The organism is uncultured Chitinophaga sp. (assembly GCF_902168175.1).
In the GTDB taxonomy this organism is placed as follows: Bacteria; Bacteroidota; Bacteroidia; order Chitinophagales; family Chitinophagaceae; genus Chitinophaga.
This window is the reverse complement of the sequence record NZ_CABHOU010000072.1, coordinates 173,014-403,699: the sequence shown is the minus strand read 5'-3', so window position 1 is coordinate 403,699 and position 230,686 is coordinate 173,014. Positions and strand designations below refer to the sequence as shown.

Here is a 230,686-nt window from a genome sequence, read left to right as displayed (position 1 = left end):
TCATGTTCCACCAGCGTATCTACCCTTTCGATTTCCCAGGTAATGTGATAGGGGATATGAATAGCGTGGCCGCCTATTCCGAGTACGGGCAGCACATCCGACTTCAAAGAGTTCCCGATCATCGTGAACTCTTCAGGTTTAATATCGAGGTGGCGTATCAGTTTCAGGTAATCCGTTTCCTGCTTGTCCGACATGATCTCGATGTGGTGAAAATAATGTTCCAGGCCCGATTTTTTCAGTTTACGTTCCTGGTCCAGCAGGTCGCCTTTGGTAGCTACCACCAGGCGGTAATCAGCTTTTAAAGTGGCGAGCGTTTCTTCGATACCGTCGAGCAGTTCTATCGGTTTCTCCAGCATTTCTTTACCATACTGCATAATCTTTTCCACGATCGCAATTGGTGCATGGCCTTCCGTTACGCGTACAGCGGTTTCTATCATACAAAGAATGAAAGCCTTAATACCGTAGCCGTAAAGTTTCAGGTTAGCTATCTCCGTTTTCAGCAGTTCTTTTTCTACGGAGTGATGCGGAAGATAATCTTCCAGCAGGGCACATAACTTATATTCTGTTTCCTGGAAATAAGGTTCGTTTACCCACAGTGTATCGTCTGCGTCGAATGCTATTACTTTAATCATATCATCTAAAGTTGGGGCCAATGAAAATACAAAGAATTTCCGGAACTGCCGCCAATCCTGCTACGCTTTGGGCGTGCCGATGCGCTGAGCGGTGTATATACCTGATCGTCCGCTAAAGTAGTACGCGGTAAAACAGGCTACTGCGAAGTACAGTATATTATCGGTGCCAAATAACTCGGCCCCCATTAGCGTACAGGCGATAGGGGTGTTAGTAGCACCGGCAAATACGGCAATGAAGCCTAGCGCTGCGAACAGGTCGATGGGTGCGCCCATCAGGACGGCCAGTGTGTTGCCCAAAGTGGCCCCGATAAAGAACAGCGGTGTTACTTCGCCGCCCTTAAAGCCCATGGCCAATGTTACTACAGTAAAAACAGTTTTCCATAACCAGCTCCAGGTGGTAGCGCCACCTTCATGAAAAGCTGCTGTAATGCTGGTTTTACCGGTTACTCCAAGGCCTATATAATCCCGTGTTCCAACCACCCAGCACAGTAGTATCACGAGTAAACCACCAGCCACCGGTATTAGCCACGCCGGTTTTATCAGTTTACCCGCTATCTTTTTCAGGTGATGCATCATGGTGGAAAATAACCAGCTGGCCAGTCCGAAGCAGGCACCGGCCAGTATTACTTCACCCAATAACAACAACCCTTTTGGTGTGATGTCTTTTATAAACGCGGTGGAAATAGCGTAGTGGGTGTGATGAATACCCCATGCCGAGCAAATTACATCTGCAAACACACTGGCGGCAAGGCAGGGCACGAGCGCATCATAACGCATAGCGCCTATCGCCAGTACTTCCAGTGCAAATACGGCACCCGTAAGCGGTGTGCCAAATACAGCACCAAACCCCGCAGCAATGCCACACATCAGCAGGATGCGCCGGTCGTCGGGCATCAGGTTAATGAGTTTGGATAACCAGGCAGCCATACTGCCACCTATTTGTACAGCTGTTCCCTCGCGCCCGGCGGAGCCGCCGAATAAGTGGGTAATCACGGTAGTAATCAACACCAGTGGTGCCATCCTGGCCGGAATGCCAGCGCCTGGCTGGTGTATTTCTTCCAGTACCAGGTTGTTACCCGCTTCTGCATTTTTGCCTAATTTTTTATAGAGGAAGTAGATACCTACACCCGCTAGTGGCAGCAGGTACAGTAACCAGGGGAGTTGTAAACGTGTAGCCGTTGCCAGGTCGAGCAACCAAAGAAACAATGCTACCAGCGATCCTACTACAAAAGCCACGGGAAGCGATAGTAAAGTCCATTTAACAAGGTGATAAAGGAGTGTCAGGCGGCCTGTAAAGTATTTGATCTCTTTCATGATTAGCTGGCTGTCGGCGTTATTGTTCCCGGTGGCTGCCGGAACGGTTGAATAGAAAGAGCGCCATTTCTTTCTTTGACAGCACAAATATAATTATCTCCCCACCAAATCAAATACCTCTGCCAATGCCTGTTTTGCGGTTCTGCCTTTTCGCAACATCTGTTTAGTTCCCGACCCTTTTATTTCGCACAGTAACTAATTACTATACTGCGCACCTCATTCCATATTCTCCATATTCCTTATCTTAGTTGCATAATCAATAGCTTATGTCCATATCAACACAGGAAGAACTGCTGGGTATGCAGAAGATCAGCGACGCCGTAGGCAAAACGCTGAAGATGATGAGGGAGTATGCCAAACCCGGGATGACCACAAAAGAACTGGATGAATACGGAGGCGTGCTGCTCCAGCAATTCGGGGCCAAGTCGGCTCCCAGGCTCACGTACGGCTTCCCTGGCTGGACCTGCATCAGCGTAAATGAAGAAATTGCTCATGGCATGCCTACCGATCGTACGGTACTAAAAGAAGGCGATCTGATAAACGTTGATGTCTCGGCCGAACTGGAAGGTTTTTGGGCTGATAATGGCGGCTCTTTCGTACTCGGTGAAGACATTCATCAGCACAACCGCCTTGTTAACGCATCTAAAGAAATACTACATAAAGCTATCCACAATATCCGCGGTGGCGTACGTATTGCCGAAATAGGCCGCCTGATCGAGAACGAGGCGAAGAAGTCGGGTTACAAAGTAATTAAGAACCTTACCGGTCATGGTGTGGGCGGCGCCTTACACGAGGAGCCACACGAGATCGCCTGCTTTTACGACCGCTTTAACCGCGATCGTTTCCGCAAAAACAGCGTAGTAGCCATAGAAACGTTCATTTCCACCAAAGCCACCTACGCCCACACCCAAGCCGACGGCTGGACACTGAAATCCCGCGATGGCAGCTTCGTTGCCCAGCACGAACATACGATCATCGTTACAGACGGGAAGCCGGTGATTCTTACCGAGGCGAACGGCATCTGGAACTAACCTTATTTTATGGATAAATAAGTACGGGGCATCTTATACGCAACTAAAACGCGTAGAAGATGCCCCGTACTAGTATTATTAGACGCACTGCCTCTGTAAACCTTACTGCTATGGCAGATATCACCTTCGTGCTTTTATGCTTTATAATGTTCACCGGCAAGTTCAGGCCATACGATGATACATTTATAACAGCAGCCACCACAAAGGTTAATTACAATCCCTGTTTAGCAGACTGGGAACATGTATTGCTCGTTAGAGTCAACAAGCATGGCCACATTTTTATTGATTCTTCCGGGCAGGGGAAGCTGCGCCGTGTAAATGCTTCCGGGTTATTCGGGCATATTAAGGCTACCCAGGAAAAAAGGCATCACCGTATTGTACTTAAAATAGACGCAGCCACACCTTTTCCTATCGTAAAGCAGGTGTTTGCTGTATTTAAGAAAGCAAAACAATACAGGCTGCATTTCTATGCAAACCTCGCCACCCACTAAAACATCTGGTCCCGCATTTCCTTATTAGACATAGCTCCGGCCTTTGTGCCCATCGCTACAGACATGGCGACGCTGCGGAACATGTTCGCATTATCACCTGCTGCATATACACCGGGTACAGTCGTTCTTGAGAAATCATCTATTCTCACCAAACCATGATCATCAAATTCACAACCTAACCGGGCAAGCAGATCGGATTTTTGTACGAACGGCAGTTTGCTGTAAAGCGCTGCTAAAGACTGCCTGCTGCCGTCTTCAAAGTTCACCTGGTTAATAAAGCCATTTTCATGTTCCAGCTCCACGATCTTCTTTTCGACGATATTGATCTTATGTGCAGCCAGTTTCAATGCCTGCTCAGCGCTTAAAGAAGAGGGCCCGTTCGTGAACAAGGTGAGTTTATCGGTCCAGTTGCTGATTAGTTTGGCGAATTCGTAAGCCATATCCCCATTGGCCATGATGCCTGTTTCCTCCGCCCGCACCTCGTAACCATGGCAGTAGGGACAATGAATAGCGGTAATACCCCAGCACTCCGCAAAGCCTTTGATATCCGGCATAATGTCTTTCACGCCGGTAGCGAAAATAATCTTCTTAGCCTGGTAAACATTGCCCTCAGCGGTTACCACCTCGAACCCTTTATCCAACGGGGTTATATTACTTACAATACCCTGTTGTAACGCAACCGTGGGGTAGGCGAGTACCTGTTCGCGGGCAGCGGCAGCAATGGCTGCCGGCGTATTACCATCCTGCGTAATAAAATTGTGGGAATGAGGCGTTTGCTTGTTGCAAGGATCGCCGCCATCGATGATCAGAACTCTGCGAATGGCCCGCCCAAGAGCCATGGCGGCCGATAAGCCGGCGTAACTGCCACCGGCGATAATAACGTCATATTGCTGCATAAAGCAAATATAAGTATTAAAATGAACTGATGTTGCAAATTATTCTGTCTTCCAGGGGATTTTATCTTCTTCGGTACGCCTCATATAGCGCATAAAGGCCTTTTTGTTCTTCCTGAGGCCTGCGCTGGCCATCAATCCGCGGAGTGTACTGTTAATCCAGTAGTTCAGGAACATTTTATCCGTATTCCGTTCGTAGAAAATGAATGCATCTTTACTATTCCGCTTGTTCACCAGTAAATTGGCTGCCCAGTTCTTCACTTTTGTGATCAGGGTACGGCGGGTCGTATCGGGCAAATTAAACAGGTTGATACGAAGATCATTGTAAACGAAATACATAGTACCGATAGCTGCATACTGGTGGCCATGCACGCGATAATACAAGGTGTCGGCGGTTCCCCGGGTTACACCGATGCCCGCCAGGGGTGCAGTAATATGAGTAAGGTTGGGAAGGTACATCGGCGCGGCCGCTACCTGTAAGGTAAAGCCCGCCAGACTGTCGGCAAACGACTCGTTATAGTACAATCGCTTTATCTGGTTATTAAACAGTTGTAGTTGGGCGATAATAATCAGGCTGTCGGCCGCGGAGGCATGACGATTACCGGCATTACGCACCAGCACTGTAATATGCTCCACCGGAATATGACTGGTCATATTCGTTTTGGGAGATGTTTCTTCCGTTAATACCAGCGCGTCCCGCACGAGCAACGAATCTACATGAAAGGGGAGGCCCACACGCTGCATTAACTGTGTTAACATTGGTTTTGCAGGGCCGGGAGGCATTGGTTTTCGTTTGTCCTTGGCTGTTGTAAGCTGCGCGCCGTCAAGTGTTACCCTTCGCACTTTCCAGGTACTGTCTTGTTCACGGAGGCCCTGCATGTTCAACTGCGATGCAGTAAATGCCAGGTAAGGTTGCTGATAGTTATGGGCTGCAATAAACGTGGTCTGGCTATCATGCGGCAGAAAGCGGATGCTGTCAACCCGCAGGTGTTGACCTTCCGCACTCCAGCCGATATTATCAACATGAGCCATATTGTTCTTGTTGTGCCAGTCCAGCGGCCCTGTCTGGAAGTTCGTTTTATCGAGAAAGGCCGCCCAGTTCACTGCTTTGCCGGGCGTATGTTTAAATCCTGCATAAAGAAGATCGCCGTTCATATCGTCGAGGCCCAGCTCCATGCTATCCTTTCCCTGCATATGAAATTGCGCCTGGCGCCAGGCGGCTGCTATGTCCGTTACCAGCGACCTGTCGCGGGCAATGGCCCCATTACTCAGTTTGATACTGGTTTTGCCGGCATTTGCCTGCATCGCTTTACCAGTCAGTTCCGGCGAGGGCAGTGTCACATCGATCTGTGCGTAACGTAATGCCTGGGGGCCATTTTTATTGGCAGATAATCTTCGTAAGTCTATATTAATTCCCGTTTGTACTTCCAGGCTGTCGTTACCATGAAACAGGAAACGGCCGTTATTCACCAGCATATGCTCCAGCGTTATATCCAGCGGAATGTTCAGCGGTTTGGTTGTTTTTTTACCGTTGCCCGCATTGATGGCAATCACAGGAGCTTCTGCCTGCATTTGTTGTATATCGATCCGTGTAATGCCGGTAGATCTTATATCCCCCCTGAACTTCAGGCTGGGCACCTGCACATCTGCCCCGGCTGAATGGAAAACCGCTTCGCTGATAAGGCTTTCATTTCTCGTATCGAGCAATATATGTTTAACGCTGGCGGTGGTTTGGTCGTTGCTGAACCGCACATCACTTACTCTTCCTCTTGTGCGTATCCATTTAAGATATTGACCTTCGGATTGCAGGCCATCTACAAACAGTTTTGTTGCACCAAAACCGAGCTTACCATTGTGCGCCAGTGCGCCATCGAAGCTGAGTTTTTCGATACCTGCTTTGCGGATGCGTATTTCGGGCATCGCTTTCTTTTTGTTCCGCGTGGTTTTATGCCCGATGTCAACGGTCAGACTGTTTACATGTACCGAGTCGGCAATGATGTTATTGTCCCGCTGCAAAGCATCCCAGTTGAGGTGGGCCCAGAATATCTGCCGGCCGGTTACATGAATGTTATTGCCTAAATCAAGGTCTAAATCATCAAGACTGGTAAGGCCCCGTGTGCCGTTAATGCGTACATCTTTTGCGCGCAGCGACAGCTTGGGCAGGTCTATATCTATCCGGTCAATGTCCAGCCGGGCAATCGCCTGTTTGATATTGATGAGCGAATCGCTTTTTAGCAGTTCATGCAAAAAGAAACTGGCATTGATGTTTGATACCAGCGCCTTCTCCTTTCCCCTGCCCAATGGCGTATACTGTACCTTTCCGTTGGAGATGTTGAACGTACTTACCTTCAGTAGTTCTCCAACGCCGTTTAGCGTCTGGTAAAAGTTATTGATGGAAAAGCTGGAGTCGTTAGTTTGTTTCGACCGTTTATTTGCATAGAACCTGATTACCGGCGACTCCAGGAAAGCACTGTCGGCAGAGAGCTTACGCATCACCAGGTCTTCTATGTTGATGTTCGTCATCCGCAGTTTGGGCGCTGTAAAGGACAGGCCTTTCTTTTGACGGTTCAATTCAGTAGGGGTGAATACGGCGTTGCTGAACAGTACGTCGCGGCGCTGTAACATCAACTCATCGATCGTCATTTTATACATGCTGTCGGCCGTATAAAAACTAATGCCTTTCAGTTGCAGGTCTATACTATCGGTAGTGAGATGCGGACGTTTTTCATGCTGTATATGAAGATTGTAGATCTTAAGGCTGGTACGTTCTGTAGCATAACTGGCGTCGCGAGTAGAATCATAATCGAGCTTAATTTGTCCTTCGCGCACATCAACATACTTCAGTGTAATACCTTTAAATAAGTTGGACATCGACTGCCGTATAATAGAGCCGGTATCACTTTTTTCTTTTTTATCTCGATTTCCTTTTCGAGGTGAGAGGGTAATTACGGGGTGATAGCAGATGATCGTATCCAGTATCAGTTCGTCTCTTTCATAAATTGCAGCCAGGTCGGTGCTTTTGAAGAACAATTTGTCCACGCTCAATGTCATACCTGCTTTACCATCATGCGGCACCGTAACGATCAGGCACGAATCGGCCTGGAAGAACTGATCTTTCCCGGAGAAATGCAGGCGCCGGAACTTGATCTCTTTTAGTCCGCCGGTCATCAGCCAGCGCTGATCGGTAATCGTAAGGTCCACATCGTCGGCAAACAGGAAGCGGTGATCTGTGGAGTCGCCTCCGAAGTTGGTGGCACTGAGGTTGATCTGGTTAGTACGAAATGGCGGTGCTACAGAACTGGTGTAGCTAAAGGAGCCGCTGTGCAGGTTGAACTTGCGAACATGCAAATGGTGCATCGTTTTGCGAAGCACCTGTAATATTTCCGAGGTTTGCATGGTAACGCCTGTTTTGCGGGCGGCTTTTGATGCTGCCAGGGTTTGCACATCCGGCAGCATGATGCTGAGGCTATCCACCTGCACGTTCTTATGAAATATTAGTTGTTTCCACGAGCTGATGGCGAGGTATACTTCGGGTATCTTAACCTGGTAGCGGGTTACCTGTTCGGAAGTGTCTACCGCGGTCATGGTCGCATTTTTAAGCCGGATGTTTTTCTTCCAGATCGAGAATTCAACATCTTCGGCATCAAAACGGTATTTGCCGTGCGATTCCCGGTGCACCAGCACCTGAATCACCTCTCTGAAACGGTATTCAATGATATAATAGAGAATGAGCCCTATGACCAGGCGGATGGCCAGTAATATCAAAAATCCTTTTAACCATTTTCTTTGCCGGGGAGATAGCTTCATTTGTAAGTTACTGGTATTAAGCCTGGTATAAATATACTGTAATAAACGTTTTAAAAACCCTGCTGGTTCAATTAAGATGAAGTTTACTGCACACGTACAATGCGCGGCAGGCGGCTACCTTCATCATGTTAACTCTTGAAGATGCAACGTATGCCCGGCCTAATGGCCTGTACGGCCGGGCCAACACGTCCCCGCAACTGTATCCGGAGCATATTGCGGGTAGCATCTCTCCATTACAACTATCAAAAACAATGCAGGTATGGTATTATCAGTAAACAGCAACTCCTATGCTATAGACATGAATTCGCAATTTTTGCACAGTTTTAACACCACACTCAATGGTACCAGCTACTACAAACGGGCTTTTGCCGTTTATTGTCAGAAGCTGGTCGCTAAAAAAGACGGAGGTGTGCTGGTCATCGAAGGTTATGGCCATATAGATACCGAACAGCAGCCCCAGAACGGGATAAATTTGTCCATTTACATGGAGCAGATTGGCAGTATATCATCAGAAATACCCATTTTCACTAACCTTCAGGTAGGCCCGGGCCACCATTCCTTTGCATTTAAAGTCGTAATGGGAGTGGGTACAGCCTGTCACAACCACACCAACAACGTTTATTCAGAATACCAGTTATCCGGCGGAGAAAAGCATATTGATGGTATGGCTTTACCCAATTGGGACCGGGTTACCACCGCTGATACCAACATATGGACATTTTCGCTCAAATACCAGGTGCCATCGCCCTACCAGTATGAATTACGGGTGGGCCGCATCGTTACCGAATACCTCGAAACAGGCGAATAGGCCCTTTCATCCATTGCTGATGGCCCCGGCGCATGGCCGGGGCCTTTTTTTGTCCTGCCCGCACATGGCCGCTATTTTGTAATTTTACCGGCGAAATCCCTATTATTACACCCAGTTTAACGAATAGTATACGTGATGTCAACAGAAATGATTAAACAGCTTTTGGAAGCGCTGCAGGTTTCGCCGGACAATGTGCCGTTAAGGCTGCATGTGGCCCAGATGCTGCTCCAGGGATTTGAATACGTGCAGGCAGAAGAACATTACCGCAAGGTATTGGAGCTGCAGCCCAATAACGGGGAGGCGCAGATGGGCCTGGCCCGTACCTTTTACCAGCAGCAAAAGTACTCGGCCGCCGTGGTGGTGTTAGAGCAACTGGAGAACCAGGACCCGGGCAACTTTGATGCCCTGCTGCTTCATTGCCGCACGCTGGTAAAGGAAAACCACATGAACGAAGCCCGCGATATATACCAGCACCTGCTGCAGCTCAACCCCGGTTTCCGCGACGATACCCTGGATGGGCTATTTCGTACGGCACAACAGGGCGTATCGCTCACTGATATGGACATGGAGGATGATGAAGAAACCGAACGCCTGTTTATGCTCGAAAAACCAGATATCAACTTCTCGGACGTAGGAGGGATGGAAAGAGAGAAAAAGGAGATCGAATTAAAGATCATTAAACCCCTTCAGTTCCCCGATCTGTTTAAAGCCTACGGCAAAAAGGCCGGCGGCGGCATACTGCTTTACGGCCCTCCCGGTTGCGGTAAAACATACCTGGCAAAGGCTACCGCCGGACAAATAAACGCGGAGTTTATCAATGTTGGTATACACGATGTACTCGACATGTGGATCGGTAACAGCGAAAAGAACCTTCATTCTCTTTTCGAAATGGCCCGTTCCAACAAGCCCTGCGTGCTGTTTTTCGATGAGGTAGACGCCCTGGGCGCCAATCGTACCTCTATGCGAAACAGTGGTGCCAGCCACCTGATCAACCAGTTCCTGTCCGAAATGGACGGTATTGCGGCAGATAACGAAAATGTGCTGATCATCGGTGCTACCAATGCTCCCTGGCACCTCGATCCGGCATTTCGCCGCCCGGGCCGCTTCGACCGTATCATTTTCGTTGAACCGCCAGAGCAACAGGGGCGTGAGGAAATATTGAAGATCCACCTGAAAGATAAACCGGTGAAAGACGTAGACTACGCCTCCCTGGCCAAAGCATCGGCAGGTTTTTCCGGAGCCGACCTGAAATGTGTGATAGACGTGGCAGTGGAAGAAAAACTCATGGAAGCGCTGGAAACCGGTTCCGCCATGCCCGTAACACAAAAAGAACTGGCCAAAGCAGTAAAAAATCATAAAGCCACTACGCGTGAGTGGTTCAACGCCGCCCGTAACTACGCCTTGTATTCAAACGAAGCAGGTCTGTACGACGACGTATTAAAGTATCTCAACATCAAGAAATAGACATGTCAGCTTTATTAGAGCGTGCAGGTATACTGGTACAACAAAGCCGTTACAGCGACGCCATCAAAACTTTACACCAACACTTATACGAGCATTCTACCGACACAGAAGCGCTCTACCTGCTGGCATTGTGCCACCTGCAGATGGATGCGTATAAAGACGCGGAGGAAGTAATCGAAAATGGATTGAGCATTTCGCCGGATGATGATCGCTTTTTTTACCTGAAATCGCGCTTACTCTTAGATAAAAAAGATTACAAACAGGCGGGCGAATTTATTGCAGAAGCGGTGGCCTTAAATCCCATCATTCCGCATTACTTCGGCGTTTGGAGCCAGATATTGCTGCTGCAGCGCAACCATGCCGAAGCGTTAAAAAAAGCAGAAGAAGGCCTGGCCTTCGACCCAACCGACCAACTGTGCCTGAACATGCGTTCGCACGCATTGTACAACCTCGATCAGAAAGACGATGCGTTTTCCGGTTTACGGGCTGCATTGGAAAGTAATCCGGAGAATGCTTACACCCACGCTAACATGGGCTGGAAGTACCTGGAGTCGGGTAAGCAGGACGAAGCGCTTACACATTTCCGCGAGGCCTTGCGCCTCGACCCCAATCTCGATTGGGCGCGTAATGGAATGGTGCAGGCGATTAAATCGAAGTATTGGCTGTACCGCATGTTCCTGAAATACAGCTTTTTCATGGGCAGGCAGAGTAATCGTATGCAGTGGGTGATACTGGTTTGCGTATTCCTGCTCACCCGCATTGCTAACCAGGTTTCGCCGGTATTGTATGTGATATTGTCGGTCGTTATATTATCTACCTGGCTCATCGGTCCTGTCAGTAACCTGTTTCTTCGGTTTAACGCCTATGGCCGTTACCTGTTGTCAGAAAAGGAAATGCGTATTGCCGAATGCGTGGGAGGATTGCTACTGATCGCAGCCTTAAGCGGCGGAGCTTATGCTTTAGCAGGCTGGGTGTGGTTATTACCGTTGTGCCTTACCACCGCAATGCTTACACTGCCGGTAGCTACCATGGAAAGCCCCGAGCGCCCCAGGAACAGGTGGATACTCCGCGGTATAACGATTGCAATAGGTGTATTAGGTTTGGCGGGCGTAGCCGCAAGCCTGCTTGTAAACGATCCTTTTACCCTGCCGCTGGTGCTGGCTATGCTGTTTACCTTCGGTTACCAGTGGGTCGTCAATGGTATCATCTCCAGGGAAAGATAAAATATTACCTCCGGCGCTGCCTCTTCGCAGCGCCGGACTTTTTTACGGACGGGCGGTGCGAAGAAATGATGGAACATAGCTGCCGAATCAGTTTTAACCCTATTTTTGCTCCGTGATCTATGTAAGCACCACGCTTCCATTATTTTAATTTTTTAGTGATCTATGTATACACCGCACTCCGTGGCGGGTATGTTTATTTATTATTCTAAACCAACTAGTATGACCGCGTTAAAAACGATCTTTCGTTCCGCATTGTTCCTGCTGGTGCCTGTGGCCGTTGCCGCGCAGGACACCGCCGTATTTGTTCATGGTGCCTGGAAAGACGCCATGATTATGGCCAAACAACAAAACAAACCAGTGTTTGTAGACCTCTGGTTTCTCGGCTGCATGCCCTGTAAAAGAATGGTGGACGAAACCTTTGCCCAAAAAGACGTTGCCGCGTACATGAACGCAAACTTCATCTGCTACAAATCAGACATTAATGTAGAAATGGATGGCAAATTACTGAGCCGTAAGTATGGCGCCAGTGGCTTCCCACATTACCTGTACATCAATCCTGATGGTAGCCTTATTGAAGCCGGCAGCGGTTTTATGGGCGCACCACGCTTCCTCGAAAACCTGAAAACAGTAGTCGCCAATGGCAAGGCTGGTAAAGTGAAGAAGTTCAGCAACTCTATGGATATTACTTATCCTGAAGTGTACAACGACCTGTACTTCAAGAAACCCACCGAGCAGTCGCCCAACCGCAAAGAACTAATCAATAAATGGATGGCGGAGCAAAAGGACCTTTCTTCAGAACTGAGTTACCTGATGATGGTGCGCGGTTTCGGCGCACTGGACGAGCAATATGCTAGTTACTTTATAGACCATGCTGTAGAACTGGCCAACGCTTATGGTGCGCGTCAGGTAGGCACCACGGTATATACACGGCTAAGTAAAAAAGCGGGAGAGCTGGGCTCTAAAAAAGATAAAGCGGCCTTTGAAGCGCTGGTGGCCAAAGTAAAACCTGTTTACGATGCACACGACTGGAAGATATTCGGTAAGATCATCAGCGAAGCGTATTACAAAAACACCGGCGATTATAGTGTATACGCCAACTTTATAGAAACCTCCGGCTTTTACACCCTGGCCGATAAAGCCAGTTTTGCCGGTAAAACAGCAGAGTTGGTTAAGGGCAACAAAGCCCTGCTGGCACGCCTCGACAGTTGGATGAGCGAAAATGAAATTAATAACCAGAGCAAGTATGCACTGGAAGGGCTGTATTACACTAAAGCAGTAGTGAAATATTTTCTCGACAACAACGAAGAGGCGAAGAAATACCTGGAGGCCGCTAACAAAGCTGCGCTGAGCCCTAAATCTGCTAACCGGGAAGGCATTGATGGACTTTCGGTAGCGCTGGGTGCCGGCAAAAAGGATTTCAGTCCGAAAGCGCCGTATGTAATGGTGCCGCTGACCATGGACTAATTATTAAGGTTGATAAAGATAGCCGGGGCGCTCCTTTTGGGGCGCCCTTTTTCGCATACGCGAATTATCCTTAATTTTGAAGGATGACACATCTGAACATAAAGAACATGGTTTGTGACCGCTGTATTATGGTGGTTCGTCAGCAATTGGACGATACTGGCATAACGTATAAGCAGGTAAAGCTCGGCGATGTGGAACTGGCAAACACGCCCTCGCCAGAGCAGATGGTGCAGTTACGCGAGCGCCTTACCGGCTTAGGTTTCGAACTGCTTGATGATAGGCGGGGAGCACTTATCGAGAAGATCAAAAACATCATTATCCGCCTCATTCATCACAATAAAGGAGAGGAAATGAATACCAAACTGTCTGTAGTACTGGCTGGCGAGCTGCACATGGATTATCATTACCTGAGCAGCCAGTTCTCCGCTTCGGAAGGTATAACGATAGAAAAATACACCATACAGCAACGTATAGAACGGGCAAAAGAACTACTGGTATACGACCAGTTAACCCTCAGCGAAATAGCCGACAGTCTTGGATATAGCAGCGTACAACACCTTTCGCAACAGTTTAAAAAGGTGACTGGTTTAACACCTTCACAGTATAAGTCTGGCGCCGGCACACCCCGTATACCCCTGGATAAGGTCTGAATTTTATACAACATACTCCCTTAAGTATAACGGTTGCTGCCTGTCCCCATGGTAACTTTGCCTTAAACAAAGGAACCAATGGCCCAACATATCACAAAAGAAACATTCCCCGTACTGGAAATGACCTGCGCCGCCTGTGCGGTAAGCGTAGAGTCGATGCTAAAGGCATCGCCCGGGGTAAAAGATGCGGGCGTTAACTTCGCGAACCAGAACGCCTGGGTAAGCTACGACAGCCAACAAACCAATCCCCAAACGTTACAAACTGCGGTGCGCAGTATTGGTTACGATTTACTGATAGATACGGAAAACCGGCAGGAGAAACAGGCTGCGGCTCAACAGGCGCATTATCAGCAATTAAAAACAAGAACGGTATGGGCCATCGTTTTATCGTTACCGGTAGTGATCATTGGTATGTTTTTCATGAACATGCCTTATGCCAACTGGATCATGCTGGCACTGAGTGCGCCCGTTGTGTTGTGGCTGGGGCGCAGCTTCTTCGTCAACGCATTTAAGCAGGCACGGCATGGTAAAGCCAATATGGATACCCTGGTGGCTTTGAGTACAGGCATCGCGTTTTTGTTCAGCCTGTTTAATACCATTTACCCGCAGTTTTGGCATACGCGTGGATTACATCCGCATGTATACTACGAGGCAGCGGCTGTTATCATTGCATTTATTTCGTTAGGTAAACTGATGGAAGAACGGGCAAAGTCTAACACCTCATCAGCATTGAAGAAACTGATGGGATTACAGCCGAAAACGGTGACCATTGTACATGAGGGCGGCCATATGGCAGAGATAGCAGTGAGTGCCGTAAAAGCAAACGACATACTACTGGTGAAGCCCGGTGAAAAAATACCGGTCGATGGGATAGTAGCTTCCGGCAGTTCATATGTAGATGAAAGCACTATCACCGGCGAACCACTGCCGGCAGCCAAACTCCAGGGCGATAAAGTATTTGCAGGCACCCTTAACCAGAAAGGCAGTTTTCAGCTAAAGGCAGAGAAAGTAGGTGCCGATACCGTACTCGCACAAATCATTCGGATGGTACAGGAAGCTCAGGGCAGTAAAGCGCCCGTACAGCAACTAACAGACCGTATTGCAGGAATATTTGTACCCGTGGTGATCGGCATATCCATACTCACCTTTATTACCTGGATGATAGTTGGGGGGGAGCATGCTTTTACACATGCGTTACTGACCTCTATCACAGTGTTGGTGATTGCGTGCCCGTGTGCATTGGGTCTTGCTACACCTACCGCCGTGATGGTGGGGGTGGGCAAAGGGGCCGAACAGCATATATTGATAAGAGATGCAGAAAGCCTGGAAACAGCGCGTAACGTAGATGCGGTGATACTTGATAAAACAGGTACTATCACCGAAGGTAAACCTGTGGTAACCGATCTGCTGTTTCTTACAGATGGTGATACGGTGAAGTATAAAAGCATTTTACGGGCAATAGAGGCCCAGTCGGAACACCCGCTGGCCAACGCCGTAGTAAAACACCTCGAAGCCGGGCAGCTGCCTTCCGTAAAGCTCACTAATATCCAGAGCATTACTGGTGAGGGGGTGGAGGCATTACATGAAACGGTGGTGTACAAAGTAGGCAATAGTAAGTTAGTAAAGGTGGATGAGACTATACGCGCACAAGCAGAAAAGCTGCAGCAGCAGGCTAAAACGGTGGTGTTTTTCTCAGCAGGCGATAAGGTGCTGGCGCTGATCGCTATTGCGGACAAAGTAAAGGAAGGCTCGAAACAGGCCATTGCTACTTTACAGCAGCGCGGTATAAGCGTGTTCATGTTGACAGGCGATAATCCGGCCACGGCAGCTGCTGTTGCCAAACAGGTGGGCATTACCAGGTATGAAGCGGAAGTGTTGCCAGGCGGCAAAGCCGATTTTGTAAAGCAATTACAAAAAGAGGGCAGGGTAGTAGCCATGGTGGGCGATGGCATCAACGATAGCCAGGCGTTGGCGCAGGCCGATGTAAGTATTGCCATGGGCAAAGGCTCCGACATTGCCATGGACGTAGCAAAAATGACACTCATCACATCCGACCTTAACAGTATTCCGAGGGCACTTGACTTATCCCGCAGAACAGTGCGTACCATCAGGCAAAACCTTTTCTGGGCTTTTATCTATAACCTTGTTGGCATACCCATTGCGGCAGGTATACTGTACCCGGTAAATGGTTTCTTACTTGACCCGATGGTCGCGGGAGCGGCCATGGCGTTAAGTTCTGTGTCAGTAGTCAGTAACAGTCTTTTATTAAAAATCAGCAAATAAGATGAAAACAATGCAATTCAAAACCAATATTAAATGCGGTGGCTGCGTGGCTACCGTTACTCCTTTTCTTGATAAAGTAGTAGGACACGACCATTGGAAGGTAGACACCGCATCTCCCGATAAAATACTTACGGTAGAAACGGAAGATACAAACGCAGAGGCGGTGAAACTGGCCGTACAGGAGGCAGGTTATAAGGTCGAAAGTTTATAAGGAGCGGGACGCCGGCGATATGAATAGCCGGCGTTCTTTTTTTTCGTATCTTCCTGCTCATTATTTATGCTTCCTTGAAAAGACGCCTGCTCTCCATATTGTTTCTCCTGCTTTTTACCGGTTTGCATACGGGCAGGCTGGCCAATTATGCCTGGTGTAAATGGCAGCAGGAAGTACTGCTTGGCAAAGAGGATTGCGGTTGCGACGAACACCTGGTAAAAGCATCGGCCGAAGCAGGTTATGCCAAAGGACTAACCAGTCCGCTTCCAAAAGAATGTCCGCTTGAATTTGAACTCATTACCCCACACGACTTTACGTTACTTAACGCTATTAATACCTCCTGTTTCCCGGTATACGTTACTGTCCTTGCCGAAGGCTGGACAATTCCCGCATTACGTCCCCCTGCCGCTTAGCGGTATATACATGTCTTCTCTTTATTTCACTTAACTCCTGATAACATGAAACTATATATCATGGTAGCGCTTTGTGCTATGATGGCCGTTGCTGCCTGCAACAGCACCAAGCCCGTTACCACACAAAATAAAATTACCCCTACGGATAAATTGCTCGGCAAAAAACCTGTTTCCGCATTGGAAAAGGCCCCGTTTAACGAGTGGTACAGTAAAGAATATAATGGTTATACGCCCGATACCGCCACCATCGAACTGCTAAAACCGTTATTGGCAAGTAAACAGATCACCGTTTTCCTGGGCACCTGGTGTGGCGATAGCCGCCGGGAAGTGCCGCGGTTTATACATGTACTGACAGCAGCCGGCTTCCCGGAGAAACGGCTTACGATCATTACGGTTGATAATACCGCAGAAGCTTATAAACAGAGCCCTGGACACGAAGAGGCCGGGCTGAATATATTTCGCGTGCCTACGTTCGTCGTCAATAGCAATGGAAAAGAGGCAGGCAGGATTATAGAAGCGCCTGTACAAAGCCTGGAGAAAGACCTGCTGGCTATTGTGCAAGGCACTGCTTACACGCCCCGCTATGCCGCCGGGCAGTACTTTATGGACAGGCTGCCTCACAGCCCGCTGGGACAGTTTAACTTCCCTGCTGGCCTTAAAACCTCCGGCGCCAGCGAATTAAATAGCATAGGACTGCTATTGAAAGCCGCCGGGAAACCGGATCAGGCGATGGTCGCTTTCCGGACCAACGCGGTACACTATCCTCAGGATGCCGCTATTCTTGCCAGCCTGGCCTCCGGTAACCTCGCGGTGAAAGATACAGGTTCAGCAAGGGCTAACCTCCTCCGGGCGCTGGAATTGGATCCCGCAAACGAGGCCGCACTTAAGCTTCAGGCAATCATCGGTAAGTAACGACTGCCGGGGCAGGAGGTGTTATTTCCCGAAACAGGATAGAGCAGGATGGTGGATATTTAACAATTATTTATCTTGCTGCTCTTACGTTATAGCCGTTTCGCCAATATTATAGGTTTCACGTTATGAAAACGGCTTTTTCTTCCTCTTCTCTTTTATTTTCCTTTTTCAGTTGATGCGGTTACCGTGGTATCCGGTTTTCCATTTATAGGCCATATTGTTAGTTTGCCATACGGTGTATACACAGCCCAATACTGCTCCAGCCGCTGAAGGGAGTGACCTTTAGGTTTGTTGCGCGGTACAACAGGTGATTGCGTAGTGCGAGACGCTGCGGATGCTAAACTATATTGTGTGCCCGCTAACGCGGGCAGTGGTGCTTAGTTTCTGCCCAATAATGTTCAAACAGCTGAAGGGAGTGACACAACGGCGGCAAAATAGCAGTACCGGAGCTGGTCCCATATATTTAACATTCATTAAAAACAAATTGAATATCTTTAGCTGGCAATCGATATTCTGATGAGTAATATTATTTATGCCAGCATTACGCTTGTACATGCAGGTAGAACCATTCCGCTTTCGGTCCTGGTGAACAGGAGTTTCCATTCGCTGGCGCTGAACGAGGCCTGGCAGGCGGAGCTGAAATTGCCGGTGATTGCAGCTAAGGAAGTGAAATTGAGCAATGGCGAGGTGCAGTTTTGTAATATTGCCGGACCGCTGACCGTTAGCTGCCTGGGGCGCGAAATAAGCTGTAATGTGCTTATTTTGCCCGGCGATACACCACCTTATCTTGGTTCCGGACCTTTACTGGAACTGGGGTTGTTAGTCGACGCAGAAAAAATGGAAGTGGTAGTAGACAATACACCTTCGCCCGGAGGCAAAATCTATTTGTAAAACTGTCGTTTGCGCCCCCCCAATTCGTCGTTTCCAGCCACCTCTATCGCCAAAAAAGCACCCTATCTTTATGGTGTTAAAAATTAAAAGAAATGGAAACAAGAAACCCAATTACTGTAGAAAGTACTGTTAACGCACCCGTTGCCAAAGTATGGGAAGTATGGAGTAGCCCTGAACATATTATGCGATGGAACAACGCATCGCCAGACTGGCATACGCCATTTGCAGAAAACGACCTGCGTACCGGCGGCAAATTCACTTCCACGATGGCCGCGAAAGACGGCAGCATGAGTTTTGATTTCGGTGGTGTATACTCCAAAGTAGAACTGCACAAAGAGATTGCTTATGACATGTCTGACGGCCGTAAGGTGAAAGTATTGTTTACGCAGGATGGCGAAGGTACCAAAGTGACGGAAACCTTCGATCCTGAAGGCACTAACCCGCTGGAGATGCAGCAGGCAGGCTGGCAGGCTATCCTCGACAATTTCAAAAGTTATACAGAATCGCTGTAAGATACATAAAGGGTGTCCCTTTGCGGGGACACCCTTATTTACAATTATGGCATAGATGAGAAAACTTACTTATTTGCCACTTCCTTCCGACAAAGGCAACGGCAGTTGCTCCCACACATCATCATTCGCACGGTCTTTAGGTAATTGCGCCAGCCGGCCGTACCTGCGCATATCCACCCAGCGGTGGCCTTCTCCAAATAATGAATAACGGCGCTGTTTAAGCAGCTGGTCCAGCAATGCTTCTTTTGTCATGGCCTCGGAATATACAGGCAGACCATGCCATGCGCGCACCTGGTTTAAAGCGTCGCGGGCATCGGTGAGGGCATTAAGCTGAATTTTGCTTTCGGCATACAACAGTACCAGTTCCTCGTTGCGGATAATCGATACCGGGTCCGTTTCGCTTTTATACAACCAGAAGTCGTAAGCACCGGTAAGTCCGGCCTCGCTGGCTGGTGTAGTACGCAATGCTGCTTTGGCAATACGGTTGTCGCCGGCTTCCATATCGGTGATATAAGAAGGATGTACTACGCGAATTTCACCATTTTCATTCTGCGGAAAATACAAGGGGTTGATTACATCGCCGGCAGCTAATGCGTATACATGAAAGGCGCCATTATCCGGGTTTGCAGTGAGGTTCAGGAACGAACCGTTAAGTGCTGTTTGCACATCCGCCCATTTTTCCCGGTAAGCAGCTACACGGGCGGCTATCGCGCGGTTAAACTTGCGGAAACCTGCTTCGTCGTCCAGACCGGCGAAACCAGAAGACAGTTCAAAAGTAAAGTCAGAAGCAGCCAGGTTTGCGTCTGCTTCGTCCAACAGGGCGGCGATATCCTCCAGTGCTTTATCCTTAGTTACAATCGGCCCCAGCTTGCGATAATCCGTCACATCCGTGCGGATGCCGTTTTGGTACGTAAGATTGAGGTTCAGCAATAATTGGTACGCGATAATGGTTTTAGCAAATCCATAATAACCATTACGCTGCTCTGTGGCAATAGCTTTGGAGTTTTTGGCACCCTTGATCAACAACAGCGCATTACGCACCGTGCTGTAACGGTATACCCATGGACGGTTCCCGTAAAATGAAGTAGGGTCGAGTGTAAAATCGGCAAAGCCCAACACCTCGCCCGTCCACCTGGTATCGGAAGCAGAGAAACGGTAAAGCTCCCGGCCGATCACACTCACTGTTTCAATGTACAGATCTAAGTCTACCCGCATAGCCGACTCGGTACCAGTTACCAGGTTATTGAGTTCGGGGATGGTGGGATTTTTGGTGATCTGGTCCATCGTAGGGGCATTGGAGTTGTTGATGGCATCCTTATTACAGGCGGCCAGGAAACCTGCCGCACAAAACATCGATATCTGAATTAGTTTTTTCATCATGAATCTTTTTAAGTTCCTGTGTTAGAAATTAAAGGCAAGGTGGAACTGCAAACGTTTCGTAGCAGGGTATGGCGCCACGTCTATACCAGTAGAAAAGCCTGTACCGAAGTTGGACACTTCCGGATCGTAGCCTTTGTATTTAGTCCATGTGAAGTAGTTGTTGGCAGATGCGCCGATGGTAATACCTTCCATGAATTTGAGGTTTAACGGCAAGCGGTAATACAGCCCCAGCTCACGAAGGCGCAGGTAACTGGCATCCTGTACGTAAGAGGAGAACCCGTTTAACCGGTTGCGTCCACGTTTTTGACCATTGGCTTCCAATACATCAAAATCGGCACTGGTACCACCGCCATCGTTCAGCAACTGAGTCAGGTTTACGTTATCGCCACCATTTTTCCAATGGAAGAAGAAACGCAGGCTAAGGTTTTTAAACAGGGTCACTTCGTTAAACCAGCTGGCCTGGAAGTCGGGCTCTGAGTTACCTACCTGTGCGGTATTACCTTCCGCATCTATTACGCCAATGATCTGTGTGGCTGGTTTTCCTTCCTCTACAAAGTAGGTGCCGTACGTTGCGCCGAACGAACCACCGGGATCAAAAGCAGGGGTGTTTAATTCCAGTACGGTAGAGCGGTTAAACCATACGTTCAGGTTAGAGCCCCAGCGGATGTTTTTAGTACTTACCGGAACAGTACGCAGACCTAATTCCAGTCCGCGGTTACGCAGTTTGCCGCCATTGATCCATTCTACCGCAAAACCTGTAGAGCCGGGAGGTTCGGCCTGTAACAGCATGTTACGGATTACTTTGTTGTAGTAGGTAGCTTCCAGTGAAATTTTACCATCGAGGAAACTGATGTCTACACCACCTTCCAGTTCTGTTTGTCTTTCTGGTTCAATGTTTTCGTTACCCAATACAAAGTAGATAGCGGAACCTGGTTTGCCGCCAATATTACTGCCGGTGAGTGTGGTGAACCGGCTGTTAAATGTAGGTAACCCGTTGCCTTCGCCATAGGCTACACGCAGCTTCAGGTCGTTTAATATACTGTTGCTCCAGCCTGCCATTTTGGTAAGGTTCCAGGCGATGTTAGCTTTGGGGAACAGGTAATATTTTTCGTGATCACCGTTGTTGGTCGATTTATCGAAACGTATACCGGCGGTAAGGTTCAGGAATTCTTTGATGGATATTTCCTCCTGCACGAACAAACCATCGTTACGGAAACTGGTACGTGACTGCGTTACATCAATGGCGCCGGCCTGGTCAAGACTCGTTTGTTCGCCGATTAGCTGTGTAGCCACGTTCAGTATCTGATCGAAGTTGCCGGTTTCGTGTGTAAGACCTAAGGTGCTGGTAAACGACAGGTTACTTTTAGTGCTGATCGTATTTACCAGGAAGGCCGACCAGTTAGTAAAGAGGTTGTTGGCATTACCCTGTACGTTTTGTCCGCGTGTAATACTTTGGAATTGCAGGGTAGAAGGGAACAGCAACATGGACTTCATGTTAAAATAATCCACGCCCGCACGGCCAATAAACCGGGTGGTAGATAAAGCAGATTGCTGTAAAGTAGCTTCGAGATTAACACCGCCTACAAACCTGTTTACCAGTTCATTGTTCCGCATTTTGTCGCGGGTTTCCAATGGATTGGAAGATGCGTAACGGTTGCGGGGATAAATACCGTTTTCGTTGGGATGTAATTCCATGAACGATGGTGTAGTGGAGAGGGCTACACCGAAGGTAACACCGCGGTTGTCGTTATTGGTAATGCCACGGTCGGTGGAGCTGCGGATGTAAGTAGAGGTGAGACCTATCTTCACTTTGTCTGACAGGCGATGATCCACATTCACCCTAACGCTGCTGTTTTCATAACCAGTGCGTTTGATGATGCCATCTTCATCTTTGTTGCCTGCACTAAACAGAAACGTTGTTTTTTCGTTACCACCGCTGGCGCTCAGTGATGTATTACGCGTAAATCCATCGTTGCCATACAACTCTTTCTCATAGTCATATATTTTGCCTGCAGCCACGGCAGCCTGGTAATCGGCCAGGCGCCAGCGTGTACGTTCGCGAACACGGTCTTCGTTCAGTTCGCGTGTACCCAGTAAGTGACGAACAGATATTACGCCGAGGTCCTGGTTCAGGCTTATTTTTGTTTTGCCTGCGCGTCCCTTTTTGGTAGTAATAACCACCACACCCGCAGCCGCCTGCGAACCGTATATGGCCGAAGCAGAAGCACCTTTCAGGACTTCTATGTTTTCAATATCAGCAGGATTGATGTCCGCTATCCTGCCCGGAGCGTTATCCTGGTCGGAGGTGGGAGCGCCGCCACCTGCGGCAGTAACAGCATTAAGACCGCCAGACACTGCGCGGTTGCTTATGATTACGCCGTCGATCACGTACAATGGTTCTGTACTACCATAGAACGTAGTAACACCCCTTAGTTTTACCGAAATACCACCGCCAGGCGCACCAGAGTTGGCAACAATATTAGCGCCGGTAATTTTTCCGTTCAGTGCCGCATCAAAAGTTTGTGCAGGCGCTGTGCCCGATAATTCTTTAGCAGATACAGTAGCTACCGCGTTCGCCAGGTTACGGCGTTTTACGGTGGTAGCCAGGCCGGTAACAATTACCTCATCCAGTTTCGCCACATCTTCCTGTAAACTCACATTTACTTCGCCAGATGCGCCTACTTTAACCGTTTGTGATTTGTAGCCGGTGAAGTTGATGGTAACATTACCATCGTCCGGGGCAGCGATTTCGAATTTGCCTTCCGTGTTGGTAACGGTGCCTGTTTTGCCTTTGTTAACGGTAACAGTTGCGCCGGGGAGTACGGCGCCGTTACGATCGGTTACAGTTCCTGTAACTTTTTTTTGCTGGGCATGCAATACAATGGACAATGTAAGGCATAGCATTGTAAACACTCCAGCCAGTTGTTTTTTCATTTTGGTTGTCATTTAAGGTGATTTAAACTGCTATTGCTACACTTCAGATAGATGGGCCAGCGTCTTTCATTGGCAGGTTTAGATTGTTCAGTATCCACTGATGGTTCCATATGCAAAACTAGGGCGCACGTTTTGTGGTATATTGTATGGATCACCTATTTTTAGAGCTAAGTGTTTACACGTACGATAATCTTTTTTGCATCAGCTAATATTGCATATACCCCACACTACGGAAACCACAAAGCAGTATTTTATGATGCCGGTTAAGATTTATTTAGTAGATGATCACCCCATAGTAATAGACGGATTAAAATCGAGACTGGGCAGAGTTCCCGGTATAGATATCGGTTTTACAACTAACAGCGGTCTCGCGCTTGTAGCCTGCCTCGCCACGGAGCCTCCCGATCTCGTACTGATGGATATACAGTTGCAGGACATCTCCGGAATTGAGTTATGCAGGATGATCGTGAAAGATTATCCGCAGGTAAAAGTGATTGTATTGACCAGCCTCGACGATGCACATTACGTACGTCAGATTATCAGAAATGGTGCGATGGGTTACGTACTAAAAAACACGGATCATAATACCATACTGGAAGCCATTTATAAAGTAATGGACGGCAAACAATTTCTTGATGAACAGATACAACAGAAATTATTACATGAAGCAATAACGGGGCAGCGTACAAGCCGTTATGAAATACCTTTAACGAACCGGGAGAAAGATGTTTTACGATTGATCGCGGCGGAATATAACAACCACGAAATAGCCGATGAATTATATATCAGTTTGCGCACCGTGGAAGCACATCGTTTTAATATCGTGCAAAAGCTGGGGGTTAAAAATACCGCGGGTTTGGTGAAGGAAGCAATGAAGAGGGGACTGATCAAGTAGTATAAAAGAGAAAGCCGGTCCAAGAACCGGCTTTCCAAAAAGGTATCGTTAAGCTAAACTTAGTCAATACGCCTTACATTAACGGCATTCTCGCCTTTCCTACCTTCCTGCAATTCAAACTCTACGCGGTCGTCTGCCTGGATCTCGTGTACGAGGCCTGTTACATGTACGAAAGTTTCTTTGTTAGTTTCTTCATGTTTAATGAAGCCAAAGCCTTTTGTTTCGTTGAAGAACTTTACAGTTCCAATGAATTTTGTGTTCATTTGATAAATTGAATTAAAATTATGGATGCGAATGTAGTCTTTATAAACGGACATGCCAAATTATAATTCAATAAATACCGGAATTTCTGTAAGTATTAACGACAATTTATCATTCTCCACCGAAATACTTTGCGTAGTTGTAACACGCTGCCCTTCTGCCAAACGGTGCAGTTTTACCTGTTTTGTACCGGCTGGCAACCGGAGGGTAAAAGAAATTTCTTTCCCGGCCTCTGTAGGGGAGTAAAGTACATATATCTTTTTTTCGTTGTTGGTGTAAAGGTCGGCCACCGGGTTATTACTCTGGGAGGAGGTATATACACAATTTCCGATCAGCGCATTGGCCTGCATCAGGAAGTCGAGGGCAGGCCTCCGCTTCCTTGCCGCCTCGTCGGCCAGCCCGGTGGTGCAGAATTGGCAGGATTGCCCCGCATTATCATCAAACAACTGGTAAAAGAACAGGCGATCGATGCCTTTTCTCGAATAAAGCAGGGAGGTGCGGAGTATCCAGTCGGCCTGGGTTTGTAATACGCTTCGTTTTCCCACGGCAGGTACATGCTGCGGCGACTCCTGGTGTATATCGTATCCGGACTCTGTTACCCATATTTCCCGGCCGCCTGCATAGCGGTGAGAAAGTTCCAGGAACTTGTCTGCAATATCGCCGAGCCGTGCCACTTCGGGTGCCATGCCTGTTTTAGCCTCGCCATATTGCACTGAACCGGCATCGTTGGCGTACTGGTGGTAATTAATCACGTCAAAACACAGATTTCCGCCTCTGAATTCGTTACACCAGTCGATAATCGCCCGTATATAATCAGGTTCAGCAGCAGCAATGCCGCCGATTACCACCTGGCAGGTCGAATCGGCCGCTTTAACGCCCGTTCCGGGGCCCAGGCGGCCCTGATCGCCATCGTAGAAGGCGGAGAGGTTGGCGGCATATTCCCGCCCCGTTTGGTATGCCTTTCTGCCCGCCCACCACTTATCACGTTCATTATCGCACTCAATGTACCGTATCAGCCCTAAGCCTATTTTACGCTCATTCGCCCGTGTGCCCGGACCAAACTGAGGTTTAAAGTCCACTTTTACCAATCTGGGATCTACGTTTTTATTGCTGCCGTAACGCGCCGTATACTGAAACACCGCCCGTGCCTGTTCGATATAGGAAACGGGCTTTGTCAGATCAAGCCCGTAGCGGGTTGGTACATTCCCATAATCGCGGTCCTTTTCGGGATATGTGTTGATGATGAATTCGGGGATCGTTTTAAAACAGGCGAGGATCTCTATGCTATTGCTTTTCATGGCCTCATACATCCGGTCGTAATCCCAGGCGCCCGAGCGGGTTGGACTAAAAGTATACTTACCCGGACTATGTTCCAGTTTTTCCCAGTCCATATAATGCCGGAAGGCCGTCAGTGGTTTTAGCAGTTCGAACTTTGATTCGTCAATTTCTCCGAACGTCACCTCGTTCGCCGGGTCCTTTAAAACGTTCCATTCAAACCCGTTAACGCCCAGGAAATAGCTGAACGGCTTATGTTGTGGCGCGGGGAGTTCCGGCTCTTTATAAGGCTTAAAATCGCCCATTAACTGCATCTCATTAGGAAAGAGATTTCCTTTTTCGATCACCAGGTACCGGGCTTTTACCGGCGCTTTCAGGTTAACCGTCACCCATTCATTGTACGCATCGCCGGTGAAGGTGGCGATTAGTGTCTTTTTCCAGCTGTCAGGCGCAATCACGTAAAGTTTGAACGGCCTGCCTTCGGCGGTACCCATGCCATCGTAAAAACGCACCTGTGATATACTTACACCCATCTCCTTCGGGAATTCGTAACGTATTTCTGCCGGGTAGGCCAGCAGGTGCCAGGTTGGTTCAGGACGAGTATTAATGTCATGGTCGATGAGCTCATGGAGGCTTTTGGTGGAACTTACCACCTGGTAAAATCGGCTCAGGGTAAGAGGAATCTCTTTCGGCAGCGCGGAAGCGATGCCGGATAACAAAAGGCTGAGTATGACAGACAGGACGCGCTTCATATAGCGAAATGTTTTTGCGCGACAGGTAAAATGATGTGTATGTGCAGTTTATATTTTTTCATGTTGAGTATTTGGTCACGCCGTTTGTTTAACCTTTCTCCGGCAACAATGTAAAGGTAAGGGGTGGAGCGGCCCTCTCCAAGTGCGGTGTCGGGAACTGTCGTGATTGCCGCGGATTGTCGCAATTGTCGTTTTTCAATTTGTGAGAGAGTATGGCGAGAGTATGCTGAGAGTATAGAGAGTATGAAAGTGCGTTGTCCCCAAAATACTTTACACCCGTATTGACTAACCAGCCTGACAGTTTCCGCTCAATTTCTTGGCAATTTCAATTAAAATAGTAAATTGCATACAGCCTACTATTTAAACCGTTTAAGCAATGATCTGTTATTGTAACCATTCCGGCATAGCCGGATAAATGTTCATTTGCTTAAACCGAATACTAAATGCCGCAACTCTTTCCCGTCGAGGTCGTACAAAACTCAGTACACACCTGGCTGCCGCGCGTAAAAGTCCGTACGCAGGTTATTTATATTGCTGTTTTATCGGCAGTACTCCTTACCATTCTTCTTTTACCATTTATTAAAGTAGATGTGTCTGTAAAGGCCGCAGGTTTAGTGCGTCCTGTTACGGAGAAGAACGAATTACGTGTGATGGTGGCCGGTACCATCGAAGAAGTATTGGTAACTGAAGGCCAAAAGGTACAAAAAGGACAGGTGCTGATGCGTTTGCAGGAAGACGTGAGTAAAGGCCGCCTCATACAGGCTAATTACGAGATCAGCCAGCGTGAAGCTTATATTCACGACCTTGCCATCCTCGCCTCCGGTGGTGGCGGGGGACTACAATCTGCCTTGTACCGCCAGCAGTATCAGCGCTTTCAGGCAACCCTGGCTGAGCAGTCGGCCACGCTAAAGAAACTGCGTAACGACCTTGACATTTACAGCACATTGTACGCCGATAAGGTGGTGGCCCAAAAGGAACTGCACGATAAAAAGTTCGAGTACGAAAGGGTACAGGCGGTATACAACTCCACCGTACAGCAACAACGCAGCGCCTGGCAGGAAGAGCTTGGCCGTTTCCGCATGGAAAGCAGCCGCCTGCAGGCCGATACCAAAGAACTACAAAAGGAGCAGGAATGGAACCTGATCAAAGCCCCTGTAAGCGGTACCATCCAGCAATTCAGCGGCCGTTATGCCGGCGGAAATGTGCAGAGTGGCGAGCTGCTGGGGGTTATCTCGCCCGATTCCAATCTCATCGCCGAATGTTATGTTACTCCACGCGATATAGCCTACCTGCGTAAAGGCATGCCAGCCAAATTCCAGGTGGATGCGTTTAATTACAACGAATGGGGTTTGGTAGAAGGAAAGGTACTGTCGGTAGATAACGACTTTACACTGGTCGACAACCAGCCGGTGTTTAAAGTGCGCTGCGAATTTAACAGTCCGGCCGTTGAAACTGCCCACGGCGTAAAAGGTAACCTTAAAAAGGGGATGACTTTACAAGCCCGCTTTATTCTCACCCAACGCAGTTTATTCCAGTTACTATACGATAAAGCCGACGATTGGATGAACCCAAATACCCGTAAAGGATAACATATGAGCCAGCAAACCATCCGGAAAGTAAAGAAAAGTGCCCTCGTTAAGCAACGCGACATCAGCGACTGTGCCGCTGCCTGCCTGGCCTCGGTTGCCGCCTATTATAATCTCGAAATGCCGGTTGCCCGCATCCGGCAGTATGCCTACACCGATGGTAAGGGAACGAACGTAATGGGTATGATAGAAGCCGCCGGTAAACTGGGTTTCCAGGCCAAAGGCGTTAAAGGGCCGTTCGAGGCTTTGCAAAATATACCCAAACCAGCTATCGCACATGTAGTACTCAAAGAGGTGCTGCATCATTACGTGGTCATTTACCGCGTTACGCCCGAAGCCATTGTAGTAATGGACCCGGCTGATGGCGAACTGCATAAAATAAAGCCCGAAGACTTTAAGCAGATGTGGACGGGCGTATTGATACTCCTGCTGCCAGGCGAAACATTTACGCCAGGCAATGAAAAGATATCGAACCTGCAACGTTTCTGGTACCTGTTAAAACCACACAAGGCAGTAACCCTGCAAACACTGTTCGGTGCCATGTTGTACACCGTACTCGGTTTGTCGACCTCAATTTACGTGCAGAAAATCGTAGACAATGTATTGGTAGAGGGAAATAAAAACCTGTTGAACCTGCTGGGTATCATCATGCTTTGCATACTGGCCTTACAATTATACATCGGCAGCCTGAAAAGCATCTTCGCCCTTAAAACCGGCCAGCAGATTGACGCACAGTTGATCCTCGGTTACTACAAACACCTGCTAAAACTACCGCAACAGTTCTTCGATACCATGCGTGTGGGCGAAATCACTTCGCGCATCAACGATGCTGTGAAGATCCGTGTATTTGTGAACGATGTGGCTGTAAGCCTTGTCGTAAACGTATTCATCGTATTCTTCTCCTTTTGCCTGATGTTTACTTACTACTGGAAACTGGCGCTGATCATGATGGCGATCGTGCCTATCTATTTCGTGATCTATCGCATCAGTAATCACGTGAATAAAAAGATGCAGCGTAAACTGATGGAAGATAATGCAGAACTGGGCAGCCAGTTGGTTGAGTCACTCAATTCCGCTGGTACGATCAAACGTTTCGGACTGGAGGAATATGCAAATGTGAAAACGGAGTCGAAGTTTATACAATTGCTAAAAACAATTTATTATACTACGCTGAACAACCTGTACATCGGTAATGCTGCCAATTTCGCAACCGGCGTGTTCGTGGTCGTGCTGTTGTGGGCCGGTTCGTTGTTTGTGATCGACAGGCAACTGAGTCCGGGTGAACTGCTTTCATTTTACGCAATCCTTGGCTATTTCACGGGTCCGGCCATGAGCCTTATTGGCGCTAATAAAAGTATGCAGGATGCACTTATTGCCGCCGACCGCCTGTTCGAGATCATGGATTTGGAACAGGAAGAAGTGGCGAACAAGGTGACACTAACACCTGAAATGACGGGCGACATTAATTTTACTAATGTATCGTTCAGATATGGCAGCCGTAAAGAGGTGTTTAAAGGGTTTAATCTTCATGTTGACAAAGGAAAAATAACAGCCGTAGTAGGAGAGAGTGGCTCCGGCAAATCGACGCTGATGGCTTTGTTGCAAAATATTTATCCTTTAAAGGATGGGCATATATCGATCGGCAACCTCGATATCAAATACATCGAAAATGAAAGTCTTCGCCGCCGTATAAGCGTGGTGCCACAGCAAATCGACCTGTTTGCGGGTACTATCCTGGAAAATATAGCGGTGGGTGAATTCGAGCCAAACATGCAGCGTGCGCTCCTTGTATCGCAACACCTTGGCTTGTTGGAGTTCATCGAAAAACTCCCCGATGGCTTTAACACGCGCCTCGGCGAACATGGCGCTAACCTTTCCGGCGGCCAGCGTCAACGTTTGGCTATTGCCCGCGCTATTTACCGCAATCCTGAAATCCTGATACTCGACGAAGCTACGTCTTCGCTCGATCCTGTTAGCGATCAATACGTACAACGCACCATGCAGGCCTTACGCGATGGCGGTAAAACCATCATCGTAATTGCCCATCGTTTAAGTACGGTGATGAATGCAGACAAAATCGTGGTGTTGCAGGAAGGTGTGATGGCCGAAGAGGGTACACATAGCCAGCTGATGGCCAAAAAAGCACTGTACTCCAGGTTGTGGGAACACCACCAGGGAGTATTAGGTTGAGATTCTGTTGTTTTTAATATGAAAAGGCCGGGTATTTTTATGCCCGGCCTTTCACTTATCTCCTTAAAAAGAAATTACTTAAACTTTGCTATTACAGTTTCGCCTTCTTCCAGGGAAAGTGTGCCTTCCGCTATCATGAAAGCATTAACTTTTGCCAGTGTACTCAGGTACTCCGTTTCTACATTGCTACCTGCGCAAGCCATTTTTGTAGCGGCCAGCGGGGAAAAAGTAAGCACTTTGCCTTCTACTTTAAAAGTACCCATCATCCGGTTGCAACCAGCATAACCTGATACTTTAGCGCCCTCTTTTGTAAAGGTGATAGAGGGCGTTTTTTCCCCGGAAGCAGGAACAGGCTTCCCATTTAACTCCGTCAGTTTCCATTCTTTTTCATATAGTGCCGACTCGGAAGCACCACCATTTTTAGAGGATGCGCAACTGCCGAGTATAAGGGCTGTAAGCGCTACGATCAAAGTTTTCATGAGTTACCGTTTTGGTTTGCTAATATATGTTGTTGTAATACGATTGCAATTCCCTTGCCAGTTGATCATAGATAGGCTTTGTCATTTCCGTAAACAGTTGCTGTGGCGGCGGTGGCAACAGGTCACGGCCAGTCATCAGTCGTTTATCTTCATCACTCAAAGCCCTTTCGTCACCCTTAAATGAACCGAACTGGTTTACCCATACGAACTGCCCGGGTACACGATTGCTGCGTAACAGGCGGTTGCCTTCCACTTCGGTGATCCGGTAATCCATCATGCCGCTGGAAGTAACCGTTTTTTTAGTGGTGAATACGGTTGCTTTAACGGTGCCCCATACATCTTTGCTGATTACTTTACCAGTAGTGTCGCGTTCTTTCGTTTGCCCTACTACAACTTCTTTCGACACTTCTTTCTGGAAACGGTCTACATACGTTTGCCCCACCACGAAGTCATAAAATAACAGTTCCAGGTAATGATCGGGGCGCAGGTTCTTACTGCGGGCCTCCCTTTCATCTATAAACAAAACAAAGCGATCAAGGTTGCGTTGTTGCAAATCTCTTAACAAAACATCGCGGAACTGGTCGGCGGAAAACTGGAAGATAGGGGAGCGCATTTGCAGCTGTGAAATGGCTACATAGATAGTGCCGGCATTAAATGCCTCGTTCATCAGTTTTTCAGCATCCCGGAAGTTGGGTACCAGGTTGAGCGTGGCCTGAAACTCGGCGTAAGCCTTACGGGCACTGGCCTTGTCGCCCCGACCAAGCAGTTCAACACCACGGCCGTAACGGGCTTCTGCCGCATTTTCCTGTGCGCCGGTAATGGCACTGGAATAATCCTTCGGCTTCACTATCCGCATAGCGGCTGGAGAGCTTTGGATAATATAATAGAGGTTCTGCAACGCGCGGTATTCTGCACGAATGTGTTCCCATTTAAGTGAATTATTAGATACCATAAGGCTTTTAACGTTGGCCTCCCGGGTTTCGAGCGAGGCCTGGTAAGCCTGTGGCAGCAGCGAAAGTGCGGTGGCGTCGTTAGGCCGTTTCTGTAGCTTTTTTACGAAAAGACGTACCGCCTCGTCGTACTGCCCGCGATTGTAGGATTTTTCGCCCGATTTACAGGCAAATACTAAAGTAAGGAGGAAGATACCCAGGTACCTTACCAGGGATGCTGTTTTCATAGGTCGTAGGTTTGTTCGTTTAAGGGAGAAGGCAGAGGGGTACTCAACATAATTCCTTGATTTAGCAATATAATAAACGCCCGCGCAACATTTTTGGGTTGATAACGGGCGTTGATGTAAAGATCTTTTAAATCGTTTATACCTTAAAATTGCGGCGCAGCTCGCGATCGGCTTCCCGCTGTTTAATGGAGTCGCGTTTGTCATGCAGCTTTTTACCTTTACCGAGGCCAATTTCCATTTTGGCGTAGCCGGCATCTGTAATAAACATGCGTAGCGGGATAATGCTGTAACCTCTTTCCTTGATCTTGTTTTCCAGCTTGCGCAATTCACGTTTGGTAAGCAGCAGCTTACGTTCGCGCAGGGGATCGTGATTGGCGTACGTGCCGTGCGAATATTCTGCGATGTGCAGGCTTTTCACATACAGTTCGCCTTTGGAGAAGTAACAGAAACTATCATTAAAACTAACCCTTCCGCCCCTGATCGATTTAATCTCCGTTCCAGTCAATACCAGGCCGGCGACGAGTTTTGTCTCAATCGCGAATTCGAAATATGCCGACCTGTTTTTTAATTCTGCCATGTCTTGTAAAAAATAAAGGCCCATGTGATACACATGGACCTTATACTCAGTTTTATTTTGAGAAGAGCTCCAGGAGCGTTGCTAAACGCTGTCTTAACTCCTTTCTGTCTGTAATAAAGTCCAGGAAGCCGTGGTCCAACACGAATTCGGCACTCTGGAAACCTGCGGGCAGGTCTTTTTTGATGGTTTCCTTAATAACCCTTGGCCCGGCAAAACCGATCAATGCGCCCGGTTCGGCGGTGTTGATATCGCCCAACATGGCATAAGACGCAGTAACGCCGCCAGTGGTAGGGTCGGTCATCAGGGAGATGTAAGGAAGTTTTGCATCAGCCAGTTGTGTAAGCTTGGCAGATGTTTTAGCCATCTGCATGAGGGAGAAAGCGCTTTCCATCATACGGGCACCGCCTGATTTGGAGATGATAAGGAGGCCCATTTTGTTGGCAATGCAATAATCAATGGAGCGGGCAATTTTTTCACCCACTACAGAGCCCATAGATCCACCGATGAACTGGAAGTCCATACAGGAAACCACAAGACCATAACCATTTACTTTACCAGCGCCAACTCTCATGGCATCAGAAAGACCCGTTTTACGTTGTGCCTCTTTCAGGCGGGCATCGTAAGGTTTCAGGTCCTTAAAGCCCATCATGTCTTTAGGGTAAATGTTGGCGAAAAGCTCTTCGCACTCGCCGTTATCAAAAATAATCTCGAAATATTCCTTTGAGTTGATACGGTTGTGATAATTACACTTATCGCAAACGTAAAGGTTTTCCTTCAGGTCTTTTACAGTAACGGTTTTTTTACAGTTAGGACATTTGTGCCACAGCCCGTCCGGTGCTTCCTTCTTCTCACTTGTCGACGTTGAAATGCCCTGTTTGATCCGCTTAAACCAGCTCATACTTGAGTTTGTTGTGCTATTAGGTTAAAGAATAGTGGTGCAAGATACAATTAAATTCATTTCCCGAGCTTCCAAATTGGAGAAATATAGCTGTGTGGGAAATTAAGCACCTATTTAAAAGGCAATTATATATGTTTTGTTTCGATTATCTCAATATGGTAGAGGGTATCAAAAAGCCCCATGCAAGAGTGTTGCATGGGGCCGGTAGTCTTGTTATGATTACGCGTTACGGTTGATGCAGTTCAGATCTTTGAACGCTTCTTCCAGGCGGGCCACGAAGGTTTCTTCACCTTTGCGGAGCCAAACACGCGGATCGTAGTATTTTTTGTTAGGCTTGTCGGCACCATCCGGGTTGCCGAGCTGCGCCTGCAGGAAAGCTTCTTTAGCTTTGTAGTAGCCGAGGATACCTTCCCAGAATGCCCACTGCATATCTGTATCCAGGTTCATTTTGATTACACCGTAACCCAGGGTTTCAGCAATCTGCTCTTTAGCAGAACCTGAACCACCGTGGAATACATAGTATACAGGTTTATCAGATTTAGTCTTGAATTTCTCTTTTACGAAATCCTGGCTGTTTTTCAGGATAATCGGGCGGAGTTCCACATTACCAGGGCTGTAAACGCCATGTACGTTACCGAAAGCAGCAGCTACCGTAAAGCGGGTGCCAACCTGGCTAAGGGTTTCGTAAGCATAAGCCACATCTTCGGGCTGCGTGTACAGCAGGGAATTTTCAACGCCGGAGTTGTCTACGCCGTCTTCTTCACCACCTGTTACGCCCAGTTCGATCTCTATGCTCATTCCCAGTTTATTCATTCTTTCGAAGTAAACTTTGGAAGTTTCGATATTCTCGTGGATAGGCTCTTCAGACAGGTCCAGCATGTGAGAGCTGAACAGGGGCTGACCGGTTTGCTGTTTAAAAGTTTCGCCGGCATCCAGCAGACCGTCGATCCATGGCAGCCATTTCTTAGCCGCGTGGTCGGTGTGCAGAATTACCGGAACACCATAATGTTTAGCCACCTCATGTACGTGCTTGGCACCGGAAACAGCGCCTGAGATGTTAGCCTGAAGCTTATCGTTAGGCATGCCTTTACCGGCAAAGAACTGCGCACCACCGTTAGAGAACTGGATAATCACTGGGGAATTCACTTTTGCAGCGGTTTCCAATACTGCGTTCACAGAGTTGGTACCCACAACGTTCACTGCGGGCATTGCAAATCCCTTGTCTTTTGCATCATTGTAAAGCGCTTCGAGCTCATCCCCGAATAATACGCCGGAAGTGTATTTTCCCATAATAATCTATTAGGTTAAAAATCTGGATGGCAAATATAAGCATCTGAATGGAAGATTTATAATGTTTTGATTTTGTGTCCGAATGTGACTTAGAAACAACCTGCATACCGGCTTTCCAGAATATTTGAGGGGAATTTAACAGACTTCGCTAGTTTTGCGGACGAAACAGACGCATCCCTGGTATACCTAATTTTAGTATCGTGAGTAAATTCAATTTTCGTTGTTCGTTTGACCGTAGCGCTTTTACGAGCTTGTTTTTCGTTATTATAATATGCTTCTCAGCTGCCCACCCCTCCGTAGCACAATGGAAAAAGGTAGGAACACCTGAAATAGGGTCTGTATTGGACTTCCATTTTTATAACCAGGCAGAGGGTTACATCGTTTATAATGGAACTGTAGCTTTTACTGCAGACACAGGCCTTACAGTAAAGCATTTCAGCACATTTAAGGGCCTTGACTCAATTCACAATCTACTGTTCAGGGTGCGACATCTATATGCGCCGGACAAAAACACTATTGTGGCTGCGGGCCAGTTCCTGGCAGAACCTTTAATTATAAGATCAACGGACGCAGGGGCATCCTGGAACATTGTTCATGAGGATGTGCCCCAGGGCAGCCAGATGAGCATCGGTGTACAGGATATTTGCTTTGTTAACAGGAATACCGGATTTGTGAGCAGGAAAGACTGTATTCTGCGCTCTAAAAACGGCGGTGCCAGCTGGACGAAAGTTTTCCAGAATATAGATGAGGATTTCTATGGCATCTTCTTTCTTGATGAGCAAACAGGCTGGGTTACAGGCAAAAACAGGATGCTGCAAACCACGAACGGCGGCGACTCTTGGTTGGAGATTAGCAGGCAGACTGCAGACAAAGTTTACTTCATCGATAAGCTTAATGGCTATGCAGCCGGGGCTGCGTTTGTAAAAATGACAACCGACGGCGGACGCTCCTGGCAGGAAGTGTCAAATGACTCCTTTGACGGGTCTGGCGGTGACATTGTATTCACAGATCGCTTAACCGGGTACGCCACAGGTAACGGAGGCTTGCATATCTTAAAAACGCTTGACGGGGGGATCACCTGGCAAAAAATGAAGACCAGCGTTTCGAAGGATGGCTACTACGTAATAAAGAAATACGACAATGTGCTCATGGCGGGCGGCCACAATGGTGTATTGATGCGTACTGATAACGGCGGCGGCAGCCTGGAATTGCTCTTGAAGTTTGAGATGATAACGGACGAATTCTGTAGCAGTGCGAAGGTAAAAACCAATAACGCCTCGCCACGTCAATATGCGTTTAAATGGTACCTGAACGGGCAATTGGTAAGTACCGATTACAACTACATATATAGGGGGATGCCGCAAACAGTGGACACAATGAAACTTGTAGCGGTACAGGGCGCAGATAGCGACTCGATCACTAAAACATATCGCCTGCTCGATACCATCAAACCACTGCAGGTAACGGTGAACAAAACCAGGTTCTGTATGAATGAAAGCGCCTTTTTTAAGGTCACGGGTGGCGGATATGACCGGTACCACCGCGTGTACATTAATGGTGTTTTCGATAAAACGTATTCTAACGATCCGGGGTTTGCGGTGATGATTCCGATCCAGGATACGGTATTGCTGGACGTCGTAACAGTAGAATCGCTGGGCACATGCGGCAACCGCGAAGTAAAGAACAGCTTTATGCTGCATAAATTTTCTATACAGCAATTCCCTGCTATGCGCCCGGCGACAGATACCATTTGCGCAGATAAAATGCTGCCCATTTATATCAGGAATTCTAAACCCGGACTGCAATACTTTTTTGATGGCGGAGAGAAGGTGAACGGCACTGGGGGCGAAATCGCCGTTTTATGTGACCCCAGCCGTTATCCCTATGGACAGAGTGTAGGCCATGGGCTGTATGGATGGTCGGCAAGGGTGATGATGCAAGACCCTAATTACACCTGTGATGCCGTTTACTCCGCAGGAGACGTAAAAGCCATCAGGCGGGTAGCTGACCCTGCATTTACTATTGCTAATGCATACCAGTTTGGCAGCGAACAAATTCCATTGACAGGCATTTCTCAAAACGGCGTCGCAGCCGTATGGTCATCGGACAGCAGTGGATTTGTTAAACGCGACAGCACTTCTCTTATGAAGCCGGATGTGTACTTTACCTCCGGCGGTACCAAGAATATAAAAATGACTGTTACAACAAAAGAAGGCTGTGTAAGCGCTGTAGATAACTATGTACACATTACCCGCGACAGTTTGGCCAACTATGTCACCACACAATTATGTAGTGTTGATACATTCGTTCATAAATATTACCAATACATTACCCGCGACATTACGTTTGATCGCGAAGGAAACAGGTACGTCTGCGGCTACCTGCGGGCCACACCAGTAGAGGCGCCCAACAACATGGGACAAGCCGGCTGGTTTGTGGCCAAATGGTCTGCCTCAGGCAAACTATTATGGAAGCGCGAAAAGGCAGACTCACACTACTCAAATCCCCATATGCATACTGAAAGGATTGGTGTAGACGACTATGGAAATGTATTCCTGTCCGGGCATAAAATAGACTTCGATTATCCTAAAGGAGAAATTTACCCTAACACCATCCCGGAATATTCCGATGATCCGGGCAACTTCCTGATGAAACTGGATGCCGCCGGGCATATTGTATGGGTGAGGCAGTTGTCAGACGACGATTGGGATGACCAGCTAGGTTCTTCAGCTATTATCATGGGCAAAAGGAAAGATTTGTACCTGGTGTTTAGCGACAAGGGTGGTAAGTCTTACACTTTCAATGGTAAAAAGATCACTTCGGCCGGGGGGCGCTGGGCAAAAACCGTCGTACATCTCACCACAGATATGGACATGCTTGACTTTAGCACTTATCCCACAGGCGAAGCATCGATATATGAACAAATGTCGGGGTCCGACGGCCAGCAATACGCCGACCGCTTTGCCCCCGCGCGTGCAGAGAATGACGGCACCATTTCCATGGCCATCAAAATAGACCCGACCAGCTATAGCAACGAGAAATGGGACAATATATCGCCCGGGGGGAATCCGGTTACGATGCCCGATGTATTAGTGAAATACGATACCATCCTGCGAAAAGTGACACATATGTTACCTGTATTCTTCATGGATAACGGTACTAAACGTCCCTTTAAAGCGCTTGCATACTGCTTCGATCAGGATGGTGGTTATTATGCTGCCACAGCCCAACTGGCAGATTCCATGCGCGGCTTCGGACGGTTTTATATATGCCGCTTCAGTAAAGACGGCCAGTTAATCTGGCAGCGGCAGGGTAGTGGCTTACGGCCGGAAAGCATTACCATCTATAACAACCGGCTTTATGTGTGGGGCATCACCGACACCCGCGAGCATCGGCCCTGGCATCAGACCCAGGCAGGGAAAGTGATATCGTCCATATACGAAAACACCGCGACGTCAAAAGGCGTTCGTGGTTATGGTTATGGTGACATGGTCCTTGCTTCGTTGGGAACCGACGGCACACCTTACGAAATAACCGTCGCCGGTAATGCGCTGCATGACTACAGTGGTTACGCGAAGGCGGATGATTGTGGTAACCTTTGGATAAGTGGCTCTACAAAATCCAGCGAACTATTAGGCTACCAGTTTGGCCCCGATATTACTTTCTTTTTAGCTAAGCTGACCTTCAATAACACCTGTTTATCATGTAATGTAGCACCGGCACCTCCCTTTTTAGCTATTGATAAGTCACAGTACGATCGACTTTGCGGTGCGGGAGAGGTTACGCTAACCTGGAGTTCCAACCTAACCGGCACCCTAAAACTAAGTGCTTCGAGTGATGATGGCACCAGCTACAAACAGGTGGCAACCGGCATACGTGCGGATTCCCTATATTATCAGATCAAAAAGGAACAATCGCCACTGGGCGGAGTTGGTGGCCGCGTATATTATAAGCTCGAAGATGAGGGCAATTCCGGATTATCTGACAGTTACAAAAGCCTGGTAGGTGTTTATCCATCCACGTCTTTCGGCAATATAGTATCTACCGACATTTGTTATTGGGATACCTTAACCTTGCGCATTACTCCAGTGCCGGGCAATAAATATACATGGTTTAACGGGGATAGCGTTTCACTAGTAAAGCAATATACGAGGGGCGCAGCTGCCGGCCAATACCGGATGTTGGCCACTACTGCACGAGAAACGGGCTGTACGGTGTATGACATGATGACGATCAGCTGGAAGGGCAACCACGTTATGGTAAAAATTGACTCGCTGAACACGCGGGAGAATAACATCCGGGCTACCGTATTTCCGAACATAGAGTACGACAGGGACATTATACACTGGTACCGCGATGGGACAGAGTTTGACAATGGCGGTAAAATTTTCCATAACCAGGCATCTCCTGGCACTTACACTACGCGACTCGAAAAAACCTATGCACTTGGCTGCCTGAGCCCCGTGGTAAACAGCTATACAGTGAAACCGCTGGTAACCGCCATTGAAGATGTTGATCCATCGCGCATTGACTATCAGGTATTCCCTAACCCGACGTCCGCGAACGCTTTGGTCGCCTATAAACTTACCACACCGGCAAACATTCAGCTATACGTTACCGATGTAAGCGGAAACATCAGACACCAGGTAAATAAAGGCCGGCAGGTCGCAGGCACCTACCTACATTCGCTCACAGGTCTCAACCAGAAACTGGGCAAAGGCCTGTTTTATGTATATCTCATCATCGACGGCCGCCAGAAAAGCGTACGCACATTGCTCGTACTATAAAACGACTGCCTTTCCATAACAGTGCGCCGGGTTAATTTAGTTATCCAATTAACCCGGCCCTCATTTGAAAACGATACTTTATATAATACTCGGCGCGCTCGCCATCCTGTTATACTTCAACGGAAAGGTATACTGGTACAAACTTTTTCCTGTCAAGGAAACTTACGGTACTGCCTATAACCCCGAACGCAGCAAACGCAAACTCATGACGCTCCCGCATTCGTGGAAAGCAAAAGACAGCAGCGATACACATATCATATGGAGCAGCGCCGACACGGTATTCGACAGCGACACCGGTTACCGCAAGTCCAAAAGTGTAACACTGCGCGATCATCAGATTACATTGGAAGAAGACCGGGTCGTACATTTTCTGAAAGACTCAGCATTCCGTGAAGAACTGCTGATAAGCTATGCGTACGATAGTTTGTTGCCCTGGAACATCACCTACATCAAAAGCTCTGACACCACAGGTCCCCTAAAACTCAGCAAAAAGGAGGGCGACAGCCTGATGCGCATCTGGAATGTAAGGCGGCATGTAGAGTAGTTGTTTGAAGAATATGGCTATCTTTAAGTTATGTTAGTACTCGCACCTACCATCCGTATTCCACATGTCGATGAATTGGAACACCGTGCCAATGGCCATGAGCTCATGGAAAGACGGGCGCATGCGCCCATCAAAGAAGGTTTTGTGGTAAGGATGAATGCCTCTGCCTTACTACCTTTCAGGTTTGAGGCGTGCATTAACGTAAATAACGACAGGCTGTGGCAGGTATTCATTTCACTCACTGAATTTTTACCCGATACGGTTTGTTGCACTTACGGTACGGAGGAGCCAGCCAGCACGTTACCCATGCATAAAATGGAAGCATTAGCCGGTTTATACCCTCACAAAACAGCCCTTTCAGAAGATGCGGCACTTACTTTCAGCCTTGTTCACCACGACAAGAAAACGATGTACGAGGTAACGGTAACGCATACCAAGTATATCCGTTTTTATGGCCGGGATGAGCGGGCCTTCATCGATAAAATGAACATATTCCGGCTACCGGAGTTTAAAAAGCTGGAGTTTGTAGACGAATATCCCTTCGTGGTGATGCCGGGTAAAAACAGTCCCCAAACTGTAGTAAAAGCTTTGGACAAAGCTTTCGGGATGTAGCAGTTGGCACATCTGCCTGATTTTTCCTGTTGATTATTTTTATCGAAGAAGCGGCGCAAATAGCGCACGAAGCTGGATGTAATCCTTTGGTTGCACCTGGTGAAAATTAAGAAGAGCCGGCCGCTATACACAAGTCCTATCGGCAGCCGGCCCACTATTAAACGGAAAGCATGGTCCGTTTGATGAGTGCTAAACTATTGGCTATTTTACAGTGAGCGTGGTACCATTGATTTCTACCGTGTATTTGCTGAGCGCTGCTGTGGCTGGGCCGGTAACTACGGCGCCAGTATTGCTGTAACGGCTGCCATGCCCGCAGGGAGCATTGCATTCAATTTGTGCACTGCCGCTGTTGTAAGTCGATAATGTACAGCCCTGGTGCGTACAGGTACTCGACAAGGCGGAGAAAGAAGCGGCCGTGTTGCCTGCAGCAGTTCGAATGAGAATAACACCACCGCCGATAGTAAAGTCGCCCGGTGTAGTAAGCTGGCTCGCCAGGTCAACTGTCAGCTTTGGCGTAGTGCCGCCACCACCACCTCCTCCCGGATCATCGTCGCTACCACCTTTGCTGCATGCTGCTAACCCGCCGGCACAGGCCAGGGCAAACGTGATGCCCACGTTCGAGATAAACTTCCTTCTTTCCATAATTGCATTTTCAAATGCTTACGGTGAGTTTTCACGAAGGGTTGCCTCAAATAATTGATTGTCGGTGGCGTAGTGTCTGTATCAACTCGTTAAAGTAAGCTGGCGCCTCCAGTAAGCGGCTGCCATACCATGAAAACATTTCGCCATCTACCAAATGTATAGTGGCCCGGGGCGCGAATTTGCTTATTTCTTCTATATGTTTTTCCTTAAAAGGATACGGTTCCGATGAAAGCAAAATCAACTTCGTTTCGCTTAACATGTCCGGTGAAATCTCAGGGTAACGGGGCGTTTGGGCGAACACATTCTGAAATCCGCAATGCTGCATCATTTGATGTATAAAAGTATCGCCACCTGCTACCATCCATGGGTTGCGCCAGATGAAGTATGCGGTAGGTATAGGTGGTATGGGCAAAAGCTTATTGAACTGTTGCTGTATCTCTAAACACAACCGCCGTGCTTCTTCCACACGCCCTGTTATACCACCCACATCGTCAATCATCGCACATGCATCTTCTAAAGTATTGATATCACTAACCCATACGGGAAAGTGTTGCATTAACGCTTCTACCTGTTCCTTTTGATTTTCTTCTTTATTGGCGATGATAAGATCGGGCTGCAGTGCAGTAATTTGTTCGATATTCAACTGTTTGGTCCCACCGATGCGGGTTTTGGTACGAAACCATTCAGCCGGATGTATACAGAACTTGGTGATGCCGCAAACTTCCTCATCCAGCCCAAGACTGTGAAGCAATTCCGTTTGCGAGGGCACGACCGAAACAATGCGTTTAGGCGGAAAGGGGATCGCCACTTTCCGCCCAAGCTGGTCTGTAAATATCTTATTTTCCAAGCGCCTGGATAATGTCGTATTTGGTAACGATGTGATGGTTGCCGCTCTCGTCTTTGGTAAGTACGGCCCCGTTTTCTTTGTTGATGTAGATGGTCAGTTTTTCGATAGGCGTGTCCAGCGTCACCACCGGGAATGAAGCCTGCATTACATGTTTCACTGCCGTATCTTTCAGCTCTGGCTGATCGATCAGGCGGGAGAACAGACCTCCTTCGGAGATGGCACCTACTACTTCATTATTAAGCAGGATAGGAATGTGTTCGATGTCGAACTTCTTCATTTTGGCGATAGCGTCGCTCACTTTTTCCTCCGGAGAAATGGTTACGAGCGGTACGTTACGCCTGCCGTTCACCACATCTTTCACGGTTTTAACGTCCAGGAAACCGCGCTCCATCATCCACTGGTCGTTGTACACTTTGCCTACGTAGCGGCTGCCATGGTCGTGGAAAATCACCACTACCACATCGCCTTTTTTCAGCTTATGTTTCAACTGTATCAAACCGGAAACGGCTGAACCTGCGGAGTAACCTACAAATATGCCTTCTTCTTTGGTGATCCGGCGGGCCATTACAGCGCCATCCTTGTCGGTCACTTTTTCAAAAGCATCGATCACGCTCATATCGTAGTTCTCAGGCACAAAGTCTTCGCCTATACCTTCAGTGATATAAGGATACACTTCACTCATATCGAGCTGGCCTGTTTCATGAAACTTCTTGAGCAGCGAGCCATAGCTGTCTATCGCCCACACCTGGATATCCGGGTTCTTTTCCTTCAGGTATTTACCTGCGCCGGTAACCGTTCCGCCTGTACCTGTGGCCACTACGAGGTGCGTTATTTTACCGTCAGTCTGCTCCCATATTTCAGGGCCGGTTTGTTCGTAGTGCGCATCGCGGTTAGCGAGGTTGTCGTATTGATTTACATAGAATGAATTCGGAACTTCTTTCGCCAGGCGGGCGGCTACGGAGTAGTAGGAGCGTGGGTCTTCTGGCTCCACGTTTGTGGGGCAAACGATTACCTCGGCACCTACAGCTTTAAGTATATCTACTTTTTCTTTGGATTGTTTATCGGTAGTGGTAAATATGCAGCGATAACCTTTGATGATGGCCGCCAGCGCAAGGCCCATACCCGTGTTGCCACTGGTGCCTTCGATCAGGGTTCCTCCCGGCTTCAGCAGGCCGTTTTTTTCCGCCTCTTCCACCATACGCACCGCCATGCGGTCTTTGATAGAGTTGCCGGGGTTAAAGAATTCCACTTTGGCCAGCACGGTGCATGGCAGGTCTTTCGTTACGCTGTTTAACTTCACCAGTGGGGTATGTCCTATTGTTTCAAGTATGTTTGCACAGTATTTCATAAACAAATCGCTTAGGCAACGAATTTACGGGAAAGTTCTTTTATGAATTATATTTGTCCCAATGGACCCGCAGATGAAACGGATTTTTATTACAGGCATAGGTACAGGCATTGGCAAAACGCTGGTGTCGGCAGTGGTAACCGAAGCGCTACAGGCCAACTACTGGAAACCAGTGCAGGCGGGACTGGAAGAGGCTACTGACAAGGAAACGGTAGCATCACTGATCTCCAACGCCGGGTTATGTATGGATGAGGCATACCGCCTCAAAATGCCCGCCTCGCCACACCTGGCCGCACGGGGAGAAGGAATTGTTATTTCTTTGGATAAGCTGATGGGTCACCCCGCACTGCAACAATCAAAGTGTTTGGTGATTGAAGGCGCCGGCGGACTAATGGTGCCGCTGAATGATACGCTTTTCACTATCGACTTTATAAAAAAACTGAACGCTTCCACAGTGATCGTAGCGCAAAACTACCTCGGCAGTATTAATCACAGCCTGCTTACCGCTATGGCACTGCAGCAGGCTAATATTCCCATAGCTGGCTGGATATTTAACGGCGATGAGCATACGAACGAAGCCGATATCATTCGCTGGAGCGGCATTCAGCGTATAGGCCGTATACCACAAACTACCGCGCCCGATAAAACGTTCGTGCAACAGCAGGCCGCGTTGCTAAAACCTTCACTGGAAAAATACTTTCCTGCATGAGCGCGCTGAAGAAAGATCTCAGGAAAACATTCCTGCAAAAGCGCCTCGAACTATTGCCGGAAACTGCCGCTATGCTCAACACCCGGCTGCTGGAGCAATGCAAACTGCTCGATTACACAGGTGTGCAATACCTCCACATCTACCTGCCCATTGCCGGTAAACTGGAAATAGATACTTACGCGATCGTACAATGGCTGAAGGAAATGCAGCCGCAGATACACCTCGTAATTTCCCGTTCCGACCTGAGTAACGGGCATATGTTACATTATCTTTGGGAAGGTACCACTGAAATAACCGCCAACCGCTTTGGTATTCCCGAGCCGGCAGGCGGCCAGTTGATCGAACCGGAACAGCTCGACCTTATCTTCGTGCCATTGCTGGCCTTCGATAAAAACGGGCACCGGGTAGGCTACGGAAAGGGTATGTACGACCTGTTTCTGCGTCAGTGCCGGCCCGCCGCCCGTAAAACAGGCCTTAGCTTCTTCGGACCGGTACCCGAAATTGAAGACACATATGAGGGCGACATCACCATGGACACCGTGATTACGCCCGATCACATTTTTAACTTTACAAAATAACACACCGTGTTACGATACCTGAGTTTTTTATTATACCCGTTCTCCATGTTATACGGCCTCATTATGTGGCTGCGCAACCGTTTTTACGACAAGGGCGTACTGAGCGCCGTTGAATTTGACCTGCCGGTAATTGCTGTCGGCAACCTTTCTGTAGGTGGCACCGGCAAAACACCTCATGTGGAATATCTCATCCGTTTGTTGAAAGATTATTTCCGTATCGCAACGCTCAGCCGCGGTTACAACCGTAAAACCAAGGGTTTTTTCCTGGCCGACGGGCAAAGCACCGCTGCTGAGATAGGCGATGAACCCATGCAGTTTCACCAGAAATTCCCGGGCATTAGCGTATGTGTGGGCGAGGAGCGTATGCTCGCTATTCCGCAATTGTTAATGGAAAGACCGTATATACAGGCAATTCTGCTGGACGATGCCTTCCAGCACCGTTCCGTAAAACCAGGCAAAAATATCATGATCACCGAGTACAACCGCCCCTTTACGCACGACCATGTGGTGCCGTTCGGGCGGTTACGCGAGGGCAGAAGCGGTTATAAAAGGGCCGATGTCATCATTGTATCTAAATGTCCTGCCAATCTTACAGTCACCGAAAAGGAACGTTTTTACCGGGAAATAGATCCCCTGCCTCACCAGCGACTGTTCTTTACCAGCCTGAAATACGGCGGTTTATACAACATGCTGGACGCGGAGCCCGTACAATTACCGGCCAATGCAACGGTACTGGCCGTATGCGGAATTGCCAGGCCGGAACCTTTGGTACAACATTTGAAGCAACAGTTCGCTAATGTATACCTGCTTCCGTTTCCCGACCATTATTATTATTCGAGAAAAGACCTGGAAAAGATAAAACTGGAACTGGAGAAGACGGATGGAACGCCGAAGATCATCGTTACAACTGAAAAAGATGCAGTACGCCTACACCTGCTGCGCGACATCATAAAGGAGCTCCAACTCCCCATAGCTGTGATTCCCGTTGAGATTTCCTTCCTGTTTAATGAAGCAGATTCATTTAATAATTATATTTTTGATTATGTAGCCGGCAGCGGCGCATCCCTGGAAACTACTCCTTTGGTCCAGGAATAGCCGGAAAACCTGCTGCATAACACAATCCCAAATTAAACGTTCGCGGTATTGACCAGCGGACAAAATGACTTAAAATGACAAAAAAGAAGAATAAAGGCAGCCACGACCATAAGGACGAACGCCCGCAACATCAGGGCCAGAGAAGCAGCAGCCCGAAAACAACCTACAAAGGAACTATCGAAATAACCCGCTCAGGAATGGCTTTCGTAATCGTAGAAGGACAATCCAAAGACGTACTTGTTAAACAAAAGAACCTGAATACGGCGCTGGACGGCGACGATGTTTTAGTGGGAGTGATCAGGCAGGGCAAAGGCAACGGTGGCCGTATGGAAGGTGTTGTAACGGAAATACTTAAACGTAAGAAAACAGAATTTACCGGCACGCTCGACGTGAGTAAAGGCTTTGCCTTCCTGGTGCCCGATAAAGGCACCTTTCTCCCCGACATCTATATTCCGGCCAATACCCTCGACGGCGCTAAAAGCGGCGATAAGGCGGTGGTACGTATTGTAGCCTGGGGCGAGAAAACCAAAAAGCCAGTTGGTGAAATACTCGAAATACTCGACGCCAGCGACACTAACGACCTGGCCATGAAGGAAATACTGATCGAAAGCGGCTTCCCGCTCAGTTTCCCGAATGAGGTGATTAAAGAACTGGGTGATATTAAAGAAGAGATGAGTGCGGAAGAGATTGCGGGTCGCAAGGACTTCCGTAAAGTACTCACCTTCACCATCGACCCGGTGGATGCGAAAGACTTTGATGATGCCATTTCTTTCAAAAAACTGAAGAATGGCCACTACGAAGTCGGTGTACACATAGCTGATGTTAGCCATTACGTACTCCCGGGAACTGAACTGGACAAGGAAGCAGAAAAACGTGCTACCTCGGTTTACCTGCCAGACAGGGTGCTGCCAATGCTGCCGGAGAAGATATCCAACGAACTCTGTTCGCTGCGTCCGCATGAGGATAAATTCACCTTCTCGGCCGTTTTCCAGGTAGACGCGGAAGGTAATGTGAAACAATACTGGCTTGGCCGGACTGTTATCCATTCCGACCATCGCTTCACCTATGAAGATGTGCAAACGATTATCGAGAACGAAACCGGTAAAGGCATTTACGAAGAGGAAGTAATGATCCTCAATAAAATGGCCCAGAGCCTCCGCGCCAAACGTTTTAACGATGGTGCTATCAACTTTTCCTCTACCGAGGTACGCTTCCAGCTGGATGCCGGCGGCAAACCGATTGGTATCGTGGTAAAGGAGAGTAAAGAGGCCCACCAGCTCATCGAGGAATTCATGTTGCTGGCCAACCGTACGGTAGCCGAGCATGTTTCCAAAGTACGCGTAAACAAACAGTCGGTACCTTTCCCATATCGTATACACGATACGCCGGATGAGGAAAAGCTACAGATGTTTGCTATGTTTGCCAGCCAGTTCGGGTATAAACTCGACCTGCACAAACCAGAAACCATTTCAGAATCGTTTAACGGAATGCTGAAGGCCGCAAGGGGTACTGCGCAACAGCATGTGCTGGAAACACTGGGTATCCGCACGATGGCGAAGGCCGCTTATACAACAGAGAATATCGGGCATTATGGCCTGGGCTTCATGTACTATTGCCACTTTACCTCGCCCATCCGCCGTTATCCGGACGTACTGGTACACCGGGTGTTAGCGCAGATACTGGCAGAAGATGTAAAGGTGGACAAACTGCTGGAGAAGCGTTGTAAACACAGCTCCGAAATGGAGCGTAAGGCCATGGAGGCCGAACGTGCTGCCAATAAATACAAGCAGGTGGAATACATGCAGGAATTTATTGGTGAGGAGTTCGAAGGTGTGATCAGCGGTGTGTCTCACTTCGGCTTTTGGGTCGAAACTGTAGACACCAAGTGTGAAGGGCTGGTAAGTATTCACAACCTGCCCGAAGAATTCCGTCATTCCGAAAACGAATACGCCCTCATTGGCATGCACACCGGTAAAAAGTACCGTATTGGTGACAAAGTGAAGATAAAAGTGGTAGGCGCCAACCTGGTTAAACGCCAGCTGGATTACGACCTGGCCGATGTAGATGGCGTACCTGTACGCCGCAATGCCTCGGAAACCGCAGGCAACGAATGGGCTAATGCGCCACGCAAGAGTGGCGACCGTAGTAAAGGCAGCGGTAGTAAAAAGCAATCAGGTGGCAAGCCGCCTAAACCCGGTCGTAGTGGTAAAGAGGCTGCCGAAAAGCGGGCTACGTCCAGGCGCAAAAAGAAAGAAGAATAGTTTAAACCATATTACGCAATTGCTTAGTTTACGGACCCGCACCACGCAGGTCCGTAACTTAATTTTAAGACCACATGCATTCATTTAAAGAGTTAGCAGCGCAGTTTGAGCAACAATTCGGTAAACGCCAGTTTCCGGAATCACCCTCATCTTTATACGACCCGGCCCAGTACATTCTGAGCCTCGGTGGCAAAAGAATCAGGCCGGTATTGGCAATTATGGGTAACGAACTATTCGACGAAATACACCCGGACGCATTCCTGGTAGGCCACGCCGTGGAGGTGTTCCACAACTTCACCCTGGTACACGACGATATTATGGATAAAGCGCCCCTGCGCCGCGGCATGCCTACTGTACACACAAAATATAACGAGCCCACCGCCATCCTCGCCGGCGATGTAATGCTCATACATGCTTACGACTACCTCAACAAAATCCAGTCTAAATACAAACAAAGGATCATTTCTGTATTCAATAAAGCCGCCACTGAAGTGTGCGAAGGCCAGCAACTGGATATGGACATGGAAGGCATGGAGCCGGACCAGGTGAACTATGCCGATTATGTAAATATGATTGCCCTTAAAACCTCTGTTTTACTGGCGGCCAGCCTCCAGATGGGCGCGATTATCGGCGGTGGCAGCGAAGGTAACCAGGGGCACATCTACGGTTTCGGTAAAAACGTGGGCATCGCCTTCCAGATACAGGACGATCTGCTGGACGCTTTCGGCAACCCGGAAAAAGTTGGCAAACAGCAGGGGGGAGACATCCTCATCAACAAAAAGACATTTTTATTATTAAAGGCCATGGAGATGTGCACACCTTCGCAAAGGCAGCAGCTCGACAAACTGATGGCCCTGGCCGCAGATGATGCTACCAAGGTGCCGCAAACACTCGAACTGTTTCACGATTGTAAGGTAGACGACTGGGCAGAACAACAGAAAGAACACTTTATGCAGATCGCTTTTGAACACCTGGAAAACATTGCGGTGATGAGCGGACGTAAGGCACCGTTGAAAGAACTGGCTGATTACCTGCTTACCCGCCAGCATTAGTATCTGATTAATTATTATATTTGGCGCTAGGCCGCTTAGAACTAAATCAACAAAATCAATTATCAACCTGTAACTGTTTCCAATGTCTAATTCGCTTTTCAGGAAAAAGTCGCTTGCCAACATTATTACCGATGCCCGCACCGGCGTGTCTGATGGACATGCAACCCAGGGTCTTGACAAAGTACTGGGTGTGCGCGACCTTACCCTCATGGGTATTGCTGCCGTAATTGGCGCCGGCATCTTCTCCACAATAGGCCAGGCGGCTTACGACGGAGGCCCCGGTGTGATTTTCCTTTTCCTGATTACCGCGGTTACCTGCGGATTTACGGCGCTGTGTTATGCTGAATTTGCCTCGCGTGTGCCCGTAGCCGGTAGTGCGTATACCTATTCTTATGTTACCTTCGGTGAACTTACTGCCTGGATCATTGGCTGGGCGCTTATCCTGGAGTATTCGATCGGCAATATAGTAGTGGCCATTTCGTGGAGCAGTTACTTCAATAACGTGCTGGAAGGCATGAACATTCATCTTCCGGAATGGATGATCACCGACTTCAAAACAGCACAACATACTTACGAAGCAGCCCTGGCGGCCGGGCAATCCACCGAAAACCTCGCCTGGACCACCGCGCCTGTAATCGGCAATTGGCATGTGGTTCTTAATATTCCCGCCTTCATCATCGTTATTCTGATTACTATCCTGGCCTACATCGGTATCAGGGAAAGTAAAAAGAGCGCCAACTTTATGGTGGGATTAAAGATCGTGGTGTTGCTGGCTGTGATTGCCATCGGGGTATTTTATATCAATACCGATAACTGGGTGCCCTTTACGCCGAACGGCTTTTCGGGCATTATGAAAGGCGTATCGGCCGTATTCTTCGCCTATATCGGCTTCGACGCCATTTCCACAACTGCTGAAGAATGCGGCAACCCGCAGCGCGATATGCCACGCGGTATGATTTATTCCCTGATCATCTGTACCATTATTTATATCATTGTAACGCTGGTCATCACCGGTATGGTGCATTACTCGGAATTCTCCAACGTAAAAGATCCGCTGGCATTTGTGTTTGAGAAAATAAACATGAGCAGGATCGGTTACATTGTGTCGGTGAGTGCCGTTATTGCCGCTACCAGTGTGATATTGGTTTTCCAGATAGGCCAGCCGCGTATCTGGATGAGTATGAGCCGCGACGGGCTGTTGCCTAAACGTTTCGCGAAGGTGCATCCCAAATACCAAACACCATCATTCTCTACGATCGTTACTGGCTTTATTGTGGCCGTTCCATCCCTGTTTATAGAAAGCGGTATTGTTACCGACCTTACGAGTATCGGCACCCTGTTCGCATTCGTGCTGGTGTGCGGTGGGGTGTTGTTATTGCCAAGAATGGAGAGTAAAGAAGGCAAGAGGTTCAATCTGCCCTATATTAACGGCCGTTTCATCGTGCCTGTATTACTGGCAGCCTTCACTTTTTTCTTCTGGGATAAAATCGTTCATAACTTCAGCAACCTCACGCAAGACTCCCACCAGGAGATCCTGTTTATTATCTTCCTTGTACTCGCCTACCTCATCACCATTTTTACCATTTTAAAAAACCTTTCCGTAATTCCGATCCTGGGCATGCTTTGCTGCCTGTACCTGATGATCGAAATACCAGTTAAGAGCTGGTTCGTGTTTTTCGGCTGGATGGGTTTTGGACTGGTAATTTACTTCCTGTATGGCTACCGTAACAGTCGCCTGCGCAACAGGGAAGCACAGGCGTAGGGGCCTCCGCGGTATTTATTGCGGTAATTTTCGTATATTAGGTTAAGCGCTCTTTGAACTTAAACTGTATTATATATGAACACACTGCAACGAATTGACCGTTGGGGTCAGACGCATCATCCAAAATGGATTGATGTACTGAGGGTTCTGCTGGGACTGTTCCTTATTGCAAAAGGGGTACAGTTCATTGGCAATATAGATCAGCTAAACGCCACTATCAGGCAGCAACCGTTTCTTTCGGTAATGTCGATGTGGATGGGGCATTATATCATCTTCGCACATCTCTGCGGCGGTATCCTTATCGCCATGGGCCTGCTTACACGCATTGCGGTGTTGTTTAACATCCCGGTGCTGATAGGCGCACTCATTTTTATCGGCTCCGGTACTCCATTATTTAACGTTCACACAGAACTCTGGATTTGCCTGCTTACGCTGGCAGGCCTGCTTTTCGTTATGGTAGAAGGCAGCGGCCCTCTGTCTGTGGACCGTTATATGGCCGACCATCCGGAAAAAGCAGCGGATACGGTTTAATCCGATTGATGGTAGACTGCAGGTTAATCGTTAATTTGCGCGTCCGGGCCAACCATGCCCCAACGCTCACGGCTAAGTTATGCCGGGGCGGCACCATTGATAATTAAAGTTCAGGCAGATTTTTATGAAGTACTCCATAGGCGACACCATTCTTATTTTACACTCCAAAGAGGAGGGAAGGGTAGTTGACATGATTGGCGATGACATGTTGATGGTAGAAGTTAAAGGCGTCACCTTTCCCGTTTATTACGACCAGGTAGATTTCCCTTATTTCCACCGGTTCACCGTGCAGAAGGACATTTACGTACCCAAAACACAAAGGGGCGAAGAAATTAAAAAGGAGAAAGCTTTTCCCATTAACAGGGAAGAAACAGGCGTATTCCTTTCCATACTACCGGTATGGATAACAGAAGGATATGACGAAAGGGTAAGCCTGCTGAAGTATCACCTGCTAAATGAAACCGCACGTATTTATAATGTTCATTTCCAGATATTCCTGAACAACAGGTTGCACCTCGAAATCAAACACGAAGTGCATCCTTTCCAGCACTTTTACCTGGCCGACCTGCTGTTTGAACAACTGAACGATCAGCCACGTTTCGAGTTCACCTTTACGCTTAAACCACCAGATCCGAAGTTGGCGGTTAGTTTTAGCAAAGGCTGGAAAGTTAAAGCCAAACAGTTGTTCCTGCAGCTTAACGACCTGAAAGTGAAAGAGCAGGCTACCCTTAGCTATCTTTTATTTGAAACGTACCCGCTGCGCCTGGAGGACGAGCCGTTCGTGGACGCCAAGTACCTGAACCAGGGCGTTTCGGCTACTACCTATATTTTAAACAGCGCGATAGAACAACCGCAATACGAAGTAGACCTGCATATAGAAAAACTGAGCGACGACTACGAAATGCTCAGTAATCTTGAAATACTCGCCATACAACTCAACGAGTTCCAGCATTACCTGGACCTTGCCATTGCACATCACCAGCATTCGATGATCGTTATTCACGGAGTGGGTAAAGGCAAACTGCGGGAGGAGCTGCACGACATTCTCAAAGTGACACCGGAGGTAAAGAACTACATCAATCAATACCATCCGCTGTACGGTCACGGCGCTACGGAGATTTTTTTCAAGTGATTTATCGTACTTTTACCGCTTAACTACAAACCGCGCTATCGTGTTACCCGTAAGGGTCGCAAGGAAAGTCCGGACAGCAAAGGGCAATGCACCACCTAACGGGTGGGAGGCGCCGCAAGGCGTTTACAGAGAGTGCCACAGAAAATAACCGCCTTCGTGCAAACCAGGGTAAGGGTGAAAATGTGGGGTAAAAGCCCACGGTGGTAGCGGGTAACCGTTACTGCGGGTAAACCTTGCATGCTGAAATGCCATGTATACGGTCGATTAAGGGCGGCTCGTCCGATGACCGAGGGTAGGCAGATACAGGCGCCAGGTGACTGGCGTCGCAGATAAATGATAGCGGCACCGGAGCAATTCGGGGTACAGAATCCGGCTTATAGGTTTGTAGTTATTTTTTCTATCAATAAAAAGCCTTCCTGCACTCAGTGCAGGAAGGCTTTTTTTATTTGTATGATGATCGTTAACCTTTTTTTACCGGCGCTACTTTCGCCTTTTTCTCTTTCTTTGGCTTAGGTTCTTTGTTTTCACCTTTGGTTTTAGCCGCCAGTTTCAACGCGTTGTAAACGTTCACCATACCGCCGCTGGTAGAAAGATCGGCGAAGTTAACCTGCTCGCCACTGCTACCTGGTTTGTTGACCATTGCCAGGCTCGCCGGCATTGGTGTAGCCGATTTCTCCAGTACCTCTTTCAGTTGGCGTGCGCTCAGCTCGGGATAGTAGGAGAGTACCAGTGCCGCAACACCCGCTACTACAGGCGAAGCCATGCTGGTACCACTTGCAGCACCGTATTTATTACCACCGGGTACGGTAGAATAAATCTGCACACCAGGCGCAAACACATCTACCTCTTTTTTACCATAGTTAGAGAACACGGCCACTTTCGCATTACCACGGCCATTGCCCATTGCCCCAACAGTAATTAGATTGTTGGCTGTTTTGCCATCCAGGTAAGTATCGTTAGGAAAGTTTTCCACTTCATCATTGTTCGCGCCATCGTTGCCTGCAGCATGCACCAGCAGTACACCTTTCGACTCCGCATAACGGATCGCGTCATCCACCCACTCTTTGTTTGGAGAAAATCCTTTACCAAAGCTCATATTGATGATCTTCGCACCATTATCTACCGCGTAACGGATACCTAATGCCACGTCCTTATCGCGTTCGTCGCCATCAGGCACTACCTTCACGGCCATGATGCGCACATTGTCGGCCACCCCTTCAATACCTACACCATTATCACGAACACCGGCAATAATACCGGAAACGTGCGTACCGTGGAAGGAGAACTGCCCCATTACATCATTGTTGCCGTAGAAGCGGTCGTTGATATCGTTAAGGTTATCGCCAACGATAAGCGTACGCTTATCTACCGGACGTTTTACAGAAGCTTCCATGTTCTTTTTCAACTGCTGGATATACTCGTCCAGCTCCTCTTTAAAGGCGTTCAGCGAAACATCTTCTTCACCTTCCATCGAAGAGAATAACCGGGTGAGGAAAGATTTGGCCATAGCCACATCTTCGCCTGCATTCTTTATAGAGTCCAGTTGTTTAGCCGTGATATCTTCTGTTTTGGTATAATCTTTCAGAATCGTTTCACTCTTTTTCAGGTTTTCCCTGATGGCGAGCATTGTTTTATACTGACCTTTATCTGCTGATGGCGGCCGTTCTGTTTTTGCTTTCAGGCGCTCCCAGTAAGCATACTCTTTCGAGCCGGGTGCCAGGGCAGAATCGGGGTTGATGTATTTGCTTTTGTAACGGTAGTACTCGCGTGAGGCTTCATCGCTGTCTTCCTTTACACTGCTGCCATCTTTGGCACCGAGGAAGTTCCAGCCATACACGTCATCAATGTAGCCATTGCCATCATCGTCGATGCCGTTGCCCGGAATTTCTTTGGGGTTGCGCCATAAAATGGAACGAAGGTCTTCGTGGGTAGTGTCAACGCCAGAGTCGATAACAGCAACCAGTACGGGTTTGCTCTTTTTCCCTTTCAAAAGTTCGGAGTAAGCCTTTTCTGCGCTCACACCAAAAACACTGTCTTTGCCATAATCAAGCAACTGCCAGTTTTTGGGTACTGCCGTGCCTTGTGCCTTAACTTCTGTCGAAAATGTAGCCAGTACTACTGCTCCTGTCACTACTGCCAGCTCTCTAAAAAAATTCATGTGTAACAATTTGTCCAATAAGATTACAATTAGAATACCGCAATTGGTTAATAAAACGCCAAATCAAATGCTATGACGTAAGCGGGAAAGTTAAACTTTCTTATCCTGTTGTCATAGTTTAAAATGATGTACGGCCATTTGTCATTAAGACCATCCGGTACTCTTCCTGCTGATTTACATTTACGGTAATATGGCTATAAGCCGATGCAAAGGGTAAGTTAAAAATCATCATTTGCTCTTTCGACGTACTTTTTTTCTCCTTCAACAAGGTTTTAAACCAAAAAAACACCAACAGCAAATTTCTGTTTTTCATTGATAACAGCCATGTTGTTTAACATTTCTTTTACCATAATTCCGTCAAAATCCGCTCTCATGGCTGTGTTGTGTTTAGTATGTGTGAAAATGTTAAATCATAGCAGCGGGTGCATATACAGGTATGGATGGTAATAATTTAGGATGATGGGTGGCAAGTAGCACAAAAGTTGAATATGAATTCTCGAAAATTTGTTTAATATTTATACCCAGAGAGGATGCGAAAAGCATTCTTTCTCATAAGCATGGTTTCCGTTTAACGAAAAAGCGGGGTTCTCCAACCCCGCTACTTTTAGCCCAACGCTCTTAAACTTTATCGTAACTCCTTAAAGATCAAACTTAATACCTTGTGCCAGTGGCAGTTTGGCAGAGTAATTAATTGTATTTGTCTGCCTGCGCATATAGGCCTTCCAGGCATCGGAACCGCTCTCACGACCGCCACCTGTTTCCTTTTCACCACCAAAAGCACCACCGATTTCAGCACCTGAAGTACCGATATTTACGTTGGCAATGCCGCAGTCAGAACCGGCAGCCGATAAAAACTGTTCCGCCTCGCGTAGGTCCAGCGTCATAATAGCCGATGAAAGCCCCTGAGGCACACCGTTCTGCAATGCGATCGCCTCTTCGGCGCTACTGTACTTCATAATGTATAAAATGGGCGCAAAAGTTTCATGCTGTACAATCGCGTAATCGTTCTTCACCTCGGCTATGCAGGGTTTCACATAACAACCGCTTTCATAACCGGCACCGCTTAACACGCCGCCCTCTACGATAAAGCTGCCGCCCTCGGCCTTACATTTTTCAATAGAAGAGAGGTAAGCATCCACCGCATCGGTATCGATAAGCGGGCCTACATGATTATGCTGATCCAAGGGATCGCCAATACGCAATTGCTGATAGGCTTTTACCAGCTTAGCTTTAAAAGCATCATATACTTTCTCGTGAATAATAAGCCTGCGCGTACTGGTGCAGCGCTGACCTGCAGTACCTACCGCACCAAACACACAGCCGATCAGCGACATGTCGAGATCAGCGTGTTCGGATATAATAATAGCGTTATTGCCGCCCAGTTCCAGTAAGCTTCTGCCTAATCTTGCACCTACGGCAGCACCTACACTTTTACCCATACGGGTAGAGCCTGTGGCCGATACCAGTGGCACCCGCGCATCGTTCGCCATCCATTCGCCTACCTCACGGTTGCCCACTACGAGGCACGATACGCCTTCGGGCACATTGTTAGCCGCAAATACTTCTGCCGCTATCTGCTGACAGGCGATGGCCGTCAGCGGTGTTTTTTCCGAGGGCTTCCATACACACACATCTCCACAAACCCAGGCCAAAGCTGCGTTCCAGCTCCATACGGCTACCGGGAAGTTAAAAGCGCTGATAATACCTACCACCCCCAGTGGATGCCATTGCTCATACATACGGTGGCCGGGCCGTTCGGAGTGCATACTTAATCCATACAGCTGGCGGCTAAGTCCCACTGCGAAGTCGCATATATCGATCATCTCCTGCACTTCGCCCAAACCTTCCTGTAAACTCTTGCCCATTTCGTAAGACACCAGCCTGCCCAGCGCATCTTTCTGTTTGCGCAGTGCTTCACCTACCTGCCTCACCACTTCGCCGCGGGCCGGAGCCGGAACAGTGCGCCATTGTTTAAAGGCTTCCTGCGCTTTGGCAATTACGGCATCATAGTCTTCGCGGGAGGCGGAGGCAACCGTGGTAAGTTGTTTACCATCTACGGGCGAGGAGGCGGTAATGTTTTCACCGTTACCTTTTAGCCAGTCTTTACCTGTAGCCACGCCGCTATGCGGGTTGTCGATATGGAATGTTTGTAATACGTCGAGCATATTGATCTGGAATTAAAGGTCAAACTTAAGATTATCCGGGGAATCAGCCATTAAGAAAAATGCTTTCCTTTCAACCTAAATTATAATTAGATTGCGTACACGGCTTTAAAAACCGTGCAGTGTATGGAACTGATCAAACAACCTTGGCCCTGGTATGTTGCGGGGCCGCTGATAGGACTAATTGTGCCGGCGCTGCTCATTGCAGGTAATAAGGCTTTTGGCATTTCGTCCTCACTCCGCCATATTTGCGCAGCCTGTATACCCGCCAACATCGCTTTTTTTAAATACGACTGGAAAAAAGAAAGCTGGAACTTGTTTTTCGTAGCGGGCATCGTACTGGGCGCATTCATCACCGTTATTTTCCTTAGCAACAATGAACCCGTTAACCTGAACCCGGAAACGATCGCTGATTTGCAGGCGCTTGGCATTAGGAGTTTTGACGAGCTGATGCCGGAAGATATTTTCAACTGGTCGAATGTAAGCAGGCCAATAGGATGGGTGTTTTTTTTGATGGGTGGTTTCCTGGTGGGCTTCGGTACCCGTTACGCGGGTGGCTGTACGTCGGGGCATTCGATTTTGGGACTCAGCACGTTGCAATGGCCTTCGCTGGTGGCAACGATGTGTTTCATGGCAGGCGGCTTTGCTATGACGCATCTTTTTCTTCCTTACCTGCTTAAATTACTTTAAGATGAAAAACCTTAAATATGCGCTGTTAGGCGCCATTTTCGGCGGTATACTCATAAAAGCGGAAGTAATGTCCTGGTTCCGCATCCAGGAGATGTTCCGGTTGCAGTCGTTTCACATGTACGGGGTGATTGGTTCGGCCGTACTTACCGGTATGATCTCGGTTTTCCTGATCCGTAAGTTCAATATTAAAACCATTGCCGGCGAGCCGATCGTGATCGCGCCTAAGGTGTTCACAAAAGGGAATATCTATGGCGGACTGTTATTCGGACTCGGCTGGGCAGTAACCGGCGCCTGTCCCGGACCGCTGTTCGCGCAGGTAGGCGCCGGCTTCACCGTTATCCTTGTTACCCTGGCCAGCGCCATTTTCGGCACCTGGGTATATGGGTTGATAAAAGAGAAACTCCCGCATTAAAAGTCTTCGGTACTACCAATAGCGAGCAGGCGCAGGGTTACACCCGCGTCGGCAAACTGCTTTTTCACCTTGTCGTGGTCGATCCTGATCAGTCCAAAAGTATCGTAATGAACGCCCATAACGGTTTTTACATCCAGCCAGCCGGCCAGTTCAATGGCATCGTCCGGCCCCATGGTCAGTAAATCACCGATGGGTAGTACCAGGAAGTCGAGCTGCCCCAGCTTTTTAATCAGTTGCATTTCCATGCTCAGTCCCGAATCGCCGCTGTAGTAAAAGTTGCCTTCGTTGGTCAGGAACACAAACCCGCTGGCTACGCCACCATAACTCCCATCCGGGAAGCTGCTGGAGTGCGCCGCCTGGATGCATTTCACTGTACCAAATTCAAAATCCCACTTACCACCGGGGTTCATCGGCTGCACATTCGTGACCCCGTTTTTACTGAACCAGTTGTAAATCTCCCAATTGGCAATAATCTTAGCATTTGTCCGAAGGGCAATGCTCATCGCATCGTTAATATGGTCGAAGTGTGCATGGGACACGAATATGTAATCGGCCGGCACCTCGTTCACCCTGATATCTTTCGCCAGCTCATTCGGCGTAATAAACGGATCGAACAATATGTTTTTGCCGCCAATATTTACCGAAAAGCAGGAGTGCCCATAATAAGTAACCTTCATAAAGTGGTGATTTTGTTAGGGTTGAAGTTAAGAATTTATGCTTTTACACAAATGGATAATGAACGGCGTTTAATGACAAATTGGGGACTGGCATCCGGAATACTGACCCGGCCGCCGTTGTGTCACACCCTTCGGCGGCAACCCGCTGATCAGGCGAAACACCTTTGCGCAACAACTTACTTACATCCTTCTTAAATCCTTCGTACTTCCCTTATAGAAAGGGGCCTTTTTAAGAAGGATGTAAGAAGGATGCAAGAAGGATCCTATAACGATCGCTTAATCCTCACCTCCGCTAAAATGCTCCTGTTAATTTAGTATCGACTTTAGCGTTTCGATTATTCCACCCGGCTGTAACCCTTTTTCAGGACTGCGTACACCCTATGTAAACCTTATATACACCTTATACACACCTGTCTTGTCCTACAGTAACCCTACAGTTATTCTACGCTTATTCTGCACTATTCCTACTGTAATATCGTGCTTATTTCCTGCTAATAAGCTAGAAACCAGTAGTAAATTACCATAGTTCATTAGGCATTCTATAGTTCAAGGGAGTGACACAACGGCGGCTGATTAGAAGTCAGATGCCGGTTAAATAATAAATGAGAAGTCCCGCCGGATAGTGGCAGGACTTTCATTATAAGCAGGTTAGCAATTACTTTTTCCCGGTTTGGGTAGAGTAGGTGCTCTCAAATATTTTATCGGCATTGTTTGCCTCGAAGCCTTCGCGGCGATGTACTCTTTTTATTTGATTAGCAGGCAGATCGGCGTACTGAGGTAGAATTCTTCTTTCGGCAAACTCTACGTACGAACCAGCGATGTCTGTTTGCTCCCCATCAGCAAAGTCGGCCTGGATCATGCGGGCAACGGTTGAGCTTTGGGACAGCCCGCCATCGGGACTGGTTTTAATCTTACCGCCCGAGTCGTTCAGCTTAAAGCCGTATTTCTCGAGGAAGGTATTAAAAGCCTCCACCGTATTGTAGCCAGCTTTCAGGTTGTGTACGCTTACTGTAAAGTGGTTCAGGTAGTAACGATTATAGATTACCCAGGCAGCGTATTCACTCTCCTTACCCAATTCCCTGTAATCGGCCAGGGTAGGTGTGCGCCAGAGGGCGCTGTGCAGGAAGTGGTCTACAGCGGCACCATCGTTCAGGTCGAGGTTATCTACCGGGTCGGACGTTACTTCACTGGTGTAACTATGAATGATTTCCTGTGAGCGGGAACTTAAGTCTTTAACCCTCAGTTCGCTAATGAAGATACGTGGGTATTTTTCTTCAGGTGGCGCATACCAGTATGCGTCCAGTTTCTTCTCCGGGAACAAGTAGTAGTCCCTTTTCGTATAACCATAGTGGAGGAATATCTTCTCCAGCGACTGAATACCTAAATGCGGGACGCCCATGGTACGGAACGCAATATGGTCATTTTCAATATCGCTGTCGTTGTGAATGATGTTTTCTTTGATCATGGCGTTTATAACACCGCCAACGTCGGGTACGCGTTCTTTATACCGCGTCATAAGCCCGTTTAGCACTATATCGAGTGTAGACATGTAAAATGTTAATTAATAAGCAGATGTGGGTTGATTATTAGCAGCTAAGGGGTAGCTCATGGAACATGCGAACAGGTACTCCTTAAAAAGGAGAGGAGCGAAAGTTGTATGTTCAGCAACCTGTTCAAATCATCTGAGTTTAAGCGAATTTAAATTTTTTTACCGATACCGCCATAAAAGAGTAAGCCGCAGCAGAACAGTGTCCGCCGCGGCTTTTGACCGTAATTTGCGTTAGATCAATATTGTTCGCTATCGTTAGGGAAGTCCCTGGACTTCACATCTTTAATGTAATGTTTGGTAGCGCCCAGTATGGTGTCGTACAGGTTCAGGTACCGGCGCAGGAAGCGCGGTTTAAATTCCTTGTTGATGCCCAGCATATCGTGCATCACCAATACCTGTCCGTCAACATACTTACCAGCACCAATGCCGATGATGGGGATACGAAGTTCTTCGGCCACCTGTTTAGCCAGCAGTGCCGGTATTTTTTCCAGCACGATAGCAAAACAGCCGGCTTCCTGCAATAGTTTCGCATCGCTTAGCAGCTTTTGTGCTTCCACTTCTTCGGTAGCGCGCACGGCGTAAGTACCGAACTTATATATCGACTGCGGCGTAAGACCAAGATGTCCCATTACCGGTATACCAGAGGAAATAATACGTTTTACAGATTCGATGATCTCTTCGCCGCCTTCAATCTTAATACCATGCGCACCTGTTTCCTTCATAATACGAATAGCGGAACTCAGTGCCTCCTTAGAGTTGCCCTGGTAAGAACCGAAGGGAAGATCCACTACGACGAAACTGCGTTTAATCGCACGTACCACAGAAACAGCGTGGTAAATCATCTGATCGAGGGTGATAGGCAGAGTGGTTTCGTGGCCAGCCATAACATTGGAAGCAGAATCGCCTACCAGGAGAATGTCCATTCCTGCATCGTCGAATATCTTAGCCATCGAAAAATCGTAGGCCGTTAGCATTGATATTCTTTCTCCATCCTGTTTCATCTTCTGCAGGATATGCGTGGTGACACGCTTGATCTCTTTATTCACCGACATTATAGAATGTTTTTAATGGTTTGCCATTTTGGTACGTTACGTGGAATACACTGCCAGGTCACCTACGCAGGCAAGGCACAAAGGTGGGAATATATATTTAAATTCAGGAAGTTTTTTTTGGAACGGTAAACGCCTGCATAACAAGTTAGCAAAGCTTAAGCATCAACGACTTACAATGCCCACAATCTCATTGTACAGTGAGTGTATGAGTCCATCGGCGAGGCCGATTTTAGGGACATATATTTCGTCGATATTGGCCCAGCGCATTACGTTTACGTAAATCTGCAGCGCGGGTACAATTACGTCGGCGCGGTCTTCGCGCAGGTTATAAGCATGTATACGCTCTTCCACCGTAAAGCTCGAAAACTCTTTGTAGTAGTCCTTTAGCAAGTCGAGTGTAAGTGGTTTACCTTCTTTTCTTTTAGAGAGAGAGAATATTTTGTTGATGTTGCCGCCTGAGCCGATCGCTTTTACGTTACCCTTTACTTTCGTGCGGATGAACTCTTTCAGTTCCTGCCACTGGGCGTCCGTGACCTGCTTCTGCATCAGCCGTATGGTGCCAATATTGAACGACTCTTTGAACACCATAGTGTTGCCCGAGAAGTAGGTGAGTTCTGTACTACCGCCGCCAACATCTATATACATGTAAGACTTGGTAGGGTCCATATGTTCGGCGATATGGTTCTCGTAAATGTATGAGGCTTCTTCCTGACCGGTAATGATGTGAATATCAATACCTGTTTCCTGGTGTACGCGGTTCAGAATTTGCGGGCCGTTACTGGCATCGCGCATGGCGGAGGTGGCGCATGCTTTAAGGTATTTCACCTCGTACACGTCCAGCAGCAGTTTATAAGCTTTGATCGTATCCACCAGGTGCTTCGCTCTTTTTTCAGAGATAAAACCATCGGCAAATACGTCCATACCCAGCCGCAAAGGCACACGTATGAGGTTAACCTTCGTAAAATCCATTTCTCCGCTTGCCTTGGGCGACGCCTCCGAAATGAGGAGCCGCGCTGCATTGGAACCTATATCTATTGCTGCCAGCTTCATGTATATATTAGCACTACTTTATCCATCAATTCTTTATGCCGTCAAAATTATACGTTTTTTCGTGCAGGTAGCGGAAAATTTCTACCTGGGCGTGTACCTTTTTGCCAGAAGCCTTTTTATACTCGTTCTTTTGCTCATTATCCAGGATGCGCGCTTTCACATTACCGGCCAGCTGAATGTTCACGATATCGATCAATTCCTTTTTCAGTTCAGGATCATCTACCGGCACTGCCGCTTCTACACGATGATCGAGGTTACGCACCATCCAGTCAGAGGAGGAAAGGTACACCTTATGATCGCCGCTGTTATGGAAAATGAATACGCGGGCGTGTTCCAGGTACTCGTCGATAATGCTCACTGCCTCTATATCTTTCTTCCACTTCTTGTTCTCCGTATAGGCGCAACATATACCCCGTATCACCATTTTAATAGTGACGCCGGCAGCAGCTGCCTCATATAATTTATTAATCAGTATTTCATCAGATAAGGAGTTCATTTTCAGGATGATCTCCGCCTTCTTTTTACTTTTTGCATGTTTGATCTCACGGTCGATTAACTTTATAAAAGTGCGGCGCATCGACAATGGACTGACGGGCATTACTTTACAGGCGTTCAGGAACTTCACATCGTGTTTTGGACTTTCGAGGTACGAGAAGATGCGGTTCACGTCGGCCAGGATAGCCCTGTCGGCCGTCAGCAGGTAATGGTCGCCATATATACGTGCGGTGTTTTCATTCAGGTTACCAGTGGCGATGAAGCCTACCTGCAAAGTTTTATTGCCTATGCGTTTTTTGATCACACAGATCTTAGCATGCACCTTCATCCCGGGTACACCAATCAACACTTTGATGCCATCCTCTTCCAGCCTTGTTCTCCAGCGGAGGTTCGCCTCTTCATCGAACCTGGCGCGCAGTTCCATTACTACTACTACCTGTTTACCATTACGGGCGGCGTTTATAAGCGCGTTCACGATTTTGGAGTTCTTCGCCAGTCGGTAAGAAGTAATCTTGATAGTCGTTACATTCGGATCAATCGCCGCTTCGCGCAGCAGGTCGATAATAGTATCGAAGCTTTGGTAAGGCGTGTGGATGAGTACATCCTGCTTCTGGATCACGTGCATTACGCTGGGGGCATTTACGAACAGCGGGTGCATAGCCCCCCTGCGGCGGCCATGTGCTTTCCCGAACACCGATACCGGGAAGTCCATAAAGTCTTTGAAGTTATGGATACGGGCACCCGGGATCAGGTTATCTTTTTTAGACAATCCCAGCCGGCGCATCAGGTATTCCAGCAGCAGCGTATCAATTTCCTTATCGTACACAAACCTCACAGGTTTGCCCTTACGCCTGTCTTTGATCCCTTTTTCTATCTGGTGAATAAGGTTATTGGAGAAGTCGTTATCAATATCCAGTTCCGCATCGCGGGTTACCTTAATGATATGTGCGCTGAATTTATCGTACCCAAAGTAATGGAACAGGTTCGGTAATGCGAAGCGGATCACGTCTTCGAGTAATATAATATTATGTTCTCCTTCTTTAGATGGGAGGATAATAAAGCGGGGGAGTACATTGGTCGGGATTTCGATCAATGCGAACTTCTGCCTTACTGAGCCATCTTCACGGGCCAGTACAACAGCGAGGTAAATAGATTTATCGCGGAGGTAAGGCAGTTGCGGTATACTTTCTATCATCAGGGGGATGATATTGGTGCGCACTTCGTCGTTGAAGTACTGCAATACAAAACGCTGCTGCTCCTTGTTAAGCTGTTTATCGGTGCGGAGGAAGATCTTTTCATTCTCCAACTGGTCCTCGATCTCCTTCCAGGTGCGGTTAAATTCCTGTTGCTGGTGAATAACCGTACTCTGGATATCGGCCAGTATTTCATCTGCGTTTTCTTCAAGATGCATTTTGGCAGACTTGCCAATGGAACCCATACGTTTAAGCGTGGCCACCCTTACCCGGAAAAATTCATCCAGGTTGTTGGAGTGGATACCCAGGAACCTGATCCTTTCATATAACGGTACCGTTGGATCGGAAGCCTCCTGTAACACACGGGCATTAAATGAGAGCCAGCTTATATCCCTTACGATTGTTTTCTTCTTTTGCGCGGCCATGCTTTGTTTTTCCTTTTTCTGATGATGCTTGTTATCTGTTGTTGGCCTGGTAGCAACAGCTTTTTGTGCTGTCATATCTATCTTCAATTTTTAAGCCAACAGCCATTTTATCAGCTGCCGGCAGTTTATGAAACGCGTTCAATCGAACAAGATAGGCAGCCAATGTTAACTGAATATTAAGTTACGATCTTATTGGTTAACAAATGTTAGTGAAGTGTACCTAAATAAAAAAAGCCGCCTGTGCAGCGGCTTTTCAAATATAAAAAGTTTAAGCTCAGGCGGGAGTGGCGGCGGTATGTTTCTTAGCCACGGCAAGACCAATCACCGAATATATACCCAGTGCGAACACCAGGATGGTTTGTGCGCCCCAAACGATCCAGCCAAAAGCGTACCCGCTTGTTTCGTGTATATTATACAACAATAGGGTTTGCTGTATAAATATAGGATAAGCGCCAATACCACCTGGGGTAATGATCATCGCAATGCTGCCAAAGGAGAGGAGGGCCAGGCAAGCTTTGGGCCCCAGTTCGGAGGTTTCTTTCATACAGTAGAACCCGGCGTACAGCATTCCAAAGTACAATACCCATATAAGCACCGTATGAAAAATGAACCAGCCTTTCTTCTGCATTTTGCCGATGGAAAGAATACCTTCCATTACACCACGGATGAGGGCTTTTAATTTTATGGCCGCTTTGGAGCGGGCGAAACGTTTGAGTAAGAAGTAGATCAGGAATACCACCACCGCTGCAATACCGATCATCACCACCAGTTGCGAGCCATTTGCGCTGGCAATCTTATCAGACATAGGTGTCCATATCTTTTCTGAGAAGAATGTGCCTACCACATCGATTTGTACCATCACCGTAATGAACATCACCAGGATGAGGCAAAGCAGGTCAACCGCACGTTCAGCGATCATGGTGCCGATCAGTTTGTCGGCTGGTATTTTTTCGTAACGGGCCAATATGCCGCAGCGGGCAATTTCACCGAGGCGTGGTACGGCCAGGTTGGCCAGGTAACCGATCATTACGGCGTAAAAAGTATTGCTGGTTTTTGGATTGTAGCCGAGGGGGTGCATCAGTAACTTCCAGCGCACTGCGCGGACGAGGTGGCTGAATACACCGATAATAAAAGCAGGAATAACCGGCCAGTAGTTGGCCTGAAAAATAGAGTTTTTGATGTCCGTGCGCTGTTCAGGCGTAAGCGGACGAAGGGCCCACCAAATAAGCAATGCGCCTATGCCCAGGAAAAAAGCCGACTGCAGGATGTTCTTGAGCAATTTGGGCATGGATGCGGGTTTAGATGTTGAGATGTTCCTAGAGTTTGTTGCCCTCTTTCGGGAAAATCGCTACAGGTGTGTACTTTTTAGCTTCTTCGAAGTCCATAGTTGCATAGGAAATAATGATTACTATGTCGCCAGGTGCTACCAGCCGGGCAGCAGGACCGTTCATACAAATTACGCCAGAACCTCTCTTACCTTTAATGACATAGGTTTCGAGACGTTCCCCGTTATTTACGTTCAGCACCTGCACCTTTTCATACTCGATGAGGGTAGCAGCATCCATCAGGTCCTCGTCTATCGTAATACTACCTACATATTGTAAGTTAGCTTCTGTTACTACCGCCCTGTGGATCTTACATTTTAATACTTCAATTTGCATAATTCCGCGTGAATGTTTGCAAAGGTAGGACAAATTTAAGATACCAGGCAAGGGGAAAGCACAGATTGCCGGGTCTGCTCTTTCCCCCATTAAATTACAACAACATATTGTCAATCAACCGCACCTCGTTAAGTTTAGCGGCAGCCAACGCCACCATGCCTTCCGGAATAGGTGCCGACACCACACGAAGGTTGTTGGCGTCCGCCACTTCAATATAATCTACCAGGAACCCCTGTTTTTCCAGCGCAAGGATGGCATTTTGCTTTAAGTCGGGCAGGGGAGTACTGCCTATATTTTGCTTTAACCCCACCAACACATTATAGATAGCCGTAGCCAGTTTACGTTCATCAGCACTGAGGCGCATATTACGGCTGCTCATGGCCAGTCCGTCTGTTTCGCGGCGGGTAGCACAAATAACCAGGTTAACCGGCATCTGGGTAATTTCGAGCAGCTTCTTTACGATCATACATTGCTGAAAATCCTTTTGCCCCATAAAAAGCCCGGTTGGCTGGACGATTTCCAGCAATTTGTGTACAATTATACCGACCCCCTGGAAGTGATTAGGGCGATGTGCACCTTCCAAAACCGTTTCGAGGTAGCCGAAATCATAGTGACGATGTTCGCCATGCACCCCTTCCGGGTACATTTCGGCGACCGTGGGCAAAAAAAGTACGTCGGTACCAGCAGCTACCAGCTTAGATACATCCTCATTAATGGTAATTGGATACTTTTCGTAATCTTTTGGATCATTAAACTGAGTAGGATTCACAAAAATACTGCAAACCACTACGTCCGACTGCTCCCTGGCGGCGGTTATAAGCGAGATGTGCCCATCGTGAAGGGCACCCATGGTTGGAACAAAGCCTACAGTCCTTCCTGCCTTTTTTTCTGCTTCCAGGTGAAGCTGCAGACTGTGTATTTCCTTGAAAATGTACATATTCCTATACTTAAAAGGATGTTAAAAGTGACAAAACGACCTTTTTTACCTAAAAAATTAGTAGTTTTGCAAGCCAATTTAAAAACATCAGCATTAATAATCAGCATTAAATGTCCACAAAGAAAAGAATTCTTTTTATTGCCCAAGAGATGTCGCCTTATCTGGATTTGACTGATTATGCGGCTATAGTTAACAAGATGGCGATCAAGTCCAATGAGGCCGGCCTTGAAGTGAGGGTTATCATGCCAAGGTTCGGGATTATCAATGAGAGGAGACACCGTTTGCACGAGGTAGTAAGACTGTCAGGCATTAATATCGTGATTGATGGGGATGACTACCCGCTGATCATTAAGGTAGCTTCGCTGCCGAATGCTCGTTTGCAGGTATATTTCCTGGACAATGAAGATTATTTCAAACGTAAGACCGTTTTTAATGACGAGGACGAGAAGTTCTATGACGACAACGCAGCCCGGGCGGTATTCTTCTGTAAGGGAGCGCTTGAAACTGTGAAGAAATTTGGCTGGCCGCCGGACATTATTCATTGCAGCGGCTGGATGACTTCACTCATACCATTATATTTAAAGACTGCTTATAAGAAGGAGCCTGTGTTCGCGAATACCAAAACCGTATTCTCACTGGCACCTAACACCTTTAAGGAGAAATTGGGAGCGACTTTCCTGAAGAAGGCCACGATCAGTAACCTGGTGAAGGAAAAGGACCTTGAACCTTACAAAGAGGGAACCAATGCTGCTTTAAATAAGGGTGCTGCCAAATATGCAGACGCCGTTATTCTTGCCAGCGAAAAGTCGGATAAGAAGATCGTGGATGAACTGAAAGCTGAAAAAGGGAAGATTATAGTTCCGTATAAAAAAGACAATGAAGATCTTGCAGATTATCTGCAGGTTTATAATCAATTGCTTGGTAAATAACAATTCTAGACTGCATTTCTCAAACTTTTTTGCGTGAAGATCAATTTCAGGAATCTTTGTGGTGCGGTGGCCGTATTGCTGGCCATGTTTGCATATTCAGCCTGTAATAAAGCCACCATACTTGGTGCAGACCTCATACCCGGCGCGGACGATGTGAATGTTAAAGACACTACTATCACTAGTATTATCGCTCATAATATATATCGTACCGATTCATCTGTTTTTACCGGACAGGCAAATTATACCGGCGTAGTGGGTAGTATTACAGACGACCCAACCTTTGGAAGAACACAGGGCACCCTTTATACCCAGGTGAGCCTTCCAAGTTCTAATTTCTCCTTTAACGGTACTAATCAAACGCTTGACTCTATCATTCTCTACGTAGGTTATAACGGCTTCTATGGCGACTCCATGGCTAATCTTAAGCTGAACGTTTATAGGATGACAGAGCCTAAATTCCGGATTGATTCCAACTACCGTTACTACCAGCAACTGGGTGTAGACGCCGGTCAGCTTATAGGTAGCGCCACGGTTACGCCGAAAGGACTGAAAGACTCCATCAGCGTATATGGCGTTAAACAGGCACCGGCACTTCGTATTGCCATGACACCGGCATTCGGTAACCTGCTGTTGCAGCAAACCACTTCCGGCGCATTCGCGAACGATTCGTTGTTCCGCGACTTCCTCAAAGGTATGGCTATCGTGCCCGACACCAATGTTTTGGGCCGTAACCTGTTGTATCTAAACCTGGCGGCTACCAACACACGGTTGTCTGTTTACTACAAGAGTGCCGAGGAAGATTCACTGGTAACGAACTTTGCGTTCGACAGTTACGCTTCTGCTCACGCGAATTACTTTAGCCGAAACTTTACAGGGTCTGAGGCAGCTCAGTACCTGAACACCAATAATCCGGCGGGCGACAGCCTGCTGTTCCTCCAGGAAGCGCCTGGCATTTTCACCCGTCTTACCATCCCCGGCCTGGAATTTATTCCTAAAGCCGTGATTAATAAGGCTGAACTGGCCATCACCGAAGTAACGTTCGGCAGCAATCCTACCATGGACGGCATTTATACAGAGCCGGACAGGTTGATGCTTGCTCAGTATGTGAAAGCAGGAGAGGACACCGTTACATCACTGATAGATTATGGTAGCCCCACAAATCCTAACCTGGCTTATTTTGGAGGTCAAAGAACCGTCATTTCTGACTTCGGTGTGATGAAGGTTGTACAATATAAATTTAATATTGCACGGCATTTACAGTTGTTGCTCGATGGTAAAGACACCAACTTTGGTTTAAGGTTGGAAGCACTTTCATCTCTCAATATTGATTCCCGCCGCGTTAAGGTAGGGGGCGGTAACCATTCCACTTACAAGATGAAATTAAGAATTATTTACACCCAACTATAATAAGCCAAAATTCGAGTTTTTTATGCCGTATTTATTTACATCTGAATCAGTATCAGAAGGGCACCCAGACAAGGTTGCCGACCAGATATCTGATGCACTCATCGATAATTTCCTTGCATACGACGCCACTTCTAAAGTAGCTTGCGAAACGCTGGTAACTACCGGCCAGGTTGTGCTGGCAGGCGAAGTGAAATCCGATGCTTACCTCGATGTACAAGATATTGCCCGCGAAGTAATCCGTAAAATCGGGTATACTAAAAGCGAGTACATGTTCGAAGCTAACTCCTGCGGTATCCTTTCTGCTATTCACGAACAGTCGCCCGATATCAACCAGGGTGTTGAACGTAAAAGCCCGGAAGAGCAGGGTGCCGGCGACCAGGGTATGATGTTCGGTTACGCTACCCGCGAAACTGAAAACTATATGCCACTGGCACTGGACCTGGCGCACAAACTGCTGCTGGAACTGGCTGTACTCCGTCGCGAAAACAAAGACATTAAATACCTTCGTCCTGATGCTAAATCTCAGGTTACGATTGAGTATTCCGATGATAACCAACCCGTAAGAATCGATACGATCGTTATATCTACCCAACACGATGATTTTGACCAGGATGCATCTATGCTGGCTAAAATCAAAGAAGACATGATCAAGATTCTTGTTCCAAGGGTAAAAGCGAGCCTGAAGCCTGAGCTGCAGCCGCTGTTTAACGACAACATCACTTATCACATTAACCCAACCGGTAAATTTGTGATTGGTGGTCCTCACGGTGACACTGGTCTTACAGGCCGTAAAATCATCGTAGATACCTACGGTGGTAAAGGTGCTCACGGTGGTGGTGCATTCTCTGGTAAAGATCCTTCCAAAGTTGACCGTTCTGCTGCTTATGCAACACGTCACATTGCGAAGAACCTGGTAGCTGCAGGCGTTTGCGACGAGATACTGGTACAGGTTTCTTACGCTATCGGTGTAGCTAAACCTTGCGGTGTTTTCGTTAACACACATGGTACTGCTAAAGTAGGCCTCAGCGATGGTGAGATTGCGAAGAAAATCGAAGCCATTTTCGATCTGCGTCCTTACGCTATCGAACAGCGCCTGAAGCTGCGTAACCCAATATACAGCGAAACTGCTGCTTACGGTCACATGGGCCGCGAAAGCAAAGTGGTGACCAAAACTTTCAACGCTGGTAAAAAGAGCGAGAAGAAAGTAGAGGTGGAGCTGTTCACATGGGAAAAGCTTGACTACGTAGAAAAAGTAAAAGCTGCATTTAACTTATAATTCAGCCTTACCCATATTTTAAAGCGTCTTCTTCGGAAGGCGCTTTTTTTTGGGGTGGATGCGACTCTTGTGTTCACGGCTTAACCGTTAACCGTAAAAGAAAAGCGCCTCCTTTAGGGGAAGCGCTTTCGAAGTTTAGTTATGGAGGTAATTATGGTTCTTTTTTATACTGTAGCATCCATTCATAAATGCTCATTCCTTCCTGCCTGAACGCCGGATCATAAAACTCCTTCCAGCAGCAATGACGGTAAGGTGTAGTCGTTACCCTTGCCAGTCCGGGTTTGTATTTATTCGTGCTGTCGGCGTACCGTTGCGCTGTTTCGAGGAAGTTAATTTCTTCTTCGCCCCCGAAATACCAGCAGTGAATATTGGCCTTACTTACAAGATTAAACCGTTTTTCATTGGGAGCATCTATCGTTGCAGGCGACATGGGTACTGCAGCAGCGAATCGTCCGGATATTTGCTGGTTTTCCGTAATTGCCATCACGGTAGCCCATCCTCCTGCACTGTAGCCAGTTAGGTAAACCCTGGAAGTATCAACCCGGTATCGTTTGATCATTTGGTCGAGGACGTAATTCACCTGAACCGGGGTTAAACCCCATTCTAACGCCTGCGGGCAAACAACTATAAACTTATAGAGCTTGCCGTCGGCAGGGCTAACAGCGTCCAGCTTAGCACCTTTGTCGAGCCAGTAGGGTATACCTTCCAGTGCAAGTTTACCGATATCGGTACCGGCTTTACTTTTACCATGCAGGAACATAATAAGCGGATAACGCTCGTTGCCTGCCGCATAGTTATCCGGCAATTGCACCAGTGCCCCGTTATTGTGCCAGGGCGTAAGCTGAACATCCACTTTCTGCTGATTCTTTTGTGCCAGCAAAAAGCCCGGCAATAAAAGAAACAGCCAAAATATTGAAAACCTCATGTATTATTTTTGGGCCAGCACTTCATCCAGCTTCACGCCAATTACCTCTTCGATATCGATAATAGCCACGGCAAGATCTCTCTCCAGCGTTATTTTCTTCACCAATTCAGTATTATAACGTTTAGAAGCAGCCGAATATGCGTCATAATCGATGCTACCGGTAGTAAACTTCTGTTCTGCCTGGGTGAAAGCCGCCAGATCATCTTCAGTCAATTCGCTTTGAAGGCGCAGCAATTCTTTTTTCAGCAGGTAGTCTTCATAGCGGGTAAGAACTAATGCACGGGTGCTGAGTTCCATCGTCTCTTTTTTAGCAACAGCTACGGCGATATCCATACGGGCCATTTTTGCTTCAGCAGGTTTGCCGAAGAAAGCGCCTAATGGAACGTTAATAGCGACGTTCCAGAGTGGAAAATAAAGGTTACCGTATTGAGCCTGATCCACCTTACCAATAGTGATTTCGTTGAAGTTTATGCTAGCCGTGATCATATCTAACCACGTAGAGTTTACTTTCTTTACACTGTACTGAGCTTTTCTTTTAGTAGCGTCAATTTCCTTAAAAGAGGGGTTTTTTAAAGCAAGTTCTACCAACCGTTCACGAATATCCGCAGCGGGAGCAGTATTAGCCGCCGGAGCATTCGTTTTGGCCGGAACCTGTGCCATAACGCATACGGATGAGAATACGGTCAGACACAATAGAACGGATACTTTTTTCATAATTAGACTATTTTATTGGGTGTTGAAATACTTTTCGTGTTTTCTTTTGTTTTGTCAAATGTGTGCAGCTTCACCATTACCGCCAGCGAACCGTAAAAAAGGAAGGCCCCTGGTATTTGCCCGATAGCCACCTGCGCATAGTGCGCAACAATGATGGCGAAGGTAGTGGCAATTGTAGCTACGTAATAATACTTGATCTCCGGATCGCGGCATTTATAATAATTTCGTACGCCCACCTGCAGCATGATAAAGTATAGCAGGCAGGTAAGTCCTAATCCGATGTATCCCACTTCCAATGCACTTTTTAAATAACCACTGTCCGGAGGAAAGCCAGCCAACGGGTGCCCGGGATTGTATACTTCGCCCTGTACCCCACAGGTAGCCAGACCACCACCCAGCGGATGCGCATAAATATATGGCTGTATATAATGCCTGTTTACATCCCTGATATTAAACGACTCGTCTTCGGAAAACTCAAAGGTAGAGCGGATACGGTTAATCGTACCGTTACTATGGAAGGGACCGAATATCACCACTACAAACAGCATCAGGAACACAACGGTAAACGCTAGTGTTTTTTTACTGGTGATGGTCATCAATATATAAAGAACTATCCCTGCAGGCAACATGGCATAGGCAGTACGTGTACCGGAATAGGCCATACCCAGCGCCATAAATAAACTGCCTGTCAGCAGCCATTTTCGGTATCTTTTAGATACCGGCCCCATGGCCATAATCAGCGCAAATATAACCATATTCGCCATTAAGATACCATAGGATGTAGGGTCTGACAGAAACGAGAACTTACGCATGGTGCCACCCTGGAAATATAGGGCGTACTTATGGGGATCGCTCGTTACCCAATGCTCTTCAAAAGGAAGTAGTCCATACCATTCCTGGAAACAGCCATAAACGCCAGACAGGATAGAGAAGCCAAGAATTACCTTGAAGAATACCTTTATATCTTCGAAACTGTTGAATATGTGCAAACAGATGAAATAGATCATCAGGAAGTTCAGGAACTTACGAAAGGTAAATATCCATCCGCCAAGCGAATACATAGATGGATTGAACGCCTCTACCAGCAGGAACGCTGCGTACAGCATATACATGTACGTGATGGGGTTCTTCGATTCTTTGAAGTACTTACCTTTGAGGATCGTTTTGCGGAAGTATATGCCGATAAATGTAGTGGCTATAAGTATGTCGATGAGGATACCTACCGGCAACACGTCATCGATCATCCTGTTGAGGTAAAATACAAAGTACGAGGCCGCAGTAGCGATATAAAAACCCAGGGTGGTATCAAACAAACAAATCATTACAGCTCCGCCGCCAATAAGCAATCCCATCACCCCAACACCTACCAGTATATTTATTTTGGCTATTGCAAAAGCAAACAACAACGCAGCAAAAAATAGAATTATGTAACCCAACGGAGAGTTGAGTTTATTAATAACCACTTGCAGGCGTAACACCTCTTTTACCCTATCCTTTATACCGCCTTCGGTATTTCCTAATAATTGTGGCACGGTATCGGTTTAAAGAAATAAAATCTTGATGCCCATAAATACGATCACGAACAGGATAAACGCTGTTACAATGATCTCGAGTATGGTTTCGTCACTAAATCTGTTATCGCTCATTACATTCTTCTTTACAGCGCCGCGGCTTTGCGGGAATTGTTCCTGCTACGGCCAGGCAGTTCAAAATAATGTTTGCTCATTTCCTCTACACTGTTCTCCCAAGTGTGCGAAAGGGCGAACCCGATCCTGTTTTGCACCACCTCGGCACTAACCGGGGTGGACAGTATCAGCCCGATCTGCTGTACATACTCCTCCGCATTCCGGCAAAGATAAGTGTACGGCGCGAACATTTGCATAGCTACTGTTTCTGTAGCCACCACGGGCTTACCCATGGCCAGATACTCGTCTACTTTACGAGGATAGTTACCTACAGTCATCGCATTTAAGGCCTGGGGATTGATGCAAACGTCAAAGTAATGTATAAAAGCCGGCAGCATGCTCACTGGTTTACTCCCCGTAAAATGAACATTTGGCAGGTTATGCAGGCTGCTGGCCTGGAAGTTTTCATCTTCAGGGCCCACCAGTACAATGTTCCAGTCGGGCCTGGCCGATGCAATATGTTCCAGTATGCTGATATCCAGGCGGGAAGTGAGCAGCGCACCTACATAACCGATAATGGGACTGCTAATCCCGTCCAGCTCAGCGGGGCGGCCTGGCACCTCAGGTTTGGTAAACAGTTCAAATTCACATCCCTGTCCGATATCGTAGGAGCGGGGATTGTGTTGACGTGCATAGTCGGCCAGGTAGGCAGAATTAGCCACCACGAGGTCCGCCTTTGCCATTAATTTTGCTTCGAGGCGTTTGCCCTGCTTACCAAAATAAGGCTGGCTAACCAGGTTATCCCTTATATAGTAAATAGTATTTTGCACACCAGGCAGCAATTCCTGCATATAAAAGTTGCGGAAGAAATCATTGTCGTTAAACAGCACTACATCCTTAAAACCCAAGCGCTCCATCGCTATGGCCACTTGTTTTGCTATACGTTTGTTATTGATCTTGTTAAAAAGATCGAACAACAATGCAGTCGGCATCCAGTTGGCCGATTCCAGTAAGGTACGCGGATTGAGCGTCCATAACTGCGGTGCTATTTGCTGGATATCATCAGTTTCGCCATGAAGACTTTTAATACGGTTCTGGATATCCGGCTCATTACGCAGGCGAATAGCCGATATCCTGTCCAGCGCACGGTTCACGTACAGTACGCGATTGTGCTTGGCCAGCTCCCAGGCAATGTTTTTACAGTTGCTGCCGATGGTGATATCCCACGACTGCATGCCCACCACCACTATATCTTTCCCTGTTATCATCTTGCTTTCAATTTTAATAAAAACCTTTGTTGAAATAACTGGTACATTTCCGGGTAGAACTGGAACATGTATTTGAAGCAGTTGGTTATACTCGCATTGAACTTCTTAAAGAGTATAGCTGAAGTGATAATAAAACAAATGAGGTAAGAAGTCATTGTGCCATAAGCCGCGCCTACAATACCAAATTCCCTTGCAAACACGCTGCATATCCCGATATTGATCACTGCAATAATAGTCATCACCAGGAAGTTAGTTTTAGGAAAACCAGTAGAGTCCATGATGGTACCGAACTGCTTGATAAAAGGCAGAAACATGCCATAAGCCATCGTCAGCTGTAGCAAATAAGCCGCCTCCACATATTCGCCACCTCCTACAATGCCAAGAATAAATTTCGGGAGCAGGAAGATAAAAAGACTGCCGGGGACGCAAATTGCCATTACCACTCCCACGGCCTTTTCATAGAAAAACTTCACCCTTTCAATATTGCCTTCCCGCATTACTTCCGCACTTTTGGGGAACAGTATGTCGCCCAATACCTGGGAAGGTACATCCACCAGGTTAGAGATGCGTACACACACACCGTAAAGCGCCACAGCTGCCGCTCCGTGTACAGAGGATACGATAAACTGATCGGTATTTCTGAATACGGAAGCGCTGAGGTTAGTACCGAACACATACTTACCGAAATGCCACATCCTGGCCAGCCACTCCTTACTATAAATGAACTGCTTACGCAGGAACCGGCGTGCGAAAATATACGAAGTAAGCGTGCCTAATACGATGCCTGCGTTGAAGTAGATGATCAGCCTGATAAGGTCCACATGCCCATGCACAATAAAATCGATGCTGATCATTACAAAAGACGTACCCTGCCTCACCAGGTAAGCCCAGAAAACACCTTTAAAATCCGCATTAGCATTCTGCACCCATTCAAAATGAGAGAAAGGGATGAGCAGTAACATGCCAGGTAAAAAGAGGAATATCACATTAGATAGGGCAGGAGCCTTTAAAAAGACACTGGCTGGCACTATCGTTATTGCCAACAGCAGGGCAATACCAACAGTTATAAATACATTGAGGCAAAGCGCAGCGGAGTTTACATAAACATGTTCTGACTTCTCAGCACTGTTCAGGTACTTGATCACCGCATTTTTTATCAGTGAGGTACGGATTGTTTCTATATAACCTATAAAAATCAGGAACAGGCTCCATACTCCCATTTCAGGCTTACTCATCGAACGAGTTAACATGATAACGGTGCCGAACCCAAAAAGCACTACTGTAAGCTTTTGCAAGCCGCTGTAGACGCCTGATTGTAGCCAATATGAATATTTCTTTTCGCTCATGGATCTTAACCTTACGCAGGTTGTTGTTTGGGGGTGGATGAAGATGTTTTTACGGGTTCTGGTTTATCAAGGCTGTAGAGCCACCATGCACCGATCTGCATGGCAATATTGTAAACCATAATAGGGATAACCAGCGCAAAAAACAAGCAGATCAGCAGCATTACGGGCACGTAGGTAATGCCGGCCTTCACCAACATAACCCTGGTGGCCGAGGCAACAAGCACATGCGATACATAAATATACAGGGAGTGAAAGCCGATGACACGCAGTATCTTCATCACATTATACTTCTGAAGCATAAAGGCAATATTGGCCATAAATGCACAGCCGGAAACAGCTATTAAGGTAAACAGCATTGGCTGATAAGCCTCTACGTACTCATAGTCGCCCTTCTCCAGGTTTTTTTCCAGGAAATAATACTGGCCAATGATAAATACAGGCAGTAACACCGCAAACGTTTTCCAGGATGCATACTTAGCATACATTTCCCTGTTCAGCAGTTTATCTGAAATAAGATCACCCAATGCAAAGAACACATAATAGTGTAACAGATCATAACCAAAACCCAGGTCAATCTTCTTTACCGATAGCCAGCTGGAGAACAGGAAAGCCGCAACGCCCAGGGCAAGCTGATGCCAGATCTTAAGGCGAAGTTTTTCGCGGGTAATAATATACAGTACCGATACATTAAACAGCGCATATAGGTACCAAAACTGGTCGATTCGCCTCGGGAACACGAAAATGTACCAGAAGTCATTTACGGTCCTGTCGGCATTTACATAACCGGCCAGCAACAATTGCAGCGTAACTTGTATCAGCGACCATACCATGTATGGCCAGAAAAGGGTGCTGAACTTGTTGTTGATCAATGTTTGTACACTTCTCTTCTTTAAACTCTTCCCAATAAATACACCGGAAAGAATAAAGAATAGCGGCATACGGAAACTATAAAAAATAATATTAGCATGTTCGAGGTAGGCAAAGTTTTGCCCAGACAGTCCGGCGCGGGATATACCTTCATATATATGGCGGTATAACACCAGCATGATAGCAATGCCACGTGCATAGTCTACCCAGGGGAGCCGGCTGTTGTTAACAATATCTGTATTAAATAACTTAAGCTTCATGTTAAGGTTTCAAAGTAGCAAGGCTAGAGGTCGATATTCTCGAGCTCTACATAGTTCAAGATAGCACCTGTGTATTTACCATTCAATCCCTGCAGGAATGCAATTGTTTCCTTATCGGTTTGTTTGATCGTGGACCTGGCCGACACAACAGAAATTACAGTATCTGCATAACGAAGCAATTCTTTACTATCTGCACGGTTGTTTAATGCCGGGCCTTCCATGAAAATGAAATCATATTCTGTGGTAAGTAACGGAAGATAGTTAAGTACGTTGTTCTCTCCCAGTACTTCAGCCGGCGTATAGTCGCCACCTTTAGAACCGATAATATCTACATGTTCAATACTTGTTTTGCTGATGATCTTCCTCAGCTTTTCCATGCTTACATTGTTATCCGGGGCGCTAAATCCTTCAAGATTTTCGGCGGCTTCAAACTCTTTTGTGAGTGTATTGTTGGGGAAGTTGGTATCAATGATAAGCACTTTCTTTTTGCTTACGCTAAAGCTGTGCGAAAGGGCTTTGATGATCGTCGACTTACCTTCCTGCGGCCTTGCGCTGGTAATCAGGAATATCTTATGACCACTCTTTTCAATCTCGTAACGCAATTTACGGATATGCTCTCTGAAGGTATTGCTTGCTTTATTCTTTTGATCGGCGCTATCGAATATATCATTAAGATTGCCTTTTTTCAGGTTTAATTTATTGATTACGCTCAGTTGCTTCAAATCAATAATTTTCAGGTACTGAGAAGGAGTTTTGATAGACACGTCGATATACTCCAGGAATATGATGGCAATACAGCAGAAAACGAACATAGTCATGCCAGCCAGGCCAAGTATGATCAGGCGTTTTGACGGCTCTGGTTCTACAGCGGGCTGCCCGAAGAGAATCTGGCGGAAGTCGTCCATTGGCGCCACCTTATTATTCATTGCCGCATCGTAACGGCTCTTCACGTTCTCATATTCACTCTGTGCAAGATCCAGTTCCTTCTGCATAGCCATATTGTCGGCGTTGCGGGAAGCTGCGCTGTACACGCCAGCGTTAAGGCTGGCAATTTTCCTCTCCAGGTCATAAATGTTCTGCTGTGAGGTTTTGATCTGAATTTCCAGTTCTGACTTTTTCTGCTGCAACTGAGCCCTGGTAAGTCCACCAGAGGCTGGAGCGCTGCCAGCGCTATTCATGGAAGCAGCTTTGTTCTGGTATTCCGTTTTCAGGCGTTGGTATTTATTAAAAAGTTCTTTGTCGTTGGAGCCCTTGTTCTGGTATTCCTGGAAGGCAGCATCCCGCTCGTTCCTTATGCGGATAAGGTCTGCACTGGCTGTACTGGGAGCAGCAACCGTAGCGGCGTTGGTGCGGTCCATTTCGCCAATCGCTCTTACCACATCCGCCAGCCCCAATTGAGAAGAGTTAAGGAGCGTTTTCTCGTCCGACAACTTCACCTCGAAAGTACTTACCTGCGTAAGCTTGCTGGTACTTTCCACAGAAACGTCTACTCCACCTTTAAGCCTCAGTTGCTGGATTTTACCGTCCAATACTTCCTTTTTCTGCTCAGACAGTTTGGCCAGGGTTTCAATAGATTGAGAGTTCTGTTGCGTGCGGGAAGACTCGTTGTTACGAAGGAACTCTGCGCAGCCCTGGTTTACCATGTAGGCAGAAAGCTCGGGATTGCTGGAGTTGTATTCAACGTCGAGGTAATCGGTACGTTGTACGCGGCCTACGAAAAGCATTTTCTTAATGCTTTCGAGGTCGTACTTGTATAATTTAATCAATTCCAGGATTTTCCGCTCTTCGGGATTGTAGGAACTGAGGAGGGTTTCTGATGAGTATTTTTCTTTTAATACCGTAATCACAGCAGGGGCGGAGAGGCGAAGTTTTCCTTCTTTCTCTTTTTCCTCGGCAGTTAACTTGCGGAAAGCTTTTGAAGGGGTTTCAAGATCGTGCAGCATTACACTGTACGACAACATGCTTAATACTTTAGATGACCGGAAGGCTTCCGTTACGTTGTTAAACTTTACGTCGATCTCGTAAATGTTAAATCCTTCGTCAGTTTTAAGTTTCACCTGGTCGGTAGTGGTGAAACCTGTGGCCAGCTGGGCCACGGAGCGGTACAAACGTTTTTCGTTAATGGTCAGAACGAAGGCTAACAAAACTGCCAGAATTGTACTGATAATGATCAGCCACTTCTTGCGTAACAACGATTTAATCAGATAAATCAGATCCATATTAGTAATAATGACAAAGTATGAAATACTATAATTTATAAAGACTGAAAAAATCCGGTTCAACACCGGATTTTTTCAGTCGGGTATGACTACTTATTTTTTAATGAGCTTAATAGTTTTTACTGATTTGTTGTCAGCAATCACTTCCAGGAGATAGAAACCAGTTGCATTTGCGGTGCTTCCAAATTCAACTCTGAGGTTATGCCTGCCCACTCCCAAATCACCTAGTGCTTTACCGAATACCTGTTTACCTGACAGATCGAACAACCGTACAGCAACTCTCTTGCTGGTGCCTTTATTGTCGAGGTTCAGGGTAACCGCATCTTTGAACGGATTTGGATATACCTGGTTTACTTCGAGTTTGTTATCGTTTTCTTTCTTATTAAACGCATAATCAATGATCGTAGTACTCTGAGTATTACCTACCGCAATTGTGCGGGCATTGATAGTCTGAGACTGGGTTGCTTCGTCTTTTGCTTCGTAGCCGTGGATAACCAGGGCACCGATGTAACCATAAGAAGAAGTAGCTCCAAGTGAGATTGTAATTTCCGCCTCACCGTTAGCATCCGGCCTGATATCTGTCAACTGAACCGTGTTGTTTACGTTCTTAGCACAGTTCAAAGATACACTCTTACCGTTTACAGTGTATACAGTAGTTCTGTCTCCATCACCATCACGGCTACCGAAGAATACGAAAGTGTAAGATTGTGAAAGGTTAAGACCGGTCACTTTCAGTTTGCTGGTTACACCAACATCCAACCACCAGGTGCTCCTGATCACGTTGTCCGGGAATACACCAGAGTTGTTGCCGGTTACCATACCAAACGGATTCTCGCCGCTGAAGTCTTTCGTAACTTCTACTGAAATACCGGAGTTATTACCTTCATCGTTGAACAGCAGGTACTTATCGTTCAGCTGAGGAACGTTGTTGGTGTTGTTCCAGGGTGAACCAGCCGGGTTGTCACGGTTGAAGTTCATGTAGATAGAGTAGGCGTAAGTAGCGGCGTCAGCCAGGTTACTATATTCTGAATTAACAGTACCTACTTTAGTTCTTACTTTATAGTAGTATTTAGCATTGGTGGCCAGGCCGTTATCTGTGTAGCTGGCAGTTGTACCAGAAACAGTAGTCAGCAGGTTGAATGTACCATCAGCGCTTGTAGACCTGTAGATCTCGTTAGCCGTAGCACCGCTTGCCTTGTTTGCCCATGTAAGACCAATTGATGTTTTGGACTTGCTGGTAGCTGTAAGGTTAGACGGAGCCAAAGGCACACCATTGTCTTCATAAGACTGGATTACCAGTGCGTTAAGGTAGCCGTAAACTGCCGCGCTGTTTTTCTTGAAGCTAAATTCAATTTCACCGCTTGCATTCGGGCTAAGACCATTTATCTGAACAGTGTTAGCAGTGTTGCTTGCTGCGTTCAGGGAAACTGTTTGGCCGCCAGCAGTGTAATCAGTCGTCCTGTTGTCTACCACAGCGCTACGGCTGCCGAAGAATACCAGGTTGTACTTCCTGTCTGTAGCCAGACCTGTAAGCCTGAAGCGTTTAGCGGCACCAGAACCATCGTAATAAGAAGACTGCATTACCGCATCAGGATAAATACCAGTGTTACCACCTGTAGTTGCACCGAGGGCGTTTACACCTTCGATAGCGTCCAGCTGGGTGATTGTTACACCGGAACCGGCACCGTTTTCATCTACCATATTAGTGATAGCACCGTTAACGGCAGGCACCCTGTTGTAGTTGTTCCATGGCGATCCTGCAGGTGATACTTCATTGAAGTTCACGAAGATAGCTGTAGTGGAAGCATCTTTAACTGTGATTGAGAATGTAGTGGTATCACCGTTACCGAAGTTGTCGGTAGCTTTGATTTTCACGTTGTTATAAACACCAACCTGAGTAGCGTTAGGAGCCAGGGCCAGGTTACCGGTACCGTCACCGTTGTCGGTAAGGGTAGCGAAGGCAGGCAGGTTAATACCGCTAAGCGCAACCACTGTACCTGGATCTACTTTCACGTTTACAGCAATATTCTGAGTAACATTTGATTTAATGTTGATATTGCTGATGTCTGTAAGAACCGGAGGTTTGCTGGTAGTAGCGATTTGCACAGTGTCGCTGTAAGCAGAGAAGCCGTAGCTGTTGTATGCCCTAACAGTATAGTAGTAGCTAGAACCACCAGTTGCGGTGTTATCTGCGTAGCTGCTGGCGTGTGCATTGCTCGCGCCTGGGTTCAGCAGGGTGTAAGGACCAGCGTGGCTGGTAGCTCTGTACACTTCATAACCATTATCGTTGTAAGCAACAGGCAGCCAGTTAAGACGTACACCAGTAGCTACTTCGGTAGCAGTAAGGTTATTTGCTTTAGCAGGAACAGAATGGTCGTCGTAAACCGCTTCGATCACCAGTGCGTTCAGGTATGCATAAACTGAACCTGTACCGTTCTTCAGATCGATGGTTACTTCACCGTTTGCATCTGCAACTACGTTGGCAATGTTAACGGTATTCTGCGTATTACCTGCAGCATTCAGAGACACTGTAGTTGCACCGATGGTGTAAGTAGAGGTTCTGTTATCGGAAACGCTGCCGCGGCTGCCGAAGAAAGTAAATTTGTAAGTGTAATTAGGGTCTGTGTTCAAACCAGTCACTTTCAGTGTCTGTTTGTTAGTACCAGTCCAGTAAGCAGACCTCATTACGTTATCAGGGAACACACCGGAGTTGTTGCCGGTAGTGCCACCTAACAAGTTAGTACCGTTGCCCTCGTTCTGCCAGTTAGACATGATCCTGATACCAACACCAGTTACTGTATTGGTTGAATCTTTCAGGTTGGCGAACACATCGTTAATAGCTGGTACCTTGTTGGTATTGTTCCAGAAGCCCGTAGCTACACCGGTTGCAGAGCCATCAGTGAAGTTTACGTAGATGCTGCTGTTAGGTGTAGAAAGACTAACACTCAGGTTAAACGTTTGGGTATCTGTACCGCCGTTGTCATCATTCACTGTTACCGTGATTGGATAAACACCTGCGTCAGCATAAGAAGTGGCTGCAGTAATAGTCGCCGTTCTGCCATCGCTGTTAAAGGTTGCGAAAGAAGGAAGGCCAGTTACGTTCCACTCGATCTCATCATTCACATTGGCATCTGAAACTGTAAGCGGAATGCTTATAGAGCTACCACCTTTCACCGTTGCTGGTGCAATAGTGCCCAGAGCAGGAATGTAGTTATCAATTACTACCAGGCTAAAGGAAGTAGTAGCCATGCCACCATGTTCATCCGTAGCAGTTACGCTAATGTTATTGTAAGTACCCAGACTGGCGATAGTAGGTACGATGTTGATCGTAGCAGTACCATTACCATTATTCTGGAATGTAGCAAATACAGGCAGGTTGGCCGTAGTCAGTGTAAGCGCCTGGTTGTCAGGGCTGTTAGCTGTTACGTTCAACGTCAGCGGTGTAGTATAATGGATCGCCTTATTAGTAAGCTGTGTGATAGTTGGAGGATTGTTCAGCGCAGTAGCACTTGCTTCTGCAGAGTAAACCGAGGCTCCACCTGCGTTTTTAGCGCGCAGCTTGTAGAAGTAAGTAACGTTAGAGAACAAGGCAGTATCTGTATAGCTGGTTGGCAGTGCACCAGTTACTTCAATTGTTTTGTGCAGTTTGAAGTTGCTGTTGTTGTTTACAGACCTGTAAAGTTCGAAGCTGGTTACGTCGGTACCGTTGTTCGTCCATGTAAGACCTACTGAAGTAGCAGAAGCAGCTGTTGCTACCAGATTAGCCGGTGCAGCCGGTGCTGCAGGCAGCGCCAGGGTTTTCGCAAAACCGTCGCCATCAGGGAACAGGGAAGCAGCCAGCGTGGTTTTATTAATAGTTGGACCACTTGGAGAAGAGTAACGAAGATCAAGCAGCGAAGAACTAGCCCCGTTGAAGTGACGCACTTCAATCGTATGCAGACCTGCGATTAACGGAACATTTGCACTTCTTTCTATGTTCTTGTCAGCCACAGTATTATCTAACCAACGAACGCCGTCGATGTACAACTGTGCAGCATCATCAGCCCTCAGATAGAAAATGTAGTTACTGCTGGAAGTTGCGATATTCAGATGACCTGTGTATACAAGTCCGTAGTTAGTGCTGCGGTCGCGCATACCCATACTAACGGTCGTAACATTACCGGTTTTCTTCGGTGTCAATGCAGCGAAGTCAGGCATTGCGGCAGGAGCGCTGGTAAATTCGTAATACTTGTAATCAAGTCCTGCAACAAGCGTATTGAATGCGGAACTACCGGCAGCGTTAATCGCTTTAACCTTGTAGTAGTACTCTTTAGAAGGAGCAAGGCCCGCATCAGCATAAGAAGTAACATTCGCACCTACAGTACCAACGGTAGTATAAGTACCAGTGTAAGTAGCAGAGCGGTAAATCTCAAATCCTGTTTCGTTATCGCTGTTGTCTGTCCAGGTAAGATTAATGTTATTGTAAGAAGAAGCAGTTGCTTTCAGCTGCGTGGGTGCTGCTGGCACTACACCGGCTGAAGCTTCGTTCTCAACAAACTGTGTAACCGGAATTTCCTGACGAGAGTTACCAATACCTGTTGGAGTATTCTTCCAATACAATCTTATACTGGCAGAACCCGTATTTTCGGTATAAGATATCTTAATCGGATAAGTTCCGGCAGCCAGGTTAATAGTACCTGTAGCAGTACCTGCGGTAGTGCGGGTATTTACAGTTGTACCGTTGATCACCACAGCAGCACCGTCGTCGCTCACAGTTTCAAAAGTGTAGTTACCGCTTGCTGGTATCTTGATAAAACCTTCCCACATGATGCCGAAGTAATCGGCCTGAGTGGCAATCGTAACATCCGGCCTTGGAGAAATACCAGTTGCTGCTGGTGTTTGCAGACTAAAGTCAGGGATGGCAGAGTAAGTGGTAGAACCAGGGTAATATTTCCATTTCAGGCCAGTCTGGTATGCGAGCGCAGCCACCTGGTTACTTGCGGGAGATACGTTACCGGTGAGGTCTCTTGCTTTAACAACGATATTGTAAAGCTGACCTTTTACCAGGTTATACACCGTTGCCGTTGTTTTGTCACCGGCAACACTGTAAGATTTAGTACCATTAATATAGATATCATAGTTGCTAACTGCAACATCATCCGTAGAGGCAGTCCAGGTAAGAACCATGAAACTACCGGCATTACCGGCGATAGTAAGATTAGCAGGAGCAGTAGGTGCCACTTCGTCATTCAGTGTTGTACCTGTACCTTCTGCACTTTTCGGTGAACCACCGTTGTTGTTCACCGCCCTCACTACATAATAGTAAGGAGTGTTGGCGTTCAGGTTGTCATCTACATAAGAAAGCGTGTTAGCTACTACTGTATCGATAAGTGTATAAGCTCCGCCCGGTGTTGAAGCACGGTAAATCTCGAAACCAGTTTCTGGGTTTGGAGCGTTCGGATTTTTAACCCAGTTAACTTCCAGCTGTGTTTTAGAAACTGGCAGTACAGATACGTTGGAAGGAGCAGCAGGAGCATTAGCACCATTTGCGTTTACAACAGTATAAGGGGTAGAGAAGTCGGAAGAGCAACCATATTGCTCAGTTACTTTAACGGTATAAGATCCCGGAGTGCTTACAGTAAGCGTATTGGTAGTACCAAGTACGGTGTTGTTAGCCACATTTTTCCAGGAATAAGTTGCGTAGGTAGAAGGTACCTGCAGGGTAACGCTGGTTTTACCATCAGGTGCAGGGATTACGCGGCTCTGTAAACCAGCTAATGTAATAGCAGGAGGCACAGTTGGCGTTTTGATCTTAATAACTACCGGGATAGGGGAGTAGTAAGACCAGGTAGAGCCTCTTTTAATACGGGCATCATAAGTACCAATAGAGTTTACGGCGATGGTATTACCGGTAGCACCAGGAATAACCACACCGTTTTTACGCCATTCGTAGCCGTCGAAACCGGCAGTAAGGCCTAAAGTAAGATTGATCGCATCACCAGGACAGAATTCTGTTCTGCCTGTAAGTGGCCATGGATTAGTTTTGTTGGCCCTGTTAACGTTCGGGAAGAAGTCTGCTTCAGCCCATGCTTTGTTCCATGAATCGTGACCATTCTGAGGGTAGATGCTCAGCTTCATGTTTGCACCTGCAGCCAGGGCGTTATTATATACGTCTGTAGCAGTACCTGGATCTGGATTTTTATCCAAACCACCCTGGAACTGCCAGATGGGGGTATATTTGTAAGAGTTAACACTGTTCTTAAAAGACAAGGAAGCCGCACTAATGGGGCTTGCACCGGCAATCAGTTTAGGATAACCGATCAAAATTTCCCAAGTAGCGCTACCACCACCAGATAAACCTTCAACATAAATCCTGTTGATGTCCACCTTAGCCTGCGGAACGAAATAGTTGTTGATCAGGATGTTTAACCTATCGTAATCACCAGCTCCGAAGAAGCCGGAAGTATTTTGAGGATAAACCAGGAAACCGTCGAAATCACCGTTATCCACTTTATTCATGTGTACCTGGCCACCATGGTAAAGCTGGAACTCATTATCATAAATGGTTCCTTTTTCACCCACACCGTGGAAGAAGATGATCATCGGATAAACCTTTCCATCGTTCACACCGTGTTGGTATGACTTAGGGAATTTTACCCTAAAGGCTCCTCCGTTGAAGTAATAAGCCTTGTAAGAGGATGTGTTCCAGTTCAAACGGTTCGTTTTTACCCATTTGGCGAGTACACCCCAGGCCGGCGTTGCTGGCGGACTGGCTGCGTTGTAAACTACGATGGGGTCATTGGGGTTGAGAACTCCCGTTTGCGCTTTAACCACAAATGCACTGGCAAGCAGTACAATAGAAAGCAGTAGGCGGTAAAGTTGTTTCATAATTATTAATTGGCTCCTTGAATAAAATAGCATTTTTCAAAGCACACCATAGTAACATCTCACAATGAGGATACTACTGCTGGCGCAGCTTTTCAAGGGAATGGCCAAAAAATAACTGATTTTAATCCACCAGCCGGTGGCTAAAATACAATGCGGTCTTTGTGGTAGGATTGGAAAAAATAAGTGCAGACTTAGCTGTTATTGAAGTTTTTGGTGTTTTATTCGGTGTATTCGTTTTACCTATGCTTCTAAATAACCACGCTAAAATACGATGCAAATTACAAATAATAAAAATTTGTAGGGATATATTTTGCGAAATCATCTTTTTAGTTAGTAAACGGAGGCCTTTTGCCTGTTTATTGATTACACATTTCCATATATCGAGTAGCAAAGGTATGCTTTTTTTTTATAATTCTTAACTTTTAACCCTATTAACAAATCGTTTACAAAAGCACTGGCATTCAGTTAACTACGAACCGCGGTAAGTTTATCAGCCCTTCTTTTACGTGGTCCGTGCAACGCCGTACCAATAAAAGTGTACCTGACAAACCAGTGGTAGGTAACGAACGCCACTAACGTAGTGCCGCCTAAAACGCTCCATGGGCGCAGCCATCCGGGCACATCAGTATATAGTAAAACTATCTGTAATGCACCAACGAAAGAAAGATGAATCAGGTATAACCAGAACGCGGCATCAGAAATGTATTTCAATCGTGGACTCTCGGAGTTCATGTATTTTATAAAGAACCCGATGAAACCATAGGTGAGAAATACGGTCTGCGCAGCCACCGCGAGTTTAACCAGTGTTAGCGTGGTACCTGTGTAATTACCTGCCTGCCCATGGTCAATCACCAGCAATTTAAACACAGCAGCAGTCATTACCACCCCCGCAAGTAAATAGGCCCAGGTGTAATGGGCAATCTCGAACAGCCGCCCGTTCTGCCTGTGTAAAAGCATTCCAGACGCGAAAAAGAACCCATAATAGGTAAAATGCCCCGGTTTAGGAAAGATGCTCGTAGACACTTCCACTTCGGGCGTATGGAACAGAAAGACCTGTATGCCGGCAAGCAACAGGATATAAACAATAACATGCAGCGGAGAACCGTAACGTGCGGTAAGTTTACCTATAATCGATTTTATGCCCTCTCCCAACTTAATACGATACAGTGCCAGCATTACCACATAATAAAATATGAGGTAGTATAAAAACCAGAGGTGTGCCATCCCGTTCCAGCGCAGAAAATGCGGCCAGAAGGCAGCGCCATAATCAGCCAGCGCCACATTTGCGGCCACACAGTGCTGGTAAAACACGAACGGGGCTACAGACAAAGGCAAAATAAATACAAGGCTGCCTATAAACGGTATCACGATACGTTTGTACCGGTGTTTTAAGAACTCTTTTTCCCCTATTTTGAGGTACAACATACGGGCGAAGAAGCCTGCTACCAGGAAAAACACCTGCATACGGAAGCTGTGTATAAACAAATACAACGCATCAAAAGTATATGAATGATACTCGTTATCGGCCGGCCAGCTTGGATTGGGATACATTTTATAGGCAATAATCGCATGTAGCAGAATACCCAGTAGCATAGCAATTGCCCTCAGGGCATCAAGACCGTAAATCCTATTGTTTTTTTGCACGACGGAAAAAATTGAAATGTTACGATCTACTCTTTATAACAAAAGTGAAAATCGTCTGTCTTTATTAATACGCACCGGTCAATCTCCTCATCACTATGTAGTGCTGTTATCGGTACAAAACCCGTTTTCCAGCCCTGCGACTCCAGTTTATCTTTATAATCCTCTCCATAAAAACGGATATGCCCCGGATCTCCAAATACAATCGCCCTTTCTGCGGGATCTGTAATGCTATCGTCTTCGTGAGTAACCGGCATTCCTGCTTTCAGTGGTACCTGTATTAACGCAACTCCGCCTGGCTTTAACACCCGGAGCATCTCACTCATCGCCTGCAAATCTTCCTTCACATACTCCAGTACATGCGAGCAGATGATCACGTCGTAGGTATTGTCTTTTACCCCCTCCATATCCACCACGTCGAGGTAGATAGTATCTTCCGGATAAGTACTCTCAAAGGTTTCGGCAAATTTATCGGCGGGTGTATAGTCAAGCCCCTTTATTTTCTTAAACCGCTTGTAAAACATTGCTTCGGGGGCAATGTGGAGCAGCTTTTTTCCCGGAGCTACAAAATCTGGATGCCTGTCGAGGTACATCCATAACATCCTATCGCGCTCGTTGGAGCGGCAGCGGGGGCATTGAATTTTACGCTGGTCTGAACCGGCGGGAAGAAACGTGGTAAAACTTCCTTTACAACAAGGGCAGCTAACAGCATTCCCTTTGTAAACCAATCCTCTTAATTCGAGGTAAACAGGCAGGGCTGTTTTTTTAAGAAATGCTTTCAGTTTAGGATGCATGCAAACAAATTTAAAAGATGATAAAGGTCCTCTAAAAGTTAACTTTTCGCAGTGATGAACCTTTTCGACTTTTCCCAGGCAGCGGACTGATTTTTTCCGATGTACCTGAAAAAGCCCTGGAATACCGCGATGTTCATAAACAGAAAATAAAAAGGAATGTAAAAAGGTTTACTCTTGATATTGCGGCTGGCCAGGAAGTAACCGGTTATTGCAGCCGCATAAAATGCCAGCTGGCAAACCAGGAACGCCACCAGGTACCAGTTGCCCGGTTCAGCTATGACCAAAAGTATATTACTGATAAGCAATATCGGCAGGCTAAGCGGACTAAGCGTCCAGCGGAGTACCCTATGGGAGATGTATTGGAAGGAGAGGAGGGGATACCTGAAAATGTTCAGGAGGCCTTTTAGTTTTACGATCGACTGAAAGCCGCCGGCACTAATACGCACTTTTCGTTTATGCTCTTCCTTTATGTCTGCTGAGGGCGATTCCATGGCGAAGGCATCCGGCGCATAAGCAATGCGGTAGCCTTTCATATTAATACGGAGCGATATAATAAAATCATCCAGCACTACCTCCGGTTCCACTTTTTCGTATAGCGATGTACGTACGGAGAATAATTCGCCGGCTGCACCAACCACTGTATAAAGATCTGCATCCCATTTTTTGAGCAGCGATTCATATTTCCAGTATACGCCCTCCGTAGAGGCCGCATTTGCATCGCCGGAGGCCACCACTTTTTTCTCGCCTGCCACTCCGCCTGTTTTTTCGTCAGCATAATGCTTAACGATATTCCTGATCGCTTCCCGGTTAAGCAGGGTATTGGCATCACAAAATATCACCACGGGGGTTTTTACATGCTCCATGGCACGGTTGATTGCCGCAGTTTTGCCGCGGCGCACGTTTTCATGTAATAATGTAATACGGGGGTAACGGGTAATAATATCAGGCGTACGGTCGGAAGAGCCGTCGGTTATATATATAATGTCTAACTTTTCCGGAGGATAGTCCAGTGCGAGGGTATTCAAAATTTTCTCAACAATGAAATCCTCTTCATTATATGCGGCAACTAATAGTGTTACAGGAGGTTCCACCGGCGCTACGGTGGAAAAGGGCAGCCCTAACAGGCGCTTAAGTTTCACAAGTACATATAGGAGTATTCCGTAACCTAAGTAATTGTAAAACAATATAATAAAGCTGGTAAGAAATATTATTTTCAGCATCATCTTCGACTTTTAAGGGGCTAATCAGGCAGCAAAATATAAAAGAATTTAAAAAAAAGCACGCATAATGTGTGCGTCTAAACGATATTTACGATCATTCACAGGGCAATAGTTAGCACTTACGAACTATTTTAAGCCATTTACCAATTCTATTATATTAAGAATTTACAGTTATTATAAATTTGCACCCAGTTAAGATAGAGATTGCACGCGTAGAAGTACGTAATTTTGAAAAGAAGCAAGTTCTTTTTGTTAATTCGGTTAACAACATTTGCAAAGTTCAGGTTTTGTTAATATTTTTACGCAGTCAATTAAACTTAATATATCCTTTCTGACCATCTTCCTTTGAATTTCCTGGAGCGCAATGCTCCAATTTTAGCCCCCCTGGAGGAACCTAATAAAAAAACTGGCTTTTACTAAGTTTTACGGTAAAGGCGCCGGGAATCGATCCTGGCCTTATCCTGGAAAAATCGGATTTGGATTATCCGTTGTCGTTGCTTTTGTGTAGTCTGAAATGAGAACCGGTAGCAACTATGACTTATCCCCTTTCGAAACAGTAGTTTTTAATTAGGAAAAAAGAGAAGAAGATGAAAAAAACAATACTGATTATTGATGATAGCGCACCGATTCGCTATTTGCTAGAATCCATACTGGGCAAGCAATTTAAAGTGTTTTCTGCGCCGGATGGGCTGACTGCGATGATGTGGCTTTCAAAAGGTAACAGACCCGATTTGATTATCACTGACATTCAAATGCCGAATATAGATGGATGGGAACTCGTAAGATATCTTAATGGAAACGTGCTGTATGATGATATCCCTGTTATTGTCCTTACAGGTTCAGATACTAAAGAGATGAAAGGTCATGAGCTGGAGTATAAAATATCTGACTTCCTGCGCAAACCTTTCGATCCAATGAAGTTGCTCGAATCTGTCAATAAGCACATACGTACCCATGCTGACGCGGTTATCGCGTAATGCCCGGACGTTTTATGCTATTGTTCAACGTAAACCCCCTGTTTGTTTATGATTTATAATGTACCACTACACCTACAAGACCAGAAGAGGAAGCCGCTGGCCACAATGATTTCTCTTCCGTCTGACAGCCTGATGAGATTTGCCCTGTTTATTGGGGACAGCTCTTTTCAGAAACATTTCTTCCCCCGTCAGGAAGAAGAAACCGTGATTGCTACCACGGCTGTAAATGCGCGCAAGGTATTGAAGGAAAAGTTACAGAATAGCATTACCCCGGCATATATTATATGCCACATGCAGCAGTCATCTTCGGAGCTGCAGCAGTTGTTGCAATTTTTGCAGCAGAACAAACACTTCCGTAAAATCCCGTTTTTCCTGTACACTGACTCATTATCTGTGGAGGAGAAACAAAAATATGCCCGTATCGGTGGTATCGACGATGTTGTTACACCGGAAACCAGTGCTGCTGACTTTAGCCTTAAATTGCAGTTTGCCCGTAAGTTCAGGCAAATGAGTAATAAACAGGAAGAGGCCATGGGCAGTAATCCAAAATGGTACGAGGGTAAAGACATTAACTATCTATTAAAGCGCCTTGTAGACATCACTGCCGCCGGTAGTGCGCTTCTTGCGCTCAGCCCGGTTCTTGCTGTCATAGCCGTTGCCATCAAATTAGAATCAAAAGGCCCCATCTTTTATATTTCACAAAGGGCCGGCAGTCGCTACAAGGTATTTAAGTTCTATAAGTTCCGTACCATGTGCGCGGATGCTGATAAAAAGGTAAAAGAACTGAGCCATCTTAATCAGTATGATGTAGCGGAAGAGAACAAAGCTGCGGGCCCGGTGTTCTTTAAACTGAGCAACGATCCGCGTGTTACCAAACTGGGAGGCTTTTTACGCAACACCAGCCTGGACGAATTGCCACAGTTGCTGAATGTGCTGAAAGGGGATATGTCGCTGGTAGGCAACCGTCCTTTACCTTTGTACGAAGCTGCTACCCTTACTACCGACCAATACGCAGGCCGTTTTAATGCACCCGCAGGCCTTACCGGTTTGTGGCAGATCAAAAAAAGAGGACAGAAGGAGATGAGTGTGAATGAGCGTATAGGTTTGGATATAGACTATGCTGAAAAATACTCTTTCATGTACGATATGTGGATTATGGCCCAAACGCCTAAAGCCCTTATGCAGAAAGACAACGTATAAGCCCTGAACCCGGCTGAATTTTTTACCCAATACACCGAATACAAGTATAATATAATCATGAAACTACGTTCAGAACCGCTGGTGTCGCTGATCACATTGAACTATAACCAAACCGGTATCACCTGTGAATTCCTGGAATCAACTAAAAAGCTGACCTACAGGAATTTTGAGACCATCGTTGTAGACAATGCATCAAAAGAAGATCCCACGGCCCAGATCGAAGCAGGAAACTATCCCAATGTAAAAATCCTGCTTAGTAAAGAGAACCTCGGCTTTACCGGGGGCAATAATTTTGGTATGCACCATGCCAAAGGAGACTTCGTTCTTATTGTAAATAACGACACCGAAGTAACGCCGGATTTGCTGGAGCGCCTGTTGGAACCATTTGAAAATGACCCGACTATCGGCGTAACCTGCCCTAAAATCCGCTACTTCTCCCATCCTAATGTTATCCAGTATGCAGGATTCAACCCAATGAACCTGTTCACCGGCCGCCAGTCTGCCGTGGGTAGCAACGAGGAAGATAAAGGACAATATAATATTTCTGGTCCCACCAACTGCGCTCATGGAGCCGCTATGCTGGTAAAACGCGAAGTATTGGAAAAAGTTGGTATGTTTGCTGACAAGTTCTTTATATATTACGAAGAATCAGATTGGTCGGCCAGGATTATCCGCGCCGGCTATAAGATATTATATGTGGCTGATGGGCTTATTTATCATAAGGAGTCTATCACCATGGGTAAGGAAAGCGCTATTAAGGCATACTACCATACCCGCAACAGGATACTTTACATGCGCAGGAACACAAACCTGTTGCAGTTAGCATCCTTCACACTGTTCTTTTCGGTGTTTACATTCCCGAAATCTGTGCTGAAGTACACCATCAGAGGACAGTTTAAACATTTGAAATCATTCCTGAGAGGCACTTTCTGGAATGTAACAAACTCAAGTTATTCAACAGTATCGTAAAAATTGAATTGATATGATAACATCATTAGTTACCGGAGGCGCCGGGTTTATCGGATCTCACGTGGTAAAACATTGTTTGGCTATGGGTCACAAAGTAGTAGTACTGGACGACCTGAGCGGTGGTTTTGAAGACCATATTCCCGAAGGAGCGATCTTCGTACAAGGTTCTGTAGTGGACGATCAACTGGTTACAAGCCTGTTCGCAGAATACAAATTCTCTTACGTATATCACCTGGCAGCTTATGCTGCAGAAGGACTTTCGCACTTCATCCGCAGGTTTAACTATAACAATAACCTCATTGGCAGCATTAACCTGATCAACGAGTCTATTAAGCATAAAGTAAAATGCTTCGTATTCACTTCCTCTATCGCGGTATACGGCGCAGGCCAGTTGCCAATGCGCGAGGATATGGTGCCTCAGCCCGAAGATCCGTACGGTGTATCTAAGTATGCGGTGGAAATGGACCTGAAAGCTGCTCACGAAATGTTCGGTTTGAACTATGTTGTATTCCGTCCCCACAACGTTTATGGTGAAAACCAGAACATTGGCGACAAGTACCGCAACGTAATCGGCATTTTCATGAACCAGATCATGCAGGGCCAGCAGCTGACCATCTTTGGTGATGGCGAGCAAACACGCGCCTTCAGCTATATCGATGACGTAGCGATCCCGATCGCTAAATCTGTTGACACACCGGCTTCTTACAACCAGGTGTTCAACATCGGCGCCGATAAACCTTATACTGTTAACGAACTGGCGAAAGTTGTAGGTGCATGCTTCGGTGTGGAACCTAATATTAAATACCTGGCTGCACGTAACGAAGTTATGCACGCATACTCTGACCACTCACGCGCGCACAGCGTATTTGGCGAAGGTACAGGTATCACACTGGCCCAGGGTATTGCCAAGATGGCCGATTGGGCTAAGGTGGTAGGTGCCCGTAAAAGCAAAGAGTTCGAAAACATTGAGATTTACGAAAAACTGCCGCAGGGCTGGGAGCGTAAAGCGCCGCAGTCGGAAGCAGTACCAGCATAATGGGAGCTCCTAAAAAAATAAAAGTATTACAGACCATCCGTCAGGGTTTGGTAGGCGGGGGAGAAACACACGTTCTGGGGCTTGTAGAGCAACTCGACAAATCACGTTTCGAACCGGTTGTCCTTTCCTTCACGGATGGTCCCATGATTACCCGGCTGAATGAAATGGGCATCAAAAATTACGTGATCCCTTCATTAAAAGCATTCGATATCCGCCAGTGGCAACGCGTAAAAGCGCTGCTGAAGAATGAGCAGATCGATCTTGTTCACGCGCACGGCTCCAGGGCCGCCAGCAACCTGCTGATCCCGACGAAAGCATTAGGACTTCCTATCGTATATACTATTCACGGCTGGTCTTTTCACGATGATCAGCCATTTGTACAGAAGAAAGTACGCGTGTTTTCTGAAAAGTTCATCACTAACAGGGTGAACCATAATATTTCGGTATCTGCATCTAACCAGGCTACCGGCATTTCGCATTTCGGCAAATTCAGTTCTACCGTCATCAATAATGGCATCGATCCGGTAAAATTCAATCCTGATGGTGTTTACAAAAACATCCGCCAGGAATTGGGTGTTCCTGAGCATCATACCCTCATTAGTTACATAGCGAGGATTACAGTGCAAAAGGACCCCTTAACGATGATCAGGGGATTTGCTGAAGCTTTGCAGGAAACAAGCGACCTTACCTTGCTGGTAGTGGGAGACGGGGAACTGAAAGACGATATGATGGATCTGGCAAAGGAACTGGGCGTTAGCAGTAACGTTATCTATCAGCCTTTCCGTGCGGATGTGCCGGATATCCTGCATGCCAGCGATATTTACTGCCTTCCTTCTTTATGGGAAGGTTTGCCGATAGGCCTGCTGGAAGCAATGGCCATGGGTACGGCGGTAGTGGCCACCAACGTGGATGGTTCGCGTGAAATTGTGAAACATCTTGAGAATGGCTGGCTGATCGAGGCCCGTAGTGCAAACCTTTTGGCAAACGCTATTGTTAAATTACACACGGAGAAATTTTTCCGCGCCATGCTGCAGAAAAACGCTGTAAAAACCATTTTGGAAAAATACAGCATCCACAGCATGGCTCGCAAGATAGAAGACCTGTACGACCAGGTGCTTCAATCCCCCAATTAACCGGTTTACCATGAACACAGTTTTACAAATACTGAATAATATTTTTATAGTAATACAGGTAGCGCTGGCTTTCTTTGTATTGCTGCCTACAGTATTACTCATCATTTACGGAATTAAGAAGCTTTTCGGCTGGAGCAACTCACCACTCAGGAAGGGCACTGTGGTGGAAAATCCCAAACAATACAGCTTTGGTGCTATTGTATGCGCACATACTGATTTAACACTCGTACCGCCGTTGGTAGATTCTCTGCTGAAACAGGCTTACAGAGAGTTTAGGGTATATGTTGTGGCCGATAACTGTACAAAAGAAGCGGTGGATAACCTAAGAGCCCAGTTTAACGATCCCAAAGTTACCATTCTTGCACCTGACGTTCCCTTCAATAACAAAACTAAATCTATAGACCTCGGTATCGATCAGTTTACGGTAAAGCATGATGCATTTATCATTTTCGATTCCGATAACCTGGTACACCCGCAATACCTGTATGTTGTAAATCAATACTTCAATAAAGGTTATAAAGTAGTGCAAACCAATATGCTGCCCAAGAATACAGATACGCTGTATGCCCGTATGGACGCATCCGGCAATCATTACTGTAACTTCATTGACAGGCAGATGCGTATGGAACTCGGACTGTCTTCGCACATCTGGGGACTCGGTATTGTGATGGACGTAGAGCTTTATAAAACCATTCTTTATCAAAACTTCCCTGGCACTTTCAGCAAACTGGGCGGGTTCGATAAAAAAATGCAGGCCGATATCGTTAACAACGTTGATGTGCTGGCTTATGCTACAGAGGCTATCGTATACGACGAAAAAATTGAGGACGGTGCCGCTTTGCAGAAACAGCGCACACGCTGGATCAACGCATATTTTACATCTATGCAGTATGCGGTAAAGGTACTGTGGAACGGGTTGTCGAGGTTTAATTTCAATAATACGTTCTTTGGGATCAACCTTTTCCGGCCTCCTTTGTTTATGATGATGGGCGCTGCTGGATTGTTTATGATCGCCAATTTATTCATCAGCCTGCCCTGGGCAATATTCTGGGCGGCGGCGATCTTCACTTTCGTTATTACCTTCTTCAGCATTGTAGTGGTAATGAGCAAGGATGCTGCTATTTTCAAGGCGATGTTTCACCTGCCTTTCTTTGTACTGCGCCAGGTTAAAGCATTCCTGAAAGTAACGGACGCCAACAAAGACTTCCTCCGCACCAACAATACCAAGGTGGTGTATATAGAGGAAATACTCAACAAATAGGCTTGCCTTAATAAAAATAGAAACACATAAGGGGAGAGATGCACGCATCTTTCCCTTTATCATTTTGACAGGTATAGTCTTATCAGAAAGCGAAAAAGTACTTCTTCTGTTCAACTGAGCAGAAAGAAACCAGCTTTTCGGACCCTACCTCGAACAGAAAGTACATCATCACCCTATCATTTCCTACGAGTCCGTAAATTTCGTTTACAGAAGTCAAAGGAAAAGAAGCAGATTCATTTAGTTCCTGAATAGCACTGTAGGGCTGCACAGAAACCCTGGAATGATGATAAGCATTAAGAAAGGCACCTGTTTCTTCTCTGACAAATTCCACCCTTTTGCAGAAACATGCACTACAATCTGGCTTACACTCATAAGCCATGTAACGGCTAAGGGATGCAGGTGGCCCGGCATGAATAAAAAGGTCCTGGATAAAAGAACGGATAATTGCGGTCCGTTTTTTGTCCAGCGTTTTGTCTTGCCTGGCAGGTTGAATAGAAAGCATTACTAAATCTGGAGAGGCTTTCGTAGCTAGCATGTATGTAATCTTTAAGCAAATAGAAAAATGACTCTTCTCTGTGTGTGTTGGCGGCGTGTATCTGAAAAAATTAAGACTGGTTCATGTGCAATAACAGATTTGTTGTTTGGATTGGCCTATTAAATTTAATCAATTCTGCAATACCAACATATCACACGAAAATATCAGTAACTTTCCTCGTTCAAATTATACTAAACCATGTCAGAAACCGTTGCAATCCGGCAATTGACCGCCGAAGACTACTTCGACCTCAAAGAATCAATGAAACTGGCCTATCCCGATATGCAGGGCAATTACTGGCGGGCCGAAACCCTGGAGCGGCTCATTCGACTATTTCCCGAGGGGCAGATCGCCATTGCGATCAACGACAAGGTGGTGGGCTGCGCGCTGGGGATTATCGTGGATTATGGCAAATTCGGCGATGAGCACACCTATGAGGAGATTACTGGCTACTATACTTTTAATACGCACGACCCCAAAGGCGACGTATTATATGGTATAGAGGTGTTCGTACATCCAGAATACAGGGGGCGGCGACTGGCCAGGCGACTGTACGATACGCGGAAGTCGCTGTGTGAGCAACTAAACCTCAGTGGCATAGTGTCGGGCGGACGTATTCCTAATTATGAGAAGTTCGCCGATAAATTAACGCCCAGGGAATACATAGAAAAGGTAAGAGATAAGGAAATTTATGACCCTACGCTGACTTTCCAGTTCTCTAACGACTTCACAGTTAAGAAAATCCTGCGCAATTACCTTCCTGCCGACGAGGCCTCTAAGGGATTCGCCACGTTGCTACAGTGGTACAATATCTATTATGAGAAAGATGCGGACACCATCCGGTATAATAAGTCGACTGTCCGTATAGGCCTCGTACAATGGCAAATGCGGGCTTACGACGGTGCCGAAGGCCTCATCCAACAGATCGAGTACTTTGTAGATGCTGTAAGCGACTACGGCTCCGACTTCGTTGTTTTTCCAGAGTTGTTTAATGCGCCGCTGATGATAGAATTTAACCAGGTAGATCAGGCGGCCGCCATACGCGGGCTGGCGAAGTATACAGAGCGGTTAAAGAACGAGTTCATACGGTTTGCCGTATCCTACAACGTGAATATTATTACCGGCAGCATGCCTATTGTAATAGACGAAGTGCTGTATAACATCTCGTACCTGTGCCGTCGCGATGGCACGTACGACTCCTACACAAAAATTCACATCACCCCTAACGAAGTTAACGCCTGGGGCATGAAGGGTGGAAATGAAGTGCGGGTGTTCGATACCGATTGCGGCAAGGTGGGCATTGTAATTTGTTATGATGTAGAGTTCCCCGAACTGCCAAGATTACTTGCCCAGCAGGGCATGCAAATCCTGTTCGTACCTTTCCTTACCGATACGCAAAACGGCTATAACCGTGTACGTTTTTGTGCACAGGCCAGGGCGATCGAAAATGAATGTTATGTAGCCATTGCAGGAAGTGTTGGTAACCTGCCAAAGGTGAACAATATGGACATGCAATATGCCCAATCCGCCATTCTTACACCATCCGATTTCGCCTTCCCGGCAACCGGTGTTAAGGCCGATGCAACACCCAATACGGAGATGATCGTGATAGCAGATGTGGACCTGGTTTTACTGAAAGAGCTACATGCATTTGGCAGTGTACAAACGTTAAAGGATATACGCAATGATTTGTATGAAATTGTCATAAAGAAGAAATAAAGCGCGTTTACGTGGCGTTAATAATTACTGTTATTATTACACAAAACTGTTTTTTCAAAATTTATCTGTTTTAAGTACTTACTGTAAAAAGAACACAAATAATGTCAAAGACTATTAATCTTGCCCTGCAGATCATTCCTTCGGTACCTTCTGAACAGGTTTATGCGGTTGTAGATGAAGCAATTGCGGTAATTAAAGACTCCGGAGTAAAGTACAAAGTGTGCCCTTTTGAAACTGTGATGGAAGGAACGTATGAAGAATTGATGGAAGTGGTAAAAAGAACGCAGGAAGTTTGCTTTAAAGCCGGCGCTTCGCAGCTGCTGGTTTATATAAAAATGCAGATCAGAAAAGATGCGGATGTAACGATGGAAGAGAAGACAGGGAAGTACGACGCCGCCGTTTAATTTATTGGTAAAAACGTTATGTAAATGCAAGCCCCGGTCATCTTCTAAGATCACCGGAGCTTGCATTTTTTTATCAATATTTATGATTACATCATCTTCTCTCCGGGATAATGAGAACGTCAGCTCTCCCCGTCAATGTGCTAAATAAAAAAGGGACTACTCATATGTACAGTGCCCCCGGTAAGTCAGACACTTACCGGGGGCACTTTTATTCCAGCGTCAAGCGGAGCGCTTGTACTTTGTTTACTGACCTATGGTAAAGAATCGGCCGCTGAATACGATGTAGGCAATAATCAACGTAAAGAAAATGTTGAATACCTGCGCCGTAATAAACGCCAATGCCGGCCGGCTGTTGCCTGCCCCGAAAATATCCCTGAACTTAGTTTCAAGTCCGATACAAACAAAAGCCAGCGCAAACCAGAAAGTCTGCAGATCTTTAATCGGATCTTTTAAAGCCTTAAATGTTGCCGGCTGTACCACAAAGGAAAATAGGAGAGAAGCTACAATGAAACCGAGTACGAACTTCGGAAAGCGCTCCCATATCGTTTTAAGGCCAGGCTTCTGCTGATTCTCCTGTTTCTTATTATAGGCCCAATATACAGAAATGAAGAACGCCGCCAGTCCAAGTAACACGTTTTGTGAGAACTTGACAATAGTAGCGATCTTAAACGCCTCTTCGCCCGCCAACGTACCTGCCGCAACCACAGCTCCCGACGTATCGATAGTTCCGCCGAGCCAGGCACCTGTAACTGCCGGCGACAAACCCATCCAATGTGCAATAGGAGGCATCAGTAACATCATGGGGATAGCTACGATCAATACCAGTGATATCACCTGGGAAAGCTTTTTGTTATCACCTTCGATAGCACCGGAGGTGGCAATGGCCGCAGAAACTCCGCAGATCGACACAGCGCTGGAAATCATCATCCTGAACTCATCATCCAGCCCCATTTTTTTGCATAACCAGAATGAAAAATACCATACGGTAAACACTACTACTACCGATTGAATAATGCCTAATGCACCGGCTTTCATGATATCTCCAAAAATGATAGTACTGCCCAGTAAAACAAGTCCGGTTTTAATATACAATTCCGTTTGGATGGCCGGTTTTAACCAGGCAGGAACGCCCAGTACGTTACTGATGAAAAGACCGAGCAACAGGCTGAATAATACCACTTCAATACCCAGACCTTTAATAGCGGAATTGCCCGTGATAAGTTGGGCGAACCACATGACCAATACCAGAAATAATGCGCCGATAAAGAGATGTATACTTACGGGCTGAGAGGACAATAACCTTGTAATAGCAAGGCTGGCACAAAGCCATACATACAAAATACCGAGGTTCGACCAGTTCTGAAGTTTACTCAGTTGAGCTACCAGCGTTTCTCCATTACTCCATTCAAATTTGGGCAGGGTTGGTTTTAATCCTGATAAAATCAGGATAAGTGACAGCCCTGCCAGTAGCACCGCTATCCAGTCTTCATGTAACGTACGTTTCATTGTATCAGTTTAAAACAATAATCAGTGAAAGAAAATATAACCTACGATGATAGCGCCTATAACGCCGACCACATCGGCAATAAGCCCGCAGGCAAGTGCATAGCGTGTCTTTTTGATATTAACGGAGCCGAAATAAACGGCCAGTACATAAAATGTTGTTTCTGTAGAACCCTGCATGATGCAGGCCAGTCGGCCCTGGAAAGAATCCGCACCGTAAGTCTTCATCACATCTACCATGGCACCGCGGGCGCCGCCGCCACTGAAGGTTTTCATAATGCCAACGGGTAATGCGGGTACAAAATCTGTATTAAAACCCATTGCAGCCACCACGTAACCAATACCGTTTGTTAAATAATCCATACAGCCTGTTGTGCGCAATGCACTGATGCCAACAAGGAACGCCACCAGGTAAGGAATGATCATTACAGACACCTGGAACCCCTCTTTAGCACCGTCGATAAATGTTTCGTAAACGTTTATCTTTTTTGCCATGCCGGCCAATAGGAACCAGACAATCAAACCGAATATGATAAAGCCGCCAATGAGGCCAACGTACAAAGCAATTTGATCGGAAGGTAGTCCCGACAAGCCATAATACAAGGCTGCCATTATCCCTCCGAAAATAAGAAGAAACACCAGCACGGGCAAGCGGAACAGGTTAATACGCTGGTAGACGGAAACCGCGATCATCCCTGCAATAAAGGAGATCAGGGTGCCTATCAGCGTTGGAATAAATATATCTGCCGGATTAGCCGCTCCGGAAGCCAAACGCATCGCCATTACTGAAGTAGGAATAATTGTTATCCCCGCCGTATTCAATACCAGGAACATGATCTGCGCATCACTCGCCGTTTCTTTATCCGGATTAATTTCCTGTAACTGCGACATCGCTTTTAAACCCATCGGCGTAGCCGCATTATCCAATCCAAGCATATTGGCGGAGAAGTTCATCATCACCGAACCCATCGCAGGATCTTTTTTAGGAATACCGGGAAACAGAATAGAAAAGAACGGATTCACCGCACGCGCAAATTTCTCGATCATGCCCGCCTTTTCGCCCACACGCATAATTCCCAGCCACATCGCCATCATACCGATCAGGCCAATCGCCAACTCCACACTGGTTTTGGCACTGTCGAACATCCCGGTTGTTACCTGGCTGAAAAGTCCCACATCCCCCAAAAAGATCAGTTTGCCAAGCGCTACCACAAACGCAATAACAAAAAACGCGATCCATACATAGTTCAATACCATATGCTAATAATTACAATCGGGTAAGATATTTACTTACCGGCGTCCAAAATAATCAATTTTAACAACCATTACTCGATTGATTACACTATCTTTGCGCAAATTTTTCGAAAAAATGGCGTTACAAGCAGGTATAGTTGGTTTACCGAATGTTGGCAAGTCAACTTTGTTCAATGCAGTTAGTAATAGTGCAAAAGCACAGGCAAGCAATTACCGTTTCTGTACTATCGAACCCAACGTAGGTTTGGTGGACGTTCCGGACCCACGTCTTAAAAAGCTGGAAGAGCTGGTGAAGCCTGAGCGCGTTGTTCCTACCACTATCGAATTTGTAGACATCGCCGGTCTTGTAAAAGGAGCGAGCAAAGGTGAAGGCCTGGGCAACAAGTTCCTGGCTAACATCCGCGAGGTAGACGCTATCGTGCATGTGATCCGCTGCTTTGAGGACGATAACATCCTTCGTGAGGAAGGCGCTATTAACCCGGTAAGCGATAAAGAAATTATCGACACTGAGTTACAGCTGAAGGACCTGGAAAGCGTGGAAAAGAAGATTGCCAGAACTGAGAAGATGGCTAAAACCGGTGGCGATCCTAAAGCGAAAATTGAGTTCGACATCCTGAAAAGGTGTAAAGAACACCTCGAAAAAGGTAAGAACCTGCGTGAACTGGACCTGACAAAAGAAGAACGCGTAGCTACAGCTGACCTGTTCCTTATGACAGAAAAACCAGTATTGTACGTTGCTAACGTAGACGAAGCATCGATGCTTACCGGCAACAAATACTCAGAAGCACTGAGGGAAGCTGTTAAAGCTGAAAATGCACAGGTAATTGTGATGAACAACACGATCGAAGCGCAGATATCTGAACTGGAAGATGCCGATGATAAAGCGCTGTTCCTTTCTGAATATAACCTCACGGAACCAGGCCTCGACCGCCTGATACACTCTGCTTACAACCTGCTGCAGCTGATCACCTACTTCACTGCAGGTGTTCAGGAAGTACGCGCATGGACGATCCACCGCGGCTGGAAAGCGCCACAGGCGGCCAGTGTAATCCATACCGATTTCGAAAAAGGTTTTATCAAAGCGGAAGTAATCGCTTATGATGACTATGTAAAATATGGTTCTGAATCTGGCGCGCGCGACAATGGCCGCCTGAGAATAGAAGGTAAAGAATATATCGTTGCTGATGGTGATGTAATGCACTTCCGCTTCAACGTATAAAAGATACTTCGTGAGCAATCATGAGGGTTACAACAAAATAAGACGGCTCCCGGGTAATCCGGGGGCCGTCGACTATTTAAGCAGGTTTGTAACTTATAAATTGTATCCAAGCGACACATACGCCTGTGTGCCCACCGTAGGGTTACCCCACGACTGGATATAACGGTTGTTCAACGCATTAGCCGCACCGATTTTCAATGTTGTTTTAATCTGGGGAAAGAACTTGCTCACCTGTGCATCCAGTGTGCCGTAAGCTGGAATGGTGCTTACATCTGCAGCACGCGCCGCCACACTTACAAAGGTCGATTGCCACAGGTACTCGTCCTGCCAGCGCCACGCAACGTTGAAGCTAATATTACTGTTCGCAATATTACGGTTGCCTGCGGAGAGGTTATAACGGATCTTAGGCGTGTTGAAGGCAGTAATAAATCCACCCAGTTCATCTTCATTGGAAAGCTCATTGTACGATACGTTACCGCCTACGAAGAAGTTAAGCGGCAGCGAGTAATCCAGTCCAATTGCCCAACCCCACGAACGGATATCTTTATCGAAACTAACCGGCATCGAGAATATCTCGGAAGTGCTGGGCTTTACAATAGCCTGGCTGCCGTTGAAGTTTTTGAAGTTGTTGAAATATACGTACGCATCTACCAGCAATTTATTACCGTATAAACCTTTGTAGCCGACTTCATAAGCATAAATCTTTTCCGGTTTCAGCTCCTGTATAGTATAGGGCTGTGGCGCTCCCGCCTGTACGGATTCTGCAGTAAAGATCGTTTCATCCCGCAATCCATAACGGTCGATCAGGAAGGGAAGGCCACCGATCAGGCGGTACTGCGGTGTCCTGAGATCGATGTATTGGTCCTGACAGGTAGGGATGCGGAAACCAGTTTGGTAAGATGCGCGGAAGTTATGCGTGCGGAGGAATGTATACACCGCCGAAATACGTGGACTGAACTGGCCGTCGAAGTTTTCGTTTTTATCGTAACGTAGTGCTGCGGAGAGCTTCAGGTGTTCTTCAAACAGTTTCTTACCGACCTGCACAAACCCGCCATATTCCTGGATGCGGAATTCATCACCGTTATCATCCACAGCAAACAACGTTTTTTCTGAGTTAAGGGCGTACACGCGATAATTACCACCCAGCATCAGTTCCATAAACTTGATATGGTCGGTGAAGTTGTACATAAACTCCGCCTGGTAGAGGTTTGTTTTATCGGCCAGCCTTGCACCTAAGCCGGTAGCCAGGTCGCCGGGAATTGGTTTCTGTTTAACACTGTCTGCGGTTTTATTGAATGCATCAGTGCCGGGCATCAGGCGGCCATTATCGGCAACACCTCTTGCGGCGTTATGATAGGCTGTTGATCCGCCTTGTGCTGCGGTGGTTGCAGCGGCAAATGCAGCCGCGGGACTGGCGCCGCCGCCAAGGCTTTGCTGAAATGCAGTACTGAACGCCTGAAGCGCGCCACCTGCATAAGTGCCAAAGTATTGCTGGAACCAGGTGGGAGAAGCTTTCCAGCGCTCGTTGATACCAGAAGCAAGAATACCCACTGAATAAGAATCGCCTGCTCTTTCCTGCGTTGTATACAGTCGTACGTAGAAGTTTTTACCACGAAGCTCGGCCTTATATTGCCCCATGTTAAAGTTGCGGATAGCGTAACGGTCGGCGCCTGTGTAAACAGTAGTACCATAACCATAGCTTCCCTGTAATATGGCCTCTAAATCGTTATTGAACTTATAATGCAATGCCGCATTCAGTTTCAGGTTTTTAGTATGATAATCGGCTACGTCCAGTTCGTTGTAACCGGTACGGGAAACAAACGAATTAGCGCTATCAGGCATGATGGCGTTGAAGATCTGTTCGCGGCTGATCAGTCCACCCGTAGCGCCGGAAAGTGCTGCAATCCCATTACCCAAAGGATTTCCTGTATTCAAAGCCGCCGGGCGAAGCGACGACTTCATATTAATATTGGTCTCATCCCCATAAGTATTGATACCATTGTAACCCGGATTGTTGGCCCTGCTGCCATCACCCAGCCCATGTCCGTTTAACAGGCTCTGATCACGCTGATCATACGCCTGCCAGTCATCTGCACTGATGTAACCAAAGTTTATTTTAAAAGCGAATTTGTTATTAAATGCTTTCGCATATCGCAGCGTTACATCATAGTAACCGGTGTTAGGCGTGCTACGCCCTTTTTCGGCCAGCAACCCGCCTTTAACATTGGCGCTGAAACCCTGGTAGGTAAAAGGACTTTTACTATTCAGCAGTACGATACCGTTTAAAGCGTTAGGGCCATATAAAGCAGATGCCGCGCCTGGCAACAGCTCCACGTTATCCATGTCCAGCTCGGTAATACCTACGATGTTTCCTACGGAGAAGTTAAGGCCTGGCGCCTGGTTATCCATACCGTCGATCAGTTGCAGCAGGCGTGTATTTGCATTACTGTTAAAACCCCGTGTGTTTACAGATTTAAACGTAAGGCTCTGGGTACTCATCTCCACACCTTTAAGATTGGCCAAACCGTCATAAAACGTGGCTGCCGGGGTAGCTCTGATCGACCTTAAATCCATCTTTTCAATAGATACCGGTGATTGCAGAATGCTTTCAGGAACACGGCTGGCAGATACCACTACTTCCTGCCCCAAAATGGAAGCAGATGTAAGCGATACATTTATTTCCGATCCTGCACTGGTGATAGTTTGCTCTTCGGCGCTGTAACCTATTGACGTAAACACGAGTGTAAGGGGTAAACTTCGGCTGGTATTAATCGTGAACGAGCCATTTGCATCTGTAACCGCGCCTGTAGCGGCCCCTTTCACCGATACACTAACACCCGGCATGCCTTGCCCGGAGGTTTTATCGGTCACTTTTCCTTTGATCACAATAGGTGTTTGCGCGCTTAATGTGAGGCTAAATAGTAACAGCAATACAGTAAATACGGGGTACTTATGCAGATAGTTCTTCATAAACGGAAGGTTTTGGTTTTGGATGATCTACGTGGAAAAAACTCTGTACTAAATATAACACAAAAAGCGATTCTGGCAAGAACCGTGAAAGGAATTTTAGTTGTAGGATAAATGCGGTAACGCCAACGAATATATCCCTACTTATTTAGCCAACGTTGCAGGATAGCGCCAATTTTTTCAAACTCGATAAGAAAACCATCGTGCCCGTAAGGCGAGTCTATTTCGTGGTAGGCCGCATTGGGTATATGCTGGCCCATAAAACGCTGTTCTTCGGGTGGACAAAGAATATCGCTGGTAATGCCTACAACCAGGGTGGGCTGGGAGATAAGCTGAAGTGTTTCAACGCTATCTGTCGAACGACCACGGGCTATGTTGTGACTATCCATGGCTTTGGTTAACAGCCAGTAACTTTGGGCGTTAAACCTCTTCACCAGTTTGTTACCCTGGTAAATGATATAAGAGGATGCTCTGAAATCGTCGGTTTTGTCTTTGTCCGGCTCGGTTTGGGTGCGAACAAAGGTTTGATAATTACGATAGGTAAGCATGCCGATAGCCCTCGCGGCCTTCAAACCGGCATGGCCGGCCACTGATGACGCATCTTTCCATGTGGGATCGGCTTCGATGGACAGTCGTTGAGCGGTATGCACGGCAATTCCCCAGGCACTTTCGGCTGAGCCGGTAGCCAGCAGGAATAATCTTTTTACCAGGTCTGGTTCGGCCAATGTCCATTCAAGGGCCTGGTAGCCGCCCATAGAACCGCCTACCAATAAGTAAATATCACTGATATCAAGGTGCCTGCGCAGCATGATATGTGCTTTTACCATATCGCGGATGGTTACCTGCGGAAAGCTGAAGTAATAAGGCTGTTCTGTTTCCGGGTTAATGGAGAGGGGACCGGAGCTACCGTAACAGGAACCCAGGATATTGGCGCACACGATAAAGTGTTTGGAAGGATCTATTACCCGGTGTTCACCTATCAGTCCCTGCCACCAGTCGGCCACTTCGGCGTTAGCCGTTAGCGCATGGCATACCCACACTACATTATCTCCGGCGGCATTCAGGGTGCCGTAAGTATAATAGGCGATGTGTATTTCCGGCAGTATATGACCGGATTCGAGTACGAAGGGCTGCGTGCTATGGTAGGTTTGAAGCGGCAAATCTGGAATTTTGCGCAAACCTACATCAGAATAATGATTAAGCCAAGATGTGTTTTTCCTCTTTTAGCCATTCTTGTTTATCTTTGAAGAATAATCAAGATATCTTATCAATTTATGAAGATCGCTTTACAAAGAATAGACGACGGATTTAATATGGAAGCTGTGGACGAAAACGGCCACAAAGTATTAATGGATTCTTCTGTGGAGAACGGCGGGAAGAACAACGGCGTTCGTCCGATGCAGATGTTGATCATGGGCCTCGGCGGTTGCTCCGCCATCGATGTGGTGATGATCCTCAAAAAGCAACGCCAGGAGATCACCGACTTCAGGATTGAGATAGACGCAGACCGTGAAAAAGGTAAAGAACCTTCTTTATGGGAAACCGCACATATCAAATTCTTCCTCGAGGGTAATATTGATGCCGATAAAGCGCAGCGTGCCGTGGAACTGTCTATGAACAAATACTGTTCTGTAGCGGAAACCCTGCGTACATCAAAAACCAAACTCACCTGGGAAGTGAACATTTCCCCCGCAAAATAAGATGAATAGAAAGAATCAGTACCATCCGGAAACAAACGCCATTCGTACCCGAGCCGACCAAACACCGCACATGGAGCACTCCAGCCCCATGTTTCTTACTTCGAGCTTTACTTTCGACAGTGCTGAAGATATGCGTGCGGCCTTTGCGGACGAAACGGATGCCAATATATACAGCCGCTTCAGCAATCCAACGGTAGACGAGTTTGCCGCCAGACTGGCCGCTCTTGAAGGAGCAGAAACAGGTTTCGCCACTTCTTCGGGCATGAGCGCCATCTTCGCCAGCTTTATGGCTTTCCTCAAAGCAGGCGATCACCTGGTGTCTTCCAGTTCTATCTTCGGATCTACCCACACTGTAATCACTAAGTTCCTCCCAAAGTGGGGAATCGAACATACTTACTTCGACATCAACAACCCGGAAAGCCTGGAAGCGGCCATTAAGCCGAATACCAAAATGGTTTTCCTGGAAACTCCGTCTAACCCGGGCCTCGACGTAATCGACATTGCCTACGTAGCCGGGATATGTAAGAAGAAAAACGTAATCCTGAACGTAGACAACTGTTTCGCTACACCGGCTTTGCAAAGGCCCATCCTGCTGGGCGCCGATATCGTTACACACTCCGCTACCAAATGGATTGACGGTCAGGGCCGCGTACTTGGCGGGGCAGTGGTTGGTAAAAAAGATCTGGTAAAGGAAGTACATACCTTTTGCCGCAGTACTGGTCCGGCTATGTCGCCCTTTAACGCCTGGGTGCTGAGCAAAAGCCTTGAAACACTGCACATCCGTATGGCCCGCCATTCGGAAACTGCCCTCTCGCTGGCGAAAGCGCTGCAAAATAACGACAAACTGGAATGGGTGAAATATCCGTTCCTGGAAACGCATAAGCAATACGATATTGCTAAAAAGCAAATGGTGGCCGGCGGTGGCATTCTTTGCTTCGAAATTAAAGGCGGCCTTGAGAAAGGACGCCGCTTCCTGGATGCTATCGATATGTGTTCGCTCACCGCCAACCTTGGCGATAGCCGTACGATCGTATCGCACCCATCATCAACCACCCACGCTAAACTTTCCGAGGAAGAAAGGCAGAAGGTGGGCATTACGCCTGGTTTAATCCGTATTTCCTGCGGACTGGAACACCTTTCAGATATTCAGCAGGACATTGAACAGGCCTTGCAAAAAGCATAACATCTGAACTTAAGCCAGCGCCTCCCTGCAAAAAAATAGCGGGAGGCGTTTTTGTTTTCTAAAGTTTCTTTATCTTGGTTTAAATAATATGCTAATGCGTTTCTGGATCGCCTTCTTTCTCAATGTAATATTAAGCTGCCTGCTCGGCCAGTTGCTCGACTGGTGGGTGATAGCCATCGTTGCATTTGTTGTTGGACTCTGGATTACCCTGAAGCCGGCAAAAGCTTTTTTTAACGCTTTCCTCGCCATTTACTGCCTGTACCTCGTAATGGCGCTAATTGTGGATATGCAAAACGAGCATATTCTTTCCACTAAAATGGCCGACCTGATACTGAAGGCCAAAAATCCTTACCTCATCATTCTTATCACTGGCATTCCCGGCGCACTTGTGGCAGGTTTCGCTGCATTAAGCGCCTCGCTGCTCCGCAGGAAAAAGACACAGGCACCTACTGTCACAGCGGCTTAAATACAGTCACCTTCCTGTTTGCCAATACCGGTTAATTTTCGCTTATGCCCAAGTTTCAGATGACTCTCTGTTTCCTTTTGTATTCTCTGCTAGCGCAGGCTGCGGCCATTCGTGGTAAAGTTACCGACGATAAAGGCATTGCGCTGCCTTACGCCACTGTATTGATCAAAGGCACCACTAACGGTACCACCGCCAATGCACAGGGGCAGTATCATCTCGAGCTGCCAGCCGGTAGTTATACGATCGTATGCCAATACCTCGGGTTTAAGAAACAGGAGCAGGCTGTAACACTCGCCACTACCGATGTTCCACTAGACTTTATCATGCAGCCGCTTAGCCTGCAGGTAAAAGAAGTGGTCATTAAGTCGGGCGGCGAAGACCCTGCCTACGCTATTATCCGCCAGGCCATTAAGAAACGGCCGTATTACAGGCAACAGGTGAAAGAATATACCTGCGAAGCTTATATCAAAGGCTTTTTCAAACTGCGGGCTGTTCCGAAAAAGGTTTTAGGGCAAAAGATAGATAAGGATGAACTGGGGGTCGATTCTACCGGCCAGGGCGTAGTGTTCCTTTCTGAATCGGTAACAAAAATAGCGTACCGTGAACCTGACAAACTGAAGCTGGAAGTGGTTTCGGCCAGGCAGAGCGGGGGAGGACTTGGCGTAAGTTTCCCTGCGTTCATTAATTTTTATGACAACAACGTAGAAGCCATCGTTTCGCAGGTGAACCCACGTGGCTTTATATCGCCTATCGCTGAATCGGCGTTAATGCATTACCGGTACCGGCTGGAAGGCAGTTTTGTGGAGGACGGGAAAACGGTGAATAAGATCAAAGTAATCCCTAAACGGAAATTCGAGCCAGTATTTTCCGGGTACATATTTATTACAGAAGATGACTGGCGCATTCATAGCACCGACCTCGAATTGACCAGCGAATACCAACTGGAACTGGTAGATACTTTAAAGATCAGGCAGATGCACGTGCCTGTAAGCGGGGATGTTTGGCGTACGAAAGACCAGTTCGTGTATGTAGCCATCAAACAATTCGGGTTTAACGTGGTGGGCAACTTCGTAAACGTTTACTCCAATTATAACCTGCAACCCGATCTGCCTAAAAAGTATTTCGATAAAATATTTATGAAGTACGATACCGCTGCCGAGAAACGCAGCATCGCTTACTGGGACAGTATTCGCCCGGTACCGCTGGAGCAGGAAGAGGCGCGCGACTTCGTGGTAAAAGACAGTACGGCCAAAGCAGAACGCGATTCTGCCACATCCCGCCGCCAACTGGACACCTTAAGAAGTAAACGGCACGGAGTAAAGGTATGGGATGTGTTGTGGTCGGATGTAAATTACCCCATGTACTTTAAACGCGACAGCTCCATCGCCTCGCACAGTTTCAATATGAAAGGGCTGATAAAGGGATTGGAATACAATACGGTGGAAGGTCTTGTGATACAGGCACACCCGGGTATCAACTTTAGTTTAAGAGATGATAAAATACTGAAATGGAATAACCATTTCCGCTACGGCATCAGCAATACGCATTTCAACGCCTGGACGGAACTGGAATACCGCGGCCGGCATAAGAAATACAGCAATTCCCGGAACATCTGGAGTTTGTCGGGGGGCAAAGCGGTGTCGCAATTCAACGACGACAATCCCATTACCCCGTTATTTAATTCTTTGTACACGTTGTTGCTGAAGGAAAACTATGCAAAGTATTATGAGAAACAGTTCGGTAAAATCAATTATACGCGCCGCTTCGACAATAGCCTGCGTGTAACTTCCTCCATCACTTACGAAAACCGCCTGCCCTTACTAAACACCACCGATTTCGTAATATTCGAAAACAAAGACAAAACGTTTACACCCAACCAGCCGCAGGAACTGGCCAATCGCCCATTTTTGAAGCACCAGGCATTAGTGTGGGACGCCGGCTTCCGTTACCAGCCGGGCCAGCGTTTTATTGAATTGCCCGACAGCCGGCAGGCGATGGGGTCTAAATACCCGACCTTTGAACTGCAATACAGCAAAGGCTTAAACATACTGGGCAGTGATATCAATTTCGATAAATGGAAGGCGGGCGTGTTCGACGAGATCAATTTAAAACTGCCAGGCGAATTCCATTACCGTTTGTCAGTGGGTGGTTTCCTGAACCGCGACAGCGTTAATATTCCCGACCTGCAACACTTTAACGGCAACCAGACTTTCTATAACTCCAAATACCTGAACAGCTTCCAGCTGGCGCCCTATTACCAGTACAGCACCGATGCGCGCCTTTATGCCACGGTGAATGTAGAACACCACTTCAATGGTTTCCTTACGAACAAAATACCTTTGTTCAATCGCCTTAAATGGCACCTGGTGGGCGGCGCCAATGCGTTTTATGTGAATAGCAACAACAACTACGTGGAAGTATTTGCGGGCCTGGAGAACATCTTCAAAATACTGCGGGTTGATGTGGTAGCCGGCTACCAGGCGCAGTCGCCAACCAAAGTAGGAGTGCGGTTAGGTTTAGGTGGATTGATTGGTGGGGCGGTGCGGATAAACTAGCCTGATTCTGGCTGTTATTGCTACGACCGGCAAAACATCCCCATCAGAATTAAACTACTCGTATCAACTCCCTGGAAAAACTCATTGAATACATTGAATGTCACTCCGTAGAGGAACAACAGCCGGTCTTAAAATTACGGTACCGGGGTTATATGGGGGAAAAGTTACCCCATGAGCGGCTTTCTGCATCGATTATTTACCGGAAAATGTTCCCTGCGATTACCTGAAACAGTAAACGTTAAGCACTAAAGACAAAAAGCCACCCTTTTACTTAAAAAAGGTGGCTTCATGTCGTTCGCTTGCCAATATATAATCAATAACGGTTCAATCTCCGTCTGTAAGCGGTTTTATACTGTTTGCCGGAGGCTTTCTCGTTTCTGTCATCATAAAAATATGCCAGAAGGCGGTACAACCATATCGCGGTAACTACCAGAAAAAAGTAAATAACGTAAGTGTTCATAGTCTTCAACTTTAAGGGTTAATGTATTGTTGGTTACTTGTGAAAGTTTTTTCCAAAAGCATGCCAATGGTTTATAATGCTTGTGGCGATCCGGTAATAAATATGGTAAAAATTTAATCTGATTTGGTTGACTGTAGAAAATCTCCCCATCCCGGGATTTTTTGTACTTTTGTTGCCATCTTTTTTAATAACAGAAAAAAAGAAATTTTGTTCGTCCGACGTACGTCCTTAAAATTTCCAATTATGGCATTACACAACAGAGTGTCTGCAGATTTGCTGAAGCAAAGGCTCGCAGAAGAAAACTTCAGGCGCGTTACTATCTCCTTCTACCAGTACGCCAAAATTGCAGATCCACAGCTTTTCCGCGATGAACTTTACACCGGTTTATTTGACTTAGGAGTTTTCGGGCGCATTTATGTGGCCCATGAGGGTATTAACGCCCAGATCAGCGTACCGGAACATAATGTGGACGCTTTCCGACAATTCCTTTACACGTACGACTTCCTGAACGGCATCCGGCTGAACATCGCTGTGGATGATGACGGCAAGTCGTTTTATGTGCTAAAAATTAAAGTGCGCGAAAAGATCGTAGCCGACGGTATTGACGATCCCAACTTCGATATTACCCACCGTGGCCAGTACCTCGACGCTCCCGCGTTTAACGAACTTTCCGCCGATCCCGATACGGTAATCGTAGATATGCGGAACCACTACGAATTTGAGGTAGGTCATTTCGACCGTGCCATGGAAGTTCCTTCCGATACTTTCCGCGAGCAGTTACCCATGGCCGTAGACATGCTGCAGGACCAAAAGGACAAAAACATCATCATGTACTGCACGGGTGGTATCCGCTGCGAAAAGGCGTCGGCGTATTTTCTCCACAATGGATTCAAAAATGTGTATCACCTCGAAGGGGGAATTATCGAATACAGCAACAAAGCAAAAGAACTGGGTCTTCCCAATAAATTTAAAGGAAAGAATTTTGTTTTCGACGATCGCCTGGGTGAACGTATCGGCGATGAAATTATCAGCCATTGCCACCAGTGCGGTGAGCCCTGCGACGATCACACCAACTGTAAAAACGAAGGCTGCCACCTGCTGTTTATCCAATGCGAAAAATGCGCAGCTAAATACCAGGGGACCTGCAGCGACGATTGCCAGTCTGTTTTAAACCTGCCGGAAGAAGAGCAGAAGAAGTTAAGGCAGGGCATTGATAAGGGGAATATGGTATTTAATAAATCCAGGCAGCGGTTGAGGCCGAGGTTGGGGGAGGATTGATGCCTTTAAAATAATTTTAACAACCGGCTGCTTTCCGCGAGGGAAGCAGCTTTTTTATGGATGAATACTTTCCGTTCATCAAATCGCATTTTGACTTTTTACAATGATGGGCTAATTTAGCGGCTTATGCTTAAACGACATCATAACATATACAAATGGCTGATCTGCTCGATGCTTTTGCTCGTGCAGCTCACCGCGGGTATGATGTCGGCCGCAGCTTCGTACCACTTAACCTGCGATAACAGCTATTGCATCATTCCTGATGAATACGAGGGAAATGGGGTGAAAGGTCCCGGTGCCACGCCAGTAGTAGAAGAGCAGGACCAGGCTTTTGAGAAAGTTTGCTCGCCTAAACCACGCCGCACCAAGGCACGTTATTACGTTTCCGTTTTTTCACAGCAGTATAACCTTGTAGCCCGGCCTGCCGGCATGCTGCCCTACAGCTGTGAGTACGATAGTTTTCTTCCCATCAACAAAACAGGTGAGTACAGCCTTGTACATGCCTTTCTACCTGGTTACTACCAGTTCCTCTTCCGGCAAACACCCTTCTGAGTTTTTCCCGTTTACCGCTGAGCCTTTCCGGCATTGTTCGTTGTACCAGTTCAGGTACAGCGTATCCATTTTTATTTTCAAATTTCCCGCCATCGCGGGAGAATAATTGTATTGTATGCGACTTAACTCAGGGATAGCAATATCGCTGGCCGCTGTTGTATTTGCCGGATGTGCCGGTAGCAGCGCCAATGAAACGAAAGAAGAACTTAAATCATTACCCGTAACCAGGCTGGAAGCAAAAGACACCATGCTGTACCACAGTTACGTGGCCGACATACAGGCCCTTCAGAATGTAGAGATACGCGCACGTGTACATGGATTTTTAGAATCGGTACATGTAGATGAAGGGGAAGAAGTACAAAAGGGACAGCTGTTATTCCGCATCAGCGACGGCGAATATAAAGCAGAACTATCCAGGGCCAAAGCCGCACTGAGTAACGTAATTGCCGAAGCCAAAGCCGCTTCGCTGGAAGCAGACAGGGTCAAACTGCTGACGGAAAGTAAAGTGCTTGCACCTTCAGAGCTGGAAGTTGCACGTGCACGCCTCGCGGCCGCAGAGGCGAAGGCCGATGAAGCCCGTTCTACTCTCACGAATGCTGAAGCACACCTTCGCTACACCGAGGTCAGGGCTCCATTTGCCGGTGTGATTGATCGTATTCCATTGAAGACCGGCAGTCTTATCAGCGAAGGCGCATTATTCACCACACTGTCGGACGTGCGCGAAGTGTACGCATATTTCAGCGTGTCGGAAACAGAATATCTTCATTATTCTAAAACCAATCATCAATACGGCGATGTACACCTCGTGCTGGCCGATGGTACTGATTATCCCAATCCTGGTAAAATCGAAACGATAGAGGGGGAATTTGAAGAAAGTACCGGCTCTATCGCCTTCCGTGCCCGTTTTGCCAATCCCCGCAAACTACTGAAACACGGGGCCAGCGGTAAGATCAAGCTTTCCACGGAAGTTGACGAGGCAGTCATTGTACCGCAGAAGGCGGTGTTTGAAATGCAGGACCGGAATTATGTTTTCGTGGTAGACGAAGCCAATAAAGTAAAGATGCGCAACTTCATCCCGCAAACCCGCATGTCGCACTTTTACATCGTGCAATCCGGACTGGAGCCTGGCGAACGTGTAGTAGCCGAAGGGGTACGCAACATCCGCGATGGGATGCTCATCGCTCCCCGTATTGTAACGATAGACAGTTTGCTAAACATGTAAACAACAGGCTCTTCACGAAAACATAATTCAATGTTTGATACATTTATAAAACGACCGGTGTTATCACTGGTCATATCCCTCATTATTACCCTCCTGGGACTGCTGGCGCTGTTCACGTTGCCCGTTACCCAGTTCCCGGACATCGTACCGCCGTCGGTAACCGTTACGGCCAGGTATACTGGCGCTAATGCCGAAGTATGTGTAAAAGCAGTGGCCACGCCACTGGAACGTGCTATTAACGGCGTGCCGGGCATGACCTACATGTCCTCTGTATCCAGCAACGACGGCATTACGGTTATACAAGTGTTTTTCCAGGTGGGCACCGATCCCGACCAGGCTGCGGTGAATGTACAGAATCGTGTGGCCACCATCATCGATGAATTGCCCGAGGAGGTAATTAAGAGCGGGGTGACTACAGAAAAAGAAGTGAACAGTATGCTGCTGTACCTGAACGTTACCAGCAACGACACCCAACTCGACGAACAGTTCATCTACAACTTCGCCGACATCAATGTGCTACAGGAGTTAAAACGTATTGATGGCGTAGGGCGTGCCGAGATTATGGGCGCGCGGGAATACGCGATGCGTGTATGGCTGAAGCCCGACAGGATGCTGGCCTACAACGTTTCCGCTGAAGAAGTAACATCCGCTATCAGGAAGCAGAATATTGAAGCCGCACCCGGTAAAACAGGCGAGGGATCTAATAAGGAAACCAATATGCAGCAATATGTCCTTCGCTATACCGGCAAATTTTTCGAGCCTGAACAATATGAGCGGATCGTGATACGCGCTAACAGCGACGGGTCTGTATTAAATCTGAAGGATGTGGCCGATGTGGAATTTGGCTCACTTACGTACAGCATGGTGTCTAAAACCGATGGCAAACCATCCGCCTCCATCATGCTAAAGCAGCGCCCGGGCTCTAACGCCCAGGATGTGATCATGAACGTGAAGAAAAAGATGGCCGAAATGAAAGAGCAATCGTTCCCTCCGGGAATGGATTACAATTTCAATTACGACGTATCGCGGTTCCTGGATGCCTCTATTCATGAAGTAATCAAAACGCTGTTCGAAGCATTCCTGTTGGTGTTCTTAGTGGTGTTCATTTTCCTGCAGGATTTCAGATCTACGTTGATCCCGGCACTGGCTGTACCGGTAGCCTTGATCGGAACGCTGTGTTTTATGCAGCTGATGGGTTTCTCTATCAACCTGCTCACACTCTTCGCACTAGTACTGGCCATCGGCATCGTGGTAGATAATGCCATTGTGGTGGTGGAGGCAGTACACGTGAAAATGAGTGAGGAACACCTGCCACCCATGGAGGCTACACTGGCTGCCATGAAAGAAATAAGCGGCGCACTGGTAGCCATTACCCTGGTGATGTCGGCGGTATTTATACCCGTGGCGTTCCTCTCCGGACCGGTAGGCGTGTTTTACAGGCAGTTCTCTCTTACGCTGGCTATCGCCATCGTGATCTCGGGCATCAACGCGGTAACGCTTACGCCGGCACTGTGCGCCATCATGTTAAAACATAACGATGGGAAGAAGAAAGGCCTTTTACAAAAGTTCTTCAATGGATTTAACCGCGCGTACGGCGGCACCGAACGCAAATACGCTTCGCTGATCAGTCGTATAGCAGGCCGCAAACTGATTACACTGGTACTACTGGGCGTTTTCTTCGCTGCCACCTGGGGCGTAGCGGCCATCTTGCCGGGTGGATTTATTCCGACTGAAGACCAGGGCATGATATACGTAAACGTGACAACGCCGCCCGGTGCCACCGTTGAACGTACAGAAGAAGTACTCAGCGAAGTGCAGAAGCAGGCCTCGTTGCTTACCGAAGTGGAATCGGTATCAACACTGGCGGGTTATAGCCTGGTGAATGAAGTAGCCGGTGCCTCTTATGGTATGGGTATGGTAAACCTGAAGGCCTGGGACGAAAGGAAGGCCTCTGTAAATGATATGATCGCCACCCTGCAACAACGCACCAAACATATTGCCGATGCGAGCATAGAATTCTTTCCCCCGCCCACAGTGCCGGGCTTCGGTAACTCCAGCGGTTTCGAATTAAGGCTGCTCGACAAAACCGGTGCTGGTGACCTGAAAGCCACGGCTACAGAAACGGAAAAGTTCATTGATGCATTAAAGAAGCACCCCGCAATAGGCAGTGCCTTCACCAGCTTTGACGCCAGTTTCCCGCAGTATATGGTGCACGTAGACCAGGCCATGGCGGCAAAAAAAGGGGTAAGTATCGAAAATGCCATGAGCAACCTGCAAACGCTGATGGGCAGTTTATACACCTCCAACTTTATTCGCTTCGGGCAAATGTATAAAGTGATGGTGCAGGCGCATCCTCATTATCGCACTAAACCAGAAAACCTGCTGCAGTTATACGTGAAAAATGACAGGGGAGAGATGGTGCCGTATGCCGACTTCATCACCCTCGAACGCGTGTATGGACCAGAGCAGCTGACCCGTTACAACATGTACACAGCGGCCATGATTAACGGCGACGCCGCTGCGGGCTTCAGCAGCAGCGAAGCCATTAAAGCCGTAGAAGAAACCGCAGCTAAGGTATTGTCGCAGGGCTATAGCTACGAATGGAGCGGCATGACGCGCGAACAGATACTGTCGGGCAACCAGGCTATTTACATCTTTATTGTCGTACTGGTATTCGTATACCTGCTACTGGCAGCGCAATACGAAAGTTTCCTGCTGCCATTGCCTGTACTGCTATCCTTACCCGCAGGCATATTTGGCGCCTTCCTGTCGCTCAAACTGCTGGGCCTCGAAAACAATATCTATGCGCAGGTAGCATTAGTCATGCTGATTGGCCTGCTCGGCAAAAATGCCATCCTGATCGTGGAGTTTGCGGTATTAAGGAACAAACAGGGACTGAGCGTGCTGGAAGCCGCCAAGGAGGGCGCCGTATCACGTTTGCGCCCGATCCTGATGACCTCCTTCGCATTCGTAGCCGGATTGATCCCGCTATGCATTGCCAGCGGTGCGGGCGCACTGGGTAACCGTTCTATCGGTACCGCCGCAGCTGGCGGTATGCTAATCGGCACGCTGTTCGGCGTGTTGATCATCCCCGGACTCTACGTGTTGTTTGCCTCTCTCACCAGGAAAAAAACTGTACAATGATCGCACTAAAGAAATACGCATATATCATCGGTATTGCAGGTATTACCGCCTGCAGCACCCAGCGGCAGCTCACCTTGCCGGAACAACTGAAAACACCTGCTGTGATGGGCTCACAGCAGGATACTTTGTCGCTCGCGGTACTCAAACAGGTGTTTGCGGACGAGCAATTACAACAGCTGATAGACACCGCGCTTCAATCAAACTTTGATTTGCAGGCGGCCATGCAACGCATTGAAGCCGCAAAAGCTAATTTACTGCGAAGCAAACGCGCGATGCTGCCACGTGTAGATGTAGCGCTATCGGCAGGCGTGGACCGCTACGGCGACTACACGCTGAACGGTGTGGGCAATTTCGATACGAATTTGTCGCCCAACATCTCGAAAGATCAACGAATTCCGGGCCCAACACCTGATTACTTCGCTGGCTTACGCAGTTCGTGGGAGGCCGACATCTGGGGCAAACTGCGCCACCAGAAACAGGCAGCCTACGAACGCCTGCTCGGTAGTATGGAAGGACAGCGCCTGTTAAGAACACAGGTAGTGGCCTCGGTAACGGGCATGTATTACGAACTGCTGGCGCTGGACGATGAACGCGAGATCATTAAACGCAACATCACATTGCAGGAAAGCGCCCTGGCCCTGGTCAATATACAGAAGTCCGCCGGCCGGGCAACAGAGCTGGCGGTGCAGCAGTTTCACGCGCAATTGCTCAGCACCAAAGCTTTGCTGTTTGGTGTACAGGAACAAATTGCCGCGCTTGAAAATCAACTGAGCGCACTGCTGGGCCGCCTGCCACAGCATATTACACGCACCGGCTGGGATACAGACAGCCTTACGCATCTTTCCGCTACAGGCATTCCCGCTTCACTGCTGCTGCATCGCCCGGACATACAACAGGCCGCCCGAGAACTGGGCGCTACACAAAAGGACCTGGAAGCAGCGCGACTGGCCTTTCTCCCCACATTAACCATTACGCCTTATGCAGGCTTTAATGCATTTAAGGCCAACCTGCTGTTCCAGTCGCCCGCCTCCCTGGCATGGGGCATACTGGGCGGACTTACCACGCCTTTATTCAACCAGGGACAGTTAAAAGCAGGATATAATACCAGCAGGGCCGGCGCTATGTCTGCCTTTTACCAATACCAGCAGGCAGTGGTAAACGGCTACCAGGAGACTGTCACCGCCTTAAACAAGGTAGATAACCAGCAGCAGGCTTTTGAAATGAAAAAGAAAGAAGTGATGGTGTTGAAACAGGCTGTATCGACCGCGAACACACTGTTCTCCACCGGTTACGCCTCGTACCTGGAGGTAATTACCGCACAAAAAAGTGTACTGGAAGCTGAACTGGCCATGATCAATACCCGCCGGAATGTTTACAGCGGGCTGGTTACCTTATACAGGTCGCTGGGCGGCCATTAAGAACGTTTTTTACCATAGCATACGTAGAAACAGAGGAAGGTTGTCCAGCCTTCCTGTTTAGCACAACTCGAGAAGGCCGGGCTCTGCGAAGGGTCCGGTTTTTTAGCGACATGAACGGTGTATACACCGCCGCCCCCGCGGCCTTCATCATTCAAAAGGATATAAATACCTCCACCGAAGCTTTCATGCGGATTAAAATGGTTTGTAATAAGCAGGTACCTATAAGAGTCAACAAATACAGACACGGGTGAAAACAATTCCGTCAAAACAGGAAATGCGTATAGAACGCATGCCCCGCACTCATATTGATTCTCACCGCTTCAAATACCTGTTATTCAACACCCGCTTCATCACATCTTCCTTCAGCCCACGGCTGATCGGCACCTGTTGCTGACCAATAAATACATCCTGCCCGTCAATACTATCAATTTTACTGACGGATACGATAAAGGATTTGTGCACTTTGATGAACTGTTCCTCCGGCAGGTATTCCTCTATAGCTTTAAAGGTGAGATAGGTGATGAATTTGCGTAGTGGTGTATATACCGCCACGTAGTTCTGTAATGCCTCTACATACAATATGTCAGCAAAGGCCACCTTTTCGATCTTATTATCACATTTGATGAAGAAGTAGTCTTCCGGTGCCGCTTTGACTGCACGGTAACCGGCAAAGTCGCGGGCTTTCATCACCGCTTTCAGGAAGCGGTCGAGGGAGATCGGTTTTACGAGGTAATCGATGACGTTTAATTCAAAGGCCTCTAACGCATGCCCGCTATGCGCAGTGGTGAAAATAACCATCGGCGGATTGGGGAGCGAACGGAGGAAATCGATGCCGTTCATTTTAGGCATTTGAATGTCGAGGAACAGCAGATCGGGCTTTTCGGTAGCCAGCGCGCCGGAAGCCTTTACTGCACTCTCGTATTCGCCTGCCAATTGCAGGAAACCGGTATCGGCCATATACTCTCTGAGTCCTTTACGCGCCAGCGGTTCATCGTCGATAATCATGCAGCGTAATATCATAACAGGTGGATGTAGAGGGTGACGGAATAATCGACAGACGTTTCTATGATGTCCAGTTGGTGTTTACCCGGATACAGGAGCGCCAGGCGGCGTTTGGCGTTTGCCAGTCCTATGCCGCCTTTCCCTTTCACTTCCATGTCTTTCGTATTGAAAGTCTCCAGCCTCAGTTTATCTCCCTCCCGGCTAATATTGATGCGGCCTGTGTTCTGCTGGTCCGTATGTGCTGAAAGGTGCTTAAACACGTTCTCTACGAAGGGGATGAGCAGCAAAGGAGCGATCCTGAGGCCTTTTACATCATCCATACAGGTGAATGCGATCTCGTAGTGTGTATCATGCCGCAACCTTTGTATATCCACATAAGAGCGCAGGTATTCCAGTTCCTTTTCCAGGTCGATAAAGGGCGTATTGGCATCGTACAGCTGGTAGCGCAGCAGGCCGGAGAACTGCATGAGCGTATCGCGGGCGGTTTTATTCTCTTTATCTATCAAGAAGTAAATGGCGTTAAGAGAGTTGAACAGCGAATGCGGGTTCATTTGCGCCCGAAGGTATTCCAGTTCCTGCTCGGCACCCAGCCGCAGCGTTTTTTGCCTGTCAATATAAAACTTAATGCCTGCCGCTGCACCCACCATAAAAAACAAGGGTATGTATACATCGTACACCTGCGCACTCAGCGTAGCATTAGGCCATTTGCGGATGTTTAGTATATAAGGAAGCAGTATTACGTTAAGCAGCCGGATGATGGCGAACCCGGTGATGAGTACCAACACGATAAACGCAATGCCAAACAACAGGTACTGTTTTTTATACAGCAACCGGGGGATGAGTACGTAATTGGTAAAATACACTGCCAGCGCGAGCGACAATACCTTTAGCAACCCCGCCAGCACAGTAGGCTGCATAGCAGGATAATCGTCGAACCGCAACAGCATCCAGACCATAAAGAACAGCGTCCAGAATAACAGATGGTGCAGTTTCCAGGAAAAGAACAGGCGCATCATGTAATTTAAATTTACGAAAAATAGAGGAGACGGGAATTTGATGAAATGTGTAATGTTGACAACGAAATGCAATATATTTGGCCCGCGAGAGTTCCCTATATTTTATTTTTTAACCCGTACCCGGTAACTATACAATGTAAACCCGTACAATTTAAACATCCCTTTATGTCGAAAAGAATTTTCATGCTGGCAGCAGCGATGATCTGCTTCCTGTTTTTTAATGTCCGCGCCCAGGACCCAGGTTATTTGGATGTACTTAATTATCATTTGAATGGCACTCCGGTGCATGGCGTTAAGATCAAAACCAACCTGCCTTTTACTAACGGTACTCACATGCCTACCATCATTATCGAAGGGTATTGTTATGGATACGGCGCGTCTAATGGTCTCGATGCGCCAATTTCGCTGAATCTTACCTACTATATCTACGACGGAGGATTCGCAAGAAGCAGGGTGTCTTCATCTGGTGCATATACACCTTCTATCTACCTCGCAAATGAAAACAACAAGGTGGTAATATTTCTTAATAGCAAAGACTATTATCTTCGTTTTCATATTAAAGCATTTGAAGTTGGCTGGCCCGTAACGTCTGCGAATTATTCCGGCTGGACAGTAGCCGACGAGGCCCTCGCCACTATGTCTTACCCGACTACGTTAGTGACATACCTGAACGTTTTCAAAACCGTTGGTATTGGAGTCGAAACACCGGAAGCGCCCTTACACGTCTTTAACACTCAGACGTCCTCCAACGGCGATAACATCTCCGCGATCCTTGGCAGTTCATATAACCACTGGACCATGTTTGGCGGGGCAAATGGAGGCAGAATAAGAGGTAGTAACGAAGGATACCTTGACCTGGAAACGAACGCGAACGGTACCAACAAAACATTGTACCTCAACACCACATCCCCCGGAGATATCTTGATGGCTTACGGTGGCGGCAATGTAGGCATCGGCACGGGCACTATACCGTCGGGTAGCAGACTCGCGGTAAATGGCACCATTTCCGCTAAAAAGATAAAGGTTACCACCACAGGCTGGCCCGATTATGTATTCGACAAAGCCTACAAACTGCCATCGCTGCAGGAAGTACAGCAATACATCGAAACCCATCAGCACCTGCCGGGCATTCCTTCTGCAAAGGAAGTAGAAACCAACGGGCACGACCTCGGCGAAATGAACAAGAAACTACTGGAGAAGATCGAAGAACTCACACTTTACTTAATTGGCGAACGTGAAGAGCGGAAGAAACTGGAAGAGAAAGTAAACCTGCTGGAGCAGAAGCTCACAAAGGACTAAGATGATGAACACCCGGGAGCATTACGTTACCGGGTGTTCCTTTTTAAGCTCATAAATCCAAATTCCCCGAAGATTCGTATTTTGCCAGAAACAGACAGGCATGTTGCTTACCACCGGCTATTTATTTTCAGGCAAATTACGTTTCATAGAATTCGGCACCATACTACCTATACTGGCAGCTATTTTCTGCATCATCCGCGGACTATTGTACCGCCGGGCTTATAAACAGCTACAGCAGCACGGCGTGATAACTAACGGGGCCATTTCCGTTAAACAGGGCGGCTACACCGTAACCTTTACCGCTGCCAGCGGTAAAACGCACACCTTCGCATTGCACGCGGCCACCACGAACGATGTATACCGGCAGGGCGAAAGGGTAGAAGTACGTTACAACCGGAAACGCCCGAAACAATTTACCGTGAACGGCGGCGGCAACCGAGCCACCCCGCTTCGTTATATCCTTTTGTTCTTAGCAGCTGCCGCGTTGGTTTGCCTCGCAGGGTACCGTATGCTGGAAGCTTTTTAGGCACCTCACCTAAAATTTTTATTTTTAGATAATGATTCGACGTATTGTTTCAATACCCATAGTGTCCCTATCCATCTTAGTTAACAATTTATGAGATCATTTCTTCCGTTAGTACGACACCTCGTCACATTTGCAGCTTTCTGGTTCATTACATCCGGCTTGTTCATTTGGTTATATCCCACCAGCGAACCGCAACCTTTGCTGACTGCCGATAACTTCGAAGCCACCATGTATATGTTTCTTTACTGTGGTATCGTGTATTTCCACACCATGGAAAGGACGTTTCCGCCCGGAGAGTCTGCCTGGCATTTTCGCCATTTAAAGCTGGTGGCTCATATATTACTTATACCAGCGGTAATACTTACATCCGTGCTCATCGATGCCCAACACAGTAAACCGACGAACGATTATTTTAATGTCAGTATACTGTTCGGCGGCTACTGGCTTATCGATATTGCTTTCAGACGTATATTCCCTAAACATCAGGCCCCCGTCGCGGAAGGAACCGAATAAATGTATAAATTTAACCATGGTCACCTTATCCACCTTTCCACTATTTGAATCATTGCTGAGCCTTAACTCGGGTACCAGACTTATCGACATTCGCAACGACTATGTATGCGAAGGCATTGCTTTTAACGCTGCCCATAAAGAGATGAGAATGTTTTTTATCGGCCCCAAAAGAGTGTCGCTGGACTTCCAGGATGCGATCATTTCTAAATTCGACCTGTCTTTTAAACCCGGTCAGAAGCTGGGTGTGCTGGATACCTTCTACCGCGGCCGCTTTACGGACAAAAGCGGGTTGGTAGAGCTGGACAAAAAGGGCAGGGGCTTCTATTGCCTCGACTTTGCCGACAAAGGCAATATGGAGGTGTTTGCGAAAGAAGTATACCTCAACCTCTGATCATTTCTTCAAAAGACTCTCTATTAACGCCTCCAGCGCTGGTTCGCCAGGGTAAGGTGCATCGAAATCAGCGATGCGCATGCCGGGGGCCAACACCACCGTCCGCGGAATAGCCATGGCCTTATAAGCCGTTTGAACCTGACCATCAAGGTCTTCGAGCTGCAGCCAGTCCATTTGCTGCTGTTCCATGATCTGGTAACGCAACGCTCTGCCCTTCACATCATTTACAGCGATACTGATCACCACCACATCGTCACAATGCCTGTACTTTTCCCGTATCCGCTTCATAGCAGGAATCGCCTGTTTGCAGGGGCCACACCAACTGGCCCAGAACTCCAGTAATACCACTTTGTCTTTGAAGTTTTCCAGGCCATACATCTGGCCTAAACTATCGGGCAGCGAGAAAGCAGGGGCGGGGCTGTTCTTCCCGTACACCATTACTTCCTTTTCCTTTTTAGCGGCGGCTTCCTGCACGAACCTTTGAATGGCGGTATCTGCAATGCCCGGCACGTACGCCAGTAATGTTTCAATACTTTCTGGTTTGGCTACTGTTTCCAGGTTATTAGCGATCACCCTCGCCATGATCAGTTCCCGGGTTTTGCCGGTATACAAACTGTCGGCAATCGCCAGCCGCGATATATTGCCGCCCAGCATATCCTGCAGGTGAAATAAATAACTGTTGAGCAGGAAATTCATGTAAAGCTGTGAGCCGATGTGTTGATCACCCAGATTCTGCTTCAGCCAGTCCGGGAAGTAGCGGTTCAATAGCGAGTCGGTACGACCCGTACTATAGTTGTTGTTGAACGCGTACATATGCAGGTTGTATATCCTCATCACTTCAAACTCTGTACGGGCTCCTTCAAGAAAAAAATCTTTATAAGGATCAGTATTGGACGGCCCGAATACCTGTTTAGCCATCACATCGGCGGCGGAATCGAACCAGTTGGCTGTTACGTATTGGCGGACGAATGTTTCCTCGTTCATTTCGTCCCACTTAGGCCAGGGCTTGGCGCCCATTCCACGATACTTTGCCCAGTAACGGTTAGTCATGGCGCCCGTTCCGGTATAGGTAAGTGAATAGGGCAGCGAATCGGCCATGCCATTAAGGATCATGTTGTAACCCGGCGCCAGCATCAGCCCTGCGAAACGGCCGTTTGCCACCTGCATGGTATATACACCGGGACTGGTAATCTTAGTCGTCGAATAAGAAAAGCTGCCATCGCTGTTTAAAGGAATGCTGTCGGACATATAAGGCACGGAGCCAGCCGAGAGCCGGAGGTATAACATGTTTGCCTTTGCGCCGGCAATACGGCCTTTCAACGTTACGCGCTGCGCCTGCAATTGCAGCGTAAATAATGTAAGTAAAATGGTTAGTTTAAAAAGATGCATGGATAGTTTAGTTTGAGGAGGGTAAGATAAAAACGGGGGCAATGACGGGGCGGTAATTGTGACGAAATGTGAATTTCTGGGTGTGAACCTTACTATCCCTTCATAGGAAGCATTCAACTAAAATTTTATACTTTTAATGCTTATGGTCTTCCTGCTTGCCAAACATCATTGGATTTTCGATTTGCTTCGTTTCGTTGAAGTATTTACAGTAGTACCTACCGTGTTCGGCATTACATGCATAGTTTTTGCAGTTATGAGAAGACAGCACTATAAGGCACTCCTGCAAAACGGCATATCTACAACCGGCACCATTACAAAATGGAAGCAGGGGGGATGGATCCAGACCGATCCAGGAAAATCCGCTTACAGCCGCACAAAACAAGTATATACCGTATCGTTCCACACAAGGGAGGGAGAGCAGCTGTCCGTAATACTTAACCTGGGAACATCGGTGCCAATTTATAGTGTAGGCGACAAATTGAATATCCGGTACGATCCTGAAGACCCACATTATTACCTGGCGGATGAGGAAGGCAGATCAGCAGCACCATCGGGCTATAAGTCTACCTTTTTCGGCGGTATTCTCTTTCTGGCGATAGCCACGTGGCAGGTGATCACGTTGATCTAACCTCCAACTCACCCCACCTTTCCAACAATTCATTCACCTTCCCCTTTACCACGCACCCAAACCATTGTTACTTGCATCAAAATTGTTGTTATGCACCCCAAAATTACCAGGATCGCTGTTGTGGCCTTATGCCTCGGCGCCTGTAAAACGAATACGGACAAAACTCCCGTACACGAACGTTATGTACTGCTGCCCGGCGGACAGGTAAAAGCTACTTTCGCTTACCGGGTAGCCCAAGCGCACACTATCAATATCGATCAACTGATCATCACCCCAAAACGTTAACACCATGTACCAGGTTAATTTAGCGGTCGGCATTGGCCCCTTCGAACTCAACACGCACTTTTACCCGCACCTCGAATCGTTCGGCGTTATTACTTACACGCCCGGTATTGGCGATCATGGCATTTACACCATCGATGCGGAAGCAACTGCGCTTTACACAAAAGGCGGTATTATCAAAGGCATTGCCTGTGCCGGCAATTGCTCACTCCATGGCGTGGAACTAATGGGCCTCCACATCAACACCATCCTCGCTTTACTGAAAGGCGAACTGTATGATGTGGAACATGTGGATTACGCCGACAACACCCGCCACATTGTATACTGTTTCGAAAGCGCAGGTCTGCAGCTCTGGACGAGTGAAGCAGGAAAAGTAGTAAAAGTATTTATCGCCTCCCATAACTAAACCCATATGTTACGTCAAATAACCGTGTTATTGCTTGCATTGACCGTCATCGCCTGCAAAAAAGATAAACAGCCGGTGCCCAAAGATGATATCCCGGTCGACCAGCCGGGGCACCCAACGCCAGTAGGTACTGTTACTGGTAATGCCACGACGAAAGTAATTGGTGCCGCCGGCGGGTTCCTGGCAAGCGAAGACGGTTTAGTGCTGGTGAAAATTCCGCCCGGTGCCCTTACATCTGCTCAGACTATTTCTGTAACCCCCATTACTGGCGAAGCGCCCGGGGCAGTTACCAAAGGTTATCGCATTACCCCGCATAACTTACAGCTTGCAACACCGGCTACCATCACTTTTTTTTATAACCAGGAGGAGCTAAACGGCTCTACCGATGACATGCTGGGCATTGCTTACCAGAAGGCCGACGGTATCTGGATGAGTATTGACCAACGGTTTTTAAATAAGGTTGATAAAACGCTCAGCATACAAACCAACCATTTTTCCGACTGGATCATGTTCCAAAAGCTGTTTATCGAACCGCGTGCTGCTGCGGTGGTGCCCGGTGGAGAAGTAGAGCTGCGCGTACGTTACCAGGTGAATAAAGTGAACAGCACCAACGGCGAGCAACCTATCATCTACGGCTACGATATTCCTAAAAAAGTAACTAAACGCTGGCGGCTGGCTGGTGATGGCTCACTCATATCGCGGGCCGACAAAGCTTATTATCATGCGCCCATGGAGGTGCCGGAAGATAACCCTGTTGCGGTAAGCGCAGAAATTGACTACGGGCAATCGGCGCAGCTGTTACTGGTGTGTAATATCACCATTATGCAGGACGGTTTTATCGTAAATGTAGGCGGTGGTCCCGGAGCCGGCTCTTATCGCCTGGGCGGCCCGTCAGGTGGCGTGTACCGGCAAAACACCCAAAGCACGCAGTTATTCGGCTACGGTATTAATACCGGCGATGTAACACAGCACATAGAGCTTACTTTCCCGGGTAAAGGCGACGGAAGTCCGTATGCATGGAGCCGTGAGCAAAACATCAATTTCACTTTACAGGTTAAACGTAATGGTGTTATTACTGTTTACGAGGCCGTATGGGCCGATAACGTAAGATGGCATAACAGTCCGGGTAGCATCGTGATAGATAAGTACGGCAACAAGGGCCAGTATATTTCGGGGAGCTTCAACGTGTCGAAAGCGGGGTATGAGAATGGGTTAAAAACGACAACAAATGTAACGGGGTCGTTTATGGTGCTGTACACCGGCGAATCGTCCAATTAATATAAAACGAAATCCGCCCCGCGTTCATTCTTGTACTAGCGGGGCGGAGTGATTGCGCATGAAACCGGTAAATGTTTAATAGTTCACATTATACCGGCATACATGATCATTCTATCAACCTATATGCGAACTAAAATTATTTAGTAGTTGCCTTTGGCGCGGCAACAGCTTTTTTATGATGCTGTTTCGCCGTTTTCACTTCTTTCTTTTCTGTTTTTGCAGGATGTTCAGTAGCCGCTTTTTTAACTGGTTTTGCTGTTTGTGCGCTTACAGTACCAACACTCAGAGAAGCGATTGCGAGTACGCCCAGGGCATACATAATTTTGTTTTTCATGATTAAATCTGTTTTAAAATGTTCTTAGAAATAGAAAATAGAAAAACTTTATCGGTGAACTGAATGCCGTTTATAGTCATTCAGCGCGTTATACATCTGAAGTTGGTTTTTTGATACCACTTTCTCGCCTGCCCTTAATCCGTTAATAAGATAAGCGGTATCGCCGGCCAACTTCATGATTGCCACCTCCCGGCATTCGACATTGTATTTGTCCTTGAACACCATTACATAACTCCTCTTATGATCGAATATGAGGGAGGCAAACGGTATGGTTAAGATATAGTTGCTATCGCGTACATTGTTCAACATCTCCTGTTCCTTCCATTCGTACCGGGCGGGCTCTATCCTAGCTGTATCTATCCGGATATTGTTAAGCATGGTATCGCTCAGTACAAATGTGGTTTTAACCGCTCCTTCACCTTTCCTGTCATGGCATCCACTCCATGTAATCATGGCGGTAATCCCAAACGCGGCATATAATAACAACTTGTTCATAACCTTGCTGATACAAAATTCAGCAACTGGGATTAAAGGGGGCTTTAAAGCACATTAAAAAGAAATTAAAAACGGTTAAGCCTGCTTGTTGGCCTTTTTGCATTTCTGCCGGGAAGGAACTAAATTGTGGGCTTTTAAAACCCTTTTTATGTCTACCGCCGGAAACATACTGATTGGCATTTCGAAGAAACTGAAGAAAACGTTCTCCAATCCATATGAAAAAATTGGTTTGTCGTGGCTGCAGGTAAGAAAGCTGAAGAATACGCCCGAAGGCATCGATTCATCCTCGCCTTTCCTGGGCTACAACATGCACTTCCGCAACCGTGAGGAGTTTCTTCACGGGGTAGATGAATTATTCTTTAAAGAGATTTACAAAACCAACTTTGCCGTACCCGCACCATATATCATCGACTGTGGCGCGCACATCGGCCTCAGCGTGGTGTATTTCAAAACGCAATACCCACAGTCTGCCGTAGTAGCCTTTGAGCCGGATGCTTCCAACTTCGAACTGTTAAAAAAGAATGTGGCCAGTATGCAGTTAAGCAATGTAGACCTGCGCCAGGAAGCGGTATGGATAGAAGATAAAACACTGCAGTTTAGCAGCGAGGGTTCTATGAGCAGCCGCATTGGCGAACCTGCACATAAAGCCAAAACGATCGATGTAAAGGCGATCAGACTATACGATATGCTGGCTAAGAAGGTCGACCTGTTAAAGATCGATATTGAAGGAGCGGAGTATCCTGTTATGAAAGATATTGAACCCCGACTGGAGAACGTGGACAGGCTATTCCTCGAATACCACGGCCGGTTTGAGGAGAACAATAAACTACAGGAATTGTTAGAGATGTTAACACGGAACGGTTTCTATTACACCCTTAATGAAGCCTCTATGGTGTACCCAACACCTTTCGACATCCGCCACAAAGCTCCGTTGTTCGATGTGCAGCTGAACATCTACTGCTTTAAAAAACACTTATTGCAGGTGGGGTAATTTCACTTCAAATACGGTGCCTTCACCCACAACGGAACTTACGCTGATCGCGCCCTCATGTATGCCTACGATCCTTTTACAGATCGAAAGTCCAAGCCCATGCCCACGTACTGCGGAGGCATTCTGCGCACGATAGAAAGGCTCAAACACCTTGCCCAGTTCCTGTCCGGGGATGCCCATTCCTTTGTCCTGCACCCGCACGACTATCATCTGCTCATTCGTGTCGATGGTCACGTTGGCGCTGTGGTCGGGGGAGAACTTACAGGCATTGTCGACCAGGTTCAGGAACAGCACTTTTAACAGGCTATCGTTACCATTGCACGTAATCAGCGCTTCGTTATCGGGTATTTGCAAAAACTCAATATCTACACGGGCGCCTTTTTGTTTTAAACTGATAAGATTGGGCAATTCGAGCAACAATTCATCTATCCGCACTGGCCGGAACAGCGACTGCTGCTGGTTCATGTCCGATTGGGCCAACTGCAGCAGGCCATTGGTGAGGTCGGAGAGGTTTTGCGCATCTTCCAGCACTGAATTGAGTGTTAACTCATAATCTTCCGTGCTGCGGGCACGCGCCGTAGTTACCTGTAACTGGCTGATAATAGAGGCCAGCGGCGTACGCAGTTCATGCGAAGCGTTACTCACAAAACTCTTTTGCAAATCGAACGAGTTACTCAACCGCTGCAACATCGTATTAAAGTTGGCGCCCAGTTGTGCTATTTCGTCACGACCCGCTACAGATACGCGATTATCCTGCAGGTTATTGGCGTTGATGGTGTTTACCTCCGTTACCAGCTGGTTGATCGGCTGCATCATGTTACGGGCGAAGAAGTACCCTACACCCACCAGCAACAACACGGCCACAGCCAGTTCCACGAGTAATATCTGCCGGAGGCTTTCCAGGTAAGTCAACCCGTATTTATCCACCGCCGATACGATCACGATGAGCGGCTCCTTGCCGGTAGTATGGTAAATGCCTACGGTTTCGGCATTGTCTTTTTCAAAATGATAAATGCCGTTACGGCGGATGAAACTGAGGAGTTCCAGCTTAATACTAATGGCCGTATCGCGCTGACTGGCGTACACCACGTCATTGGCGCCATTGTATACCACGATGGTCTCCTGGTAGAGGTCCTGGAAGGTAGTTTTATCTAATCGTTTGAGGAGTTGGGTTTCGAGGTGAACGCCTTCGTCCAGCACGTTGGCAATAGAGCGGGCGCGGTATTCCAGGCGGTCGTAAAACTCCTGGCTGCGTTCTTTTACGGAGAAATAGTAGGCGAGGGTGGCGAATGTAATGAGCAGTACCGCTGCGGAAACAGTGTAATAAAGCGCTATTTTGAACTTTATCTTCATGTTCGGCTATTCTTCGGCCAGGTAATAGCCCATACCGGTTTTGGTATGCAGCAGCTTCGTTTCAAAGTCTTTATCGATCTTCTTCCGCAGGAAGTTCACGTACACCTCAATTACATTGGTGCCCGTATCGAAGTCGATGTCCCATACCTTTTCAGCGATGGTGAGTTTGGAGATCACTTTGCCCTTATTCAGCGCCAGGAATTCCAGCAGCTGGTATTCTTTCGCGGTGAGCGCAATCTTTTTGCCTGCCCGTACCACTTCTTTCTTTTCACGGTCTATTTCCAGGTCGGCTATTACCAGGCGATTAGCTACACCGGCGCCGCCTTCGCTGCCTACCCGTTTAAGAAATACGCGTATACGTGCCAGTAGTTCCCGGAAGTCGAAGGGTTTTACCATGTAATCGTCCGCGCCCAGTTCAAAGGCCTGCATCTTATCATCCACCCCGCCCAGCGCGGTAAGCATTATAATAGGCACTTTACTGTTGCGGCTGCGGATGACCTCACAAAGTTCGTAGCCATTGCTGTGCGGCAGGTTAAGGTCGAGAATAACGAGGTCGTACTTGTTGCCCACGGCCAAACTCTGGCCCATGCGCCCGTCGTACGCGAGGTCTACCTCAAACCCATTCTCTTCCAATCCCCGTTTCACGGCATTGGCTACTTTTACTTCGTCTTCAACTACCAGTATTTTCTGCATAGAGAATAAATACGTTGCTAATACTACGCCTTACCCAGCTTAGCTTCCAGCTCCATGATGGCGTCAAACACCTTTTCATATTGCTGGTTCACGCGTTCCAGTTCTTTACCCACCTGGGCATACTCCTGTTCGCATTGTTTAAACTTCCCCTGGTCGGAGTAAGTGGCAGGCTCGCCCATTTCGGCTTCCAGCTTCTGTTTGCGGCCATTAAGGCTACTCAGCTGTGATTCGATCTGGGAAAACTGTTTCTGCTGCTTCTGCAACTCTTTCTGGGCGTCTTTATCGATTGCGCCTGCACCTTTAACAGGGGCGGGGGCCGGTGTGTTCTTTTTCTGTGCTTCCGCCGCAGCTGCTGCCGCTTTCTTTTCCGCTGCCGCCTGCTGGTTAGCCTGCGCTTCCCGCAATGCCTGGCGGCGTTTATGCTCTTCCCACTCGGCGTAAGTGCCTTTAAATTCTTTGATCTCGCCGTCCACGATCTCCCATATCTTATTAGCCGTCTGGCTTACAAAGTAACGGTCGTGCGATACGAGTACGAAACTACCTTCGTATTTGTCCAGTGCATCGATCAGCATTTGAACAGATAACATATCAAGGTGGTTCGTGGGCTCATCGAGCAGCATGAAGTTGGCCTGGCTGATGATGGTTTTGGCCAGTGCTACACGGGCTTTTTCTCCACCCGACAGGATGCGGATCTTTTTGAACACATCGTCGCCGTTAAACAGGAAGCAACCTAACAGGGAGCGGAGTTCCATTTCGGTACGCCCGCCGCCGCTGCTTTTCAGCTCTTCGAGTATCTCATCATCGAGATTCAGCGATTCGAGCTGGTGCTGTGCGTAAAAGCTGCTGATAACATTGTGCCCTGGTATGCGGTTACCAGTAATGGGTTCGGTGCCGGCAATAATGCGCAGCAGCGTCGATTTACCTTTACCGTTCGCACCTATCAGTGCAATTTTATCGCCGCGGTTAATTTCCGCGCCGGTGTTTTCCAGTACTTTAATATCGCCAAAGCTCTTAGATACGTCGCTGAGCGTGAGCAATATTTTACCGGGCTGTTTATCTACAGAAAAGTTAATACGGATTTTAGACGGACCACTGTCTACCTGCTCAATGCGGTCCAGTTTGTCGAGGCGTTTCATCACGCTCTGAGCCTGTGCGGCCTTGGAGGCTTTGGCTTTAAAGCGTTCGATAAACTTTTCCTGCTGGCGGATGTAATCCTGCTGGTTTTCGTAGGCACGTTGCTGCAGTTCGCGGCGCATGTCCTTTTCTACTTCGTAGTCGGAGTAGTTACCGGCATAGTGGTGCAGTTCCTGCTGGTACAGTTCCACCACCTTGTTCACCATTTTATCGAGGAAGTAACGGTCGTGCGATACAATGATTACCGCGCCACCGTAGTTCTGCAGGTACCTTTCCAGCCATTCGATGGAGGGAAGGTCAAGGTGGTTCGTCGGTTCATCGAGCATTAACACGTCGGGCTGCTGCAGGATGAGCCTTGCAAGCAGCACACGCATACGCCAGCCACCGGAAAAGGTGCTGTACGGGCGTTCGAGCGCGGCGGTGCTAAAACCAAGACCTTCCAGTACGGCGGCGGCCTTGTTACGCATGTTATAACCGTCGAGCGTTTCGAAAAGGTGCAGTTTATCGCTGTAATCGTTCAGCAGGGCTTCGCTTTCGTTGTGCTCCATTTCCGCTACCAGTCGTTCCAGTTCCTTTTCCACCTTTACGGCTTCCTCAAAGGCGGTCATACCCACTTCGAGAATAGAATCGTCGGACTCAAAACTGAGCAGGTCCTGGTTAAAGAACCCCAGGGAAAGGTTTTTGGCTTTATTAATACTTCCGCCGGAAATGGAATATTCACCGTTGATGATCCTGAGCAGGGTCGATTTACCCGTACCATTCATACCGATCAGTCCCACACGGTCGCCGGGTACTATATGCCAGGAGGCGTCCTGTACAATAGTCCGGGCTCCAAACTCAAAGGTTACATCCTGTAATGCTAACAGCATAGTTCGTCGTTACTTAGTCTATTTTGTAAAAAAATCTGTCAAAGTTACTATTTAAAACCGGCTTTAGGAAACAAGGGTGGGCACCAGCCGGGGGAAGTAGATTCAGCCGCCGTTGCGACGCTCCGTTCAACTCCCGGTCCGCTCCCAAACATTATAAATACATCTCATGCGCAACTTGGTATTCTTTGTATAGCGATCCTTTACCGATCCTATACCCATCCTATACCCAAATCCTTTGAAACGCAGGCTGGTGGTGACGGCGAGTATAGGATCGATATAGGATCGATATACCTTCGGTATACCATTACGGCTCTTAATGCCTGGTTGCCCGGAACGACATGCGTAAGACGCTGCTCAAACCACCCTGCCCACCGCTTAAAATTTAAAATTGACTGATGAAATAACCTCATGTATCCACTTCAACCACCTCAATTATAACTATAAATACATCTGCCACAATGTTATATGAGTTGTATTCCGCGCCCACAAAGCATTATAGCCGGACGGCAGGGGTTTCATTCCCCCGTTTATGCAGTTTCATTCCCCCGTTTATGCAGCTTCGTTCCTTTTCCAACCCGATGGGCATTTCACGGGTGTACCTTTGCTTTTGAACAGGTAAAAAGTATTTGTTCAACATGGATTGGGTCATTTTTACCGTCGTAAGATGCTTTGAATGGCCGCTCCGGAAAATGGTGAGAAAGGCAGGCGGAAAAGCTGTCGTGCCGGTTTTCATTATCATTAGTTCTTTGACATATTGGTTTAATTATTTGGCTGCGGATTGCTTTTCTTTTTATATCGATAAGAGGGGCTTACCGTCCCTCTTATTCTTTTCCCGCCCGATGGATAAACTACCGTTGAACGGAGCGTCGCAACGGGGGCTGGGGAGAGTATCTAAAGCTGACCCCTAAATAAATATGATTTAATTATCTTTGTTGCAAACGTAAGGATATGCGATTGAATTTATTGGGAATAGCAGCTATAGCAGGGATATTAGTATTCACGGCCTGTAACCAGGGAGGTAAAACGGCAGCGGAAGTAGCCGATACTACCGTGCAGGCGGCTTTCCAGGCCCCGTACCCGGGCGTGTTCTATGATTCGCTGAAAGTAGCGCTCAATAACTACTATCACCTGTCCGAATCACTCGTGGCCGCCAGCGATATTAAGGCCAACGAAGCCGCACTGGCACTTAAGCATAGCATCGACAGCTTACCGGTAGACGTACTTCGTTCCGACTCCGGCATTTATAACATCGTTACGGCCGCTTCCGGCGATATCAGTGCCGAACTTACAGGTCTGATGGGCGAAACAGATATCGAAAAGAAGCGCGTTTCGTACCAGATGGTATCCGACATATTGTTCGACCTGGTAAAAGCCACCGGCCTTAAAGGTCAAACCGTTTACCGCCAGTACTGCCCGATGGCGTTTAACGACAAAGGTGCCTATTGGCTCAGCGAACATACAGACATCCGCAACCCGTACTTTGGCGACCAGATGCTGAATTGCGGTACCGTTACGGATACTTTGCAGTACAAGTAATACCCCCGTATTTTTACACTTACGGAGCACATGCATTAATCCCCGAGATATGTTTAACCGCCGGGCACACCTTATTTTATTCCTGATACTGCTGGTTTGCGCGGTAGCGCCGCGCGTACAGGCACAAGCCCCGGTCAAATTCACGATCAGTGGTTATATAAACGATGGCAGCAACGGCGAATCCATTCCCGGTGCCAATATCCTCGTTAAAGGCACGCTTACCGGCGTACAAACCAATGTTTACGGTTTTTATTCGCTTACCCTGCCCGCCGGCGAATACACCATGGTGTTTTCGTACCTCGGTTTCCAATCAGTGGAAGAGCGTATCAATCTGAACGATAACGTTAAACGTAATATAGCGCTCAAAACGGGCGCTATACAGGCGAAGGAAGTGGTGATTACCGATAAACGGAAGGATGAGAACATCCGCAACACCGAAATGGGCACTGTGAAACTCTCCACCGCGCAAATGAAAAAGCTGCCGGCACTGATGGGCGAAGTAGACGTACTGAAGGTAATGCAACTGATGCCAGGCGTGCAATCAGCAGGAGAGGGCAACGCCGGTTTCTATGTACGTGGCGGCGGCCCCGACCAAAATCTCATATTGCTGGACGAGGCCCCGATATACAACACCGGTCATCTTTTCGGTTTCTTTTCCATCTTTAATGCCGACGCTATTAAAGACGTAACGCTGATTAAAGGCGGCATGCCCGCTAATTACGGCGGCCGGCTATCGTCCGTAGTGGATGTAACAATGAAAGAAGGCAACAATCAGAAGTTTGAAGTAGAAGGAGGATTGGGTGCCATTGCCTCAAGGTTATCTATACAAGGCCCTCTACAAAAAAATAAATCATCGTTTATGCTGGCTGGCCGGCGTACATACGTTGACCTGCTGATGAAGCCTTTTATATCTAAGGACAGTGAGTTTCGTGGCACCGGTTATTACTTTTACGACGTGAACATGAAAGCGAATTACCGCTTTTCGGACAAAGACCGTGTTTACTTCAGCGCCTACCTGGGCCAGGACGTATTCACCTTCAAAAACAAAGAGCGTGCGTTCGACGCCAATATCCCCTGGGGCAATGCCACCGCCACTTTGCGATGGAACCACGTGTTTTCGAAAAAGCTCTTTTCAAACACCTCCATCATTTACAACGATTATAAGTTCGAGTTCAGCGGTACACAAAACAATTTCGACATCAGCCTTAAATCCGGCATACGCGATCTGAACGCTAAACTCGATCTGGAATATTTTGCCGGTCCGAAACACCACCTGAAGTTCGGCGGTAATTACATCTATCACCACTTCCGCCCATCGTCTGTTTCCGGTGTGCAGGACAGCACAACGTTTAGTCCCGATAATACTTTTAAGAAGTTTGCCCACGAAGCGGCGCTGTACATACAGGACGACTGGGAGATCACCAGCCAGTTGCAGGTGAACATTGGGGTACGGTACAGCGGTTTCCAGCAAATTGGCCCCTATACCGCTTACGAGCGCGATGCCAATGGCAATAAACTTGACAGTACCAGTTGGGGCAGGGGCGTGCCCGTACGGTCGTTCGGCTGGCCCGAACCACGGGTAATTGTACGTTATGCGCTGAACGGGGCCAGTGCTGTAAAAGCAGCTGTAACCCGCAATAACCAGTTCATTCACCTCGTTACCAATGCCGGTTCCACACTGCCCACCGATATATGGGTGCCCAGCACCTACCGCGTTAAACCGCAGGTAGCCTGGCAGTATTCGGCTGGCTATTTCCACAATTTTGCAGATAATGAGTACGAGGGGTCTGTAGAAGCCTATTACAAAAACATGCAGAACCAGGTTGAGTACCGGGAAGGTTATACGCCCTCCATTAATGACCCGGAAGAAGATTTTGTGTTCGGGAAAGGATGGGCGTACGGGGCCGAATTCTTTATCAAAAAAAACAAAGGCAAATTTACCGGCTGGCTGGGTTATACGCTATCCTGGACCTGGCGTAAGTTTGACGAGCTGAATGACGGTAAAAAATTCCCCGCCAAGTACGACCGTCGCCACGATTTGTCGCTGGTAGGCACGTACGATTTAAGTAAAAAATGGAGCTTTTCGGGCGTATTTATCTTCGGGACCGGCAATACTACAACCCTGCCAGAAAAGTTTTACTTCGTGGAAGGCGTGCTGCGGCAGGAGAGCGGCAGCATTAATTCTTACCGGATGGAGCCATATCATCGCCTCGACCTGTCGGCCGTTTACACACCGCAGCGGAAACGTTTTAACGACCGTGTGCAGGGTAGCTGGGCCTTTTCGATCTACAATGTGTACAGCAGGATGAATCCTTACTTCATGTATTTTTACCAGAAAGGAAGTGTGGCGGCAGGTACACTGGAAGTAAAAGGGCGTAAGGTTTCACTGTTTCCCATCATCCCTTCCGCCACCTGGAACTTTAAGTTTTAATCACTGCTGGTTAATTTCCACCCAAATGATTAACTTCGCAAGCATTTTATAAAGAAGATCTTAGAATAATATATGATCAACATTACACTCCCGGATGGAGCAGTCAGACAGTATGAACCAGGCGTATCCGCTCTGGACATTGCCAAGTCGATCAGCGAAGGACTTGCGCGCAAAGTATTATCGGCCAAAGTAAACGGCGAGGTGATCGATGCCACGCGCCCGATCACAACAGATAGTACGTTGCAGCTACTTACCTGGTCCGACAAAGAAGGCAAGTCTACGATGTGGCACTCTTCGGCCCACCTGATGGCCGAGGCCCTGGAAGCACTGTATCCAGGGGTGAAACTCGGTATTGGTCCCGCTATCGAAGGTGGTGGCTTCTACTACGATATTGATTTGGGCGACCGTCAGATCGGCGAAGAAGACCTGCGTAAGATAGAAGTGAAAATGAACGAACTGGCAAAGCAAAGCAGCGTTTATGTTCGTAAAGAAGTATCCAAAGCAGACGCACTTCAGTACTTTACCGAAAAACAGGACCAGTACAAACTGGAACTGATCGAAGGTTTGAACGACGGCGACATCACTTTTTACACCCAGGGTGGTTTTACCGACCTGTGTAAAGGTCCGCACATTCCGAACACTGGTTTTATCAAAGCGATAAAACTCACCAATATTGCCGGCGCTTACTGGCGTGGGAACGAAAAGAACAAGATGCTGACCCGCATCTACGGTATTACTTTCCCCAACCAGAAAGAGCTTGACGAGCACCTGACCCTGCTGGAGGAAGCGAAGAAACGCGACCACCGTAAACTGGGTAAGGAACTTGAGTTGTTCACCTTCTCCGAGAAAGTAGGTTTAGGTTTGCCTTTATGGCTGCCTAAAGGAGCTATGCTCCGCGAGCGTTTACAACAGTTCCTGCAAAAGGCGCAGATGGACAGTGGTTACCTGCCCGTAGTAACGCCGCATATCGGCAGCAAACAGCTGTACGTAACTTCCGGCCACTACGAGAAGTATGGTAAAGACAGCTTCCAGCCCATCAGCACACCTGAGGAGGGCGAGGAGTTCCTGTTAAAACCGATGAACTGTCCGCACCACTGCGAAATTTACAAGGCATCACCTAAGTCTTACAAAGATCTGCCCGTTCGCCTGGCCGAATTCGGTACCGTTTACCGTTACGAGCAACATGGCGAGCTGCATGGTTTGACCCGTGTACGTGGCTTTACACAGGATGATGCCCACCTTTTCTGCCGTCCCGACCAGGTGAAGGAAGAGTTTATTAAGGTGATAGACCTGGTGCTGTACGTATTCAAAAGCCTGAACTTCACTGACTATACCGCCCAGATTTCCCTGCGCGACAAGGAAGACCGCTCCAAGTACATTGGAACTGACGAGAACTGGAACCTGGCCGAGCAGGCGATTATCGAAAGCGCCCGGGAAAAAGGGCTGAATACCGTGGTAGAATACGGCGAAGCAGCATTTTATGGCCCGAAACTTGATTTCATGGTGAAAGATGCCCTGGGCCGTAAATGGCAGTTGGGTACGATACAGGTAGATTACAACCTTCCTGAACGCTTCGAACTCGAGTATATCGGTGCAGACAACGCCAAACACCGCCCTGTAATGATTCACCGTGCGCCATTTGGCTCCCTTGAACGTTTCATTGCGGTACTTATAGAACACGTAGCTGGTAAGTTCCCATTATGGCTGGCACCTACGCAGGTTAAAATCCTGCCAATCAGTGACAAAAGCCAGGCTTATGCAGAAAAAGTGGCAGAATTGCTGAAAAATTCGGAAATTCGCGCAGAGATTGACGATCGTAGCGAGAAAATCGGTAAGAAGATCCGCGAAGCAGAGCTGGCAAAAATTCCGTATATGCTGGTACTTGGAGAGAAGGAAGCTACCGATAACCTGGTTGCAGTACGCCGCCAGGCAAAAGGAGACCTCGGGACAATGGAGATCAAAAATTTCATCGATCTTATTACAGACGAGGTGATAAATCGTAAACCTTTTGAATAAGAAAGTTGTAATATTACGTATCGATCAGTAAAATTTAAATTAGTAACTTTTATTTTTCTTAATGCAACAAAGACCAAAGCCAAATTTTAACCGGGGTAAAGGCCCTAACTTCAGAAGAGAACAACAACAAGAACATCGCACAAACAGGATGATCCGCGTTCCTGAAGTTCGATTGGTAGGTGACAATGTGGAGGTCGGCGTTTATCGTACAGAAGACGCTCAGCGTATGGCGGACGACCAGGGCCTTGACCTTGTGGAAATTTCCCCAAATGCTGTTCCACCAGTATGCAGAATCATCGATTACAATAAATTCCTTTACGAGAAGAAGAAGAAGGAAAAGGAAATGAAAGCCAATGCGCATAAAAGCGAAGTAAAAGAAATTCGCTTTACGCCCAATACGGACGATCATGACTTTGACTTCAAGGCGAAACACGCTGAGAAATTCCTCAAAGAAGGTAATAAAGTAAAAACGTACGTTCAGTTTAAAGGTCGTGCTATCATGTTTAAAGAACGTGGTGAGTTGATTTTGCTGAAGTTCGCAGAACGCCTCGCTGAGGTGGGTGCGCTGGAAGGCATGCCTACCATGGAAGGTAAAAGGATGATCGCCATCTTCGCTCCTAAGAGCGCGAAGAAAAAACCATCTGGTGGTGGCGAGAAAGCGGAGAAAGCAGAAAGGCCGGAAAGACCTGAAAGGGCAGAACGTCCTGAACGCATCGAAAGGCCAGCACCGTCGCCGGCTGCTCAGAGTGGTGGTGGTACTACTACCCAGGTTACGCCTCAGGGCAGGCCTCCCATCAACATCCAGTACAAAAACAGGCCTATTGTACCGGCCCAACAGGCGCAGGCACCGGCACCGTCCGATAACCCGGCACCTTCTGAGAATAAGTCAGAAGAAAGCAGCAACTAATACAGGCTACATATTTATAAATACCCGGAGCGTTTGTTCCGGGTATTTTATTTTCCCAAGGCCTTCAGCGTTTTCTTGGCCCGCGAGCGTATACCCGCACTGGCCCCCTGCTCCAGCAGGTCTTCTATTACCAGTACTATTTCATTTTTAATTTCAGGGTAAGACTGGGCGAGGTTGCCCAGGATGGTCATACAGAAAGCCTTGACTGCAATGGTTTCCTGCGGGTCCTGTAAGAAGTCGAAACAATAGTTCATGACTTCGCCGTGCAGCTTTTCCGGTATCTGTATTTGCTGCAACACCGCCATTACATTGCGTTTAACCGCCACCGGTATACCATCGTGCCCTAAACGTTCCACTATTTCATCAAGATGAGGCGTGATGATGGGAGGGTGGTGTTCTGCTACATGGCGAAGCGTCCAGGCGGCACGTTGTACCACGCGGTACTCATCGTGCAAAAACAATTGCAGCAGCGCTGCGAAGCGCTTTTTGTCCTTACCTATCCAGGCAGCGATTTTGAGTGTTTGTTCCCTGGAATGTTCTTCCAATATGGCATTGCGGAGGTCCATACGACGAAGATATAAATATGTGGATACATTCCTGGTACGGATGATGTTGTAATCCATTCATTTAGTTGATATTTGCCGTACTAAATCTGTGGTTTTGCTTAGAAGAGAGTTTCGTATTATCCTGCTATCGCTGGCGGTGAGTTTTATACTTACCGTGGCGAAGTTCGGCGCCTATTTCATGACACATTCCGTTGCCATCCTCTCGGATGCCCTGGAATCGATCATCAACGTGGTGGCCGGGATGTTTGCGAGTTACAGCATCTACCTTACCAGTAAACCAAGAGACGAGAACCACCCGTACGGGCATGGAAAAGTAGAATTCTTTTCTATCGGTTTCGAAGGCGCGATGATCTTTATAGCAGGCCTTTTAATCCTTTTTAAGGCCGCCCAGTATTTCTTTACGCCGCATACGATTGAGGATGTAGACCATGGTTTATGGGCGATCGCGGGCACCACCGTTATCAACTACCTGCTCGGTCGTTACCTGGTGTTTGCAGGCAAACGTGCGGGCTCCATTACCTTAAGCGGAAACGGTCAGCACATCTTAACCGACGCCTATAGCTCTATCGCCCTTATCGGTGCCCTGCTGCTCATCCACTTCACCGGCTGGACCTGGGTAGACCCTGCCACTTCGGCCATCATGGGTAGTTTCATCCTGTTTAAAGGTTACCAGTTGCTGCGTAAATCCATTTCCGGCCTGATGGACGAAACGGATATGCAGACCGTAGATAAGGTGATAGATATCCTGTCGCGCAACCGCCATCCTATGTGGATAGACGTACACAACATGCGGGTACAACAATACGGCAACAACTATCATATAGATTGTCACATCACCATGCCTTATTACCTGGAACTGAGCCAGGTACATGATGAAATGAAAGCAGTGGACAGGCTCATCAACAGAGAGTTGGAGAACGGGGAAACAGAATTCTTTATACATACAGATCCCTGCCTGCCTACCAGTTGCTCCTGTTGCCAGCTTTTACAGTGTCCCGTGCGAAGTTATCCTTTTAAAGAAAAGATTGAATGGACCAGGAATAACGTGCTTCCGAACCGGAAACACGGAGGGTAATTACTCGTCGCCCGCCTCTTCACCATCACCATGCCCAATGGCATCACGAATAGGTTTTACTGCGTGATAGATAGCGCGGTTATACCTGTTGCCCAGTATTACAAGCGTGGTTGAATCCTGTACGAAACGATAGAACACGGTATTGTTACCATGCCACCATCCGTTGTGGTACACAATGTTATGAGCGTTACCAGGATACACCATCAGTCGCCAGCCCAAGCCATAGTTACGTATGCCTGGCTTTTCATTGCTGTAAGGCGTGAAGGCTTCCTTCAAAGTAGCCTCTGTAAAGAGCTTACCGGAATAAAGCGCCTGGTCCCATTTAAGCATATCGTTCACCGTGCTGTAAATTCCTTTATCACCTACCACACCATCAAAATTAACATCCGCTTCGGGACGACCGCGGAAGTCGTGGCTCACCGTTTGGTGCGGGCGTTTAGGCGCAGTACCGTCATCGATAAAAGTATGGGTCATATCCAGCGGCTGGAAGAAGGTATGCTGCATGTAATCAGCAAACTTTTCACCGCTGGCCTTTTCAACGATAGAGGCCAGCAGCAGGTAATTGGTATTGCAATACTGGAAATGCGTATTAGGCATATGTTGTATGCGCGGACGATGTTTTTCCATCAACCCGATTACATCATTGTTCGTCATCAGCTTTTTACGATCAGGCCAGAGGCTGTCGCAGAAATAAAGATAATTAGGCAACCCGCTGCGGTGATTCAACAACATACGCACGGTAATGCCTTTATAAGGGAAGTTGGGAAAGAAGTGCTGGAGACTATCTTCCAGTGACAGCTTCTGATTCTCCACCAGCTTCAGCGCTGCCATACCCGTAAAGGTTTTAGACACCGATGCTAATTGAAAACTGGAGCTGTCTGTAAGTGGAGACCGGGTTTTGAAGTCCTCGTACCCATTATATTGCTCGAAAAGCACAACACCTTTGCGGGCGAGTAGGATACTGCCGTTAAAGCCGCTCTTCTTCAGTTTATCTGCATATATGAACGCCATATCACGGCTTATTTGTTTACTACGGGCCGAATTACGTACAGCAGCCTGCTGGTCTTCGGTAAGGCCCAAAGTATATATGCTGTCTTTCTTCTTTCTGCCGTTGTTTGCGTCCTTCTTATGGGCCACGCTGCTACTGCACCCCGAAACCAGGACCAGTGTGGATATAGACATGGCTAAAACACCAATTGCTGCATTCTTGCGCTTCATCACTAATATAAAACTATGGGTCAGTTGTTATAAAAGCCTTAAAAATAGGTGCTGACGCTGCTTCTGCCAAATAAAATCCGGCAAATCACCAGTTTTTTAAGGAGTTTTTAAGATATGATGGTAAATATTATTCAAAAAATGAGCCAAGTCAGGGTGTTTTTTTGAGAAAATCGAATTTGACAGGGACAGTGTTTGATTTGTGCTGAAACTCTGGTAGGTTTGCGCTTTGGGACGTTTTGAAAACAATAGTACTTTTTTATGAGTGAACGTAAAATAACCAGTTATCCGAAGGAAAAGATCAACATTTTGCTCCTGGAGAACATCAGCGAGGCAGCAGCAAGCGAGTTTAAAGATGCAGGCTATGCGAACGTAAAGCGACTGACCGGCGCCCTCAGCGAAGAGGATCTGGTACGCGAAATTAAAGACGTACACCTTTTGGGCATCCGCTCCAAAACACACGTTACACCTGCGGTATTAGAAGCAGCCAATAAATTACAGGCAATCGGGTGCTTCTGTATCGGCACCAACCAGGTAGACCTTAAAACAGCCACAAAGTCGGGGGTAGCAGTATTTAATGCGCCCTATTCCAATACACGTTCGGTGGCCGAACTCGTGATCGGCCTTTCCATTATGCTCATCCGCCGCATTCCGGACAAAAACGCTGCTGCGCATGAAGGTATCTGGAAAAAAGAGGCTACCGGCAGTTTCGAACTGAGAGGTAAAACGCTCGGTATCGTAGGTTACGGCAACATCGGCAGCCAGGTAAGTGTATTGGCAGAAGGAATGGGGATGAACGTAATTTACTACGATGTGGAAACCAAACTACCGCTCGGTAACGCTTCGCAGGAACGTCAACTGAAAGAACTGTTTGGTAAATCAGATATCATCACCCTGCACGTGCCTTCAACTGCCCGTACAGAAAATATGATCGACCAGGAAATTCTTCAGTATGCCAAGAAGGGCGCGATATTCATCAACTACGCCAGGGGCGAAGTGGTGAACCTCGAACACCTGAGAGATGCACTAGTAAGTGGTCAGCTTTCCGGCGCCGCTATCGACGTATTCCCGGTAGAGCCTGAAAAGAATGGTGCTGCATTCAGCACACCATTACAGAAACTGCCTAACGTAATACTGACCCCGCACATCGGCGGAAGCACAGAAGAAGCGCAGTTCAATATTGGACTCGATGTAAGCGCCAAGATGCTGAACTACCTGGAAAAAGGTGCCAGCTTCGGTTCGCATACCATCCCAGCTATCAGTGTACCAGGCGTAGAGAACACCCATCGTATCCTGCACATCCATGCGAACGTGCCAGGTGTACTATCGGCCATCAATACAGCGCTTTCCCAGAACAAGATCAACATCCTGGGTCAGTACCTTAAAACCAACGACAACATTGGTTACGTGGTACTGGACGTAGATAGTGCCCTGTCTACCGAGGCAATTGCCTTGTTAAAAGAAGTGCCGCATACTATAAAAACGCGATTACTCTATTAGTATCAAAATAGCAAAGGAGGACAATCGTCCTCCTTTTTTTGCCCCAACATTAAGTGTCACTGGAGAAATTCTCTTCTCAAACTGACAATTTCTCGGCTCGTGGTTCCAAACACTCTCCCTAACTTTGGAGAAATTGTTAACCGCTATGGAACCAAAACTTTTTTACTGCACCGTCAGTATCAACAACAGGCAACGGGTGCTCGCATCAGACAAGTACAAGAACATTGTGATCCGTTATCTCCAATCGCTGCACGACAGAAAATGCGTGCGGATTTACGGTTATGTAATTATGCCCAATCATGTACACCTGTTATGGGAAGAGCTTCGGCCAAATGGCAGGGAGAAGCCGATGGATTGCCTGTTGCGGGGTACCGCCGAAAGCCTGCGCCATTTATTACGAAAGGAACAACCGATCATGCTTGAGCGCGTGCTGCATACGAGTGGATATCCGGAGGGAGCCATCTGGGAAACGCCGGTTAAAACAACCGGTATCAGTAGCGAGCGTGAGCTCGTTCATCTGCTGCACATGATGCATACAAATCCGATGCGCGCCAACTGGCAACTTTGTCGTGATGCGGGCGATTATCCTTATTCTTCGAACGGCTTTTATACGCGGGGAAAAGACCTGTTTTACATGGTTACCCATTACAAAGACTGGGTACAACAGGGATGAAAAAAGAGAGGCTGCACAAGGCAGCCTCTCTGTGAAAGAACCGTAAATGTTGTTTGTTTACCAGGTTAGCGAATTACGGTCACTTCGCCTTTAAGTATGAATACCGGTCCGTTCTGAACTTTCTTGTAACTCATCCACCATACGAAAGTGGAATTGTCAACCGGCTTGCCTTTGTATTTACCATCCCATCCTTTGTGCAGATCTTTCGAGATGAAGATCATTTCGCCCCAACGGTTGAAGATGCGTAATTCATAGTCATACATCGGACCTCTTACCACAGGGCGGAAGACGTCGTTTCGTCCGTCACCGTTTGGAGAGAAGGCATTAGGTATATCCGGTTTGCTTTCACACTCCATGAAGTCTACAATGATTTCATCGGTAGTGCTTCCGCAATCGTTATAAGCGGTTACTGAGTAAGTGCCTGGCTCAGTTACGTTGAGGGTCGGGCCTGTTTGGCCGTTGCTCCAGCGGATGTGCGTAGCATCTTCCAGCAGTTTCGGTTTGATGGTGTAAGTAAGACCGCGGCAGATCATGGTATCGTTGCCAAGGCTCACTTTAGGAGCGCCTGCCACTCTTACCCTGATGCTGTCTGATATTACGTTGTCGCAGTATCGGTCAAGTATGCTCAGGATATATGTACCAGCCCTGTCTATTGCCTTGATCGGGTTGCGATCACCGTCATTCCACAGGTAGTTCGCTGCATCATTGTTCCTTGCGTCGATAGTGAAACGTCCGTCTGGGCAAATGATCCTGTCTGGTCCAAGTTCGAACCTGAGCGGTGATCTCATTTTCACCTGTACGGTATCTCTAACTATGCAACGGTCTCTTGTTACAGCTACCCAGTAGTTACCGGCTTTGTTTACCGCGATAGAGTTCGCGGTTTCTCCGGTTACCCATTGTACACGGCCGGCATTAGATGTAACCGTGAGTACAACCGACTGGCCAGGACAGATAGTGGTATCTGAGCGGAGCGTGATGTCTGGCGGAGGATTCACCGTTACGTTCACCGTATCGATGGTGATACAACCGTTCTTCATCACCCTTACCCAGAACTGTTCCTGCGTGCTTACGTTGATAGCAGGGGTGGTGGCACCGGTGCTCCAGAGGTAAGTAGCGCCTGTTACAGTTGCGTTCAGTCTTACTGATTGACCGCGACAGATGGTAGTATCCGGCAGGTTGATCAGCGGCATTGGTATCAGGGCCACTTTAATTGTATCCCTGGTTACGCAGATGCCATTGCTTACCTGTACCCAGTAAGTACCAGCCTGCAGTACTTTAATACGTTGTGTAGTGGCGCCTGTACTCCATACAATGGTATTGTTGAAGTTGGTAGCACCTGCATCCAGCACTATACCATCGCCACCGCATATGCTGGTGTCTTTGCCGAGGTTTACAACCGGTGTCTGGATGTAATTCAGCTGGTATGTCATGGTATCAGAAGTGCAACCCGTTACGCCATCTCTCACGATGAAGGATGCAGTAGTAGCACCATTCAGGTTAAAGCGGTTGCTGGTTTGTGACAGCGGTACCCTTACTGCATTGGATGGCGTTACGCCTACCAGTATATAAGTCGGCCTGGTCACCGGATTCACTGTTTCGATAGTGAAGAATGGATTAGTTGAACAGTTCTGTGGCAGCGTCGGTCTCAGTGCTGGTTTCGGACATGGTACGATGGTAATTACCTGTACTCTTTCCTCAGCCCTGTTACCGCATGCATCCGTTACATTCCACCTTCTGGTGATGGTATAACCGTTACAGATGTCTGCAACAAATGGATCAACTGTCATCACTGCATTTTTCGGGAAGGTGCCGTCACAGTTGTCTGTGGCTCTAAGCACCACCGCTGCAGGTACTGGTTGCTGACAGGTTACTGTTATGTTGGCCGGAGCCGGAGCAATAACAGGCCTTGTAGTATCCTGTACAGTGATTACCTGGCGTACGATGTTTGAATTGCCGCACTCGTCGATAGCCGTCCAGGTACGTACGAGCCTGTAGTTGCAGGAGTTCGGGATGTTTTCCCTTACCTCTGTCTGCGTCACTTTCACCTTGCTGTTCACGCTACAGTTGTCGGTAGCAGTAACAGTAGGTTTAGATGGTATCGCATCACAGTTCACCGTAGTATCCCTTGGCGGAGCGATCGAGAACACAGGCCTTATAGTATCCTGTACGGTGAGTATCTGCTGCATGATGGCTGTGTTACCACATTCGTCTTTCGCAGTCCAGGTACGTATGAGCCTGTAGTTGTTGCTGCAGGTAGCGCTCAGGAACTGTTTAGTCTGACTGATCGTGATCGTTACACCGTTCGGGTTACAGTTGTCGGTAGCTGTTACCACCGGCCATGCTGGCACCTCGTTACAGTTCACTGTTGTATCCCTCATTGGCGCGGAGGTGAACACCGGCCTTGTGGTATCCTGTACAGTGAGTATCTGCGTTGCAACGGTCAGGTTACCACATTCATCCCTGGCGGTCCAGGTACGGATCAGGCGGTAGCTGCCGGTACAGTTAGCGTTAGCGATTTCTTCGCGTTGTTCGTTCCTGGTAACAGTAACCCTGTTTGCAGCAGAACAGTTATCGGTGGCGATCAGGTCTGGCTGTGCAGGTACATTACCACAATCAACCGTTGCGTTAGCAGGTATCGGTGTGGTGAACACCGGCCTTGTGGTATCCTGTACGGTAATGATCTGCAGGGCAGTGGTATAGTTACCACATTCGTCGGTAGCGGTCCAGGTGCGTAACAACCTGTAGTTGTTGTCGCATGCGCCGGCTATATCCACACGCTGTTCGTTGCGGGTGATCGTCACATTCGCTGCGGGGCTACAGTTGTCGGTAGCAGCCAGGGCAGGCATGGTCGGAATCGCATCACAGTTCACAGTAGTATCTCTTGGGATAGCTATTACGAACCTTGGTTTCACCATATCCTGCACAGTAATGATCTGCTGTACAGTGGTAGTGTTGCCACATTCGTCGGTAGCAGTCCAGGTGCGCAGTAACTGGTAGTTATTTACGCAGGCGCCTGGAGTGTTCACCCTTTGTTCGTTTTTAGTCACCGTTACAGCGTTCGGGCTGCAAAGGTCGGTAGCGCTCATATCAGGTTGCAGCGGTACGCTATCGCAGGTCACAGTTACATTAGCAGGAGCAGGGGTAGTAAATACCGGCCTGGTGGTATCCTGTACAGTAATCGTCTGCGTTGCGGAGCGGATGTTACTACATTCGTCTGTGGCGGTCCAGGTGCGGATTAACTGGTAGTTATTCCTGCATGCGCCCGGAATATTCACGCGCTGCTCGTTTTTAGTAAGCGTTACCCTTGTTACAGGGCTACAGTTGTCTGAAGCCTGCAGGTCTGGCAGTTGTGGTATTGCGCTACAATCTACGGTAGTGTCGGCAGGTATTGCTACTGTAAACACAGGCCTTGTAGTGTCAATTACGGTGATCGTCTGGGTAATCGTAGTTGAGTTGTTACACTCATCTATTGCTGTCCAGGTGCGTACGATCAGGTAGTTGTTCGCGCAACGTCCAGGTATTGGCTGTATGCTCTGACCCGGTATGATCTGGATGGCTGATGCCGGACTGCAATTATCGGTAGCAGTCATGGTAACCGCTGTTGGTATTGAGTCACAGCTTACGGTGATGTTAGCAGGCGCTGGCAGGTTAAACACCGGTCTGGTAGTATCCGCCACGGTGATGGTTTGCTGTACGCTGGTGCTGTTACCACAGATATCGAAGGCCGTCCAGGTTCGGATGAGGCTGTAACTGTTCGCACAGTTGCCGTCCACCCTTGTTTGTACGTATGTGATACGGATATCGGCCACTGGCGTACAGTTGTCGCTGGCAGTAAGCGTAGGCTCAGTTGGTATCGCATCGCAGGACACTGCAATATCTGCAGGCGCTGTGATCACGAATACAGGCCTTGTCGTATCCATAACGGTGATTACCTGTTTGATGCTGTCCACGTTACCACACACATCGGTAGCGTACCAGGTACGGGTGATGCGGTAGTTGCTGCAAGATCCGACAGAATCAACTCTGGTGGTCATGGTAACAGTTACACCGGCAGGGCTGCATGCGTCCGTAGCAGTTACTACAGGAGCAGATGGCAGGGCACTACATTCAACTGTGGTGTCGGCCGGTACTGTTATCATATTGAACACCGGTTTGGTAGTATCGATCACAGTCAGTACCTGTTTAACACTATCCATGTTACCGCAGGTATCGGTGGCGATCCAGGTACGGATTAACTGGTAGTTGTTGAAGCAGGCGCCTGCTGCACGGGCTGTATCCTGGCGGTAGTCAATCCTTACAGGGAACTGGCTACATGCATCGGTGGCGGTTACAGCAGCAGCAGCAGGTATTGTGCTACATTCTACTGTGGCATCAGCCGGTACAGTGGCAGGATCAAATACTGGACGTGTAGTATCGATCACGGTAATGATCTGTTTCACACTATCCATATTACCACAGGTATCGGTAGCGATCCAGGTACGGATCAGCTGGTAGTTGTTTACACAAGCTGCTCCGGTACGTGATGTATCCTGGCGGTAGTCGATCCTCACAGGGAACTGGCTACAAGCGTCGGTCGCCGTTACATTGGCAGCTCCCGGGATCACATTACATTCTACGGTCACGTCGGCCGGTACAGTGGCTGGATTAAACACTGGGCGTGTGGTGTCGATCACCGTAATGATCTGTTTCACACTATCCATGTTACCACAGGTATCGATCGCGGTCCAGGTGCGGATCAACTGGTAGTTGTTCGCGCAGGCAGCACCGGTACGGGAGGTATCCTGGCGGTAGTCGATACGAACAGGGTAGATGCTGCAGGCATCGGTAGCTGTTACAGTAGCAGCGCCCGGGATGGCGTTACATTCTACTGTGGCGTCAGCCGGTACAGTTGCAGGATCAAACACAGGGCGTGTAGTGTCGATCACGGTAATGATCTGTTTCACACTATCCATGTTACCGCAGGTATCGGTAGCAATCCAGGTGCGGATCAGCTGGTAGTTGTTTACACAAGCACCAGCAGTGCGTGATGTATCCTGGCGGTAGTCGATACGAACAGGGTAGATGCTGCAGGCGTCGGTGGCGGTCAGTGTAGCTGCACCAGGGATGGCGGTACATTCTACTGTTACGTCAGCCGGTACTGTAGCAGGATCAAACACAGGGCGTGTGGTATCGATCACCGTAATGATCTGTTTCACACTGTCCATGTTACCGCAGGTATCGGTAGCGATCCAGGTACGGATCAACTGGTAATTATTAATACAGGTCGATGTGGTACGTGATGTGTCCTGACGGTAGTCAATCCTTACAGGGAACTGGCTACATGCATCGGTAGCGGTTACAGCAGCAGCACCAGGGATAGCGGTACATTCTACTGTTACGTCAGCCGGCACAGTGGCAGGATCAAATACTGGACGTGTGGTATCGATCACGGTAATGATCTGTTTAACACTATCCATATTACCACAGGTATCGGTAGCGATCCAGGTACGGATCAACTGGTAGTTGTTTACGCAAGCTGCTCCGGTACGTGATGTATCCTGGCGGTAGTCGATCCTCACAGGGAACTGGCTACATGCGTCGGTTGCCGTTACATTGGCAGCTCCCGGAATCACATTACATTCTACGGTCACATCGGCCGGCACAGTGGCTGGATCAAACACTGGCACAGTGGTATCGATCACGGTAATGATCTGTTTAACACTGTCAGCGTTACCGCAGGTATCAGTAGCGATCCAGGTACGGATCAACTGGTAATTATTAAGACATGCACCAATTGCGCGCACCGTATCCTGACGATAATCGATGCGAACAGGGTAGGTGCTACATGCGTCGGTAGCTGTCACCGTAGCAGCACCAGGGATAGCGTCACATTCAACTGTTACGTTCGCAGGTACCGTGGCAGGATCGAACACCGGCACAGTAGTATCTACTACAGTAATGGTTTGTTTAACACTGTCAGCGTTACCGCAGGTATCAGTAGCGATCCAGGTGCGAACTAACTGGTAGTTATTAAGACATGCACCAACTGCACGCACCGTATCCTGACGGTAAGTAATGGTTACAGGGAAAGTGCTACATGCGTCGGTAGCTGTTACAGTTGCGGCACCAGGGATAGCGTCACACTCAACCGTTACGTTTGCAGGTACAGTGGCAGGATCGAACACCGGCACAGTAGTATCTACTACAGTAATCGTTTGTTTAACACTATCAGCGTTACCGCAAGTATCAGTAGCGATCCAGGTGCGGATCAGCTGGTAGTTAATAAGACATGCACCAATTGTGCGCACCGTGTCCTGACGGTAATCGATGCGAACAGGGTAGGTGCTACATGCGTCGGTAGCAGTCACCGTAGCAGCACCAGGGATAGCGTCACACTCAACCGTTACGTTGGCAGGTACAGTGGCTGGATTGAACACCGGCACAGTAGTATCTACTACAGTAATGGTTTGTTTAACACTGTCGGCATTACCGCAGGTATCAGTAGCGATCCAGGTACGGATCAACTGGTAGTTGCTTACACATGCACCAACCGTGCGCACGGTGTCCTGACGGTAATCAATGCGAACAGGGTAGGTGCTGCATGCGTCGGTAGCTGTTACAGTTGCGGCACCAGGAATAGCGTCACACTCAACCGTTACGTTTGCAGGTACAGTGGCTGGATTGAACACCGGCACAGTAGTATCTACTACAGTAATGGTTTGTTTAACACTATCGGCGTTACCACAAGTATCAGTAGCGATCCAGGTACGGATCAACTGGTAATTATTAAGACATGCACCAATTGTGCGCACCGTGTCCTGACGGTAATCGATGCGAACAGGGTAGGTGCTACATGCGTCGGTAGCTGTTACAGTTGCGGCACCAGGAATAGCGTCACACTCAACTGTTACGTTCGCAGGTACCGTGGCTGGATTGAACACCGGCACAGTAGTATCTACTACAGTAATGGTTTGTTTAACACTATCAGCGTTACCGCAAGTATCAGTAGCGATCCAGGTACGAACTAACTGGTAGTTATTAAGACATGCACCAATTGCACGCACTGTATCCTGACGGTAAGTAATGGTTACAGGGAAAGTGCTACATGCATCGGTAGCTGTTACAGTAGCGGCACCAGGGATGGCGTCACACTCAACCGTTACATTCGCAGGTACAGTGGCTGGATTGAACACCGGCACAGTAGTATCTACTACAGTAATCGTTTGTTTAACACTATCGGCGTTACCACAGGTATCAGTAGCGATCCAGGTGCGAACTAACTGGTAGTTATTAAGACATGCACCAACTGCACGCACCGTATCCTGACGGTAAGTAATTGTTACAGGGAAAGTGCTACAAGCGTCGGTAGCAGTCACCGTAGCGGCACCAGGGATAGCGTCACATTCAACTGTTACGTTCGCAGGTACAGTGGCAGGATTGAACACCGGCACAGTTGTATCTACTACAGTAATGGTCTGTTTAACACTGTCAGCGTTACCGCAGGTATCAGTAGCGATCCAGGTACGAACTAACTGGTAATTATTAAGACATGCACCAACTGCACGAACCGTGTCCTGACGGTAAGTAATTGTTACAGGGTATGTACTACATGCGTCGGTAGCAGTCACTGTAGCGGCACCAGGGATAGCGTCACACTCAACCGTTACGTTCGCAGGTACCGTGGCAGGATTGAACACCGGCACAGTAGTATCTACTACAGTAATCGTTTGTTTAACACTGTCAGCGTTACCACAAGTATCAGTAGCGATCCAGGTACGGATCAACTGGTAGTTATTAAGACATACGCCAACTGCACGCACCGTATCCTGACGGTAAGTAATTGTTACAGGGAAAGTGCTACAAGCGTCGGTAGCATTCACCGTAGCGGCACCAGGGATGGCGTCACATTCAACTGTTACGTTTGCAGGTACAGTGGCTGGATTGAACACCGGCACAGTGGTATCTACTACAGTAATGGTCTGTTTAACACTGTCAGCGTTACCACAAGTATCAGTAGCGATCCAGGTACGGATCAGCTGGTAATTATTAAGACATGCACCAACCGCACGCACTGTATCCTGACGGTAAGTAATTGTTACAGGGAAAGTGCTACATGCGTCGGTAGCTGTTACAGTTGCGGCACCAGGGATAGCGTCACATTCAACTGTTACGTTCGCAGGTACCGTGGCAGGATTGAACACCGGCACAGTGGTATCTACTACAGTAATCGTTTGTTTAACACTGTCAGCGTTACCGCAGGTATCGGTAGCGATCCAGGTACGAACTAACTGGTAATTATTAAGACATGCACCAATTGCACGCACTGTATCCTGACGGTAAGTAATGGTTACAGGGAAAGTGCTACATGCGTCGGTAGCTGTCACCGTAGCGGCACCAGGGATAGCGTCACACTCAACCGTTACGTTCGCAGGCACTGTAGCAGGATTGAACACCGGCACAGTGGTATCTACTACAGTAATGGTTTGTTTAACACTATCAGCGTTACCGCAAGTATCAGTAGCGATCCAGGTGCGAACTAACTGGTAGTTATTAAGACATGCGCCCACTGCACGCACTGTATCCTGACGGTAAGTAATGGTTACAGGGAAAGTGCTACAAGCGTCGGTAGCAGTTACCGTAGCGGCACCAGGGATGGCGTCACACTCAACCGTTACGTTCGCAGGTACAGTAGCAGGATTGAACACCGGCACAGTGGTATCTACTACAGTAATCGTTTGTTTAACACTGTCAGCGTTACCACAAGTATCAGTAGCGATCCAGGTACGGATCAACTGGTAGTTGCTTACACATGCACCAACCGTGCGCACCGTATCCTGACGGTAATCAATGCGAACAGGGTAGGTGCTACAAGCGTCGGTAGCAGTCACCGTAGCGGCACCAGGGATAGCGTCACACTCAACTGTTACGTTCGCAGGTACAGTAGCAGGATTGAACACCGGCACAGTAGTATCTACTACAGTAATGGTCTGTTTAACACTGTCAGCGTTACCGCAAGTATCAGTAGCGATCCAGGTACGGATCAACTGGTAGTTGCTTACACATGCACCAACCGTGCGCACGGTGTCCTGACGGTAATCAATGCGAACAGGGTAGGTGCTGCATGCGTCGGTAGCTGTTACTGTTGCGGCACCAGGGATCGCGTCACACTCAACCGTTACGTTCGCAGGTACAGTGGCTGGATTGAACACCGGCACAGTGGTATCTACTACAGTAATGGTTTGTTTAACACTGTCAGCGTTACCGCAAGTATCAGTAGCGATCCAGGTACGGATCAACTGGTAATTATTAAGACATGCACCAATTGTGCGCACCGTGTCCTGACGGTAATCGATGCGAACAGGGAAGGTGCTACATGCGTCAGTAGCAGTCACTGCAGCCGCACCAGGAATAGCGTCGCATTCTACGGTCACATTCGCAGGTACAGTGGCAGGATTGAACACCGGCACAGTAGTATCCACTACAGTAATCGTTTGTTTTACGCTATCCATATTGCCGCAAGTATCGCGGGCAATCCAGGTACGAACTAACTGGTAGTTATTAAGACATGCACCAGCAGCACGCACCGTATCCTGGCGATAAATCATCCGAACCGGCGCTGTGTTACATACATCAGTTGCGGTTACAGTAGCTACTGCAGGTATAGCAGTACATTCTACCGTTGCGTCCGCAGGTATCGTAGCAACATTAAATACTGGTCTGGTAGTATCTATTACGGTAATGATCTGTTTAATACTGTCCATGTTACCACAACCATCCTGGGCAATCCAGGTGCGGATTAACTGGTAGTTATTAAGGCAGGTGCTGGTAGCGCGTGAAGTATCCTGACGGTAAGTGATAGTTGCACTGCTGCATTCGTCTGTAGCAGTAACTACAGGCACCGCAGGAATAGCACCACACTCAGCTGTTGCGTTAACAGGAAGCGGCAGGTTAAATGTAGGCCTGGTTGTATCCTGTACGGTAAGCGTTTGCGCTGTTTGTACAAATCTGCCACAAGAGTCGGTAGCTCTCCAGGTACGGCTGATCAATGTGTTACAACCTGATGTAGTTGTGGTGTCTGCGGTCGTGATAGTCATCGACACGCCATCAGGATGTGTAAATACTGGTGTACCGAATTCGGTAGTATAATCTGCACCGGTCACACAATTAACTGTTTTGGCCGGAGGCGTAGAGGTTACTACTGGTGTATTCCTGATCACTTTTACTTCTATAACATTGCTTATTACCGTAGCACAAGGTGCAGAGGTAGCGCGGCGATGGTAATAATAAGTAGTAGTGATAGCACCCGGATTGTATGTTGCTGTTGTAACACCAACGGGCATGAATACTCCTGTAGCGGTAGTGCTACGGAACCATGCATATGTATATGTTCCGGTACCACCGGCAATAGTCTCATCTGGCACAAGCGTAGCGGCAGATGAACCAAGACAGATCACCTGGTTGCTGGCAATATGGTTATTAGTTATTGGAGAGAGGTTGGTAAGGTCTACTGTATCTGGTATACCAACGCAGGCACCTTGTCTTACTGTCCAGATCAGCGAGGCGGTAGTGCCTACCGGAACGGTAACGCCCGTTGTAGCACTGGTTGGATTGGCAATCGTTGCCGTTCCACCAACTACCTGCGTCCATGAACCGGTTTGTCCCGCAGTGAGTGCAGGGCTGGCTGTTACGTTGAAGGCTGCATTATTACAATTGGGCGCTACTGCGGTCAGATTCGGCTTATTAGGCATCTGATCTACGTTGACAGTTACGACCATACAAGGGGTAGCCGCACAAGCTGTTCCTGCAGACGCACTAACATAATATACCGTAGATGAAGTAGGGGATACATTGATCGTATCGCCAGTACCTACTACTGTGCCGCCGCAAGAACCTCTGTACCACGTAAATACTGCGCCCGGCGATTTATAACCGTAAGCGATCAGCCTGATACTCGAACCTGTACAGATAGTTGCAGCGCTTGGGCTAACTGAATCTATCCTGGAAGGTCGTTCAACCCTTAATACGAAGTCGGCCGACACGCTACAGGTGGATGGTGCTGTATTTGATCCGTTCGCAACAGCAGCTGTCATCCTGAAAGTATAGGTGCCGGAATCTGCTGTAGCAGGGTACGGCACAGCCATCGAGGTTGCTGCATTGTTCAACGTTTGATCTGTAATATTCACAAATCCTGGCATCGGATTGCTACCTGTGGCTATAATTGAATAGCGGGTCGCATTGCTGGATGCGGCGTAGGTGAGCGTGAAGTTGCCACCGGCCACACAGGTTGTGATGGGCGAACCAACGGTAAGTGTTGGCGCTGCCAGCATATTAATAGTTACGTTGGAACTACTTGGCGTACACACATTAGCTGTATCACGCAGCGTCCATGTTAACACGATGCCTGTTCTCGGCAAAGCGCCGCTAAAGCTCATCGTTGCAGCAGGATTACTTGCGTCGCTGAAGGTTACACCTGCAACCGAGCTGGTCCAGGTACCATATTCATTACCAAGTGGTGCATTAGCGGCCAGAGTTACTGAACTGGTCCCACAAACCGTTTGTGTTGGTCCGGCAACCGCAGTTTGCGGCCTGCTAACGTTCCTGATCGTGATCTGGCTAACGGTTTGACAACCTGTAGCAACTGTCGACCAGGAGGTCCACTGTACAGTAATGGTTTGATCCAGCGGAAGACTGCGCACTCTTGTGCTTAAGCTGGTGGGTGTTTCTATATAAGCTCCGTAAGCATTGCCTACAATTGTCCAAGCCCCTTGCTGGTTGGCGCTTAGCGAGCTGGCGGCAATATTAACGTCTGTTGCCGCACATAGGTTTTGAGATGGCGTGGTAATACGCGATGTTGGTGCCACTACCCCTGTTACATTGATGGGGTCCGAAGCGTTACAACCTCCGTTTACAACGGTAGCGGTGTAAGTAACATACCCGTTGGTCACCGGCGTCACCGTAATGGTTTGTCCCGGATAGTTGCTATAGGTACCTCCACTCCATCTTATATCAAATGCCGCATTATGACTTCCGGCATCGAGTGTAATAGGTGTACCGATACAGGTAGAAACGTCCGGCCCAAGGTTAACGATGGGTAATGTATCTACATACACGGTAGCCGTATCGTATGAAGAACAGGTTTTGCCATTGCCGTAATTGGCAACAGCTTCTACTATATATTCAGATGTTTCTAGCGGACGGGCGTCTATCCTGCTGAAGTTGGGTCCGCCCAACGGGATAAGGGCCGGCCCTGCGAAATTGTAAATATCATAGCCGGGCGGGTTCGATAGCACCTCCAGCCGCACTGTACTGCCTCTACATATTCGGTTTGCACTTAGAGAGATAACCGGCTTTTCCAGGATGGTTAACTCCACATTGTTACCAGGCGTGTAACAGTTAGCCGCATTTTGGTTGCCCGCCTCATAAATCATCAGGCGGAAACGTTCGGTACCTACAGTGTTCAGCACTCCTGCAGCAATGTTAAGCGTAGCAGTAGTTTCACCTGTATAACCAGCGCCGGATACTATATCCCAAACGCCGGTAACATTATTAAAGTGCTGCCATTGGAAAAGAGGATTTAAAAAATAGTTAACAGGATCTATCTCAGAAGTAAGGCGGATGGGAGCGCCCTGACAAATCGCATCACGGTCACTCTTCAATCCATCTATATAAGAAAATATTTTAGGTGCGCAATATTCAAACGCGATATCGTCAATCGCAATGTCGTTACCGCAACCACCCGGGTGGTCGTTCCTGATTTTTAATACTACTGAAGTCTGCCCTGCAGCCAAACGAATACTTCCGCCGAACCTTACCCACTTATCGGTGGAGGCCAGGTTGGCAGATACGTCGCGGGTAGGGAAGTTAGCAAGCTGCGTGCCTGTCGCCAGATCTTCGATGATAAACGTTACGCCCGTATACTCATAACCCGACCGGCAGTTGTTTTCCAACACCTGCCTTCCGTCGAGGTTCTGGAACCAGGCGGTAAAGTTATATACCGCACCGGGACACAGTCCTGTAATTTCCTTTCGGAAGAAGGTCTTAGGTGTTTCGGAAGAGTTACAAATAAGCATACCACCCCGGGTATCACCGGTGTGGTCAGAAGAAGCGGCCCATTCAGTACGGCCACCTACCTGCGTGTCCCAATATACGTTGTACCAGTCATCCGCAAGGGCGGTTGTGGTATTACAGTTATATTCGATGATCGGAGGGGCGGGGGCAGGAGGGTTTGTGATACATCTTCTGGCTTCCCCTGCGGCAAACGTACCAAAGGTTTCCTTGAAGTTTGCGGAAGACACGAAGCTACCCAGACACTCCTGTATGCTACAGTCGTAAGTCCGGATCGTACGGACCGGAGTTGTTCGCCGGCCGCTGGTGTTAGCACCGGGAAAGATATCCGCATATATTTCGTAGTCACCAAGTTGCAAAAGGTTAATCGTAATCGACTGGCCCTTACCACTGGAAATAAAACGGAGCCCGTTAAAACCTATCGTCGACGACGATGTGATCTTAAAAGCAGCTCCGACTGGCGGTTTTATCCACCATTCCACACGGTTGATGAATTCGTCGTTCTGAAAATATGCGTGCATCGTGGCGTAGTTGCCCATACACACCTCTGCAGGTGTGATAATCCGGGCAGTTTGCGCCTTCGCGATAAAGGTGCACGCAAGCAAGGTCAATAGGAGTAAAAATTTTCTCATTGCGCTAACAGTTAGGTGAATAGAATGATACCCTCTACGGTTATCCGCAAAGCGCCCATTGGCAATATGCCCTGTATGCGATGTGAGAAAATTCAGCTCCGCGAGCTGACACTTCTGTAGTGTAAAATGCTTTCATAGGTCTTCGGTCTTTCGGTTCGGTTATTCCAGGATATATATAATATAGGTATTCGATATTCTAATATTCGGTGTTCAGGTACGGTATTTCTAATATTCGGTGTTCAAGTTCGGTATTTTCTCTCTTTCCAAAGTCCGGTATTCGGTTCATCTGAAATTAAAATTAATGACAATATATGAAAAACAAAAATACATTTTTACCGACACTGATCAAAAAACTACGGACTTTATGTTTATAAACTATCTGTAACCTGATTTCCAATCATTTAATCTAGCCAAAAAAATGTTAACTTTTTCTACACAAACGGAATACCAAATAATATTTTTGTTACAGCATAAGGGATTTGTTAAATTAATCCCTACCTTTGCAGACCAAATTTGACGTAAGATGCCGAAAGTAAAAACACACTCCCGTGCGAAAAAAACCTTCAAGGTTACCGGGGGCGGAAAAATCAAGCGTGCAAATGCCTTCAAAAGCCATTTGCTCACTAAAAAAAGCAACAAGAGGAAACGCCATCTCAGAGGCGGCAACATGGTAAATGATGCCAACCTGAACCTGGTTAAAAGGATGCTTGTTCTCCGCTAATCTTTTCAAATTTATTTAACTTTTAAAGCGTAATCAATGCCTCGTTCAGTAAACGCAGTCGCGTCAAGAGCAAGAAGAAAGAAAATCTTAAAGCAAGCTAAAGGCTTCTACGGTAAAAGAAAGAACGTATACACCGTTGCCAAGAACGTTCTGGAGAAAGGTCTTACATATAGCTATGTTGGCCGAAAACTGAAGAAAAGAGAATACCGCCAGCTGTGGATCGCACGTATTAACGCTGCTGCCCGCGCCGAAGGTCTCACTTACTCTCAGTTTATCCATAAATTATCAGAAAAGCATATCGACCTTAACAGGAAAGTGCTCGCTGACTTGGCAATGAACGAACCAGAAACCTTTAAAGCTTTAGTTGCTTCCGTTAAAGGATAAGCAGTTAAACTTTCTTAAATACTCGGTAACCGGCTTCCCACAAGGAGCCGGTTATTTTATTTTTGGCAAAGATACCCACCACCGCCGATCCGCTTCCACTCATCGCTGCAAATACGGCTCCTTCGGCATACATCTTTTCCTTTATCGCTCTTATTGCAGGGTATTCGTCGAACACAACTGCCTCAAAATCATTAACTAAAATATCTTTCCAGCGCTCCACGGCTTTCAGGTCTAACTCCCGCAACGGCTGAGCCGGTACACCTGGCTTTATCTTTCCGAAGGCTTTCCCTGTATTAATATGAATACCGGGATGCACTACCAGGAAGCTGTAATTTCCCAAATTCAGGTCTATTTCTTCCAATATCTCACCTCTTCCGGTAGCCAAACACGGCGTGTTCCTGATAAAAAATGCGCAGTCACTCCCCAAAACGGCAGCATATTGTAGCAATGCGTCCTCATCTATACCCAACTGAAACTTGTCGTTCAGTAATTTAAGGGTAAATGCGGCATCGGCAGAGCCTCCACCGAGACCGGCACCAATTGGAATATTCTTAAAAAGATGAATTTGAACGGGAGGGAGGTGAGGAAAATCCTTTTTCAGAAGATGATAGGCCTGCAGACAAAGATTGTCGGCCGGATTACCGGGTACATCAATACCGCTGCCTATAAACTGTAACGACTCCCCAGGTATAATCTCCAATGCATCGCAGAACGGAAGGGGATAAAAGATAGTCTCCAGGTCGTGGAAACCGTCTGCACGTTTGCGCAGGATATTCAACCCTAAATTTATCTTACAATTTGGGAAAACGACCATAATAATAAAGAAACGATAAAGGGCTTATTTACTTCTGCGGTTGTTAATTTCGTCCCGGATAGCGATCGCGCGGATATAATCCTCCTGTTCCAGAACGTCCTGCAGCAACTGGTTAAGATCTTCCAGGCTCATCGCTTTCAGATCATCCTCCACACCTTTTTCATGCTCGGAAATAGTAGGTCCGGTAGTGCTTTTAGTGGCCTTTTTACCAGCCGGATCGTCCAGCAAAATACCTGCACTATTGAGAATGTTCTCGTATGTGTAGATCGGGCAACCGAAACGGACCGCCAATGCCAACGCATCGGATGTGCGGGAATCAATTTCGATTGTATCATCGTTATTGGAGCAAACAAGCTTTGAATAGAAGATGCCTTCCTGCAAATTACTTATAACAACCTCGTGCAGCTCAACCCCAAACGCATTCATAAAGTTCTTCATGAGATCATGAGTCAAAGGACGGCTGGGTTGCATCTTTTCGAGAGCAACAGCAATGGCCTGCGCTTCAAAACCACCAATCACGATCGGTAAGCGCCTTAATCCGTTCACTTCGCCCAACACTACAGCGTAGGAATGAGTCTGAGTAATGCTATGCGACAATGCAACTATTTCCAATTCTATCTTTCTCATACTTGTCAAATACGTGCGCACTGAGGTTAATATCAGCACAAGACGTGAAGTTAGAAAAATATTCTAAAAAAAAACATTTGACAAAGTGATAGTTAAAGACTTATCACCTCTAACTATCACTTTATTTATCTGCTATGATCCTGACTTCAGCTTTTTAACCGCCTCGGTAATTTTAGGCACCACTTCAAATGCATCACCAACTATGCCATAGTCTGCTGCCTTGAAGAACGGAGCTTCGGGATCTTTATTGATCACCACTATCACCTTACTGCCGTTCACCCCGGCCAGGTGCTGTATAGCGCCTGAAATACCAATGGCTATATACAGGTTAGGACGAATGGTGAGCCCGGTCTGCCCCACGTGTTCATGATGCGGGCGCCAGTCGGAATCGGATACCGGGCGCGAGCAGGCCGTAGCAGCTCCCAGCGCTTTGGCCAGGTCTTCCACCAAACCCCAGTTCTCCGGCCCTTTTAATCCACGACCGCCACTCACTACGATCTCTGCCTCTGTTAAAGGCACTTCCCCACTGATCGTTTCGGTTTTTATTACCTTCACTTTGAAGTCTGCATCACTTACAGCAGGAGCGAAGGCTTCCACCTGTGCGGTACTAGCTCCCTGTTCTACCGCAAACGTATTAGGCAGCAGGGATATCACTTTAATATCGGAAGTAATGTTCACCTTAGCGAATGCCTTACCGGAAAACACGTTCTTCTTTACTACAAATCCGGAACCAGTATCGGGCAGTTCAATAGCTCCGGCAACGAAACCTGCTTTAAGTTTGGCGGCCACTCTTGGTGCAATGGCACGACCGGAGAAGTTATGGGAGAATATTACCACCTTCGAGCCTTCCTTCGACGCTGCTTCCACAACCGTTTTAGCGCTCACACCGGCATCAGCGTCGTTAAACTTAGCATCGGCCACGTGTAAAACTTTGGTGGCGCCGTAGTTGCCCAAAGCAGCCAGTTCGGCATTATCCACCTCACCCAGCACGATGGCCGTAGCGGTGGTGCCCAGTTGTTGCGCTATTTTAGCGCCATACTGCACGGCTTCCTGCGCCGCTTTCTTTATTTTTCCCTGGAATTGATCCGCGAATATTAATACTGACATAATAATTTCTTTTTTGATGTGATAACGTGGAAGACTAGAATGCTTTGGCCTGCTCGTGCAGCAGTTTCACCAGCTCTTCAGGGTTGTTGGGGTCGATGAGTTTAACGCCTGCCTTAGCCGGAGGCAATTCGAAACCCACTACTTCAGTGAGCGTGTCTACCGCAGCAGGCTCCACCACTTTCAACGGTTTAGTCCTGGCAGCCATAATACCTTTCATATTAGGAATACGCTGTTCGGCCATGCCTTTCTGGCTGCTCACCACTAAAGGCAGGCTAACTTCCACTACTTCCTCGCCACCTTCGATCTCACGGTTGAGGGTAGCGGTTTGCCCGTTCACATCCAGTTTGGCAGCGATGGACACGTAGGGGAGGTCCAGCAGCTCAGCTACCATACCACCAATGCTGGAACCATTATAATCGATCGTTTCCTTACCGGTAAGGATCAGATCATAGCTTTCATTTTTTGCATGTTCCGCGATCTGCGCAGCAATGTAGTAACTATCATGACTATCCGCGTTAATACGAATAGCCTCGTCGCCGCCCAGTGCCAGTGCTTTGCGGATAATAGGTTCTGTGTCTGCACCGCCAACGGTAATGAGATGCACCGTACCGCCTAAAGTTTCTTTTAATTCCAGGGCACGCACCAGCGCATACCATTCATCATAGGGATTAATGATGAATTGTACACCAGCTTCACTGAATTTCGTGTTGTTGTCTGTGAAAGCTATTTTTGCAGTGGTGTCCGGGGTTTTACTGATACATACTAAAATCTTCATAACCTTTAACTTAGTTTTGTTTTGGTAAATGCGGTATTTACAAATATATCGATTTTAAGAATTCATAACAGGCATATGAGCAGAATAGAACAATTAACCGGTTTGCTACAGCAGGAGCCAGGCGACAGTTTCCTCAAACACGCGCTGGCACTGGAATACATCAAAATCGGGGATGATGTTGCCGCCAGGCGGGAATTTGAAGAACTGTTGCAGAACGATCCTGCTTACACGGGTTCTTACTACCATCTGGGTAAACTGCTGGAGCGTAACGGCGCCCCCGACGAAGCGATGGCCACCTATGAAAAAGGGATGGCTATTGCCAAAGCAGCTGGCGAAAGACATGCTTATAATGAACTACAATCTGCCTACGAAGACCTGGCCTACTAAATCTTAACGCTCCCTTATGCAAGAAGCATTCCGCGATTATATCCGGCAACAAAATATATTTAACCCGGGTCAGAAAATACTGCTGGCTGTAAGTGGAGGCCGCGATTCTGTCGTAATGGCCCATCTTTTTAAACGGGAAAAAATTTCTTTTGAAATAGCGCACTGCAACTTCGGCCTCAGAGGCGAGGAATCGAAGCGTGATGAACGATTTGTGGCGGAACTGGCTCAAAAACTCAACGTCCCTTTTCATGTAACGAACTTCGACACGAATGCTTACGCCGAAGAGTTCAGGCAATCGATACAGGTAGCCGCACGCAGCCTGCGTTACGAGTGGCTGGAAAAGATCAGAGCGGAGCGTGACCTGGACTATATTGCTACTGCCCATCATATGCAGGACAACGTGGAAACGGTATTGATGAATCTCTCTAAAGGCACAGGCATAGCGGGTTTGCACGGTATACTACCTAAAAGCGGGCGTATCATAAGGCCACTACTGTTTGCTACCCGCGAAGAAATAGACCTGTACGAGAAGGAAAAGGAAATTGCCTTTGTGGAAGACAGTTCTAATATAACGGAAAAGTACACACGTAACTATTTCCGCCACCAGGTGCTACCTAAACTCCAGGAGGCTTATCCTGAAGCAATCCGTAACATAGGCGGCAGTATAGAACGCTTGCGGGAGGTGGAAATCCTGTACCGCGAAGCAGTGGAAACGCACCGTAAGAAGTTACTGGAAAAAAGGGGAGAAGAGCATTTTATCCCGATACTGAAATTGCAAAAGTCTGTTCCCCTCTCTACCATCACTTACGAGCTGCTGAAACCCTTTGGCTGCAATACCGCACAGGCACAACAGGTAGTGGATATGCTGGACAGCAGCCCGGGTAAGTATCTATCTACCCAAACCCATCGTATTTACCGCGACAGGAAATGGCTGATCATTACGCCACAGCAAACGGACATTGCGACCCACTTTGTAATTGAAGAAGAACAGGAGCATGTTTTGCTGCCTAATGGCCAAATAAACATCACCTATAAAGACGCAACGGGCGATAAACCACCACAAGCCGCCACCATTGGCTGCCTCGATATTAAACACCTGAAGTTTCCGCTACTGGTCAGGAAATGGAAGAAGGGCGACTACTTCTACCCACTGGGTATGCAGAAAAAGAAGAAGCTCTCCCGTTTCTTCATCGACCAGAAATTATCTATCCCTCAGAAGGAAAATACATGGGTAATTGAATCTGACAAAAAGATAGTCTGGGTAGTAGGCATGCGTATTGACGACCGCTTTAAGCTAAGCCCGCAAACAAAATCGATCGTGCAGCTGGAGTGGCGCCCGGCCTAATATCAACGGCCGCCGCCATAATAATACTTTAAGCCCGGGAAGCCGTGCTGCAGGGTATTGATAAAAGCGTAACCGATGGAAGGATCGAGCAAAACAGGAAACAATAAGCCGAAACAAGCGCCCCAATAGTGAGCGTCATGCGCTACATTGCCTTGTCCGCGCCTGTCGAGGTATATAGACAGGAGCAGGAATATCACACCATAAACAATGGCGGGCATCTTAATAAAGTAGAAATAGATGACTGCCCAGGGCTGAAAAAGTACCCCGGAGAAGATTACCGCCGATACTGCACCCGATGCGCCCAGTGAATAATAATATTCATGGTCGCGGTGTTTAATCAGAGAGGGTATATCAGATACCACCAATGCCAGCACATACATCAGCAGGAAATAATACTTACTGCCAAAAGTCACTACGTACATATCTTCCACCACGCTGAAAAAATACAGCGAAAGCATATTAAAGATAAGATGCGGATAATCTGCATGCACTAACCCGGAAGTAAGAAGCCGGTATAACTGCTTATAGTGTTTCACACCGTAAGGCCACATGCTTAACTTCGTCTTTTGGTCTTCACTTCTGAAAGCGGTGATGGTAACCAGGCAGGTAAGGATGATGATCGACAGGCTAATGGACATAAATTGAGCTGATGTTATATGCTAAAATAATGTTTTCTGCTATTCGTGATGATATTTTTCATTACTCAGTACCGAATAGGCCCTGTAAAGCTGCTCGGTAATAATGAGACGCACAAGTTGATGCGGAAAAGTAAGGGCGGAGAGGGATAATTGAAGCTGCGCGCGTTTAAGCACCGGTTCATCCAGCCCAAAGGCGCCGCCAATAAGAATAATTACCTGCCTTGTACCGGCATTTGCCCGTTGTTGAAGAAAGTCAGCCAACTGTAGAGTGGTCATGGTTTTACCCCGCTCGTAAAGCGCCACCAGGTAGTCGGAAGGCTGCAACATGTCCAGCAGCATTTTGCCTTCCTGTTTTTTTAATTCGGTGGTAGAAAGACTGGCGGCCTGTTTTACAGTGGGAATTAATTTAAGCTCAAAATCCACGTAATGCTGCAATCTTTTTTGAAATATTTTGATGCCTTCGGCGATATACGCATCGTTATCCTTACCGATGCTCCAAACCTGTATCTTCAAGGGTTCCGGCGTTTTTGATGATGCGCCAAAAGTAGTATTTTAAAAGAAAATCGAAGAATTTTGGGTCAAAGATTTGCAGAAATAAAAATTCTACATACATTTGCATCCCGCTCAACACAGCAGGAATGGCCTTGTAGCTCAATTGAATAGAGCATCTGACTACGGATCAGAAGGTTTCAGGTTTGAATCCTGACAGGGTCACAAAAAAGGACAAAGAGAAATGATTCTTTTTGTCCTTTTTCCGTTTAGGCTAATGCTCAAGCCGCTTCTGCGGCTACCGCCGGAGTTTTATCAATTGGAATGGTCTGAATTTACCTTCAGGCATTTGGTCAGGAAGAAAAGGCTTCTGGAAAATCGCCCTGATGCCTGCCAATACACCCAATAAATTAGTGCCCCAACAATTCACCCAATGCATACTAAGAAAGGGAAACCTGCGTGCAGATTCCCCTGTTCCCTTCGTTAAACGCTGCTTAGTAATTAAACTGTTTAAAATAGTCGGAAGTCACCGTTTGATTAACGGCTGCAATATCTTTTCCACCAACTTTTCCAGTCACATTTACTGTAAGCGGAGTGCCGGAATTGATACTGTTAATGTGCAGCGCCACCACATCAAGCCCTACCACAGACTCCACCACAAAGGTGCCCCCCGCAGCAAAATCATCTTCATCCAACAAAATACCACTCTCGTTGTTCATCACAGTGCCATTTAGCTTCCAGAGCGTTTTTTCTGCAGATCCGGACACACCGCCCACTACCTGCACCGTTATGCGGTCGCCTTCGGCAAGTTTTACGTCGCCTATCGTAATATTAAACTTAGCCGATTTCTTACCGCCGGGGCTTGCGGGGTCCTTGTCCCCGGAACAGGCGCCCAGGGCTAACAGGCTTGAGAAAAGAACATTCATCAGTAATCGTTGCTTAATCATGGTTCCGTAATTTTATTTTCTTCTCAAAAGTATAAAGGCCCGCTATGCCGGACAATCCGGATAAATGAGTGTTTTTCTCTACTGGTTTACCAGTATTTTTCGGCTCTTTCTTGGAAATATTGAATTGTGGTGGCAACTTTAGCCTATGCGGAAACTTTGCAGCCTTATATCCCTGCTCCTGGTTTGTATTTACACAAATGCCCAGCGCCCCCTCGACCGGCCGCGCTACCAGGACAGTATGGAACTAGCCCTTTTACGCAGCGCCACCGACAGCGCCAGGGCTATTACCAGCTACCGGCTGTCGGAATACTGGGCAGCATTGGATATCGTAAAGGCAGACGGCTACCTGAACGGTGGATACAAAGCCGCCGAAAAATCAGCCTTCTTACGCGCCGCCTACTATTACTACGCCGCCTATTATGTTTCGCAAACCAAGCCGGATACAGCCGAAATCCTGTACCTAAAGGCCGACAGCCTGCTTACCCGGTTTAAAACAAAACACGCCTGGAACTTACGCTCCAAAGCCCTGCACCGCTACGCCCTCCTGCGTCAGCAAAAAGACGACCCCAAATTGTTCGCTGAAATCATGATCGGTAAGGCGATACCGCTGGCAAGAATGTCGGGCGACAGTACACTGATCAGTAAAAATTACCTGGGAATAGGGTATGTATTCCGGAACAGCGGCGAGTACGAAAAAGCGGAGCAGTACATGGAAAAAGCGATGGAAGTATTAAGAAGCACCCCCGCCCCCCTGGAGCAGCATATTATTAACCTACACGCGCTGGCCGAAAACTATAGCCTCGCTGGTAAAAATGAACGGGCTAAACCGCTGCTGGACAGTGCCCGCATGCTGCTGCAACCTTATCCCAAATCGGAACATTGGCTCGACTATTATGCGGCCGAAAGCCTGTATTACAATACGGATACGCTTTCCGAAGCAGCGTTAGCCGGACTCGAAAAGGGGATTGCCCTGGCAAAGGAACTGAAAATGCCTTATGCAGAACAACGCATGCAACTCCAACGCTATTACGCCTGGTATAACATCAAAAACTACACAAAGGCCCTTGAAGTAATACAGTACTTAATCCAACAAAAAGAAATGATGGCTATTGCCACCAACCGCCTGCTGTTATACAGCGCCATGGCCGAAACCAACGCGGGACTGGGCGATATGGCCAGGGCTTATGACTGGCAAAAGCGCTACAGTGACGCGAGCGACAGTTTTAATAACAGTCGCCTGAAAACAGAGATCCACGCCATGGAAATAAAGTTCGGGCAGGTGGAATCTAAAAAACGTATAGCAGTACTGGAGGCCGAAAAACAAAAGGCCGCACTGTCCGCACGCAACACCAGGCTTACCATGTGGCTACTGATCGCCGTTACCTGCAGCCTCATTATCGCGGTGTTCTACTTCCGCAATAACAAACGCCTGCTGGCCCAAAAACAAATTAACCTGCAGCAGGAACTGCGCGAAATGGACCAGCAACGGCAACTGGCTACCTCACATGCTATGATAGAAGGGGAGGAACGAGAACGTAGCCGCCTGGCGCGCGATTTACACGACGGACTGGGAGGTATGCTGGCCGGTGTAAAGATCAAACTATCCGCACTAAAACCGGAACAGCCGGAAGGGGAGCGGCTTCATGGTGTTATACTGCAATTGGATAATTCCATCCGCGAACTGCGCCACATCGCCCGTAACATGATGCCCGAAAGCCTGCTGAAATTCGGACTGGAAACGGCTTTAAAAGACCTCTGCGAATCGATGATGGCCGGTGGCACGGAAATAGATTTCCAGGCCTATAATATCGAAAAGGATATACCAGTAAGCGAACAGGTAACGATTTACAGGATTATCCAGGAAGCACTGAACAATGCCATACGCCACGGTCATGCCTCATCGGTATTACTGCAATGCAGTCAGAACGAACACCTGTTTTTTATTACCATTGAAGACAATGGCCGCGGGTTCAATATGCACATCAATGATGCGGGAAAGGGAATAGGACTGGAAAATATCCGCAACCGTACCTTATACCTCAACGGCAAACTAGACATTACTTCTGCCATTAACGAAGGCACCACCATCAATATAGAACTCCATGTTGGAAACGCATCCTGATATCTGTTTATCTATCGTAGACGATCACCCGATTGTAATTGAAGGATTGCGCACGCTGCTGCGCGATGAGCCGGGCATTACTATCACGCAAACCTTTACCCATGCCGCAGCATTCATGAAATTTCTTGCCGGGAATAAAGTAGACCTTGTACTGCTCGATATTATGCTGCCCGATATCAGCGGCATCGATCTCTGTAAAGAAATAAAAAGAGCCTCGCCAACTACAACGGTACTGGTATTGAGCAACCAGGCCGAACGCAGCATGATATTACAGGTATTACAAAACGGCGCAAGCGGTTATCTTTTAAAGAACGCCTCGTCGGAAGAACTGAAACGTTGTATTACCGAAGCGCTGAATGGTGAAATTACTTTCAGTAAGGAGGTGAAGGAAATTATGGCCAGACCTTCACTACGCGAACTGAAACAAATTCCGGCCCTTACTAAAAGAGAAAAACAAATATTACAATGTATTGCCGCCGGTAAAACCACGAGTGTAATGGCCGCCGATTTAAACGTTAGTCCGCTTACGATCGAAACACATAGAAGGAATTTATTACAGAAATTTAAAGTGAAAAATGTAGCAGAACTAGTGATGGAAGCGGTTCAACAGAAGATGTTATAAAATCTCTTTCAAAAAAAACTAAAAAGGATTTGCAGAAATGAAAAAATCACATACTTTTGCAACCCATTCAACACAACAATGGCTTCGTAGCTCAACTGAATAGAGCATCTGACTACGAATCAGAAGGTTTCTGGTTTGAATCCAGACGAGGTCACAAAAGGGTAGAGCATCCGCTTTACCCTTTTCTCTTTTGTACCAACAGCACAACAGAAAATACGGGACGCACAGTTACACCTTTTAGCGGAACAGCCTTTTGTTTTTCAGGTTAGTTAACACGTAACGGGTAACCCTGATGCGTCGCCTCGTTTGTTCCTGTATTTGCCGGTGATGAAGGAACCAGCCGCCCACAGCACCAATCAGGCTGCCAATTACAATATCGAGTACCCGCAATTCTACCAGCATACGCGGATCTTCGGTCATAGCGCTGCCTGCCTCGGCGAGAAACACCGTCATTGGTGTAATAAAGAACACCGTTAGCGCATAATGGCGTACGATGAACATCTCCACAATAAACTGTAAAATAAGAATAGCAATGCAGATGCCGAGTGCATCGAGGCGCAGCAGTAATAACAACCAGGTAAGTCCCATACCTGCGAAGGTGCCGAGTATACGTTGGAAACTCCGCTGCCATACGTGCCTTACATCCACACCCTGCATAACGGCCATTGATGAAATAGGCACCCAGTAAGGGTTATCGAGTTTTAGTAATTGTGGGATGAGGATGGATATACCGGCAAAAGCACCAACGATCAACGATTTTACGATATCTGAGTATTCTTCTTTACGCACCAGTGGCGGATCTTTTTTAGGGGGCAGTTTACGGGTGATGTATAGGCTGTAGAACAGCGCCAGCGTGCAGGCAAACATCGTCCCCATACCTATAAGACCGATACGGTGCGGAATGGTATGCAGGTGAAACGGGGCGCAGCTGCCGATTGATGCCAGCATTATAAAGAAGAAACTGCCTGGCGGTGGCAGCCGGAAGTAGCTGGTTACCCAATGTACGCCCATCGCAAACAAACCGATAAATAAGGCCGATAACAGCGGATTAAAGCTAAAAGTGATACCGATGGCGTAAGAGGCCATAAAACCAAACGAACAGGCTACCAGCGTTATCATACGTTTATCCACCGGCCCCGCGGGCATGTATAGTATGACCAGGCCTCCCATACAGGCCAGCAAACCGAAGTCGAGCCGCCCGAAATACAACGCTGCCAGTAACGGAATACCCACGCACAATGATGCCAGCACTGGAATGTGCCAGAGGCGCTCGGTTTTCTTTAACTCGAAAAGTGATTTTATTTCATGGCGGATAATACCCCCTACGCTCGTTTTCATATATCGCCACAAAATTATCCCATCTTTCCCAAATCATAAAGCCAGGAGGGATAATCTGGCAATATGAAGACGTTGAGCCACTTCGCGCAGGCAAATTCTGCATCGATCTGCAACTTCCCGCTTTTTCCTGCATGAAAATTGCGGGCTTCGTTTCGAGATTAGCTATTTTTGCAGTATACTCTATAAAAGCATTATCGGAAAACTATGGTAAAGGACCCATCCTCCAGTGAAAACACCTCCCGCGAAAGAAAAGCGCGGCTTTTATTTATAGGAAAAGTGATGCTGCTTGGCGCCATCCTCTATTTCCATCAAACTTACCCGGAGTTCTTTTCCGCCAGACTACTCTTCTTAGAAAAGGTTATCAAAGGCATCTACCTGTTCCTTGGCGGCAATATCGTTGTATCGCTTGTCCATATCTTCGTCCGCTCCTGGTACATCCGCAAAAACGATGTGGTCAATGAAAAGCGCGATAACTTCCTGCTGGGCATCAGGCGTATTGCCTCGGTATTGAACGCCATATTCGGCATCCTCGGACTGATGACCGTGTTTGCCGACGACCTGCGTAACCTTATTACCAGCATCACCATCGTGGCGGCGGCTATTGCGCTGCTTACGAAGGACTATATACAGAACATCATCAATGGCCTTATCATCATGTTCTCCGACCAGTTATCGCTGGGCGATCAGATCAGGATCAACGATTTTCAGGGAAAGATACTGGACATTACACTGGTGAACGTGGTGCTGCAGAACGATGATGACGAACTACTCATCGTGCCTAACACCGTAATGTTAACCTCCATTGTGGTTAACCAGAGCAAACAGAATATTAAAAAGATGAATATCGAGTTTGAACTGGACCTCCGCCACTTTACTACGCCTGCCGAACTGGAAGCAAGACTGAAGGAGGCGCTGCAACCTTTTACCAGCAACATTACGGCTAACAGCTTTTCTTTAAAAACACTGGAGATAAAGAAGGACCTCGCCAGGTTTAAAGTGCAGTTCCTGATACCAAGGCTGGATAAAGAGATGGAACGGAGGATGAAACGTGCGATCAATACCGAGATTTTATCCATCACAAAAAAGGAAGTAGAAGACTAATTCTCAACCCTAACACCGAATTTTACGTATTAAACAGATAAAAAGCACTTATTATGAAGAAACAACGCCTGCTTTTCGCAGCCATGGCAGCTTCCGTTATCGGCTTCTCCGCCTGTAACAATCAGCCTGCCAAGAATGCTGCCGACTCTACGGCCACCAACACGCCTGCCGAAGTGAAACTGAAGGAAGAAACAGTGACTTACAAAGACGATACCACCACGCTGATCGGTTACGTAGCCTATAATGAGGCCAGCACCGGAAAGCGCCCTGCTGTACTCGTAGTACCCGAATGGTGGGGGATTAACGAATACCCGAAGGCCCGCGCCCGCCAGCTGGCAGAACTGGGGTATATCGCTTTTGCGGTCGATATGTACGGTAACGCCCTGCAGGCTAACACGCCCGAAGAAGCCGGCAAAGCCGCTGGCGCTTTTTACAAAGCTCCTGCTTTAATGAAAAGCCGTATAGACGCGGCCCTCGCTAAGATCAAAACGTTCGAACAAACAGACACCACGAGTATTGCTGCTATCGGCTACTGCTTTGGTGGTGCGGTGGTATTAAACGCCGCTAAAATGGGGGCCGACCTTAAAGGGGTGGTAAGCTTCCACGGCAACCTGGCTGGCGCTCCCGCCAACAAAGACCTGCTGAAAGCTAAGATTCTCGTATGCCACGGTGCTGCTGATAAATTCGTATCTGAAGAAGAAATTGCCGCTTTCAAAAAGGGCCTGGATTCGATCGGTGCCGATTACAAGTTCATCGCTTACCCTGATGCGCTGCATGCCTTTACAAACCCTGGTTCTACAGCTAATGGCGAGAAGTTTAAAATACCCATCGCTTATAACGCCGCGGCCGATACGGCTTCCTGGAAAGACATGAGGGAGTTCTTCGGAAAAATATTCTAGTCAGCAACTTAATTGTGAAGCCGCGCCGTTAAACTGGCGCGGCTTTTTTTATCTATAACAGCCAATAATCGTTTACATTTCCGCAAAATCCGCTAACACTTACTGCGAAATTATTGCAAGATTTATAGTGATAGTTCTTTTACAGATAACCCGAAAATCTAAGTCAATGAAACGTTGCCCTTTGCTGCTGCTTGCAGCCACTTTTATCTTATGCTCCTTTAAAAGTGATAGCCCGACCCGTGAAACCCGACAGGAAGCAACCCTTACTGCCAGTCCCGTGTCCGTACTGGCCCTTACTTACAACTGGACGCACATGGTAATGGTGGGTTCCACTACCTATGGTTACTTCCCGCTGGGGTTAAGTGCTACTTTTGATTATTACACGTATTACTTCCCGCAGCGTAACACCATCACGTCGGTTACCATGCCACATTTCACATTCTCGAATTCAAACACCAGTGGCGGGTACACTAACACCTTTACGTACACGCCCATCAGCCAGTCGTACACCACGCCCGTACCAGCCATCAGTGCCACACTTACTTACCTGGGTACCGTAACCCTGGTAAAAAAGGTAACTGCTACCGGTCAGATCGTATCGTCTACTTCGTATGAGCATAGCACTGTTCAAACGGTGAATGCCAGCACTTTCCCTTTTGAATATCCAGAATAGTCAACTGTTTTAACACAACGAAGAAAGCCACCTCCAACAGTGGCTTTCTTCGTTTGTACGTATCCTGTAGCATTGCTGAAAGAGGCCATCCCGGCCTAACCGGGACGGCGCTTGATATCAATCTATAAACTGGTAAAACATTCGCATCGTTCCCGTTTAACTATTGCATGCCTTCCATTCCGCTGTTGCCGGTGCCCTGGCTCTTACGTTTAAACAACGAGGCATCTACCTTGCCGAAGCGGTAAGCCAGTGTTAAACGCAGCATTTGCGGGTCGCGCAGGCGGGAGTAGTATTGTGTAAAGTATTCGCTTTCGGAATACTGTATGGTTTTCATCGTTCTGAAAATATCGCTTACGGCCAGTGTGGCAGATAAGGCATTGTTTTTCAGGAAGCTCTTTTTAACTGCCAGGTCTACACCACCAAATGGTTTAATGTAACCCTGCGATGCGCTTTGTGCCTGGCTCATACCTGGACCGCCAAACCCACGCTGGTTATTGTTGATAGGCAGGTTGGTTTTTGACTGGTACGTAGCCGATAACTGCACATCAAAGCTGTAAGGCAGTTTGAAGTTACTGTTGAACTTCGCGAACATGCTCCACATCGCATCCTGTGAACTGCCGCTTACATTGTCGGTATTGATCTTAGAGTTGTACACGTTTACGCTGGTAGATATATCCCACCACTTAGTAAACTTGTTGATCAGCGTAAGTTCTGAACCGGCGGAATAAGAAGAATTCGCATTGGTGTACGTGTTGATCAGTGCTTCTGCACCGGTAACATCATCGGTTACTTTCTCCAGGTAATTGGTGATGAGATCGTCGGTATGTTTGTAGTATACAGAGGCAAGCAGGCTATGTTGACTGTTGAAGGTTTTGGAATAAGAGGCTTCTAAAGACTGGGTGAATTCCGGTACCAGGTTCGGGTTACCACGCGTAATGTTCAACTTGTCCGTTGAGTCTGCGAAGGGAATTAACTGGAAGAAGTTAGGACGGTTTACACGGCGTGTATAACTCAACTGCAGTTCCTGGTCTTTGTTCAGTTTCTGGCTCAGGAACAGGGAAGGGAAGAGGCTTACCGGGTAGCTGTTACTGAACTTTTCGCCGGTTTGCGTTAACTCGCCTTTATATTCTGAACTTTCTGCACGTAAGCCCAACTTGTAACCAAATTTGCCAATGCTGTTGCTGAAGCTCAGGTAAGCGGCATACACGTTATCGCTGTTCTTGTAGTTGCTGCTGGCGCCTGGCACAAGCACGTACTCCTGGTCAGCCTGGTTGAACAGATAGTTGTAGTTATTGTTCTCTGTTTTCCTTAACTGCGCACGTAAACCGGTTTCCAGTTTACCGGTTTTGATAGGGTGCACGTAATCGGTTTGCACCGTGATATTATTGTTGATACCGTCTCCCTGTATTTTCTGCAGTTCATTGGCAGTCTTCGCCGCACCCGAGAAATAGTCAGTACTGTACAGTGAATTGTTCTCGAACTTACCACCAAAGTAGTTGAAGTCGGCCGTTAGTTCCTGACCCTCTTTGGGGAACAGTTGCTTGAAGCCCAATACAAGCCCGTTCGCGTTAAACTCACGTGTACCACTGGTGGTACGGCGGCTCAGCGACGATAATGTACCGGTATTGAACAGGCTGTCGGTGTTGATCGTATTTACATCGTCGGGATTAAACTCGCCATGCACCTTTACGCCTGAAACAGACAGGGTGGTGCGGTTGGAAAGGAAGTAATCCAGTCCCACGCGGCCGAACAGGAAAGCACCGTTATTACGGTTGCTGTTGTTCTGTAAGATGGAAGTAAGCGGTTCTGTACCCAGGTTATCACGATCAACAATACCGGTTGTACGGCTTTTGTTCTGGTTAGCATTAATACTGGCAGAGAGGTTGAATTTATCCTGGCGGAAGTTTACATCTGCACCACCATTCACTGCGCCACGTTTATCTATACCGGCACGCAGGTTACCATTATAGCCGGTTTTCTTGTTCTTCTTTAATACGATGTTCAGTATACCTGCACCGCCGCCGGAAGCATCGTATTTGGCAGAGGGATTGGTAATCACTTCCACGCTTTCGATCGCATCGGCAGGTATCTGGTCGAGCGTAAGGGTAGTGGGTCGGCCATCTACATATAACTGGGGGCTGCTGTTACGTAACGATACATTACCATCGATATCTACATTCACCGAAGGCACGTTCTTCATCACATCTACAGCGGTACCGCCTGCGCTCACAATGTTCTTTTCCACGTTAAACACCTTTTTATCGATGTCCAGTGTCATCATGGGTTTGCTGGCGGTAACTTCTACGCCTTTCAACTGACTAACGCTTCCATCCAGTTTAATGTTGCCAAGGTCTTTATCGAACGAAGGCATGCTACCTGCTTTGGGCGCCACGCCGGCTGCTGGTTTGCTCATAAAGCTTACCGGCAGGTCCAGCGCCTTGTAACCCGTAGCCGATACTTTTACTTTAATGCCCATCAACGGCAGTTCTTCAAAGCTGAAGTCGCCGTTCATTTCGGTAATCATTCCTTTCAGCAGCACATCCTTCTGCTTTTTGGTAGCCGTATCGAATTTGCTTTGCATGATCATTACCGATGCAAACGGAACAGGTTTATTGTCTTTATCTACCAGTTTGCCGTAAACATGGCCCATATTGGGCATTGCCTGCCTGCCAGCCGCTGCTCCTGCGGGAGCGCCGGGCATTTGTGCCATCATGGCAAAGGGGAGGTACAGCAGCGTAATAAGGCTTAAGATTTTTTTCATTTGTGTGTTTTCTGAATTCAAAATTACGCCGGGTTAAACCTTGTGCCGGGGTAATTGAGGCAGGTTTGCAAAATGATGCGACGAAAGGGAAAGGTGTTAAGGGGGCGTTAATAGGAAACGGCTAAAACCCTTATAATAAGAGGCTTTAGCCGTTCAAATATGCAGATGCGACCATTACTTTCCTGTCAACTCATCTATAGCACCTTTGTAAGCATCGCTTACAGGTAACTCCAGCGTATCAATGAACACACTGTTTTTACGCACCGCCGTAATATTGGATATAGATACGATGTACGATTTGTGAATACGGATAAACTTATCCGGTGCAAGCTGATCTTCGATGGTCTTCATGCCCATACGTGTTACAATTGGGCGGGTAGCGCTTTTAAGGTGTATCTTGATATAATCCCTCATACCTTCGATCCATATGATATCGGCCACGTTTACTTTTAGCAGGCTGTAGTCGGCGTTCACGAAAAAGAAGTCGGGCGAGGCGGTGTGTTTGTCTTTTCTTTTTAAGAGATGCAGCTCGTATGCCTTATTGCAGGCCTTCACGAAACGCTCCAGCGATACGGGTTTTACGAGGTAATCGGTTACATCGAGGTTAAACCCTTCCAGCGCATATTTTTCATAAGCCGTAATCAGGATGATCATAGGCTTTTCGGGCATGCTCTGGATGAATTGCAGGCCGGTTAAACCAGGCATTTGTATATCGAGGAACACAAGGTCTACCTGCTCCTTTTTCAACTCGTCCATTGCCTCAAAAGCATTACTGCAACGCGCTACCAGTTTAAGGTAGGGTACTTTGCTGATATTATCTTCGAGCAGGTCCAGGGCCAGCGGTTCATCATCTACGGCAATGCAACGTAACATCTAGTGAAGGTTTATTTTTAAAGATACGTCAAAACGGCTATTCTCCTTGTCGATCGTAAGCGAGTGATCTTTGGCGTACAGCAGGTTCAGCCTGCGTTTTACGTTAACAAGCCCTATTCCGGAAGTTTTATCTTTCACCTCAATGGAAGCAGGATCGTACTTATTGCTCACCGTAAACAGCAATACATTATCGTGCAGGTCCAGTTTTATGGTGATGTGTGCGTCAGGGATAAGGCCGGTGCCGTGCTTGAAGGCATTTTCCACGAAGGGGATCAGCAGCATGGGCTCTATTTCGTAACTGCCGTCTTCTATCGCCAGCGATACATCTATCTGCACGTTTTTACCGAAACGCTGCATTTGCAGGTCAATATAGCTCTGCAGGTACTCGGCTTCCCTTTCCAGCGGCACTTTGTCCTCATCGGTTTCGTACAACATATAACGCAGCAGGGATGATAGTTTGATGAGCGATGGCTCCAACTGGTCAGACTTCTTCCTGGCGAGCGCTACCATGTTGTTGAGTACGTTAAACATGAAGTGCGGACTGGCCTGCGACCGCAGGAACGAAAGCTCCGTTTTCAGGGTTTCATTCTCCTGCTGGCTTTTAATCCTGTCGGCACGCATTTTTTCCTTGATCATGATATATGCCGTACTGGACGCCAGTATAAATAACAGGGTAAAGATGGTGAACAGGATGGAAGGCTTCAGCTCGAACTCTCCGGGGTCAATCAGCAGGCTGATAGATACCCATCGGAAAACCACCATCACTGTAAAAATAGTGGCGATTATGAGGCCGTAAAACGAGTATTTCCTACGGTCAATCACCTTCGGCACCAACACATAAGCATGAAAGTAGAAAATACTGATAATGAGTATATTATTAAGTATATAATGCAACTCCCACCACATGCGGTTAGGCTCCCTTTCAGGATGCTTATCCATGGAAGGTTTAAGGAAATACGGCAACGAGAACAAAACCACCCATGCCAGGCAGTGCAGTAATATATTCGCCCATCGTCTGTTATACCAGGCTTGTTTCATCTTTCAAAAATAGTAATTCAGCTTTAGGTAGATAAGTATAAAGCTGCGTGAGCGCTATTTTCTGCGACGAACACCCCGGCATCTTTTTAAAATAAGGTAAGAGGGACGGTAAGTCCCCCTTACCATGTATATGATAAACAGCACCGGTACATTTTTTTAACCAATATGTCAAAGAACTTCAGGATAACATCCTGTTTATTCACCTTTTCAAGCGTCCTTTCGACGGTTGCGGGAGGCCGTAAACAACCCTTTTGATCGTTTAGAGAACAAAGGTACATCCGGCAATACCCCATTTACCCGACTTTGGGACGAAGCATACAAGGAGTTGGGACGAAGCTTAGCAAACCTTGGGACGAAACCCCTATGCTCAGGCTGTAACCCTTTACCAGTTTGAGCTTTCGCCAAATAAGCAAAACTCGCATATGAAGTATATTGAGCATTAACGGATTGTAGCATAGTAAGGAAGAAGCATTAGCAATGGTATATCGATCCTATACCGATCCTATAATAGGCGTCACCACCAGCCTGCGTTTCCGGGGATTTGGATATAGGATTGGTATAGGATCGATATACGACCGCTATACGAGGAGGCGGAGTTGAGCATGAAATATATTAGTAATGTTTAGCAGGGATTAACTGGTGAAGAGTGCGACGCAACGGCGGCTGAACAGGGAAACGACGGCTTGGGCCCCTAATCTGCCCCCGGTAATATAAGGGCAACCAGAGGGCAACTAAAGGGCAACGAAAGGGCGGTAGGCTGTTTGCCTGCCGAAAACGGGTTAATATAACACCAGGAAATTAAGGGCGATCGAGGCGGCCTATAACGGGTAATACGTAACCCATAGGGTTGCGCGCACCGGAAACCAGCAGCTGCTGTTGCATCGACTGGTTAAAGCCGATAATGGTGCCGGGTTCGGGGGCCGTATCCTGCAACTGGTAACCGTACTGGGCCATTTGTGCGGCGAACTGCTCCCATGGCACAGATCGTACGTCTAACACCCACTGGAAAAGGGGGAGGAGGATTTGGGCGTATATTTTTTGGTAGATGGGTTTTGTAAAGATGAAGAACTTCTGCTGCCAGCCGTACTCACGGATCATATTAAGTTCAAGGCCCAGCCTGGCAATATTACCCGGGATGGCAATGATACAGGCGGCACCTTCGGCCAGCACTTTAAAATCCTCCACCTGCTGCGGACTACGGGCGGGTGAGCAGATCACGACCTCGGCCTGCACCAGCGAATCGCCCGGCATTACGGCAGAAATGTAGTTGGAAAAAGCTTTAGAGAAGAACTGTTTGAAATCTACCACGCGGATAGCACCGTTCTGCATAAAATACACCGGATCGCCGGCCAGCTGTTTATACACCTTATTACGATAGATGTTTCCCAGGAAAAAGGGATCACGGTCTACCGTCCAGGGCCGGATAACGAGAATGTATTTATTGCCTGGCTGCAGCGTAACACTGTTTTCCTGCGCCATACGGTCACGGAAACGCTGGCGTACCGAGAAATAGGCAAACACCACGGCCGCTACGCCGATACTGATATCAATCGATCCTTTGATCCAGCTCTCATGACTGATGTTGTGTCCTGCAAATACAAAAATGTAAAGCATCACCAGCAACACCGACAGCGCCACTAATAATCCAAGCAGCCAGCGCATCGAAAAACCTTTACGGCCGGCAGGGAAAAAAGAGCAGAAAACAAAGTTGACAGACGGCAGGAACAGCAGCCATAATACGATATGAAAAAGGAGGTCTTCTCCGTTGAAAAAATGATGTTTCAGAAAAGCAAAACAAACACCCGACACTAACAAGCCACTCAGGAAGCCCGCTACACTGATGGTAAAGCTTTCAGGTGGCGTGTAGCCCTTGTTGCGCAAACGGTAGTAAGGCGCTATATATGAACCGGCATAGGCTGAAAGCATGATCAACGATGGGATGGCCAGCATCAATACTATGGCGGTAAACCAAACAACGTTCATAATCGAGTTTTTTGAATCAGCAGGTACGGCGGTTTAAATGTATGATTTAGGCGCGAGATTTTAACGCAGTCTGCATTAAAAAATTGCAATTGATTGCTGTACAGTCGTTTTTAGTAAGTCAAATCAAATAAAAACAAAGCTAAAACGTTTACAAATAGTTAAAGTCGTTGCAATTTAAAATCTGGCAACAGTTTTGCAATACACACGGAAACAACAGCGCTCCCGGGTTGCGGGAGTTAAAATTTATAGTTATGAAAAAAGTATTCACAGTCGCCTTGTTCGCGGGAATATTCATAGCTGCTATGCCCACTTTAGCCACCGCTAGTCCATTGCAGGATTATTATGATGACGGCCCGGTATCCTACCAGACTTTTTACGATGAACTAAGCCCATACGGCCAATGGATCGATGATCCTGAATATGGTTACGTATGGCAACCCAATGCAGGTGCTGATTTCAGACCTTATTACACCAATGGTAACTGGGCATACACCACTTACGGGTGGACCTGGGTATCCAGCTACAATTGGGGCTGGGCGCCGTTTCATTACGGGCGCTGGCGTATGGACCCGTTCTATGGCTGGGTATGGATACCTGGTTATGAATGGGGGCCGGCCTGGGTTAGCTGGAGAAATAACGCCGCCACCTGCGGCTGGGCACCATTAGGGCCTGGCATCAGTATCAGCATGTCTATTTCTTCCGGTTTTGCTGTACCCGTTAACCACTGGGTATTCCTGGAAACCAGGTGGCTGGGCCACCGTTCGTTCTATAACCATTGCGCGCCGTTCAGGCAAAACAATGTTTATTACAACAACACGGTGATCGTGAACAACACGTACGTTTACAATCGACGCACTTATATTAATGGCCCCGATGCCGGTTATTACCGCCGCAGCACCGGCCGCACACTTTCACCGGCCTCTGTGCGCAGCGAGCGTCGCCCGGGTATGGACCGCCAGGAGCGTGGCAGTGTAAGGATGTACAGGCCCGAGGTTAGGCAGTACGCCAGTAACAGCGGTGCAGGCAGCACCAGGCCCACACCCGCACCATCAAGGGTAATTAGCCGCAACGAAGCCGGAAGGCCAGGCAACGATCGTAACAACGGTAACTGGTCGAGGAACAACGATAACAACAACCGCCCTAACGATCGCAACGACCGCAATAACCAGCGTAGTTTCGATAACCAGTTTTCGCGTGATAACGATCGTAACGGCGTAACTGAAAACCGTGGCAACAGGAATAATCTGCCTGACCGTACGTTCGACCGTAACAATAACAACAATACGCCTGACCGTACGACAGATCGTAACCGGAACAACCTGCCCGACCGTACGTTCGACCGGAATAATAACAGCAATACGCCTGAAGTACGTGATAACAGGAACAATGTGCCTGACCGTACGATAGACCGTAACCGGAACAACCTGCCCGACCGTACGATAGATCGTAGTAATAATGCGCGGGAGAACAGGGAAAATCCATGGAATAACAACCGGAGCGCCACGCCCGATAACAATCGTTCAAACACCTTTGAACGCAGTCGCCCGGCCGAGCGTAATATTCCGCAGCGGCAGCCGCAAACAGAACAGCGCAGGGCGATGCCTGAACAGCGCCAGCAGCAGGAGCAGCGTTCACGTGTTATTGATCAGCCAAGGCAGTCGTCACCCAACCGCAGTTTCGAGCGCCAGCAACCGCAGCGCAGCGAGCAGCCAAGGCAGCAGTCCGGCAATTCCGACCGTGGCGGCAGAAGAGGCACCCGGGAATCTTAAGTACAAATCGTTTTGATATAATGAAGGGCAGCGGAGGTCATATCCTTCGCTGCTTTCTTTTTTACAATATGATACACATTATGATAATTTTAACAGCAAGCCCGGCCGGTTAATTTATTTCATTGTATCTTTACGTATTCATTAATTGTTTTTAATTATGGCACTATTTCAATCGAGTAATCCTGTACTGAAAGAAGAAACGTTCCAGAAGGCGTCTACCATGCGCCTGGACGGAGAACTGATGACGATTAAAGGCACTGTGGCAAAAACCGGCTACTTATTCCTGTTGCTGCTGGCATCCTCCGCGTTTTCATGGGGTCAGTTTATGAGAGGCGTTAACATCTTTCCATACCTGATCGGTGGCGTTATCGTGGCGCTGATCCTGGGTTTAGTGATCACGTTTAAGAAAGAATGGTCTGGCTTCCTCGCGCCGGCTTATGCCATAGCAGAAGGCTTGTTCCTGGGCGCTGTTTCTGCCTTTTATGCGGCTAAATATGCAGGCATTGTTACGCAGGCAGTAGGCCTTACCTTCTCTGTGGTAATCGCCATGCTGTTGCTGTATGCTTTCCGCATCATCAGGGTAACTGAAACTTTCCGTTCTATTATGTTCGTGGCCATTGCCGGTATCGGTATATTCTACCTGGTGGCTTTCGGTCTCAGCTTCTTTAACATCAGCATTCCATTCCTGCACGAAGGCTCTACCTTCGGTATTATATTTTCACTGGTGGTTGTGGGCATAGCGTCGTTAAGCCTGCTGCTCGACTTCGATATGATAGAGAAAGGTTCTGTGGGCGGCGCGCCTAAATACTTCGAATGGTATTGCGCTTTCGGCCTTATGGTAACCATCGTGTGGTTGTACCTGGAAATACTGCGACTGCTGTCTAAGATAAATTCGAGGAACTAATCCTGTTTTCTGTAACTATTCCATAGATAAGCGGCCGGCGAAAGTATCGCCGGCCGTTGTATTTCCGGTATACATAAAAACGGTCGGTGCTTTTACGCGCCGGCCGTTCCATTATCAGCTTCAATAAGTTTTATAACACCTGTTGCAGCAAAGTTTCCAGTTCTTTTCCTCTCAATCCTTTACCCACTATTTTGCCTTCTTTATCGATCAGGAAGTTCATAGGTATACCGCCTACGGTGTACAGTTTATACACCTCGCTTTCGCGTGCTTTCTGGTCGATGACGTGCATCCAGTTCAGCCCGTCTTCGGCAATGGCCTGCTGCCAGGCATTACGGTCGGTATCGATAGAGAGGCCCAGTATTTCGAAACCTTTATCCTTATAACCAGCGTATGCTTTTACGAGGTTCTTATTCTCGAAGCGGCAGGGCACACACCAGCTGGCCCAGAAGTCGAGCAGTACGTATTTGCCTTTTAAGGACGAGAGGGCAACCGGGTTGCCTTTGGCGTCGTTCAGTATAAAGTCGGGCGCAGCACCGCCTATCTGCGTTCTTAATGCGCCATCCAGCCGGTCCTTCAGTTTAACACCCATCGGAGAGGCCTGCAGTGCGGGCGGCAATGTGGCATATAACTCCTGCAGGCTTTTACCGTCGGGGTTATACTGGTATAGGTTGTACATGGCAAACATAGTGGCGTAAGAGCTGCCATGCTGTGCGATATAGTTCCTGAGCGCCTGCTTTTTTTGCAGCGATACCTTATAGTAAAGCTGCGTTAAACTATCGATAGTGGCCAGATCGTTCTCCTGCACCGCTTTAGCATAAGCATTGCCGTAACCCTGAAGGGGTTTAGACAATCCATCGAACACCTTATTCAGCGAATCGAGCCGCTCGTTTTCCGGTGTGCCGCTTAGCTGCACAATGTCGGCCGACGATTTACCGCCGGTTACATATACGTTACCCGGTTCCAGGAACAAGTGTACACCATTGTCGTAGGGCGTATCCTTAATCACCAGGTACACCGCCTTAATACTATCCACCGTGCCCGACCAAACAAACCTGCCCTTCGTTACCTGAATAGTATCCGAAGCCGCGTTGCGGTCCAGCGGGTCGGTCATGATGATCGTGCCCGTATCGTAACCGTTAAGCGTGCCCTGGATAGTGACCATCTGGCTGGCGCCCTGCTGGTTAAAAGGCTGGCAGGAGATGAGAAATATTAGTCCGAAAAAGAGAAAATACCTGTTCATATTCTAAGAGGTTAATAGCCCGGATTTCTTTCCAGTACGCCGCGGCTACGTTGTATTTCGATCAGCGGCACTGGCAATATACGTTTATCCGCGCCAAAATCCTGATCGGCCACCCGTGTATTAAAGTCGAAATCACGTTTGTTCGTGAGTTTCATTTTGTTACGGTTCAGGTCAAAAATACGGTGGCCTTCAAAAGCCAGTTCAATACGCCGTTCCGCCAATACCGCGTCGATCAGTAATTGTTTGCTGTTGATAGTAATATTAGTATACGGAGCGGCGCTCACCCTTGAGCGGTTACGTACTTCGTTCAGCCTTGCCAGCGCTTCCGCATCTACTGTAGCAGCCAGTTTCCCTGCGGCTTCGGCATAGTTCAGCAATACTTCAGCATACCGGAATACCGGTGCCCAGTCGGCCACATCCCTGTATTTCAGCGTAACCGGCACACCCAAAGTAGCGTTGTTACCCGTCAGTTGTGTGCGTCTTTTATCATCCACTGCCAACCATGGATTGATGGTGATATTCAGAAAGTCCGGGTTGATATAAAGATCGGTAGAAGTGGTGTAGTGCGCAGTTAATGTAAAACCGGCTTCAAAATCGCCCGCTTTACTGGGTATAGAGAAGATGCTTTCGTTCGTGAGGTAGTTATTAGCGCCATACGTTTGTGAAGGCTGCGTATTAAGTCCGAAATCGCCATACTGTTTATTGATCACATCCCAGGCATAAGTTTTCGCGTTCTCAAAATCTTCTTTATACAGGTACACTCTTGATAAAAAGGCAGCTGCAGCCGCTTTGGTGGCTCTTGTTTTAGACTGATACGACGTGCCGTAGGAGGGAGGTAATACCGGCAGCGCTTCTGTAAGGTCTTTGATCACCTGGTCGTACACCAGCTTTACGGAACTGCGGGGCTGATTGGCCGCGGGATCGTTACTGTAGAAGGCCTGCGTCATGATCGGAATACCCAGGTGCGAAGCGTCAGTAGTAAACACATAAGGCTGGGCGAACAGGTTTACCAGGTAAAAATGCGCCATGGCCCTTACGAACTTAGCCTCTGCGATCCACATATCTGCCTGTTCAGGCGTAGTATTGGTACGATTGGCATCTATACCTGCAATCACGCGGTTAGCATCTGCAATGGCCTTATAACCGGCCTGCCACAAGCCTGCTGCCATGGCGTTAGACGATAAGGTGGTATATCTTGGAATATCTCCGAAATTGGAAGTGCGGTTAATCACATCTTCTCCCAATACATCTGCATACACCAGCGCGCGGGCCTGTAACATATTGCCGGCCTGCAGGGAATTGTAACAGCCTATCACGGCCTGCTCCATCCTGGCAGGCGTTGAAAACACCAGCGCGGTATTGATCTTATTTTCCGGATCGATATTGGTTACCTCGTCGTGGCAGGCTGTTAACAGCACTACCGCCAGTACAGGCAACCATTTATATAGTATTTTCATCTCTTCTTCTTTCTGTTTTATAAACTGATCGTGATACCTGCCATAAACGTTTTCGCCATAAACGGACGGAAGCTGTCGATCCCCAGCCCGATATTCGTGTTACCGGTGGCGTTAGCCTCAGGGTCCATGCCTTTGTACGATGTGAACAGGAAAGGGTTTTGTGCCTGCACATATACCCGCACCCTGTCCATCTTAGCGCGTTTCAGTAAAGTAGCGGGAACATTATAAGCCAGGGTAATTTCTCTTACGCGTAAAAAGCCCGCTTTCTCCAGCCACAGGCTCGACTCCTGCATCGACTGGTTATCGCCCCAGTACAAGGCCGGGTACTCAGCCGGCTGGCCACTTTTACTCCATGCTTCCAGTATCTCTGTGGATTTGTTGTAGGCATTGGTTTGGTCCATCAAACTGGCCAGGGTTTGATTGTATACGTAATAACCAAATGCGTATTGAAGGCCCACACGCACTTCCCAGTCGCCATAACCCAGGGTGTTAAAGAAGCCGCCCTGGAATTTAGGGTAAGGCGTTTTACCGCTAAGAGCTACCTTGTCTGTGCCGGAAATAGCCGTCACCGCCTGTCCTGTTTCCGGGTTTGTCCAGCTGGCGTTAGCGGGGTTATACATTTTCGCATTACCGTCTTTATCAAGAAATACGGCTCTTCCGGTAGCTGCATCTACTTCCTTAAAACGAAGCAGGTTAAACGTTCCCAGTTCCTCACCAGGTTTTGCTATGCCCATACCTTCGAACAGCGGATCGCCATTGGCATTGGTGGCCAGTACCTTATTTTTGATATAACTGATGTTGAAGTCGGAAGTCCACCACCATTTGGAATTAAGTACCGGGCTACCCGACAAAGACAATTCAGTTCCCGTGGTGCGAAGCTTACCTATATTTTGTGCGAGGGAGTTGTTAGGCATACCGGCGGTAGACAATACCGGGCTTTGCAGGATGAGGTCCTTACTCGTTTTTACAAACCAGTCGGTAGTTACATGCAGGCGGTTGCTTAACAGCGAAGCGTCGGCACCAATGTTAGCCTGGCCGCTTTTCTCCCATTTAAGGGCGGCGTTGCCCGCCGTACTGATGTTGATCGCAGTAAGGTCGCCATACTGGTAAGTTTGGTACGTAGCCAGGGCAGGGAAGTAACCTACGCTCGCATTACCAGTTAATCCGTAACTGGCGCGCAGCTTCAGGTCATTTACCACATAACTGTGTTTCAGGAAATCCTCTTCACTTAAACGCCAGCCTGCCGATACGGCCGGAAAAAGGCCACGCTGGTTATTACCGATGAAGTTAGAGTTGTAATCCGCACGCAGGTTAAGTGCGGCGATGTATTTGTCTTTATACGAATAGTTAGCGCTCGCAAAGTAGGAGGCCAGTCCGTCGTTAAACATAAAACCTGCGGCCGAACCAAAGGTGGTATAGTTCTCTACGCTGAGGTACGTGAATTGCGGGTCTTTTAATCCATAACCGTAAGGCTGCACACTTTTGGCACGGCGGCGGGTAAACTCCATACCGGCCAACACGCTCAGGCTGTGTTCATTGTCGGCGCCGAACAGGGTTTTATATTGAGCGGTAGTATACCATGCCCAGGTATTAAAGTTGCTGTACGCGTTAAAGCTAATGCCATTGAACCCCGCGGTAGTACCATCAGGCGTACGCGGGTGCCAGAACACCGTTTCGGTACCCGATACAAGGTCGGTATTGAACTGCGACTTGACCGTAAGTCCTTTTACGGGCGTAGCTTCCAGGTACATGCTGCCTATGAAACGGCGTGTTTCCTGGTCGTCGCGGTTTTGTTCCAAAGTAGCCAGTGGATTCGGGTAATTGGCACCGCCAATAACCCCGCCATTTCCACCACGACCGTGATAATAGCTGCCATCGTCATTATACACCCGCACGTTCGGGAAGTACGTCATGAAAGAACGTGGCATTGCGTTCACGTTAGTGCCCGCATCTCTCCCAAAACCCAATTGTTTAGCCCTGGAGTATTGCATATTAAGACCGGCAGTAAGCCACTCTTTCACCTTGGCTGAAGCATTTAAACGCCCGCTGATCCTTTGCAGGGTGTTATTACGGAGGTAGTTATCGTAGTTATAATAGTTGCCCGATCCGTAGTAGTTGTATTTGTCGGAACCACCGCTGAATGAAAGCTGGTGTTGCTGAACACCGCCATCGTGGAATAATATATCCTGCCAGTCGGTATCCACCACCTTATCAGAACCGTCGGTATTTTGCTCGTAAGCCGCAAGGGGAGCAAGACCTGCATTCGTACGCATTTGATTGATCGTAGTATTATAACTCTCAGCGTTCAGCACATCCAGCTTATTGCCAGGTTTCACCAAACCAAGATCGGCACTGTAGGTAATGTTACCAGCCCCGGCCTTTCCCTTTTTGGTAGTAACCAGCAATACACCGGCTGCTGCGCGGGAACCGTAGATGGCGGCAGCGGCAGCATCTTTCAACACCTGTATACTTTCAATATCGGCCGGGTTAATAGACGACAGGGCGTTAATAGGGTTGTAGCTCAGGGTAGCGGAATTACCGGAAAGCACCGGCACCCCGTCAATCACGATCAGGGGGTTACTGGAAGAGGAAGAGGAGATAGAAGACGCCCCTCTGACGCGGATGGCCACCCGTTCGCCTACCAATCCTGAAGAGTTAATGACGTTAACCCCGGCAAGGTGCCCGGTCATTAACTGGTCAAAACTATTGGCCGGTGCACGCAACTCTTCGTTGTGCCGTACTCTTACAGCCGCCTGTGTGGTATTTTTCCTGTCCAGCGACTGGTACCCCAGTACCACCACATCGTGCAAAGAAGTAGGATCTGTTTGCAGTGTAATTTCGGCTGGTAGTCCGCCTGTAATCGTAACCTCCCGTGTCTTATACCCAATAAAAGAAAACACCAGCGTTGTTTTGCCTGGCTGGGCAACAATACTGAAACGGCCTTCGGCATCGGTTTGCACCGCATTGCCGTTATGCTTGTACCGGACGCTTACTCCGGGCAGCGGCTGGCCGTTTTCATCTGTTACTTTTCCTTTCAGCAGATCTTCATAAAACACAATATGTACCGGCACAACCGTACTGTTCCCGAACGTAGTAAGCGACGTAAGGGATAATAGCGGAATAGTACATGAAATTAATCTTTTGACCCATTGTGTAGAAGTCCTGTTCATATGCTCGTTGAATAAATAAGTGTCTGTCCCTCCAATGTCGGCGCGGGCTAAAACGGCTGGCAAATTCACATGGGCTATCGGTCACAAACCTGTTATGCTGCGCAATACATATTGCTGTTTACGTGTAATTTATATCTCTTAATGGTCAGTCAACAAGTGATGAAACGGAAATGCGGAACAAACGGATGAAGCGGTAATAATGGCTGATGCGGGAGATAAAACGCCCCTCAAATATTCACTTTGCTATTGTGTATTGTAGGTTAGCGGCCGTTACTGGTTTGGTATGTAACAGGGACTCCCCGTAACAAGATAAGGTTGCCTGCTACGGCAACCTCGCTTTCATCCGCACAGGACAAAAATAATAATTATTTGTAAAAACGTTAATTTAAACAGCTTAAAGCCAAAAATTAACTTCAGGCTGACTTTACTGTGACTATTTACAATTATAGGTAAAACTCTGTTCATGGATGTTTTTACTGCCGTACTCTGTACTTTGCTCCAACGGGTATCCGTTTGCGTTATAAGAGTAGGTAGACTCGTACACCTTGTCAGACACCTGCCCGTTTACCACCAGTTCTTTGATCCGCACGTTATTATTCGCTGAAAGCTGGTGAATAGCACTCACGGCGGCAGGGAAGGCGGCGTATAAGGGTATCCTCTTATTATCGTGTTCCATTTCCACATCGTTGGTTAGTACATTGTCAGCAGCACGGTAGGTTTTAATCCGGGTCACATTTTTGCCCGAGTGGGTGTACAGAATATAAGTGGCGGTGTTGATATTTACATTCTTCTCATCAACCCGTTCCAGCTTACCGTTTTTGTATGCGTAGGTACGTTCGAACACCAGTACAGCCGCTGGCTTCAGTTCGTAGTATTCTTCCTTCTTTATCTTATCACCTTCATATATATACCTGAACTCCGCCACTTTTACATTGGCATTGCTATACAGGTTTTTCTGTTTAAGGCGCTTACCATCATAAATGTACTCCTGGCGGCTCATAAACCCACCATCCTGCCGGGTATCGGTAACACCGGTGAGGTAGCCTGCAGCATTATAAGTATACGCTTCATTGTACCAGGTACCATCAAAGTAGTAAAACTTTGAGCTGGAAAGCTGGCAGGTGTTGTTTTGCTCAGGGTCGGGGCACACCACTTTCTCACAGGCCATTACGGCTACAAAAAGTACAATGAGGCTGGCAAACAAAATATTCTTGTTCATAAGTAACGTTTAAAAATTGATGGTTCCGTTTCAATACAATAAGGAGTGATACAAAAGTAGGACGGTTAACAGCGCTTTTTTTTAGTAGATCCCACAGAATTTTGAGTAGGTAGTACTACGGATACGGCACTGTGTTTGATCATTGAATTTAAGTAGCTTTAAAAACTAATTCATCCCACATATGCGCACGATTATACTGCTGGTTATTTCCAATGTGTTTATGACCTTTGCCTGGTACGGGCATCTTAAACATGCCAATTCTGCGCTCTGGAAGGCGATCCTGGTAAGTTGGGGAATCGCCTTTTTTGAATATTGTTTCCAGGTACCGGCCAACCGTCTTGGCTACCAGGAAGGTATTAACGGCTTCCAGCTGAAAATGATCCAGGAAGTAATTACCCTCACTGTATTCTGTATTTTTGCCGTACTTTACCTGAAAGAAACGTTACGCTGGAATTACCTGATAGCCTTCGGACTGTTGCTCGGCGCCGTTTACTTTATGTTTAAAAAATAGGATCTCTCCATGCGACTACTAAGACTGCTCGCCGGCTTACTGCTGGCGTTTACTATGCCTGCCTTTGCCCAGGAAACTGCGGCCATTCGTACCGATAACCCGCTGCAAACACCGTTGGATAAAAAGATAGACAGTTTGGCCCGTGCGTACATCACCCAACCCGGAGTGGCCGGAGGCCTGTCCATAGGCATTACCAGAAACGGGAAGCAGTTTACTTACAATTACGGGGAAGTGAAGAAAGGTTACGGCCAGTTGCCCGACAGCAGCACCGTGTACGAAATAGGTTCGCTTTCCAAAACCTTCACGGCTACGTTATTTGCATTGGAAATTATCAATAAAAAGATGAAGAAGGATGATTTACTGAGCCGTTACCTGCCCGACAATATCCCCGTGCATCGTTATAACGATACGCCCATTACGCTGGTTACGCTGGTAAATCACACGTCTGCCTTGCCCAGGCTGCCGCAAAACCTGTTTGAAACGGCCGATGCGTCCAATCCTTATGCTCATTACACTACCAACATGATGTACAAGTTCCTGGGCACTTACAAACTGGAACGTGCGCCGGGTACGAAATACGAGTACTCAAACATTGCACCCGGACTGATGAGCACCATACTCGGTCAACAGCACAAAATGCCTTACGCCCAACTGTTACAGGAGGCAATCTGCCGTCCACTGGGCATGAATAACACCGCGGTGAAACTAACACCCGCTATGGAATCCCGTTTTGCCCAGGGCTACGATGCCGGGGGTAAAGCAGTAAACGCCTGGGATTTCCAGGAAATAGCAGGGGCAGGAGGAATACGTTCTACCGTGGCCGACCTGTTACGTTTCCTGCACGCCAATATGGACAGCACCGGCGGCAAACTCTATAAAGCCATGGCCCTTTGCCGGGAGCCCACGTTCTCTAAAGACGGCATGACCGTGGGAATGGGTTGGCACATCGGCAATATTGGCCGCGACAAGTTCTATAACCATACCGGTGCTACCGGTGGTTTTGCCTCTTACACCGCCTTTGTACCCGCCAGAAACACAGGGTTTACCATACTTTGCAACCGTGCAGCCCAAACCAACATCGGTAACGATTTGCTGATATGGCTGTACATGAACTGATTGCAGCCTGCCGCGCTGCATAAAAGGCGCGGCAGCTTTCATTTATTATTATTTCGATAAGTGGTAACCGCAACCCCGATATAATGACTATTTTTGAAACCTTGTAAAACGCAGAGCTCATACATGGTTTCAAAACGCTACTTACCATTCATACTCCTGGCCTTAACTGCAGGACGCCTATCCCTGAAAGCGCAATCTTCTGTGCCTGCCAGTGCGGCAGATATCAGGCTTCAACTCGGCAAACTCAATACGCTCGGTAGTGTGCTGTATTTCGCAGCGCATCCCGACGATGAAAATACACGGCTTATAGCCTATCTCGCCAAAGATAAACTGTACCGTACCGGTTACCTTTCCCTTACCCGCGGTGATGGCGGTCAAAACCTGATCGGCAACGAGCAGGCCGAACTGCTGGGGCTTATCCGTACGCAGGAACTGCTGGCCGCCCGCCGTACAGACGGTGGCGAACAGTTTTTTACCCGCGCTAACGATTTCGGCTTTTCCAAGAACCCGGAAGAAACTTTCCGCATCTGGGATAAGGACAAAGTACTGGGCGATGCTGTCTGGATCATCCGTAACTTCCAGCCCGACGTGATCGTTTGCCGGTTCCCGGCCGATAGCAGGGCAGGCCACGGTCACCATACCGCGTCGGCCATGATAGCTGCAGAGGCTTTCGAGGCTGCCGCCGACCCAAAGAAATACCCTGAACAACTGAAATACGTTAAAACCTGGCAGGTAAAACGTTTGCTCTGGAACGGCTTCGGCAATACAGGCGACGACAGCTTCCGCCAGGACGTAGGTACTTATAACTACCTGCTGGGCCGCGGTTATGGCGAAATAGCCGCCCAAAGCCGCTCGCAGCATAAGAGCCAGGGCTTCGGCGTAGCCGCTACCCGCGGCAGCTCCTTCGAAAACTTCTCTACCATTAAAGGTGATACACCTAAAGAAAACCTGCTGGACGGTGTGAACACCAGCTGGTCGAGGGTAGAAGGCGGGGCGGGCATCGGCCAGCAACTGGATGTCATTATCCGCGCTTATAACCTTAACAATCCTTCTGCCTCTGTACCGGCATTACTGCAACTACGCAAGTCGATTGCCGCTTTGCCCGACGGTTACTGGAAAAAACTGAAACTGCAGGAAACCGACAACCTGGTGCTTGCATGCGCTGGTGTGTGGGTGGAAGCTTACAGTGCCAGTCCGCTGGTTACGGGCGGTCAGCCATTTAAATCGAGCATCCAGCTGATCAACCGCAGCAAGGTGCCTGTAACTTTAAGCAGCATTAGTGTTGATGGTAAAAGCACCAACTTCGGTGAGGCATTGGAATACAATAACCTGCTCACTAAAAACAGCGAAGCGAATGTACCTGCTTCAATAGTGAACACTCAGCCTTACTGGCTGGAAAAGCCGCACCCCATAGGTACTTACCAGGTGTCGAACCAGGAGCTGGTAGGTAATCCAGGCAACGTGCCGCTGGCAGCTACCGTTACTTTAAAGGTCGACGGGCAGGACATTTCCATCACCCGTCCATTCATCTACAAATACACGGACCCTGTAAAAGGAGAGGTGTTTAACCCGCTGGTAATAGCGCCGCCAATAGTGGCCACACTTGCCAGCCCGGTATATATTTACACCAAAGCACAGGCCCAGCAGATACCGGTTAAGGTGAAAAGCACGAAGGCCGATGTGAGCGGCAATGTAAGGTTACAACTGCCTGCCGGTTTTAAAGCCGAGCCAGCCAGCCGTGCCTTCAGCCTTAAAAACGCCGGCGATGAAACGGAAGTAATGTTCGCAGTATCGCCCGTGAAGATGAATGGCCACGATGTAGCCGATACTTTACAGGTAGAAGTGGACTATAACGGCAAGGTTTACACGCAAAGTATGCTCGAAATACAGTACGATCATATCCCTAACATCACCCTTTTCCCGCAGGCGCAGGCCAGGCTGGTATCGGTGAACCTGAAATATAACGGCCGCAAACTGGGTTACATCCCGGGGGCGGGCGATAAAGTAGCGGAATCGTTACGGCAGGTAGGTTATGATGTAACCATCCTCGGCGAAAAAGAGATCATGAGCGGCAACCTGGAACAGTACGATGCTATCATCACAGGTGTGCGCGCTTACAATACCCAGGAAAGACTCCGTTACTGGCAGGATAACCTGATGAACTACGTAAAGAATGGCGGTACGCTGCTGGTACAATACAATACGAACGGCGGACTGGTAACGAAAAACCTCGGCCCATTCCCCTTCAGCCTCTCGCGCGACAGGGTGACCGACGAAAATGCAGTCGTGAAGTTCGTAGATGCTGCCAGCCCGTTGCTGCATTATCCTAACGAGATCGGCAAGAGCGATTTTGAGGGATGGGTGCAGGAGAGGGGCCTTTACTTTACTACCGAAGCAGACGCGAATTACAAAAAAGTGTTTAGCATGGCCGATCCTGGTGAGCGCGAGCTGGACGGCTCCACGATAGTAGCGCAATATGGCAAAGGCAGGTACGTATATACCAGCCTGGCCTTCTTCCGCGAACTGCCTGCCGGTGTTCCCGGCGCGTACAGGCTGTTCGTGAACCTGATATCCAATCAAAAAAACAATTCGAAATAATGGCGCAAAAGAAACAGGTAGGCCGGTCCAGGCTATCCATTGCAGCGGCATTTTGCATTATACTGGGGCTGGGAATCGGCTTCCTTATAAAACGGGTGCATGTAGGGCTGTTCATCGGTATCGGACTGGGCCTGCTGAGCGGAGGATTGCTTTCGAAGAGAAAATAAACTATGACCACAAAGGATACGCAACACGAGAAGCCGCCACTGTTTAGCAAGTGGCGCTACTGGTACTTATTGGTGATCGCCTGGCTGATCACCCAGATCATTCTATTCTACTTCTTCACCAAAACATTTTCATGAGCATTACGGACTGGATAGTATTGTCCGCCACGTTGATCGTTATTATCTGCTACGGGGTTTGGAAAAGTCGCGGCCAAACGAATATGGACGATTACTTTATGGGCAACAGGAGTATGCCCTGGTATATCGTGCTGCTGTCTATTATGGGCACGCAGGCCAGCGCCATTACCTTTATTTCCGCACCCGGACAGGCTTATACAGACGGGATGCGTTTCGTGCAGTATTACTTTGGCCTTCCTTTGGCCATGGTGGTTATTTGCGTGGCGTTCGTCCCCATCTTCCGTAAACTGAATGTTTATACAGCCTATGAGTACCTCGAGCAGCGTTTCGATCTTAAAACACGTACGCTCACTTCGGTATTGTTCCTGATACAGCGTGGTTTATCCACCGGTATCAGTATTTGCGCACCATCTATTATTCTCTCGTCCTTACTGGGCTGGAACATCTACTGGACCAATGTGTTCATGGGTGGCCTGCTCATCATTTATACCATGAGTGGCGGCACCAAAGCCGTGTCATACACCCAAACCCTGCAACTCGTCGTTATCTTTGCGGGTATGTTCCTGGCAGGCTGGATGGTGGTAAAACTGCTGCCTGCCGACATTGGCTTTAAGGAAGCATTACAGGTATCGGGCAAGATGGGCAAACTGAACGTTATTGTGACCGACTTTAACTTCAAAGATCGTTATAACATATGGAGCGGGGTGATAGGAGGCTTCTTCCTGGCGTTGTCGTACTTCGGCACCGACCAGTCGCAGGTAGGCCGTTATCTCACCGCCCGGTCCGTTACCGAAAGCCGTATGGGACTGTTAATGAACGGACTGGTGAAAGTGCCGATGCAGTTCCTGATACTGTTACTGGGCGCGCTGGTATTTGTATTTTACCTGTATTTCCGCGCACCTATCTTTTTTAATGAGGCACAGTTGAAAAAGACCCGCCAAACAGAGCAGGGCCCGGCATTACAACAATTAGAGCAGCAATACGCTACCCTTGGCGATCAGAAATCGGCGCAGGTAAAAGAACTGTCCGCAGCACTGGCCACCGGTGAAGAAACGGTCATAGCCGCCAAACAGCAGGCCCTGGCCCAAACAGACGTTACAGCGGGCAAGGTGCGTAAAGAAGCGCTGGAGCTCATCAAAACATCCGACCCTACGGCCGACACCAACGATACCAATTACATTTTCCTGCACTTTGTGGTTAACAGTTTGCCCAGGGGATTGGTGGGCCTGCTGATCGCCATTATATTCCTGGCCTCCTGGGGCAGCATTGCCGCCGCCTTAAACTCCCTGGCCTCCACCACCGTGATAGATGTTTACCAGCGTATGGTGAACCCGCATGCTACAGACGCCGAGTATCTCAAAGTTTCTAAGTTATGGACACTGATATGGGGCGTATTCAGCATACTTGTAGCGCAGTTTGCCACTGGTTTGGGCAGCCTCATTGAAGCAGTGAACATCCTTGGCTCATTGTTTTACGGGACCATACTGGGTATATTCCTGGTAGCTTTCTGGCTGAAGAACGTGAAGGGAGATGCCGCATTTATGGCGGCACTGGCAGCGGAAGTACTCGTATTCATCGTCTACAAACTGGACGTAGTATCGTTCCTCTGGCTGAATGCAGTAGGTTGCATACTGGTGCTGGTACTGTCGCTGGTATTCCAGCAGTTCAACAATCTTAAGGCGAAGCGTCTGCCTGCCTAAAAAGAAAAACAGCTACACTTGGGGCGTAGCTGTTTTCCCAACATTTTGGGGCATTCTAACTATGGGCGGAACCTATCCAACAACATACAGGTCCTTATAAAGCTTCTTTGTTTTTGTCGTATGAATCAGGTCGTTAAACCAACCGCTGATGGGGCGGGAAGTCTTTTCGACCTCACTTGCAGGCTTAACAAAAAGATTCATGCGGGAACAGGGAGCAATTTCCTGCCTTTCGGGCTGGAATGCCATGTGTTTATCTTCGCTCCATATTAACTGATCATGGCTGTATATTTTAAAGTAAACGTCAGGGAAAGCTTGTGTGCCGTTGATGCCAAAAAACAGCTTATACCGGCCATGGTCGTTGGTATTACCCCAACCCACGATGCGGTCGTTAACAGCATTATAGGCTTCCACGCGCACACCCGGCAAAGGGTTATACGTTTCGTGGTGCCTTACGGAACCAGTAATAACACCAGCGCCGAATTGCGCACGTACCTGGCTCCATTTTTCTGAAGGCACAACATAAGCGAAAGCCGCCACGTACTTATCTTTCGAACGTTTCCAGGCGGGCACGCAAGTGCTAAGATGGTAACGTTTAACAGTACCGGCAGGATTGCGCTGGCCGGGAACACGGGCCATTTCTATTTCCACCTCTACAGCCTCGGTAAAAAGATGTACCTCTTCCCAGGCAAGGCTGAAATTCCCCCTCTCGTCCAGCTCGGCCGAAGCCAGCAGGCGTTCCTCTTTACTTGAATGATCCTGGTCGCTTACAGCACGCAGGTGGCTGAATTTACCGGCTTTCAGATCGTCGGCATTACATGGGCTAACAGGCAAATAGATCCTGAGCGTAGAGTGGGCGAGGGGTTCGATGCACTCATCGCAAATCAGGGCAGAGATGTTTCCGATTAATAGGTAACTCATAGTCGAGAATTTTTTTGATATACAAATTTTTGGGGGTCAAACACGACCTGTTTACAATACTACCGGCTTAACGTAGCCGGCCACTCCTCTGCATATAATGAACTAGCGAAACAAACATGGTAGAAAGGCCAGGTAATCCGTCTTTCTTAATTTCCATTCGGTTGATTAACCAACTATCTTCAGTCAGTAACACAAAGGTTGCAAACTCTGAGGTTGCAGACAAGCGTTAAGCCACTAAGATTCCAGAATACGTACTTCTACGCAATTTTGACCGGATTGTACGTAATGTTCCAATTTTAGGGCTTCTCTCTAATACATTCAAACTCAATGCTGCACTTATTATTGGGTAGAAAATGGGTAGGGCGTAACAAACGTGTCATGACGCATAATATGCTTTGATTAGTGGTATTTTATGATAATTTTACCCTACATTATAACTAACTCTCTAAAACAACACTATCTATGAGCAAGTTCAACAAAGACGCCGGCGAGTTTATTTCGCTCGAAAAAGGCGCCAAGTTTACTTCAACATTCAGGTTCGAACAACGCCAAATGAGAAAAAAAGAGGCTTACTCTATTGCCGCTTTCTTTGGTGCGAACAAAATTAACCAGTTGCTGAACAATAATCCCGCTGCAATTGGCATTCGTATCTACTACGGCCTCGATGTAGACGGCGATGGTAAGGCAGATAACAAATTTGTACTTGTTGCTGTTGATGAAAAAGGGAACGACATCCTTCCTTCAAAAGACGCCAGGCTTGGAAAAGACGATTCAGACCAGGATATCCTGGACGGCGGCGTATATTGCCCGGTTGATTGCGCTCAAGACAATCCTTTAAATTCTGATCTCTAGTGCCTGTTTACACTATTATTTTTTATTTTCTTCTGGGGATCGAATTTTTAATTCTGATCCCCTTCTCCCTAAGCTTTCCAAAGCTCAAAAAGAACGAAAAATGGATATACTACTATCTGCTCGTTAGTTTTTTTTATGCGGCCATATCGCTTGTAATGAAGCAGTACAAGTTAAACAACATGCTCTTCGTTTCGGTGATGAACCTGCTGCAGTTCTACGTACTTTCCATGTTCTATTTCACGGTGATCAAGAACCCGGTAGTACATAAGGCCATCAGGCTGCTGTTAGTGATTACCAGTCTTATTTTTGTGCTGGACCTCACGCTTATCGAAGGCACCAAAGCATTTAACTCCATATTTACTTCCTTCCGTACGCTGGTGCTGATCGTATACGGCACTATCTTTTTTCTCCAGTTACAGAAAGATGAACAGATGATCGAACAATCCATTTATATCAATGCCGTGCCAGACTTCTGGTTCAATGCGGGACTGTTTGTATACCTGTGTTGCTCGTTCATTTTTACACTTAGTTATAATTTCCTCCAAAAAATGGATATGTCTTCCGAACAGATACGCGCAGCGGTAGGTATCAGTGCAGCACTGCACTATACTTCAGGCGTTTGCGAGATCATCCTGTTTTATGTAGGCTTCCGAAAAATCAAAAGGGCAAGATCATGAATATCGTTGAATTGATATTGATCGGCACTATCGTAATGCTGATGCTCGGCATTTTTGTGGTAGTGATGGTGGTGATGCAGCAAAAACAGGTGGTCCAGTACAAACTGAGCCTCAAGGACAAAGACCTGCAGCTTCAAAAAGAACGCCTCGTGGCTGTAATACAGGGCCAGGAAACGGAACGCAAGCGTATTGCCGAAGACCTCCACGACGAGGTGGGCGCGCAATTGTCTGTGCTAAAACTGAACCTTAACCATCTGCAGCAGCAGGCCCAAAACGGCCAGGTAGAACGGATCAAGGAAACCAAGGAATTTACCGACACCATTATACAGCAGCTGCGGTTTATCTCCCAAAGCCTGCACCCCCAAACGCTGGACAACCTGGGCCTGTCGCACGCGCTTGACTCCTTTAGCAGCCTTATGAACAAAAACAAAGAGGTGGTTATTAAGTACCAGACCGACGGCAGCCCGTTCCCGGTAGACCGTGAAAAAGCACTGAACGTGTACAGGGTGGTACAGGAGCTGATTAACAACATCATTAAACACGCCCAGGCCAAAAACGTCCTTATTTCCTACCAAAGTAGCAGTACTCAGCTAATTATTACGGTAGAGGATGATGGTAATGGCCTGCTCACAGAGGGTTTGCAGGAATCAAGGAAGAAAACGGGCAGCCTCGGCCTAAAAAATATAGAAAGCCGCTTGAATATTATCGGGGGAAACATCAACTTTGTGAAAAAAGCCCCCGGCGGTACAAAAGCCGAAATACGGGTGGAAAATTTTCAACCGGTTCTATAAACAGCGCTAAATATGCTACCTCCAATTAAAGTAGCTATTGCTGATGATCATAAAATATTCCGTAGTGGTGTTATTAATACCCTCATCCCATACGAAAACATCAATGTCGTATTTGAAGCGGAAGACGGCGAGCACCTGCTCGAAATTATGACTCAGCAACAGCCCGATGTTATACTTATGGACCTTAAAATGCCAAAGATGGATGGCATACAGGCCACTATCCAGGTAAAAGAACGGTACCCCGACGTAAAGGTGATTATCCTCACCATGTACGAAGACGATAACTTTATTGTACACCTGGTAGAAAACGGCGCTAACGCTTACCTGCTCAAAAACAGCGAACCGGAAGAGATTTACGAGGCCATTTGCACGACCTACGAGAAAGGTTTCTATTTTAACGAAAACGTAAACCTGGCGCTGTTAAAGAAAGTACTGCATAAAAACAAACAGCAGTTCAAACCTACCTTTAAGAACGAAATTCAGCTAAACGAACGCGAAGTTGAGGTACTGAAACTGATTTGCGGCGAATGCACCACGCAGGAAATATCTGAAAAGATCTTCCTCAGCCCGCGCACAGTCGAAGGCATCAGGCAAAAACTGCTGGAAAAGATAAATGTAAAAAATACCGTAGGCCTGGTTTTATACGCATTTCGTAACGGACTGATTGAATAGCCCGCATATCCCATTATATTTGCGCATCACTAAATTGTGACATCAATAAATCTGCTGTATATGAACAAGATTTCCACCTATGTATGCATGACTGCATTCAGTGTTGCCGTTTCGGCAACTGCATTTGCCCAGGGCGGCGTTAAAACGCCAGCCCCGAGCCCTACCCAGGTAGTTAAACAAAACTTCGCCCTGTCTTCTGTGGAAGTGGTGTATAGCCGCCCTGCCATCAAAGGCCGTACGATTTTTGGCGACCTGGTACCTTATGGTAAAGTATGGCGCACCGGCGCTAACAATGCCACCAAAGTAACTGTTGGCGAAGACCTGATGTTCGAAGGCGTTAAAGTTCCTGCCGGTGATTACGCACTTTACACCATTCCCGGCCAAACCGAATGGGAAGTTGTACTGAACAAAGGCGTTAAGAACTGGGGCGATATGGGTTACAAAAAAGAGGACGACATCGTTCGCTTTAAAGTAAAACCACAGGAGTTGCCATTCCAGGTAGAGTCTTTCATGATCAGCTTCGACAAAGTTGTTGCTTCCAGCATGACGATGATGATTATCTGGGACAACGTAATGGTGCCCATCGAGATCACTGCTCCTGATATGGACAAAAAGATCATGGCTCAGATCGACGAAGCCATGAAAGGTGAGAAAAAACCTTACTGGACTGCCGCCAGCTACTACTACGAAAACAACCGCGACCTGAAAAAGGCGCTGGAGTGGGTTAACGCAGCCATCACCGAAGCTAAGGAACCATTCTATATGGTGCACCTGAAAGCTAAGATCCAGGCGAAACTGGGCGATAAAGCAGGTGCAAAAACTACCGCACTTCGTTCTATCGAACTGGCAAAAACAGCTAACAACGCCGATTATGTGGCGCTGAACGAAAAGCTGATCAAAACACTGTAAGTAATTCTTTAAGTTGATAAAAAGCCATCTGCCTGCAGGTGGCTTTTTTATTTAGAAACGGGGATGATAACGCTGCAGCGTGTCGCGCAGGTACTCGCGGTCGAGGTGGGTGTAAATCTCGGTGGTGGTAATACTTTCGTGTCCCAGCATTTCCTGCACGGCGCGCAGGTCGGCACCGCCCTCTACCAGATGCGTGGCAAAAGAGTGGCGAAAGGTGTGGGGAGATACGTCTTTTTCTATGCCTGCCTTCATCACGAGGTCTTTAATCACCAGGAATATCATTACCCGGGTGAGCGCACTGCCCCGGCGGTTAAGGAATAATATATCTTCCTGACCTTTTTTCACCGGCGTATGTACACGCACCTGTGTTCTGTATATATCTATATAACGCAACGCATCGCTGCCTATAGGGATCAGTCGTTCCTTATCACCCTTCCCGATTACCCTGATAAACCCCTCGTCCGTATACAGATGCGAGATTTTCAGCCCTGTTACCTCGCTCACCCGTAAACCACAACTGTACATGGTTTCGAGGATGGCTTTGTTCCTCGTGCCTTCCGGTTTGCTGAGGTCGAGGGCGCCGATCAGTTGCTCGATCTCGGTAAAACTTAACACGTCGGGCAGCTTGCGCCGGGTTTTAGGTGCTTCCAGCAACTGGGTGGGGTCTATTTTAATCAGATCTTCGAGCAGCAGGTATTTATAAAAACCTTTAATCCCGGAGATGATCCGGGCCTGTGAGGTGGAACTCATGCCCAGCGAAGCGATCCACTGCACACAACCAGTGAGGTGTTCTAACTCTACCTGGGCAGGAGCGAGGGGCTGGTTTTGTAACTGAAGGTACTGCGTCAGCTTCTCCACATCCCGCAGATAAGCTTCAATAGAGTTGCCCGCCAGTGACCGTTCCAGCCGGAGGTATGCTTTAAAACCATTCAGATGCGATTCCCACATAAGCTGCAAAGTAGGCAAACGAATGAAATTACCGTGTATCGTTACCCGTAATAACCTATCCGTCTTTTAAATAATATATTTATATAGGACGGTTTTTGAATAATAATTTTTAAAAAACGCCTACAATTAGATAATTTTTATGAACAAACTTCAAATATTAAAAAACTACTAAGAAAAAACCTGATTGTTTTACTACTTTTATCGCGGGTTATATTTTTCATTTCCTGTATTTTTAGGACTACCTATCTTAAATTAGACATGTCGGAGTTAACGCTGAAGAAAATTAAGAAATTACTTGTAGCCAACCGTGGCGAAATAGCCGTTAGGATATTACGCGCAGCAGCCGAGTTGAGGATTCGCACGGTGGCACTTTTCACGTATGAAGACCGCTACTCCTTACACAGGTACAAGGCGGACGAAGCTTACCAGATAGGAAAGGACGACGATCCGTTAAAGCCTTACCTGGACATTGAAGCGATCATTTACCTCGCCAAAACACAAAACGTAGACGCCATTCACCCCGGCTACGGCTTCCTGAGCGAAAACGTTGAGTTTGCACGCAGGTGCCGTGAAGAAGGTATCATCTTCGTGGGGCCCGACCCGGAAGTGATGGCCCAGCTGGGTGATAAAGTAGCCGCCAAGGAACTGGCGCGCGAAGTGGGCGTTCCCCTCATCGAAGACAGCCAGGCTAAACTGGATAATATAGATATCGTACGCAGCGAGGCCAAACGTATTGGCTTCCCCATTATCCTGAAAGCCGCCGCTGGCGGCGGCGGACGTGGTATGCGTGTGGTACGTGACGAAAACTCCCTCGAAAAGTCCTTTACGGAGGCTAAAAGCGAGGCAGGTAAAGCTTTCGGTAACGATACCATCTTCATTGAGAAATTCATTGAAGAACCTAAACACATCGAAGTACAGCTGATGGGCGATAACCATGGCAACATTCTTCACCTGTACGAACGCGATTGCTCGGTGCAGCGCCGTTTCCAGAAGGTGGTAGAAATTGCGCCTTCGCCCAACCTGCCCCTCGAAACCCGTAACGAGATTTATGAGTACGCCCTGCAACTCGCCAGGAAAGTAAAATATAATAACGTTGGTACCGTGGAGTTCCTGGTAGACCGCCAGAACAAAGTATACTTCATTGAAGTAAACCCACGTATCCAGGTAGAGCATACCGTTACTGAAGAAGTAACCGGTATCGACATCGTACGTTCACAGATCCTGATCGCCGCCGGTCACCACCTGAGCGATCCGGAGATATTCCTGAAAAGTCAGGACGACGTAACACTGAATGGCTTTGCCATCCAGTGCCGTATTACCACTGAAGATCCGGAGAACAACTTTAAACCCGACTACGGTACCGTAATCGCCTACCGCAATGCCGGTGGTTTTGGTATTCGTCTTGACGAAGGCAGCACCTACAGCGGGGTTAATATCTCTCCGTTCTTCGATTCCATGCTCGTAAAAGTGACAGCCTGGGGCCGTACACTGTCTGGCTCGGCCAGCCGTTTACACCGTACCCTGCGCGAGTTCCGCATCAGGGGCGTGAAAACGAACATCGGTTTCCTCGAGAACGTAATTACCCACGATACTTTCCGCAAAGGCAACTGTACCGTTAGTTTCATCGAGAAACACCCGGAACTGTTTAAAGTAACGCCTATACGCGATCGCGCCACCAAAACGCTCATGTACCTGGCCGATGTAACGGTGAATGGCCATCCGGACGTGAAACTGGCAGATGCGACTAAAAAGTTCCGCGTGCCTAAAGTGCCTTCATTCGATGCGCTGAAACCACATCCGGAAGGAGCGAAAAATAAACTGGAACAGCTGGGCCGTGAGAAATTCTCCGAGTGGCTGCGTAACGAAAAGCCGGTTTATATTACCGATACCACTTACCGCGACGCACATCAGAGCCTGTTGGCCACACGCGTTCGTACAAAAGATATATTAGCGGTAGCCGAAGGGTATGCAAGAAACAACCCACAGATCTTCTCAATGGAAGTGTGGGGTGGCGCGACCTTCGATGTATCTATGCGCTTTTTGCATGAGTGCCCCTGGAAAAGGCTGGCGCAGTTAAGACAGGCGATGCCTAATACTTTGCTGCAAATGCTGTTCCGTGGCTCCAATGCCGTAGGTTACTCTGCCTACCCCGAGAACCTGATCGCGAAGTTTGTCGAGAAAGCCGCAGAAACCGGTATCGATATCTTCCGCATCTTCGACTCACTGAACTGGGTAGAGGCCATGACGCCGAGCATCCGTTTCGTAAGGGAGAATACCAATTCCCTCGCACAGGCGGCCATCAGCTACACCGGCGACATTACCAATCCGGATAACAAAAAGTACACGCTGCAGTACTACGTAGACCTGGCTAAACGCCTGGAAGACGCGGGCGCACACATGCTGGCCATTAAAGATATGGCTGGTTTGCTGAAGCCACAGGCCGCCACCACATTGGTAGGCGCACTGCGCGATGCTGTGAAACTCCCGATAGTACTGCATACACACGACACCTCCTCCGTACAGGCCGCTACTTATCTAAAGGCCATCGAAGCCGGGGTAAACGTGGTAGACTGTGCCATCGCCTCCCTCAGCGGCTTAACGTCGCAGCCTAACCTGAACGCGATGACGGCCATATTGCAGGGCAACGAACGTTACCAGCCTATGGACCTGCACTCGTTGAACCAGTACAGCACTTATTGGGAAGATGTACGCGAATTCTATTACCCTTTCGAGTCGGACATGAAGGCCGGCACGGCACAGATATACGAAAACGAAATTCCCGGTGGCCAGTACTCCAACCTGCGCCAGCAGGCCGAATCACTGGGCCTTGGCGATAAACTGGAAACCATCAAACATAACTATGCGGTGGTAAACCAGCTGTTTGGCGATATCGTTAAAGTAACCCCCAGCTCTAAAGTGGTAGGCGACATGGCCCTGTTCATGACCTCCAACAACTTTACTGCGGAGGACGTGCTGGACGAAAGCAAAAACATTTCTTTCCCTTCTTCTGTACAGGGCTTCTTCAAAGGCGACCTCGGCGTACCGTACGGTGGTTTCCCTGAAAAACTGCAGAAGATCGTATTAAAAGGTCAGGAGCCACTCAAAGGCAAACCGAACGAACACCTGAAAGCGGTGGACTTCGATAAAGACTTTGCCGAATTCCAGGTGAAATACCCGCTGGCCGACTTTACCGACTACCTCAGCTTCCATATGTTCCCGAAAGTATTCGACGAATATTACCAGCATGCGCAGGTATACGGCAATGTAGAAGCCATTCCGACACCGGCGTTCTTCTACGGTCTTAAACTGGGTGAAGAGATCCTGATTACATTAAGCAAGGGTAAAACCATCATTGTAAAACTACTTTACATCCTGCCGGCCGACGAAAGCGGTATGCGTACGGTAGTATTTGAGTTGAACGGTTACGCCCGCCGTGTGCAGGTACGCGACCGTTCAGTAGTAAGCGCAGTGGTGAGCAACAAAAAGGTGAGCAACCCCGAAACTGAGGTGGGCGCGCCGTTACAGGGTAAATTGTCTAAACTGCTGGTGAAAACCGGCGACCAGGTAAACAACAATACCCCATTATTCATCATTGAGGCCATGAAAATGGAAACGACCGTTACCGCCACCAAAGCCAGCAAAGTGAAAGCTATTCACCTGCAGGAAGGCACCATGGTAACCCAGGACGACCTGGTGGTAGAATTAGATTAGTATTGATTCTTTTTAAGATAGGTTGAGGGGCTGTGTATACACAGCCCCTTTTTTTATGCCAGCTCTCTGAACGGTCCTCCATAGCTGTAAACCGGTTACAGGACTACCACTGCCTGCTGTAAACCAACACCCGGACTGAGGCATTGTCTTTTGCCCCCATACCCACACCATCCCCATAAAGAAAAAAGGCAATTTAATACCAGTAACTACGCATTCAACATGGATTAGCCACGAGTTCAACACAATGTCGGATTAGGTTAGGACTAGGGAAAGATTAGAATAACATTAGAATAGAATTAGAATAACATTAGAATAGAAAACGGAGAGTATGCGGTGTGCATAAGGGTTAAACACTATAAACAGGCGCTTTATCAGGGAATAGTCAGGATCAGGCGAAAAAAGGCATAAAGGTGCCCAAAAAGCTAATAGTAATTTACCAGCGATGGGCAGTCACTTAGGCAGAAAAAGGGGAGGGGCGGGCATAAAAAAAGAGAGGCTCAAAAAAGCCTCTCCTGCAAATTCATTTTTCTAATGCTATAGCTATATTAGAATTTCTCCAGGCCGCTGAAGAAGAAGTTGCCTTCGATGGCAGCGTTCTCGTCAGAGTCGGAACCATGTACCGCGTTGCGGCCGATGGATTCTGCGTAGCGTTTGCGGATAGTACCTTCTTCCGCGTTAGCAGGATTGGTAGCACCGATCAGTTTGCGGAATTCTTCTACTGCATTGTCTTTTTCCAGGATAGCAGCCACGATATGACCGCTGCTCATAAATTCTACCAGTTCACCGTAGAAAGGGCGTTCTTTGTGTACAGCGTAAAATTCGCCGGCTTTTTCGGTAGAAAGGCGCAGCATTTTCATGGCTACGATGCGGAAGCCAGCTTCATTGATCTGGGCGAGAATACCGCCGATGTGGCCGTTACCAACCGCATCAGGCTTAATCATTGTGAAAGTTCTGTTACTCATATTGTTGTTGGGTATTTTCCTGTTAACTAATACCAGTAAGGGAAAGCGGCCTTTTTAGGGGCTGAGGTTTCCTGCTGGTCAGGGCGCAAAAGTAACCAGTTTTTTCGATGAACTAAAAAATTTTGAAATTCTGCCTCAAATGAAGAACTTCGCACTTCGTTTTCCCATAAACCGGTAGGCGCTTTAACAGCTTGTAAAATATAACATTATAGTTTTTGATGAAGCCAATTGAGGAAATCAAACCTTTGCTGGAAAGCCCCAAGAAAGTGGTGATCACCATGCATCAGAAACCCGATGCAGATGCAATGGGTTCTTCGCTTGCGTTGTTCCACTATTTGCAGCAGAAAGGACACCAGACTACGGTTATCTCGCCCACCAACTATCCCGACTTCCTGAAATGGTTGCCTGGTTGTGACCTGGTGGTTGATTTTGAATCGGCCAACGACAAGGCACTGGAAGCAATGAAACAGGCAGAGATCTTGTTCTGCCTGGATTTCAACAACATAGACCGCACCAAGAACATGGCGCCGGTGATTGAGAAGATGACGGCTATCCGCATTCTGGTAGACCATCACCTGGAGGCTAAACCGCAGTTTGACTATGGTGTGAGTGACACTACGGCAGCGGCTACCGCCCAGATGATCTACGAGATGTTGTATAAGCTGGGGGAAGAAAGGTACATCAACCTGGCTATGGCCGAGTGTATTTACGCAGGCACCCTCACCGATACCGGCTCTTTCCGCTTTACCTCCACATCCGCCAGGGTACACCGTATGGTGGCCGACCTGATGGACCGTGGCTTAAAGCACGAGTTCATTCACCAGGCTATCTATGACAACTTCCTGGAAAACCGACTCCGCTTCCTGGGCAACGCCCTGTTGAACCGCATGGAAGTTTTTTATGAGTGTAATACGGCCATGATTGCCATACCTTACAGCGATTTGCGTAAGTTCGACCTCCAGACAGGCGATACCGAGGGTATCGTTAATTTCCTTTTGTCCATCCAAGGCATTAAATTAGCGGCACTGATCATCGACCGGAATGTAGAGGTGAAACTCTCTTTCCGCTCTAAAGGCGGTTTTGACGTTAATACGTTTGCCCGCAGGTATTTCGACGGGGGAGGGCATTTTAACGCGGCCGGTGGCAGAAGTGGCGATCCGCTGGACAAAACCATCCAACGTTTTATAGACGCGATGCACGATAACGAAGATTTATTACAATAACTTAAATACACTCATCTAATAATTTCAAATGAAAAAGAACAACCTGTTACTTGTTGCGTCATGTGGCTTGCTGCTGCTGGCCAGCTGCGCTCCTAAGCAAAGGAAAACTCCCGGTGGCATCGACTATACCGTTGACAAATCTGGCAGCGGCGAACAGCTGAAAGTTGGCGATACCGCACTGATGCACATCTACACACGCCTGAACGACTCTATCATGTTCGAGTCACGCAAAACTGAAGGCCACGCTATCCCTGTACCCATCATGAAATCTCAGGAGAAATATGACCTGATGGACGGCTTCGCAGAACTGAAAGTTGGTGACAGCGCCACTTTCGTGTTCCTGGTAGACTCACTGCCTCAGATTCCTCCTTTTGCTAAAAAAGGCGACAAGATCAGGCTTACGTTCGTAGTGGACAGCAAATATTCTGCTGCTACCCAAACTGCTAAAGAAGAAAAAGAAATCGCTGAATACCTGAAAGCTAAAAGCCTGACAGGTGGTACTAAAACCGCTTCTGGCGTTACTGTTGCAGTTACCCAGGAAGGTACAGGTGCTACACCTCAGCCAGGTGATACTGTGGTAGTTAACTACACCGGTTCCCTGCTGAGTGGTAAAGTATTCGATTCTAACGTAGACTCTACTATCCGTCCGGGTATGCCTTTAGAGCCACTGCGTTTCCCTATCGGCCGCGGTTTCGTGATCAAAGGTTGGGATGAAGGTATTGCAGCCCTGAAAAAAGGCAGCAAAGCTACCCTCGTAATCCCTTCTGCTGTTGCTTACGGCTTCCAGGGTAATCCTCCAACCATTCCAAGCAACTCTGTACTGGCGTTCACTGTTGAACTGCTGGACGTAGTGCCTGGTGCAGCTGCTCCGGCAGCTCCTGTAGCTCCTGCCAAATAAGGTTAAAGAGAATTTAAGAGATAAAACGGAAAAAGGGAATGCAGCAATGCGTTCCCTTTTTTTATGCCCCGGCATAATTCAGTACTTTTAGGCATCTGTTCGGGAATCAATTTATATCATGCCGCTTACTATCGATAATATTACCCTGGATGAATCGAATGCCGAGTTTAACTACGCCATGCAATTCATCCAGCATACCAACCGCCTAGTGTATTTAACAGGTAAAGCAGGAACCGGTAAAACCACGTTCCTCAAATACCTGCGGAAAAACACCGTTAAAAACACCGTTGTACTGGCATTTACCGGGGTAGCGGCTATTAACGCCGGCGGTCAAACCATCAACTCGTTCTTCGGTATCCCGTTTGGTCCCTTCGTACCAAACGACCGCAGGCTGCGAAAGTTTGTCCCTGCCGGGGAAGCTGATAAAAGCACCATCTACAACCATTTTCAATATAAAAAAGAAACCCTCGAAATTATCCATAGTCTCGAACTATTGATCATCGACGAAATATCGATGGTGCGCTGCGATATGCTGGATGTGGTAGACCGGTTGCTCAGGGTATTCCGGAAAAGAGAATATGAACCGTTCGGCGGCGTGCAGGTAGTATTGATAGGCGATACCTTCCAGTTACCACCTATCGCCGATAAAGAGCAGTGGGACATACTGAAACCCTTTTACGAAAGCCCGTTTTTCTTCAGTTCCGGCGTCATCAAAAGGCATGAGCCTGTTTACATCGAACTGAAGAAGATTTACCGGCAAAGTGACCAGGAATTTATAGACCTGTTGAACAGCGTGCGGGTAGCCGAGGTAGGGCAGGAGGAACTCAACCTCTTAAACAGTAAATACGATCCCACGTTTACACCGGGTAGCGATACCAACTACATTACACTTGCTACGCACAATGCCATTGTTGCCAGCACCAACAGTACCAAACTCGCTGAACTCAAGGCCCCCATGCAGGTGTTTGAGGCGGTGGTTACCGGCACGTTTCCGGAGAGTACCATGCCTACAGAGAAAGAGCTACAACTCAAAGAGGGTGCGCAGATCATGCTCATTAAAAACGATAAAAGCGGCGGGTACTATAATGGCAAACTCGCCACGATTAAAACGATAGAAGACGGAAAGATCACCGCCGAATTTGCAGGCGGACGCAAAATACTGCTCGAAAAACAGGTTTGGAGCAATATCCGCTACACCTGGAACGAGAAAGACAAACGGATTGAAGAAGAAACCGTTGGCACCTTTACGCAATACCCCATCAAACTGGCCTGGGCCATTACCGTACATAAAAGTCAGGGCTTAACCTTTGACCATGTAATAGCAGATGTAGGCAAAGCCTTTGCGCCCGGGCAGGTTTATGTAGCCTTAAGCCGCTGCACCTCCCTTGATGGCCTGGTGCTGAAAACAAGAATAGACGCATCTGCGATCAAGACCGCACCCGAAGTGCTGGAATTCGCCCGAAATGAAATTCCGGTTACGCCTATTACACAGCAACTCAATACCGGCAAAGCCGATCTCTATTATCAAAAAGCCAGAGAAGCGTTCAGGGAAGCCGATTTCGACACAGCGTACGTGAACCTCGTGCAGGCCACCAGACTGCGCAACGATATTGATACACTGCTGTTCCGCCGTTATATCGTGTTGCATGCCACACGGCTTGCGTCGTTTAAGAACATCCACAGCGAATTATGGCCATTGTACCTGCGGGCCAGTGAGCAGGCAGAAAAAGCGGTGTTTAAGAACGACTCACTGCTCGAGGAAATAGGCGTACTGGCCACCGCCAACACGACACAACATAAAACCATCAAACTGCTGCACGACAAGATAGATGAACAGGAAGAGGCGAGTGCCCAATATACCCGGGAACTGCAAGACCTGCGGCAAAGCCTCGATAAAAGTCAGCAACAGCGTGCCGTACTCGAAGGGCAGCTCGCTGCGGAGAAACAGCGTGTAAAGTCGCTGGAAGCGCAACTGGAAACAATGCGTAAGCAGGAAACCAGGAAGAACAGCCAGGTATGACCCGAAAGATTTTTGCTTTCCCCATAATTATGAAGATATTTATAAGGTAAAACCGAGTGGATGAAGAACAAAAAAGAAATCATTCTGACAGGTGTAAAGGAAATAGCCCGCCGCGCCAATGTATCTATAGGCACGGTAGACAGAGTGCTGAATAACCGTACCGGCGTAGCGGAAGAAACCAGGAGCCGGATACTGGAAATCATTAAAGACCTCGATTACCGCCCCAATATGATCGCCAGGAGACTGGCATCAAAACGCACACTGAACCTTGCGGTATTAATACCTGCAGTGTCGGGCGAAACCGGGTACTGGAACGGGCCACTGAACGGCATTTCACAGGCGGCATCGGACATTAAGGATTATGGGGTAACGGTGGATAAATACTTTTTTGACCAGAACGACAGGGCCACTTTCACCGCCAAAGCACAGGAAATTCTGAAAAAGGAATACCAGGGCGTACTACTCGCGCCGATGTTCGAAGAGGAGTCGCTTACCTTTATTAAGAAATGCGCTGCGAAACACATCCCTTTCGTGTTCATCAACTCAGACATTACAGAACTGGAAAGCCTGAGTTACATTGGGCCCGATTTATACCAAAGCGGTTACCTGGCCGCGCACCTCATCAGTTACCTCGTATCCAAAGATCAACGCATCCTCATCGTTAACATCTCGAAAGAACTCGATCTGCATCACCATCTGTTAAGGAAAGAAGAAGGCTTCCGCGCTTACTTTGAGGCCAATCCCAGGCAGGTAAACATCCGGAAAACGGATATCAGGCAAACCGATTACAAGTCCGTTAAAAGCAAACTGCAAAAAACACTGGCCGAACAGGAGGCCGATGTGATATTTGTAACCAACTCACGCGTATCGGCCGTGGCACATTATCTCGACGAAACCGGGCGTAATGATATCAAACTGATCGGGTACGATTTCTTAGAAGAGAACATCAGTTATATGAAGAAAGGTACCATCGATTTCCTGATATGCCAGAAGCCGCAGGAGCAGGGCCATAAAGGGATCATGGCCTTATACAATCACCTCGCGCATGGCGCTGTGATTGAGCAGAAACAGTATATGCCCATCGATATTATCACCCGCGAAAATTACCTTAATTATAAAAACTAACACATGCACGAAGTTATCTGCAACGGAAAATATTTTTATGCAAAAGCTACAACTTCTCATTTTTATATTTATATTCGTGTACGTTAACGGAGAAACTAAAATACGCAGTTTCTCTTTTTTGGAGAAACCTTCGTGTACGTTAACGGAACAATCATCATCAAAGCAGGGCAGAGGTAAAACTCCATATTAGCGCCTAAGACAGTTGCATTTAAAATCTATTTTTTTGCCGTATCTCGTGTACGTAAACGAGATCGGGTTATCAACCAGAAACAGCTGAACATCCACGTCATATTTATCGCCTTCCTTTCCAGGAAAACGAGTGTATGCCGGGAGGTAAACAGCATTGCCGTGTATTATTTCGAAACAGGCCACAACCAAAAACTATCAGTTATGAACGCGATCTATCAATTCAGGCGCCTTTACCTATGTATGATGCTGCTGGCGGGCGCCGGACTGTATGCCAAAGCCGCTCCCCGGCAAAACCAGCCAGCCTTTTCTATCAGGGGGATCGTTACTGACGAAAACGGCGCTAAGGTTCCCAGTGCCAGTATTTACAATCAAAAAACAAAAGCGTCAACCGTTACCAATGTAGACGGTGGTTACGCCATCCATGCTAATAACGGCGATAGTATTGTTGTACAGATGATGGGGTATGAACGTTATGCGTTTGTGGCCAGAACACAACAGCGTACAATTAACATCACGCTTAAAATGAAGGCCGAGAACCTGAAGGATGTAGTGGTAACGGCATTGGGTATTAAGAGAGAAGAACGGGAACTGGGTTACGCTTTTACAGAAGTGAGCGGCGACGATATTAATAAAGCGAAAGAAACCAACGTAATCAATTCACTGGCAGGTAAGGTGCCCGGATTGATCATCAACAGCACTGCGGGCGGCCCTGCGGGATCATCGAGGGTGATCATCAGGGGTAATACCAGCATTACGGGGAACAACCAGCCTTTGTATGTGATTGATGGTATACCGATGGACAACTCGAACTATGGCCAGGTGGGCAATGGCAAGTTTGCAGGAGGCACGGCGGCCGACAACGGCGGTGTAGACATGGGCGATGCCATTTCCGCCATTAACCCCGACGATATTGATAAGATAAGTGTGTTGAAAGGCCCGTCTGCCGCAGCTTTATACGGCAGCAGCGCAGCCAATGGCGTAATACTGATCACCACTAAAAGAGGCGTACGTTCAAAAGAACTGGGTGTGGAATTAAGCAGCACGGGCACCATCGAAAAACAACTCACGAAAGTGGATGGCAACCAATACCTGTACGGACAAGGCCGTTCGGGACAACTGCCCTTAGACCAGGCACAGTCGCAAAACACCATGTTCATGAACTTCGGACCGCGGCTTGATCCAAATATCAAATACATCGGATTTGACGGTGTACAACGCCCGTATGCCCTGGCGAAAGATAACTTCGGCAGCTTCTTCAGAACTGGATCGTCATTGAATAATACGGTGTCACTCACCGGCTCTACCGATAAATCAAACTTCCGCTTCTCCGCATCGGACCTGCGCTATAAGGACATTGTACCCAACAGCGACATCCGCCGTAACAACTTCACATTTAGCGGACGCTCTAAATTCGGTACTAAACTGGATGTGGATGTTCGTGTATCGTATCTCAATGAAAAAGTTAAAAACCGCGCCGGACTTGGCGATGCGCCGACTAACGTAGGACAGAACTTTAACGGTTTGGCGAATAACATCGATCAGTCGGTGTTTTCAGATACTTATAAAACAGCCAGCGGCGAATATGTTGAATGGGGCGGGGGACAGTATCGCTTAAACCCTTACTGGGTGCTGAATGAAATGAGCAACGTAACGTTAAAAGACAGGTTTACCGGAGCGTTTAATGCCACCTATACCATCAACAAATGGCTGAGCATACTCGGCCGTGCATCTACCGATATTACTTTCCTGGATTACGACCGTTACAGTCCGCGCACTACGCCACTGGCATTGTCTGGTATGATGAATACCATGGACCAGAAGTACACGACCAACCAGGCGGAGTTAATGGCCACCATTACGAAGAAATTTACGCCAAGCTTTGGCTTCACCGGCAGACTGGGTACCAGTTTAAACCAGCGAAGAAGAAAAGGCACCACCGCTACTTATACCAATATGACCGTAACAGATGTGATCAGCATCAACAGTTACCAGGATAAAGCGATAGAAGAAAACAACATCCGCAGGGAGATAAGATCCGCTTACGGTTTGTTCTCCTTCAGTTACAAAAACTACCTGTACCTGGATGCTACCGTGCGTACCGATGCTTCATCCACTTTACCCGAAAGCAACAATGTATACACCTACCCGTCGTTGTCGGCCAGCTTCGTGTTCAGCGATGCGTTTAAGCTGCCTAACTGGCTATCGTTCGGTAAACTAAGAGCATCGGCGGCCGAAGTAGGCAACGATACCGATCCGTATATGCTGGATGTATATTACAGTCTGTACCCGCTTACGTTTGACGGGGTACAGCCAGCCAATCTTTCTACAAAAACATTACCCAATACCAATCTGAAACCAACCCGTACCCGCTCGTTCGAAACAGGTGCAAACCTGAAGTTCTTTAACGGCCGTATCAACTTCGACGCTACCTACTATACTTCCAAATCGAGAGACCAGATCAATATTGTTCCGGCACCGATATCGTCGGGCTTTACACGGCAGATCATTAACGCAGGGATGGTGACCAACAAAGGTTTTGAGCTGTTACTGTCTGGCACGCCGGTGGCGAAAAAGGACTTTAACTGGGAGGTGACCGCCAACTTTGCGCGTAACGTAAATGAAGTAGAATCGCTGGTACCGGGTGTTCCGTTTATTGCTTTATCAGAGGCTCGCTGGCTGGGCCTGTTGGTGGCCGCTATGCCCGGACAACAATACGGCGCCATCCTGGGTTACGACTACCAGCGTGACCCGCAGGGGAACGTGATCCTGAATCCAACATCGCTCAATCCCTTGCCTACCACCGACCGCCGTGTGCTGGGTAAAGGTGTGTTCGACTGGACAGGTGGTTTAATGAACCGCCTCACCTACAAAGACTTTAGCCTGAATGCCTCCTTCGATGTGAAGTATGGCGCAGATATCTTTTCTATGACAGACATGTTCTCCGTGATCCGCGGCAGCAGTAAAAAAACACTGCCCGGTCGTGAAGAGTGGATACAGTCGGAGCAGGACAGGCTCGCTGCCCGTAAAACCCTCGCCGAATGGCAGGCGATGGGCATGGTGCGGGGTATAGTGCCCGAAGGTGTGGTACAAACCGGTACCGATGCAGATGGTAAACCCATCTATACAAAGAACACCCGTGCCGTAGATCCTTCTGCTTACTGGGGAGGTTTTTACAGCGATGGTAATGGCATTGCGGTACCGTTCATCTACAAAGCCACCTATGTAAAGGTGCGTGAGATCGTGCTTTCTTACAGACTGCCTAAACCAGCGTTGACGAAACTGGGCATCAAATCCGCCTCCATAGGCCTGGTTGCCAGGAACCCTTTCATCATCTATAAAGACATCCCGAACGTAGACCCGGACTCCAACTACAACAATGGTAACGGCCAGGGACTTGAATACGGCTCACTGCCATCGCGCAGGGGCTGGGGACTTAACCTGAACGTGCGTTTGTAGTCAATCACTTTAAAAACCGGTAAACATGAAACTTACATTCAGATATATCATACTGGCTTCGCTGGCACTCACATTCGCCGCCTGTGGCAAATTCGGAGATTTGAACACCGATCCCACCAAATCCAGTTCCATCGATCCGCAGAACCAGCTGATATTTGCACAGCTGTGGTTTTCAGGAGATCTGTCGACCCAGGAACGTACCAATGCGATCGTACTTACGCCCATGATGCAGCAGTTTGCAGGGGCCTATTATACCCGTGTGGGCGCTATGTACATCAAAGACGCCACCAGGCTTTGGGTGATGTGGGAAAACAGCTACCAGAACGATGTAGTGAACATCGTTGACGCCGTGGAGCGCACCAACAACGTAGCTACAAAAACCAACCTGAACGCGATGTGCCGCATCATGAAGGTGTACACCTTTGCGCGCATCACCGACCTGTATGGCGATATTCCTTACTTCCAGGCAGGCAAAGCTTATTACACCCAGGTTACCAGGCCGGAGTATGATACGCAACAGGCCATTTACGACGACTTCCTGAAAGAGCTGAAAGCCGCTTCGGCACAACTGGATGCCACGAAAGACAAAGTACCGAACGAGATCTTCTACAAAGGCAACATCACCGCCTGGAAGAAGTTCGCGAACTCCCTACGTATCCGCCTTGCCATGCGCATATTTGAAAGAGACCCGGAGCGTGCGAAAACAGAAGTGGAAGAAGCGTTTAATGCCGATGGTGGGGTAATGACCAGCAATGCAGATATCTGCATGACCAAACACCTCGATATCCAGAATACATATTCTGACCTGCGCGGCAACTCCGTATCTGTCGCCATTAACCAGCAGGCGGCTACCTTAAAAGTAGTATCCACCTTCATCGACCAGTTAAGGAATACCAGCGATCCGCGACTGAACTACATTCCAAGAGTATACAAACAAAACTCGCCTTTAAAACCGTTCGAGCGTGAGGACATTACCGCACAGGTACGGGCTACCGTAGTGGGCCTTACAGGCACCAAACCGGGCCGTTATGTGTACGACGACTGGGTAGGACCGGTGATCATCAAACTGGCCAATGGCAGCAATTACAGCGCGGTTAACGGCGACCTGAAATGTGAACTGAACAACTGTTTTATGCGGAACAATGCACCCTTCCTGCATCTTACTTATTCAGAACTGGAATTGTTACTGGCAGATGCATCTGTAAGGATGAACATTACACTGGGCGTAGATGCGGCCACGCATTACAGGAGAGGGGTAGAAGCAGCCATGAAACAACTGAGCCTGTTCCCCAACGGTCCGGTGGTTACAGATACAGAGATCGGTAATTTCCTTACCGCCAATCCTTTAACCGCTGGCACCGAACTGAAACAGATCAACGAGCAACTGTGGATCACACTGATGCTGAACGGGCCGGAAGTGTTTGCCAACTGGCGTCGTAGCGGTTACCCGGAACTGCCCAACTCACCGAACAATGAATCAACGTCTAAAACCATTCCCCGCAGGTTCCAGTACCCGCTGTCGGAGAAGGAACAGAATGCAGAACATGTGAATGCGGCCATTGCTGTAATTGGCGAAGACGACTGGACGAAACGTGTGTGGTGGGATAAAGAATAACGTAACCTATTGATCCATCTGTTCAAATTTATACTGATGAAAAAACTTAGCTATTTACTATACATCGCTTTTGTAAGCCTGTTGCTGGTCGGTTGTGAAAAAGACGAGGCGGAAGAGCAGGCCGAAGGCAGGGCATTTACGCCTCGCGTGTTTAACGAAACGTCACTGTTCCCGGAGCATCCGGACAGTGTGCGCATCCTGAATATTGGTCAAACGATGACCTTCGCCGGACTGCAGTTCTCACCGTCAGGAAAGGCTAAAGTGTCATGGAAGGTGAACGATACCGAAGTATCTACCGACACCACTTTCACTTTTACTGCCGCCACCGGGGGCGAGTACCGTATTAAACTCGATGTGATGTATGAAGGTTTAACCAGCAGTCGCACCCGCGATGTGTTCGTAATACCCGATACCTACGAGAAGAAAGCCGGTACCAGTGTAGTGATGGCTTACCTGAACGATACGGCCAGCTACAAATACGCCAACTGGGATAACATCACGCACCTTGCTTACAAAGTGGCTACCATTACCGCCGCTGGCGTGATGGACGTGTCGAAGGGCGAGGCGTACCGCAAAGCAGAAGAACTTACCGGCCGCGCACATGTAAAAGGTATTCCCGTTTTACTGGGCATCAGCGGCGCTTTATCCGGCGATGGCTGGAGCGTTAGTTCGAGCAACAACTTTGGTGCAGTGATTACCGACGTGGCTAAGAGAGCTGCGCTGGTACAATCGATCAAAAACTACATTACCGCTAAAAAGATGGACGGGGTTGATATTATGATGACCGACATCAATACCACCGCCGCTATCATCAATGCCAATGCCGCCGCTACCGGTCCGTTCCTGAACGAACTGCGCGCCGCACTGGAAGCAAATGCGATCATCACCCTCACTGTTACCACGAACCTTTACCACGACCGTTACCCAGACCTCTCTGCTGCCAGCTGGCTGAACGTACATGCGTTTGAAGACGGGTTGCATGTAGGCCCGGGAAAGGCTTTAGGTCAGCCCTCAGGTTATGACTACTTCGTAACCGGCGCCAACCTCTGGAAAGCGAAATATCCTGCTACCAAACTGGTAATCGGCATCCCCGCTTTCGGCCTGCGTTATACCGCGCTGGACGCCAATGGCAATAACCTCAGCTGGACCTCCTACAACTACATGGCCTATAAGGACATACTGGCCCAGGTGCCGGCTGCATTCGACAAAGAATATGCAGCCATTGCGCAGGGTGTATATTTCAACGGGGTGCCGCTGGTTACGCAAAAAGCGGCGTATCTTAAAGCAAATGGCTTTCTCGGGGCCTATGTATGGGCAGGCGATTATGATGTGAAAGGCGCGAACTCACTGACGGGCGCTATTTATAATTCTTTAAAGTAGACGGATGAAAAAGATCATGTTCGCCTTTATGGCTGCCTCGGCATTCATGGCGCAGGAAGTAAAGGCTCAGTTCAAAATAGTAGGTTATATCCGCTCCAACAACATGGTGGCCGATATGCAGAAGGTGCCGCTTGGCAGCATTACCCATCTCAATATCGCGTTCATTAACCCCGATACATCGGGGAACTTTAGTCCGCTGCCCGCATTGGACACGGTAATAAGCATGGCCCATGCCCGCAACATCAAAGTATTACTTTCCTGCGGTGGCGGCAGCAGGCACGCCTATTACGCCAAACTGCTCAGTGATGCTTACCGGACTAAGCTGGCTACTAACTTCATCGCCTTCGTAGATCAGTACAACCTCGATGGCATTGATGTAGATATTGAGGGGGATGACATTGATTCGAATTATGAGAACTTCGTGGTAGCGATCAGTGGTCCGCTGAAGAGCCGTAAAAAGCTGCTGACTGCCGCACTGGCTTATTACACGAGGAAACGCATCTCCGATAAAGCATTGGAAAAGTTCGACTTCGTGAACCTGATGGCCTACGATAAAACCGGCCCCTGGAAGTTAACCGACCCTTCGCAACATTCACCCATCTCTTATGCGCAGGACCATCTGGATTACTGGCGGGATGAAAGGGGCGTGGCCAAACACAAACTGATAGTAGGTGTGCCCTTTTACGGTTATGGTTTTGGTCCGGCTGCGGATACCAACAGGAACTACCGCACCATGGCTTACAAAGATATCATTACCCAGTTCCCGGGAGCGGACATTAAGGACGAAGTGACGTTGCCGGACAATGGCGGCACGGTGTTTTACAACGGTAAAACCACTATCAAACAAAAAACCGAACTGGCCATGAAACAGGGCGGCGGTGTGATGATATGGCAACTGCTGCACGACACCACCGACGCGAACTCGTTACTGAACGTGATTTACGAAACATCGCTGGCTACAGATAAAAACAAGAAAAAGAAAGAACGTGCGAAATAAAAACCCTTTCCTCTTTACGGTATTGCTTTGCTTGCTGGCAATTGGCAGTCAGGCCCAGCCGGGCTTCCGCGTACAGGGTTTTCACCTCGACCTGCGTATACAGGTAATGAAAATGCCTGCCCTTATGACGTTTGCAAAACAACTAAGTGAACACGGCATCAATACCATCGTGATGGAATGGGAGGCCGCGTACCCGTATGAAAAACATGCCGTGATCTCTAACCATTATGCCTACAAAAGAGAAGAGATCACTGCATTCGTAAAATACTGTACGAGCCTCGGCATCGATGTAATTCCTTTGCAACAAAGCTTTGGGCATGTGGAGTACATCCTGCGGCATCCCCGTTATAAAGACTTAAGGGAAGACCAGAAAGATTACTCGCAGGTAAACCCTATTCGCGAAGAGCAGTGTAAAGCGCTGTTTACCGATCTGTATAAAGATCTTATTACGACACACACTTCGAAATACATCCACATTGGAGGCGATGAAACATACCTGCTCGGGCATTCGGAAGAATCAAAAAAGAAAGTGGCCGAAGTGGGCAAAGGCAGGCTGTATGGCGATTACATCAAAATGCTTTGCAACACCGTGGTGAGCCTGGGCAAAGTACCGGTGATATGGGCAGACATCGCCCTCAAATACCCGGATGCTCTACAGGGGCTTCCTCCGCAAACCATCTTCATCGACTGGAACTACGGCTGGGACTTAGACCGCTTCGGCGATCATGAAAAACTGATGAAGAGCGGGTTTGAAATATGGGGATCGCCTGCTATCAGGAGTGCGCAGGACAATTACTTTTTAACCGATTGGGAAAAACATTTTAACAACATCCGCACCTTCATTCCGCAGGCGCGTAAACTGGGATATAAGGGGATGATCATGACCTCCTGGTCTACCTCAGGCATTTACTCCCCGGTGTTCGAAACACATGCCGATATAGAAGACCTGTACGCCATCAGGCGCGTATACCCGATCAGTGGCTTCGATTTGCTGGTGAAGGCTTTTTTTGAAAGTCTTAAAACAGAAGGGGCTTTGCCGGTGCAAAGTTTCATTGCCAGCTATTGTAAAACACAGTTCGGGTTTGATGAGCAAACAGCTGCCGTATTCTGGAACGCTATCAAACGTGCGCCCTACGAAGTGGTGCAGGGCAAAGTGAACAAAGCAGGCATCAGCATTGCGGCCCTGCTGGACAGTGCCAGGCAAACTGCTGCCACCTTGCGCAGCATTCAGCCGGTAAAGAACAAAGCAATGTTCGAACATTACCTGCTGATGAGCGACATCCGGGTATTTTATTTAACCTGCACACAGGTAGAAGCGCAGCTCAACGATATAAGTTATACAAGAGCCCAAGCCCCTGTATTGCTGCGCACCCTGCAGCAGTTGCAACCCGCAGCGCTCGATAAACGTTTCGCTCAACTCAACGGCGTTTTATTATACGATTCAGAAATTGCCACAGAAAATGCGTTAAGGAACGCACGCTGGCGGCAACTGGTAAATAAGCTTGGCCACCATCAATAAGCGTATGAACAACAGAATTGAGGCCCTGCCGCCCATTAATGCAGTAAAGAAAAAAAGTCTTGTCCCGATCATGATCATCGGGGTACTGTTCTTCGTATTTGGTTTCGTGACATGGATCAACGCCATACTGATACCGTATTTCAAGATCGCCTGTGAGCTCAATCACTTTCAATCGTACCTCGTAGCCTTTGCCTTCTATATTGCGTACTTAGTCATGTCCTTACCTGCCGCCTACCTGTTAAAACGTATCGGTTTTAAAAAGGGGATGATGGTAGGCTTCTGGATCATGAGTATAGGCGCATTGATATTTGTACCCGCAGCCATGCAGCGTGCGTACCCGCTGTTCCTGGCCGGACTGTTTACCATCGGTATGGGACTGGCCATTTTACAAACAGCCGCTAACCCCTACATCACCATTTTAGGCGATAAAGAAAGAGCGGCGCAGCGTTTTTCTATAATGGGCATCTGCAACAAAGCAGCCGGTATCATTGCCCCCTTGTTATTCGCCGCCGTGATTATTCGTCCCACCGACAAACAGCTGTTCGCCGACATACCCAACATGGCCGCCGATGTAAGGGCGCAGGTGCTGGACGAGCTGGTGATGCGCGTGGCCGCTCCGTACGCAGTAGTGGCCGTACTACTGTTTGCACTTGGATTGTTCGTAAGATATTCGGCCCTGCCCGAAATAGATACAGAAGACGGGGCCGCCCGCAGCAGCGGGAGCGTACTGGGTTTCCCACACCTGGTGCTGGGCGCCGTGGCTATCTTTTTTCATGTAGGCTCGCAGGTAATTGCGGTAGACAGTATTATCAACTACGCTTCCAGTATGGGCATGCCGTTCGGGGAGGCGAAAGTGTTCCCGTCGTACACCTTAACGGCTACCATTACAGGTTACCTGCTGGGCATCACCTTCATTCCCAAACTGATCTCACAACTCACAGCGTTACGCATCTGCACGGTACTTGGTATTGTACTGAGCTGCCTGGTGCTGGTGTTACGCGGCGAGGTAACCATACTGGGCCATACCACTGATATTTCCGTATGGTGTGTAGTACTGTTAGGCTTTGCGAACGCTATGATATGGGCAGGGGTGTGGCCGCTGGCCCTGGATGGCCTCGGACGGTTCATTAAAACCGGCGCTTCCTTACTCGTCATGGGATTATGCGGTAACGCCATCATGCCCTTACTATACGGCTATTGGGCCGACGGGCACGGCCTGCGCGAAGCCTACTGGATATTACTGCCTTGTTACGCCTATCTTATATTTTACGCTTTTTACGCCTACCGCCTGAGAAGCTGGACACGCAAAACGAAGATCCACGCATGAAACACCTGAAGATTTATAACGGCACTATACTTACCCCGCAACGCACGATCAAAGACGGCTGCCTGCTCATTGCAGATGGCAGGATCGCGGAGGTAAGCGATAAAAATATAGAAGTGAACGACGCCCTGGAAATTGATGCACAGGGCAAATACATAGCACCCGGTTTTATCGACATGCACGTACATGGGGGCGGGGGCCACGATTTTATGGACAATACCGAAGAAGCCTTCCTGCACATTGCCCGCACGCATGCCGCCTATGGCACCACTTCGATGATGCCTACCACGCTTAGCTGCGAACAACAGGATTTACTCGATACGCTGGACGTTTACGAAAAAGCCCACAAAGCCAATACGCATGGCGCACAGTTTATCGGTTTACACATCGAAGGCCCGTACTTTTCCATGAAACAACGGGGCGCGCAAGACCCTCGCTATATCCGCGATCCGAAGCGGGAGGAGTATCAAGAAATACTCGCCCGTTCGTCATCCGTAAAACGATGGAGCGCAGCGCCGGAACTGAAAGGGGCGCTGGAGTTTGGCGAATATCTCACTAAACAGAACATACTGCCGGCACTGGCGCATACCGATGCTATTTATGAAGAAGTACTGCTGGCTTACGAAAAAGGCTTCACGCATGCCACGCACTTTTACTCCTGCATGTCAGGCGTATCGCGCAGGAACGCTTACCGTTACGCAGGGGTGATAGAAGCCGCTTACCTGATAGATGGGATGACCGTGGAGATCATTGCAGACGGTGTACACCTGCCCGCACCACTGTTAAAGCTGGTATACAAGATCAAAGGGCCGGGACATACCGCATTAATTACCGACGCCATGCGCGCCGCCGCTATGCCCGAAGGCCGCTCCATATTAGGTGGGTTGAAAAACGGCATGGAAGTACTGGTAGAAGATGGTGTAGCCAAACTCACCGACCGTAGTGCGTTTGCAGGCAGCGTAGCCACGGCCGACCGGCTGGTGCGTAACATGATAGAAATGGCCGATGTGCCGCTGCGCGATGCCGTTACCATGATCAGTGAAACACCCGCCACCATTCTGCGCATCCAGGACAGGAAAGGCTCATTGGTAAAGGGGAAGGATGCGGACGTGGTGTTATTCGACGATAACATCAACATCGATACCACTATCGTGAACGGGAACATCGTGTACATGTCGAACGAAAGCCTGCACAGCACTTTTATTTAAACGTTATTTAAGATGATACAAACAATGACAGCAGGACAGCTGGAAGTAAGGATATATGAGAACCGCCGGCGGATGGGTGATGCGGCAGCGGAAGCAGCTGCCAATACCATTCGTACGTTGCTGGACAAACAAAAACAAGTAAACATCATATTCGCCGCAGCCCCCTCGCAAAACGAATTCCTGGAGGCTTTACAGCAGCAGGCCAACATCGGCTGGAGCAGGACCAATGCTTTTCATATGGATGAATATATTGGGCTGTCGTCGGAAGCACCACAGGCTTTTGGCAACTTCCTGAAGACAAGATTATTCGATGCTTTGCCTTTCAGGTCAGTACACTACATCAACGACAGCAGTAACCAGGCTTACGCAAACCTGCTGCTGCAATACCCTACGGATATAGTGTGTATGGGCATAGGGGAGAACGGGCACATTGCCTTCAACGATCCGCCGGTGGCCGACTTTGCCGATCCGCAGGTGATTAAAGTAGTGGAGCTGGATGAGGTATGCCGCCAGCAGCAGGTGAACGACGGATGTTTTACCCAGTTGTCGGAAGTGCCTACACATGCGCTTACGCTTACCATCCCTACATTGATGAAAGCACGTTACGTTTTCTGCATGGTGCCTGGTCCGGCAAAGGCAAAAGCTGTTTACGACACCGTGCATGCCGGTATGAAAACGTTGTATCCTTCGACCATACTGCGCACACATCCTGCTGCCATCCTGTTTCTCGATGAACAGAGCGCGGGTTTACTGGAACTTCAAAAAGCGTAGGGATGCAGTTACTCGAAGTTCCTTTTATCAGTTTGCCGGACATTCCGGGCCCCACAACAGCAGCAGCGGCATTGGACGGATTGCTGGTTACGCCACTGAACGTTAATCCCTGGCCACAATACGAACATAGTGTACAAGCCGGTTTTAGCATTGCGCATTGCGGAAGTGCCCTGTTACTGAAGTTCCGCATCAAAGAAAACTACATGCTGGCCGCTGCTTCAGCCAATGGTGATATACATAAAGACAGTTGTGTGGAGTTTTTCGTAGCGCTTGGCGACGATGAGAACTATTACAACCTGGAGTTTAATTGTATTGGCTGGCATAAAACCGGCTATGGCTTTAACCGTGAAAAACGGGCGCCGTTACCCGCCGCTGTTGCAGCGCAAATCAGTACTGCCACCAGCATTACGGCCACCAGTGCAGCCGGCCGGCCACAGTTCGCCTGGGATATTACGCTGGTAATACCTGCTGCCGTATTTTGTTATCATAACCTGACCAGCTTTCATACTGCCCATGCCAGGGGCAACTTTTACAAGTGCGGTGATGATATGCCCGCACCTCATTTCCTTACCTGGAACAAGGTACAGTCGCCCATACCCGACTTTCACCGTAAAGAAGATTTTGCCGGTATACGATTTCAGTAAGCATCAAACTAATTGTCATGAAAAGCATCCTCGTCGTGCTGATGACGGCCATATTGCCCTTCAGCTTTTACAATTGTGAACCAAAAGAGCAGGACCCGCCCGTTTCTACAAACAAGGTGGTGAATGCCGCCGGTCAAACCATCATCCAGTTTTCCGGTTATAGCTGGGTGGTCAAAACACCTGCTGCCCAACAAGGCCCGCACGCCAACTGGTGGAGCGGCGATAATGTGTGGGTAGACGCCAAAGGCCGGCTGCACCTGCGCCTGAAGAAACGTAACGATACCGGGCGTTGGGAAGCGGCGGAAATACGTTCTACCATCAATTTCGGCTATGGCACGTACCAGTGGAAACTGGAAGGGCCGGTAAATGCGCTGGACAAAAACATTGTACTGGGCCTGTTCAATTATTCCGGCAACAGCCGCTTCGATGAAATGGACATTGAGTTCTCCCGCTGGGGTTACCCGCATGCACCTATCCTGAACTATACCGTATGGCCCGCTACCGGCGATACAGGTATTACCAACGTCACCTATGCAAAGGATTTCGCGATGAACGGCACGTACAGCACGCACCGTTTTAAACGCACGCCCACCACTATCGACTTCCAGAGCATGCATGGTTTTACGGACGGGAACACCAACCAGTTCGAAAGTAAATCATGGGCAACGCCTACTTCCATCAGCACACTGTCCATGCCCATCCACATGAACCTCTGGCTGTTTAAGCCCGAAGGGCCGTCTGACGGCAAATCTGTCGAGATCATTATACACGAATTTAAGTACACACCATTACCGTAATGAAGCCTTTAACACCACGATACCTGGCGCTGGACGTATTAAGGGGCCTTACCATCGCCCTTATGATAGTCGTTAATACGCCAGGCAACTGGAATGCGATCTATGCACCATTTAAACACTCAGACTGGCACGGGTTTACACTCACCGACCTGGTGTTCCCCACTTTCCTTTTTGTAGTGGGTAATGCCCTTAGTTTCAGTATGGGAAAGCTATCCACGCTTTCTCATACTGATTTTTTAAAGAAGGTATTAAAACGTACATTCATCATCTTCCTGATCGGTGTACTGTTGCACGCCTTCCCGTTTGTGCGTTATGAAGACGGGCATTATGTATTGAAAGATTTAACCGCTACAAGGCTTTGGGGTGTACTACAACGCATAGCACTATGCTACTGCGCCGCCGCATTGCTGATTCGCTACACGACTACGAAAACAGTGATCATCATCAGCATCGCCATCCTATTTGTGTACTGGTGGCTGCTTTACCAGTTTGGCACCGACCCAGGGCCATATACCCTTGAAGGCAATGCCATCGGTCGCCTGGACAGGCTGTACCTGCCTGTCGAAAACATCTACAAACACTACAAATTCCCTTTTGATCCGCTGGGCTTACTCAGCACACTGCCTGCCATTGTAAATGTAGTAGCAGGGTACTTTGCCGGCGTATTTGTGCAGGAGCGGGGTAACAAACCCGGAACAATCATTAGGCTTATTGCGGCCGGTATTATACTGGTAGCAGCAGGAATGGTGTGGAACACCGGTTTCCCCATCAACAAACCATTATGGACCAGCAGCTACGTAGTGTATACCACCGGGTTCGACCTTTTATTGTTAGGTGTATTGATATGGACCATTGACATCCTGCAGGTAAAAAAATGGACGTACTTCTTCGAAGTATTCGGGAAAAACCCGCTGTTCATATACATTATTGCCTGGGTAGTAATCGTACTGTTACACCTGGTAAGGATCAACGGTCCATCCGTTGGCGGCCTTATCTACAGGCACGGCTTTACCAGCTGGTTGGGTGATAAAGATGCGTCGTTACTGTATTCCATCGCCTATATGCTGCTGATATGGCTCATCGGGTATTGGATGGACAGGCGGAAGATGTATGTAAAGGTGTAAGGCTTACAGGCCTTCCACCAGGGTTTCGTATAATTTCACCTTCAGTTCTTCCAGCGAAACGTTTTGGCTGAGTATGCCATCATCAGCAAAAGAGATAGTACCCCTTTCCTCCGATACACAAATGGCCAGGTTATCGCTATGCTCGGTGATACCAACGGCAGAGCGGTGGCGCATACCTATGCGGGTAGGCAGGTTCGGGTTTTCTGACATGGGCAGTATTACCTTGGCGGCCAGGATACGGTTGCCTACGATAATCAGGGCCCCATCGTGCAACGGGGTGTTCTTCTCAAAAATGCTTTCAATCAGTTTAGCGCTCACGTTCGCATCAATTGAAATGCTCGACGCTGTATCGAACTTCACGCGGTAAGTGGTGGCCAGCACGATCAGCGCACCAGTTTGGCTGGCAGCCATATGCCCAACCGCAGTAATAATTTCGTTGATGATGTGTTCTTCTTCCTTGTAACTCTTGAACTTGTCGGGCAGGAACAGTTTGGTAAGAAAACTATCCTTGCTCAGTGGCGTCTTTTTGCCTAACACCAGCAGGAACTTGCGGATCTCGGGCTGAAAGATGATGATGATAGCGATGAGCCCTACATTGATAAAGTTTTGCAGCACGATCGTTAAAATGGGCATTTTAAGCGAGCGGACAAGGAAGTAAGACGCGTATATCACCAACAGTCCCAGGAATATATTAAAGGCGAGGCTCCCTTTCAGCAGCCGGTAGAGTTGTACGATAAGAAAAATTACAATCAGAAGATCCAGAATATTCAACCATCGAAACGCATAACCATAGAAATTAATCACATCCATATTGTAAATGTAATAAGTTTTTATTCACGTGTATGATGTTTACCCGCATATTGCATGATCCTGATAACTTCCATAGCCGCCTTCACATCATGCACCCGCAGTATAAGCGCACCCTGTTGCAGGGCCAGGGTATTCACTACCGTAGTGCCGTTCAGTGCGTCTTCCGCAGAGGTTTCCAGTAGTTTATAAATCATGCCTTTACGGCTTACGCCCGCCAGTATAGGCACGTCCAGCACCTTTAACGCATGCAGGCCGTTCAGTAACTGGTAGTTATGTTCCATGTTCTTCGCAAAGCCAAAACCAGGATCTGCGATTACATCTTTAATCCCCGCCTGGCGAAGCGTTTCCAGTTTCCGGATCAGGTAATCCAGCACTTCCTGCACCACATCCTGGTAACGCGCCTGCTTTTGCATGGTTTCGGGTTTGCCCTTCATGTGCATGGCCACATAAGGAACACCAAGCTTAGCTACGGTAGCGATCATCTTTTTATCGAGATTGCCCGCACTGATGTCGTTTACAATAGCCGCACCGGCCTTTACGGCCTTATCCGCCACGGAAGCGTAATACGTATCTATCGAAATAATAGCTTCAGGATAATGATGCACGATGGCATGGATAGCAGGGATCACCCGGTTTGCCTCTTCTTCCGCGCTTACCTGTGGCTGCCCCGGACGAGTGCTTTGTCCGCCCAGGTCGAGAATAGTGGCCCCATCGGCGAGCATCTGTGCTGCCCGGGCCGTTACCTCGTGCAGCTC

178 protein-coding genes, 2 tRNA genes and 1 other RNA gene (2 of these 181 running past the window's edge) are annotated in these 230,686 nt (G+C 47.8%); 107 read left to right on the top strand and 74 right to left on the bottom strand.

Translation table 11 applies throughout. The annotated features are described in order from the left end of the window. Window positions 1-632, bottom strand: the 5' portion of a protein-coding gene (locus QZT80_RS16655; RefSeq protein ID WP_295124403.1) for an HAD family hydrolase. It extends 55 nt beyond the left edge of the window; only the first 632 of its 687 coding nucleotides appear in the window; its start codon is at window positions 630-632; the stop codon falls past the left edge of the window. A 60-nt stretch (window positions 633-692) separates the two neighbouring features. Continuing rightward, a complete protein-coding gene (locus QZT80_RS16650; RefSeq protein ID WP_295124401.1) occupies window positions 693-1,946 on the bottom strand; it encodes a voltage-gated chloride channel family protein in 1,254 nt (417 codons plus the stop codon). A 266-nt stretch (window positions 1,947-2,212) separates the two neighbouring features. On the opposite strand from QZT80_RS16650, the gene map reads away from it, so the two are divergent. Next, window positions 2,213-2,977: a type I methionyl aminopeptidase gene (gene map, locus QZT80_RS16645; RefSeq protein ID WP_295124398.1), complete on the top strand. Its 765-nt coding sequence runs from the start codon at window positions 2,213-2,215 to the stop codon at window positions 2,975-2,977. A 59-nt stretch (window positions 2,978-3,036) separates the two neighbouring features. After that, entirely contained in the window at window positions 3,037-3,468 is a 432-nt protein-coding gene (locus QZT80_RS16640; RefSeq protein ID WP_295124395.1) for a biopolymer transporter ExbD, read from the top strand. On the opposite strand, the gene QZT80_RS16635 is transcribed toward QZT80_RS16640, so the two are convergent. Further along, window positions 3,465-4,364: an NAD(P)/FAD-dependent oxidoreductase gene (locus QZT80_RS16635; RefSeq protein WP_295124392.1), complete on the bottom strand. Its 900-nt coding sequence runs from the start codon at window positions 4,362-4,364 to the stop codon at window positions 3,465-3,467. The genes QZT80_RS16640 and QZT80_RS16635 overlap by 4 nt on opposite strands. A gap of 39 nt (window positions 4,365-4,403) precedes the next feature. Then, window positions 4,404-8,168, bottom strand: coding sequence for a hypothetical protein (locus QZT80_RS16630; protein ID WP_295124389.1), 3,765 nt, complete (start codon window positions 8,166-8,168; stop codon window positions 4,404-4,406). Window positions 8,169-8,427: 259 nt separating this feature from the next. Between QZT80_RS16630 and QZT80_RS16625 the strand changes: the two genes are divergently transcribed. From QZT80_RS16625 to QZT80_RS16575, 11 genes are all read left to right on the top strand, one after another. After that, window positions 8,428-8,976 carry a hypothetical protein gene (locus QZT80_RS16625; RefSeq protein ID WP_295124386.1) on the top strand — a complete coding sequence of 183 codons (549 nt, stop codon included), beginning with the start codon at window positions 8,428-8,430 and terminating at the stop codon, window positions 8,974-8,976. Window positions 8,977-9,123: 147 nt separating this feature from the next. Beyond that, entirely contained in the window at window positions 9,124-10,440 is a 1,317-nt protein-coding gene (locus QZT80_RS16620; RefSeq protein WP_295124382.1) for an AAA family ATPase, read from the top strand. A 2-nt stretch (window positions 10,441-10,442) separates the two neighbouring features. Further along, window positions 10,443-11,663, top strand: coding sequence for a tetratricopeptide repeat protein (locus QZT80_RS16615; RefSeq protein WP_295124379.1), 1,221 nt, complete (start codon window positions 10,443-10,445; stop codon window positions 11,661-11,663). A 219-nt stretch (window positions 11,664-11,882) separates the two neighbouring features. After that, window positions 11,883-13,127 carry a DUF255 domain-containing protein gene (locus QZT80_RS16610; protein WP_295124376.1) on the top strand — a complete coding sequence of 415 codons (1,245 nt, stop codon included), beginning with the start codon at window positions 11,883-11,885 and terminating at the stop codon, window positions 13,125-13,127. Between the two features lie 83 nt (window positions 13,128-13,210). After that, window positions 13,211-13,777 (top strand): AraC family transcriptional regulator, encoded by a 567-nt coding sequence (locus tag QZT80_RS16605; protein ID WP_295124373.1) that lies wholly within the window; start codon window positions 13,211-13,213, stop codon window positions 13,775-13,777. A 78-nt stretch (window positions 13,778-13,855) separates the two neighbouring features. Next, window positions 13,856-16,060 carry a heavy metal translocating P-type ATPase gene (locus QZT80_RS16600; protein WP_295124370.1) on the top strand — a complete coding sequence of 735 codons (2,205 nt, stop codon included), beginning with the start codon at window positions 13,856-13,858 and terminating at the stop codon, window positions 16,058-16,060. 1 nt (window position 16,061) lies between these two features. Then, complete coding sequence (locus tag QZT80_RS16595; RefSeq protein ID WP_295124367.1) at window positions 16,062-16,271, top strand: heavy-metal-associated domain-containing protein; 210 nt, start codon at window positions 16,062-16,064, stop codon at window positions 16,269-16,271. A gap of 74 nt (window positions 16,272-16,345) precedes the next feature. Then, on the top strand, window positions 16,346-16,684 hold the full coding sequence (locus QZT80_RS16590) for a hypothetical protein (protein WP_295124363.1): 339 nt from the start codon (window positions 16,346-16,348) through the stop codon (window positions 16,682-16,684). Window positions 16,685-16,729: 45 nt separating this feature from the next. Continuing rightward, window positions 16,730-17,596: a hypothetical protein gene (locus tag QZT80_RS16585; protein WP_295124361.1), complete on the top strand. Its 867-nt coding sequence runs from the start codon at window positions 16,730-16,732 to the stop codon at window positions 17,594-17,596. A 516-nt stretch (window positions 17,597-18,112) separates the two neighbouring features. Then, window positions 18,113-18,487, top strand: a complete 375-nt coding sequence (locus QZT80_RS16580) for a hypothetical protein (protein ID WP_295124358.1) — start codon at window positions 18,113-18,115, stop codon at window positions 18,485-18,487. A gap of 92 nt (window positions 18,488-18,579) precedes the next feature. Then, window positions 18,580-18,999, top strand: a complete 420-nt coding sequence (locus tag QZT80_RS16575) for an SRPBCC family protein (protein ID WP_295124355.1) — start codon at window positions 18,580-18,582, stop codon at window positions 18,997-18,999. A 69-nt stretch (window positions 19,000-19,068) separates the two neighbouring features. Here the strand turns inward: QZT80_RS16575 and QZT80_RS16570 are convergent, their stop codons facing one another. Both QZT80_RS16570 and QZT80_RS16565 read right to left on the bottom strand, forming a co-directional pair. Beyond that, window positions 19,069-20,379: a RagB/SusD family nutrient uptake outer membrane protein gene (locus QZT80_RS16570; protein ID WP_295124352.1), complete on the bottom strand. Its 1,311-nt coding sequence runs from the start codon at window positions 20,377-20,379 to the stop codon at window positions 19,069-19,071. A gap of 21 nt (window positions 20,380-20,400) precedes the next feature. Further along, the gene (locus QZT80_RS16565) at window positions 20,401-23,313 is read right to left on the bottom strand and encodes a SusC/RagA family TonB-linked outer membrane protein (RefSeq protein WP_295124350.1); all 2,913 of its coding nucleotides are present in this window, start codon (window positions 23,311-23,313) and stop codon (window positions 20,401-20,403) included. Between the two features lie 253 nt (window positions 23,314-23,566). Between QZT80_RS16565 and QZT80_RS16560 the strand changes: the two genes are divergently transcribed. Then, the gene (locus QZT80_RS16560) at window positions 23,567-24,208 is read left to right on the top strand and encodes a response regulator transcription factor (RefSeq protein ID WP_295124347.1); all 642 of its coding nucleotides are present in this window, start codon (window positions 23,567-23,569) and stop codon (window positions 24,206-24,208) included. A gap of 59 nt (window positions 24,209-24,267) precedes the next feature. Here the strand turns inward: QZT80_RS16560 and QZT80_RS16555 are convergent, their stop codons facing one another. Then, window positions 24,268-24,471, bottom strand: a complete 204-nt coding sequence (locus tag QZT80_RS16555) for a cold shock domain-containing protein (protein WP_295124344.1) — start codon at window positions 24,469-24,471, stop codon at window positions 24,268-24,270. 60 nt (window positions 24,472-24,531) lie between these two features. Then, window positions 24,532-26,496 carry a hypothetical protein gene (locus QZT80_RS16550; protein ID WP_295124341.1) on the bottom strand — a complete coding sequence of 655 codons (1,965 nt, stop codon included), beginning with the start codon at window positions 26,494-26,496 and terminating at the stop codon, window positions 24,532-24,534. A 443-nt stretch (window positions 26,497-26,939) separates the two neighbouring features. On the opposite strand from QZT80_RS16550, the gene QZT80_RS16545 reads away from it, so the two are divergent. Beyond that, window positions 26,940-28,085 carry an HlyD family efflux transporter periplasmic adaptor subunit gene (locus QZT80_RS16545; RefSeq protein WP_295124338.1) on the top strand — a complete coding sequence of 382 codons (1,146 nt, stop codon included), beginning with the start codon at window positions 26,940-26,942 and terminating at the stop codon, window positions 28,083-28,085. A 3-nt stretch (window positions 28,086-28,088) separates the two neighbouring features. Beyond that, on the top strand, window positions 28,089-30,272 hold the full coding sequence (locus QZT80_RS16540; RefSeq protein ID WP_295124335.1) for a peptidase domain-containing ABC transporter: 2,184 nt from the start codon (window positions 28,089-28,091) through the stop codon (window positions 30,270-30,272). Window positions 30,273-30,346: 74 nt separating this feature from the next. On the opposite strand, the gene QZT80_RS16535 is transcribed toward QZT80_RS16540, so the two are convergent. The 5 genes from QZT80_RS16535 to fbaA form a co-directional block, all read right to left on the bottom strand. Next, the gene (locus QZT80_RS16535) at window positions 30,347-30,751 is read right to left on the bottom strand and encodes an META domain-containing protein (protein WP_295124332.1); all 405 of its coding nucleotides are present in this window, start codon (window positions 30,749-30,751) and stop codon (window positions 30,347-30,349) included. 19 nt (window positions 30,752-30,770) lie between these two features. Then, window positions 30,771-31,928 carry a hypothetical protein gene (locus tag QZT80_RS16530; RefSeq protein WP_295124329.1) on the bottom strand — a complete coding sequence of 386 codons (1,158 nt, stop codon included), beginning with the start codon at window positions 31,926-31,928 and terminating at the stop codon, window positions 30,771-30,773. A gap of 136 nt (window positions 31,929-32,064) precedes the next feature. Further along, on the bottom strand, window positions 32,065-32,505 hold the full coding sequence (smpB, locus tag QZT80_RS16525) for an SsrA-binding protein SmpB (protein WP_295124326.1): 441 nt from the start codon (window positions 32,503-32,505) through the stop codon (window positions 32,065-32,067). Window positions 32,506-32,557: 52 nt separating this feature from the next. After that, window positions 32,558-33,403 (bottom strand): acetyl-CoA carboxylase, carboxyltransferase subunit beta, encoded by an 846-nt coding sequence (gene accD, locus QZT80_RS16520; protein WP_295124324.1) that lies wholly within the window; start codon window positions 33,401-33,403, stop codon window positions 32,558-32,560. A 219-nt stretch (window positions 33,404-33,622) separates the two neighbouring features. Next, window positions 33,623-34,693 (bottom strand): class II fructose-bisphosphate aldolase, encoded by a 1,071-nt coding sequence (fbaA, locus tag QZT80_RS16515; protein ID WP_295124321.1) that lies wholly within the window; start codon window positions 34,691-34,693, stop codon window positions 33,623-33,625. A 482-nt stretch (window positions 34,694-35,175) separates the two neighbouring features. Between fbaA and QZT80_RS16510 the strand changes: the two genes are divergently transcribed. From QZT80_RS16510 to QZT80_RS16500, 3 genes are all read left to right on the top strand, one after another. Then, window positions 35,176-39,480 (top strand): YCF48-related protein, encoded by a 4,305-nt coding sequence (locus tag QZT80_RS16510; protein ID WP_295124319.1) that lies wholly within the window; start codon window positions 35,176-35,178, stop codon window positions 39,478-39,480. Between the two features lie 64 nt (window positions 39,481-39,544). Beyond that, window positions 39,545-40,024, top strand: a complete 480-nt coding sequence (locus QZT80_RS16505) for a hypothetical protein (RefSeq protein ID WP_295124316.1) — start codon at window positions 39,545-39,547, stop codon at window positions 40,022-40,024. 30 nt (window positions 40,025-40,054) lie between these two features. Next, window positions 40,055-40,636: a hypothetical protein gene (locus tag QZT80_RS16500; RefSeq protein ID WP_295124314.1), complete on the top strand. Its 582-nt coding sequence runs from the start codon at window positions 40,055-40,057 to the stop codon at window positions 40,634-40,636. A gap of 201 nt (window positions 40,637-40,837) precedes the next feature. Here QZT80_RS16500 and QZT80_RS16495 read toward each other — a convergent pair whose 3' ends face one another. Genes QZT80_RS16495 through QZT80_RS16485 form a run of 3 tightly spaced genes read right to left on the bottom strand, consistent with a single transcriptional unit; the run spans window position 40,838 to window position 43,473 of the window. Further along, window positions 40,838-41,278 carry a Rieske (2Fe-2S) protein gene (locus QZT80_RS16495; RefSeq protein ID WP_295124312.1) on the bottom strand — a complete coding sequence of 147 codons (441 nt, stop codon included), beginning with the start codon at window positions 41,276-41,278 and terminating at the stop codon, window positions 40,838-40,840. A 46-nt stretch (window positions 41,279-41,324) separates the two neighbouring features. Further along, on the bottom strand, window positions 41,325-42,125 hold the full coding sequence (locus tag QZT80_RS16490; protein WP_295124309.1) for an ABC transporter substrate-binding protein: 801 nt from the start codon (window positions 42,123-42,125) through the stop codon (window positions 41,325-41,327). Next, window positions 42,115-43,473, bottom strand: a complete 1,359-nt coding sequence (locus QZT80_RS16485; protein WP_295124306.1) for a pyridoxal-phosphate dependent enzyme — start codon at window positions 43,471-43,473, stop codon at window positions 42,115-42,117. The genes QZT80_RS16490 and QZT80_RS16485 overlap by 11 nt, the downstream gene beginning before the upstream one ends. A 73-nt stretch (window positions 43,474-43,546) precedes the next feature. On the opposite strand from QZT80_RS16485, the gene bioD reads away from it, so the two are divergent. The 9 genes from bioD (at window position 43,547) to rnpB (ending at window position 52,986) form a co-directional block, all read left to right on the top strand. Next, a complete protein-coding gene (bioD, locus tag QZT80_RS16480) occupies window positions 43,547-44,182 on the top strand; it encodes a dethiobiotin synthase (RefSeq protein WP_295124303.1) in 636 nt (211 codons plus the stop codon). Then, the gene (locus tag QZT80_RS16475; protein WP_295124300.1) at window positions 44,179-44,760 is read left to right on the top strand and encodes a 5-formyltetrahydrofolate cyclo-ligase; all 582 of its coding nucleotides are present in this window, start codon (window positions 44,179-44,181) and stop codon (window positions 44,758-44,760) included. The genes bioD and QZT80_RS16475 overlap by 4 nt, the downstream gene beginning before the upstream one ends. Window positions 44,761-44,766: 6 nt before the next feature. Continuing rightward, window positions 44,767-45,855 (top strand): tetraacyldisaccharide 4'-kinase, encoded by a 1,089-nt coding sequence (gene lpxK, locus QZT80_RS16470; protein WP_295124297.1) that lies wholly within the window; start codon window positions 44,767-44,769, stop codon window positions 45,853-45,855. A 74-nt stretch (window positions 45,856-45,929) separates the two neighbouring features. Next, window positions 45,930-48,116, top strand: a complete 2,187-nt coding sequence (rnr, locus tag QZT80_RS16465) for a ribonuclease R (protein ID WP_295124294.1) — start codon at window positions 45,930-45,932, stop codon at window positions 48,114-48,116. Window positions 48,117-48,190: 74 nt separating this feature from the next. Further along, window positions 48,191-49,168, top strand: coding sequence for a polyprenyl synthetase family protein (locus QZT80_RS16460; RefSeq protein WP_295124291.1), 978 nt, complete (start codon window positions 48,191-48,193; stop codon window positions 49,166-49,168). A gap of 82 nt (window positions 49,169-49,250) precedes the next feature. Next, window positions 49,251-50,930 carry an amino acid permease gene (locus QZT80_RS16455; RefSeq protein WP_295124289.1) on the top strand — a complete coding sequence of 560 codons (1,680 nt, stop codon included), beginning with the start codon at window positions 49,251-49,253 and terminating at the stop codon, window positions 50,928-50,930. 75 nt (window positions 50,931-51,005) lie between these two features. After that, on the top strand, window positions 51,006-51,461 hold the full coding sequence (locus QZT80_RS16450; RefSeq protein WP_295124286.1) for a DoxX family protein: 456 nt from the start codon (window positions 51,006-51,008) through the stop codon (window positions 51,459-51,461). Between the two features lie 124 nt (window positions 51,462-51,585). Further along, window positions 51,586-52,593 carry a Smr/MutS family protein gene (locus tag QZT80_RS16445; RefSeq protein WP_295124284.1) on the top strand — a complete coding sequence of 336 codons (1,008 nt, stop codon included), beginning with the start codon at window positions 51,586-51,588 and terminating at the stop codon, window positions 52,591-52,593. Between the two features lie 22 nt (window positions 52,594-52,615). After that, an RNA gene (rnpB, locus tag QZT80_RS16440) (RNase P RNA component class A) lies at window positions 52,616-52,986 on the top strand. A gap of 67 nt (window positions 52,987-53,053) precedes the next feature. Here rnpB and QZT80_RS16435 read toward each other — a convergent pair. Continuing rightward, a complete protein-coding gene (locus QZT80_RS16435; RefSeq protein ID WP_295124281.1) occupies window positions 53,054-54,751 on the bottom strand; it encodes a S8 family peptidase in 1,698 nt (565 codons plus the stop codon). A 638-nt stretch (window positions 54,752-55,389) separates the two neighbouring features. Continuing rightward, window positions 55,390-56,916, bottom strand: coding sequence for an aldehyde dehydrogenase family protein (locus QZT80_RS16430; protein WP_295124279.1), 1,527 nt, complete (start codon window positions 56,914-56,916; stop codon window positions 55,390-55,392). A 123-nt stretch (window positions 56,917-57,039) separates the two neighbouring features. Between QZT80_RS16430 and QZT80_RS16425 the strand changes: the two genes are divergently transcribed. Beyond that, complete coding sequence (locus QZT80_RS16425) at window positions 57,040-57,603, top strand: YeeE/YedE thiosulfate transporter family protein (RefSeq protein ID WP_295124276.1); 564 nt, start codon at window positions 57,040-57,042, stop codon at window positions 57,601-57,603. Between the two features lies 1 nt (window position 57,604). Beyond that, entirely contained in the window at window positions 57,605-58,015 is a 411-nt protein-coding gene (locus QZT80_RS16420) for a DUF6691 family protein (RefSeq protein ID WP_295124273.1), read from the top strand. On the opposite strand, the gene QZT80_RS16415 is transcribed toward QZT80_RS16420, so the two are convergent. The 8 genes from QZT80_RS16415 to panC form a co-directional block, all read right to left on the bottom strand. After that, on the bottom strand, window positions 58,012-58,692 hold the full coding sequence (locus QZT80_RS16415; protein WP_295124270.1) for a metal-dependent hydrolase: 681 nt from the start codon (window positions 58,690-58,692) through the stop codon (window positions 58,012-58,014). The genes QZT80_RS16420 and QZT80_RS16415 overlap by 4 nt on opposite strands. 655 nt (window positions 58,693-59,347) lie before the next feature. After that, a complete protein-coding gene (locus tag QZT80_RS16410; RefSeq protein WP_295124267.1) occupies window positions 59,348-60,241 on the bottom strand; it encodes a DUF1338 domain-containing protein in 894 nt (297 codons plus the stop codon). A 236-nt stretch (window positions 60,242-60,477) separates the two neighbouring features. After that, entirely contained in the window at window positions 60,478-61,293 is an 816-nt protein-coding gene (panB, locus tag QZT80_RS16405) for a 3-methyl-2-oxobutanoate hydroxymethyltransferase (protein WP_295124264.1), read from the bottom strand. A 162-nt stretch (window positions 61,294-61,455) separates the two neighbouring features. Next, window positions 61,456-62,343 carry an exopolyphosphatase gene (locus QZT80_RS16400; RefSeq protein ID WP_295124261.1) on the bottom strand — a complete coding sequence of 296 codons (888 nt, stop codon included), beginning with the start codon at window positions 62,341-62,343 and terminating at the stop codon, window positions 61,456-61,458. A gap of 25 nt (window positions 62,344-62,368) precedes the next feature. After that, window positions 62,369-64,531 (bottom strand): polyphosphate kinase 1, encoded by a 2,163-nt coding sequence (ppk1, locus tag QZT80_RS16395; RefSeq protein WP_295124258.1) that lies wholly within the window; start codon window positions 64,529-64,531, stop codon window positions 62,369-62,371. A 199-nt stretch (window positions 64,532-64,730) separates the two neighbouring features. Beyond that, window positions 64,731-65,744, bottom strand: a complete 1,014-nt coding sequence (locus QZT80_RS16390) for a lysylphosphatidylglycerol synthase transmembrane domain-containing protein (RefSeq protein ID WP_295124255.1) — start codon at window positions 65,742-65,744, stop codon at window positions 64,731-64,733. A gap of 28 nt (window positions 65,745-65,772) precedes the next feature. Further along, the gene (gene panD / locus QZT80_RS16385; protein ID WP_295124252.1) at window positions 65,773-66,117 is read right to left on the bottom strand and encodes an aspartate 1-decarboxylase; all 345 of its coding nucleotides are present in this window, start codon (window positions 66,115-66,117) and stop codon (window positions 65,773-65,775) included. Window positions 66,118-66,211: 94 nt separating this feature from the next. Next, on the bottom strand, window positions 66,212-67,054 hold the full coding sequence (panC, locus tag QZT80_RS16380; RefSeq protein ID WP_295124249.1) for a pantoate--beta-alanine ligase: 843 nt from the start codon (window positions 67,052-67,054) through the stop codon (window positions 66,212-66,214). Window positions 67,055-67,164: 110 nt separating this feature from the next. On the opposite strand from panC, the gene QZT80_RS16375 reads away from it, so the two are divergent. From QZT80_RS16375 to metK, 3 genes are read left to right on the top strand one after another with little or no spacing between them, the layout of a single operon-like run. Next, window positions 67,165-67,983: a glycogen/starch synthase gene (locus tag QZT80_RS16375; RefSeq protein ID WP_295124246.1), complete on the top strand. Its 819-nt coding sequence runs from the start codon at window positions 67,165-67,167 to the stop codon at window positions 67,981-67,983. A 33-nt stretch (window positions 67,984-68,016) separates the two neighbouring features. Then, on the top strand, window positions 68,017-69,390 hold the full coding sequence (locus QZT80_RS16370; protein WP_295124244.1) for a DUF4270 family protein: 1,374 nt from the start codon (window positions 68,017-68,019) through the stop codon (window positions 69,388-69,390). A gap of 22 nt (window positions 69,391-69,412) precedes the next feature. After that, window positions 69,413-70,666: a methionine adenosyltransferase gene (gene metK, locus QZT80_RS16365; protein ID WP_295124241.1), complete on the top strand. Its 1,254-nt coding sequence runs from the start codon at window positions 69,413-69,415 to the stop codon at window positions 70,664-70,666. Window positions 70,667-70,817: 151 nt separating this feature from the next. Here the strand turns inward: metK and QZT80_RS16360 are convergent, their stop codons facing one another. From QZT80_RS16360 to QZT80_RS16310, 11 genes are all read right to left on the bottom strand, one after another. Next, window positions 70,818-71,591 carry a prolyl oligopeptidase family serine peptidase gene (locus QZT80_RS16360; RefSeq protein ID WP_295124238.1) on the bottom strand — a complete coding sequence of 258 codons (774 nt, stop codon included), beginning with the start codon at window positions 71,589-71,591 and terminating at the stop codon, window positions 70,818-70,820. 3 nt (window positions 71,592-71,594) lie between these two features. After that, on the bottom strand, window positions 71,595-72,305 hold the full coding sequence (locus tag QZT80_RS16355; RefSeq protein ID WP_295124235.1) for a TolC family protein: 711 nt from the start codon (window positions 72,303-72,305) through the stop codon (window positions 71,595-71,597). A 2-nt stretch (window positions 72,306-72,307) separates the two neighbouring features. Continuing rightward, window positions 72,308-73,837, bottom strand: a complete 1,530-nt coding sequence (locus QZT80_RS16350; protein WP_295124232.1) for an O-antigen ligase — start codon at window positions 73,835-73,837, stop codon at window positions 72,308-72,310. Window positions 73,838-73,962: 125 nt separating this feature from the next. After that, window positions 73,963-75,198: a glycosyltransferase gene (locus QZT80_RS16345; protein ID WP_295124229.1), complete on the bottom strand. Its 1,236-nt coding sequence runs from the start codon at window positions 75,196-75,198 to the stop codon at window positions 73,963-73,965. After that, window positions 75,195-76,544 (bottom strand): oligosaccharide flippase family protein, encoded by a 1,350-nt coding sequence (locus QZT80_RS16340; protein ID WP_295124226.1) that lies wholly within the window; start codon window positions 76,542-76,544, stop codon window positions 75,195-75,197. The genes QZT80_RS16345 and QZT80_RS16340 overlap by 4 nt, the downstream gene beginning before the upstream one ends. A gap of 11 nt (window positions 76,545-76,555) precedes the next feature. Beyond that, window positions 76,556-77,671, bottom strand: coding sequence for an acyltransferase (locus QZT80_RS16335; RefSeq protein WP_295124223.1), 1,116 nt, complete (start codon window positions 77,669-77,671; stop codon window positions 76,556-76,558). Window positions 77,672-77,694: 23 nt separating this feature from the next. Further along, window positions 77,695-79,890: a Wzz/FepE/Etk N-terminal domain-containing protein gene (locus QZT80_RS16330; RefSeq protein ID WP_295124221.1), complete on the bottom strand. Its 2,196-nt coding sequence runs from the start codon at window positions 79,888-79,890 to the stop codon at window positions 77,695-77,697. A gap of 93 nt (window positions 79,891-79,983) precedes the next feature. After that, entirely contained in the window at window positions 79,984-86,757 is a 6,774-nt protein-coding gene (locus QZT80_RS16325; RefSeq protein ID WP_295124218.1) for a fibronectin type III domain-containing protein, read from the bottom strand. A gap of 465 nt (window positions 86,758-87,222) precedes the next feature. After that, window positions 87,223-88,401: an acyltransferase family protein gene (locus tag QZT80_RS16320; protein ID WP_295124215.1), complete on the bottom strand. Its 1,179-nt coding sequence runs from the start codon at window positions 88,399-88,401 to the stop codon at window positions 87,223-87,225. A gap of 26 nt (window positions 88,402-88,427) precedes the next feature. Beyond that, the gene (locus tag QZT80_RS16315; protein ID WP_295124212.1) at window positions 88,428-89,192 is read right to left on the bottom strand and encodes a class I SAM-dependent methyltransferase; all 765 of its coding nucleotides are present in this window, start codon (window positions 89,190-89,192) and stop codon (window positions 88,428-88,430) included. Window positions 89,193-89,230: 38 nt separating this feature from the next. Next, the gene (locus QZT80_RS16310; RefSeq protein WP_295124209.1) at window positions 89,231-90,415 is read right to left on the bottom strand and encodes a glycosyltransferase family 2 protein; all 1,185 of its coding nucleotides are present in this window, start codon (window positions 90,413-90,415) and stop codon (window positions 89,231-89,233) included. Between the two features lie 584 nt (window positions 90,416-90,999). Here QZT80_RS16310 and QZT80_RS16305 point away from each other — a divergent pair. From QZT80_RS16305 to QZT80_RS16280, 6 genes are read left to right on the top strand one after another with little or no spacing between them, the layout of a single operon-like run. Continuing rightward, on the top strand, window positions 91,000-91,389 hold the full coding sequence (locus tag QZT80_RS16305; protein ID WP_295124206.1) for a response regulator: 390 nt from the start codon (window positions 91,000-91,002) through the stop codon (window positions 91,387-91,389). A gap of 48 nt (window positions 91,390-91,437) precedes the next feature. Next, the gene (locus QZT80_RS16300; RefSeq protein WP_295124203.1) at window positions 91,438-92,589 is read left to right on the top strand and encodes a sugar transferase; all 1,152 of its coding nucleotides are present in this window, start codon (window positions 91,438-91,440) and stop codon (window positions 92,587-92,589) included. A gap of 57 nt (window positions 92,590-92,646) precedes the next feature. Then, window positions 92,647-93,558 carry a glycosyltransferase family 2 protein gene (locus QZT80_RS16295; RefSeq protein ID WP_295124201.1) on the top strand — a complete coding sequence of 304 codons (912 nt, stop codon included), beginning with the start codon at window positions 92,647-92,649 and terminating at the stop codon, window positions 93,556-93,558. Between the two features lie 13 nt (window positions 93,559-93,571). Then, on the top strand, window positions 93,572-94,594 hold the full coding sequence (locus QZT80_RS16290) for an NAD(P)-dependent oxidoreductase (RefSeq protein WP_295124198.1): 1,023 nt from the start codon (window positions 93,572-93,574) through the stop codon (window positions 94,592-94,594). Continuing rightward, window positions 94,594-95,727 carry a glycosyltransferase family 4 protein gene (locus QZT80_RS16285; RefSeq protein ID WP_295124195.1) on the top strand — a complete coding sequence of 378 codons (1,134 nt, stop codon included), beginning with the start codon at window positions 94,594-94,596 and terminating at the stop codon, window positions 95,725-95,727. Before QZT80_RS16290 ends, QZT80_RS16285 begins: the two co-directional genes overlap by 1 nt. A 10-nt stretch (window positions 95,728-95,737) precedes the next feature. Further along, window positions 95,738-96,988, top strand: coding sequence for a glycosyltransferase (locus QZT80_RS16280; RefSeq protein ID WP_295124192.1), 1,251 nt, complete (start codon window positions 95,738-95,740; stop codon window positions 96,986-96,988). An 82-nt stretch (window positions 96,989-97,070) separates the two neighbouring features. On the opposite strand, the gene QZT80_RS16275 is transcribed toward QZT80_RS16280, so the two are convergent. Beyond that, window positions 97,071-97,523 carry a hypothetical protein gene (locus QZT80_RS16275; RefSeq protein WP_295124189.1) on the bottom strand — a complete coding sequence of 151 codons (453 nt, stop codon included), beginning with the start codon at window positions 97,521-97,523 and terminating at the stop codon, window positions 97,071-97,073. 198 nt (window positions 97,524-97,721) lie between these two features. On the opposite strand from QZT80_RS16275, the gene QZT80_RS16270 reads away from it, so the two are divergent. Together QZT80_RS16270 and QZT80_RS16265 are read left to right on the top strand one after the other, a co-directional pair. Beyond that, window positions 97,722-99,242, top strand: a complete 1,521-nt coding sequence (locus QZT80_RS16270; RefSeq protein WP_295124187.1) for a bifunctional GNAT family N-acetyltransferase/carbon-nitrogen hydrolase family protein — start codon at window positions 97,722-97,724, stop codon at window positions 99,240-99,242. Between the two features lie 101 nt (window positions 99,243-99,343). Then, window positions 99,344-99,646 (top strand): thiamine-binding protein, encoded by a 303-nt coding sequence (locus tag QZT80_RS16265; protein ID WP_295124185.1) that lies wholly within the window; start codon window positions 99,344-99,346, stop codon window positions 99,644-99,646. 243 nt (window positions 99,647-99,889) lie between these two features. On the opposite strand, the gene QZT80_RS16260 is transcribed toward QZT80_RS16265, so the two are convergent. Then, a complete protein-coding gene (locus QZT80_RS16260) occupies window positions 99,890-101,152 on the bottom strand; it encodes a putative sulfate exporter family transporter (RefSeq protein WP_295124183.1) in 1,263 nt (420 codons plus the stop codon). Window positions 101,153-101,173: 21 nt separating this feature from the next. Next, a complete protein-coding gene (locus tag QZT80_RS16255) occupies window positions 101,174-102,406 on the bottom strand; it encodes a nucleoside recognition domain-containing protein (protein ID WP_295124180.1) in 1,233 nt (410 codons plus the stop codon). 112 nt (window positions 102,407-102,518) lie between these two features. On the opposite strand from QZT80_RS16255, the gene ychF reads away from it, so the two are divergent. Continuing rightward, entirely contained in the window at window positions 102,519-103,622 is a 1,104-nt protein-coding gene (ychF, locus tag QZT80_RS16250; protein WP_295124177.1) for a redox-regulated ATPase YchF, read from the top strand. Window positions 103,623-103,715: 93 nt separating this feature from the next. Here ychF and QZT80_RS16245 read toward each other — a convergent pair whose 3' ends face one another. Beyond that, entirely contained in the window at window positions 103,716-106,592 is a 2,877-nt protein-coding gene (locus QZT80_RS16245) for a TonB-dependent receptor (RefSeq protein ID WP_295124174.1), read from the bottom strand. Window positions 106,593-106,729: 137 nt separating this feature from the next. Continuing rightward, window positions 106,730-107,749, bottom strand: coding sequence for a homoserine O-acetyltransferase (gene metX, locus QZT80_RS16240; RefSeq protein WP_295124171.1), 1,020 nt, complete (start codon window positions 107,747-107,749; stop codon window positions 106,730-106,732). Window positions 107,750-107,863: 114 nt separating this feature from the next. Between metX and QZT80_RS16235 the strand changes: the two genes are divergently transcribed. From QZT80_RS16235 to QZT80_RS16195, 9 genes are all read left to right on the top strand, one after another. Beyond that, a complete protein-coding gene (locus tag QZT80_RS16235; protein ID WP_295124168.1) occupies window positions 107,864-108,289 on the top strand; it encodes an OsmC family protein in 426 nt (141 codons plus the stop codon). 1 nt (window position 108,290) lies between these two features. Then, window positions 108,291-109,472, top strand: coding sequence for an O-succinylhomoserine sulfhydrylase (locus QZT80_RS16230; RefSeq protein WP_295124165.1), 1,182 nt, complete (start codon window positions 108,291-108,293; stop codon window positions 109,470-109,472). 94 nt (window positions 109,473-109,566) lie between these two features. Next, the gene (locus QZT80_RS16225) at window positions 109,567-109,938 is read left to right on the top strand and encodes a hypothetical protein (RefSeq protein ID WP_295124162.1); all 372 of its coding nucleotides are present in this window, start codon (window positions 109,567-109,569) and stop codon (window positions 109,936-109,938) included. Window positions 109,939-109,982: 44 nt separating this feature from the next. Beyond that, a complete protein-coding gene (locus QZT80_RS16220) occupies window positions 109,983-112,493 on the top strand; it encodes a DUF5686 and carboxypeptidase regulatory-like domain-containing protein (RefSeq protein ID WP_295124159.1) in 2,511 nt (836 codons plus the stop codon). A gap of 703 nt (window positions 112,494-113,196) precedes the next feature. Beyond that, window positions 113,197-114,231: a rhodanese-related sulfurtransferase gene (locus QZT80_RS16215; RefSeq protein ID WP_295124156.1), complete on the top strand. Its 1,035-nt coding sequence runs from the start codon at window positions 113,197-113,199 to the stop codon at window positions 114,229-114,231. Window positions 114,232-114,357: 126 nt separating this feature from the next. Next, a complete protein-coding gene (locus QZT80_RS16210) occupies window positions 114,358-114,783 on the top strand; it encodes a hypothetical protein (RefSeq protein ID WP_295124153.1) in 426 nt (141 codons plus the stop codon). A 115-nt stretch (window positions 114,784-114,898) separates the two neighbouring features. Next, window positions 114,899-116,005, top strand: coding sequence for an efflux RND transporter periplasmic adaptor subunit (locus tag QZT80_RS16205; RefSeq protein WP_295124150.1), 1,107 nt, complete (start codon window positions 114,899-114,901; stop codon window positions 116,003-116,005). A gap of 30 nt (window positions 116,006-116,035) precedes the next feature. Next, window positions 116,036-119,149, top strand: a complete 3,114-nt coding sequence (locus QZT80_RS16200; protein ID WP_295124148.1) for an efflux RND transporter permease subunit — start codon at window positions 116,036-116,038, stop codon at window positions 119,147-119,149. Further along, on the top strand, window positions 119,146-120,567 hold the full coding sequence (locus tag QZT80_RS16195; protein ID WP_295124145.1) for an efflux transporter outer membrane subunit: 1,422 nt from the start codon (window positions 119,146-119,148) through the stop codon (window positions 120,565-120,567). The genes QZT80_RS16200 and QZT80_RS16195 overlap by 4 nt, the downstream gene beginning before the upstream one ends. Before the next feature lie 312 nt (window positions 120,568-120,879). On the opposite strand, the gene QZT80_RS16190 is transcribed toward QZT80_RS16195, so the two are convergent. Beyond that, the gene (locus tag QZT80_RS16190; protein WP_295124142.1) at window positions 120,880-121,587 is read right to left on the bottom strand and encodes a LytTR family DNA-binding domain-containing protein; all 708 of its coding nucleotides are present in this window, start codon (window positions 121,585-121,587) and stop codon (window positions 120,880-120,882) included. Continuing rightward, window positions 121,584-122,585: a sensor histidine kinase gene (locus tag QZT80_RS16185; RefSeq protein WP_295124139.1), complete on the bottom strand. Its 1,002-nt coding sequence runs from the start codon at window positions 122,583-122,585 to the stop codon at window positions 121,584-121,586. Before QZT80_RS16185 ends, QZT80_RS16190 begins: the two co-directional genes overlap by 4 nt. A gap of 165 nt (window positions 122,586-122,750) precedes the next feature. Between QZT80_RS16185 and QZT80_RS16180 the strand changes: the two genes are divergently transcribed. The 4 genes from QZT80_RS16180 (at window position 122,751) to QZT80_RS16165 (ending at window position 125,314) form a co-directional block, all read left to right on the top strand. After that, window positions 122,751-123,884 (top strand): hypothetical protein, encoded by a 1,134-nt coding sequence (locus QZT80_RS16180; RefSeq protein WP_295124136.1) that lies wholly within the window; start codon window positions 122,751-122,753, stop codon window positions 123,882-123,884. Between the two features lie 100 nt (window positions 123,885-123,984). Continuing rightward, on the top strand, window positions 123,985-124,410 hold the full coding sequence (locus QZT80_RS16175; protein ID WP_295124132.1) for a DUF3592 domain-containing protein: 426 nt from the start codon (window positions 123,985-123,987) through the stop codon (window positions 124,408-124,410). A gap of 90 nt (window positions 124,411-124,500) precedes the next feature. Next, the gene (locus tag QZT80_RS16170) at window positions 124,501-124,923 is read left to right on the top strand and encodes a hypothetical protein (RefSeq protein ID WP_295124130.1); all 423 of its coding nucleotides are present in this window, start codon (window positions 124,501-124,503) and stop codon (window positions 124,921-124,923) included. A 16-nt stretch (window positions 124,924-124,939) separates the two neighbouring features. After that, the gene (locus QZT80_RS16165) at window positions 124,940-125,314 is read left to right on the top strand and encodes a hypothetical protein (RefSeq protein ID WP_295124127.1); all 375 of its coding nucleotides are present in this window, start codon (window positions 124,940-124,942) and stop codon (window positions 125,312-125,314) included. Here the strand turns inward: QZT80_RS16165 and QZT80_RS16160 are convergent, their stop codons facing one another. After that, window positions 125,315-126,703 carry a TlpA disulfide reductase family protein gene (locus QZT80_RS16160; RefSeq protein WP_295124124.1) on the bottom strand — a complete coding sequence of 463 codons (1,389 nt, stop codon included), beginning with the start codon at window positions 126,701-126,703 and terminating at the stop codon, window positions 125,315-125,317. A 136-nt stretch (window positions 126,704-126,839) separates the two neighbouring features. On the opposite strand from QZT80_RS16160, the gene QZT80_RS16155 reads away from it, so the two are divergent. From QZT80_RS16155 to QZT80_RS16140, 4 genes are all read left to right on the top strand, one after another. Beyond that, window positions 126,840-127,331, top strand: a complete 492-nt coding sequence (locus tag QZT80_RS16155; protein WP_367112873.1) for a DUF3592 domain-containing protein — start codon at window positions 126,840-126,842, stop codon at window positions 127,329-127,331. Between the two features lie 90 nt (window positions 127,332-127,421). Beyond that, window positions 127,422-127,616 (top strand): hypothetical protein, encoded by a 195-nt coding sequence (locus QZT80_RS16150; protein ID WP_295124118.1) that lies wholly within the window; start codon window positions 127,422-127,424, stop codon window positions 127,614-127,616. Between the two features lie 4 nt (window positions 127,617-127,620). Further along, window positions 127,621-128,019 carry a hypothetical protein gene (locus QZT80_RS16145; RefSeq protein ID WP_295124116.1) on the top strand — a complete coding sequence of 133 codons (399 nt, stop codon included), beginning with the start codon at window positions 127,621-127,623 and terminating at the stop codon, window positions 128,017-128,019. 6 nt (window positions 128,020-128,025) lie between these two features. Then, window positions 128,026-129,297: a hypothetical protein gene (locus tag QZT80_RS16140; protein WP_295124113.1), complete on the top strand. Its 1,272-nt coding sequence runs from the start codon at window positions 128,026-128,028 to the stop codon at window positions 129,295-129,297. Window positions 129,298-129,433: 136 nt separating this feature from the next. Here the strand turns inward: QZT80_RS16140 and QZT80_RS16135 are convergent, their stop codons facing one another. Together QZT80_RS16135 and QZT80_RS16130 are read right to left on the bottom strand one after the other, a co-directional pair. Continuing rightward, window positions 129,434-129,631, bottom strand: a complete 198-nt coding sequence (locus tag QZT80_RS16135; RefSeq protein ID WP_295124111.1) for a hypothetical protein — start codon at window positions 129,629-129,631, stop codon at window positions 129,434-129,436. 48 nt (window positions 129,632-129,679) lie between these two features. Beyond that, a complete protein-coding gene (locus tag QZT80_RS16130; protein ID WP_295124108.1) occupies window positions 129,680-130,126 on the bottom strand; it encodes a hypothetical protein in 447 nt (148 codons plus the stop codon). A 148-nt stretch (window positions 130,127-130,274) separates the two neighbouring features. Here QZT80_RS16130 and QZT80_RS16125 point away from each other — a divergent pair, with 148 nt between their 5' ends. Further along, window positions 130,275-131,117 (top strand): FkbM family methyltransferase, encoded by an 843-nt coding sequence (locus QZT80_RS16125; protein WP_295124105.1) that lies wholly within the window; start codon window positions 130,275-130,277, stop codon window positions 131,115-131,117. Here the strand turns inward: QZT80_RS16125 and QZT80_RS16120 are convergent. From QZT80_RS16120 to QZT80_RS16110, 3 genes are read right to left on the bottom strand one after another with little or no spacing between them, the layout of a single operon-like run. After that, entirely contained in the window at window positions 131,100-132,470 is a 1,371-nt protein-coding gene (locus QZT80_RS16120) for a HAMP domain-containing sensor histidine kinase (RefSeq protein ID WP_295124103.1), read from the bottom strand. The two genes, QZT80_RS16125 and QZT80_RS16120, sit on opposite strands and share 18 nt — an antisense overlap. A gap of 6 nt (window positions 132,471-132,476) precedes the next feature. Further along, complete coding sequence (locus tag QZT80_RS16115) at window positions 132,477-133,163, bottom strand: response regulator transcription factor (RefSeq protein ID WP_295124100.1); 687 nt, start codon at window positions 133,161-133,163, stop codon at window positions 132,477-132,479. Window positions 133,164-133,186: 23 nt separating this feature from the next. Further along, complete coding sequence (locus QZT80_RS16110; protein WP_295124097.1) at window positions 133,187-135,166, bottom strand: ABC-F family ATP-binding cassette domain-containing protein; 1,980 nt, start codon at window positions 135,164-135,166, stop codon at window positions 133,187-133,189. 948 nt (window positions 135,167-136,114) lie between these two features. Here QZT80_RS16110 and QZT80_RS16105 point away from each other — a divergent pair. The 4 genes from QZT80_RS16105 (at window position 136,115) to infC (ending at window position 142,056) form a co-directional block, all read left to right on the top strand. Further along, entirely contained in the window at window positions 136,115-136,702 is a 588-nt protein-coding gene (locus QZT80_RS16105; RefSeq protein WP_295124094.1) for a DUF3347 domain-containing protein, read from the top strand. A 49-nt stretch (window positions 136,703-136,751) separates the two neighbouring features. Then, window positions 136,752-139,133, top strand: a complete 2,382-nt coding sequence (locus tag QZT80_RS16100; protein WP_295124091.1) for a TonB-dependent receptor — start codon at window positions 136,752-136,754, stop codon at window positions 139,131-139,133. A gap of 72 nt (window positions 139,134-139,205) precedes the next feature. Continuing rightward, the gene (gene thrS / locus QZT80_RS16095) at window positions 139,206-141,149 is read left to right on the top strand and encodes a threonine--tRNA ligase (protein WP_295124088.1); all 1,944 of its coding nucleotides are present in this window, start codon (window positions 139,206-139,208) and stop codon (window positions 141,147-141,149) included. A 61-nt stretch (window positions 141,150-141,210) separates the two neighbouring features. Beyond that, window positions 141,211-142,056, top strand: coding sequence for a translation initiation factor IF-3 (infC, locus tag QZT80_RS16090; protein ID WP_295124086.1), 846 nt, complete (start codon window positions 141,211-141,213; stop codon window positions 142,054-142,056). A 47-nt stretch (window positions 142,057-142,103) separates the two neighbouring features. Here the strand turns inward: infC and QZT80_RS16085 are convergent, their stop codons facing one another. Further along, window positions 142,104-142,679 (bottom strand): hypothetical protein, encoded by a 576-nt coding sequence (locus QZT80_RS16085; protein WP_295124084.1) that lies wholly within the window; start codon window positions 142,677-142,679, stop codon window positions 142,104-142,106. 37 nt (window positions 142,680-142,716) lie between these two features. Here QZT80_RS16085 and QZT80_RS16080 point away from each other — a divergent pair, with 37 nt between their 5' ends. After that, a complete protein-coding gene (locus QZT80_RS16080; protein WP_295124082.1) occupies window positions 142,717-143,697 on the top strand; it encodes a cation diffusion facilitator family transporter in 981 nt (326 codons plus the stop codon). On the opposite strand, the gene QZT80_RS16075 is transcribed toward QZT80_RS16080, so the two are convergent. Then, a complete protein-coding gene (locus QZT80_RS16075; protein ID WP_295124080.1) occupies window positions 143,698-144,915 on the bottom strand; it encodes a serine hydrolase in 1,218 nt (405 codons plus the stop codon). It lies immediately after the preceding gene. 258 nt (window positions 144,916-145,173) lie between these two features. Between QZT80_RS16075 and serA the strand changes: the two genes are divergently transcribed. Together serA and QZT80_RS16065 are read left to right on the top strand one after the other, a co-directional pair. Further along, window positions 145,174-146,412 carry a phosphoglycerate dehydrogenase gene (gene serA, locus QZT80_RS16070; protein WP_295124078.1) on the top strand — a complete coding sequence of 413 codons (1,239 nt, stop codon included), beginning with the start codon at window positions 145,174-145,176 and terminating at the stop codon, window positions 146,410-146,412. 145 nt (window positions 146,413-146,557) lie between these two features. Next, complete coding sequence (locus QZT80_RS16065) at window positions 146,558-147,085, top strand: transposase (RefSeq protein ID WP_295124075.1); 528 nt, start codon at window positions 146,558-146,560, stop codon at window positions 147,083-147,085. 65 nt (window positions 147,086-147,150) lie between these two features. Here the strand turns inward: QZT80_RS16065 and QZT80_RS16060 are convergent, their stop codons facing one another. After that, complete coding sequence (locus QZT80_RS16060; protein WP_295124072.1) at window positions 147,151-160,761, bottom strand: gliding motility-associated C-terminal domain-containing protein; 13,611 nt, start codon at window positions 160,759-160,761, stop codon at window positions 147,151-147,153. A gap of 523 nt (window positions 160,762-161,284) precedes the next feature. Here QZT80_RS16060 and rpmI point away from each other — a divergent pair. Then, entirely contained in the window at window positions 161,285-161,482 is a 198-nt protein-coding gene (rpmI, locus tag QZT80_RS16055; RefSeq protein ID WP_295124069.1) for a 50S ribosomal protein L35, read from the top strand. A 36-nt stretch (window positions 161,483-161,518) separates the two neighbouring features. After that, complete coding sequence (gene rplT, locus QZT80_RS16050; protein WP_244837636.1) at window positions 161,519-161,866, top strand: 50S ribosomal protein L20; 348 nt, start codon at window positions 161,519-161,521, stop codon at window positions 161,864-161,866. A gap of 4 nt (window positions 161,867-161,870) precedes the next feature. Here the strand turns inward: rplT and ispE are convergent, their stop codons facing one another. From ispE to QZT80_RS16030, 4 genes are all read right to left on the bottom strand, one after another. Further along, a complete protein-coding gene (ispE, locus tag QZT80_RS16045; RefSeq protein WP_295124064.1) occupies window positions 161,871-162,680 on the bottom strand; it encodes a 4-(cytidine 5'-diphospho)-2-C-methyl-D-erythritol kinase in 810 nt (269 codons plus the stop codon). 24 nt (window positions 162,681-162,704) lie between these two features. Continuing rightward, the gene (locus tag QZT80_RS16040; protein ID WP_295124061.1) at window positions 162,705-163,307 is read right to left on the bottom strand and encodes a bifunctional nuclease domain-containing protein; all 603 of its coding nucleotides are present in this window, start codon (window positions 163,305-163,307) and stop codon (window positions 162,705-162,707) included. Between the two features lie 132 nt (window positions 163,308-163,439). Next, window positions 163,440-164,414, bottom strand: coding sequence for an electron transfer flavoprotein subunit alpha/FixB family protein (locus QZT80_RS16035; RefSeq protein ID WP_295124058.1), 975 nt, complete (start codon window positions 164,412-164,414; stop codon window positions 163,440-163,442). A 34-nt stretch (window positions 164,415-164,448) separates the two neighbouring features. Further along, window positions 164,449-165,189 carry an electron transfer flavoprotein subunit beta/FixA family protein gene (locus tag QZT80_RS16030; protein WP_295124056.1) on the bottom strand — a complete coding sequence of 247 codons (741 nt, stop codon included), beginning with the start codon at window positions 165,187-165,189 and terminating at the stop codon, window positions 164,449-164,451. A gap of 75 nt (window positions 165,190-165,264) precedes the next feature. On the opposite strand from QZT80_RS16030, the gene QZT80_RS16025 reads away from it, so the two are divergent. Both QZT80_RS16025 and tilS read left to right on the top strand, forming a co-directional pair. After that, window positions 165,265-165,576: a tetratricopeptide repeat protein gene (locus QZT80_RS16025; RefSeq protein ID WP_295124053.1), complete on the top strand. Its 312-nt coding sequence runs from the start codon at window positions 165,265-165,267 to the stop codon at window positions 165,574-165,576. Between the two features lie 16 nt (window positions 165,577-165,592). Continuing rightward, entirely contained in the window at window positions 165,593-166,921 is a 1,329-nt protein-coding gene (tilS, locus tag QZT80_RS16020) for a tRNA lysidine(34) synthetase TilS (protein WP_295124050.1), read from the top strand. 2 nt (window positions 166,922-166,923) lie between these two features. Here tilS and QZT80_RS16015 read toward each other — a convergent pair whose 3' ends face one another. Then, window positions 166,924-167,559: a rhomboid family intramembrane serine protease gene (locus tag QZT80_RS16015; protein ID WP_295124047.1), complete on the bottom strand. Its 636-nt coding sequence runs from the start codon at window positions 167,557-167,559 to the stop codon at window positions 166,924-166,926. Between the two features lie 39 nt (window positions 167,560-167,598). Then, window positions 167,599-168,072: a 23S rRNA (pseudouridine(1915)-N(3))-methyltransferase RlmH gene (locus QZT80_RS16010; protein ID WP_295124044.1), complete on the bottom strand. Its 474-nt coding sequence runs from the start codon at window positions 168,070-168,072 to the stop codon at window positions 167,599-167,601. Between the two features lie 127 nt (window positions 168,073-168,199). On the opposite strand from QZT80_RS16010, the gene QZT80_RS16005 reads away from it, so the two are divergent. After that, a tRNA-Arg gene (locus tag QZT80_RS16005) sits at window positions 168,200-168,273 on the top strand. A gap of 269 nt (window positions 168,274-168,542) precedes the next feature. On the opposite strand, the gene QZT80_RS16000 is transcribed toward QZT80_RS16005, so the two are convergent. Continuing rightward, the gene (locus QZT80_RS16000; RefSeq protein ID WP_295124041.1) at window positions 168,543-168,995 is read right to left on the bottom strand and encodes a hypothetical protein; all 453 of its coding nucleotides are present in this window, start codon (window positions 168,993-168,995) and stop codon (window positions 168,543-168,545) included. Between the two features lie 145 nt (window positions 168,996-169,140). Between QZT80_RS16000 and QZT80_RS15995 the strand changes: the two genes are divergently transcribed. The 3 genes from QZT80_RS15995 (at window position 169,141) to QZT80_RS15985 (ending at window position 171,893) form a co-directional block, all read left to right on the top strand. Further along, entirely contained in the window at window positions 169,141-171,117 is a 1,977-nt protein-coding gene (locus tag QZT80_RS15995) for a sensor histidine kinase (protein WP_295124038.1), read from the top strand. Further along, window positions 171,098-171,739, top strand: a complete 642-nt coding sequence (locus QZT80_RS15990; protein WP_295124035.1) for a response regulator transcription factor — start codon at window positions 171,098-171,100, stop codon at window positions 171,737-171,739. Before QZT80_RS15995 ends, QZT80_RS15990 begins: the two co-directional genes overlap by 20 nt. A gap of 80 nt (window positions 171,740-171,819) precedes the next feature. After that, a tRNA-Arg gene (locus QZT80_RS15985) sits at window positions 171,820-171,893 on the top strand. An 83-nt stretch (window positions 171,894-171,976) separates the two neighbouring features. On the opposite strand, the gene QZT80_RS15980 is transcribed toward QZT80_RS15985, so the two are convergent. Next, complete coding sequence (locus QZT80_RS15980; protein WP_295124033.1) at window positions 171,977-173,077, bottom strand: FUSC family protein; 1,101 nt, start codon at window positions 173,075-173,077, stop codon at window positions 171,977-171,979. 204 nt (window positions 173,078-173,281) lie between these two features. Here QZT80_RS15980 and QZT80_RS15975 point away from each other — a divergent pair, with 204 nt between their 5' ends. The 3 genes from QZT80_RS15975 (at window position 173,282) to QZT80_RS15965 (ending at window position 175,750) form a co-directional block, all read left to right on the top strand. Then, on the top strand, window positions 173,282-174,178 hold the full coding sequence (locus tag QZT80_RS15975; RefSeq protein ID WP_295124030.1) for a mechanosensitive ion channel domain-containing protein: 897 nt from the start codon (window positions 173,282-173,284) through the stop codon (window positions 174,176-174,178). 53 nt (window positions 174,179-174,231) lie between these two features. Then, on the top strand, window positions 174,232-175,077 hold the full coding sequence (locus QZT80_RS15970) for a dienelactone hydrolase family protein (RefSeq protein ID WP_295124027.1): 846 nt from the start codon (window positions 174,232-174,234) through the stop codon (window positions 175,075-175,077). A gap of 166 nt (window positions 175,078-175,243) precedes the next feature. Continuing rightward, window positions 175,244-175,750, top strand: coding sequence for a hypothetical protein (locus QZT80_RS15965; RefSeq protein WP_295124025.1), 507 nt, complete (start codon window positions 175,244-175,246; stop codon window positions 175,748-175,750). Between the two features lie 160 nt (window positions 175,751-175,910). Here QZT80_RS15965 and QZT80_RS15960 read toward each other — a convergent pair whose 3' ends face one another. From QZT80_RS15960 to QZT80_RS15945, 4 genes are all read right to left on the bottom strand, one after another. Beyond that, window positions 175,911-178,511, bottom strand: coding sequence for an outer membrane beta-barrel protein (locus tag QZT80_RS15960; RefSeq protein ID WP_295124022.1), 2,601 nt, complete (start codon window positions 178,509-178,511; stop codon window positions 175,911-175,913). A gap of 174 nt (window positions 178,512-178,685) precedes the next feature. Further along, window positions 178,686-179,384 carry a LytTR family DNA-binding domain-containing protein gene (locus QZT80_RS15955; RefSeq protein ID WP_295124019.1) on the bottom strand — a complete coding sequence of 233 codons (699 nt, stop codon included), beginning with the start codon at window positions 179,382-179,384 and terminating at the stop codon, window positions 178,686-178,688. Continuing rightward, window positions 179,385-180,323 carry a sensor histidine kinase gene (locus tag QZT80_RS15950; RefSeq protein ID WP_295124016.1) on the bottom strand — a complete coding sequence of 313 codons (939 nt, stop codon included), beginning with the start codon at window positions 180,321-180,323 and terminating at the stop codon, window positions 179,385-179,387. It abuts the gene before it with no gap. Window positions 180,324-181,220: 897 nt separating this feature from the next. Next, a complete protein-coding gene (locus tag QZT80_RS15945) occupies window positions 181,221-182,405 on the bottom strand; it encodes a hypothetical protein (RefSeq protein ID WP_295124013.1) in 1,185 nt (394 codons plus the stop codon). A gap of 251 nt (window positions 182,406-182,656) precedes the next feature. Between QZT80_RS15945 and QZT80_RS15940 the strand changes: the two genes are divergently transcribed. Together QZT80_RS15940 and QZT80_RS15935 are read left to right on the top strand one after the other, a co-directional pair. After that, window positions 182,657-184,174 carry a DUF6600 domain-containing protein gene (locus QZT80_RS15940; RefSeq protein WP_295124008.1) on the top strand — a complete coding sequence of 506 codons (1,518 nt, stop codon included), beginning with the start codon at window positions 182,657-182,659 and terminating at the stop codon, window positions 184,172-184,174. A gap of 157 nt (window positions 184,175-184,331) precedes the next feature. Next, the gene (locus QZT80_RS15935; protein ID WP_295124005.1) at window positions 184,332-185,078 is read left to right on the top strand and encodes a Bax inhibitor-1/YccA family protein; all 747 of its coding nucleotides are present in this window, start codon (window positions 184,332-184,334) and stop codon (window positions 185,076-185,078) included. A gap of 130 nt (window positions 185,079-185,208) precedes the next feature. Here QZT80_RS15935 and QZT80_RS15930 read toward each other — a convergent pair whose 3' ends face one another. The 4 genes from QZT80_RS15930 to QZT80_RS15915 all read right to left on the bottom strand — a co-directional run bounded on the left by QZT80_RS15930 (window position 185,209) and on the right by QZT80_RS15915 (window position 192,164). Continuing rightward, the gene (locus QZT80_RS15930; protein ID WP_295124003.1) at window positions 185,209-186,318 is read right to left on the bottom strand and encodes a TlpA disulfide reductase family protein; all 1,110 of its coding nucleotides are present in this window, start codon (window positions 186,316-186,318) and stop codon (window positions 185,209-185,211) included. Window positions 186,319-186,329: 11 nt separating this feature from the next. Continuing rightward, complete coding sequence (locus QZT80_RS15925) at window positions 186,330-187,775, bottom strand: RagB/SusD family nutrient uptake outer membrane protein (RefSeq protein WP_295124000.1); 1,446 nt, start codon at window positions 187,773-187,775, stop codon at window positions 186,330-186,332. Window positions 187,776-187,792: 17 nt separating this feature from the next. Further along, complete coding sequence (locus QZT80_RS15920; protein ID WP_295123997.1) at window positions 187,793-190,945, bottom strand: SusC/RagA family TonB-linked outer membrane protein; 3,153 nt, start codon at window positions 190,943-190,945, stop codon at window positions 187,793-187,795. A 433-nt stretch (window positions 190,946-191,378) separates the two neighbouring features. Further along, window positions 191,379-192,164 carry a hypothetical protein gene (locus QZT80_RS15915; RefSeq protein ID WP_295123993.1) on the bottom strand — a complete coding sequence of 262 codons (786 nt, stop codon included), beginning with the start codon at window positions 192,162-192,164 and terminating at the stop codon, window positions 191,379-191,381. Window positions 192,165-192,345: 181 nt separating this feature from the next. On the opposite strand from QZT80_RS15915, the gene QZT80_RS15910 reads away from it, so the two are divergent. The 6 genes from QZT80_RS15910 (at window position 192,346) to QZT80_RS15885 (ending at window position 198,391) form a co-directional block, all read left to right on the top strand. Next, complete coding sequence (locus tag QZT80_RS15910; protein ID WP_295123990.1) at window positions 192,346-192,675, top strand: DMT family protein; 330 nt, start codon at window positions 192,346-192,348, stop codon at window positions 192,673-192,675. 9 nt (window positions 192,676-192,684) lie between these two features. Beyond that, window positions 192,685-193,791, top strand: coding sequence for a serine hydrolase (locus QZT80_RS15905; protein WP_295123988.1), 1,107 nt, complete (start codon window positions 192,685-192,687; stop codon window positions 193,789-193,791). Between the two features lie 123 nt (window positions 193,792-193,914). Next, complete coding sequence (locus QZT80_RS15900) at window positions 193,915-196,389, top strand: PIG-L family deacetylase (RefSeq protein WP_295123985.1); 2,475 nt, start codon at window positions 193,915-193,917, stop codon at window positions 196,387-196,389. Continuing rightward, entirely contained in the window at window positions 196,389-196,556 is a 168-nt protein-coding gene (locus tag QZT80_RS15895; protein WP_295123982.1) for a hypothetical protein, read from the top strand. Before QZT80_RS15900 ends, QZT80_RS15895 begins: the two co-directional genes overlap by 1 nt. A gap of 3 nt (window positions 196,557-196,559) precedes the next feature. Beyond that, window positions 196,560-196,691 carry a hypothetical protein gene (locus QZT80_RS15890; protein ID WP_295123979.1) on the top strand — a complete coding sequence of 44 codons (132 nt, stop codon included), beginning with the start codon at window positions 196,560-196,562 and terminating at the stop codon, window positions 196,689-196,691. Then, complete coding sequence (locus QZT80_RS15885; protein ID WP_295123977.1) at window positions 196,688-198,391, top strand: sodium:solute symporter; 1,704 nt, start codon at window positions 196,688-196,690, stop codon at window positions 198,389-198,391. Before QZT80_RS15890 ends, QZT80_RS15885 begins: the two co-directional genes overlap by 4 nt. Window positions 198,392-198,463: 72 nt before the next feature. Here the strand turns inward: QZT80_RS15885 and QZT80_RS15880 are convergent, their stop codons facing one another. Beyond that, entirely contained in the window at window positions 198,464-199,309 is an 846-nt protein-coding gene (locus QZT80_RS15880; protein WP_295123974.1) for a hypothetical protein, read from the bottom strand. 462 nt (window positions 199,310-199,771) lie between these two features. On the opposite strand from QZT80_RS15880, the gene QZT80_RS15875 reads away from it, so the two are divergent. From QZT80_RS15875 to QZT80_RS15855, 5 genes are all read left to right on the top strand, one after another. Further along, complete coding sequence (locus QZT80_RS15875) at window positions 199,772-200,161, top strand: hypothetical protein (protein ID WP_295123972.1); 390 nt, start codon at window positions 199,772-199,774, stop codon at window positions 200,159-200,161. A gap of 155 nt (window positions 200,162-200,316) precedes the next feature. After that, complete coding sequence (locus QZT80_RS15870) at window positions 200,317-200,838, top strand: hypothetical protein (protein WP_295123969.1); 522 nt, start codon at window positions 200,317-200,319, stop codon at window positions 200,836-200,838. After that, window positions 200,835-201,629, top strand: a complete 795-nt coding sequence (locus QZT80_RS15865) for a histidine kinase (RefSeq protein WP_295123966.1) — start codon at window positions 200,835-200,837, stop codon at window positions 201,627-201,629. The genes QZT80_RS15870 and QZT80_RS15865 overlap by 4 nt, the downstream gene beginning before the upstream one ends. Before the next feature lie 12 nt (window positions 201,630-201,641). After that, window positions 201,642-202,301: a response regulator transcription factor gene (locus tag QZT80_RS15860; RefSeq protein ID WP_295123962.1), complete on the top strand. Its 660-nt coding sequence runs from the start codon at window positions 201,642-201,644 to the stop codon at window positions 202,299-202,301. 60 nt (window positions 202,302-202,361) lie between these two features. Then, a complete protein-coding gene (locus tag QZT80_RS15855) occupies window positions 202,362-203,210 on the top strand; it encodes a DUF2911 domain-containing protein (protein ID WP_295123959.1) in 849 nt (282 codons plus the stop codon). Between the two features lie 51 nt (window positions 203,211-203,261). On the opposite strand, the gene xerD is transcribed toward QZT80_RS15855, so the two are convergent. Continuing rightward, on the bottom strand, window positions 203,262-204,158 hold the full coding sequence (xerD, locus tag QZT80_RS15850; RefSeq protein ID WP_295123956.1) for a site-specific tyrosine recombinase XerD: 897 nt from the start codon (window positions 204,156-204,158) through the stop codon (window positions 203,262-203,264). A gap of 258 nt (window positions 204,159-204,416) precedes the next feature. On the opposite strand from xerD, the gene QZT80_RS15845 reads away from it, so the two are divergent. Further along, complete coding sequence (locus QZT80_RS15845; RefSeq protein ID WP_295123953.1) at window positions 204,417-207,869, top strand: pyruvate carboxylase; 3,453 nt, start codon at window positions 204,417-204,419, stop codon at window positions 207,867-207,869. Between the two features lie 545 nt (window positions 207,870-208,414). On the opposite strand, the gene QZT80_RS15840 is transcribed toward QZT80_RS15845, so the two are convergent. After that, the gene (locus tag QZT80_RS15840; RefSeq protein ID WP_295123950.1) at window positions 208,415-208,831 is read right to left on the bottom strand and encodes a nucleoside-diphosphate kinase; all 417 of its coding nucleotides are present in this window, start codon (window positions 208,829-208,831) and stop codon (window positions 208,415-208,417) included. A 218-nt stretch (window positions 208,832-209,049) separates the two neighbouring features. On the opposite strand from QZT80_RS15840, the gene QZT80_RS15835 reads away from it, so the two are divergent. From QZT80_RS15835 to QZT80_RS15765, 15 genes are all read left to right on the top strand, one after another. Continuing rightward, a complete protein-coding gene (locus tag QZT80_RS15835) occupies window positions 209,050-210,054 on the top strand; it encodes a DHH family phosphoesterase (protein ID WP_295124465.1) in 1,005 nt (334 codons plus the stop codon). Between the two features lie 28 nt (window positions 210,055-210,082). Then, a complete protein-coding gene (locus QZT80_RS15830; RefSeq protein ID WP_295123948.1) occupies window positions 210,083-210,952 on the top strand; it encodes an FKBP-type peptidyl-prolyl cis-trans isomerase in 870 nt (289 codons plus the stop codon). A gap of 118 nt (window positions 210,953-211,070) precedes the next feature. Beyond that, on the top strand, window positions 211,071-212,972 hold the full coding sequence (locus QZT80_RS15825) for an AAA family ATPase (RefSeq protein WP_295123945.1): 1,902 nt from the start codon (window positions 211,071-211,073) through the stop codon (window positions 212,970-212,972). A 60-nt stretch (window positions 212,973-213,032) separates the two neighbouring features. After that, window positions 213,033-214,097, top strand: coding sequence for a LacI family DNA-binding transcriptional regulator (locus QZT80_RS15820; RefSeq protein ID WP_295123942.1), 1,065 nt, complete (start codon window positions 213,033-213,035; stop codon window positions 214,095-214,097). Window positions 214,098-214,487: 390 nt separating this feature from the next. After that, a complete protein-coding gene (locus QZT80_RS15815) occupies window positions 214,488-217,742 on the top strand; it encodes a SusC/RagA family TonB-linked outer membrane protein (RefSeq protein WP_295123939.1) in 3,255 nt (1,084 codons plus the stop codon). 25 nt (window positions 217,743-217,767) lie between these two features. Continuing rightward, a complete protein-coding gene (locus tag QZT80_RS15810; RefSeq protein WP_295123936.1) occupies window positions 217,768-219,357 on the top strand; it encodes a SusD/RagB family nutrient-binding outer membrane lipoprotein in 1,590 nt (529 codons plus the stop codon). A 36-nt stretch (window positions 219,358-219,393) separates the two neighbouring features. Continuing rightward, complete coding sequence (locus tag QZT80_RS15805; RefSeq protein WP_295123934.1) at window positions 219,394-220,737, top strand: glycosyl hydrolase family 18 protein; 1,344 nt, start codon at window positions 219,394-219,396, stop codon at window positions 220,735-220,737. Window positions 220,738-220,741: 4 nt separating this feature from the next. Next, window positions 220,742-221,734: a glycosyl hydrolase family 18 protein gene (locus tag QZT80_RS15800; protein WP_295123931.1), complete on the top strand. Its 993-nt coding sequence runs from the start codon at window positions 220,742-220,744 to the stop codon at window positions 221,732-221,734. After that, window positions 221,724-223,253, top strand: a complete 1,530-nt coding sequence (locus tag QZT80_RS15795; RefSeq protein ID WP_295123928.1) for a beta-N-acetylhexosaminidase — start codon at window positions 221,724-221,726, stop codon at window positions 223,251-223,253. The genes QZT80_RS15800 and QZT80_RS15795 overlap by 11 nt, the downstream gene beginning before the upstream one ends. Before the next feature lie 4 nt (window positions 223,254-223,257). Next, window positions 223,258-224,580, top strand: coding sequence for a sugar MFS transporter (locus QZT80_RS15790; protein ID WP_295123925.1), 1,323 nt, complete (start codon window positions 223,258-223,260; stop codon window positions 224,578-224,580). Continuing rightward, complete coding sequence (nagA, locus tag QZT80_RS15785) at window positions 224,577-225,785, top strand: N-acetylglucosamine-6-phosphate deacetylase (protein ID WP_295123923.1); 1,209 nt, start codon at window positions 224,577-224,579, stop codon at window positions 225,783-225,785. The genes QZT80_RS15790 and nagA overlap by 4 nt, the downstream gene beginning before the upstream one ends. Before the next feature lie 12 nt (window positions 225,786-225,797). Then, a complete protein-coding gene (locus QZT80_RS15780) occupies window positions 225,798-226,556 on the top strand; it encodes a glucosamine-6-phosphate deaminase (RefSeq protein WP_295123920.1) in 759 nt (252 codons plus the stop codon). Window positions 226,557-226,558: 2 nt separating this feature from the next. Further along, window positions 226,559-227,200: a carbohydrate-binding family 9-like protein gene (locus QZT80_RS15775; protein ID WP_295123917.1), complete on the top strand. Its 642-nt coding sequence runs from the start codon at window positions 226,559-226,561 to the stop codon at window positions 227,198-227,200. A gap of 17 nt (window positions 227,201-227,217) precedes the next feature. Continuing rightward, complete coding sequence (locus QZT80_RS15770) at window positions 227,218-227,997, top strand: glycoside hydrolase family 16 protein (protein ID WP_295123914.1); 780 nt, start codon at window positions 227,218-227,220, stop codon at window positions 227,995-227,997. Continuing rightward, window positions 227,997-229,121: a heparan-alpha-glucosaminide N-acetyltransferase domain-containing protein gene (locus tag QZT80_RS15765; RefSeq protein WP_295123911.1), complete on the top strand. Its 1,125-nt coding sequence runs from the start codon at window positions 227,997-227,999 to the stop codon at window positions 229,119-229,121. Before QZT80_RS15770 ends, QZT80_RS15765 begins: the two co-directional genes overlap by 1 nt. Before the next feature lie 3 nt (window positions 229,122-229,124). Here QZT80_RS15765 and cdaA read toward each other — a convergent pair whose 3' ends face one another. Together cdaA and folP are read right to left on the bottom strand one after the other, a co-directional pair. After that, window positions 229,125-229,931, bottom strand: coding sequence for a diadenylate cyclase CdaA (gene cdaA / locus QZT80_RS15760; RefSeq protein WP_295123908.1), 807 nt, complete (start codon window positions 229,929-229,931; stop codon window positions 229,125-229,127). A gap of 20 nt (window positions 229,932-229,951) precedes the next feature. Continuing rightward, window positions 229,952-230,686, bottom strand: the 3' portion of a protein-coding gene (folP, locus tag QZT80_RS15755; RefSeq protein WP_295123905.1) for a dihydropteroate synthase. The gene runs 126 nt beyond the window's last position; 735 of the gene's 861 nt are visible here — the last part of the coding sequence; the start codon falls outside the window, past its right edge; its stop codon occupies window positions 229,952-229,954.

What these genes read in the sequence shown, in the direction of transcription:
- QZT80_RS16650 (WP_295124401.1), bottom strand. Translation starts at nt 1,946, where the DNA reads ATGAAAGAGATCAAATACTTTACAGGCCGCCTGACACTCCTTTATCAC.
- map (WP_295124398.1), top strand. Translation starts at nt 2,213, where the DNA reads ATGTCCATATCAACACAGGAAGAACTGCTGGGTATGCAGAAGATCAGC.
- QZT80_RS16640 (WP_295124395.1), top strand. Translation starts at nt 3,037, where the DNA reads ATGCCCCGTACTAGTATTATTAGACGCACTGCCTCTGTAAACCTTACT.
- QZT80_RS16635 (WP_295124392.1), bottom strand. Translation starts at nt 4,364, where the DNA reads ATGCAGCAATATGACGTTATTATCGCCGGTGGCAGTTACGCCGGCTTA.
- QZT80_RS16630 (WP_295124389.1), bottom strand. Translation starts at nt 8,168, where the DNA reads ATGAAGCTATCTCCCCGGCAAAGAAAATGGTTAAAAGGATTTTTGATA.
- QZT80_RS16625 (WP_295124386.1), top strand. Translation starts at nt 8,428, where the DNA reads ATGGTATTATCAGTAAACAGCAACTCCTATGCTATAGACATGAATTCG.
- QZT80_RS16620 (WP_295124382.1), top strand. Translation starts at nt 9,124, where the DNA reads ATGATTAAACAGCTTTTGGAAGCGCTGCAGGTTTCGCCGGACAATGTG.
- QZT80_RS16615 (WP_295124379.1), top strand. Translation starts at nt 10,443, where the DNA reads ATGTCAGCTTTATTAGAGCGTGCAGGTATACTGGTACAACAAAGCCGT.
- QZT80_RS16610 (WP_295124376.1), top strand. Translation starts at nt 11,883, where the DNA reads ATGACCGCGTTAAAAACGATCTTTCGTTCCGCATTGTTCCTGCTGGTG.
- QZT80_RS16605 (WP_295124373.1), top strand. Translation starts at nt 13,211, where the DNA reads ATGACACATCTGAACATAAAGAACATGGTTTGTGACCGCTGTATTATG.
- QZT80_RS16600 (WP_295124370.1), top strand. Translation starts at nt 13,856, where the DNA reads ATGGCCCAACATATCACAAAAGAAACATTCCCCGTACTGGAAATGACC.
- QZT80_RS16595 (WP_295124367.1), top strand. Translation starts at nt 16,062, where the DNA reads ATGAAAACAATGCAATTCAAAACCAATATTAAATGCGGTGGCTGCGTG.
- QZT80_RS16585 (WP_295124361.1), top strand. Translation starts at nt 16,730, where the DNA reads ATGAAACTATATATCATGGTAGCGCTTTGTGCTATGATGGCCGTTGCT.
- QZT80_RS16580 (WP_295124358.1), top strand. Translation starts at nt 18,113, where the DNA reads ATGAGTAATATTATTTATGCCAGCATTACGCTTGTACATGCAGGTAGA.
- QZT80_RS16575 (WP_295124355.1), top strand. Translation starts at nt 18,580, where the DNA reads ATGGAAACAAGAAACCCAATTACTGTAGAAAGTACTGTTAACGCACCC.
- QZT80_RS16570 (WP_295124352.1), bottom strand. Translation starts at nt 20,379, where the DNA reads ATGATGAAAAAACTAATTCAGATATCGATGTTTTGTGCGGCAGGTTTC.
- QZT80_RS16565 (WP_295124350.1), bottom strand. Translation starts at nt 23,313, where the DNA reads ATGAAAAAACAACTGGCTGGAGTGTTTACAATGCTATGCCTTACATTG.
- QZT80_RS16560 (WP_295124347.1), top strand. Translation starts at nt 23,567, where the DNA reads ATGATGCCGGTTAAGATTTATTTAGTAGATGATCACCCCATAGTAATA.
- QZT80_RS16555 (WP_295124344.1), bottom strand. Translation starts at nt 24,471, where the DNA reads ATGAACACAAAATTCATTGGAACTGTAAAGTTCTTCAACGAAACAAAA.
- QZT80_RS16550 (WP_295124341.1), bottom strand. Translation starts at nt 26,496, where the DNA reads ATGAAGCGCGTCCTGTCTGTCATACTCAGCCTTTTGTTATCCGGCATC.
- QZT80_RS16545 (WP_295124338.1), top strand. Translation starts at nt 26,940, where the DNA reads ATGCCGCAACTCTTTCCCGTCGAGGTCGTACAAAACTCAGTACACACC.
- QZT80_RS16540 (WP_295124335.1), top strand. Translation starts at nt 28,089, where the DNA reads ATGAGCCAGCAAACCATCCGGAAAGTAAAGAAAAGTGCCCTCGTTAAG.
- QZT80_RS16535 (WP_295124332.1), bottom strand. Translation starts at nt 30,751, where the DNA reads ATGAAAACTTTGATCGTAGCGCTTACAGCCCTTATACTCGGCAGTTGC.
- QZT80_RS16530 (WP_295124329.1), bottom strand. Translation starts at nt 31,928, where the DNA reads ATGAAAACAGCATCCCTGGTAAGGTACCTGGGTATCTTCCTCCTTACT.
- smpB (WP_295124326.1), bottom strand. Translation starts at nt 32,505, where the DNA reads ATGGCAGAATTAAAAAACAGGTCGGCATATTTCGAATTCGCGATTGAG.
- accD (WP_295124324.1), bottom strand. Translation starts at nt 33,403, where the DNA reads ATGAGCTGGTTTAAGCGGATCAAACAGGGCATTTCAACGTCGACAAGT.
- fbaA (WP_295124321.1), bottom strand. Translation starts at nt 34,693, where the DNA reads ATGGGAAAATACACTTCCGGCGTATTATTCGGGGATGAGCTCGAAGCG.
- QZT80_RS16500 (WP_295124314.1), top strand. Translation starts at nt 40,055, where the DNA reads ATGTTAGTACTCGCACCTACCATCCGTATTCCACATGTCGATGAATTG.
- QZT80_RS16495 (WP_295124312.1), bottom strand. Translation starts at nt 41,278, where the DNA reads ATGGAAAGAAGGAAGTTTATCTCGAACGTGGGCATCACGTTTGCCCTG.
- QZT80_RS16485 (WP_295124306.1), bottom strand. Translation starts at nt 43,473, where the DNA reads ATGAAATACTGTGCAAACATACTTGAAACAATAGGACATACCCCACTG.
- bioD (WP_295124303.1), top strand. Translation starts at nt 43,547, where the DNA reads ATGAAACGGATTTTTATTACAGGCATAGGTACAGGCATTGGCAAAACG.
- QZT80_RS16475 (WP_295124300.1), top strand. Translation starts at nt 44,179, where the DNA reads ATGAGCGCGCTGAAGAAAGATCTCAGGAAAACATTCCTGCAAAAGCGC.
- rnr (WP_295124294.1), top strand. Translation starts at nt 45,930, where the DNA reads ATGACAAAAAAGAAGAATAAAGGCAGCCACGACCATAAGGACGAACGC.
- QZT80_RS16460 (WP_295124291.1), top strand. Translation starts at nt 48,191, where the DNA reads ATGCATTCATTTAAAGAGTTAGCAGCGCAGTTTGAGCAACAATTCGGT.
- QZT80_RS16455 (WP_295124289.1), top strand. Translation starts at nt 49,251, where the DNA reads ATGTCTAATTCGCTTTTCAGGAAAAAGTCGCTTGCCAACATTATTACC.
- QZT80_RS16450 (WP_295124286.1), top strand. Translation starts at nt 51,006, where the DNA reads ATGAACACACTGCAACGAATTGACCGTTGGGGTCAGACGCATCATCCA.
- QZT80_RS16445 (WP_295124284.1), top strand. Translation starts at nt 51,586, where the DNA reads ATGAAGTACTCCATAGGCGACACCATTCTTATTTTACACTCCAAAGAG.
- QZT80_RS16435 (WP_295124281.1), bottom strand. Translation starts at nt 54,751, where the DNA reads ATGAATTTTTTTAGAGAGCTGGCAGTAGTGACAGGAGCAGTAGTACTG.
- QZT80_RS16430 (WP_295124279.1), bottom strand. Translation starts at nt 56,916, where the DNA reads ATGCTCGACGTATTACAAACATTCCATATCGACAACCCGCATAGCGGC.
- QZT80_RS16425 (WP_295124276.1), top strand. Translation starts at nt 57,040, where the DNA reads ATGGAACTGATCAAACAACCTTGGCCCTGGTATGTTGCGGGGCCGCTG.
- QZT80_RS16420 (WP_295124273.1), top strand. Translation starts at nt 57,605, where the DNA reads ATGAAAAACCTTAAATATGCGCTGTTAGGCGCCATTTTCGGCGGTATA.
- QZT80_RS16415 (WP_295124270.1), bottom strand. Translation starts at nt 58,692, where the DNA reads ATGAAGGTTACTTATTATGGGCACTCCTGCTTTTCGGTAAATATTGGC.
- QZT80_RS16410 (WP_295124267.1), bottom strand. Translation starts at nt 60,241, where the DNA reads ATGTCTACACTCGATATAGTGCTAAACGGGCTTATGACGCGGTATAAA.
- panB (WP_295124264.1), bottom strand. Translation starts at nt 61,293, where the DNA reads ATGTCGGTGAATAAAGAGATCAAGCGTGTCACCACGCATATCCTGCAG.
- QZT80_RS16400 (WP_295124261.1), bottom strand. Translation starts at nt 62,343, where the DNA reads ATGAAGCTGGCAGCAATAGATATAGGTTCCAATGCAGCGCGGCTCCTC.
- ppk1 (WP_295124258.1), bottom strand. Translation starts at nt 64,531, where the DNA reads ATGACAGCACAAAAAGCTGTTGCTACCAGGCCAACAACAGATAACAAG.
- QZT80_RS16390 (WP_295124255.1), bottom strand. Translation starts at nt 65,744, where the DNA reads ATGCCCAAATTGCTCAAGAACATCCTGCAGTCGGCTTTTTTCCTGGGC.
- panD (WP_295124252.1), bottom strand. Translation starts at nt 66,117, where the DNA reads ATGCAAATTGAAGTATTAAAATGTAAGATCCACAGGGCGGTAGTAACA.
- panC (WP_295124249.1), bottom strand. Translation starts at nt 67,054, where the DNA reads ATGTACATTTTCAAGGAAATACACAGTCTGCAGCTTCACCTGGAAGCA.
- QZT80_RS16375 (WP_295124246.1), top strand. Translation starts at nt 67,165, where the DNA reads ATGTCCACAAAGAAAAGAATTCTTTTTATTGCCCAAGAGATGTCGCCT.
- metK (WP_295124241.1), top strand. Translation starts at nt 69,413, where the DNA reads ATGCCGTATTTATTTACATCTGAATCAGTATCAGAAGGGCACCCAGAC.
- QZT80_RS16360 (WP_295124238.1), bottom strand. Translation starts at nt 71,591, where the DNA reads ATGAGGTTTTCAATATTTTGGCTGTTTCTTTTATTGCCGGGCTTTTTG.
- QZT80_RS16355 (WP_295124235.1), bottom strand. Translation starts at nt 72,305, where the DNA reads ATGAAAAAAGTATCCGTTCTATTGTGTCTGACCGTATTCTCATCCGTA.
- QZT80_RS16345 (WP_295124229.1), bottom strand. Translation starts at nt 75,198, where the DNA reads ATGATAACAGGGAAAGATATAGTGGTGGTGGGCATGCAGTCGTGGGAT.
- QZT80_RS16340 (WP_295124226.1), bottom strand. Translation starts at nt 76,544, where the DNA reads ATGAGCGAAAAGAAATATTCATATTGGCTACAATCAGGCGTCTACAGC.
- QZT80_RS16335 (WP_295124223.1), bottom strand. Translation starts at nt 77,671, where the DNA reads ATGAAGCTTAAGTTATTTAATACAGATATTGTTAACAACAGCCGGCTC.
- QZT80_RS16330 (WP_295124221.1), bottom strand. Translation starts at nt 79,890, where the DNA reads ATGGATCTGATTTATCTGATTAAATCGTTGTTACGCAAGAAGTGGCTG.
- QZT80_RS16325 (WP_295124218.1), bottom strand. Translation starts at nt 86,757, where the DNA reads ATGAAACAACTTTACCGCCTACTGCTTTCTATTGTACTGCTTGCCAGT.
- QZT80_RS16315 (WP_295124212.1), bottom strand. Translation starts at nt 89,192, where the DNA reads ATGCATCCTAAACTGAAAGCATTTCTTAAAAAAACAGCCCTGCCTGTT.
- QZT80_RS16310 (WP_295124209.1), bottom strand. Translation starts at nt 90,415, where the DNA reads ATGATGCTGAAAATAATATTTCTTACCAGCTTTATTATATTGTTTTAC.
- QZT80_RS16305 (WP_295124206.1), top strand. Translation starts at nt 91,000, where the DNA reads ATGAAAAAAACAATACTGATTATTGATGATAGCGCACCGATTCGCTAT.
- QZT80_RS16300 (WP_295124203.1), top strand. Translation starts at nt 91,438, where the DNA reads ATGATTTATAATGTACCACTACACCTACAAGACCAGAAGAGGAAGCCG.
- QZT80_RS16295 (WP_295124201.1), top strand. Translation starts at nt 92,647, where the DNA reads ATGAAACTACGTTCAGAACCGCTGGTGTCGCTGATCACATTGAACTAT.
- QZT80_RS16290 (WP_295124198.1), top strand. Translation starts at nt 93,572, where the DNA reads ATGATAACATCATTAGTTACCGGAGGCGCCGGGTTTATCGGATCTCAC.
- QZT80_RS16285 (WP_295124195.1), top strand. Translation starts at nt 94,594, where the DNA reads ATGGGAGCTCCTAAAAAAATAAAAGTATTACAGACCATCCGTCAGGGT.
- QZT80_RS16280 (WP_295124192.1), top strand. Translation starts at nt 95,738, where the DNA reads ATGAACACAGTTTTACAAATACTGAATAATATTTTTATAGTAATACAG.
- QZT80_RS16275 (WP_295124189.1), bottom strand. Translation starts at nt 97,523, where the DNA reads ATGCTAGCTACGAAAGCCTCTCCAGATTTAGTAATGCTTTCTATTCAA.
- QZT80_RS16270 (WP_295124187.1), top strand. Translation starts at nt 97,722, where the DNA reads ATGTCAGAAACCGTTGCAATCCGGCAATTGACCGCCGAAGACTACTTC.
- QZT80_RS16265 (WP_295124185.1), top strand. Translation starts at nt 99,344, where the DNA reads ATGTCAAAGACTATTAATCTTGCCCTGCAGATCATTCCTTCGGTACCT.
- QZT80_RS16260 (WP_295124183.1), bottom strand. Translation starts at nt 101,152, where the DNA reads ATGAAACGTACGTTACATGAAGACTGGATAGCGGTGCTACTGGCAGGG.
- QZT80_RS16255 (WP_295124180.1), bottom strand. Translation starts at nt 102,406, where the DNA reads ATGGTATTGAACTATGTATGGATCGCGTTTTTTGTTATTGCGTTTGTG.
- ychF (WP_295124177.1), top strand. Translation starts at nt 102,519, where the DNA reads ATGGCGTTACAAGCAGGTATAGTTGGTTTACCGAATGTTGGCAAGTCA.
- QZT80_RS16245 (WP_295124174.1), bottom strand. Translation starts at nt 106,592, where the DNA reads ATGAAGAACTATCTGCATAAGTACCCCGTATTTACTGTATTGCTGTTA.
- QZT80_RS16235 (WP_295124168.1), top strand. Translation starts at nt 107,864, where the DNA reads ATGAAGATCGCTTTACAAAGAATAGACGACGGATTTAATATGGAAGCT.
- QZT80_RS16230 (WP_295124165.1), top strand. Translation starts at nt 108,291, where the DNA reads ATGAATAGAAAGAATCAGTACCATCCGGAAACAAACGCCATTCGTACC.
- QZT80_RS16225 (WP_295124162.1), top strand. Translation starts at nt 109,567, where the DNA reads ATGCGTTTCTGGATCGCCTTCTTTCTCAATGTAATATTAAGCTGCCTG.
- QZT80_RS16220 (WP_295124159.1), top strand. Translation starts at nt 109,983, where the DNA reads ATGCCCAAGTTTCAGATGACTCTCTGTTTCCTTTTGTATTCTCTGCTA.
- QZT80_RS16215 (WP_295124156.1), top strand. Translation starts at nt 113,197, where the DNA reads ATGGCATTACACAACAGAGTGTCTGCAGATTTGCTGAAGCAAAGGCTC.
- QZT80_RS16210 (WP_295124153.1), top strand. Translation starts at nt 114,358, where the DNA reads ATGCTTAAACGACATCATAACATATACAAATGGCTGATCTGCTCGATG.
- QZT80_RS16205 (WP_295124150.1), top strand. Translation starts at nt 114,899, where the DNA reads ATGCGACTTAACTCAGGGATAGCAATATCGCTGGCCGCTGTTGTATTT.
- QZT80_RS16200 (WP_295124148.1), top strand. Translation starts at nt 116,036, where the DNA reads ATGTTTGATACATTTATAAAACGACCGGTGTTATCACTGGTCATATCC.
- QZT80_RS16195 (WP_295124145.1), top strand. Translation starts at nt 119,146, where the DNA reads ATGATCGCACTAAAGAAATACGCATATATCATCGGTATTGCAGGTATT.
- QZT80_RS16190 (WP_295124142.1), bottom strand. Translation starts at nt 121,587, where the DNA reads ATGATATTACGCTGCATGATTATCGACGATGAACCGCTGGCGCGTAAA.
- QZT80_RS16185 (WP_295124139.1), bottom strand. Translation starts at nt 122,585, where the DNA reads ATGATGCGCCTGTTCTTTTCCTGGAAACTGCACCATCTGTTATTCTGG.
- QZT80_RS16180 (WP_295124136.1), top strand. Translation starts at nt 122,751, where the DNA reads ATGTCGAAAAGAATTTTCATGCTGGCAGCAGCGATGATCTGCTTCCTG.
- QZT80_RS16175 (WP_295124132.1), top strand. Translation starts at nt 123,985, where the DNA reads ATGTTGCTTACCACCGGCTATTTATTTTCAGGCAAATTACGTTTCATA.
- QZT80_RS16170 (WP_295124130.1), top strand. Translation starts at nt 124,501, where the DNA reads ATGAGATCATTTCTTCCGTTAGTACGACACCTCGTCACATTTGCAGCT.
- QZT80_RS16165 (WP_295124127.1), top strand. Translation starts at nt 124,940, where the DNA reads ATGGTCACCTTATCCACCTTTCCACTATTTGAATCATTGCTGAGCCTT.
- QZT80_RS16160 (WP_295124124.1), bottom strand. Translation starts at nt 126,703, where the DNA reads ATGCATCTTTTTAAACTAACCATTTTACTTACATTATTTACGCTGCAA.
- QZT80_RS16155 (WP_367112873.1), top strand. Translation starts at nt 126,840, where the DNA reads ATGCTTATGGTCTTCCTGCTTGCCAAACATCATTGGATTTTCGATTTG.
- QZT80_RS16150 (WP_295124118.1), top strand. Translation starts at nt 127,422, where the DNA reads ATGCACCCCAAAATTACCAGGATCGCTGTTGTGGCCTTATGCCTCGGC.
- QZT80_RS16145 (WP_295124116.1), top strand. Translation starts at nt 127,621, where the DNA reads ATGTACCAGGTTAATTTAGCGGTCGGCATTGGCCCCTTCGAACTCAAC.
- QZT80_RS16140 (WP_295124113.1), top strand. Translation starts at nt 128,026, where the DNA reads ATGTTACGTCAAATAACCGTGTTATTGCTTGCATTGACCGTCATCGCC.
- QZT80_RS16135 (WP_295124111.1), bottom strand. Translation starts at nt 129,631, where the DNA reads ATGAAAAACAAAATTATGTATGCCCTGGGCGTACTCGCAATCGCTTCT.
- QZT80_RS16130 (WP_295124108.1), bottom strand. Translation starts at nt 130,126, where the DNA reads ATGAACAAGTTGTTATTATATGCCGCGTTTGGGATTACCGCCATGATT.
- QZT80_RS16125 (WP_295124105.1), top strand. Translation starts at nt 130,275, where the DNA reads ATGTCTACCGCCGGAAACATACTGATTGGCATTTCGAAGAAACTGAAG.
- QZT80_RS16120 (WP_295124103.1), bottom strand. Translation starts at nt 132,470, where the DNA reads ATGAAGATAAAGTTCAAAATAGCGCTTTATTACACTGTTTCCGCAGCG.
- QZT80_RS16115 (WP_295124100.1), bottom strand. Translation starts at nt 133,163, where the DNA reads ATGCAGAAAATACTGGTAGTTGAAGACGAAGTAAAAGTAGCCAATGCC.
- QZT80_RS16110 (WP_295124097.1), bottom strand. Translation starts at nt 135,166, where the DNA reads ATGCTGTTAGCATTACAGGATGTAACCTTTGAGTTTGGAGCCCGGACT.
- QZT80_RS16105 (WP_295124094.1), top strand. Translation starts at nt 136,115, where the DNA reads ATGCGATTGAATTTATTGGGAATAGCAGCTATAGCAGGGATATTAGTA.
- QZT80_RS16100 (WP_295124091.1), top strand. Translation starts at nt 136,752, where the DNA reads ATGTTTAACCGCCGGGCACACCTTATTTTATTCCTGATACTGCTGGTT.
- thrS (WP_295124088.1), top strand. Translation starts at nt 139,206, where the DNA reads ATGATCAACATTACACTCCCGGATGGAGCAGTCAGACAGTATGAACCA.
- infC (WP_295124086.1), top strand. Translation starts at nt 141,211, where the DNA reads ATGCAACAAAGACCAAAGCCAAATTTTAACCGGGGTAAAGGCCCTAAC.
- QZT80_RS16085 (WP_295124084.1), bottom strand. Translation starts at nt 142,679, where the DNA reads ATGGATTACAACATCATCCGTACCAGGAATGTATCCACATATTTATAT.
- QZT80_RS16075 (WP_295124080.1), bottom strand. Translation starts at nt 144,915, where the DNA reads ATGAAGCGCAAGAATGCAGCAATTGGTGTTTTAGCCATGTCTATATCC.
- serA (WP_295124078.1), top strand. Translation starts at nt 145,174, where the DNA reads ATGAGTGAACGTAAAATAACCAGTTATCCGAAGGAAAAGATCAACATT.
- QZT80_RS16065 (WP_295124075.1), top strand. Translation starts at nt 146,558, where the DNA reads ATGGAACCAAAACTTTTTTACTGCACCGTCAGTATCAACAACAGGCAA.
- QZT80_RS16060 (WP_295124072.1), bottom strand. Translation starts at nt 160,761, where the DNA reads ATGAGAAAATTTTTACTCCTATTGACCTTGCTTGCGTGCACCTTTATC.
- rpmI (WP_295124069.1), top strand. Translation starts at nt 161,285, where the DNA reads ATGCCGAAAGTAAAAACACACTCCCGTGCGAAAAAAACCTTCAAGGTT.
- rplT (WP_244837636.1), top strand. Translation starts at nt 161,519, where the DNA reads ATGCCTCGTTCAGTAAACGCAGTCGCGTCAAGAGCAAGAAGAAAGAAA.
- ispE (WP_295124064.1), bottom strand. Translation starts at nt 162,680, where the DNA reads ATGGTCGTTTTCCCAAATTGTAAGATAAATTTAGGGTTGAATATCCTG.
- QZT80_RS16040 (WP_295124061.1), bottom strand. Translation starts at nt 163,307, where the DNA reads ATGAGAAAGATAGAATTGGAAATAGTTGCATTGTCGCATAGCATTACT.
- QZT80_RS16035 (WP_295124058.1), bottom strand. Translation starts at nt 164,414, where the DNA reads ATGTCAGTATTAATATTCGCGGATCAATTCCAGGGAAAAATAAAGAAA.
- QZT80_RS16030 (WP_295124056.1), bottom strand. Translation starts at nt 165,189, where the DNA reads ATGAAGATTTTAGTATGTATCAGTAAAACCCCGGACACCACTGCAAAA.
- QZT80_RS16025 (WP_295124053.1), top strand. Translation starts at nt 165,265, where the DNA reads ATGAGCAGAATAGAACAATTAACCGGTTTGCTACAGCAGGAGCCAGGC.
- tilS (WP_295124050.1), top strand. Translation starts at nt 165,593, where the DNA reads ATGCAAGAAGCATTCCGCGATTATATCCGGCAACAAAATATATTTAAC.
- QZT80_RS16015 (WP_295124047.1), bottom strand. Translation starts at nt 167,559, where the DNA reads ATGTCCATTAGCCTGTCGATCATCATCCTTACCTGCCTGGTTACCATC.
- QZT80_RS16000 (WP_295124041.1), bottom strand. Translation starts at nt 168,995, where the DNA reads ATGATTAAGCAACGATTACTGATGAATGTTCTTTTCTCAAGCCTGTTA.
- QZT80_RS15995 (WP_295124038.1), top strand. Translation starts at nt 169,141, where the DNA reads ATGCGGAAACTTTGCAGCCTTATATCCCTGCTCCTGGTTTGTATTTAC.
- QZT80_RS15990 (WP_295124035.1), top strand. Translation starts at nt 171,098, where the DNA reads ATGTTGGAAACGCATCCTGATATCTGTTTATCTATCGTAGACGATCAC.
- QZT80_RS15980 (WP_295124033.1), bottom strand. Translation starts at nt 173,077, where the DNA reads ATGAAAACGAGCGTAGGGGGTATTATCCGCCATGAAATAAAATCACTT.
- QZT80_RS15975 (WP_295124030.1), top strand. Translation starts at nt 173,282, where the DNA reads ATGGTAAAGGACCCATCCTCCAGTGAAAACACCTCCCGCGAAAGAAAA.
- QZT80_RS15970 (WP_295124027.1), top strand. Translation starts at nt 174,232, where the DNA reads ATGAAGAAACAACGCCTGCTTTTCGCAGCCATGGCAGCTTCCGTTATC.
- QZT80_RS15965 (WP_295124025.1), top strand. Translation starts at nt 175,244, where the DNA reads ATGAAACGTTGCCCTTTGCTGCTGCTTGCAGCCACTTTTATCTTATGC.
- QZT80_RS15960 (WP_295124022.1), bottom strand. Translation starts at nt 178,511, where the DNA reads ATGAAAAAAATCTTAAGCCTTATTACGCTGCTGTACCTCCCCTTTGCC.
- QZT80_RS15955 (WP_295124019.1), bottom strand. Translation starts at nt 179,384, where the DNA reads ATGTTACGTTGCATTGCCGTAGATGATGAACCGCTGGCCCTGGACCTG.
- QZT80_RS15950 (WP_295124016.1), bottom strand. Translation starts at nt 180,323, where the DNA reads ATGGATAAGCATCCTGAAAGGGAGCCTAACCGCATGTGGTGGGAGTTG.
- QZT80_RS15945 (WP_295124013.1), bottom strand. Translation starts at nt 182,405, where the DNA reads ATGAACGTTGTTTGGTTTACCGCCATAGTATTGATGCTGGCCATCCCA.
- QZT80_RS15940 (WP_295124008.1), top strand. Translation starts at nt 182,657, where the DNA reads ATGAAAAAAGTATTCACAGTCGCCTTGTTCGCGGGAATATTCATAGCT.
- QZT80_RS15935 (WP_295124005.1), top strand. Translation starts at nt 184,332, where the DNA reads ATGGCACTATTTCAATCGAGTAATCCTGTACTGAAAGAAGAAACGTTC.
- QZT80_RS15930 (WP_295124003.1), bottom strand. Translation starts at nt 186,318, where the DNA reads ATGAACAGGTATTTTCTCTTTTTCGGACTAATATTTCTCATCTCCTGC.
- QZT80_RS15925 (WP_295124000.1), bottom strand. Translation starts at nt 187,775, where the DNA reads ATGAAAATACTATATAAATGGTTGCCTGTACTGGCGGTAGTGCTGTTA.
- QZT80_RS15920 (WP_295123997.1), bottom strand. Translation starts at nt 190,945, where the DNA reads ATGAACAGGACTTCTACACAATGGGTCAAAAGATTAATTTCATGTACT.
- QZT80_RS15915 (WP_295123993.1), bottom strand. Translation starts at nt 192,164, where the DNA reads ATGAACAAGAATATTTTGTTTGCCAGCCTCATTGTACTTTTTGTAGCC.
- QZT80_RS15910 (WP_295123990.1), top strand. Translation starts at nt 192,346, where the DNA reads ATGCGCACGATTATACTGCTGGTTATTTCCAATGTGTTTATGACCTTT.
- QZT80_RS15905 (WP_295123988.1), top strand. Translation starts at nt 192,685, where the DNA reads ATGCGACTACTAAGACTGCTCGCCGGCTTACTGCTGGCGTTTACTATG.
- QZT80_RS15900 (WP_295123985.1), top strand. Translation starts at nt 193,915, where the DNA reads ATGGTTTCAAAACGCTACTTACCATTCATACTCCTGGCCTTAACTGCA.
- QZT80_RS15895 (WP_295123982.1), top strand. Translation starts at nt 196,389, where the DNA reads ATGGCGCAAAAGAAACAGGTAGGCCGGTCCAGGCTATCCATTGCAGCG.
- QZT80_RS15890 (WP_295123979.1), top strand. Translation starts at nt 196,560, where the DNA reads ATGACCACAAAGGATACGCAACACGAGAAGCCGCCACTGTTTAGCAAG.
- QZT80_RS15885 (WP_295123977.1), top strand. Translation starts at nt 196,688, where the DNA reads ATGAGCATTACGGACTGGATAGTATTGTCCGCCACGTTGATCGTTATT.
- QZT80_RS15880 (WP_295123974.1), bottom strand. Translation starts at nt 199,309, where the DNA reads ATGAGTTACCTATTAATCGGAAACATCTCTGCCCTGATTTGCGATGAG.
- QZT80_RS15875 (WP_295123972.1), top strand. Translation starts at nt 199,772, where the DNA reads ATGAGCAAGTTCAACAAAGACGCCGGCGAGTTTATTTCGCTCGAAAAA.
- QZT80_RS15870 (WP_295123969.1), top strand. Translation starts at nt 200,317, where the DNA reads ATGAAGCAGTACAAGTTAAACAACATGCTCTTCGTTTCGGTGATGAAC.
- QZT80_RS15865 (WP_295123966.1), top strand. Translation starts at nt 200,835, where the DNA reads ATGAATATCGTTGAATTGATATTGATCGGCACTATCGTAATGCTGATG.
- QZT80_RS15860 (WP_295123962.1), top strand. Translation starts at nt 201,642, where the DNA reads ATGCTACCTCCAATTAAAGTAGCTATTGCTGATGATCATAAAATATTC.
- QZT80_RS15855 (WP_295123959.1), top strand. Translation starts at nt 202,362, where the DNA reads ATGAACAAGATTTCCACCTATGTATGCATGACTGCATTCAGTGTTGCC.
- xerD (WP_295123956.1), bottom strand. Translation starts at nt 204,158, where the DNA reads ATGTGGGAATCGCATCTGAATGGTTTTAAAGCATACCTCCGGCTGGAA.
- QZT80_RS15845 (WP_295123953.1), top strand. Translation starts at nt 204,417, where the DNA reads ATGTCGGAGTTAACGCTGAAGAAAATTAAGAAATTACTTGTAGCCAAC.
- QZT80_RS15840 (WP_295123950.1), bottom strand. Translation starts at nt 208,831, where the DNA reads ATGAGTAACAGAACTTTCACAATGATTAAGCCTGATGCGGTTGGTAAC.
- QZT80_RS15835 (WP_295124465.1), top strand. Translation starts at nt 209,050, where the DNA reads ATGAAGCCAATTGAGGAAATCAAACCTTTGCTGGAAAGCCCCAAGAAA.
- QZT80_RS15830 (WP_295123948.1), top strand. Translation starts at nt 210,083, where the DNA reads ATGAAAAAGAACAACCTGTTACTTGTTGCGTCATGTGGCTTGCTGCTG.
- QZT80_RS15825 (WP_295123945.1), top strand. Translation starts at nt 211,071, where the DNA reads ATGCCGCTTACTATCGATAATATTACCCTGGATGAATCGAATGCCGAG.
- QZT80_RS15820 (WP_295123942.1), top strand. Translation starts at nt 213,033, where the DNA reads ATGAAGAACAAAAAAGAAATCATTCTGACAGGTGTAAAGGAAATAGCC.
- QZT80_RS15815 (WP_295123939.1), top strand. Translation starts at nt 214,488, where the DNA reads ATGAACGCGATCTATCAATTCAGGCGCCTTTACCTATGTATGATGCTG.
- QZT80_RS15810 (WP_295123936.1), top strand. Translation starts at nt 217,768, where the DNA reads ATGAAACTTACATTCAGATATATCATACTGGCTTCGCTGGCACTCACA.
- QZT80_RS15805 (WP_295123934.1), top strand. Translation starts at nt 219,394, where the DNA reads ATGAAAAAACTTAGCTATTTACTATACATCGCTTTTGTAAGCCTGTTG.
- QZT80_RS15800 (WP_295123931.1), top strand. Translation starts at nt 220,742, where the DNA reads ATGAAAAAGATCATGTTCGCCTTTATGGCTGCCTCGGCATTCATGGCG.
- QZT80_RS15790 (WP_295123925.1), top strand. Translation starts at nt 223,258, where the DNA reads ATGAACAACAGAATTGAGGCCCTGCCGCCCATTAATGCAGTAAAGAAA.
- nagA (WP_295123923.1), top strand. Translation starts at nt 224,577, where the DNA reads ATGAAACACCTGAAGATTTATAACGGCACTATACTTACCCCGCAACGC.
- QZT80_RS15780 (WP_295123920.1), top strand. Translation starts at nt 225,798, where the DNA reads ATGATACAAACAATGACAGCAGGACAGCTGGAAGTAAGGATATATGAG.
- QZT80_RS15775 (WP_295123917.1), top strand. Translation starts at nt 226,559, where the DNA reads ATGCAGTTACTCGAAGTTCCTTTTATCAGTTTGCCGGACATTCCGGGC.
- QZT80_RS15770 (WP_295123914.1), top strand. Translation starts at nt 227,218, where the DNA reads ATGAAAAGCATCCTCGTCGTGCTGATGACGGCCATATTGCCCTTCAGC.
- QZT80_RS15765 (WP_295123911.1), top strand. Translation starts at nt 227,997, where the DNA reads ATGAAGCCTTTAACACCACGATACCTGGCGCTGGACGTATTAAGGGGC.
- cdaA (WP_295123908.1), bottom strand. Translation starts at nt 229,931, where the DNA reads ATGGATGTGATTAATTTCTATGGTTATGCGTTTCGATGGTTGAATATT.